The sequence below is a fragment of the Pseudarthrobacter sp. J1763 genome (genome assembly GCF_050490295.1).
Lineage (GTDB): Bacteria > Actinomycetota > Actinomycetes > Actinomycetales > Micrococcaceae > JBNPEO01.
In genome coordinates, this window is the sequence record NZ_JBNPEN010000002.1 from 115,344 (window position 1) to 346,029 (window position 230,686).

Annotated in this window: 195 protein-coding genes, 2 tRNA genes and 1 riboswitch (1 of these 198 running past the window's edge); of the genes, 107 read left to right on the forward strand and 90 right to left on the reverse strand. The window is 58.1% G+C overall.

The genetic code is table 11. The annotated features are described in order from the left end of the window. Positions 1 to 33: 33 nt before the first annotated feature. A complete protein-coding gene (locus ACQQCD_RS02545; protein ID WP_430266829.1) occupies positions 34 to 234 on the reverse strand; it encodes a hypothetical protein in 201 nt (66 codons plus the stop codon). Positions 235 to 845: 611 nt separating this feature from the next. Here ACQQCD_RS02545 and ACQQCD_RS02550 point away from each other — a divergent pair. Then, positions 846 to 1,736 (forward strand): DUF3883 domain-containing protein, encoded by an 891-nt coding sequence (locus ACQQCD_RS02550; protein WP_430266830.1) that lies wholly within the window; start codon positions 846 to 848, stop codon positions 1,734 to 1,736. 154 nt (positions 1,737 to 1,890) lie between these two features. Further along, positions 1,891 to 2,898: a DNA cytosine methyltransferase gene (locus ACQQCD_RS02555; RefSeq protein WP_430266831.1), complete on the forward strand. Its 1,008-nt coding sequence runs from the start codon at positions 1,891 to 1,893 to the stop codon at positions 2,896 to 2,898. Positions 2,899 to 2,980: 82 nt separating this feature from the next. On the opposite strand, the gene ACQQCD_RS02560 is transcribed toward ACQQCD_RS02555, so the two are convergent. Further along, positions 2,981 to 3,916: a NaeI family type II restriction endonuclease gene (locus tag ACQQCD_RS02560; protein WP_430266832.1), complete on the reverse strand. Its 936-nt coding sequence runs from the start codon at positions 3,914 to 3,916 to the stop codon at positions 2,981 to 2,983. Between the two features lie 932 nt (positions 3,917 to 4,848). On the opposite strand from ACQQCD_RS02560, the gene ACQQCD_RS02565 reads away from it, so the two are divergent. Then, a complete protein-coding gene (locus tag ACQQCD_RS02565; RefSeq protein ID WP_430266833.1) occupies positions 4,849 to 5,766 on the forward strand; it encodes an Ltp family lipoprotein in 918 nt (305 codons plus the stop codon). 45 nt (positions 5,767 to 5,811) lie between these two features. Here the strand turns inward: ACQQCD_RS02565 and ACQQCD_RS02570 are convergent, their stop codons facing one another. From ACQQCD_RS02570 to ACQQCD_RS02585, 4 genes are all read right to left on the reverse strand, one after another. After that, positions 5,812 to 6,993 (reverse strand): Fic family protein, encoded by a 1,182-nt coding sequence (locus ACQQCD_RS02570; protein WP_430266834.1) that lies wholly within the window; start codon positions 6,991 to 6,993, stop codon positions 5,812 to 5,814. Between the two features lie 83 nt (positions 6,994 to 7,076). Then, entirely contained in the window at positions 7,077 to 7,346 is a 270-nt protein-coding gene (locus tag ACQQCD_RS02575) for a hypothetical protein (protein ID WP_430266835.1), read from the reverse strand. An 8-nt stretch (positions 7,347 to 7,354) separates the two neighbouring features. Beyond that, complete coding sequence (locus tag ACQQCD_RS02580; protein WP_430266836.1) at positions 7,355 to 8,443, reverse strand: C2 family cysteine protease; 1,089 nt, start codon at positions 8,441 to 8,443, stop codon at positions 7,355 to 7,357. Positions 8,444 to 8,524: 81 nt separating this feature from the next. Beyond that, positions 8,525 to 9,058: a hypothetical protein gene (locus ACQQCD_RS02585; RefSeq protein ID WP_430266837.1), complete on the reverse strand. Its 534-nt coding sequence runs from the start codon at positions 9,056 to 9,058 to the stop codon at positions 8,525 to 8,527. 236 nt (positions 9,059 to 9,294) lie between these two features. Between ACQQCD_RS02585 and ACQQCD_RS02590 the strand changes: the two genes are divergently transcribed. Continuing rightward, on the forward strand, positions 9,295 to 10,107 hold the full coding sequence (locus ACQQCD_RS02590; RefSeq protein WP_430266838.1) for a TM2 domain-containing protein: 813 nt from the start codon (positions 9,295 to 9,297) through the stop codon (positions 10,105 to 10,107). Positions 10,108 to 10,221: 114 nt separating this feature from the next. Further along, a complete protein-coding gene (locus tag ACQQCD_RS02595; protein WP_430266839.1) occupies positions 10,222 to 10,668 on the forward strand; it encodes a hypothetical protein in 447 nt (148 codons plus the stop codon). Here the strand turns inward: ACQQCD_RS02595 and ACQQCD_RS02600 are convergent. Beyond that, positions 10,665 to 11,414, reverse strand: a complete 750-nt coding sequence (locus tag ACQQCD_RS02600; RefSeq protein WP_430266840.1) for a TetR/AcrR family transcriptional regulator — start codon at positions 11,412 to 11,414, stop codon at positions 10,665 to 10,667. The genes ACQQCD_RS02595 and ACQQCD_RS02600 overlap by 4 nt on opposite strands. Before the next feature lie 125 nt (positions 11,415 to 11,539). Between ACQQCD_RS02600 and ACQQCD_RS02605 the strand changes: the two genes are divergently transcribed. Further along, on the forward strand, positions 11,540 to 12,301 hold the full coding sequence (locus tag ACQQCD_RS02605) for an SDR family NAD(P)-dependent oxidoreductase (protein WP_430266841.1): 762 nt from the start codon (positions 11,540 to 11,542) through the stop codon (positions 12,299 to 12,301). Positions 12,302 to 12,413: 112 nt separating this feature from the next. Here the strand turns inward: ACQQCD_RS02605 and ACQQCD_RS02610 are convergent, their stop codons facing one another. Together ACQQCD_RS02610 and ACQQCD_RS02615 are read right to left on the reverse strand one after the other, a co-directional pair. Beyond that, complete coding sequence (locus ACQQCD_RS02610; protein WP_430266842.1) at positions 12,414 to 13,343, reverse strand: MSMEG_6728 family protein; 930 nt, start codon at positions 13,341 to 13,343, stop codon at positions 12,414 to 12,416. A 134-nt stretch (positions 13,344 to 13,477) separates the two neighbouring features. Next, positions 13,478 to 15,073 carry an alkaline phosphatase D family protein gene (locus ACQQCD_RS02615; RefSeq protein ID WP_430266843.1) on the reverse strand — a complete coding sequence of 532 codons (1,596 nt, stop codon included), beginning with the start codon at positions 15,071 to 15,073 and terminating at the stop codon, positions 13,478 to 13,480. Between the two features lie 306 nt (positions 15,074 to 15,379). Between ACQQCD_RS02615 and ACQQCD_RS02620 the strand changes: the two genes are divergently transcribed. The 4 genes from ACQQCD_RS02620 to ACQQCD_RS02635 all read left to right on the forward strand — a co-directional run bounded on the left by ACQQCD_RS02620 (position 15,380) and on the right by ACQQCD_RS02635 (position 18,069). Further along, on the forward strand, positions 15,380 to 16,057 hold the full coding sequence (locus ACQQCD_RS02620) for a DUF6318 family protein (protein ID WP_430266844.1): 678 nt from the start codon (positions 15,380 to 15,382) through the stop codon (positions 16,055 to 16,057). Continuing rightward, complete coding sequence (locus tag ACQQCD_RS02625; RefSeq protein WP_430266845.1) at positions 16,058 to 16,981, forward strand: PKD domain-containing protein; 924 nt, start codon at positions 16,058 to 16,060, stop codon at positions 16,979 to 16,981. It abuts the gene before it with no gap. Between the two features lie 377 nt (positions 16,982 to 17,358). After that, positions 17,359 to 17,562, forward strand: a complete 204-nt coding sequence (gene cspE / locus ACQQCD_RS02630; RefSeq protein ID WP_430266846.1) for a transcription antiterminator/RNA stability regulator CspE — start codon at positions 17,359 to 17,361, stop codon at positions 17,560 to 17,562. 78 nt (positions 17,563 to 17,640) lie between these two features. Further along, on the forward strand, positions 17,641 to 18,069 hold the full coding sequence (locus ACQQCD_RS02635) for a YkvA family protein (protein ID WP_430266847.1): 429 nt from the start codon (positions 17,641 to 17,643) through the stop codon (positions 18,067 to 18,069). Positions 18,070 to 18,136: 67 nt separating this feature from the next. Here the strand turns inward: ACQQCD_RS02635 and ACQQCD_RS02640 are convergent, their stop codons facing one another. Both ACQQCD_RS02640 and ACQQCD_RS02645 read right to left on the reverse strand, forming a co-directional pair. Beyond that, the gene (locus ACQQCD_RS02640) at positions 18,137 to 19,534 is read right to left on the reverse strand and encodes a UDP-glucose dehydrogenase family protein (RefSeq protein WP_430266848.1); all 1,398 of its coding nucleotides are present in this window, start codon (positions 19,532 to 19,534) and stop codon (positions 18,137 to 18,139) included. Further along, entirely contained in the window at positions 19,531 to 20,709 is a 1,179-nt protein-coding gene (locus ACQQCD_RS02645) for a glycosyltransferase family 4 protein (RefSeq protein WP_430266849.1), read from the reverse strand. The genes ACQQCD_RS02640 and ACQQCD_RS02645 overlap by 4 nt, the downstream gene beginning before the upstream one ends. 147 nt (positions 20,710 to 20,856) lie before the next feature. On the opposite strand from ACQQCD_RS02645, the gene ACQQCD_RS02650 reads away from it, so the two are divergent. After that, positions 20,857 to 21,573, forward strand: coding sequence for a hypothetical protein (locus tag ACQQCD_RS02650; protein WP_430266850.1), 717 nt, complete (start codon positions 20,857 to 20,859; stop codon positions 21,571 to 21,573). A gap of 58 nt (positions 21,574 to 21,631) precedes the next feature. Next, positions 21,632 to 22,951: a cell division protein PerM gene (locus ACQQCD_RS02655; RefSeq protein ID WP_430266851.1), complete on the forward strand. Its 1,320-nt coding sequence runs from the start codon at positions 21,632 to 21,634 to the stop codon at positions 22,949 to 22,951. On the opposite strand, the gene ACQQCD_RS02660 is transcribed toward ACQQCD_RS02655, so the two are convergent. Next, on the reverse strand, positions 22,932 to 23,333 hold the full coding sequence (locus ACQQCD_RS02660; protein ID WP_430266852.1) for a hypothetical protein: 402 nt from the start codon (positions 23,331 to 23,333) through the stop codon (positions 22,932 to 22,934). The two genes, ACQQCD_RS02655 and ACQQCD_RS02660, sit on opposite strands and share 20 nt — an antisense overlap. 38 nt (positions 23,334 to 23,371) lie before the next feature. Here ACQQCD_RS02660 and purN point away from each other — a divergent pair, with 38 nt between their 5' ends. From purN to ACQQCD_RS02675, 3 genes are all read left to right on the forward strand, one after another. After that, positions 23,372 to 23,947, forward strand: coding sequence for a phosphoribosylglycinamide formyltransferase (purN, locus tag ACQQCD_RS02665; protein ID WP_430266853.1), 576 nt, complete (start codon positions 23,372 to 23,374; stop codon positions 23,945 to 23,947). Positions 23,948 to 24,123: 176 nt separating this feature from the next. Beyond that, a complete protein-coding gene (locus tag ACQQCD_RS02670) occupies positions 24,124 to 25,428 on the forward strand; it encodes an alpha/beta hydrolase (RefSeq protein ID WP_430266854.1) in 1,305 nt (434 codons plus the stop codon). Beyond that, complete coding sequence (locus ACQQCD_RS02675) at positions 25,425 to 27,968, forward strand: bifunctional lysylphosphatidylglycerol flippase/synthetase MprF (protein WP_430266855.1); 2,544 nt, start codon at positions 25,425 to 25,427, stop codon at positions 27,966 to 27,968. Before ACQQCD_RS02670 ends, ACQQCD_RS02675 begins: the two co-directional genes overlap by 4 nt. A 57-nt stretch (positions 27,969 to 28,025) precedes the next feature. Here ACQQCD_RS02675 and ACQQCD_RS02680 read toward each other — a convergent pair whose 3' ends face one another. The 3 genes from ACQQCD_RS02680 to ACQQCD_RS02690 are packed head-to-tail and all read right to left on the reverse strand — an operon-like array spanning position 28,026 to position 31,389. Continuing rightward, entirely contained in the window at positions 28,026 to 29,378 is a 1,353-nt protein-coding gene (locus ACQQCD_RS02680) for an MFS transporter (RefSeq protein WP_430266856.1), read from the reverse strand. 60 nt (positions 29,379 to 29,438) lie between these two features. Next, positions 29,439 to 30,392 carry an N-acetylmuramic acid 6-phosphate etherase gene (gene murQ, locus ACQQCD_RS02685; RefSeq protein WP_430266857.1) on the reverse strand — a complete coding sequence of 318 codons (954 nt, stop codon included), beginning with the start codon at positions 30,390 to 30,392 and terminating at the stop codon, positions 29,439 to 29,441. Then, the gene (locus ACQQCD_RS02690; protein WP_430266858.1) at positions 30,376 to 31,389 is read right to left on the reverse strand and encodes an N-acetylglucosamine kinase; all 1,014 of its coding nucleotides are present in this window, start codon (positions 31,387 to 31,389) and stop codon (positions 30,376 to 30,378) included. The genes murQ and ACQQCD_RS02690 overlap by 17 nt, the downstream gene beginning before the upstream one ends. 180 nt (positions 31,390 to 31,569) lie before the next feature. Between ACQQCD_RS02690 and purH the strand changes: the two genes are divergently transcribed. Beyond that, positions 31,570 to 33,240 carry a bifunctional phosphoribosylaminoimidazolecarboxamide formyltransferase/IMP cyclohydrolase gene (gene purH, locus ACQQCD_RS02695; protein WP_430266859.1) on the forward strand — a complete coding sequence of 557 codons (1,671 nt, stop codon included), beginning with the start codon at positions 31,570 to 31,572 and terminating at the stop codon, positions 33,238 to 33,240. 122 nt (positions 33,241 to 33,362) lie between these two features. Continuing rightward, on the forward strand, positions 33,363 to 34,595 hold the full coding sequence (locus tag ACQQCD_RS02700) for an enolase C-terminal domain-like protein (protein ID WP_430266860.1): 1,233 nt from the start codon (positions 33,363 to 33,365) through the stop codon (positions 34,593 to 34,595). Between the two features lie 26 nt (positions 34,596 to 34,621). Here ACQQCD_RS02700 and ACQQCD_RS02705 read toward each other — a convergent pair whose 3' ends face one another. Genes ACQQCD_RS02705 through ACQQCD_RS02735 form a run of 7 tightly spaced genes read right to left on the reverse strand, consistent with a single transcriptional unit; the run spans position 34,622 to position 43,054 of the window. Next, on the reverse strand, positions 34,622 to 35,437 hold the full coding sequence (locus tag ACQQCD_RS02705) for a serine hydrolase (RefSeq protein ID WP_430266861.1): 816 nt from the start codon (positions 35,435 to 35,437) through the stop codon (positions 34,622 to 34,624). An 8-nt stretch (positions 35,438 to 35,445) separates the two neighbouring features. Next, on the reverse strand, positions 35,446 to 36,561 hold the full coding sequence (locus tag ACQQCD_RS02710) for a serine hydrolase domain-containing protein (RefSeq protein ID WP_430266862.1): 1,116 nt from the start codon (positions 36,559 to 36,561) through the stop codon (positions 35,446 to 35,448). Beyond that, positions 36,561 to 37,496, reverse strand: a complete 936-nt coding sequence (locus ACQQCD_RS02715) for a S66 peptidase family protein (protein WP_430266863.1) — start codon at positions 37,494 to 37,496, stop codon at positions 36,561 to 36,563. The genes ACQQCD_RS02710 and ACQQCD_RS02715 overlap by 1 nt, the downstream gene beginning before the upstream one ends. Continuing rightward, positions 37,493 to 39,196 carry a dipeptide ABC transporter ATP-binding protein gene (locus tag ACQQCD_RS02720; RefSeq protein WP_430266864.1) on the reverse strand — a complete coding sequence of 568 codons (1,704 nt, stop codon included), beginning with the start codon at positions 39,194 to 39,196 and terminating at the stop codon, positions 37,493 to 37,495. The genes ACQQCD_RS02715 and ACQQCD_RS02720 overlap by 4 nt, the downstream gene beginning before the upstream one ends. After that, positions 39,196 to 40,098: an ABC transporter permease gene (locus ACQQCD_RS02725; RefSeq protein ID WP_430266865.1), complete on the reverse strand. Its 903-nt coding sequence runs from the start codon at positions 40,096 to 40,098 to the stop codon at positions 39,196 to 39,198. The genes ACQQCD_RS02720 and ACQQCD_RS02725 overlap by 1 nt, the downstream gene beginning before the upstream one ends. Then, positions 40,095 to 41,171, reverse strand: a complete 1,077-nt coding sequence (locus ACQQCD_RS02730; RefSeq protein ID WP_430266866.1) for an ABC transporter permease — start codon at positions 41,169 to 41,171, stop codon at positions 40,095 to 40,097. The genes ACQQCD_RS02725 and ACQQCD_RS02730 overlap by 4 nt, the downstream gene beginning before the upstream one ends. Before the next feature lie 2 nt (positions 41,172 to 41,173). Beyond that, positions 41,174 to 43,054 (reverse strand): ABC transporter substrate-binding protein, encoded by a 1,881-nt coding sequence (locus tag ACQQCD_RS02735; RefSeq protein ID WP_430266867.1) that lies wholly within the window; start codon positions 43,052 to 43,054, stop codon positions 41,174 to 41,176. Positions 43,055 to 43,269: 215 nt separating this feature from the next. Here ACQQCD_RS02735 and ACQQCD_RS02740 point away from each other — a divergent pair, with 215 nt between their 5' ends. The 3 genes from ACQQCD_RS02740 (at position 43,270) to ACQQCD_RS02750 (ending at position 47,049) form a co-directional block, all read left to right on the forward strand. Beyond that, positions 43,270 to 44,640: a M20/M25/M40 family metallo-hydrolase gene (locus ACQQCD_RS02740; RefSeq protein WP_430266868.1), complete on the forward strand. Its 1,371-nt coding sequence runs from the start codon at positions 43,270 to 43,272 to the stop codon at positions 44,638 to 44,640. 8 nt (positions 44,641 to 44,648) lie between these two features. Beyond that, a complete protein-coding gene (locus ACQQCD_RS02745) occupies positions 44,649 to 46,115 on the forward strand; it encodes a serine hydrolase domain-containing protein (RefSeq protein ID WP_430266869.1) in 1,467 nt (488 codons plus the stop codon). A 67-nt stretch (positions 46,116 to 46,182) separates the two neighbouring features. Further along, a complete protein-coding gene (locus tag ACQQCD_RS02750) occupies positions 46,183 to 47,049 on the forward strand; it encodes a MurR/RpiR family transcriptional regulator (protein WP_430266870.1) in 867 nt (288 codons plus the stop codon). Positions 47,050 to 47,183: 134 nt separating this feature from the next. Here the strand turns inward: ACQQCD_RS02750 and ACQQCD_RS02755 are convergent, their stop codons facing one another. Next, a complete protein-coding gene (locus ACQQCD_RS02755; protein WP_430266871.1) occupies positions 47,184 to 48,221 on the reverse strand; it encodes a trypsin-like serine peptidase in 1,038 nt (345 codons plus the stop codon). 340 nt (positions 48,222 to 48,561) lie between these two features. Between ACQQCD_RS02755 and ACQQCD_RS02760 the strand changes: the two genes are divergently transcribed. Continuing rightward, complete coding sequence (locus ACQQCD_RS02760; protein WP_430267025.1) at positions 48,562 to 50,781, forward strand: NADP-dependent isocitrate dehydrogenase; 2,220 nt, start codon at positions 48,562 to 48,564, stop codon at positions 50,779 to 50,781. A gap of 181 nt (positions 50,782 to 50,962) precedes the next feature. On the opposite strand, the gene ACQQCD_RS02765 is transcribed toward ACQQCD_RS02760, so the two are convergent. From ACQQCD_RS02765 to purU, 9 genes are all read right to left on the reverse strand, one after another. Beyond that, positions 50,963 to 52,033: a Gfo/Idh/MocA family protein gene (locus tag ACQQCD_RS02765; protein WP_430267026.1), complete on the reverse strand. Its 1,071-nt coding sequence runs from the start codon at positions 52,031 to 52,033 to the stop codon at positions 50,963 to 50,965. Between the two features lie 284 nt (positions 52,034 to 52,317). Then, entirely contained in the window at positions 52,318 to 53,025 is a 708-nt protein-coding gene (locus tag ACQQCD_RS02770) for an ABC transporter ATP-binding protein (protein ID WP_430266872.1), read from the reverse strand. Between the two features lie 2 nt (positions 53,026 to 53,027). Then, positions 53,028 to 54,449, reverse strand: a complete 1,422-nt coding sequence (locus ACQQCD_RS02775) for an ABC transporter permease (RefSeq protein WP_430266873.1) — start codon at positions 54,447 to 54,449, stop codon at positions 53,028 to 53,030. A gap of 201 nt (positions 54,450 to 54,650) precedes the next feature. Further along, positions 54,651 to 55,751: a substrate-binding domain-containing protein gene (locus tag ACQQCD_RS02780; RefSeq protein ID WP_430266874.1), complete on the reverse strand. Its 1,101-nt coding sequence runs from the start codon at positions 55,749 to 55,751 to the stop codon at positions 54,651 to 54,653. 51 nt (positions 55,752 to 55,802) lie between these two features. Next, the gene (gene mmsB / locus ACQQCD_RS02785) at positions 55,803 to 57,086 is read right to left on the reverse strand and encodes a multiple monosaccharide ABC transporter permease (protein ID WP_430266875.1); all 1,284 of its coding nucleotides are present in this window, start codon (positions 57,084 to 57,086) and stop codon (positions 55,803 to 55,805) included. Positions 57,087 to 57,130: 44 nt separating this feature from the next. After that, positions 57,131 to 58,684 (reverse strand): multiple monosaccharide ABC transporter ATP-binding protein, encoded by a 1,554-nt coding sequence (gene mmsA, locus ACQQCD_RS02790; protein WP_430266876.1) that lies wholly within the window; start codon positions 58,682 to 58,684, stop codon positions 57,131 to 57,133. Between the two features lie 227 nt (positions 58,685 to 58,911). After that, positions 58,912 to 60,102, reverse strand: coding sequence for an ROK family transcriptional regulator (locus tag ACQQCD_RS02795; RefSeq protein WP_430266877.1), 1,191 nt, complete (start codon positions 60,100 to 60,102; stop codon positions 58,912 to 58,914). A gap of 57 nt (positions 60,103 to 60,159) precedes the next feature. Continuing rightward, entirely contained in the window at positions 60,160 to 60,678 is a 519-nt protein-coding gene (locus ACQQCD_RS02800) for a gamma carbonic anhydrase family protein (RefSeq protein ID WP_430266878.1), read from the reverse strand. 224 nt (positions 60,679 to 60,902) lie between these two features. Continuing rightward, complete coding sequence (gene purU, locus ACQQCD_RS02805; protein ID WP_430266879.1) at positions 60,903 to 61,781, reverse strand: formyltetrahydrofolate deformylase; 879 nt, start codon at positions 61,779 to 61,781, stop codon at positions 60,903 to 60,905. Between the two features lie 28 nt (positions 61,782 to 61,809). Continuing rightward, positions 61,810 to 61,895: riboswitch (ZMP/ZTP riboswitch) on the forward strand. A 116-nt stretch (positions 61,896 to 62,011) separates the two neighbouring features. Between purU and glyA the strand changes: the two genes are divergently transcribed. The 10 genes from glyA (at position 62,012) to ACQQCD_RS02855 (ending at position 71,615) form a co-directional block, all read left to right on the forward strand. After that, a complete protein-coding gene (gene glyA, locus ACQQCD_RS02810) occupies positions 62,012 to 63,319 on the forward strand; it encodes a serine hydroxymethyltransferase (protein WP_430266880.1) in 1,308 nt (435 codons plus the stop codon). 67 nt (positions 63,320 to 63,386) lie between these two features. Then, on the forward strand, positions 63,387 to 64,280 hold the full coding sequence (locus tag ACQQCD_RS02815; RefSeq protein WP_430266881.1) for a bifunctional methylenetetrahydrofolate dehydrogenase/methenyltetrahydrofolate cyclohydrolase: 894 nt from the start codon (positions 63,387 to 63,389) through the stop codon (positions 64,278 to 64,280). A gap of 237 nt (positions 64,281 to 64,517) precedes the next feature. Then, on the forward strand, positions 64,518 to 65,459 hold the full coding sequence (locus ACQQCD_RS02820) for an ABC transporter ATP-binding protein (RefSeq protein WP_430267027.1): 942 nt from the start codon (positions 64,518 to 64,520) through the stop codon (positions 65,457 to 65,459). Continuing rightward, positions 65,452 to 66,291: an ABC transporter permease gene (locus tag ACQQCD_RS02825; protein WP_430266882.1), complete on the forward strand. Its 840-nt coding sequence runs from the start codon at positions 65,452 to 65,454 to the stop codon at positions 66,289 to 66,291. Before ACQQCD_RS02820 ends, ACQQCD_RS02825 begins: the two co-directional genes overlap by 8 nt. Beyond that, positions 66,288 to 67,145, forward strand: a complete 858-nt coding sequence (locus tag ACQQCD_RS02830) for an ABC transporter permease (RefSeq protein ID WP_430266883.1) — start codon at positions 66,288 to 66,290, stop codon at positions 67,143 to 67,145. The genes ACQQCD_RS02825 and ACQQCD_RS02830 overlap by 4 nt, the downstream gene beginning before the upstream one ends. Positions 67,146 to 67,206: 61 nt before the next feature. After that, positions 67,207 to 67,767 (forward strand): hypothetical protein, encoded by a 561-nt coding sequence (locus ACQQCD_RS02835; RefSeq protein WP_430266884.1) that lies wholly within the window; start codon positions 67,207 to 67,209, stop codon positions 67,765 to 67,767. A 10-nt stretch (positions 67,768 to 67,777) separates the two neighbouring features. After that, positions 67,778 to 68,599: an exodeoxyribonuclease III gene (locus tag ACQQCD_RS02840; protein ID WP_430266885.1), complete on the forward strand. Its 822-nt coding sequence runs from the start codon at positions 67,778 to 67,780 to the stop codon at positions 68,597 to 68,599. A gap of 21 nt (positions 68,600 to 68,620) precedes the next feature. After that, entirely contained in the window at positions 68,621 to 69,688 is a 1,068-nt protein-coding gene (gene trpS, locus ACQQCD_RS02845; RefSeq protein ID WP_430266886.1) for a tryptophan--tRNA ligase, read from the forward strand. A gap of 3 nt (positions 69,689 to 69,691) precedes the next feature. After that, positions 69,692 to 70,369: a 2'-5' RNA ligase family protein gene (locus tag ACQQCD_RS02850; protein ID WP_430266887.1), complete on the forward strand. Its 678-nt coding sequence runs from the start codon at positions 69,692 to 69,694 to the stop codon at positions 70,367 to 70,369. Continuing rightward, entirely contained in the window at positions 70,332 to 71,615 is a 1,284-nt protein-coding gene (locus ACQQCD_RS02855; protein WP_430266888.1) for a YihY/virulence factor BrkB family protein, read from the forward strand. Before ACQQCD_RS02850 ends, ACQQCD_RS02855 begins: the two co-directional genes overlap by 38 nt. Before the next feature lie 96 nt (positions 71,616 to 71,711). Here ACQQCD_RS02855 and ACQQCD_RS02860 read toward each other — a convergent pair whose 3' ends face one another. The 5 genes from ACQQCD_RS02860 to sdhC form a co-directional block, all read right to left on the reverse strand. Then, positions 71,712 to 72,488 (reverse strand): alpha/beta hydrolase family protein, encoded by a 777-nt coding sequence (locus ACQQCD_RS02860; protein ID WP_430266889.1) that lies wholly within the window; start codon positions 72,486 to 72,488, stop codon positions 71,712 to 71,714. Positions 72,489 to 72,618: 130 nt separating this feature from the next. Beyond that, positions 72,619 to 73,401 (reverse strand): succinate dehydrogenase iron-sulfur subunit, encoded by a 783-nt coding sequence (locus tag ACQQCD_RS02865; protein ID WP_430266890.1) that lies wholly within the window; start codon positions 73,399 to 73,401, stop codon positions 72,619 to 72,621. Continuing rightward, positions 73,401 to 75,200, reverse strand: a complete 1,800-nt coding sequence (gene sdhA, locus ACQQCD_RS02870; RefSeq protein WP_430266891.1) for a succinate dehydrogenase flavoprotein subunit — start codon at positions 75,198 to 75,200, stop codon at positions 73,401 to 73,403. Before sdhA ends, ACQQCD_RS02865 begins: the two co-directional genes overlap by 1 nt. A gap of 57 nt (positions 75,201 to 75,257) precedes the next feature. Continuing rightward, positions 75,258 to 75,746 (reverse strand): succinate dehydrogenase hydrophobic membrane anchor subunit, encoded by a 489-nt coding sequence (locus ACQQCD_RS02875; RefSeq protein ID WP_430266892.1) that lies wholly within the window; start codon positions 75,744 to 75,746, stop codon positions 75,258 to 75,260. A gap of 3 nt (positions 75,747 to 75,749) precedes the next feature. Continuing rightward, the gene (gene sdhC, locus ACQQCD_RS02880; protein WP_430266893.1) at positions 75,750 to 76,130 is read right to left on the reverse strand and encodes a succinate dehydrogenase, cytochrome b556 subunit; all 381 of its coding nucleotides are present in this window, start codon (positions 76,128 to 76,130) and stop codon (positions 75,750 to 75,752) included. 278 nt (positions 76,131 to 76,408) lie between these two features. On the opposite strand from sdhC, the gene ACQQCD_RS02885 reads away from it, so the two are divergent. The 15 genes from ACQQCD_RS02885 (at position 76,409) to ACQQCD_RS02955 (ending at position 92,070) form a co-directional block, all read left to right on the forward strand. Further along, complete coding sequence (locus ACQQCD_RS02885; RefSeq protein WP_430266894.1) at positions 76,409 to 77,542, forward strand: mannose-1-phosphate guanylyltransferase; 1,134 nt, start codon at positions 76,409 to 76,411, stop codon at positions 77,540 to 77,542. A 77-nt stretch (positions 77,543 to 77,619) separates the two neighbouring features. Further along, positions 77,620 to 78,819, forward strand: a complete 1,200-nt coding sequence (locus ACQQCD_RS02890) for an amidohydrolase (RefSeq protein WP_430266895.1) — start codon at positions 77,620 to 77,622, stop codon at positions 78,817 to 78,819. Positions 78,820 to 78,939: 120 nt separating this feature from the next. Continuing rightward, positions 78,940 to 79,479: a MarR family winged helix-turn-helix transcriptional regulator gene (locus ACQQCD_RS02895; RefSeq protein ID WP_430266896.1), complete on the forward strand. Its 540-nt coding sequence runs from the start codon at positions 78,940 to 78,942 to the stop codon at positions 79,477 to 79,479. Positions 79,480 to 79,549: 70 nt separating this feature from the next. Next, the gene (locus tag ACQQCD_RS02900) at positions 79,550 to 79,981 is read left to right on the forward strand and encodes an organic hydroperoxide resistance protein (RefSeq protein WP_430266897.1); all 432 of its coding nucleotides are present in this window, start codon (positions 79,550 to 79,552) and stop codon (positions 79,979 to 79,981) included. Next, the gene (locus ACQQCD_RS02905) at positions 79,978 to 81,009 is read left to right on the forward strand and encodes an NADP-dependent oxidoreductase (RefSeq protein ID WP_430266898.1); all 1,032 of its coding nucleotides are present in this window, start codon (positions 79,978 to 79,980) and stop codon (positions 81,007 to 81,009) included. The genes ACQQCD_RS02900 and ACQQCD_RS02905 overlap by 4 nt, the downstream gene beginning before the upstream one ends. Positions 81,010 to 81,280: 271 nt before the next feature. Then, positions 81,281 to 82,390 carry a BMP family lipoprotein gene (locus ACQQCD_RS02910; protein ID WP_430266899.1) on the forward strand — a complete coding sequence of 370 codons (1,110 nt, stop codon included), beginning with the start codon at positions 81,281 to 81,283 and terminating at the stop codon, positions 82,388 to 82,390. A 194-nt stretch (positions 82,391 to 82,584) separates the two neighbouring features. After that, positions 82,585 to 84,132: an ABC transporter ATP-binding protein gene (locus ACQQCD_RS02915; protein ID WP_430266900.1), complete on the forward strand. Its 1,548-nt coding sequence runs from the start codon at positions 82,585 to 82,587 to the stop codon at positions 84,130 to 84,132. Then, positions 84,125 to 85,534: an ABC transporter permease gene (locus ACQQCD_RS02920; protein ID WP_430266901.1), complete on the forward strand. Its 1,410-nt coding sequence runs from the start codon at positions 84,125 to 84,127 to the stop codon at positions 85,532 to 85,534. Before ACQQCD_RS02915 ends, ACQQCD_RS02920 begins: the two co-directional genes overlap by 8 nt. After that, positions 85,531 to 86,835, forward strand: a complete 1,305-nt coding sequence (locus ACQQCD_RS02925; RefSeq protein WP_430266902.1) for an ABC transporter permease — start codon at positions 85,531 to 85,533, stop codon at positions 86,833 to 86,835. Before ACQQCD_RS02920 ends, ACQQCD_RS02925 begins: the two co-directional genes overlap by 4 nt. Before the next feature lie 71 nt (positions 86,836 to 86,906). After that, on the forward strand, positions 86,907 to 87,305 hold the full coding sequence (locus ACQQCD_RS02930) for a cytidine deaminase (protein ID WP_430267028.1): 399 nt from the start codon (positions 86,907 to 86,909) through the stop codon (positions 87,303 to 87,305). A gap of 19 nt (positions 87,306 to 87,324) precedes the next feature. Further along, a complete protein-coding gene (locus tag ACQQCD_RS02935) occupies positions 87,325 to 88,629 on the forward strand; it encodes a thymidine phosphorylase (RefSeq protein WP_430266903.1) in 1,305 nt (434 codons plus the stop codon). Between the two features lie 6 nt (positions 88,630 to 88,635). Next, entirely contained in the window at positions 88,636 to 89,241 is a 606-nt protein-coding gene (locus ACQQCD_RS02940; protein ID WP_430266904.1) for a DedA family protein, read from the forward strand. Positions 89,242 to 89,421: 180 nt separating this feature from the next. After that, positions 89,422 to 90,135, forward strand: a complete 714-nt coding sequence (locus ACQQCD_RS02945; RefSeq protein WP_430266905.1) for a DedA family protein — start codon at positions 89,422 to 89,424, stop codon at positions 90,133 to 90,135. A gap of 33 nt (positions 90,136 to 90,168) precedes the next feature. Then, positions 90,169 to 91,365, forward strand: a complete 1,197-nt coding sequence (locus ACQQCD_RS02950; RefSeq protein ID WP_430266906.1) for an adenosine deaminase — start codon at positions 90,169 to 90,171, stop codon at positions 91,363 to 91,365. Positions 91,366 to 91,371: 6 nt separating this feature from the next. Continuing rightward, entirely contained in the window at positions 91,372 to 92,070 is a 699-nt protein-coding gene (locus tag ACQQCD_RS02955) for a MazG nucleotide pyrophosphohydrolase domain-containing protein (protein WP_430266907.1), read from the forward strand. Positions 92,071 to 92,078: 8 nt separating this feature from the next. Here the strand turns inward: ACQQCD_RS02955 and ACQQCD_RS02960 are convergent, their stop codons facing one another. Further along, a complete protein-coding gene (locus ACQQCD_RS02960; RefSeq protein WP_430266908.1) occupies positions 92,079 to 92,789 on the reverse strand; it encodes a PadR family transcriptional regulator in 711 nt (236 codons plus the stop codon). A 224-nt stretch (positions 92,790 to 93,013) separates the two neighbouring features. Between ACQQCD_RS02960 and eno the strand changes: the two genes are divergently transcribed. The 7 genes from eno to ACQQCD_RS02995 all read left to right on the forward strand — a co-directional run bounded on the left by eno (position 93,014) and on the right by ACQQCD_RS02995 (position 101,614). Further along, entirely contained in the window at positions 93,014 to 94,294 is a 1,281-nt protein-coding gene (gene eno / locus ACQQCD_RS02965; RefSeq protein ID WP_430266909.1) for a phosphopyruvate hydratase, read from the forward strand. Between the two features lie 116 nt (positions 94,295 to 94,410). Continuing rightward, on the forward strand, positions 94,411 to 95,223 hold the full coding sequence (locus tag ACQQCD_RS02970; RefSeq protein ID WP_430266910.1) for an FtsB family cell division protein: 813 nt from the start codon (positions 94,411 to 94,413) through the stop codon (positions 95,221 to 95,223). A 70-nt stretch (positions 95,224 to 95,293) separates the two neighbouring features. After that, entirely contained in the window at positions 95,294 to 96,892 is a 1,599-nt protein-coding gene (locus tag ACQQCD_RS02975) for a DUF501 domain-containing protein (protein ID WP_430267029.1), read from the forward strand. Between the two features lie 56 nt (positions 96,893 to 96,948). Next, positions 96,949 to 98,316, forward strand: coding sequence for a S8 family serine peptidase (locus ACQQCD_RS02980; protein WP_430266911.1), 1,368 nt, complete (start codon positions 96,949 to 96,951; stop codon positions 98,314 to 98,316). Between the two features lie 34 nt (positions 98,317 to 98,350). Continuing rightward, a complete protein-coding gene (locus ACQQCD_RS02985; RefSeq protein ID WP_430266912.1) occupies positions 98,351 to 99,820 on the forward strand; it encodes an NAD(P)/FAD-dependent oxidoreductase in 1,470 nt (489 codons plus the stop codon). Positions 99,821 to 99,965: 145 nt separating this feature from the next. Further along, positions 99,966 to 100,039 (forward strand) — tRNA-Leu (locus tag ACQQCD_RS02990). A 219-nt stretch (positions 100,040 to 100,258) separates the two neighbouring features. Further along, positions 100,259 to 101,614 (forward strand): ABC transporter substrate-binding protein, encoded by a 1,356-nt coding sequence (locus ACQQCD_RS02995; protein WP_430266913.1) that lies wholly within the window; start codon positions 100,259 to 100,261, stop codon positions 101,612 to 101,614. A gap of 553 nt (positions 101,615 to 102,167) precedes the next feature. On the opposite strand, the gene ACQQCD_RS03000 is transcribed toward ACQQCD_RS02995, so the two are convergent. The 4 genes from ACQQCD_RS03000 to ACQQCD_RS03015 are packed head-to-tail and all read right to left on the reverse strand — an operon-like array spanning position 102,168 to position 106,185. Then, positions 102,168 to 102,941 (reverse strand): ABC transporter ATP-binding protein, encoded by a 774-nt coding sequence (locus ACQQCD_RS03000; RefSeq protein WP_430266914.1) that lies wholly within the window; start codon positions 102,939 to 102,941, stop codon positions 102,168 to 102,170. Further along, positions 102,938 to 103,945 carry an ABC transporter ATP-binding protein gene (locus ACQQCD_RS03005; protein WP_430266915.1) on the reverse strand — a complete coding sequence of 336 codons (1,008 nt, stop codon included), beginning with the start codon at positions 103,943 to 103,945 and terminating at the stop codon, positions 102,938 to 102,940. The genes ACQQCD_RS03000 and ACQQCD_RS03005 overlap by 4 nt, the downstream gene beginning before the upstream one ends. Continuing rightward, positions 103,942 to 104,910: a branched-chain amino acid ABC transporter permease gene (locus tag ACQQCD_RS03010; RefSeq protein ID WP_430266916.1), complete on the reverse strand. Its 969-nt coding sequence runs from the start codon at positions 104,908 to 104,910 to the stop codon at positions 103,942 to 103,944. Before ACQQCD_RS03010 ends, ACQQCD_RS03005 begins: the two co-directional genes overlap by 4 nt. 9 nt (positions 104,911 to 104,919) lie before the next feature. Next, positions 104,920 to 106,185, reverse strand: coding sequence for a branched-chain amino acid ABC transporter permease (locus ACQQCD_RS03015; protein WP_430267030.1), 1,266 nt, complete (start codon positions 106,183 to 106,185; stop codon positions 104,920 to 104,922). 376 nt (positions 106,186 to 106,561) lie between these two features. Here ACQQCD_RS03015 and ACQQCD_RS03020 point away from each other — a divergent pair, with 376 nt between their 5' ends. Further along, entirely contained in the window at positions 106,562 to 107,428 is an 867-nt protein-coding gene (locus ACQQCD_RS03020) for a Bax inhibitor-1/YccA family protein (RefSeq protein WP_430266917.1), read from the forward strand. Positions 107,429 to 107,510: 82 nt separating this feature from the next. Here ACQQCD_RS03020 and galK read toward each other — a convergent pair whose 3' ends face one another. Both galK and galT read right to left on the reverse strand, forming a co-directional pair. Next, positions 107,511 to 108,671: a galactokinase gene (galK, locus tag ACQQCD_RS03025; RefSeq protein ID WP_430266918.1), complete on the reverse strand. Its 1,161-nt coding sequence runs from the start codon at positions 108,669 to 108,671 to the stop codon at positions 107,511 to 107,513. Positions 108,672 to 108,673: 2 nt separating this feature from the next. Beyond that, complete coding sequence (galT, locus tag ACQQCD_RS03030) at positions 108,674 to 109,792, reverse strand: galactose-1-phosphate uridylyltransferase (RefSeq protein WP_430266919.1); 1,119 nt, start codon at positions 109,790 to 109,792, stop codon at positions 108,674 to 108,676. Positions 109,793 to 109,939: 147 nt separating this feature from the next. Here galT and ACQQCD_RS03035 point away from each other — a divergent pair, with 147 nt between their 5' ends. From ACQQCD_RS03035 to ilvA, 3 genes are all read left to right on the forward strand, one after another. Next, complete coding sequence (locus tag ACQQCD_RS03035; protein WP_430266920.1) at positions 109,940 to 110,932, forward strand: aldose 1-epimerase family protein; 993 nt, start codon at positions 109,940 to 109,942, stop codon at positions 110,930 to 110,932. A 75-nt stretch (positions 110,933 to 111,007) separates the two neighbouring features. Next, a complete protein-coding gene (locus ACQQCD_RS03040) occupies positions 111,008 to 112,216 on the forward strand; it encodes an AI-2E family transporter (RefSeq protein WP_430266921.1) in 1,209 nt (402 codons plus the stop codon). Next, on the forward strand, positions 112,213 to 113,454 hold the full coding sequence (ilvA, locus tag ACQQCD_RS03045) for a threonine ammonia-lyase (protein ID WP_430266922.1): 1,242 nt from the start codon (positions 112,213 to 112,215) through the stop codon (positions 113,452 to 113,454). The genes ACQQCD_RS03040 and ilvA overlap by 4 nt, the downstream gene beginning before the upstream one ends. Positions 113,455 to 113,552: 98 nt before the next feature. On the opposite strand, the gene greA is transcribed toward ilvA, so the two are convergent. Then, a complete protein-coding gene (gene greA / locus ACQQCD_RS03050; protein ID WP_430266923.1) occupies positions 113,553 to 114,047 on the reverse strand; it encodes a transcription elongation factor GreA in 495 nt (164 codons plus the stop codon). Positions 114,048 to 114,246: 199 nt separating this feature from the next. Further along, positions 114,247 to 114,711, reverse strand: a complete 465-nt coding sequence (locus ACQQCD_RS03055) for a DUF4307 domain-containing protein (RefSeq protein ID WP_430266924.1) — start codon at positions 114,709 to 114,711, stop codon at positions 114,247 to 114,249. Between the two features lie 84 nt (positions 114,712 to 114,795). Between ACQQCD_RS03055 and mca the strand changes: the two genes are divergently transcribed. Both mca and ACQQCD_RS03065 read left to right on the forward strand, forming a co-directional pair. Next, positions 114,796 to 115,725: a mycothiol conjugate amidase Mca gene (mca, locus tag ACQQCD_RS03060; RefSeq protein ID WP_430266925.1), complete on the forward strand. Its 930-nt coding sequence runs from the start codon at positions 114,796 to 114,798 to the stop codon at positions 115,723 to 115,725. 62 nt (positions 115,726 to 115,787) lie between these two features. Then, complete coding sequence (locus ACQQCD_RS03065) at positions 115,788 to 116,084, forward strand: hypothetical protein (protein WP_430266926.1); 297 nt, start codon at positions 115,788 to 115,790, stop codon at positions 116,082 to 116,084. A gap of 28 nt (positions 116,085 to 116,112) precedes the next feature. Here the strand turns inward: ACQQCD_RS03065 and trhA are convergent, their stop codons facing one another. Next, positions 116,113 to 116,739 (reverse strand): PAQR family membrane homeostasis protein TrhA, encoded by a 627-nt coding sequence (gene trhA / locus ACQQCD_RS03070; protein WP_430267031.1) that lies wholly within the window; start codon positions 116,737 to 116,739, stop codon positions 116,113 to 116,115. A 258-nt stretch (positions 116,740 to 116,997) separates the two neighbouring features. Between trhA and ACQQCD_RS03075 the strand changes: the two genes are divergently transcribed. From ACQQCD_RS03075 to ACQQCD_RS03085, 3 genes are all read left to right on the forward strand, one after another. Further along, positions 116,998 to 117,759 (forward strand): isoprenyl transferase, encoded by a 762-nt coding sequence (locus ACQQCD_RS03075; RefSeq protein WP_430266927.1) that lies wholly within the window; start codon positions 116,998 to 117,000, stop codon positions 117,757 to 117,759. A 3-nt stretch (positions 117,760 to 117,762) separates the two neighbouring features. Continuing rightward, positions 117,763 to 118,440: a YoaK family protein gene (locus ACQQCD_RS03080; protein ID WP_430266928.1), complete on the forward strand. Its 678-nt coding sequence runs from the start codon at positions 117,763 to 117,765 to the stop codon at positions 118,438 to 118,440. A gap of 327 nt (positions 118,441 to 118,767) precedes the next feature. Then, positions 118,768 to 120,102, forward strand: coding sequence for a PhoH family protein (locus ACQQCD_RS03085; RefSeq protein ID WP_430267032.1), 1,335 nt, complete (start codon positions 118,768 to 118,770; stop codon positions 120,100 to 120,102). On the opposite strand, the gene ACQQCD_RS03090 is transcribed toward ACQQCD_RS03085, so the two are convergent. Beyond that, positions 120,099 to 120,758 (reverse strand): GNAT family N-acetyltransferase, encoded by a 660-nt coding sequence (locus ACQQCD_RS03090; protein ID WP_430266929.1) that lies wholly within the window; start codon positions 120,756 to 120,758, stop codon positions 120,099 to 120,101. The genes ACQQCD_RS03085 and ACQQCD_RS03090 overlap by 4 nt on opposite strands. A gap of 110 nt (positions 120,759 to 120,868) precedes the next feature. Between ACQQCD_RS03090 and ACQQCD_RS03095 the strand changes: the two genes are divergently transcribed. Both ACQQCD_RS03095 and ACQQCD_RS03100 read left to right on the forward strand, forming a co-directional pair. Then, the gene (locus tag ACQQCD_RS03095; protein ID WP_430266930.1) at positions 120,869 to 121,393 is read left to right on the forward strand and encodes a prepilin peptidase; all 525 of its coding nucleotides are present in this window, start codon (positions 120,869 to 120,871) and stop codon (positions 121,391 to 121,393) included. An 82-nt stretch (positions 121,394 to 121,475) separates the two neighbouring features. Beyond that, positions 121,476 to 121,946 (forward strand): NUDIX hydrolase, encoded by a 471-nt coding sequence (locus ACQQCD_RS03100; protein ID WP_430266931.1) that lies wholly within the window; start codon positions 121,476 to 121,478, stop codon positions 121,944 to 121,946. Between the two features lie 158 nt (positions 121,947 to 122,104). On the opposite strand, the gene ACQQCD_RS03105 is transcribed toward ACQQCD_RS03100, so the two are convergent. The 5 genes from ACQQCD_RS03105 to ACQQCD_RS03125 all read right to left on the reverse strand — a co-directional run bounded on the left by ACQQCD_RS03105 (position 122,105) and on the right by ACQQCD_RS03125 (position 127,402). After that, a complete protein-coding gene (locus ACQQCD_RS03105; protein WP_430266932.1) occupies positions 122,105 to 123,802 on the reverse strand; it encodes an MDR family MFS transporter in 1,698 nt (565 codons plus the stop codon). Further along, positions 123,799 to 124,470, reverse strand: coding sequence for a TetR family transcriptional regulator (locus tag ACQQCD_RS03110; RefSeq protein WP_430266933.1), 672 nt, complete (start codon positions 124,468 to 124,470; stop codon positions 123,799 to 123,801). Before ACQQCD_RS03110 ends, ACQQCD_RS03105 begins: the two co-directional genes overlap by 4 nt. A 158-nt stretch (positions 124,471 to 124,628) precedes the next feature. After that, a complete protein-coding gene (locus tag ACQQCD_RS03115) occupies positions 124,629 to 126,071 on the reverse strand; it encodes a class II fumarate hydratase (RefSeq protein ID WP_430266934.1) in 1,443 nt (480 codons plus the stop codon). A gap of 71 nt (positions 126,072 to 126,142) precedes the next feature. Then, the gene (locus ACQQCD_RS03120) at positions 126,143 to 126,757 is read right to left on the reverse strand and encodes a carbonic anhydrase (protein ID WP_430266935.1); all 615 of its coding nucleotides are present in this window, start codon (positions 126,755 to 126,757) and stop codon (positions 126,143 to 126,145) included. Between the two features lie 9 nt (positions 126,758 to 126,766). After that, a complete protein-coding gene (locus ACQQCD_RS03125; protein WP_430266936.1) occupies positions 126,767 to 127,402 on the reverse strand; it encodes a DUF4245 domain-containing protein in 636 nt (211 codons plus the stop codon). Positions 127,403 to 127,646: 244 nt separating this feature from the next. Between ACQQCD_RS03125 and glpX the strand changes: the two genes are divergently transcribed. Beyond that, positions 127,647 to 128,684 carry a class II fructose-bisphosphatase gene (gene glpX / locus ACQQCD_RS03130; RefSeq protein ID WP_430266937.1) on the forward strand — a complete coding sequence of 346 codons (1,038 nt, stop codon included), beginning with the start codon at positions 127,647 to 127,649 and terminating at the stop codon, positions 128,682 to 128,684. Between the two features lie 13 nt (positions 128,685 to 128,697). On the opposite strand, the gene ACQQCD_RS03135 is transcribed toward glpX, so the two are convergent. The 5 genes from ACQQCD_RS03135 to ACQQCD_RS03155 are packed head-to-tail and all read right to left on the reverse strand — an operon-like array spanning position 128,698 to position 134,518. After that, positions 128,698 to 129,690, reverse strand: coding sequence for a lipid II:glycine glycyltransferase FemX (locus tag ACQQCD_RS03135; RefSeq protein WP_430266938.1), 993 nt, complete (start codon positions 129,688 to 129,690; stop codon positions 128,698 to 128,700). 2 nt (positions 129,691 to 129,692) lie between these two features. Beyond that, complete coding sequence (manA, locus tag ACQQCD_RS03140; RefSeq protein WP_430266939.1) at positions 129,693 to 130,943, reverse strand: mannose-6-phosphate isomerase, class I; 1,251 nt, start codon at positions 130,941 to 130,943, stop codon at positions 129,693 to 129,695. A gap of 27 nt (positions 130,944 to 130,970) precedes the next feature. After that, positions 130,971 to 132,707, reverse strand: a complete 1,737-nt coding sequence (locus ACQQCD_RS03145; protein ID WP_430266940.1) for an LCP family protein — start codon at positions 132,705 to 132,707, stop codon at positions 130,971 to 130,973. A gap of 6 nt (positions 132,708 to 132,713) precedes the next feature. After that, entirely contained in the window at positions 132,714 to 133,328 is a 615-nt protein-coding gene (gene purE / locus ACQQCD_RS03150; protein WP_430266941.1) for a 5-(carboxyamino)imidazole ribonucleotide mutase, read from the reverse strand. After that, the gene (locus ACQQCD_RS03155; RefSeq protein ID WP_430267033.1) at positions 133,325 to 134,518 is read right to left on the reverse strand and encodes a 5-(carboxyamino)imidazole ribonucleotide synthase; all 1,194 of its coding nucleotides are present in this window, start codon (positions 134,516 to 134,518) and stop codon (positions 133,325 to 133,327) included. Before ACQQCD_RS03155 ends, purE begins: the two co-directional genes overlap by 4 nt. 198 nt (positions 134,519 to 134,716) lie before the next feature. Between ACQQCD_RS03155 and ACQQCD_RS03160 the strand changes: the two genes are divergently transcribed. Beyond that, a complete protein-coding gene (locus ACQQCD_RS03160) occupies positions 134,717 to 135,232 on the forward strand; it encodes a GtrA family protein (RefSeq protein ID WP_430266942.1) in 516 nt (171 codons plus the stop codon). Here the strand turns inward: ACQQCD_RS03160 and ACQQCD_RS03165 are convergent. Further along, entirely contained in the window at positions 135,207 to 135,941 is a 735-nt protein-coding gene (locus ACQQCD_RS03165) for a TIGR03089 family protein (protein ID WP_430266943.1), read from the reverse strand. The genes ACQQCD_RS03160 and ACQQCD_RS03165 overlap by 26 nt on opposite strands. A 403-nt stretch (positions 135,942 to 136,344) precedes the next feature. On the opposite strand from ACQQCD_RS03165, the gene ACQQCD_RS03170 reads away from it, so the two are divergent. The 3 genes from ACQQCD_RS03170 to ACQQCD_RS03180 are packed head-to-tail and all read left to right on the forward strand — an operon-like array spanning position 136,345 to position 141,843. Then, the gene (locus ACQQCD_RS03170) at positions 136,345 to 136,905 is read left to right on the forward strand and encodes a WhiB family transcriptional regulator (RefSeq protein WP_430266944.1); all 561 of its coding nucleotides are present in this window, start codon (positions 136,345 to 136,347) and stop codon (positions 136,903 to 136,905) included. 29 nt (positions 136,906 to 136,934) lie between these two features. Then, a complete protein-coding gene (locus ACQQCD_RS03175; RefSeq protein WP_430266945.1) occupies positions 136,935 to 140,249 on the forward strand; it encodes a glycosyltransferase family 2 protein in 3,315 nt (1,104 codons plus the stop codon). Continuing rightward, positions 140,242 to 141,843: a DUF5719 family protein gene (locus ACQQCD_RS03180; RefSeq protein WP_430266946.1), complete on the forward strand. Its 1,602-nt coding sequence runs from the start codon at positions 140,242 to 140,244 to the stop codon at positions 141,841 to 141,843. The genes ACQQCD_RS03175 and ACQQCD_RS03180 overlap by 8 nt, the downstream gene beginning before the upstream one ends. 153 nt (positions 141,844 to 141,996) lie before the next feature. Here the strand turns inward: ACQQCD_RS03180 and ACQQCD_RS03185 are convergent, their stop codons facing one another. Continuing rightward, on the reverse strand, positions 141,997 to 142,503 hold the full coding sequence (locus ACQQCD_RS03185; protein ID WP_430266947.1) for a metallopeptidase family protein: 507 nt from the start codon (positions 142,501 to 142,503) through the stop codon (positions 141,997 to 141,999). A 111-nt stretch (positions 142,504 to 142,614) separates the two neighbouring features. Here ACQQCD_RS03185 and ACQQCD_RS03190 point away from each other — a divergent pair, with 111 nt between their 5' ends. From ACQQCD_RS03190 to ACQQCD_RS03210, 5 genes are all read left to right on the forward strand, one after another. After that, the gene (locus ACQQCD_RS03190; protein ID WP_430267034.1) at positions 142,615 to 143,004 is read left to right on the forward strand and encodes a DUF3499 domain-containing protein; all 390 of its coding nucleotides are present in this window, start codon (positions 142,615 to 142,617) and stop codon (positions 143,002 to 143,004) included. Positions 143,005 to 143,074: 70 nt separating this feature from the next. Beyond that, positions 143,075 to 143,308, forward strand: a complete 234-nt coding sequence (locus tag ACQQCD_RS03195; protein ID WP_430266948.1) for a hypothetical protein — start codon at positions 143,075 to 143,077, stop codon at positions 143,306 to 143,308. Between the two features lie 88 nt (positions 143,309 to 143,396). After that, positions 143,397 to 144,875, forward strand: coding sequence for an adenosylhomocysteinase (ahcY, locus tag ACQQCD_RS03200; RefSeq protein ID WP_430266949.1), 1,479 nt, complete (start codon positions 143,397 to 143,399; stop codon positions 144,873 to 144,875). An 85-nt stretch (positions 144,876 to 144,960) separates the two neighbouring features. Next, positions 144,961 to 146,202, forward strand: coding sequence for an Ig-like domain-containing protein (locus ACQQCD_RS03205; RefSeq protein ID WP_430266950.1), 1,242 nt, complete (start codon positions 144,961 to 144,963; stop codon positions 146,200 to 146,202). 59 nt (positions 146,203 to 146,261) lie between these two features. Continuing rightward, complete coding sequence (locus ACQQCD_RS03210; RefSeq protein ID WP_430266951.1) at positions 146,262 to 147,572, forward strand: Ig-like domain-containing protein; 1,311 nt, start codon at positions 146,262 to 146,264, stop codon at positions 147,570 to 147,572. Here ACQQCD_RS03210 and ACQQCD_RS03215 read toward each other — a convergent pair. Next, positions 147,569 to 148,369 (reverse strand): RDD family protein, encoded by an 801-nt coding sequence (locus ACQQCD_RS03215; protein ID WP_430266952.1) that lies wholly within the window; start codon positions 148,367 to 148,369, stop codon positions 147,569 to 147,571. The two genes, ACQQCD_RS03210 and ACQQCD_RS03215, sit on opposite strands and share 4 nt — an antisense overlap. A 126-nt stretch (positions 148,370 to 148,495) precedes the next feature. On the opposite strand from ACQQCD_RS03215, the gene ACQQCD_RS03220 reads away from it, so the two are divergent. Next, positions 148,496 to 149,488 (forward strand): stage II sporulation protein M, encoded by a 993-nt coding sequence (locus ACQQCD_RS03220; RefSeq protein WP_430266953.1) that lies wholly within the window; start codon positions 148,496 to 148,498, stop codon positions 149,486 to 149,488. Between the two features lie 113 nt (positions 149,489 to 149,601). Further along, entirely contained in the window at positions 149,602 to 150,789 is a 1,188-nt protein-coding gene (locus ACQQCD_RS03225; protein ID WP_430266954.1) for a TIGR01906 family membrane protein, read from the forward strand. Positions 150,790 to 150,801: 12 nt separating this feature from the next. On the opposite strand, the gene ACQQCD_RS03230 is transcribed toward ACQQCD_RS03225, so the two are convergent. Both ACQQCD_RS03230 and ACQQCD_RS03235 read right to left on the reverse strand, forming a co-directional pair. Next, positions 150,802 to 152,631, reverse strand: a complete 1,830-nt coding sequence (locus ACQQCD_RS03230; RefSeq protein ID WP_430267035.1) for an AMP-dependent synthetase/ligase — start codon at positions 152,629 to 152,631, stop codon at positions 150,802 to 150,804. A gap of 76 nt (positions 152,632 to 152,707) precedes the next feature. Further along, positions 152,708 to 154,402, reverse strand: coding sequence for a dolichyl-phosphate-mannose--protein mannosyltransferase (locus tag ACQQCD_RS03235; protein WP_430266955.1), 1,695 nt, complete (start codon positions 154,400 to 154,402; stop codon positions 152,708 to 152,710). 213 nt (positions 154,403 to 154,615) lie between these two features. On the opposite strand from ACQQCD_RS03235, the gene rsmI reads away from it, so the two are divergent. Both rsmI and ACQQCD_RS03245 read left to right on the forward strand, forming a co-directional pair. Continuing rightward, entirely contained in the window at positions 154,616 to 155,488 is an 873-nt protein-coding gene (gene rsmI / locus ACQQCD_RS03240) for a 16S rRNA (cytidine(1402)-2'-O)-methyltransferase (protein WP_430267036.1), read from the forward strand. A 188-nt stretch (positions 155,489 to 155,676) separates the two neighbouring features. Further along, positions 155,677 to 157,164 (forward strand): NAD-dependent succinate-semialdehyde dehydrogenase, encoded by a 1,488-nt coding sequence (locus ACQQCD_RS03245; RefSeq protein ID WP_430266956.1) that lies wholly within the window; start codon positions 155,677 to 155,679, stop codon positions 157,162 to 157,164. Positions 157,165 to 157,232: 68 nt separating this feature from the next. Here ACQQCD_RS03245 and ACQQCD_RS03250 read toward each other — a convergent pair whose 3' ends face one another. From ACQQCD_RS03250 to ACQQCD_RS03260, 3 genes are read right to left on the reverse strand one after another with little or no spacing between them, the layout of a single operon-like run. Further along, a complete protein-coding gene (locus ACQQCD_RS03250; protein ID WP_430266957.1) occupies positions 157,233 to 159,608 on the reverse strand; it encodes a transglutaminase TgpA family protein in 2,376 nt (791 codons plus the stop codon). Next, positions 159,605 to 160,963, reverse strand: a complete 1,359-nt coding sequence (locus ACQQCD_RS03255) for a DUF58 domain-containing protein (RefSeq protein WP_430266958.1) — start codon at positions 160,961 to 160,963, stop codon at positions 159,605 to 159,607. Before ACQQCD_RS03255 ends, ACQQCD_RS03250 begins: the two co-directional genes overlap by 4 nt. Positions 160,964 to 160,977: 14 nt before the next feature. Beyond that, a complete protein-coding gene (locus ACQQCD_RS03260; RefSeq protein WP_430266959.1) occupies positions 160,978 to 162,030 on the reverse strand; it encodes an AAA family ATPase in 1,053 nt (350 codons plus the stop codon). A 102-nt stretch (positions 162,031 to 162,132) separates the two neighbouring features. On the opposite strand from ACQQCD_RS03260, the gene ACQQCD_RS03265 reads away from it, so the two are divergent. The 5 genes from ACQQCD_RS03265 to ACQQCD_RS03285 all read left to right on the forward strand — a co-directional run bounded on the left by ACQQCD_RS03265 (position 162,133) and on the right by ACQQCD_RS03285 (position 168,546). Continuing rightward, positions 162,133 to 163,092: a TatD family hydrolase gene (locus ACQQCD_RS03265; protein ID WP_430266960.1), complete on the forward strand. Its 960-nt coding sequence runs from the start codon at positions 162,133 to 162,135 to the stop codon at positions 163,090 to 163,092. A 363-nt stretch (positions 163,093 to 163,455) separates the two neighbouring features. Next, positions 163,456 to 164,625: a transglycosylase family protein gene (locus ACQQCD_RS03270; protein ID WP_430266961.1), complete on the forward strand. Its 1,170-nt coding sequence runs from the start codon at positions 163,456 to 163,458 to the stop codon at positions 164,623 to 164,625. A 146-nt stretch (positions 164,626 to 164,771) separates the two neighbouring features. Then, positions 164,772 to 165,665: a 16S rRNA (adenine(1518)-N(6)/adenine(1519)-N(6))-dimethyltransferase RsmA gene (gene rsmA, locus ACQQCD_RS03275; RefSeq protein WP_430267037.1), complete on the forward strand. Its 894-nt coding sequence runs from the start codon at positions 164,772 to 164,774 to the stop codon at positions 165,663 to 165,665. A 9-nt stretch (positions 165,666 to 165,674) separates the two neighbouring features. Next, a complete protein-coding gene (locus ACQQCD_RS03280) occupies positions 165,675 to 166,637 on the forward strand; it encodes a 4-(cytidine 5'-diphospho)-2-C-methyl-D-erythritol kinase (RefSeq protein ID WP_430266962.1) in 963 nt (320 codons plus the stop codon). A gap of 73 nt (positions 166,638 to 166,710) precedes the next feature. Continuing rightward, entirely contained in the window at positions 166,711 to 168,546 is a 1,836-nt protein-coding gene (locus ACQQCD_RS03285; protein WP_430266963.1) for an ABC-F family ATP-binding cassette domain-containing protein, read from the forward strand. 131 nt (positions 168,547 to 168,677) lie between these two features. Here the strand turns inward: ACQQCD_RS03285 and ACQQCD_RS03290 are convergent, their stop codons facing one another. Then, positions 168,678 to 169,277 carry a TetR/AcrR family transcriptional regulator gene (locus ACQQCD_RS03290; protein ID WP_430267038.1) on the reverse strand — a complete coding sequence of 200 codons (600 nt, stop codon included), beginning with the start codon at positions 169,275 to 169,277 and terminating at the stop codon, positions 168,678 to 168,680. 170 nt (positions 169,278 to 169,447) lie between these two features. Here ACQQCD_RS03290 and ACQQCD_RS03295 point away from each other — a divergent pair. From ACQQCD_RS03295 to sufU, 12 genes are all read left to right on the forward strand, one after another. Continuing rightward, positions 169,448 to 169,519: transfer RNA gene (locus ACQQCD_RS03295), tRNA-Gln, on the forward strand. A 138-nt stretch (positions 169,520 to 169,657) separates the two neighbouring features. Further along, positions 169,658 to 171,130, forward strand: coding sequence for a bifunctional UDP-N-acetylglucosamine diphosphorylase/glucosamine-1-phosphate N-acetyltransferase GlmU (gene glmU / locus ACQQCD_RS03300; RefSeq protein WP_430266964.1), 1,473 nt, complete (start codon positions 169,658 to 169,660; stop codon positions 171,128 to 171,130). Between the two features lie 2 nt (positions 171,131 to 171,132). Then, entirely contained in the window at positions 171,133 to 172,113 is a 981-nt protein-coding gene (locus ACQQCD_RS03305; RefSeq protein WP_430266965.1) for a ribose-phosphate diphosphokinase, read from the forward strand. Between the two features lie 306 nt (positions 172,114 to 172,419). Continuing rightward, entirely contained in the window at positions 172,420 to 173,034 is a 615-nt protein-coding gene (locus ACQQCD_RS03310; RefSeq protein ID WP_430266966.1) for a 50S ribosomal protein L25/general stress protein Ctc, read from the forward strand. Positions 173,035 to 173,161: 127 nt separating this feature from the next. After that, the gene (gene pth, locus ACQQCD_RS03315) at positions 173,162 to 173,743 is read left to right on the forward strand and encodes an aminoacyl-tRNA hydrolase (protein ID WP_430266967.1); all 582 of its coding nucleotides are present in this window, start codon (positions 173,162 to 173,164) and stop codon (positions 173,741 to 173,743) included. A gap of 151 nt (positions 173,744 to 173,894) precedes the next feature. Further along, positions 173,895 to 176,630 carry a LuxR C-terminal-related transcriptional regulator gene (locus tag ACQQCD_RS03320; RefSeq protein ID WP_430266968.1) on the forward strand — a complete coding sequence of 912 codons (2,736 nt, stop codon included), beginning with the start codon at positions 173,895 to 173,897 and terminating at the stop codon, positions 176,628 to 176,630. Beyond that, positions 176,614 to 179,385 (forward strand): LuxR C-terminal-related transcriptional regulator, encoded by a 2,772-nt coding sequence (locus ACQQCD_RS03325; RefSeq protein ID WP_430266969.1) that lies wholly within the window; start codon positions 176,614 to 176,616, stop codon positions 179,383 to 179,385. The genes ACQQCD_RS03320 and ACQQCD_RS03325 overlap by 17 nt, the downstream gene beginning before the upstream one ends. Before the next feature lie 173 nt (positions 179,386 to 179,558). Next, the gene (locus ACQQCD_RS03330) at positions 179,559 to 182,288 is read left to right on the forward strand and encodes a LuxR C-terminal-related transcriptional regulator (protein ID WP_430266970.1); all 2,730 of its coding nucleotides are present in this window, start codon (positions 179,559 to 179,561) and stop codon (positions 182,286 to 182,288) included. A gap of 2 nt (positions 182,289 to 182,290) precedes the next feature. After that, positions 182,291 to 184,960 carry a LuxR C-terminal-related transcriptional regulator gene (locus ACQQCD_RS03335; RefSeq protein WP_430266971.1) on the forward strand — a complete coding sequence of 890 codons (2,670 nt, stop codon included), beginning with the start codon at positions 182,291 to 182,293 and terminating at the stop codon, positions 184,958 to 184,960. 421 nt (positions 184,961 to 185,381) lie between these two features. Then, positions 185,382 to 185,795: a helix-turn-helix transcriptional regulator gene (locus ACQQCD_RS03340; protein ID WP_430266972.1), complete on the forward strand. Its 414-nt coding sequence runs from the start codon at positions 185,382 to 185,384 to the stop codon at positions 185,793 to 185,795. An 85-nt stretch (positions 185,796 to 185,880) separates the two neighbouring features. Continuing rightward, positions 185,881 to 187,212: a cysteine desulfurase gene (locus tag ACQQCD_RS03345; protein ID WP_430266973.1), complete on the forward strand. Its 1,332-nt coding sequence runs from the start codon at positions 185,881 to 185,883 to the stop codon at positions 187,210 to 187,212. 5 nt (positions 187,213 to 187,217) lie between these two features. Further along, entirely contained in the window at positions 187,218 to 187,691 is a 474-nt protein-coding gene (gene sufU, locus ACQQCD_RS03350) for a Fe-S cluster assembly sulfur transfer protein SufU (protein ID WP_430266974.1), read from the forward strand. Between the two features lie 34 nt (positions 187,692 to 187,725). On the opposite strand, the gene ACQQCD_RS03355 is transcribed toward sufU, so the two are convergent. The 4 genes from ACQQCD_RS03355 to ACQQCD_RS03370 form a co-directional block, all read right to left on the reverse strand. Further along, positions 187,726 to 189,351 (reverse strand): sensor histidine kinase, encoded by a 1,626-nt coding sequence (locus ACQQCD_RS03355; RefSeq protein WP_430266975.1) that lies wholly within the window; start codon positions 189,349 to 189,351, stop codon positions 187,726 to 187,728. Positions 189,352 to 189,424: 73 nt separating this feature from the next. After that, the gene (locus ACQQCD_RS03360) at positions 189,425 to 191,164 is read right to left on the reverse strand and encodes a sensor histidine kinase (RefSeq protein ID WP_430266976.1); all 1,740 of its coding nucleotides are present in this window, start codon (positions 191,162 to 191,164) and stop codon (positions 189,425 to 189,427) included. Between the two features lie 115 nt (positions 191,165 to 191,279). Next, positions 191,280 to 192,593, reverse strand: coding sequence for a Na+/H+ antiporter NhaA (gene nhaA, locus ACQQCD_RS03365; protein ID WP_430266977.1), 1,314 nt, complete (start codon positions 192,591 to 192,593; stop codon positions 191,280 to 191,282). Positions 192,594 to 192,677: 84 nt separating this feature from the next. After that, a complete protein-coding gene (locus ACQQCD_RS03370) occupies positions 192,678 to 193,175 on the reverse strand; it encodes a DUF2505 domain-containing protein (RefSeq protein WP_430266978.1) in 498 nt (165 codons plus the stop codon). Between the two features lie 178 nt (positions 193,176 to 193,353). Between ACQQCD_RS03370 and mfd the strand changes: the two genes are divergently transcribed. Next, positions 193,354 to 196,995, forward strand: a complete 3,642-nt coding sequence (gene mfd / locus ACQQCD_RS03375; RefSeq protein ID WP_430266979.1) for a transcription-repair coupling factor — start codon at positions 193,354 to 193,356, stop codon at positions 196,993 to 196,995. An 84-nt stretch (positions 196,996 to 197,079) separates the two neighbouring features. Here mfd and ACQQCD_RS03380 read toward each other — a convergent pair whose 3' ends face one another. The 6 genes from ACQQCD_RS03380 to nirB form a co-directional block, all read right to left on the reverse strand. After that, complete coding sequence (locus tag ACQQCD_RS03380) at positions 197,080 to 197,301, reverse strand: hypothetical protein (RefSeq protein WP_430266980.1); 222 nt, start codon at positions 197,299 to 197,301, stop codon at positions 197,080 to 197,082. Positions 197,302 to 197,390: 89 nt separating this feature from the next. Next, positions 197,391 to 198,092: a deoxyribose-phosphate aldolase gene (gene deoC, locus ACQQCD_RS03385; RefSeq protein ID WP_430266981.1), complete on the reverse strand. Its 702-nt coding sequence runs from the start codon at positions 198,090 to 198,092 to the stop codon at positions 197,391 to 197,393. A gap of 238 nt (positions 198,093 to 198,330) precedes the next feature. After that, the gene (locus ACQQCD_RS03390; protein WP_430266982.1) at positions 198,331 to 199,263 is read right to left on the reverse strand and encodes an FAD-dependent oxidoreductase; all 933 of its coding nucleotides are present in this window, start codon (positions 199,261 to 199,263) and stop codon (positions 198,331 to 198,333) included. A gap of 65 nt (positions 199,264 to 199,328) precedes the next feature. After that, positions 199,329 to 200,498: a uroporphyrinogen-III synthase gene (locus tag ACQQCD_RS03395; protein WP_430266983.1), complete on the reverse strand. Its 1,170-nt coding sequence runs from the start codon at positions 200,496 to 200,498 to the stop codon at positions 199,329 to 199,331. Between the two features lie 27 nt (positions 200,499 to 200,525). Beyond that, on the reverse strand, positions 200,526 to 201,575 hold the full coding sequence (gene cobA / locus ACQQCD_RS03400; RefSeq protein ID WP_430266984.1) for a uroporphyrinogen-III C-methyltransferase: 1,050 nt from the start codon (positions 201,573 to 201,575) through the stop codon (positions 200,526 to 200,528). Between the two features lie 2 nt (positions 201,576 to 201,577). Then, a complete protein-coding gene (nirB, locus tag ACQQCD_RS03405) occupies positions 201,578 to 204,334 on the reverse strand; it encodes a nitrite reductase large subunit NirB (RefSeq protein ID WP_430266985.1) in 2,757 nt (918 codons plus the stop codon). A 242-nt stretch (positions 204,335 to 204,576) separates the two neighbouring features. On the opposite strand from nirB, the gene nirD reads away from it, so the two are divergent. Then, positions 204,577 to 204,978, forward strand: coding sequence for a nitrite reductase small subunit NirD (gene nirD / locus ACQQCD_RS03410; protein ID WP_430266986.1), 402 nt, complete (start codon positions 204,577 to 204,579; stop codon positions 204,976 to 204,978). 216 nt (positions 204,979 to 205,194) lie between these two features. Here the strand turns inward: nirD and ACQQCD_RS03415 are convergent, their stop codons facing one another. After that, a complete protein-coding gene (locus ACQQCD_RS03415; protein ID WP_430266987.1) occupies positions 205,195 to 207,024 on the reverse strand; it encodes a phospho-sugar mutase in 1,830 nt (609 codons plus the stop codon). Between the two features lie 48 nt (positions 207,025 to 207,072). Continuing rightward, positions 207,073 to 207,963 carry a purine-nucleoside phosphorylase gene (locus ACQQCD_RS03420; RefSeq protein WP_430266988.1) on the reverse strand — a complete coding sequence of 297 codons (891 nt, stop codon included), beginning with the start codon at positions 207,961 to 207,963 and terminating at the stop codon, positions 207,073 to 207,075. 47 nt (positions 207,964 to 208,010) lie between these two features. On the opposite strand from ACQQCD_RS03420, the gene ACQQCD_RS03425 reads away from it, so the two are divergent. Continuing rightward, complete coding sequence (locus tag ACQQCD_RS03425; protein WP_430266989.1) at positions 208,011 to 209,435, forward strand: NAD(P)H-quinone dehydrogenase; 1,425 nt, start codon at positions 208,011 to 208,013, stop codon at positions 209,433 to 209,435. 68 nt (positions 209,436 to 209,503) lie between these two features. On the opposite strand, the gene ACQQCD_RS03430 is transcribed toward ACQQCD_RS03425, so the two are convergent. Genes ACQQCD_RS03430 through ACQQCD_RS03440 form a run of 3 tightly spaced genes read right to left on the reverse strand, consistent with a single transcriptional unit; the run spans position 209,504 to position 214,745 of the window. Further along, positions 209,504 to 211,165: an FAD-dependent oxidoreductase gene (locus ACQQCD_RS03430; protein WP_430266990.1), complete on the reverse strand. Its 1,662-nt coding sequence runs from the start codon at positions 211,163 to 211,165 to the stop codon at positions 209,504 to 209,506. Continuing rightward, positions 211,165 to 213,402, reverse strand: coding sequence for a molybdopterin oxidoreductase family protein (locus tag ACQQCD_RS03435; protein WP_430266991.1), 2,238 nt, complete (start codon positions 213,400 to 213,402; stop codon positions 211,165 to 211,167). Before ACQQCD_RS03435 ends, ACQQCD_RS03430 begins: the two co-directional genes overlap by 1 nt. Further along, positions 213,402 to 214,745, reverse strand: coding sequence for an MFS transporter (locus ACQQCD_RS03440; RefSeq protein WP_430267039.1), 1,344 nt, complete (start codon positions 214,743 to 214,745; stop codon positions 213,402 to 213,404). Before ACQQCD_RS03440 ends, ACQQCD_RS03435 begins: the two co-directional genes overlap by 1 nt. A gap of 374 nt (positions 214,746 to 215,119) precedes the next feature. Between ACQQCD_RS03440 and ACQQCD_RS03445 the strand changes: the two genes are divergently transcribed. After that, positions 215,120 to 216,520, forward strand: coding sequence for an MFS transporter (locus tag ACQQCD_RS03445; protein WP_430267040.1), 1,401 nt, complete (start codon positions 215,120 to 215,122; stop codon positions 216,518 to 216,520). An 81-nt stretch (positions 216,521 to 216,601) separates the two neighbouring features. Next, a complete protein-coding gene (locus tag ACQQCD_RS03450) occupies positions 216,602 to 216,748 on the forward strand; it encodes a hypothetical protein (protein ID WP_430266992.1) in 147 nt (48 codons plus the stop codon). 42 nt (positions 216,749 to 216,790) lie between these two features. Here the strand turns inward: ACQQCD_RS03450 and ACQQCD_RS03455 are convergent, their stop codons facing one another. The 4 genes from ACQQCD_RS03455 to ACQQCD_RS03470 all read right to left on the reverse strand — a co-directional run bounded on the left by ACQQCD_RS03455 (position 216,791) and on the right by ACQQCD_RS03470 (position 221,576). Beyond that, a complete protein-coding gene (locus tag ACQQCD_RS03455; RefSeq protein ID WP_430266993.1) occupies positions 216,791 to 218,563 on the reverse strand; it encodes an acetyl/propionyl/methylcrotonyl-CoA carboxylase subunit alpha in 1,773 nt (590 codons plus the stop codon). 118 nt (positions 218,564 to 218,681) lie between these two features. After that, the gene (locus tag ACQQCD_RS03460; protein ID WP_430266994.1) at positions 218,682 to 219,401 is read right to left on the reverse strand and encodes a Maf family protein; all 720 of its coding nucleotides are present in this window, start codon (positions 219,399 to 219,401) and stop codon (positions 218,682 to 218,684) included. Then, positions 219,401 to 219,874: a YbjQ family protein gene (locus ACQQCD_RS03465; protein ID WP_430266995.1), complete on the reverse strand. Its 474-nt coding sequence runs from the start codon at positions 219,872 to 219,874 to the stop codon at positions 219,401 to 219,403. The genes ACQQCD_RS03460 and ACQQCD_RS03465 overlap by 1 nt, the downstream gene beginning before the upstream one ends. A gap of 10 nt (positions 219,875 to 219,884) precedes the next feature. Continuing rightward, positions 219,885 to 221,576 carry a DUF885 domain-containing protein gene (locus ACQQCD_RS03470; RefSeq protein ID WP_430266996.1) on the reverse strand — a complete coding sequence of 564 codons (1,692 nt, stop codon included), beginning with the start codon at positions 221,574 to 221,576 and terminating at the stop codon, positions 219,885 to 219,887. A gap of 130 nt (positions 221,577 to 221,706) precedes the next feature. On the opposite strand from ACQQCD_RS03470, the gene ACQQCD_RS03475 reads away from it, so the two are divergent. The 4 genes from ACQQCD_RS03475 to ACQQCD_RS03490 all read left to right on the forward strand — a co-directional run bounded on the left by ACQQCD_RS03475 (position 221,707) and on the right by ACQQCD_RS03490 (position 225,059). Next, positions 221,707 to 222,183 carry a TOBE domain-containing protein gene (locus tag ACQQCD_RS03475; protein WP_430266997.1) on the forward strand — a complete coding sequence of 159 codons (477 nt, stop codon included), beginning with the start codon at positions 221,707 to 221,709 and terminating at the stop codon, positions 222,181 to 222,183. 64 nt (positions 222,184 to 222,247) lie between these two features. Further along, the gene (modA, locus tag ACQQCD_RS03480) at positions 222,248 to 223,006 is read left to right on the forward strand and encodes a molybdate ABC transporter substrate-binding protein (RefSeq protein WP_430266998.1); all 759 of its coding nucleotides are present in this window, start codon (positions 222,248 to 222,250) and stop codon (positions 223,004 to 223,006) included. Continuing rightward, positions 223,003 to 223,983: an ABC transporter permease gene (locus tag ACQQCD_RS03485; RefSeq protein ID WP_430266999.1), complete on the forward strand. Its 981-nt coding sequence runs from the start codon at positions 223,003 to 223,005 to the stop codon at positions 223,981 to 223,983. The genes modA and ACQQCD_RS03485 overlap by 4 nt, the downstream gene beginning before the upstream one ends. Then, a complete protein-coding gene (locus tag ACQQCD_RS03490; protein ID WP_430267000.1) occupies positions 223,980 to 225,059 on the forward strand; it encodes a sulfate/molybdate ABC transporter ATP-binding protein in 1,080 nt (359 codons plus the stop codon). Before ACQQCD_RS03485 ends, ACQQCD_RS03490 begins: the two co-directional genes overlap by 4 nt. Before the next feature lie 28 nt (positions 225,060 to 225,087). Here the strand turns inward: ACQQCD_RS03490 and ACQQCD_RS03495 are convergent, their stop codons facing one another. Genes ACQQCD_RS03495 through ACQQCD_RS03505 form a run of 3 tightly spaced genes read right to left on the reverse strand, consistent with a single transcriptional unit; the run spans position 225,088 to position 227,680 of the window. After that, entirely contained in the window at positions 225,088 to 225,813 is a 726-nt protein-coding gene (locus tag ACQQCD_RS03495; RefSeq protein WP_430267001.1) for a TOPRIM nucleotidyl transferase/hydrolase domain-containing protein, read from the reverse strand. A 29-nt stretch (positions 225,814 to 225,842) separates the two neighbouring features. Beyond that, positions 225,843 to 226,100 carry an acyl-CoA carboxylase subunit epsilon gene (locus tag ACQQCD_RS03500; protein ID WP_430267002.1) on the reverse strand — a complete coding sequence of 86 codons (258 nt, stop codon included), beginning with the start codon at positions 226,098 to 226,100 and terminating at the stop codon, positions 225,843 to 225,845. Further along, on the reverse strand, positions 226,097 to 227,680 hold the full coding sequence (locus tag ACQQCD_RS03505) for an acyl-CoA carboxylase subunit beta (RefSeq protein WP_430267003.1): 1,584 nt from the start codon (positions 227,678 to 227,680) through the stop codon (positions 226,097 to 226,099). Before ACQQCD_RS03505 ends, ACQQCD_RS03500 begins: the two co-directional genes overlap by 4 nt. 178 nt (positions 227,681 to 227,858) lie before the next feature. On the opposite strand from ACQQCD_RS03505, the gene ACQQCD_RS03510 reads away from it, so the two are divergent. Genes ACQQCD_RS03510 through ACQQCD_RS03520 form a run of 3 tightly spaced genes read left to right on the forward strand, consistent with a single transcriptional unit; the run spans position 227,859 to position 230,497 of the window. Beyond that, positions 227,859 to 228,749 carry a biotin--[acetyl-CoA-carboxylase] ligase gene (locus ACQQCD_RS03510; protein WP_430267004.1) on the forward strand — a complete coding sequence of 297 codons (891 nt, stop codon included), beginning with the start codon at positions 227,859 to 227,861 and terminating at the stop codon, positions 228,747 to 228,749. Next, a complete protein-coding gene (locus ACQQCD_RS03515; RefSeq protein ID WP_430267005.1) occupies positions 228,742 to 229,356 on the forward strand; it encodes a PH domain-containing protein in 615 nt (204 codons plus the stop codon). Before ACQQCD_RS03510 ends, ACQQCD_RS03515 begins: the two co-directional genes overlap by 8 nt. Next, on the forward strand, positions 229,346 to 230,497 hold the full coding sequence (locus tag ACQQCD_RS03520; RefSeq protein ID WP_430267006.1) for an adenylate/guanylate cyclase domain-containing protein: 1,152 nt from the start codon (positions 229,346 to 229,348) through the stop codon (positions 230,495 to 230,497). Before ACQQCD_RS03515 ends, ACQQCD_RS03520 begins: the two co-directional genes overlap by 11 nt. Positions 230,498 to 230,657: 160 nt before the next feature. Here ACQQCD_RS03520 and ACQQCD_RS03525 read toward each other — a convergent pair whose 3' ends face one another. After that, a protein-coding gene (locus ACQQCD_RS03525; RefSeq protein WP_430267007.1) for a hypothetical protein crosses the window boundary here: on the reverse strand, positions 230,658 to 230,686 show its 3' end. It continues 148 nt past the right edge of the window; only the last 29 of its 177 coding nucleotides appear in the window; the start codon falls outside the window, past its right edge; it ends in the stop codon at positions 230,658 to 230,660.

A 230,686-nucleotide genomic window follows, 5' to 3' on the forward strand; every position in this document is an offset into this window, starting at 1 on the left:
ACCGTCATTTCGAATTCGAACGATCTGGACCTTTTACTTCACCGCGTATGCATATTCCCAGCCGGATGCGCCGCCAGCGAACCCCGCTATGGAATATGCGATGCTGCCGCTGGGGCTAGTTACGTCCAAGATGACATCGCCGACGACCTTCTCCGCCTTACCAATTGAGTTGGGTAGGTACCTAGATTGGTCTGCGTAGCAGTTAATGGTGGCCGAACTTGAAAGTGTATTCATACGGGTACCGTTCGCGGCATATCCACGCCAATAGAACGCGTCGAATGAAGCCTCGGGTACACCACCTTCTTCCTAGGCCCCCACGAAATCAGTGGTAGTGACCACCTGAAGGGAAACGGCCAAGAGTTGCCCCGTGGCCTCGGGCAGGTAGCCGTTGTCGCACACCGCCGGCTTGATCGAGGTGACCTTGAAGCTGAACGGCGATGGCTTCCCGTCCTTGCCGCTGAGGTATGCGCTCTCGCCGATTTTTTTGACGATGTTCCCGCGGTCATTCGTCGGTGCTTTTGTCGGTGTAGGCGACGGCGTTGGCGTTTCAGTTGCTGCTGCCGGTGCAACGCTGACGTCCGGCGCTGTGACTGGAGCTGAGCATCCGGCGACGACAAGTGTCAGGCAACATGCTCCGATAAATTTAGTTTTTAACTATGCCCCCGGGGCTATGAGCGGGAACGCATATACGCGGTCCGGCGAGTGATGGAGACATCAGTATATGGACCCGGACAGACAAAAATGGCCGACCAAGCGTGACGATGTGGTGAGAACACGGTGGATCCGGTTTTTCGCGGTGAGGCAGTCGGGGTAAACACAATGCCTGGGTGCTATATCCTGGCCAAATGGCTATGGGGGAATCCGGGAAACCTTGGGTGGACGAAGAGGTCGAGGCGTGCGTCGCGACCTACTTTGACATGCTCGAAATGGATGTGCAGGGCATCGCATTCGTCAAGGCGGCAGTCTACCGTGACTTATCGTCAAGATTTCCCGCAAGAAGCGACAAGTCCTTTGGGCGGAAGATGAGCAATATCAGCGCCATCTTAGTGGGCTTGGGTTACCCGCACCTCAGGGGACTTGCGCCTCAGGCTAATTACCAGAGTGGACTAGTTGAGGCCGTTCTTGGTGAGCTCACGAGGCGGACGTCACTGGATGTAGTCCTCGAAAACTCGGTAGCGAAAACCGATGCTCTCGGCCCTGTGGACATAATCCGAGAGACCACGGCCCCAGCTCAAGTCATCACTGACATCCTCCATGGGCAAGGAATTGCGCGTCCGTTTCGACGAGACTTCCTTGCCCTCGAAGCCGCGAACCAGGCTCTAGGTTTGGCCGGCGAGCTTGCGGTAGTTCGGAGGGAGCAAGAGAAACTTCGTCGCTCAGGGCAGTCGAAATTGGCTGATCGAGTTGAACATGTATCGCAGACTTTGGGTGACGGACTCGGTTATGACGTGCTGTCGTTTGACCCGACTGGTCGCGAGAAATTGATAGAGGTAAAAACGACCAAGTACTCCATTGACGTCCCATTTTTCGTAAGTAGGGGGGAAGTGAGGGCATCACGTCGCACTCCAGAGCTGTATCACTTGTACCGACTCTTCGGCTTTGGTGGTTCAAGTGGAACGGGTCTGTATCAGCTACAAGGAGATCTCGGGGTGACCTGCAATCTGGATGCGTTGATTTACGCCGCGGCGCCAAGGGCAGCCGGTTCGAGTACAGTCAGCGAACCTGAGACCGTCTGAGATGCTGTTGACGCCGACCGCCGTAGCAAGTTGGGTCAGTCGTAAATTTAGGGTTCAGGCCAGCGTTTGTAAATAAATGTCAGTGGGCCATGGCACTGTCGAACCTGCGCCGATGAGGCAAGGAATTGGACCGCAAAGTGAGAGGATAGTGAATATGAATACCACCGGCACTCTGACTGCTCTTGAGATCTGTGCTGGCGCTGGCGGCCAGTCTGTTGGCCTTGAGAAAGCGGGCTTCGGGCACTCTCTTGCTGTCGAAATCGACCGTGATGCGGCAGCAACGTTGAAGTTGAACCGACCGTCGTGGAACGTAAGGCATGGCGATGTGCGAGAAGTGAACGGTCGCGACTATAAAGGCATCGATCTGCTGGCTGGTGGCGTTCCATGCCCTCCATTCAGCGTTGCTGGCAAACAGCTTGGGGCTGATGACGAGCGCGATTTGTTCCCGGAGGCTCTTCGGCTTGTCCGGGAAGCCAATCCCAAAGCGGTCATGTTGGAAAATGTGAAGGGGCTGGCGTCGTCGCGATTTGCTGGCTATCGCGAGAAAATCATGCGCGAACTCGGCGAAATGGGCTACTTACCTGGATGGCAGCTCTTCTACTCGAGTGAGTTTGGTGTGCCACAGCTGCGGCCGCGCTTTATTCTGGTCGCCGTCAAAGAAAAGTACGGTAAGAGGTTCGCTTGGCCATCGGCTCAGGGAACCCCGCCCACAGTCGGAGAAGCCCTACTCCCAATCATGGCGAGTCGGGGATGGGGTGGCGCAGAGGCATGGGCGGCAAAAGCGAACAGTATTGCGCCCACCATCGTTGGCGGTTCAAAGAAGCATGGAGGCGCCGATCTGGGGCCGACTCGCGCCAAAGCCGGGTGGCTGCAGCTTGGCGTAGACGGTAAAGGAATCGCAAACGAGGTTCCCGGTCCGGAAACACCCTTTGATCACATCCCGCGTTTGACAAACCACATGGTCGCTCGAATCCAGGGGTTCCCCGAAGACTGGGAGTTCTCGGGGCTGAAGACGTCTGTCTATCGACAAATCGGAAATGCTTTCCCACCTCCCGTAGCAGCTGCCATTGGCACGTCCATTGCGACAGCTTTGGGAATGAAGGCTTCTAATCGTGTCGCCGACTCCCTCGATTCTCGGAACCGTTTGAGAGTTGCAAGCTAGGCAAGCTTGTATAGCGCAAATTCCGTTAGTCAAGGGCAGCCGTTCATAAGGCCTCGGGCGTCTTCTGCCACGCGAAGGTGCGTTATTGTCCAGGGACGAGTGGCGCTGGAATCTCGGAGGCCTCATCGGGACCCACACGGTGCCACGTAATTCCGTCGAGTTCAACCGAATTCTCGATTTTATGATCGATGGGTCCAACGCGGACACTAACCACCTCACCTGCCTCGGGGACCGCCGTACCTAGTGCCTTCGCGACGGCCTTTTGCCCTGCATAGTCGCCGCCTAAGATGAGATAACCTTCCGGGCGGAGAATAGTTCGCGCGCCGCCGCTAGCACGCACTCGCTTCATGAAGTCGCTTTGCTGCGCTACTGTGGCCACGATGTTTCTTGAGATGCGCATATCCGTAGCCAACCTAAAAAGTTCATTAACTCGCCCTTGACCACTATTGGGTGAGAAAATTTGAGTGACATGGTGCACGGGCAGCTGCAAGAGAATGTTCGGTTGCATTGGTGCGTCTTTGAACAGCCATCGGATGCGGCTCTTGCCGACAGCGCTTAGGCTTCCCTTGTGATCCCGGTTCTGTCCAGCGTTGCGATTTTCCGGAGTTGCTCGGACAATACCGATGCTCCAACTTGACAGTTGGTCATTCGCAACCGATGCCAAAATTAGATGATCTAGGCTTTCTGGAGGCAACATCCATTGACCAGAAGCCGAGTATTTGCAGTCTATTTCATGACCCGCAATCTTATAGTCCATGACGTCGCCGTCTTCAAACTTGAACTCGCGCTGAAGGTTAATTTCGATCAGAGTGCCGTAATGGGTTTTCTCAGTCTTGAATAGTTGATCCCAGCGATACCGTCCAGTTCGTTGCCCGTCATATAACTGGTCGAATGTCTGCCTGAACACCCGGGCGAATCGTGAGCCATCAGGATCTGCTTCCCTGAACCATTGGAATACGGCTTCGAGTGCGGAGTCTGAGTTGGAGACATCAGCTGAAGTAGAAAAACGTGGCGACATGGAGGAGCTCTGTTCTGCAGTTAGGTTCTGCGAATCTATCGAAGTTGTTCTTAGACCGACATTACTGCGGCAGCAAATTTCTCATTGTTCCCATGTCGTGAGTTAACCATCGTCAGTCGTGCGAGTCGACTGAGTAGTTCCGAACCCACCAGCTGATAGTACGGCGGTTCTGGATGAAAGGTGCGAATTGAATGAAGCTAATTATCCGAATTCTAGGGCAGCCGACTGTGCTGCCCGAATCGAAAATTCTCTCCAGAATTTGAATCATAGTCGACACCGACGATATTTGGTTCGGTCTCGAGGAACGCATCGGACGGCTGCCGATCGGCGGGCCCTAGTCTGGCTAACGAGCATGCCTTAGAAACGGTCCGAGGGTGCCCGGCGCCTCCGACTTGGCGAGCACTGCGACGGGGTCAAATCGGCGCGACTAGCCGAGTCATGCAAAACGACACATTCAGCACAGATCGGCCTGCTCACACCAGTTGTGGTTTCTTGAATTGGAGGAACATATTGACGATATTCAGGTACCAAAAAGTCTTCCGCTCCGAGAATGACCTGTGACTTTTCCATCTTTATTCTCTCTGAACACAAGTTTGATGCGTCCTATGGGCCGTGATGACAGTCCATCTTTAAACGGCTCTCGTCCACTAAATGGCGTTAGGCAGACAGCCTACTTTCGTGCATTCGCGCTGGTGAACCAACTTCATACGCAACCTTTCGTTGTCAGACCCTCCCCGTAGCATCCGATGCACGGTCTCAATAGATCGTGACGCTACGCGGAAATCACGGGGCGGCTGGTGGGGAAGGCGACTGTCGTCGTCGTTCATTCTGGACAAGACCAGCTGCAAGATCTTCGCGAAAGCGCCCATCTTCGCACCAGACCTGCGTGCCTCTCATCGCACGTGGGTCAGCTGTCCTAAGAAAGGACTCTCATGAGTCAGCCCCCAACCTTCAACCCGTACCCGGCCGCGCCGGGTTACGCACCCATCCAGCAGAGCCAAAAGTCGTTTTTGGTGACCTGGCTGCTCGCGCTTCTGCTCGGACTGCTCGGCGTGGATCGTTTCTACTTGGGCAAAATTGGAACCGGTATTCTCAAGCTCGTCACCTTTGGCGGCCTTGGCGTTTGGGTCTTGATCGACGTCATCCTAGTTCTGGCCAACCAGACTCGTGACAAGCAGGGCCTTCCGCTGGAGGGCTACAACCAACACAAGAAGGTGGCCTTGATTGTCACAGGGGCGCTGGTGGTTTTGAGCGTCATTTTCAACGCTGCACGTGGGGGAGTCACCGCCGCGTCCAGCGAACCTGTTTCCTTCGCCAAGGACGTGCCCTCCGTCTCCGCGCCGGCAATTCCCGCTGAGACCGCAACGGTGGACCCGGCCGTAGCCAAGCCTGAAGCCGACGCCGCAGCAAAGGCCCAAGCAGATGCAGATGCCAAAGCGAAGAAGGACGCCGATGCTGCAGCCAAAGCGCAGGCGGATGCCGATGGAAAGGCCAAAGCCGACGCTGCTGCGAAAGCCAAAGCTGATGCAGCCGCTGAAGCAAAAGCCATTGCTGACGCGGGAACACTGAGCCAGCAAAACGCCATGCGAAAGGCCGAAAGTTACCTTGATTTTTCGGCGTTCTCACGCACAGGCCTCATTGGTCAGCTTGAGTTCGAAAAATTCGCGACGTCGGACGCCACCTGGGCTGTTGATCACGTGACGGTCAACTGGAATGAACAGGCTGCCAAGAAAGCCAAGAGCTACCTCGAGTTCACCTCGTTCTCCCGCGCTGGCCTCGTTGAACAGCTCCTCTTCGAGGGCTTCACGCCGGCGCAAGCCGAATACGGAGTCAGCAAGACCGGACTCTAATTCGTGAAGGGAGCGCCCCGGGCATGAGGGTTCGGGGCGCACTCCCTACGGGTTCTTCAGCCTAGAATTGAGCCTGTCGACCTCGTCTAGCACCTCAGTAGCAGCCCAGGCTCGATTGCGTTTGCTGGTGGTGATCGGAGTAATAACGCCAGCGTCAGTGAGCCTGTCCAAGGCCCCATATACCGAACTTTCCGCCACCCCTGCCACAATCGCGGCGCTGTGAGCTTCGAAAACCGGCCGCTCTAGTAACCAAGGAATGATCGCTGCATCGGCCGAACCTTTCCTCGGCTTGGCTGCTTCTGTCCAGATTGCAGGTAAGGAGTCCAATGCTTTGACGGAATCAGCGGCGGCTTGGCAGGCGCGTACCGCGGACTTGGACAGATACAGCACGAACGGGTCCACATCCCCGGTGCGGTAATTGTTCACCAAGGAAAAGTACAGGTCCACATCGGCCACCATGGCCGAAGCGATGGGGGTAATCGTTTGCCTGCTGAGGCCCCGTCTGCAGAGAACGGCCCCGATCAGTGCACGTCCAATCCGGCCGTTTCCATCAGTGAACGGGTGTATTGATTCGAACTGAGCGTGGGCAATGGCAGCCTGGGCTACGGCGGGGAGGTCCTTACGGTTACTGAAGTTGATGAGGTCATCCAATAGCTCGGGCACCAGATCCGCAGGGGGCGGCACGTGAACGGCACCCCTAGGCGAATAATCGCTTCCGCCAATCCAGTTTTGGACATCGCGGAATTTTCCGGCGTACATGGAATCGACGGGGTCGTCCTTCATAAGAATTCCGTGCGCAGCCAACAGAGCGGCCAGCCTGATCGAACTGGAGTGGCCAGCGTCATCGATCACCTTTTGAATGGCGTCGGCGGCCGCGACCATTGACCGCGCATCGGCACTGGCGTTTAACCCGATCATCGCCCGGGCGTAGTCGTCTCGTTTGGCCTCGACCTGCTCGATCTTGGAGGACGAAACTGACTCGCTGCGAAGTAAGAACCCGCTGATGGCGATCATTCTGGAGCCCGCACCCGCGTCTAGCGAGGCCACAGCGGCTGCCGCTTGTTCCATCGCGACTAGCGACTCGCGGCTCGGCTGGTACCAGAGTTCGGCAATCATCGGGGGTATTGAGACGGCGACTTCGGTGAACTCACGGTCCTCGCGCGGGCCCCGTCCTGAACCTTTCCACGGCATGACCTCACTGCCGTGTGCAGGCCACGCGTCAGTCATCAGGCTCCCAACTAAGTCTAAATAAGCGAATCGTTATTTAGATTTTAGCTATGAAATCTAAATAGCGCCACCACTATTTAGACTTACGCCGGGGCGTCCCCGCTCACAAAAACCAGATCCACTTCTCCGCTTCCCTCACCCGCTGGCCGGATCGCAGCAATCGTCAACATTCCGCCGTTCGGCAGCACCGTGGACCCGCCTTCGCGGAACGCCTGCTTGGTGCGCTTGCCCTCGGCAGCGATCCACATCTGAACGGCCGGGGTACCTTCGGGCGTCCCCACACGCACAATCCCCACCCGGACGCCGTCGAATTCTGGCTGTGTTCCTTGTTTTACGGTGACGCGCTTGTCCATGGTGGTCCTCACTTCGTATCTACCGAATACACGGAATCAAAGTTGTCCTTGTATTCCTTCTCCGTCAGCTCCAGATGCCCGGCCTTGTGGTCCGGATCGTCCGCCAGACTACCGCCGTCAGGGCCCCAAGGGTTCGCTAAGACCACAACCTTCTCCCCGTCGTCGTTGGTTTTCACATCGACCACAACATAGGCGTGGTCCGGAACAATATCTTTGGCGTTGACCTCATCCTTTTCCCAGAACCAGTCAAAGTCCTCATCCCTGGTGGTCTCAGTTCCCACGGAAACTGCCTGGCCGTTCTCTAGTTTGTCCTCGATGGAATCCAAATCCAGCTGGCCGTCCTTGTCCGCAGACTTACCAGTCATCAGCTCCATGGCCTCGCTGCTGAAACCGCCGTCGATATCGTCATAAGACCCGCCGCGATGTTCGGCGGCAGCGCGCTCGTAAATAGACATCCAGTTCGGTTGGCCATCGGCGCCGCGAACACCACCGTCAGTGGACTTCGCCTCCACGGTCACCTCAACGGGCTTGCCATCCTCATACAAGGTCACGGTCCAATGCGTGGGCGGGTCGCCAACGGGCTTCAAGTGCTCGGCTAAGAACTCGTCCAGCTTGCCCTGGGCCTTCAAGGTTTGAGCCACGGAACCCAGTCCGGCGAGCAACCAGCAATCGCCGATCGCACCCTGGCGAATGTCCTCAGGGTCACCGGCATCGGGGTCATCTCGAACGTCGCCTGGGACCGGAACATCCGGCATATCCGGGTTGATGGGACCGGGGTCGCCCGGGGGATTTGAATCGCCAGCGTCCGACGACGACGGCGAACCAGACGAGCGCGAACTCGCCTTTTCCTGCTCCTCGGCGTTCTTGGCCAAATCTTTGGCTTGACGCTGCAAGTTAGCGGCGATACTCCTCAGGAGAGGCCGGTGATCAGAGTTCCATGCTGCCCGGAAACTTGATGCGTCACGGCCCTCCCACTTGGCGCTAGCCAGGAGCTGCGTCAGCTCCGAGGACATCGAATTGATCTTGGTCGAGTGAGCCGACATGGTCTTGGCGAGCACCCGCAGCTGACCGATGTCCGCACCGTAGAATCCTGGCATTAGTTCGTCCCCCAAAAGTTCGGATGAATCACAACGACTCTATGTGTGGCGCGTGCTCCGGGGAATGGGCAGAAGTCCCCGCTAGCTCTTGGGGATTTCCGAAGGATCGCACTTGGCGGACTTCACCGGGACGCTGATCGTCAACGTTGCCGGGAACTTAGACTCGATGCTCACCGTTGCACCGGCGGCATCCTGGCTGCGGGTCACGATCCAACCGCCCGGCACGTCATCAAGCCCGCCGAAAGCAGGGAAGCCGTGCTCTGCCAGGATCGGATCGCCCACAGCAAAGACGTCCTCGAACCTATGGGACGGTTCCACGATGTCGGCGCTGCTTTTCATGACGGCAGGCTGGAGGATGCAACGCCCATCGTCGACCTTGGCCAAACTGGCCGCGCTGAACACGGACCAGGTAATGCCCGGCATCTCCTTCTCGAGGGCGGCCACCAGTTCCGTACGCAAAGCGTCGTACTTAGGAAACGCCTCGGCCACAGAGGCCGACGGCGGCACAGCCGTGCCGCTCGAGGTGCTGGCCCCGCTCGAGGTGCCTGCCGGCGTCGGACTTTCTGCTGGTGAGCAAGCAGTCAAAGCAAACGAAACGACCGCCAAAACGGCCATGGACGCTCCCAAGGTTGGTGAATTCTTCGCGGAGAAAAACATGTGCCCCCAATATTGTCCGGCCGGGCGCAAAGATGACCACCCACCGGGAATGCTTTCACATCAACAGGCCTGTTGGCTATGGGAACAACGCCCCATCAGCCGGGCCCGGCTGTCAGTTATCCACAGGCAATCTTCGGTTGACACGACGGCTGGACGGTTCCCGGGTAGCTTGGGCGTTGATCGAAAGGACGCCCATGAGCGACGACAAAAGCATCCAGGTTTTGCAGGCTCCGTTCCGCACCGGGGACATTGGGCACTACGTTGCTACTCAGGGCTCACTTGTTCGGCGCACAAATCATAGTGACAAGCATTTCAAGACGGCTTGGGTGCTCTCCCTCACCGTGGGCTTCCTAGGCTTCGACCGCTTTTATTTGGAAAAGTACGGGACCGGCTGGCTCAAGCTGCTGACCCTGGGCGGCTTAGGGATTTGGGTTTGGATAGACCTGCTCTTTCTCCTTGCAAATGTCACTACGGACAAGGATGGCCGCGAACTGTCCGGATACGAAGACCACATTGTTGGGGCGAGGGTGACCACCCTCGGAATTCTGCTGGTCTGCGTGTTGACCATGCCTGTCCGTGAACTTTCAGGCCTGTTCGAGAGTGCATCGGAACCTGCGGCCAGCAGCGGTTACACAATGCCCGATTACCCCTCGATGCAATCACCGAGCCGTATTAGCCCTGAAGCGCTAACCGACGCCGAAGATGCAGCGCAGAACTCGGGTCAACTGATGGCGGTTTTAGAAGCCGAATCCACCTTGCGTCTGCATCCTCACTCCCGCGCAGCATTAATCAAAGCAGTACGGGAAGATGGGTTTTCGGAGGTAGACGCCACCTGGGCTGTGGACCGTTTGAAGATCAGCTGGAATGAAGAAGCGTTGTTGGAGTGCCGGGACTTCGCTAGTCAATCGTGGTCCTCAGAAACTGAGATAAAAAACCATCTAAAAACCAAGGGATTTTCGGAGAAGCAATCGTCATATGCCATCAAAGCGTGGGTGTCCTCCACGTAGCCCTCCGTGGATTCGGTGCTTCCTTTCAATGTCAGACCCTCCCAGTAGCATCCTGTGTACGGACCTAGAAGTTCGTGACGCAAGCCGGGAAGTTGACTTTAGAAAGGTGCCTTGATGAGCCAGCCCACGGACGATTCCGAAAAAATGCCGGACCCGCAGACCCTACGGAGCCTCCGCGAGCACGGCTGGCGGCTGCACGATATCGCACAAGAATACGGTGTGACCGAGTCCGCTGTGTGGCGGGCACTTGAGGAAGCGGCTAAGGACAATCCGATCGAAACTAAAGTGCACAAATTGCCTTGGGTAGTAGCTGAGCAGCACCAAAAGTCGGCCATGGCGGGCCTGATCAACTGCTTCTTTCGAATCTTGAGCGGGCAAGAGGAAGACCCTCAGAACAAGGTGGACGTTCAGGAATGGCTAAAGCACCTCAGGGAAAACGACCTTGTGGTCAACTATCACCCAGAAGCTCCAGCCAACCCTGCCTCCACACTCGGCGGTTTTTACTACACACCACGCCTCCCGCAAGACGTCTGGATCTTCAGGGAAGTCCCACGCGACTAGGAAGCCGCAATCTTCCGCAGGAGCTCATCCAATAGAAGCGCTTCGCCGGGGGAGAGGCTGTCCGCTGCGTCCCCGAGGCTGGCCCGCAGTGCGATGGCATGCTTTGCAGCATGGTTGCTTGCGGCACGGTTGTTTGGCGCATGGGTCCCGGAACCGCTTGTGCCACGCGCGCCCTTACTTTCAGCATCGGTGGTGATCGCAGCGATCACCGCCTCCCGTACCGAATCGGCGAGCCCTTCAACCGCGAAACACTGTTGCGCCACAAGGGTCAGGACCACGCCCACGCCGGCAGAGTGGATCATCGCTGCAGCTGTTTCCACGTCAACCCGGAGCCGCCCAGCCCGAGCCACCGCTTCCACTAGCTCACGCAAAATGTCAGCAGCTTGCCCGGCAGAAGTCAGCGGGCGGCTGGCGTCCGGCTCCCCATACATCAACACGTAGAGCGCGGGATTCTCGCAGCCGAAGGCAATGTGCAAGTCCCAGCCGGAACGCAGGTCCTCCACCGGATCGTCCGAACGTGGCCGGGCTGTTTTAGACGCGATGTACTCGCGGAATCCTTCTGCCACCACGGCATCAAGCAATCCGGCTTTGTCTCCGTACTGGCGGTAAATGGTTTGCGGCTGAACGCCCGCTGCCGCACTCACTGACCTAGTGGAGACTGCATCCCGCCCGCTTTCGCGCAGGAGCGAGGTGGCCGCCTCCAGGATGCGGTTACGGGGTGATTGGTCATTCTCTAGCTCCGGCATGTATCAATGGTAACGCAATTGTGTTACCACTGTTGCGTTATCGATGGATTCATGGTTTTGTTAACACTGTTCCGCCGGGCTGACTGAGCGAAACAACCGCAGACCAAGAAAGAGACATCAACGCCATGAACACACAAGCCATCGCCCTGATCACCGGCGGAAACCGCGGCCTGGGCCGTGCCGCTGCCTTGGCGCTTGCCGCAGCCGGGACCGACGTCGTTATCACCTACCGCAACAACGAAACCGAAGCTGCCGCCGTCGTCGCCGAGGTTACAGCCGCCGGACGCAAAGCCGTGGCCCTTCAGCTGGACACCACCGACTTTGCCGCGTTCCCAACTTTTGCCACCACGCTGAGCGATGCCTTGCAGGAAACCTGGGGCCGGGACACCTTCGACTTTCTGGTCAACAACGCCGGCAGCGGTGCCCACACCACAGTGGGCAACACCACCGCAAAGGACTTCGACGCCATGGTCAACGTCCACTTCAAGGGCCCGGTGTTCCTCACCCAAGAACTCCTTCCCCTAATGTCCGACGGCGGCCGGATCCTTAACGTCTCCACCGGACTGAACCGCTTTGTGGGAGTGGGCTTCAGCATCTACTCCTCCGTGAAGGCAGCAGTGGACAACTACACCCGCTACCTGGCCAAAGAACTCGGCCCGCGTGGGATCACCGTCAACTCGATTGCGCCAGGGCCCATCGCCACCGACTTCGGTGGCGGGCGAGTCCGCGACGACGAAGGAACCAACGCCTTCTTCGCCTCCCAAACAGCACTGGGCCGCGTGGGCTTGCCCGAAGACATTGGCGGGGCCATCGCCACCCTGCTGGCGCCGGGCGCAGGCTGGATCACCGGCCAGCGCATCGAAGCCTCCGGCGGAACACTGCTCTAAGCTCGCAGATTCACCGGCCCACCCAACAAAAGGCCACCCAGCAAAAAGGCCACCCAACAAAAGGCCACCCCAGCATTCAATGCTGGGGTGGCCTGTTGTTTGGTCTAAGCGACTAGCCAAGCTCCGGCGCGGGAACCTTAAAGAACACGCGCGGGTCCTGAAGAAGTGCAGGCTGGTCAAACGCCGAGCGCTCAAACACTTTCTCTACAGTGAAATCCCGGCCAAAGCGGCCGTCTTCCAAAGTGATGGGGCGGCCGTGGACGAATCCCAGCGCAAACTTGGCGCCGTCGTCGAACGGGACAGCCAAAGTGGTTTTGCCCGGAAGCGTAGCGAACTGCTCGTTCTGGATCTGGCGCTTGCGCGTTGGCTTCTTTTCCTTCGGCTTGGGTCCACGACGAACCTTTGGCAAAGGGCGGCGGGAAATTTCCAGCGCCTGAAGTTTCGCATCACGCTGAGCCTCGGTGATCTCAGCAACAGCCTGTGCACGCAGGGCGCTGCGAGCCGCCGGAAGCGCCACGGTGGTCAGTGTTTCCGGGGTGACCTCAGGGTGCGGGTTGCGCAGAATCCACAAAAAGTCCTCCTCCGGTTCCTCTGGAATGATCTCCATCCGAGGATCCGGCCACACATACTCCAAATCCGGCTGCACATCGGTGAAAGCTTCGCCGTAGAACGTGGCGTCCTTGCGCAACAAGTTGGAACGGTGGCCGCGGTGGAAGTTTTTATCCCCCAGCCAGTACGGCATAGGAATCTTGTCCACATAGGCCGGGTGAGCTGCCTGTGGGGCGAACTCGGTGATGTTTTCCCGAGTGTTATCCGGGTGACCGCGCTTAGTCCACTCGTCCACCATCGCCAAGCCGTACATGGTCAGGGCGGGAACGTGCCCCATCCACATCCGGACCGCCGGGTGAGATGCCCAACCGTACTCGGGGATGGTCAGCGCGCGGAGAATCTGCAACGCCTCAACACGCTGCTTTCCAAGCCGGGCGGTGTCCAGAGCGGCAGCGCTCTGACGGAAATCGGGGTACGGCAGGAAAGTTTGCATCTACCTAGTTTGACGGCATAACCGCGATGTTCCAATAAACGTGAGTTACCCAACCACGACGGCCGGCGGCCAGCGTGCGCTAGCCGCCCGCCGTCGTCGTGTATTCAGCCTGCGAAAGGCAGGCGCGGCTGGGCTTAAGCGGTTAGCCCGGGCACACCGTCCTGGATCACGAAGGAGGCTTTGGTGCTGACCGGGGCGCCCGGCGTCCTGACGTAGTCCAAGGTGCGGAAGTCTGCGGTCATCGCGTCCTTAGTGATCTTGGTGTTTACGTAGCCGCGATTGTCGTTGTAGAACTTCAGGTGCGGGTTCCACGCCATCACCGGATCAGTGGTTGCACCGTTTCCATCACCGGTAGAGGAGATGGCCGTGCATACCAGTTCGGAGCCGACCACAGGGGCGGACGGGTCCTTGTAATCCACCTTGACGTCGTTAGCCCAGTTGCGGTGAACATCACCGGTGAGGACGACGGCGTTGCGAACGTTCGCGTCCACCCAGCCTTGGGTGATGCGACGGCGGGAGGCTGCGTAACCGTCCCAGCCGTCCATTGAGACGTCGTCCACGGTGAGGGACTGTGCACGGTCTCGCTCGGCGAAGTACACCTGCTGGCCCAAAATGTCCCACCGTTGGGTGGAGTTTTTGAAGCCGTCCAGCAGCCACTTTTCCTGTTGGCCGCCGGTAATGGTGCGGTTCTCGGCGAACCGCTCGGTGACGTTTTTTTGCCAGCCGTCCCCGGCGAGCTGATCGTCGCGGTACTGCCGGGTGTCCATCATGTGGAAGTTAGCCAGCTGACCCCACTGGATGGTGCGGTAGATCTGCATGTCCACGCCGGACGGAACTGAGGAGGCGCGCAAGGGCATGTTCTCGTAGTACGCACGGAAGGCTGCAGTTCGTCGTTGACGGAAGTGAGCGGTGGTGTCATTCAACTGGCTAGGGTCCGCATTTTCCGGGATCTCGTCGGCCCAGTTGTTGTCCACCTCGTGGTCATCCCAAACCACCAACCATGGTGCAATCGAGTGGGCCTCTTGCAGATCGGCGTCGGCCTTGTATTGGGCGTGCCGCTGACGGTAACTGGCCAGGTCGGTGGTCTCCGGGCCTGCGTGATCGCGAGGATTGCCGCCGGGGATCACGTAGCTGTCCTTTTTGTACTCGTATAGATAGTCGCCAAGGTGCAGGACAAGATCGGGATGATCTTGGGCCAGCCGCGAGTAGGCAGTGAAATAGCCGTGCTCGTACTGTGCGCAGCTGGCGAAAGCCATGGCCAACGCTGCGGGGGTTTCGTGTGGGGCAGGGCTGGTGAGGGTGCGGCCCACTGCGCTGATGTGCCGGCCGGTGCGGAAACGGTAGAAGTACTCGCGCCCCGGCTTTAGACCGCGCAAAACCACGTGCACCGAGTGAGCGTTTTCAATCCGGGCTAACTCCACACCGCGGGCAACAACCCTGCGCATGGACGAATCCTCGGCAACTTCCCAGGCGACGGCGACGTTGCGCGAGGGCATTCCGCCTAGTCCATCCTCGGCTAGTGGGTCCAGGGCAAGGCGTGTCCAGATCACAAAACCGTCCGGCCAAGGCTCACCGGAGGCGATGCCCAAAAGGAACGGATCGGCGCGAAGACCGGCGTCGTCCGCGATTGAGGTGGCAGCTGAATTGGCGACTGCTGCGCCGGGAAGGGCGGCCACGAGTCCGGCACCGAGGCCGACGGTCAGGAGGGATCTGCGAGAAATGTTATCCATGCTTCTCGACGCTAGTGAGGCCGGTTGGACTGCTTGTGAGGCGCGCATGAATGGGTGGTGAACTGCGCGGGAAGACAACCCCTTGGTTCTATGGCTTCATTTTTGATCTGGCTTTGGTGGACGCGAAATGGAAAATGATGGACCTCGCCATAGATGAGTGAGGGGCATTTGGAGGCCATGTGACTTTCGCCCCAAGCGAGGGCGTGCTACAACCGAAGAAGCCTGTGGATAACTTCTACATCGATTTTCCAAATTGATTAGGCTGAGTGAAGCTAGGCCAGAGCCGACGACCGGGGGACTCCTCTTATGACCACATTCGCACCGTTCACCAAGGGATTGACCAGTAAGCGCACGGCGCTCGGGGCCGCTGCTGTTGTACTGATGATGGGCCTGGCTGGTTGCAATAGCCCGGCACCGTCGCCGTCTGGTTCGGGCTCCTCGGCTTCTTCGTCTTCCTCATCGTCGGCTACTACTGCCAGTACGACGCCGACCGCGGCACCTACCGCTACTGCCGTGTATAAGCCGGCCACCGCGAAGGGCAAAGCGCAGAACGTGCCGTTGCCCGTTCTGCCAGCCGTGGGAAAGACGAACACCAAAGAAGGTGCCGAGGCGTTCGTGAAGTACTGGTTCGCGCTGCTCAGCTACGCATACGAGACGGGTGATACGAAGCCAGTTGCGGCCGTATCTGGACCTAACTGTGCAGTTTGCTCCCGCCAAATTGAGGTAGTCGGCGAGATGTGGCAAGACGGGCAATGGGTTCAAGGAGCCTTATTCGAGCCAGTCACGCCCCAAAAACATTCAGTGACGGACGCCGGGGCACACCAAATGGCTGTCCAGGTTCTCCAGAAGGAGATCACCGTGCGCAATTCGGACGGCAGTCAACATCACGCACCGTTTCCGGTGTCGAACACCGCGAATGTCGCCAGCGTCGAATTTACCCAAAATGGGTGGACTATGACCGATATTGGGAAACTGGTGGGATAGGTGAAGCGCCGGTCGATTAGTCTTGTGCTGGTACTCCTACTGGTATGGCCGACCCTTGGTGTCGTACTTGCAGATGTTGCGAATGCCACAGACAGCTACACGGGCGGATTCGGTGACGGAACGACTCAGGCCACCGCTTCAAGATTGATCTATGACGAAAAAGCAGGCAAATTCTCTTGGGCGCCTGCTGGTGTGACTGACGACGATCCAAATCAGTACACCTACCTCATTCAGTGCCAGGACGAACGAGACGCTGACGGAGTTGGCTGTGTTCCTATGCAATGTCCTAAACGACCTGGCGACAAGGAACCCGGGGTGCCAGTCAATTGGAAATACGCTCCCAAGGCGATTCCGAATCCGACCTGGACGGACTGGAAACCGGTGGGCGACCGCGCCGTTTGTCTCTATGACCCTCGCCCGGAGGACATCCTCCCGTTGATTGCTAAGCGCATCTTAAAGGAATTCCAAGCGCTGCCAATCAAGGCTGGAACGGCCACCGTTCAACCCGCACCACACACCCTCAAGGGCGCCGAAACCAACATCTATGCCGAAGCAAGTAAACAAGACTTCAACATCACTTTGCTTGGCCAGTCCGTGCACCTAACAGCTACACCCGTTGAGTACACCTACAACTACGGCGATGGCTCCACGCTTGGACCCACGCCAGTCTCCGGCGGACCGTTGCCGGAAGACGAGTGGGGAACCAAAACCCGGACCAGCCACGTCTATACGGCAACGGGCAATTATCCCGTCAGCGTCACTACCTCCTTTACCGGTACGTACTCGGTGAACGGTGGCCCACCTCTGCCTATCGATGTGCGTGCCAGCGTAGGAAGTGCACCTCAAACCATCCAGGTCTGGCGTTCCATCACCAAGAACTATGCGGATAACTGCATCCAGAATCCCCACGGAGAGGGTTGCTAGCACCAGTGGCGTTAGGTCCTGTTGCCGTCGTCGGACTAGTGGTTGGATGCGTTTACCACGGGCATTTCCGGAAAATTATCAACGTATTACTCTGGACTAATGCCAATTTCGCCCTACTGCCAGCTGGCCAAATGCGCTGCCAAAAAACTAAACCTCAGGTGAACGGAACCTTAAAGAAAGAAACTTCTCAAAAGGGGTTGGCTTTCTCGGCAAACCCCTTGTAGACTGAAGACTGTTGTTGTGTTGCGCATTTGGTAATTCAGTATGACCCGCGGTTGCAAGACCGTGTCTTTCTGAAGTAGCGGTTGAGAACACCCCACACCGGAGGCCCGAAAGTCGGGATCACCTCCACCCCCTTCAGTAAGGACAGAAATATCATGGCTACAGGTACCGTAAAATGGTTCAACGCAGAAAAAGGCTTCGGCTTCATCGCTCCTGAGGACGGCTCACAGGACGTTTTCGCACACTACTCCGCGATCGCATCCTCCGGCTACCGCTCCTTGGAAGAAAACCAGAAGGTTTCCTTCGAGGTAGAGCAGGGCCCGAAGGGTCCTCAGGCTGTAAACATCCAGGGTCTCTAAGCCTCACCGCTTAGTTTCACTAAATTAGCAGGACCGGTCATTGACCGGTCCTGCTTTTTGTTGTCCCCATAGACCATCATGGAAACCATGGATTGGTGGGAAATTGCCCTAGGCATCATTGCGGGGCTCGTGGTCATCTATGCAGTGCTACTGCTAGCTCTCTGGATGTACGCGCGGCGCCACCCCGAGACTGTGAGCATGCGAGACGCACTGCGGCTGCTGCCCGACGTGCTCAGAGTCCTCCGCCGCCTCGTGGCAGACCAAACAGTCTCCCGTGGCGTCCGCATCAAACTCGTCCTACTACTGGGGTACCTACTCTTCCCCATAGACCTGGTGCCAGACTTCCTACCCGTAATCGGCTACGCGGACGACGTCATCATCCTGGCCTTGGTGCTCCGCTCCGTCATCCGCTCAGCCGGCCCGGACGCGCTACGCCGCCACTGGCCAGGTACACCAGCAGGACTCGCCGTCGTCGAAAAGCTCGCAGGACTTCCGAGGGGCACCTAAATCCACTTCGGAGCGACCTTCCAGCCCAGTTGCTGGCACTCCAGCCCACTGAGCAGGGCGAAAACCCCTAGTTTCCGGGGAGCCCCACCGAAGAATCCGAGAGCAACTGGGCGGGAAGGCTCAAATCGGAAGAAACACCCGGCTCAGCAGGAACAGTAGCCCCAATTCCCAGGCCGCGAACTGTCCAACCGGCACTCCGCCAAGCATCGGCGTCGAGCGCGTTACGGGTGTCCAACAAAAGCTGCCTGGACACTAGCGAAGCCGCAACCAGCGGGGACAGCTCCCGGTACTGCGCCCACTCGGTGGCCAACACCACCAACTCGGCACCTTCCAACGCTGCTTCAACCGAGTTCTCAAACTGCAACTGTGGGTATCTCATCCAGGCGTTGTTGATCGCCTTGGGATCCGTCACCGTCACCTGAGCGCCAGACTCGGCGAGCTGTAATGCCAAATCCAAGGCCGGCGAATCACGAATGTCATCAGTATCGGGCTTGAACGCAGCGCCCAGAACCGTCACCCGGCGCCCTGCTAACACCCCACCCACCAGCGACTGTGCCAACAGCACCGACCGGGACCGCTGATCCTTATTGATCCCGTCCACCAACGCCATCCACTCATCCACACTGGGCACCGAAAGCGCCCGGGCCTGAGACTGAAAGCTGCGGATGTCCTTGGGCAAACACCCGCCACCAAAGCCCAGTCCGGCCTGCAAATACCGTGAACCAATGCGCGGATCCAACCCCATAGCGGCGCTCATTTGAGTGACGTCAGCACCGGAAGCATCACACAACTGCGCCATCGCGTTGATAAAAGAAACCTTGGTGGCCAAAAACGCGTTAGCAGCGGACTTGATCAACTCAGCCGTAGCAAAGTTGCACACAATCCGTGGCACACCCGCTGCCAACAAGGGGCTATATACGGCGTCCAAAACCTCAGTCACTCGGGCGGCTGAATCTCCTTCAGCCCCGTAAACCAACCTGTCCGGCACCAACGAATCCTTCACCGCAGTACCCTGCCGCAAAAACTCCGGGTTCCAACCCACCGAAACATCGGCCCGTCCATTCAGCAGCGCGGCGATCATATTCACAGTCCCCACCGGCACCGTGGACTTACCAATAACAACAGCCCCAGGCCCCAGATTCGGCAACAGTGCCTCGGTGGCTGAGACCAGATAGCTCAGGTCGGCAGTATCTGAAGTCTTTGATTGCGGGGTCCCCACACACAAAAAGTGGACTTGGCACTGAGCAGCAGCCGCCATGTCAGTGGAAAACGTCAGCGCTCCAGCCTGGCGGCCATCCTTGAGTAGCTCTTCAAGACCCGGCTCGTAGAACGGTGCAAAACCACGCGACAAGTGATCCACCTTGGCAGCATCCGTATCAATACCAACCACGGTGTGACCCATCGAAGCTAATGTTGCGGCGTGAACAGCGCCCAAATAGCCGCAGCCAATAACGGAAATCTTCATGCTGACTCCTTATAAGTTTGTGTTGATCGCTGCGCGGACGGAGAGGCGGTCCGGGCGTTAAGATGTTCGGCAATCACCTCGTGGTAATGCCGCACGAGTTCGGCTGAAAGCGCTGCCCACGTCCGTCCCTGAACCGATGCGTGAGCCGCCGATGCGAACGCACGGCGCTTGGCGTCGTCGCCCGTTAGATCCGCAACCCGGGCACGCAATTGCGCCAAATCGCCGGGCTGATACAACCAGCCGGTCCGGGAGTTTTCCACCAAATCCAGCGGCCCGCCGCGCCCAGTGGCCACCACAGGAACACCCGAGGCCATAGCCTCCTGGATGGTTTGGCAGAAAGTCTCCAGCTCACCTGGGTGAACAAAAAGGTCAAAGGAAGCCACAGTCCGGGCCAGATCCTCGCCGCCCTGGAAACCCATAAACACGGCATTCGGCAACGCTTGTTCAAGGGCTGCGCGTTGGGGGCCGTCACCCACAATCACCAAACGAGTGCCCGGCACATCAGCCAAAACACTCAAATCCTGGACCTGCTTTTCCACCGCGAGCCGGCCAACATAGCCGATGATCCGCTCACCGTTCGGCGCTACCGAAGCCCGCCACGCCTCGCAGCGCTTTTGCGGGTTAAAACGGACAGTGTCCACCCCGCGGCGCCACATCTCCACCCGCAAAATCCCGCGGCCCCGTAACTGATTCGCAGCAAACGTGGACGGTGCCAACGTTCGAGTGGCGCTCAAATGGATGTTCTCCACGCGCTGCCACGCCCAATTTTCTAAAAACGGGAAACCATACCGGGCCGCGTAACTGGGCACCTCGGTCTGGTAAATCGCCACCGTGGGGATTCCCAACTGTTGCGCTGCCTGCGCCGCCCGCCAACCCAACACAAACGGTGAAGCGAGGTGAACAACGTCGGGGGAGTAGTCGGCAAGGATTCGCTTGACCCGAGCTACACCGCCCATCGCAACCCGCACATTTGTGTACCCGGCTAGCGGCACTGCAGGGAGCCGATGCACAAACGCACCCTCCACCACATCAGGCGCATCAGCCTCGGTGGACGAGGGCGCAATCACCAGCACCTCGTCCCCCCGCTCCCGCAGATGCTCCAACACCCGCAGGATCGAATGGGTCACACCATTCATCAACGGCAAAAAAGATTCGGCAACAATTGCGATCCTCACCATTCCAAGGTGCGGGCCGCGTCTGACCCCCCGGCAGAAAGGGCGTGACAGCCAAGGAAAGCTTTGGTTAACAGCAGACGGGGAGCGCCATCCGCGCCGATGGGGAGTTCTGCCCAACGACAACTCGCACATTTACTGGTGGACTTTATGCCTATGAGCCCCCGCAAACCCTCACACCGAATACATGCAGTGGCAGGAATATTCACTGCCTGCGTGCTGACAGTGCTGGGGGCTAGCGGTTGCAGCGTCACACTCCGGGCGGACGCCGCGGCGGCGCCAACTTCGCAGGCTGGGATTTCTTCAGAAGCCAGTACGACGCCGACTCCCACAGTAAGTGCCACGGCCACGGCCCCGGCACCGGCGGCAGCTCAACAAAGTCCTAGTACCACCGCTACCAACAACGCTGCCCGCGTGTCGTCCCTAAACCGAGCCGAAGCGATGCTGATGGACCTGAATACTCGGCCCGTGATGAACGGGATGCCGGTGGTATTCCGCTCAGCCAGCAATGATATGCAGTGCTCCGTGGATGTTGACGCAGCGGCTTGTTATTTCCTGAACAATGTCCCGCCAGCACCTCAAGACATCAAAGGGCAGTGCACGGGAAGCACACAATACTTTGGCGGGTACGCGGTAGTCAGCGCCACGTCCGGAGCACAATATGGTTTGTGTGGATACGGTCTTTCGCCCATGGAAATCGATGCGGCACAGGGCAACCCGGCCTTTAACGGAAGGACCCTGAATCCCGGGCAAGTGGGAAGGTTTGGGGACATTGTGTGTGAGCGGCAGACCAAGCAGGTGACGTGCGCACATTTGCGAACCGGCCACGGATTTGTCCTAGGTGGCGCAAATTACCAGCTCTTCTAGACGCTTCCGGCTAGGTTTAGCCGGGATCTGAGGCTGGCTCGTGGCAACATGGAACACGATGAAACTCAAAGCCGACCAAACCGGAAACCGTGGACTACCCATGCCGTTATGGCTTCAGGGCGCGCTCGAATCGGGGCAAGCCGCGGTCATCTCAGCAGCATTGGTCCTAGTGCCGCTGTTGGCCGTTTGGTTCTCCGGTGGTTTTAGTGGTTCCGGTGTGGACGTTTTGGCCCGTCTTGGCGGCCAAGCCTGGCTCATCATTCATGGTGTTCCCTTAAGCCTGCGGGTTTTCCTCTCAGAAGCCAGCTCACAAAACGTTGGTTCCACACTCTCCTTGGTTCCCCTTGGCCTGACGCTCATCCCCTTCTTTTTGTCATGGCGCGCTGGCCGCAGACTAGCCAGAGCCTCCTACACCGATCAGCTCTGGCAAGCACTCCTCGGCGCAGGGGGCATCTATGCTGCGTTTGGTCTGGCCACAGCTTTTGTCTGCCAAACCGGGGACGTAAGGGTCAATTTGCTCTACGCCACGCTGATTCCACTCATACCTGTGGGCCTGGGCTTGGCGATTGGCGCACGGCTTGAATCTGGCTCGTGGAGCCGGCTGATCGGCGTGGAAGCTGTTGACTGGATTTCCCGTACCAGCCAACACTCACGCTGGGCCGGATCCTACTTGTGGTCAGTGGTTCGCGCCGGGTTTGTGGCGATCCTGACCGCTTTTGCGCTCGCCGCGGTACTCCTCAGCGTGGACCTGCTGATTCACTGGGCGGACGTTGTTACGGTATTCGAAGCCCTCAAAGTGGACCCCTGGGGAGCGGCAGTACTAACCCTCGCCCAGATGGGCTACTTGCCCAACATGGCAGTCTTCTCACTCGCGTGGCTTTCCGGCGCCGGATTTAGCATTGGTGTTGGCTCAACAGCCAGCGCCCTTGGAACCGCCATGGGCCCAGTCCCCGCGATCCCAGTTCTGGCAGCCATTCCATCCGGCAACCTCGCCTTTGGAGCGGTGGCACTGGTGGTACCCGTCTTGGCTGGGGCTTTGGCCGGTTGGTGGTTTTTGCGCGACGGAGAGAACCACTTTGACGAATGGCTCTCCATCAAAATCAAAACGCGCTGGTTGACAGCCGCCGCCTCCACCTTGGTTCTAGGCCTGGCAATCGGTGCCGTGGCAGGAATTTTGGGTCTTGTGATGGCTTGGATGGCCGGCGGTTCAGCAGGTCTTGGGCGCCTTACTGAGATTGGCCCTGACCCGGTTCAGCTGGCTATCTACCTAGCAATTGAAGTTGGCATCGGTGTGGTTATTGGTTACGCGGCCGGCCCCTGGCTAGAACGCGGGCAACTACGCAGCTTCAAAGAAACGTTTAGCGCTTCACACCAATAATGCTGGTTTCAAAGTCCGTGGTGCACTGCTGCGCTGCGTGCAAAGTCAGGGCGGACTTAGAGCACTCTTGAAGTGTTTTGACCTGATCAAAGGCGAAGACACAAAACAGGGCAAGCAGCAGAGAAATGCCGCACACCACAATGCCTGAAACTGCACCAAAGATCAGAAACTTAGACTGCTTTGCCCGCACGGTACGGACAATCACCACAACTCCCAGGACAACGCCGATCAGTGCCAACAGAGCAGACAGTGCCACATAGTCAACGCTGAGCTGGAACACAAAAAACGTGCCGAGCACACAAATCAAGAAGAAGCGGAAATACTGCTGAGTGCGTCCCAACTGCACATCCTTGGCAGTGGGGGACACGGGGCGGGGATTCATAATTTCAAGCCTACGGTAGCTGTGCATAAGGTAGGTGCATGCGCATTGTGGTCCTTGTCTCCGGAACCGGCTCCAACCTTCAGTCCGTCATCGATGCTGTGGCAAGCGGTGAGCTGGACGTTGAGATTGCCGCAGTGGGTGCCGACCGCCCTGGAACCTTGGGCATCCAGCGCTCAGCCGCAGCCGGAATCCCTACTTTTGTGGTGGACTTCAAGTCCTTCCCGGACCGGGCAAGCTGGGACGCCGCACTCACCGAAGCCGTGTCCGCTTACAACCCGGATGTGGTTGTCTCTTCCGGGTTTATGCGCATTGTCTCGGCGGACTTCATCAACGCCTTTGACGGGAAATACCTCAATACTCACCCCGCACTTTTGCCCGCCTTCCCAGGTGCGCACGGAGTACGGGACGCCCTTGCTTACGGCGTAAAAGTCACCGGCTGCACCGTTCACTGGGCGGATGCTGGGGTGGACACCGGGCCCATCATCGCCCAGGAAGCCCTGGCTATTTCTGAGGGTGAGAGCGAAGAAGAGCTCCACGAACGGATCAAACTTGTTGAGCGCCGGCTACTAGTCCGCACCCTTGGCGAGCTGGCCCGCGGAGCCCATCAAAACTAACCGTCCTGATGATGCGGATCCGCCAACTTCCCAGCTGCTGACTGTCAGTCTCTTCCCGGCTTACTCCCAGACTCCTTGGCTATAAAGAACTGCACGCCACTTTGATACAACTTTTGCTATCCCGGCCTGCTTGAGAACGCAGCGCTACTTGCGGTGCAGCACGTAGAGGAATGGGCATGGGTTTTTGGCAACAAGTTTTGAACATGGCAGTCACAGGTCCCCGTTTCCTTCTTGCCTGGACCCTATTGAGCTCACTTCTTCTGGTCTACTTACTGCTTAAACGACGCCGGGCGCGCTGGTTTGTTCTGGCAGCCGCTAGTTTGGCAGTGGGCACCGCAATTGGTTTGGCAGTGCTGTGGTACTGCGTTTTTGTGGATAACACCTTTGGCGGTCCGCTCATTTTTGAGGTCTGGTTCTGGGCTACTGCAGCTTTCGCCGGTATTGGCCTAGCTATGGTGAACCTGCGTGGCGGCCGTTGGTGGCGGAGCATCGTTGCCGGGTTCTCCGTGCTGATCTTTCTGACCACCGCCGTTTTTCAAGTCAACGCAGCCTACGGGCTGAACCCCACCCTCGGCTCGCTACTGAACATCAACACAGCCGGAATAGTCAAGATTCCGCTGCGGTCTCGTTGGCAAAAAGGCAATAACGAGACCCTATACAAAGAGTGGAAGGCCCCGGCTGACATGCCGAAAGTGGGCTTGAGAGGCAAAACTCCTCTGCCTATCCCAGCAACGCATTCAAAGTTCAAAGCCCGCTGGACAGGTCTTTACCTTCCGCCAGCAGCATTGGTGAAGCACCCGCCCTTGCTGCCATTTATGATCATGATGATGGGCCAGCCTGGTGGTCCCAGCCCGGACCCTGTTGCTCGAGTGGCGGACGCCATGGCAGCAAAAAATCATGGGTTAGCGCCAGTCATTTTGGTAGTAGATCAGATCGGTGACCCCTACACCGACACCCTCTGCATCAATTCTGCCCGGGGCAACGTAGAAACGTATGTGATTGATGACGTGCTCCCGTGGGCGCGGGCCAACCTGCCCATCCTTAAGGACCGAAAAGACTGGACAGTTGCCGGCTTTTCAAACGGCGGGGTGTGTGCCAGTTACTACGCTGCCAAGTACCCGCAAGACTTTGGAAATTACATCTCCATCTCCGGAGAAGAGTTCCCGGGCTCAGAAAAGCCAGCAGACAACCTGGCCGCTCTTTTTGGCGGCAATCAAAAAGCGTATGATGCAGTGAAGCCAAAAAACATTATGCTGGCCCACGGAACCTACAAAGATCTGTCAGGTGTTTACACGGCCGGCAGCAACGATCCGGCCTACGTGGCTGCAGCAAAACATCTGTTGGCCACGGCCCTGCACGTGGGCATCAAAGCTGCCTTCTTTCCCCTTGCTGGAGTGGGCCACGTCAAGGGAGCCGTAGCCGGTGGAATGCCAGACGCCTTTAAGACTTTGTACCCACGCTGGGGGTTAGCGGCCCCATGAGTGGGCAGGTTCGCACTAGCCAAGACCGGATCAGAAGCTTCCTCCAACGCATCCCCTTCTCCTTCGCCCTAGCCGCAATTCTCCTCGCAGCTGCAGCGTTTAGCGGCACACTCTTTGGCTCAGCTAATCCCGCTCAGCTATGGGGCCAAGGCGTTGACAACACCTTCCTCGCAGGACGTTGGTGGACCCCCTTTACGGCTCTACTCATCCCACAAGACGCCACCGCAACACTCGTCTCAGCGGGTGGAGCGGTCCTCCTGCTCGGCGTGGCGGAACGCGTGTTGGGCACCAAAAAAGCCACCATCGCGTTCTTGGCCACAGGTTTAGCTGGCGGTGTTCTGGGTGTGCTGATGCAGTGGGTTGGCACCCTCACCTGGGAATGGTGGTCCACTTCTGCCTCGGGGAACGTCACACTGGACCCCGTGACCGGGATCTTCGGCGCCCTTGCCACAGCGTCAGGGAGCATGGGCCTGTTGTGGCGCCGGCGAACCAGAGTAGTTCTGGTGTCCTTTGTGCTGATTTTTGTCCTTTACTCGGGAGACCCGGAGGACTTTTACCGGCTCCTAGCTGTACTAGTAGGTATTGGCCTCGGAATCATTTGGCACCGGCGCAACGGCGCCAGCAAACACGCCAAGTACGCGCTGACGTTCGCTTCGAGTTCCCACCGCGAGACGCGAACTCTGGTAGCCGCCGTCGTATTGGTCACCGCAATTGGACCCTTGGTTGCTTTCCTTGGCAGCACTGACCTGACGCCCTTCGCCTTCGGCTCCTACCTGGTGATGAACGACGCCGGAACCTCCACCTCTGTTGCAGCAGCGTGCCACGGTGCCAGCCCCATAAGCCGTGCCTGCATCCACCAATTGGCTCGCTTGGGCTCCCACGGTCCCGGAATGATGGCACTGGCCTTTGTCCCAGTAGTCCTGCTAGCGCTCGCCGCGTGGGGGCTGTACCGCGGCAGGCGATTCGGCTGGTGGCTGGCTGTCTGCGCTAACGCCGCAATCCTCTTTGCATGGCCAGGTTCCTTCGGCGTCACCCGGCTGATGACTCAATCCGGCACGGGCATTCACCGCCCGTTCAACGGCCAAGAACTGAACATCTGGATCATCAGCGCCGCCCTAGTGCCGGTGGGATCGTTGGTGATGCTGTGGATCAAGCGCAAAGACTTTGGCATCCGGGCCCCGCGTCAAGCACTCCAACACTTCTGGGTGATTATTGGCGGAGCGTTTTTGACGCTTTCCATCGCGTACACACTCAGTGCTTTGCTGGTACTTAAATCCTTGGCACCCCACGTTACTGCCGCAAGGGTTCTCCTAGACGTCCCGCACCGTTTTATCCCACCGCACTTCCTCAGCGGTTTGGTCCCCCTCGTCCTGCCACGGCACAGCCCGGTCAGTTGGGCCTACCAGTGGGCCGGGCCAGTCTTTTGGACGATTTTTGTGGTGGCGAGCTTGTGGTTGCTTTCGCGATCGTCGCGCACCGTTTCTACGCACGACGGCGCCCGGTTCCGTGAGCTCTTACGCCGCCATGGCGGTGGCTCGCTAGGACATATGGCCACGTGGGAGGGAAACACCCCGTGGTTCACTCACGACGGCGAGGGAGCGCTCGCGTACCGGGTGGTTAATGGGCATGCCCTGGTCCTAGGGGAACCGGTTTGTTCCCCGGTCCGCGTGGAATCAACAGTGCAGGAATTTTTGCTGTATTGCGACGCTCAAAATTTCTCACCCGTGTTTTATTCGTTCCACAATTCCTTACTGCCAGTCTTTGGCAAGCTCGGTTGGCGGCACTTGCCCGTTGGTGAAGAATCCATCATCAAACTGACCGGTTTCTCCCTCAAAGGCAAAGCATGGCAAAGCGTCCGGACCTCCTTGAACAAAGCCATCAGAGACGGCAGGACTACTGTTTGGACGTCTTGGCACGAGCTACCTCTTGCTGCCACCTCTGAAATCGAAGCCATCTCAGAAGCTTGGCTTGCTGAAAACAAACTCCCCGAAATGGGTTTCACGCTGGGCGGGATTGAGGAGCTTAATGATCCTGAGGTTCGTTTGATGCTCGCTGTGGCTGAGGATGGCCACATTGAGGCTGTTACTTCGTGGATGCCTGTTTATGAACACGGCCAAGCAGTGGGTTGGACTCTTGACTTTATGCGCCGTGCCCCCGAATCGGAGAACGGTGTGATGGAATTCCTGATCGCCTCCGCGGCCTTGCAATTCCAACGCGACGGAGTCCGGTTCTTGAGTCTGTCCGGGGCGCCGCTTGCCACCAAACCGGCAGACGTTGCACCCGAAGCAGACCAGGCACCCAGCACCGACATTGCTGCCTTCCAAGCCTGGCTCTCACGCACCCTAGAACCTGCATACGGCTTCGGTTCCTTGTTCCGCTTCAAGGCAAAATTCCACCCCGAATACTCCACGCTCTACATGGCGTTCCCGGACCTTGCAGCACTCCCAACCATCGGTATGGCGCTTGCCCGCGCGTACTTGCCGGACGTCTCCACCCGTGAAGGCGTTGTCCTGGCCCGTACCTTAGGCCGCAAAGACTAACTCCGGCGAGTTTCGGCGTCGTACAGCCCTTGCTTGTATTGAGGTTGTTTTGTGACGTTACCGAAGGTGCTGCTGTTTTGTCTCGGGGGCGAAGAATGCCATCCACACCACGGCAATAACCACTAGGGCGCCGGCTAGGGCGAAGCTGGTTGCCAGGCCAAAAGTGGGCCAGAAGTACGCACCAAAAATCAGTGGCCCAAACCCGGCGCCAATGCGTGAAAACGTTGAAGCCCAGCCAAAGCCGGAGCCGCGCAACTCCGTGGGGTAAAGCTCAGAAACGTAGGCGTACAACACCGGGATAGCCACCTGAACCACAAAACCGTAGGCGAGCAGCCAGCCCACAGCGGCAGCCGGAATATCCACCACAAAGGCCACCACCACAAGGGTTGCGGCTGCGAGCGGACCAGTGATCGCCAGGATCCATTTGCGGCCCACACGCTCCACCAGCAGGGCTGCAACCACCACACCCAAAAGGCCCACGCCGGCCATACCAGCAGTTGTCACAAAGGCTTTGTACTCGGCAAAACCCGCGCCAATGAGGATCTTCGGCATCCACGTCAGGGACAAGTAGTAGACCAACAGGATGCTAAAAAACAGTAGCCAGGAAGTGGCCGTGATTTTCCAGTTGAACGCCCAAATTCCGCGCAACTGCGCCAAAACACTACCGGCCGAAAGCTTGGGGGCCTCATGTGGTTTAGGCAAGCTGTACGCCACAGCGGTGCCGCCAGTGTCCTTGACCAACTGGTCAATCACGGCTGCAGCTTCCTCACGCCGGCCCTTGCTAATGAGGAACAACGGGGACTCGGGAACACCGCGCCGAATCCAGAACACCAAAAGGGCCGGGATTACCATCACCAGCATGATCACTCGCCAGTCGCCATAAGCGGCCACCAAGGCTGCGGAAACCACACCGCACAAGGCAGCGCCCACCGGCCACCAACCGTCCATTGCCGTCAGCACCCGGCCGCGTTGTTTGCGGGGCGTAAATTCACCCACCAGCGCGTAATCCACCGGGATGCAACCGCCCAGACCAAAACCGGCGATAAAACGGAAGATGCAAAACCACACAAAGTCGGGAGCAAAAGCACCAAACACCGTAAAAATGGAGAAGATCAGCAAAGTGGCGGTAAACGCTTTTTTACGCCCAATGCTGTCAGCGATGGTGCCCCACACAAACGCGCCAAGTGCCATTCCGATCAGATTTGCTGTACCCACCCACGCCACATCCGAGGCTGCAAGCGCCCAGTGTTTGGACAACAAAGGGATCAGAACGCCGTTGAGGGTGACATCCCATGCGTCGAACATAAAACCAAGGCCACCGATGATAAAGATGCGGCCTTGCACTTTCCACCGCCACGGCAAATCCTGAACGATTTGTTCGCCGCTAGGAACCGTTGTGTACGTGTTCATAACATCTCCCGATCTACTCTGGGAAAACTCTAGTACGCGGCCCGGTTCTTGCGGGGGTGCTCAGCGGGTTTTTGTGATGGCCTCACGCAGAAAACCATTGGCTTGCCCCAAAGCTGCACGTCCGGCGTCGGGTGTGACACCGGTAAGCAACAACAATATGGCGAGCTTGACCGAACCGTCCGCCGCCTCCAAAGCGTTTGCTGCCTGATCTGCGTCCACACCTGTTGCCTGTTGGACGGTGCGCTGGGAACGGGCACGCAACTTGGCATTAGTGGCTTGCAAATCCACCATCAAATTCCCGTAGGTTTTGCCCAGCTTGACCATACTCAGAGTGCTGATCATGTTGACCACCAGCTTTTGGGCAGTACCGGACTTCAAACGCGTAGAACCCGTCACAAACTCCGGTCCCACTTCAACTTCAATGGCAACGTCCGCGGCCTGGCCAATTGCCGAACCGGTGTTGCACGCAATCGCTGCCGAAAACGCACCAACCTCCCGGGCCGCAGCCAAGGCACCCAAAACATAGGGGGTTCGACCGGATGCCGAAATGCCGATCACGGCGTCGTTTTTATTCAGTTTCAACGCATGCAAATCGGCTGCGCCAGCTTCAACGTTGTCCTCGGCGTTCTCCACAGCATGCTGCACGGCACGGCTACCGCCCGCGATCACACCAACCACCATTTCCGCAGGAGTGCCAAAGGTTGGTGGGCATTCGGACGCATCAAGCACACCAATCCGGCCGGCCGTCCCAGCACCGGTGTAAATCAACCTGCCGCCAGCCGCTAGCTTTTGGGTGACTGCGTCAACAGCCTGCGCGATCTGCCCGAGGGATTTGCTCACTGCCGCGGCAACCAGCGCATCCTGACCATTCATCGCCGCCACCAACTCGGAAGTACTCATGGTGTCTAGGAGCTGAAAATCCGGGTTGCTGCGCTCGGTGGCGAGGCTGGCTAGCTCGGCGCGGAGCGGGCCTAGATCCTCAGAGTAGGCAGCGGATTCAGCGGGCTGATTCACGGTAAAGGTGCCTTTCCTGCAAAAGCGGACCAGGGCCGGCGGCCAGTGCTGCGCCGTCCAGCCCGGTGCCAACAGGTTCGACGACGGCGAAGCCGTTTTGGGTTAATGCTGCGGCCAAGGTGCGGGCAAAGTACGGCGAGCTGGCAAGGCCGCCCAAAACCGAAACCGTTGCTGTTCCACTGCTTGCATCCGAGCTGCTAGTTGTCCTTGAATCGCTAATCGTGCCTGAGACGCTAGATGTGCCCGAGGCGCCAGCCCGCCGGACTGACTCGGCCAAGTACTTGCAGGCCTGATCAATGATTTTGGCGGCCACAACGTCCTTGTTCTCAGCGGCGGCCACAACAGCCGGAGCGAAGCTAGCTAACGGCCGCGAAGGGTTCTCGAAGCTGCCCAACCAGCTAGGAAGTAGCTCGGGGGACCGGACCATAGCGGTACTGGCGGCCGTGAGAGTAGTGGCCGGGCCGGCGTCGTACGCTTCCAAGACGGCGCTCAGGCCCGCCTGACCAATCCACCGGCCGCTGCCTCGATCACCCAAAAACGGCCCCCAACCGTCAGCCCGGTGCAGCTCACCGGCGCCATCAAAGCGGAACGCAACGGCGCCCGTGCCAACAATCAACACAGTGCCGGGATTGGAACCAAAAGCGCCGAGCTGGGCGGCGGTGGCATCCGAAAGGACAGTGACATCCCCGCGGAAGTGAGCGGCAAGTTCGGTGGCCAAACGCTGACCGCCAGCGGTGTCTGCGGCTACGCCGGCGACTGCTGCACCAACGCTGACCGCTCCGTGGACGGGGAGGTGAGTGGCGGCGTCGGCGATTAATTCGAACGCCTTCCGTGAGCCACCCTCAGTGGCTAGGCCGGCGAAACCAGGGGCTTCGGCGGTGCCCAAAACTTTTGCACCAACCACGTGATTTTCGCGCAATTCGAGGCGGCACTTGCTCTTGCCAATGTCCGCCGCAAGAACCATCCGCGCGGGGCCCTTGGGCGCAAAGTGATCCATGTCTCAACTCTATCCCGGCGCCTCGCGTGTCCGGTCACGCTAAGGTACGAGTCACGCCAAGGTACGAGTCATACAAAGGCGCAGAGTCATACAAAGGCGCAGAGGGGAGGCCGGCGCGTGGACGCGATAAACTGGCCGGGCACCCAGCCCTCCCACTAGCGATTCCCACCGGAGACTTTTGTGACCTTGACGCAATTTGACCGTGTTCCCATCCGTCGCGCATTGATTTCTGTGTACGACAAGACCGGATTGGAGGAGCTGGCACGGGGCCTTCACGCCGCTGGCGTCAAGATTGTTTCCACCGGTTCCACAGCCAAGAAAATTGCCGCCGCCGGAATCCCGGTTCAGGAAGTGGAAGAAGTCACCGGTTCCCCGGAAATGCTTGATGGCCGGGTAAAGACCCTGCACCCGCGCGTTCACGGTGGCATCTTGGCCGACCGCCGTCTGCAGTCCCACGTGGATACCCTCGCCGAGATGGACATTGAAGCCTTTGACCTAGTGGTGGTCAACCTCTACCCCTTCGTTGAAACCGTCAAGTCCGGCGCCGCCCAAGATGATGTGGTGGAGCAAATCGACATCGGAGGCCCCGCCATGGTGCGCTCCGCCGCCAAGAACCACGCATCGGTTGCCATCGTCACCGACCCGGCCATCTACGATTCCGTCGTTGAGGCCGCTGCCGCTGGCGGTTTTGATCTGAAAACCCGACGCCGTCTCGCGGCACGTGCTTTCGCCCACACCGCAAGCTACGACACCGCCGTCGCAACGTGGACCGCTTCCCAGTTCCTGGACGAAGACGGCGACGGGCAGATCGACTGGCCCGCCTACGCCGGCCTCGCCCTGGAGCGATCCGAGGTTTTGCGCTACGGCGAAAACCCGCACCAGCAGGCTGCCCTGTATGTGGACAAGGCGGCTCCGGCCGGTATTGCTCAGGCTGATCAGCTGCACGGCAAGGCCATGAGCTACAACAACTTTGTTGACGCCGACGCCGCCCTGCGCGCAGCCTTCGATTTCTCCGAGCCCGCAGTGGCTGTGGTGAAGCATGCCAACCCTTGTGGTGTTGCGGTTGCTTCCCCTGACTCCGAGGACCCGATTGCTGATGCCCACGCCAAGGCGCACGCCTGCGATCCCGTCTCCGCCTTTGGTGGTGTCATTGCCGCGAACCGCACTGTGACCGCCGGAATGGCCCGCACCGTTGCCGGCATTTTCACCGAAGTGGTGATTGCCCCGGACTTTGAGCCGGAAGCCGTGGAAATTCTTTCCGCTAAGAAGAACATCCGCCTCCTGGCCTTGCCTGAGGGTTACGGACGTTACCCCACTGAATTCCGTCAGGTCTCCGGCGGAATGCTGGTTCAGGCGAGCGACAAGGTAGACGCCGACGGCGACAACCCCGCCAACTGGACCCTTGCCGCAGGTGAAGCCGCCGACGACGCAACCCTCGCCGATCTCGCCTTCGCGTGGACCGCATGCCGCGCAGCGAAGTCCAACGCCATCCTCCTCGCCAACAACGGTGCGGCAGTGGGTATTGGAATGGGCCAAGTGAACCGACTGGATTCCTGCCGCTTGGCCGTGGAACGGGCCAACACGCTTGGTGTTGCTGTTGAGTCTGACGTTGACGGTGCCGGTGGAGCGTCCAACGCGAGCGGTGCGGGTGCTCCCGAGCGTGCTCGTGGTGCTGTTGCTGCGTCCGACGCGTTCTTCCCGTTCGCCGACGGTCTGCAAATCCTGATCGACGCCGGTGTCCGCGCGGTTGTTCAGCCTGGCGGTTCCGTGCGGGACGAGGAAGTGGTGACAGCGGCCAAGGAAGCCGGCATCACCATGTACTTCACCGGTTCGCGTCACTTCTTCCACTAATAACCCCCGACTCGCCCTCAACCACCGCCGAATGGGTAGATAACGTCGCTTTGAAGTGATTCATAACGACGTTATCTACCCACTCGGCGGAAGGGGAGCAGGGGAGAGCAAAAAGGAGCCACATGGCTAGGCTGCGTGAAGTGCGGGTTCACCGCGTTCGTGTGCCGCTAGTGGGACACTTCACCACCGCGGTTCGCAGCGCCACTGAGCTCGAGACAGTGCTAGTCGAAGCCATCGATTCGGATGGGTTCAGCGGCTGGGGTGAGGCGCCGATCAGTAAAGTCACACGCCTCTCCACTGAGCAAGCAGTCGCCAGCATTGAAGGCCCGCTGGCCGCCCTAGTTCTTCATCAAGATGGCGGATTGCACGGCACAAATGCCCACTCTGGTACGGGGTTGGGGGGTGCGCTGCCCGGGGAACTCAGCGAATCCCTGGCACGGTTGGAACAAAGCACGGAACCACCGGCTGCCCGTATGGCTATGGACTGTGCCCTCCACGACCTAGCAGCCCAGCAGCACGGTGTGGATCTGGCAACTTATCTAGCCAGCATTATCGCTAGCGGCGAAGCTCAGTCTGGATTCGGTATCAAGGCCTTAGCCAAAGTACCCCAAGTGAAGATCGAGACTGACATAACGCTTTCCGTCGCACCGCCAGCGGAGCTCGCCACTAAAGCAGCTGCACATGTGGCGGCCGGGTTCCGTTGCCTGAAGGTAAAGCTCGACGCGCGGATGGACGTCCTTGCCTCGATGCAAGCCGTGCGTGCGGCCGCCGGGGACCAGACCGTGTTGCGCATCGATGCAAACCAAGCATTTAACGCCTCGGAGGCCATCCGGGTGATCCGGGCATTGGAAGACGCAGGCTTGAACATAGAGCTTGCAGAACAACCAGTACCGGCAGGGGACTGGGCAGGCCTCGCGCAGGTGAGTGCCGCCGTCGAGACCCCGGTTTTGGCGGACGAAAGTCTCTGGAACCTCCAAGACCTAGAGCAATTACTGCGCTACCAGGCCGCACCCATGGTGAACATCAAGTTGGCTAAAACGGGTGGGCTCCGGCACGGATTGAGACTTCTGGAACGGGCCACTGCCGAAGGCATAGATGTAGTTATTGGGTGCATGCTGGAGAGCCATGTGGGCATTGGTGCAGCGGTAGCACTCGCCGCTCAGTTGCCTGCAAGTGACGGCCGCTCTGTAGCTGACGGCCGTTCTGGAAGTGACGGCCGTTCTGCCGCGCAGGACCTCGACGGCGGGCTGTGGCTCACCGCCTCTCCTGTGCGCGGAGGGATCGAATATCAGGGTATGAACATTCAGCGTTCCACAGCCCCCGGCCTGGGAATTAGCGGGCTGGCTCTCGGCTAAGAATCCCTCGCCTAGGATTTAGGCAGCTACTGTGTTGCCCTATGCAGTTCCCAAGCCATCCGTGAAAGCGCTTGGATGGCGGGCAAGGCGTCCTTTTCCTCGTAGGCCCGGGTACACACTGCCAAAACGTAGCCGTCGCTGAGGAAGCCGTTTTGTGGGGCAACAAAAGCAACATCGTGTTGAATGCCGGTGACCCAGCCGGACTTGCTACCCCAACGCACCTCGGCGCCTGCGGAATCCAGCTCCGCGCCAAGATCTCCGAACTCTTGAGCCATCAGCCACTGAGTCATCAATTCCGTCAGCTCTGGACCAGCCACGGCACCTGTCACAATGGCGCGCATCACGGCTGTCAGATCACGTGCAGTCACTTGGTGGCTCAACCCAGCCCGCAGTGCCGGGATGTCGCCGATCATCCGCTCCATACGCGAAGAGGCTGCCCCGCAGGCAGACAAAGCGTCGTTGACCGCGGGCAGCCCAACCAGCTGCACCACCAGATTGGTAGCCTCATTTGAGGAGACAGTGATCATGCGCCGAAGTACCTCAGAGAGCGGCATCAGCGTTCCGGGCGAAGGCATCCCCATGTCCCGTTCTTCGGGTTCAAAGGTGAAGTCTTCGGTGCCGGTGGCCGAGGGAAAAGTGTGTGCCGCCGCAATTTCTTGGTTCAAGTCCAGCTCGCCACGTTCCACAGCCCTGATTGCTGCCACCATCACGCCGAGCTTGATAGTGCTTGCCGAGTAGAACGGAAGGTCAGCTTCCCGTTGGGATAAAACAGCACCATCCATTGTTGTGAGGCAATACGCGATGGTGGGCACGCCGTCGCTATAGTCAGACTGAACGGGCATGGTGGCTCCTAGCTGAGATGAGAGTAGACCGTGTCCGAGACGGCCAAACGAACGGGTTGGAAGTCGGAAATCTCGCGCCGAGGATGCACCCGATTGCTCAGCAAAACAACACTCATTCGAGCATCGCGGTCTACCAACAATGAGGTACCGGTGAAGCCGTTGTGGCCGCGCGCATGTGGGGATCCCATCCACGCGGCTTGGCCAATTCTTAGCCCCAGACCGTGGCCGAATTCGGCTCCAGAGGTGGGCAGAAACTTACCAAGTACGTCCCGGAGCTGATCCGTCCACATGGCAGTTGCCAGTGTGGGGGACAAGATGCCAGGCAAGCCTGCGCGCAAGAATTCGGCGAAGCCCAAGAGCGCACCAGCGGTGCCGAACAGGCCAGCGTTTCCGCACGCACCGCCCAAAGACCAGGCAGCTTCATCGTGGACAACACCACGAATCATGCCCCGGCCGAGTTCCGGCTGGTACTCAGTCGCGGCGCTACACAGCGGATCTGGTGTGAAACTCAGCCCACCATTGGCATCCACTTTGGAGAGCACCTTCTCGTTGACGAGCTGAAGCCAAGGTTTTCCCGTGATCTGCTCGGCCGCAGCCATGATGGTGTTGAATCCCGCGCACGAGTATTCAAAGTGGGTGCCAGGCTGGTGAAGCGGTTCAAGAGCCAGCAGATCGGCCAGCAGCGCTTCACGGTCAAAGACTGCTCCGGTAGCCAGCGGCCCGCGCCAGCCGTCCCACGTCCCAGGCAACCCCGAGGTGTGGGTCAGAAGCTGACGCAATGTCACACCAAATTTGCCCAGCGGCACTGGAACCGTCTGATCAAGGTCCCACACGCCGTCGTCCACTAGTGCCAGCGCCGTGACAGCGGTGAAAACCTTCGTCACAGACGCCAAATCGTAGAGCGTTTCGGCGCTCGCCGGGATCCGCTCTTGCTCCGGAAGTTCAGTACCGTCGCTACCAAAACGCACAGCGTCGCCCACGGTGATCACCGGCAGCCGTTCACCGTCCACAGCAACTGCGCAAACGGCCGACGGCGTGACACCGGTTTGGACAGCAGCGCTTAGCAGACGCTTCAGCTCGGTATGCAATGACTCGTGCCCCGGGCTGAGGCCAGTGGCTCTCACTAGTCCAACACCAAACGTGGCTGGCTTCCGTCCGGCGCGTGCAAGGTGGCTGGAACGCCCAGAGGAATACTGTGTGCCGCAGGTCCGTGGCCAAAGCCCAGTTCCCACACCAAGGGAACGCCTAGCGGACCGAGTAGTTCAACACAGAGCTTCTTGATTTCCTCAAGGTCACCGCAATCTTGCCATGAGCCCAAAACGATGCCACTCAATCCTTCGAACCAGCCGGCCCGGAGTAGTGAGGTCAGCATCCCATCAATCTTGTAGGTGGGTTCGGTGACATCCTCGAGTAAGGCGATTCGGCCGGTATTGTTCGGCAGCACCCGCCCACGGCCCCCCAAGGTCATCACCAGAAGGCTCAGATTTCCGCCGGTAAGGATTCCGTGGGCAGTGCCGCTGACGAGAGTTTGGGCGGTTGCCGCTGTGTAACTCCGGCCAGGGAAGGGAGCAAATACGGCCGCTTTGAGCCTTGTAGTTGCTACAGCATCATCGAGCAAGGCAGCAGTGGCCAGCATGGGGGTAAACCACGAGGGCAAACCCAACTTTTCACCCCAAAATTCGTGAATCCCTGTGATATCAGAGGAGCCAAAGAGCGGCTTCGGCTCGGCGGCACGGAGCTGATCGACGTCGAGCAAGTCCAAAAGCCGCACTGACCCGTAGCCGCCTCGGATCACAAAAACTGCGGCGAGGCTTGGATCGCACCACGCGTTCTGCAGGTCAGCGGCCCGCTGCTCGTCGGTTCCGGCAAGATACAACGCGCGGGGATGTGCAGCCCGAAGGTGATCGCCAAGTACTGGAACTAGCCCCCACGATTCCAAAAGTGCCACCGAGCGTTCAATCATCGCCGGTACTGGCGGCCCCGAAGTTGCCACCAGCCCCACCCGGTCACCTAGCTGCAGCGGAGCCAAGATGTCAGTTGTTTTCGGATGCTCCATCATGCGTCCGAACCGATGGCCACGCTGGAGTCATCGGCCAGCACATTGTTGGTTGGCACCACGCTGAGCAATTTGCGGGTGTATTCGTGTTGAGGGTTCAGCAAAACGTCTTCCACCTTGCCTTCTTCAACAATCTGACCTTCAAACATCACCACCACTCGATCAGCGATGTTCCACGCCAAGCCGAGGTCATGAGTTATGACCAGGGCACCCAAGCCGAGTTCACAGCGCAAACGCAAGAGCAGGGCAAGAATTTCGGCACGTACGGAGGCATCCAGGCTAGCCACCGGCTCATCGGCAACCAGGAATTCCGGTTCCAAGGCAAGAGCGCCAGCAATCACCACTCGCTGCCGCTGCCCTCCTGAAAGTTCTTGAGGAATGGCCGTTAGGTAACGTTCAGGCGGGTTCAACTCGGCTTTTTGCAGTGCCGCTGTAACGATTTCCCGTTCGTTCCCTGGCAACTTGTGCAGTCGAGGCCCTTCGGCCACGGCTTCGTAGACAGAGTGCTTAGGGTTCAGTGCCGCCGACGGATCTTGCAGCACAAACTGGACGCTCCGCCGGTAATCCTTGAGCGCTTTGCGATGGTGAGAAAGCGGTTTGCCTTCGAACAACACGTCCCCGGAGGTGGGACGTTGCAAGGCAAGCATGGTACGAGCCAGTGTGGTTTTACCGGACCCGGATTGACCCACAAGCGCAACAATTTCACCCCGGCCGCAGCTCAGATTCACGGAGTCCACAGCCTTGACCGTGCCGCCGCGTCCGGCGAACGTCACGGACAAGTTTCGCGCCTCCAACACAACATCTTCCGGGTCGGGGGCAGTAAAGGCGCCGGCCTTTTCCCCTGCGTTTGCTGAGGGTGCGTCAGGCGCAGTGTAGCCGGGCAAACGGAGTCGAGAGGCAGGATCCCCGATCAATGGAAACGCCGCGGCGAGGGCCTGGGTGTGTGGGTGTTGCGGGTTACGCATAACGTCAGCAGAAGGACCATCCTCCACAATTTTTCCTTGCTGCATCACCACAATCCGCTCACAAGTGGCAGCAAGAACCGAGAGGTCGTGGCTGATCAAAATGAGCGAGAGCCCGCGTGAGGCCACCAGTGCAGTCAGCACGTTCAGCACTTGTGCCTGAACAATCACGTCCAATGCAGTGGTTGGTTCATCAGCGATGATGAGCTCAGGATCGCAAGCCAAAGCCATCGCGATCATCACGCGCTGCTTCTGCCCGCCGGAGAGTTCATGAGGGTAGGAAGCGCCCTTGGCCGGGGAGAGGTCCACCAGCTCCAAGAGTTCGGCAACACGTGCATTTCGTGCAGCATCGTCCTTGTACGGAAGCACTTTTGCGTGGACACGCAGTGCCTCGGCGATTTGGTCACGGACCTTGCGAACCGGGTTGAGTGAGTGCATGGCACCCTGGAAAACGATTGCTGCTTCAGTCCAACGCACGGCGCGCAGACGGCCCCAACTGAGGTCAGGCACGTTGTCTTCACCCAGCAAGATGCTGCCTTCCACCTTGGCATTAGCAGGCAGCAAACGGAGCACTGACATGGCCAGTGTGGACTTTCCGCAGCCAGACTCGCCAGCCAGACCCAACGTTGAGCCGGGTTCGACGACGAGGCTGACGCCGTCGACCGCTGTCAGCGAGCGGCGGCCTTCTTCTCCTTGAGTGGAGTAGGTGACCCGGAGGTCCTTGAATTCAAGACGCGGCATTAGCGGCCTCTCAGGGTCGGGTTAATAACTGACTCGAAGGCGCGCCCCACCAAAGTGAAGCACAGCACCACAACAACGATTGCAATACCGGGGGTAAGGACAAACCACCAATAGCCTCCGGTTGCCGCGCCGGTATCCAACGCGGATTTGAGCATGGACCCCCAAGAGATCTGTCCGGGGTCGCCCATGCCAAGGAAGGACAGGGTGGATTCGGCGATGATGGCCGAACCTACTGTCAGGGTGGTGTTGGCGAGGACAAGTGGCATCACGGCCGGGAGGACGTGCTTGCCAATGATGTGGGCGTCCGAAGCTCCCAAGGCCCAGCTGCGTTCAATGTAGGCGCGGGATTCCACGCTGAGCGTTTGGGAACGTACCAGGCGGGCTGTTCCGGCCCACGAGGTGATCCCGATGGCAATCACAATGGTGGCAACGCCGGGGCCAATCACTGAGGAGAGCACAATCGCCAAGACCAGGCTTGGCACAACCAAGAAGAAGTCGATGATTCGCATCAACACCCCTTGGGTGACTCCGGTGAAGTGGCCTGCAGCCATACCCACCACTGTGCCAATCAACATGGACACACCAGTGGCAGCAAAACCAACCAAGAGAGAGATCCGGGCGCCCCAAACCAGCATCGCCAAAATAGACCGGCCCGAGGGGTCCGTGCCCAAAGGGTTCGCCCATGTTGGTGGTTCATTTTGAGCTGCGGTGATGCGTGTGACATCGAGGGTCTCTTCGGGTGCTAGCACGGGGGCTAGTAGCGCTAGAAGAATAACGAGGCCCAATAAGATCAGTCCGATGAGCCCGGCTCGGTTTGAGGCAAACTCCGCCCAGACCTCACGAAGCCGTTGAATCCGCCGGGCGTTGGCCACGTTGCGTTGGCCAGTGGTCAGTGTGCTCATGATGCACGCAGCCGCGGGTCAAGGAGTCGGTAGACGATGTCGGCGAAGAAATTCATAAAGATCACAATCGAAGAGAAGACAACAAAGGTTCCCTGAAGAAGCGGGAAGTCAGGGGCAGATAGCGCCTGGAAAGTGAGGTAACCCAGGCCCGGCCAGGAGAAGACGGTCTCCACCGTCACAGCCCCGCCTACCAAACCGCCCAGGGTCAGAAAGATGAGTGTCACGGTGGGCAAAAGCGCATTGGGCACAGCGTGCTTAATGCGTACGTCGTCCTCTCGCAGGCCTTTGGCTCGCGCCGTGACCAAATAGTCTGAGGTCATTTCTTCAAGGAGGGATGCCCGCATGACCATCAAGTACTGGGCGTAGACGACGGCGACCATGGTCAACACCGGTAGCACCATGTGGCGTGCCACATCCCAGAGGTAGTTGAAGCCTGTGGCTTGAACGCCAGCGGTCACCATTCCACCGGTGGGGAACCAGCGCAAACCTCCAGCAAAGACCAAAAGCATCAATAGGCCCAACCAAAAGGTGGGGACAGACCAAAAGATCAGCGCCAAACCGGTATGAGTTTTGTCGAAGTTGCTACCGCGCCGCCACGCGGCCCGTTGTCCGAGCCAGAGGCCCAGAACAACGGACAGCGCGGCAGCGGTGCCGGTGAGTAGCAAGGTAGGGCCGATCCGATCCAGGATAAGTTCCATGACCGGCCGGTTGTAGGTGTAGGAATCGCCCAGTTTGCCCTGAAAGAGGTCCGTCAAATACCGCCAAAACTGGGCCGGGAGAGGCTGGTCTAGGCCGTATTGCCGCCGCAAGATGTCCATCTGTTCCGGTGTCACCTGCCGCCCGTCCGCCAATGAGCGCACAGGATCACCGGGCAGGATACGGAAGGCGAAGAAGCCAAGGACAACCACCATCACCAAGGAAACGGCGGCGCCGCCGGCTTTTGCGCCGATATAACGCGGCCAGCTGCCCCCGCGCCGAGGTTCGTCGATGTCCTTGATTGGCCCGCCTTCTGCGGCAGAATTTGGTGCAGATGTGGTCCCTGCGAGGACGGGTTCACTGAGCGTAGGTTCCATTGTTATTCGCGGTCTCCTGCCGTTGCGTTACGGCGGCGGTAGAGAACAAATCCGCCAGCAGCCAACACCACCACAATGACAGCGGGCACAATGACAGCGGCTGGGTTGAAGCCACCATCAGACTGCTCGGTGCCGGACTTGCTGCTCACTGGTGTGGCACTGTAGTAGCCCCACGGGCCGTTCTGGCCGGTGATAACGCCACCTTCTTCAGGCTGCGTGACGAACGGTTCAAACTTGTCAGATCGGTACGCTTCGAGCGTGTTGGCGTAGTACATCACGTTATTAACCGCTGCGTTGTAGATCAGTTCCTGAGCTTTCTTGACCAAGGCGCTGCGTTTGGCCTGATCGAGTTCCTCGTGCTGTTGCTTGAAGATCGCATCGAATTCTGGCGAGCAGTAGTTGTTTTCCGAGGTTGCGCCTGTGCCATCGGCATTAGGACGTGAAGCACAAGTGTTGATGGACAGCTGGAAGTCCGGGTCCGGGCCCATTCCCCAACCGGTGAAGTAGAGGTCAAAGTTACCAACAACTGAGTCATCGTTCAGCTGGGCTGAAGACTTCATTACTGTGGTGACGTCGATGCCGATTTCCTTCAACCACGGCTTGACGTAATCAGCCATCTGCTGGTGTGTTGGTTCGCTGTTGCGGCCGGCAAGGCGGAGCTTGAGTGGCTTTCCGGTCTTGTCCAAGCGGATCCCGTCGGCACCCTTGGTGTAACCCGCCTTGTCCAGCAGCTCGTTGGCCGCCTTCGGGTTGTACTTCAACGGCAGGTCCTTGGTATCCCAGTTGTACTGCGGGTATGCGAGAGGAACCTCACCAGTGGCTTCTTGTCCTAGACCCTGAAGAACCTTCTCAAGAAGCGTCTTGTTATCAATCGCCATAACAATTGCCCGGCGTAGTTGAACGTCCTGCAAGGCCGGGTTGCCGTCCCCGATCAGCTTGTTTTCAGGCGTTGTGGTTCCAGGGTTGATGCCAATTGCTTGGTAGCGGCGGCCAGTGCCGGCGTTGGTGGTGATCCCCGGCTGATTCTGGAGGGCCTTGTACTGGGCGGGAGTGAGGCCGCTGATTAGATCAACTTCACCGGTCTTGAGTGCCTGCACTGCAGCGTCAGTGTTTTTGTACGGGGCGTAAGTGATGCCGTCAATCTTGGCCGTGCCCTGCCAGTAGTGCGGGTTGGATTTCAGGCTGACACCAGCCGTCTTGTCATAACTGGTGACAATAAAGGGCCCGGATCCAACCGTGTCCTTGTCATTGGTGTATTTGGCGGGATCCCCAACCTTGGACCAAACGTGTTCTGGCATGATCGGAAGCTGCGTTCCGGGGTTCGGCGCTTGCGGGGCATTGAGCGTGATAACTAAGGTCTCGTCGTCTTTGGCTTCTACACTCTGTACCGATGACAGAAGCGAGCCGTTGGCCTGCTTGAGCTCGTCATTTGTCTGGATGGCTTTGAATGTCCATGCGCCGTCTTTGGCCGTAATCGGCTCACCATCGGACCACTTGCGGTCCTTGGGCAGGTGGAATGTCCACACCTTACCGTCCGGGGAGGTCTCCCACTTGTCAGCCATGCTGGGAATGTCCTCGTTGTTCTTTGGCCCGTAGGCCACCAAGGACTGGTACTGCAAGGCAAGGATGTTGGTGCTGCTAGCCAAGATGGCTTTGAAGGGGTTGAGCGAGTCGATGTCGCCGGTGAGGGCGAGTTTGAGTGTGGTTCCGCTGGCTTCGGAACTTGCGGCAGTTGCCGCAGGGAGGGTACCCGCTGCGGGAGCCAGTGCGATGACGGCTGCTGCTAGAACGGCCGGGATACTTCGCCGAAGTCTGGATGTGCCGGGTGTTTTTGCGCTGTGCGGTGCTTGGTCTGGTGCAGCCGCGGTTCGTATGGGTGTCATCGCGTTCCCCTCATTGTGTGGTGATCGGTGTAGTGCCACGTCCCCCGAAGTGCCGATTCCCGCTGAATGTGGGGGACGGGTTCAAAGTATCCAAGAGATGTGTCGTGGATGTGACGGGCATGTAAATGAATTACGGGTTTGGAAAACGTGATGCAATTCACTTACGCTCACCCTATAACCGAGGTGTTCAGAAAACCATGCAAGGAGACCCAACCGTGACAAATAATCTGCCAACACCTCCGGTGGACTCCCACTCAATGGCTAGCCCCGAGTCCGCTTTTGACCCGGCCGACTTATGTTCGCAACTCATCCGCTTCGACACCACAAACCATGGCGAAGGCAAAAGTGCAGGGGAGAAGGAATGCGCCGAATACATTGCTTCCTTGCTGCAAAGTGCAGGCTACGCGCCGCTACTACTAGGCCCCTCGCCTGAGCGCACTTCAGTGGTGCTCCGCGTCGAAGGTAGAGACCGTACTTTGCCGGGCTTACTAGTGCACGCTCATCTAGACGTGGTGCCAGCCGAGCCGGAGCAATGGAGCAGTGATCCCTTCTCAGGCGAGATTGCTGACGGCTATGTGTACGGACGTGGAGCCTCGGATATGAAGGACATGGTGGCGATGACCCTTGCCACCTTGCTTGAGTGGGCGCAGCAGGGAATCCGCCCACAACGCGACATTGTGGTGGCATTTGTTGCTGATGAAGAGGACAAGGGTGACTACGGTGCTCTCTGGCTTGCAGCGGAACACCCTGAGCTATTTACCGGCGTCGAAGCAGCTATTGGGGAGTCTGGCGGACATGCAACGCTGCTGACCGCCGTCGACGGTTCTCCCGTCCGGCTCTATCCGGTGGCTGTAGCAGAACGCGGAACATTGCACATCAGGGTCCGTGCACAGGGCACCTCGGGCCATGGCTCCCGCCCCGTGCCCGTGAATGCAGTAAAAATTCTTATCTCGGCCCTCGAGCGTGTGGGCCAACACCAATGGCCACTAACCCTCACACCCGCCGTTAAGTCCTACATCGAGCAGACCACTGCAGCGCTGGGCCACCGCGCAGATCTAGAAACCGAAGAAGGCGTCCAACTGGCCATCGAAACCATGGGGGCCGCCGGAACAGTGGCGGCAGTGACTATTCGCTGCTCATCTACGCCCACGGTGCTGCGTGCCGGATACAAAGTGAATGTCATCCCGGGCACCGCTGAGGCGGACATCGACATTCGTTGCCTACCGGGGACCGAAGAGTCCACCATGGCGGTCATCGACTCACTTCTTGGGCCAGGAATTACGCGAGAGTTTCTCTCGCACCAGCCGCCTACCCAATCCGACGCAGGCTCCCACTGGTTCGATTCGATGAGCACGGCACTCACTCGGCACGACCCGGACGCCGTCGTAGTTCCCTACTGCATGGGAGGCGGCACGGACGCCAAGGCGTTTGCCCCGTTGGGAATTTCTTGCTTCGGCTTCGCGCCCTTGGGCGCCGATCCGGAGGGCCGCACCGTGGACGGCGTGCACGGCATTGACGAACGAGTGCCAGTAGCCAGTCTCCGCAGTGGCCAGCGCATTTTGCGAGACTTCCTGGAAAACGTATGAGGCGCCGAATGGCACCGGCGCTCGCCGTCGGTGTTTTCAACGGGAACCGGCTCCAGCGAACCGTTTTAGAAGGAAAAATCGACGACGCCGGAACCCCACCGCAGGCAGACACAGCGTTCCGTATCGCCTCGTGCACCAAGTCGTTCACGGCCGCCGCTATTTTGATCCTCCGTGATCGTGGGCTCTTAGAGCTCGACGACGAAGTGGTCACCTACCTGCCACATTTACGTTTGCTGGCTCCCTCAGCTGACATCCCCTACGGGCCGCTCACGCTGCGGATGCTTCTGAGTATGTCCGGTGGTATGCCCACTGACGATCCGTGGGCGGACCGGCAAGAAGCCATGCCGGACGCTGCTTTTGAGGAATTGCTTGCTGCGGGGATTCGCCTCGTTCGAAAACCTGGGACGGGGTACGAATACTCAAATCTGGGCTACGCCATGCTCGGTGCTGTCATTGCAAAAGTCACCGGAACGGCGTACATCGAGGTGGTGCGCAAGGAGCTCCTCGAACCGTTGGGGCTCCTGAGTACCGGGTTCGATTCACGCGTTCCAGCGAACGGTGGGGTCGCTAAGGGCTACTCGCGGCGCGGCGATTCTTGGGAGCTGCAGCCCTTTACGGGACCTGGAGCGTTCTCTGCAATCGGTGGTTTGTTTAGTACCGTCAACGATCTTGGGCGTTGGGCAACGTGGTTTGCTGACGCGTTTAACGATGGCCCTGAAGAGCCGGCGTCCCCGCTGAGTAGGGCCAGCCGCCGCGAAATGCAGCGTCTTCACGTTCTGGTTGATCCTGAAAGCCCAGCTACGGCGATGGCTGGCAGCAGTGCCGGCGGATATGGTCTTGGGCTGCGGATCTTGAATGATCCTGAGCGGGGATTAATCGTTGGACATTCAGGTGGGTATCCAGGTTTTAGCTCGCATATGACGTGGCATCCGGCTAGCGGATACGCCGTTGTGGGCTTTGAAAATGCCACCTACGCCAACGTGGGTGTACTGGTGCGTGAAGTGCTCGGCGCGGAACTCGACGGGCAGAGCGATAACTCTGCCAGCGCGGCGGCCATGGCTTCTTCTCGCGAAATTGCCGCGTTTCCCAGCGCCGTGCAGCCTGCACTGCCAAGCAGCGGTCCGTGGCCGGAAACACTGGCGGCGCGCGCCGTCGTCGAACGTCTTATTCGCGAGTGGGACGATCCGCTGGCCCGCTCAATCTTCGCTGCAAATGTGGAACTTGATGAGGCAATAGTCAGCCGGCGGGACCAACTTCAGTCTGCGCTGGCCATGGTGGGAACGCTCGATTGGGGAGCTGTAGATCGCGGGCGAAGCGTGACAGCCGCCAGGCATGAGTGGCTACTCACGGGTTCTGCGGGGACACTTCGCTGTGAACTCCTACTGACGCCGGAGGCCGCGCCAAAGGTTCAGACGCTAAAATTCACAGCCAATATCTTCGCTGCGCGTGATGCAGCGGAACCTGTAAGGCCATAGAATCCGTGAACCCTAGACTTTCGGAGCTCGTGAGCAAGGGCCTACCCTTCATCAAGCGGAGTCGTGTGTGAGTATCCAGTCCACTATTCATTCTCTTTTGCCCACGCTGGCACCTGCAGCCAAGCGCGTTGCCGAGGCGATCATTGCCGATCCGGACCACGTTGTTGGGCTGACCATTTCCGAACTGGCTACCCTGTGCAACACTTCTGAACCGTCAGTGGTCAGATTTTGCCGTGCTATTGGATTCAGCGGATACGTCCAGCTGCGGCTTGCCCTAGCTACCGAAATTGGCCGTGAGTACACCACAGAGCCGGTTGGAAAGAAGTTTGGTGAAGACATCCGGCCAGAGGATTCTCTTGCCGATGTGGTGGCCAAGGTTCGCTATACGGAAACGATGGGCATTCAGGAGACCTTGAACGGTCTTGACCTTGCGGTGTTGGGTGCCGTGGCGGAGAAAATCCATACCGCGCAACACATCCTGATCTACGGGGTGGGTGCGGGGGCGATCGTCGCGGACGATCTGCGATACAAACTTTTCCGGATCCGCCGCCAAGCTACCTCGTTCCGCGACCTGCATGATGCCCTGATGGGAGCGTCCCTGATGGGGGAAGGGGATGTGGCGATTGCTTTTTCGCATAGTGGGCGGACCCGGGAGACGCTGGAATTTATTCGGCGCGCAAAGGCGGCAGGGGCCGTAACCGTTGCTGTGAGTAATGTGCCGTCATCGCCAATCGTTCAAGCAGCTGAGCTCAGCATGTTCACGATTGTCCGGGAGACCTCCTTCAGAGCCGGTGCCATGGTTTCTCGCATCGCCCAACTATCAGTGGTGGACTGCCTTTTTGTCAGTGTGGCTAGGCTGAGCTATCCGTCAACGCTTGAAGCTCTGGAAACCACTCGGGAAGCTGTGCTCAACCGGAGCGTCCGCACCACTTAACGCCGAATGGGTAGATAACGTCCCTTTGAACCAACTCAAAGCGACGTTATCTACCCACTCGACGTGTACCCCGTCAACGCGAGAGCTGCGGTTGAGGGGACTGCAGCGAAGGTGGCTGCAGTAAAACTCAGTGCTTAGGCAGCTGCCGAGGCGCTTGAGTAGGTGGACTGAATGACAGATCCCCAGTACGGGCCAAACATCTTGGTCGAGTTAGTGCCATAGCCGTAGCTGTTGATTGAGTTCTGGTACCCGGTTGAGCTAGTTCCAATGAACCACGGTCCGCCTGAGGACCCGCCGGTCATGTTGCACGGGATTCCCTGAGAGTTGAACTGTGGGTTGATGGTGTCGTTAGTGGCCGTTCCGGTACAGGATTTGAGAGTTTCGCCGTTGAACGGGGACGCGGCAGGGTAGCCAAAGGACTTGTAGGTCAAACCGCGAGCCTGGTTGAACTGGATCCCTGAAGAGCCAACAACGTCAGCCAATTTTTTGCCGTTAAGGGTGTTCATTACGGCAAATCCGGTGTCGTACTGCATGTTGCCAGAGCCGCTCCACTGGCTAGGTGTGTAGAGCGCTTTTGCCGTCCACTTGCCGTACGGGGCGGATCCGTTGTTATAGGCCGGAACAAAAACCCAGTTGGTAGCAAAGGCGCCGGGGCCTTCATTCACGCAGTGACCTGCTGTAGAAACAACGCTACGGTTCGACGACGACACGGAGTTTCCGGAGCAAACATAGTTAGAGCCCGCGAGAGTGAAAAATACCTTCCCAATAGTTTTGACTGGGGTTTCACTGGCGGCTTGCAGAACGGGCTTTTTGGCAGTGGCTGAAGCTGTTGTGTCCGCAGATTTGTCCAGAAGGGTACCTGGGATCGCGCCAGGAACAACGGTGCCCGGTACCGACGTGGGGGCTCCCTTGACCACGTCCTCGGCTGCACTACGATTGCCGCGTTGAAGAGCCTTTGCTGCGATGACGTCGCCGGAGATAGCTGACTTCATGCGATCCCCGGTCCAATAGGCAGCGGCATCGGTGGCACCAGTCTGGTGACTGGATACCTGGCTGGCTCCGTTGTTAGGTGTTGTGGGTGATGCTGTGGCTGCTCCGGCTGAGGTAACAGCAAACAGGGCGGCCGCGGAAAGTCCTAGAAGGCTGATGGCTAGGGGTTTGCTTCGATTCATCGTTTGTCTACCTTTTCTGGGTGGGCGGCCGCGCTGGGCTGGTTCGGCCGCAAGCGATAACTGAAAATTACCGTGCTTTGACAAGCTTGTAAATAGAGTTGTCAAAATTTGCAACGCCGACGGCGAAACTCACTCCACAGCCCGGCTCGCCGCACCCCTGCCACTGCTCCCACGTACGCTTCACTGCCGAATGGGTAGATAACGTCGTTTTGAGGTGATTAATAACGACGTTATCTACCCATTCGGCGGAGGGGAGCGCGGCGGGATGAGCAATTACGGCACCTACTCGGGTAAGTTAGACATGTTGAAATCTGCAGACTTTCAGGGAGATGCCCAGCCAATGGCAAAGATTATCTATACCCACACTGACGAAGCGCCGATGGTGGCGACATACTCGTTCCTGCCGATTGTGGAAGCGTTCGCTTCAACTGCGGGCGTTGAAGTGGAAACCCGCGACATTTCGCTGGCTGGCCGCATCATCGCCGTATTTGGCGACTACCTGACGGAAGAACAGCGCACCGGTGACGCACTGGCCGAACTCGGCCACTTGGCGAAGAACCCAGAAGCTAACATCATCAAGCTCCCCAACATTAGCGCCTCCGTTCCGCAGCTGAAGGCGGCCATCGCCGAACTCCAGAGCCAGGGCTACGCATTGCCGGACTACCCGGACAACCCCTCCTCTGATGAAGAGACTGACATCCGCTCGCGCTACGACAAGATCAAAGGCTCGGCCGTCAACCCGGTCCTGCGTGAAGGTAACTCGGACCGACGGGCACCGCTGTCCGTTAAGAACTACGCCCGCAAGAACCCGCACACGATGGGTTCTTGGAGCGCAGATTCCAAGACTAACGTCGCCACCATGGACGGCAATGACTTCCGCTCCAATGAGAAGTCAGTTGTTATCCCGGCCGATGACACACTCAAAATCCAGATTGTCCGCGAAGACGGCACCACCAAGGTTCTCAAGCCCTCATTCCCGGTACTGGCTGGCGAAGTCGTTGACGGAACTGTCCTGCGCGCCGCTGCTCTGGACGAATTCCTAGCTGCCCAGGTAGCCCGTGCCAAGGAAGAAGGTGTGCTGTTCTCCGCTCACCTCAAGGCAACCATGATGAAGGTCTCCGACCCCATCATCTTCGGCCACGTTGTTAAGGCTTACTTCTCTGAGCTCTTTGAGACCTACGGCAAACAAATCGCAGCTGCAGGCCTCAGTGCCAACAACGGACTCGCCTCCATCTTCAACGGACTGGACGAGCTGCCGGTCGAGGTTCGCGAAGGCATCAAGGCTGCTATCACGAAGGGCCTCGAAGAAGGCCCCGCTTTGGCCATGGTTGATTCGGACAAGGGCATCACCAACCTCCACGTCCCCAGTGACGTGATCGTTGACGCCTCTATGCCCGCCATGATCCGAACCTCCGGCCACATGTGGGGCCCGGACGGCAAGGAACACGACACTCTGGCAGTGATCCCGGACAGCAGCTACGCCGGTGTCTACCAGGTTGTTATCGACGACTGCCGTGCCAATGGTGCCTTCGACCCCACCACTATGGGCACGGTTCCCAACGTCGGCCTTATGGCCCAGGCTGCCGAAGAATACGGTAGCCATGACAAGACCTTCGAAGTTGAAGAAGCTGGCACCATGCAGGTCGTCGACTCCTCCGGCACGGTCCTGATCGAACACGAAGTTGCCCCCGGTGACATTTGGCGTGCTTGCCAGGCCAAAGACGTGCCGATCCGCGACTGGGTCAAGCTCGCCGTCACCCGCGCCCGTGCATCGCAGACCCCGGCCGTGTTCTGGCTGGACGAGACTCGTGCGCACGACTCGCAGCTGATCAAGAAGGTCAAGGACTACCTGAAGGACTTCGACACCGAAGGCCTGCAGATCGAGATCATGTCCCCTGAGGACGCCACCGCATTTACGCTCAAGCGCATCCGTAACGGTGAAGACACCATCTCCGTGACCGGTAACGTGCTCCGCGATTACCTCACGGACCTGTTCCCCATCATGGAATTGGGTACCAGCGCCAAGATGCTCTCCATAGTTCCGCTAATCGCCGGCGGTGGCTTGTTTGAGACGGGTGCCGGTGGTTCCGCTCCCAAGCACATCCAGCAGCTCATCAAGGAAAACCACCTTCGCTGGGACAGCCTGGGTGAGTTCTTGGCCCTTGCAGTCAGCTTCGAACACCTCGCCACCAGCACAGGCAACGCACGTGCGCAGATCTTGGCAGACACCTTGGATCGTGCCACGGGTACGTTCCTGATGGAGAACAAGTCCCCGCGCCGCAGCGTTGGTGAAATCGACAACCGTGGCAGCCACTTCTACTTGGCCATGTACTGGGCCCAAGAACTGGCCAAGCAGACCGAGGACGCCGAACTTGCCGCAGCCTTCGCAGCCGTGGCCGAGTCTCTGACCTCCAAGGAGGAGGCAATCGTTTCCGAGCTGCTGGCAGTTCAGGGTTCCCCAGTCGATTTGGGCGGCTACTACCGTCCGGACGACGCTAAGACTGAAGCTGTAATGCGTCCTTCAGCGACGTTCAACGAGGTCATCGCCACGCTGAAGTAAGCAATAAATCCGGTAAGGCAACCGGACAAAAACAGCCCGTCTGCGGCACTCTTCTCAGGGTGCTGCAGACGGGCTGTTTTTAGTTGAGTCATTCTTTGCGCATTTGCACGGCCATCGCCGGCATTAAAGAGTGGATTGCGTGAAAATTCGGCGCCCCGCCCCTAGAAAAGAGACTCGGCCGCTAGTGAGTGTCGTTGGGGTAGGTGATGCCGAGTTGGGCTCTGGCGCCGTCGAACAAGCGCATCACGTTGAGGGAATCTTCCAGTGGCATCACGGGGGACTCGGTGAGCCCTTGTTGGATGCATCGAGTGACTTCGCGAAGTTCGTAGCTGTAGCCGATGCCTACGGGGGAGAATTTCTCAACCCGAGTGCCGTCGCGTCCAATGGTCACGGTCAGCTCGTGAGGGTTGTTCACCGAACCGTGTGTTTGCATCGAACCCAGTGAGCCGGCAACAGTTGCTGAGCGCGGGCCATAAGCCAACAAGCTCGAGGTCAGTTGGGCCATGGCGCCGGAGGAGTACTCAAGAGTCAACGCATTCTGAGCATCCACGCCCTGATCAGTGAGGGTTCCAACGGCGCTGACAGCTTGCGGAAATCCCAGAATTCCCAGCGGCCACAAGAGTGGGTAGACGCTGACATCCAAAAGTGCGCCTCCGCCGTCGCGCCTTGCCCACAAGCGAGCCTCGGGATCATACGGGGCCGGGAATCCCAAGTCCGCCGAGATCCATTTGATCTCGCCGAGTTCCCCGGATTGGACAATCTCGAATGCGCGTTGGATGGACGGCAAAAACCGGCTCCACATTGCTTCCATCAGGAACACCTTGTGCTCTTGAGCTAGCGTGATGAGCTCTTGGGCCTCGTGTGCGTTGATGGTGATGGCTTTTTCCACCAACACGTGTTTGCCAGCTTTGATGGCCGCTTGGGCAATCCGGAAGTGCTGGGCATGCGGAGTGGCGATGTACACCACGTCCACGTCAGGGTCCGCAAACATTTGTTCAAAACCGGTGCTCTCCGCGTTGCCCCCGTAAGCACGCTGGAAACCGAGCTCTGTGGCAAAAGCATCTGCGCTGGCTTGGCTGCGCGAGCTCACCGCGTACAAGACAGCATCGGCTAAGAGAGCAAGATCGCTGGTGACGGAGTGCGCGATGCCGCCGGTGGCAACAACACCCCACTTCAGGGGCCGCCCCGTGGCGGTACGTGGGTCCTGATCGTGTTCGGAGGAGAGCCATGGCTTTTGAATGTAGGCGGTCATAAAGAACATCTTCGCATTAGGCGAGCCGGTGCCAAAGATGTGTCCCATCACGTCAGATCAACTGCATACCGAAGATTTTGATACTAGGTACATGCTGACTTCAACGTCCTGCACGGAGCGTGTTTGTGGGGAGAAAACGGATGGAGTTGGGAAGAGATGTCAACGGCGAGTAGTTTTTCCGGTGGCCACAATGGTGGGCGTGATGCTCGCTGCAGCAGTGCTGGTTGGCGCCATTGCTGGCGCCATCCCAGCACTGGTAGCAGCCCGAGTTACACTTATTGACGCTATTCGGTTCTGACGCCAGCCAAAGTTTTAGCGCCGGCTTCCTCGGTCAAACGGCCCTGGTGCAAACGGAAACGGCGTTCCGTTTTCGCAGCCAAGGCACGGTCGTGAGTGACCACCAAGATGGTGGTGTTGTTCTCCCGGCACAACTGCTGGAGCAACTCAATGATGTGCTCACCGGTCTGCTCATCCAAGTTTCCGGTGGGCTCATCGGCCAAGATGAGCTTCGGTTCGTTGGCCAGCGCCCGGGCAATTGCCACACGCTGCTGCTCGCCACCAGAAAGCCGGTTCGCTTTACGGACGTGCTTTTCAGGATCCAACTGGACCCGTTCCAACAGCTCGGCAGCGCGGGCACGGCGGGTAGCTTTAGGGACACCGGCGAACTCCATCGGCAGCATCACGTTGTCCAGGGCGCTGAGGTTCGGTACCAAGTTGAACTGTTGGAACACAAAGCCAATGTCCCGGCGTCGGTATTGCGTGAGTTTGGAATCTGGCATGTTCGCGAGCGAAACCGAGTCCACCACTACGTCACCTGAGGTGGGCTTATCCAGCGCACCGAGGAGGGACAATAGGGTTGACTTGCCGCTACCGCTTTTGCCCACAATTGAGGCAAGCTGGCCGCGTTCAAGGCTGAAACTTACGCCGTTGACAGGCTTGATGGTGTGGTCCCCGGATTTGAAGGAACGGACCAGGTCTTTGACTTCAATCATGATTATTCTCCTCGCAGAACTTCAATGGGGCGCACACGTGCGGTGAGCAGAGCAGGGACAAGGGCACCGATCACTGCCACAGCGAACACAGCCAAAATGCCGGCGGCAATGACGCCGGGGGAAGCGCTCGCAGTTACCGAGGTCAACAACTGGTTGGCGCCACCGAAGGGGCCGCCCGCGCCACCACCGAACCCGCCACGGCCGCCGGGACCAGTCTGGGTTGAAGTGGCAGTGTTGGAGCTAATCAACGCCGAAGCAATCGGCCCACTAGCCAAGGCCGCAATCACCGCGCCCAGCACTGATCCCATAGCCACCAGGACCAAGGATTCGAGCACAAACTGAATGCCGATGGTGCGGTTCGGTGCACCAATGGCCTTGAGCACACCAATCTCCTTGCGGCGTTCGCGCACCAGCATCACCATAATCAGCAGAACAATCAGGCCGGCCGTGGCCAAGGACGCAATAAACGCAATCAGCGAGATATTTTTGACCGAATCAAGGGAAGAAACGGCTGTTTCCAAGTTCCGTTGCCCCTGGGTTACATCGGCCTTATCGGTACCCAATGCCGACTGAAGGGCAGTCTTGGCTGAGTCAACGTTTGCCATGCTGTTGACCGTAACGATCATCGATGACAGTTCGCCGGTAGCGCTGTTAAGCGTTTGGGCTTCTGGAAGGGTGAGGTACAGGGCGTTGTTACCAAAGGTGGTTCCGGCGTCGAACAATCCAGCGACCGTGTACTTTTTGGTGCCAATGGTAAAGGTGGAGCCAACCTTCAGGTTGTTCTTCTCAGCCAGAGTGGTACCCAGAATTGCTTTGGTAGATGCCACTGAGTAGTCGCCTAGACCGGTGCCCGAGGTGATGTTTAGGGCCTTGCCAGTGCTATCAACTTCGGCGCCCACACCCGTTGCGGTGATGGGAAGGCTAAACGTCCGGGCCGGAGTGCTGCTGGAGGAATTCGTAGACGAATTCCCGGAAGAGCTGTTGTTGCGGTTGCCTAAGGTGCCAGCATCAACGGCAGCCGTCAGTGACGTGGTCAATTGGGTGCTGGTGTCCCCACCCGGGCCAGCCGGGCCGCCCTGGTTGGTTCCCTGAGCTGAAGTCTGTGCAGCTGCCTCTGTAGCGTTTCGCAAACGCAGGGACTGGGTTCCGACGACGGAGGTTACGTTCTCAACCGACGCTGCGGTTTTCAGCTGAGCGGCTGTCAGCGGCTCGCCACCGCCTTCAAATCCTTGCCCACCGGCGGGATTAACTGTTAGGACTGTGCCAACTGAGGCGTTGAGGTCAGCCACCTTGCTGCCCACCGCCTGGTTGGCTACCAGCATGGACAAAGCCAAACCAATCGCTACGGCTAAAACGGCGACGACGGCCGCCGTCCGGATCTTATTTCGGAAGGCATTGCCTACACTTCGGGCAAGGACGCTCACAGTTCTCCTCAGATCATGGCCGGGCTTTGGAGCCGGCCGCTAACTTAGGTTCGTCCTCGGTGCTGTGGGGTAGGCCGGGAGAAGCTATGAGAGAGCTGTGAAAGAGCGGAGACAAATGCGGCGGGCCAAGAAAAAACAGCACCCCGGTTCCGAAGAACCGGGGTGCTGCTACTGCTAGTTATTGCTTGTGAAACGTCTTACTTACTTGGTGATCGGGCCAAGAACCGGATCGTTGGTGTAAGCAGTCTTGACGTTTTCCTTGGTCACGATGACCGGCTCCAAGAGGAATGCCGGAACGGTCTTGACCTTGTTGTTGTAGGACTTGTCGTCGTTGATCTCAGGGGTCTTGCCAGCCTGCAAGTCCTTCACCATGGTGATGGCGTGCTCAACGAGCTTGTTGGTGTCCTTGTTGATGGTGGAGTACTGCTCGCCAGCCATGATGGACTTGACGGACTCAACCTCGGAGTCCTGACCGGTGACAACCGGCAAGGGCTTGCCGGCAGCCTTGACAGAGGTCAAGACAGCGCGTGCCAAGGTGTCGTTCGGGGACAGTACGCCGTCCAAGGAAGCGGAACCGTAGGTGCCGGAAATCAAGGTGTCCATACGCTTCTGAGCGTTCTCTGCCTTCCAGCCCTGGGTTACAGCCTGCTCGAAGGTCTTCTGGCCTGAAGCCACCTTCAAAGTGCCGTCGTCGATCTTCGGCTGGAGAACCTTCATGGCGCCGTCAAAGAAGACCTTGGCGTTAGCGTCATCGGGAGAGCCAGCGAAGAGCTCAACGTTGTACGGGCCGGATGCCTTCTTAGCCTTGAGCCCGTCCAAAAGCGCCTGGCCCTGGAGTTCACCAACCTTGAAGTTGTCGTATGCCACGTAGTAATCAACGTCAGCGGTGTTCAAGAGCAAACGGTCGTAAGCAATGATGGTTGCTCCGGCGTCCTTAGCCTGCTTGAGCTGGGTGCCCAGCTGAGCGCCGTCAATAGCACCAACAATGATGACCTTGGCGCCCTTGGTGATCATGGCGCTGATCTGGTTCTGCTGCTCAGACACGCCACCGTTGGCGAACTGAACATCAGCTTTGAAGCCAGCGCTGGTCAGACCATCGTTGAACAGCTTCTCGGCCAGAACCCAGTTTTCACTGGTCTTCTGGGGAAGCGCGACGCCGATCGAGGCGTTTTTGTCGAAGCCAGCAGCAGCGCTGCTGGAACCGTTGGTGGTGCCGGTTTCGGCGCGACCGCAGGCCGTCAGCGCCAGTGCTGCAATAGCGGCGATTGCCGCTGCCTTTCCTGCTTTTCCAATCATTCGCATGGTGGATCACTTTCTTGTTGGGTGGGAGCGAGTCCCGGGGTTGAGTAGCTCTTAGGCTTCTTTGGAGATGGTCTCTTTGGTACTGCTGGCCTCGGCCGCGGGGACCGTAGGCTCAGTTGAAGGATTTGAACGGTTGAAAGCGTTCATCATCATGCCGATCAGGGACTTTTTGCCCTGCATCTTGTTGTAGACGTCGAAGGCAACGGCTGCGAGGAGCACCAGACCCTTGATGATTTGGGTCATGTCAGCACCAACACCCATGAGCTGGAGGCCGTTGTTGAGGACTGCCATGACCAAACCACCGATGATCGAGCCGATAACAGTTCCAACACCGCCGGTCACTGCTGCGCCACCAATAAACACGGCTGCGATGGCGTCCAATTCCCAGCCCACGCCGTCGAACGGGCCCGAAGCGGTGGAACGTGCCACGAAGATCATGCCGGCCAGGCCAGCCAAGATGGACATGTTCATCATGACCAAGAAGTTGACCTTCTTGGACTGAACACCGGAAAGCTCGGCTGCATGGCGGTTACCACCCACGGCGTAGATGTGACGGCCCACAACGGTTTTGGAGGAGATAAAGCCGTAGATGACCACCAGGATTGCCAAGATCAAGCCAGGGATCGGGAAGGAGGTGCCGGGGCGGCCGGTAGCGAACAAGTAGGTGGCGTAGAGGACCGCGGCGGAGATGAGCACCAGTTTGGTGACCATTACCCACGTCTCCGGGACCTCAGCGCCCAGTGCCAATGCCGTGCGACGACGGCGCAATTCGCTGACAATGACAAAGGCAACGCCGGCCAAACCGATGAGCAGGGTCAAGTTGTTGTACCCGGTGTCCGGGCCGATTTCAGGCAAGTAGCCTGAGCCAATGTACTGGAAGTTTTGGTCCACAGGGATGGTGTTGGACTTACCCACGAATTGGTTGAAACCGCGGAAAAGCAACATACCGGCTAGCGTGACAATAAACGCAGGGATGCCCACGTAGGCGGTCCAGAACCCTTGCCATGCACCGATCAAGGCGCCTAGCAAAAGACCGAAAATGATGCCGGCCCAGGCGGGTAGTCCCCAGTCACGCATGGCGAGTGCCACAGCCACACCAACAAAGGCGGCTACTGAACCCACGGAGAGGTCAATGTGCCCGGCAATAATAACCAGCACCATTCCAATGGCCAGGATCAGCACGTAGGAGTTGCCGTTTAAGAGGTTGATGACGTTGCCCGAGGTCAGCGTGCGCTGGTCGGTGAAGATCTGGAAGAAAACGATCAAAGCCACGAGGGCGAAGATCATGCCGAATTGGCGGGTATTACCACCAAAGAGCTTCTTGAGGGCGTTCATTTTTTGTCCTTGATTCTGGAAGGTTCTGGAGTGTTCCAGAGGAATTAGGCGGCTTTTCGGGTTGCGGAGGTCATAAGTTTCATGAGCGATTCTTGGCTTGCTTCGTCTTTGTTCAGCACACCGGTAATGGCACCTTCAAAGATCGTGTAAATCCGGTCTGAGAGGCCCAGTAGTTCAGGCAGTTCCGAGGAAATGACAATCACGCCTTTGCCTTGGTCTGCGAGGGCCTGGATGATGCCGTAGATCTCATACTTGGCGCCAACATCAATACCGCGGGTGGGCTCGTCCAGGATCAGCAGTTCAGGATCCGTGAACATCCACTTGGCCAAAACCACTTTTTGCTGGTTGCCACCGGAGAGTTTGGCAACGCCTTCTTCAACGGAAGGAGTTTTGGTGCGCAATGACTTGCGGTAGTCCTCGGCAACGGTGAACTCTTCATCAGTGTTCACCACAACGCCGTGGGTGATCTTCTTCAGATTCGCTGACACAGTGGTGGTTTTGATGTCATCGAGAAGGTTCAACCCTAGGGTTTTGCGGTCTTCGGTGACATAACCCAAACCGGCATTGATGGCCTGGCGAACGTTTTTGAGCGTCAGTTCTTTGCCGTTTTTGTAAATCTGTCCAGAGACGAAGTGACCGTATGAGCGGCCAAATACCGAACGTGCAAGTTCGGTTCGTCCTGCGCCCATCAGCCCGGCGAAACCAACAATCTCTCCCCGGCGGACAAAGAAGCTTTCATCTTTGCAGACCATCCGGTCCGCGATTTGAGGGTGGCGGACGTTCCAGTTCTTCACTTCAAAGAACACCTCACCAATTTTGGGAGTGTGGTCTGGGAAGCGAGACTCGAGCGTGCGGCCCACCATGCCCTTGATGATGCGGTCCTCGTCAACGCCGTCTGCCTTCACATCGAGCGTCTCGATGGACTTCCCGTCACGAATGATGGTGATGGAATCGGCGATCTGCTCAATTTCGTTGAGCTTGTGGGAAATGATGATTGAGGTGATGCCGCGACCCTTCAAACCCAAGATCAGGTCAAGCAGGTGCTGCGAGTCAGATTCGTTCAGTGCAGCCGTGGGTTCGTCAAGAATTAGCAACTTAACTGACTTGTTCAGGGCCTTGGCAATCTCAACCAATTGCTGCTTGCCCACGCCAATTTCCTTGATGGGGGTGTCAGGATCATCGCGCAAACCAACACGTGCCAAAAGGTCCAAAGAGCGGCGCCGGGCCTCGACCCAGTCGATGATGCCGAACTTGGTGGGTTCGTTGCCGAGGAAGATGTTCTCCATGATGGAGAGTTCCGGGATCAGGGCGAGTTCTTGGTGGATGATCACAATGCCGGCGTGTTCGCTGGCCCGAATGTCGCGGAACTGCTGAACTTCGCTCTGGAAGACGATGTCGCCGTCGTAGGAACCGTAGGGGTATACGCCGGAGAGGACTTTCATCAGGGTTGATTTGCCGGCGCCGTTTTCGCCACAGATTGCGTGAATCTCGCCTGCGCGTACGGTCAGTGAAACATCGGCAAGAGCCTTTACCCCCGGGAACTCCTTGGTGATGGAGCGCATCTGAAGGATGACTGGTTCGTGCTCGCGTGGACTCATAGGTGTCTTCGCCTCCGGGGTGACTTCGTTGTCGCCCTGGCTACTGCCGATTTATCGTCAGTGAAACACAAGGCTGTCTGCTCAAAAAGTAAACTAGCTCACATGCCTTGCCGTCAAGTCTTTAACGCAAGACGAACGTAACGGTATGGACACGGAATGTTTTGTGGCGCCGTCGTACGGGGATTTTTCGTGTCAAAAGTGTGACCGAAAGCTTGCCCAGAACGCTGTTACGGCCGCGCGATTTCTGCGGTTTGAAACACCAAAGCGGCAGCACCCAAAGCCTCAGCCCGCTCACCGAGCGAGGACATGGTGACCCGGGTCGAATCACCCACTACCGGGACTGCGTGCCTGATCAAACCGCGGCGAATTGGTTCAAGAAGCAGGTCGCCTAGGCCTGCCAAGGGACCGCCCACCACAATCACTTCTGGGTTGATCAGGTTGGCTACATTGCCCAGAGCTCGCCCCACGGCAAGGCCAGCATCATCGATCACCCGCAATGTTGCGGAGTCGCGTTCTAGAGCCTTTGTCACAATGTCCTCAGGGCTAATTTGGCCATGGTGCCCGCGTCCCAAGAGCTCAATCATGATGGTGGTGGAGGCAATGGTTTCAAGGCAACCGCGATTGCCGCAGCGGCAAATAATTCCGTGCTCATTGATGGTGGCATGGCCAATTTCGCCAGTGATTCCTACGTTGCCGTAGTAAGGGAATCCGTTCAAAATCAGCCCGGCACCAATACCGGAACCGATCTTGATAAACATCAGGTTTTCTACCCCGGTGTGGGGGCCCCATGTGACCTCGGAGAGTGCACCCAGGTTCGCGTCATTATCAACAATGACGGGGAATTTGAGGGTCTCTTCAAGGTGCTGAAGGATGTTGATCCCTACCCATTCGGGCAAGATGGCGCCTTGGGCAACGGTCCCGGTGCGCCGATCAATCGGACCTGGAATGCCAACACCTACTCCAACCACGTTTTCGCGCTGGGTGCCGGTTTTCTCAAGAAGCTTGTCCAGCAGTTTCACTGCTGCTTCGATGCCTAAGTCGGCACTGTGTCCTAGGGGGAGTGCCACTGCTTCTTCAGCCACAACGTGATATCCCAAGGATGCCAGTACTACGCGAATGTGCCGGCGGCCAAAATCGATCCCCATGGCTACGGCACCGTTGGAATTCAAGCGCACGTTCAGGGCCCGGCGGCCGGATGAAGTGACTGGCTCGGTGGCAACGAGGCCACCGGCCTGCATCACCTTCACAATGTTGGAAACAGTCGCCGTGGAGAGTCCGGTTTGGCGGGCCAGCTCAGCTTGGGTTGCGGGCCCGGAAGTGAGCGTTTGGATGATGCGCTGTTGGTTCTGTTTGCGAAGCGCCGACTGCGAGCCGGGGTTCTTGGTTCTGCTCGTCGTTGAGCGCGGAGTGGCTGGCATGCAATGAAGCTTGCCTCAATTGTCAATTGCAGTCAAGAAGTTAACGCAACGCGACGACTAGCCGTGAACTAGTTTGTGACCTGCGGCAAGCTCCAGATAGTGTGCCGCATTCTGTTGTACGCCGTCGAACTCTTCATCACTGAGTTGGCGGCGAACCTTTGCCGGGACGCCGGCCACCAGGGATCGTGGCGGAACAATTGTTCCCTCCAGAACCACGGCCCCCGCAGCGATCAGCGAGCCGGCGCCGATGACTGCGCCGTTCATAATCGTGGCGCTCATTCCAATCAGGCAATCGTCCTCAACCGTGCAGCCATGAACTACCGCGCTGTGGCCTACGGATACCCGGTTACCCACAGTGCAGGGGTATCCGGGGTCCGCGTGGAGCACTACGTTGTCTTGAAGATTGGTGCCCTCGCCTACGGAAATGGGGGCGGTATCGGCCCGGACTGACACGCCATAAAAGGCGCTCGCGTTTTCCGCGAGGCGCGCCTGACCAATGATCGAGGCGGTGGGTGCAACAAAAGCGGAAGCGTGAACTTCGGGGGATTGCCCGGCAAAATCGTAGATCGGAGACATGCCTTCACCCTACCCAAGTAGCTGGCCGTTGTGACTGAACGTGCGCAGCATCCTTCCAGCCCAGTTGCTCGCCGTCCTGCCCACCGAGATTCGCCAAACCCCCTAGAACACGCGGAACTTTGGCCCCACGTTTCAGAAATTCTCCGAGCAACTGGGCTGGAAGGCTTCACACGGACGCAGGAGCTCGCTTGAGCAATAGAAAAAGAACGTACGACGCCGAGACTTTAGTTAAAGACCACGGTTCGGTTGCCGTCGAGCAACACACGGTGTTCGGCATGCCACTGCACGGCAGTCGCCAAGGTGCGGCCTTCAACGTCACGGCCCAGCTGAACAAACTGCTCGGCGGTGCGGGAGTGATCCACACGGATCACTTCTTGCTCGATGATGGGACCCTCATCCAGATTCGCCGTGACGTAGTGTGCTGTTGCCCCAATGAGCTTCACGCCCCGAGCATGCGCCTGGTGGTACGGCTTGGCGCCCTTAAACGAGGGCAAGAATGAGTGGTGAATGTTGATGGCCCGGCCCTCAAGGTCCCGGCACAAACTGTCCGAAAGTACCTGCATGTAGCGGGCCAATACAGTGAGCTCCGCGCCGGTCTGGGCGATGATCTCGCGCAAACGGTCTTCGGCGGCAGGCTTAGTCTCAGCGGTCACCGGAACATGGTGGAAAGGGATCCCGTAGAAGTCGGCCAAGGGTGCCAAATCCTGGTGGTTGGAAACAATGGCCACCACGTCGATGGGCAAAGTTCCAGAGCGGTGCAAAAAGAGCAGATCGTTGAGGCAGTGTGCTGCTTTAGACGCCAAGATCACTGTTGGCACCTTCGCCCCGGCAACGTACAAGCCCCAGTGCATCTGGAAAGACTCAGCCACGGGCGTTAGTTCAGCGCGCAACGCCGCTTCACCAGCCGCCGTCGTTACCTCCACACGCATAAAAAAGGTTCCAGTGGTGGGGCTACCGTATTGCTGAGAGTCCGTAATATTGCAGCCGGCTTGGAGCAGTGCTCCAGAGACAGCATGGACAATGCCGGGCTGATCCGGGCAGGACAAGCTCAGGGTAAAGGACTCGGAGGCCGTATTCGGCGAAAGGGTTGTCTGCAAACTCACTGCCCCAGAATACCGCCGTACAGTAGACTTGCTTTGTCGCGACTGGCGTTGGGTGGGTCACCACCAGGGAGCGGCAACGTTGAAGACCACGGATCGTCCGCCTGGGCCGAGGGTCATGTATTCCGTTGCATTTGCTTCGCGTAACTATGCCGACTTGGCGTGGTTAACGCTGGTGAACAGCCGGTAGCCTGACCTATAGCAGTACCTTTTCGCCTAGCCAGGAGTTCTTTGTGACTACAAATTCCGCCAGTGCCCCCACGTCCGCTTTTGTGAGCAACCAGCCGCTCGCTGAACTGGATCCCGAGATCGCCGCAGTCCTCCAACAAGAACTTGGTCGCCAGCGTGGCACCTTGGAAATGATCGCCTCGGAGAACTTTGCACCGCGCGCCGTGATGGAAGCTCAGGGCTCGGTCCTGACCAACAAGTACGCTGAGGGCTACCCGGGCAAGCGCTACTACGGTGGCTGCGAGTACGTTGACGTTGCAGAGCAGCTCGCGATCGACCGCGTAAAGTCCCTTTTTGGAGCCGAGTACGCCAACGTTCAGCCGCACTCCGGTGCCCAGGCCAACGCTGCAGCGCTCTCCGCCATGATCAACCCGGGCGACAAGCTCTTGGGCCTGTCCTTGGCTCACGGTGGTCACTTGACCCACGGCATGAAGCTGAACTTCTCCGGGAAGCTGTACCAGGTTGCCGCGTACCAGGTGGAAGAAGATTCCTTCCGCGTGGACATGGACAAACTCCGCGAGCAGGCCATTGCTGAGAAGCCGCAGGTCATCATAGCCGGTTGGTCCGCTTACCCCCGTCACTTGGACTTTGAGGCATTCCGGTCCATCGCCGATGAAGTTGGCGCACTGCTCTGGACGGACATGGCGCACTTCGCTGGTCTGGTTGCTGCAGGTCTGCACCCGAGCCCCGTCCCGCACTCTGACATTGTGACCTCCACCGTTCACAAGACGCTTTCTGGTCCTCGTTCGGGTGTGATTCTGGCCAAGGAGCAGTTCGGCAAGAAGATCAACTCCAACGTTTTCCCCGGTCAGCAGGGTGGCCCGCTCATGCACGTGATCGCGGCCAAGGCTGTTGCGTTCAAGATTGCAGCCGGCGAAGAATTCAAGGAGCGTCAGGAGCGTGTCCTCGAAGGCGCCAAGATCATTGCAGACCGCCTGAACCAGTCCGATCTTGCCGATGCTGGCGTTTCGGTTCTGACCGGCGGCACTGACGTTCACTTGGTTCTGGTTGACCTGCGTAACTCGCAGCTTGATGGCCAGCAAGCTGAGGACCTCCTGCACTCTGTGGGCATCACCGTGAACCGCAACGCTGTTCCCTTTGATCCTCGCCCGCCGATGGTCACCTCGGGTCTGCGTATTGGTACGCCGGCTCTGGCTACTCGCGGTTTCGGTGCCAAGGAATTCACTGAGGTTGCCGAGATTATTGCTGCGGCTCTCAAGGCAGGCAAGGGTGCCGATGTCCAGGCGCTTCAGGCTCGCGTAGACAAGCTCGCTGCTGACTTCCCGCTGTACCCGCAGCACGAGCAGTGGTAACCGTTCAGCTCCGCTAGCCAGAGTGAACCAGCAAGAGTGAATTAGCCACATTGAAGGAGTCACTACAGTGACAACAAATACCGCACGCGTCCTTGATGGCCGGGCCACCGCCGCGGCCATCAAGGCGGAACTGACAGAACGTGTCAGCGCGCTCAAAGCCCAGGGCATCACGCCGGGCATCGCCACTGTGCTGGTTGGCGCCGATCCGGCGTCCCAGTTGTACGTGGGGATGAAGCACAAGCAGTCCGAGGCGATTGGGATGAACTCGATTCAACGCGAACTGCCCGCCGATGCCACCCAGGCTGAGGTTGAAGCCTTGCTGGACGAGCTTAACGCGGATCCCACGTGCCACGGCTACATTGTCCAGTTGCCGCTTCCAAAGCACTTGAACACTGACGCCATTCTGGAACGTATTGATCCGGCCAAGGATGCTGATGGGTTGCACCCCACCAACCTTGGACGCTTGGTGCTGAACATCAACGGTCCCATCGATACGCCGCTTCCGTGCACACCCCGCGGCGTCATTGAGCTGCTCTTGCGCAACGACTATGACCTCAAAGGCAAGCACGTTGTGGTGGTGGGTCGCGGTGTGACCATTGGACGTTCCATCCCGTTGTTGCTGACCCGCCGTGAAATCAACGCCACGGTGACGCTGACCCACACTGGGACTGAGGACCTGGGGCAGTTCTTGCGCCAAGCGGACGTGATTGTTGCAGCCGCCGGCGTAAAGCACATTGTCAAAGCCGAGGACGTTAAGCCCGGAGCTGCTGTGCTCGATGTTGGTGTCACTCGCGAGGACGATCCGGAAACGGGCAAGTCCAAGGTCTACGGCGACGTGCACCCGGACGTGGCAAACGTTGCAGGTTTCCTCTCACCGAACCCCGGTGGTGTGGGACCCATGACGGTTGCTCTGCTGATGATGAACGTAGTTGAGGCGGCCGAACGAAGCGTGCGAGCTTAGAGCCCGTACTGACCAAGACGGTTTGCCATCTCACAAGGGGCGCGGAAGATCCACAGGAGCTTCCGCGCCCCTTGTGTCTCCGGCGAAAGTGTTTTGGGGGGAACTTGTATGAAACCAACCCAAATCCCACTCTGCGTTGTGCAATACCTCTTTCACGTATCCCATCACTGAACTAGTCTGCTAAGGGTGCAAAACAAAACCACTCGCCCCACCCCTGAATCAGAGCGTGAAGCAAAACTGTGTGAGCCGTCGCACCACAAGGTTGTGATCTCCGCCCACAACCTTGTGAAAAAGTACGGCGACTTCGCGGCCGTGGATGGCATCTCTTTTGACGTCCCGGCGGGGGAGTCTTTTGGCCTCTTGGGCCCCAATGGTGCCGGAAAATCCACCACCATGCGGATGATCGGTGGGGTTTCGCAGCGCACCTCCGGAACGCTGACTATCATGGGCCTGGACCCGGAACAGCACGGCCCGCAGGTCAGGGCGCACCTCGGTGTAGTCCCGCAGCAGGACAACCTGGACGAGGAGCTCAAAGTCCGGGACAACTTGATCGTTTATGGCCGCTATTTTGGTTTGCCCATGAGCTATCTACGCCCCAAAGCGGACGAGCTTCTCGAGTTTGCCCAGCTAACGGACAAAGCCAATGCTCGCGTGGATGACCTTTCGGGCGGGATGAAGCGCCGCCTGACTATTGCGCGCTCGCTGGTCAACAACCCCCGGATTCTCCTGTTGGATGAGCCCACCACCGGCTTGGATCCGCAGGCCCGCCACATTCTCTGGGACCGACTTTTCCGGCTCAAGGAAGCTGGCACCACGCTCATTTTGACCACGCATTACATGGACGAGGCCGAGCAGCTTTGCGACCGGCTCATTGTGGTGGACAAGGGCCAGATTATGGCCGAGGGTTCGCCCGCTCAGCTCATCAAGGACTACTCCACTCGCGAGGTCCTCGAGCTGCGCTTCGGTTCCGATCGCAATGCCACGGTGGCCACGGAGCTGGCTGGCATTGGCGAGCGTACGGAAACGCTACCGGACCGGGTTTTGATTTACGCGAACGACGGCGAGACCGCACTTGAGCAGGTCACAGCTCGCGGATTGCGCCCCGTCACCTCGCTCATCCGCCGTTCGAGCCTTGAGGACGTTTTCCTCCGGCTCACCGGAAGGAGCCTCGTTGACTAACAACACCTCCCTCCCGGTCCCGCTGACCCCGGCGGAATCAGCGGAGAAGGCCATCAAGTTTGGCTCATGGTTTTACGCCGAACACGCGTTAAAGGTGATGGGCCGGTACTTCTGGTCCATCCTCGCCTACAGTGTGGGCTCCCCGTTGGCTTACCTCTTTGCCATGGGCGTTGGTATGGCCTCTCTGATCAATTCCAACGGCCGCGGCGACTTCGGCGGGGTGGATTACCTGACGTTCCTAGCGCCGGCATTGGTGGCCTCAACGGCGCTGATGTCCGCCACGGGGGAGTACATGTTCCCTGTGATGGGCGGCTTCAAATGGCGTAGGTATTTCTACGGACCGCACGCCTCGCCGCTGACTCCGGAGCAGATCGCACAAGGGCACATCATCGCTGTCACGCTGCGCATTTTGGGCCCCACAGCAATCTACTTTTTGATTGTGGTGCTCTTTGGCGCCGCTCCGGGGCCGTGGGGCTGGGTCAGTATTTTCACCGCCACCTTGTGTTCGCTCTCCTTTGGCCTGCCCCTGATGGCCTACGTGAGCACCCTCGAACAGGACAAGGGCCAGTTCGCCATTGTCCAGCGCTTTATTGTCACGCCTTTGTTTTTGTTCTCGGGCACCTTCTTCCCACTAACCACCTTGCCGTGGTTTTTGCAGTGGATCGGTTGGATCTCACCGTTGTGGCACGCCACAGAACTGGGGCGGGTCCTGAGCTACGGCTATAACGAACCGGGCTGGTTGAGCGTAATCCACGTGGTCTACATGTTCGCCACCGCCGCCCTCGGCTGGTTCCTCACACGCCGCTTCTTCAACCGCAGGATGGGCAAATGAGCACCTCATTCGGCACTGGACCGGCCAGCGAAACCCTGCCTGACGCCGTCGCACTTGTCCCTGGCAACCGGCCGTTCGCGGCTCTCTATTCGGGTAAAGCCCACACCGTTATTGCGCGCGGGCTCCTCGCCACCAAAAGCACCAACTGGATGGTGATGCTGAGCGGGTTTTTTGAACCGGTCCTGTACTTGCTTTCGATGGGTGTGGGCCTGGGCGCGCTGGTTGGTACGGTAACCGGTCCGGACGGGCAACCGATGAGCTACGCGGCGTTTATTGCCCCGGCACTGCTGGCGACCTCGGCCATGAATGGTGCGGTGTACGACTCCACATGGAACGTCTTTTTCAAGATGAACTTCGCCAAGCTCTACCAAGGCATGCTCTACACCTCGCTAGGCCCGCTGGATGTGGCACTCGGCGAGATTTTCCTGGCCTTGCTGCGCGGATTTATGTACGCCACCGGGTTCACCGCAGTAATGGGTGCCATGGGCCTGATCACTTCGTGGTGGGGGCTGCTGATGGTCCCGGCGTCGGTGCTGATTGCCTTCGGGTTCGCAAGTTTCGGCATGGGCATCACCTCCTTTATGAAGACCTTTCAGCAAATGGACTGGATCAACTTTGTGATGATGCCGATGTTCCTTTTCTCCGCCACGTTCTACCCCCTCAGCGTGTACCCGCCCGCCATCCAGTGGCTCATCCAAGCCATGCCGCTCTGGCACGGCGTTGAACTGTTGCGCGAGCTAAGCGTGGGCATGTTCACACCGGGGACTTGGCTGCACATTTTCTACTACGTGGCCATGATTGTGCTCGGCCTAGTCCTGACCACTGGCCGCCTGCGAAAATTATTCTTGAGCTAGCTGAGTTTCGCCCCCGGTGAAGAGTGCCCATACGCCCATTGCCATAAGGGACAATGGATATATGCAATCTCTAGGCAACGATTCTTCAGCTTCAAGTACCGGCCGTTTTGGTGCCGCGCGCGCCGCCTCGTTCCGCATTGGCGGGCTAGGTATGAGCGTTGTGGTCTTGGCCTTCTTAGTGGCCGTGATCTTCGCAGCCAACCAGAACGACGTCGTCGGTTGGGTTGTTGCTGTGATCGCTTTTGGCTGGTTGGCGCTCGCCGCTTTTGTGGTCTGGAGTATCCGTAAGGCAACGCAGCGAGCTTCGGCCAAGATCGGCGAAGCCAGGAATGCCTTTAACTCGGCCACCGGCCGCGCCCCAGCGAACGACGGCGGCACTCGCCTAGTTGCTGAGCGCTCCGCGGGCGACGAAGTGCGGGACCTTAAACTTGACCACTCCTTCAAGATTGTTCAGGTTCAGTTGCGAGTGGTCCAAGGGGAAATGGCCAAGGGTGCCGCGGCTAACCAAGACACTGTTCGCCGGGCCTTGGAAACTATTGAAATCACCTCGAGCAACGCCCGGGACATGATCAAAGAATCAGGCGCAGGTCAGGAGCCGGTGACCGGGGAAGTGATCGACTAAAGTGGAAAGCGTGGACTTGGCTCAGCAAAAGGACTTCCTACGGATCGCAACCGTAAACGTCAACGGCATTCGCGCCGCCTACCGCAAAGGTATGGCCGAATGGTTGGCGGGCCGTGACGTAGACATTCTGACCCTTCAAGAAGTGCGGGCACCTGACGCCATTGTTCACGAGCTGATCGGCGAAGGCTGGCACATTCTCCATGCTGAGGCCGCTGCAAAGGGCCGTGCCGGTGTTGCTATCGCCTCCCGGATGAAGCCCACAGACACTCGTATTGGTATTGGCGAAGACTACTTTGCCACGTCCGGCCGTTGGGTGGAAGCTGACTTTCAGCTCCCCAATGGCAAGTCACTCACGGTGGTGAGCGCCTACGTGCACTCCGGTGAAGTGGGTACACCCAAACAAGATGACAAGTTCCGTTTTATGGATGTGATGACTACTCGTCTGCCGCAACTTGCCGCCCAGTCTGACCATGCCGTGGTTACTGGAGACCTCAACGTTGGTCACACCGAACTTGATATCAAGAACTGGAAGGGCAACGTAAAACGTGCCGGTTTCTTGCCGGAAGAGCGGGCGTATTTTGACCGCTTTTTTGGTGAGGAAATTGGTTGGAAGGATGTTCACAGGGGCCTGGCGGGCAATGTCCCCGGCCCCTACACTTGGTGGTCTCAGCGCGGTCAAGCCTTCGACAATGACGCAGGCTGGCGCATCGACTACCACATGGCCACTCCTGAGTTCGCGGCTGCTGCCATCACCGCGGTTGTGGACCGGGCGCCGTCGTGGGACACCCGTTTTTCTGACCACGCACCGCTGGTAGTGGACTACCAGCTCTAGCCCCAAAGGTTTTTTCTTCTGATGAGTACTATTTCTACGCCCGAAGCAAACGGAACTCGCAAGCGCATCCTCTCCGGTGCAAAGCCCACGGCTGACTCACTTCACCTAGGCAACTACTTGGGCGCGGTGAAGAACTGGGTAGATATGCAGGCCGATTACGAGGCGGTCATTTTTATCCCGGATCTTCACGCGGTCACCGTTGATTTTGATCCGGCTGAGCTGGCCAAGCGAACCCGCACCGTGGCAGCGCAGTACATTGCGGCTGGTATTGACCCGGAACAGAGTATGTTTTTTGTTCAGTCTCATGTGCCAGAGCATGCAGAACTGGCATGGGCGCTGAACTGCATCACCGGGTTTGGCGAAGCTTCACGGATGACCCAGTTCAAGGACAAGAGCGCCAAGCAAGGCGCTGACGCCGCTACTCTGGGGTTGTTTGCCTACCCCACGTTGATGGCAGCTGACATTTTGTTGTATCAGGCGGACTTGGTTCCCGTCGGTGAGGATCAGCGTCAACACTTGGAGCTCACTCGCACCTTGGCTCAGCGTTTCAACACCCGCTTTGGAGAGACATTTACGGTCCCAGAGGCCGCCATTTTGAAAGCTTCCGCCAAGGTTTACGATCTTCAAAATCCCAGCGCCAAGATGTCTAAGACCGGTGAATCGCCCAACGGAGTAATTCAACTGCTTGACGATCCCAAAATTACCGCCAAGCGCATCAAGTCGGCGGTAACGGATGCTGGAACAGAGATTCGTTTTGACCAGGAAAACAAGCCTGGCGTCTCCAACTTGCTCACCATCTATTCGGCCATTTCGGGCAAAACCATCAGCGAGCTGGAAGCCGAATACGCTGACAAAATGTACGGCCACCTCAAGGTGGACTTGGCCGAGCAGCTGGTTGAATTCATCACTCCACTACGTAATCGCACAGCTGAGTTAATGGCCGATCCTGCCGAGCTGGATCGTTTGCTGGCCCAGGGGGCTTACAAAGCCCGTGAGGTTGCATCTGCCACGCTGGACCGCGTTTATGACCGGATGGGATTCCTCAAGCCGGCACGTATTAACCTGCCTGTGCAGTTGGGTAACGCTTAGGCCATGAGCAACATCATCAAGCGGAAGGAGGCCGACGCCGGGACGCACAGTTCCGGGGTTAGCCTCCCGCTTGGTGCCCAGAGCGGGGGAGAAGAAACACCTCCTGGTGACCTCTCACCGCAAGCGGCGGCCGAGATTGTCCCCGACGGCATTTGTGTGGGAATCATTCTGGGATTTCCGGAACGTATTGCCCGTGAGCTGCAACTGTGGCGTGCTTCCTTTGGGGACCCCATGGCTTCGATTGTTCCAGCACACATCACCTTGGTGACCACCACCCCAGCGCGGGATTGGGAAACGACTCTCAGCCACGCGCGCAAAGTGGCAAAGACTACTCAGCCTTTCCGGCTGAGTATTCACGGAACAGGCTCTTTCCGTCCGCTCTCTCCGGTGGTTTACATCAGGGTGGTAGACGGGTTTGAGGAATGCGTTCAATTGCACTCGAAGCTGCAAAGCGGGCCTCTTGCCCGTGACCTCGTTTTTCCCTATCACCCCCATGTGACTGTGGCGCATGACGTTGCAGAAGCTAGTCTCGATGATGCAGAGAATGCCTTAGAGAATTACCATGCAGAGTTCCCAGTGACTAGCATGGGCGTCTACGAGCATGACAGCAATGGAATCTGGCAGCTACGGGAAGAAATGAACTTTGGCACCGACAACGAGACCAGCACCGAGGATAGCTAGCGAAGCAGCAGTTCGACGTCAGGCACGACGCCGGGCTGAAATGGGTCAGGACCCGCCACTACCTACCGAGCGCTCTGAGCTCAAACTTCTTGTCAGCCGCAAGCGCGTTGTGTGGGGAGAGACCCGCCGCAACGGTGGTGGGCTGATTCAGCGAGTTCTGGCCTTTGTCCAATGGCTGATGGCCAAGCTCAACGCCTTTCGGCCTATGCGCGTATGGCAGCACTACAACCTTCAGCACGGGCCGCTGTTGTCAGCCGGTATTGGCTACAACATGTTCTTTTCCATCACCGGCTTGTTGACCACAGGGTTCTCCATTGCGGGACTGGTGTTGGCCCAGCAGCCGGAACTGCTGAACTCTGTGGTCAAGTCAGTGGCCTCTAGCGCCCCAGGTTTGCTCAAGGTGGATGGTTCGGATGGCTTGGTGAATCCCCAAGACTTGATGAACCCCTCTGGGCTGGGATGGACAGCTGTGATTGCCGCAGTCATCACACTCTTTACGTCTCTGGGCTGGATCGCCAGTTTGCGTGACGGGCTGCGCGGCGTGAATATGCTCCGGCCCCTCCAACTCAATCCCGTGGTGATGAAACTCAAGGACGCCGGAACACTCGTGCTCTTGGGTGTGGTTTTGGTGTTGAGTGCAGGTGTCTCACTGGTCTTTGGGACCGCCGCCGGTTGGGTAATGGGTTTCCTACACTTGGATCCAGCCATCGCTCAACCCATCACATGGCTAGTGCGCATTGCCGTGCCTCTTTTGCTGGCATGGGCGACGGCGGCAATTATGTTCCGTCTGGCAGGCTCACTACCGCTGGACCGCCGTGCGTTCCTAGAAGGAACAGCTATTGCAGCGGTAGGGACTACCATCCTGCAAATTTTCAGCACTCAATTGTTGGCCCAAGCAGGCAAAAACCCGCTTCTTGCCTCGTTTGCGATTGTTATTGGGTTGATGATCTGGTTCAATCTGGTCTCCCAGGTGTACTTGCTGTCTGCCTCGTGGGCGGCTATCCGCAACAATGACGCCCAAGCGCAACGAGAATTGAGCGAGAAAAACTCGGCAGTAGCCGGCTCGCGGCCCGTTCAGGCGTTGCGGCTCAACCATCACTTGGAGCATCAAAAGGCTCTCAGTGGCGCTCCTGCGGCCCGGGAGTCCCGTATTACGCAACGCCCAGCGGCTCTGCCACAGCCGGAGCATCGCGACCGGTGGACGTGGACTGAGTTTTTCGGCACGCTAGGGAAGCGCAAGAAGTAGCACCTAGCGAAGTAGCACCTACCGAAGTAGCACTCAGCGTCGATGGTAGGGCCACAAAGAAGTTCGGCCTATGGAGAAACTAGGCCTTTGGAGAAGCTAGGGCTGCGGAGCAGCATCCAAGTACTGTTCGGCCCAAGCGGAGATAATCCGCGCGGCCCGCGCTGCTTGTCCCTTACCGGTGAGCAAGTGATCGCTGCCTTCGAGGGAAATGAAGTTCCGCGGGTGGCGTGCCGTCCTGAAAATGGTGCTCGCGTTCTCAATGCCCACGGTGTTGTCAGTGGGGGAGTGCATCACCAATAGTGGTTTGTGCAAGCTGCGGATGCAGTCAGTGAGGTCCGCGTTGGCGAGGTCTTCAACGAAATGCCTGCGGATTTCAACCCGCTTCCCGCCCAGATCAACCTCGGCGCTACCATCGCGCAGGATGGCGTCTAAAGCCGAGTCAAAAACGTGCTCCACATGTTTGGGTGAGAACGGGGCACCAACTGTTGCTACGGCGTCGAGCCCTGGTATTTGCCGCGCGGCGGCAAGGACTGCAGCGCCACCAAAGGAGTGGCCCACCAGCAAGGACACCGCCTTGCCGAGGCTAGCCATGTACTCTGCGGCTTTTACGGTGTCAGCGACTTTGTGGGTAAAGGATCCTTCAGACCAGTCCCCGGAAGAGCCTCCCAAACCAATGTTGTCGAAGCGGAGCATTCCCACACCTTGCGCCGCGAGTTCCTTGCAGATGCGGGCGGCTGCGGGGCTGTCCTTGCCTAGCGTAAAGCCGTGGGAGAAAACGCCCCAACCGCGTACATGTCCCTCCGGCGCATCAATAATTCCGGCGAGCTGCTGGCCCGAGGAACCTTCGAAGGTGACCTTTTGGGACTTAATCATGGGGATTTTCCTCGTGGGGTATGTGAACTCTGCAAAAAGAATTGAAGCGGACAAGCAGATGGGTAGCGGATCGGCTGAAGATTTATCAGCACGCTCCGCTACCCATCGGATAAGGCGTTAGAACAAAAACCTAGATCTTGCGGCTCAGAATTGCCTGCTTGACCTCAGATATTGCCTGGGTGATCTGGATGCCGCGAGGGCACGCCTCTGAACAGTTGAAGGTGGTGCGGCAACGCCACACACCTTCTTTGTCATTGAGGATTTCCAAACGCATGTCGCCTGCGTCATCACGGGAATCGAAGATGAAGCGGTGGGCGTTCACAATCGCTGCCGGGCCAAAGTACTGTCCGTCGGTCCAGAAGACCGGGCAAGATGACGTGCACGCAGCGCAAAGAATGCACTTGGTGGTGTCATCAAAGCGCTCACGGTCTTCAGCAGACTGAAGACGTTCCTTGGTTGGCTCGTGACCCTTGTTGATCAAGAACGGCATCACTTCGCGGAAGGACTGGAAGAACGGTTCCATGTCCACAATCAAGTCCTTCTCCACCGGCAGGCCTTTGATGGGCTCAACGGTGATGGGCTTGGAGGTATCCAAGTCTTTCAGAAGGGTTTTGCACGCAAGGCGGTTCCGGCCATTGATGCGCATGGCGTCAGAACCACACACACCGTGGGCGCACGAGCGGCGGAAGGAAACAGAACCATCAATTTCCCACTTGACCTTGTGCAAGGCATCCAGCACACGGTCGGTGCCGTACATGGTCAGCTCATAGTCATCCCAATGCGACTCTTCCGAGACCTCAGGGTTGTAGCGGCGAACACGCAAGGTGATGTTGAAGGTGGGGATTTCTCCGCCGCCCCCAACACCAGCCGGCAGCTCAATTTTGGAAGCTGGCTCTGCAAGTTCAGTAGTCATTAGTACTTACGCTCCATCGGCTCGTAACGGGTAAAGATAACCGGCTTGGTGTCCAAACGGATACCAGCAACGGACTCGGCGGAGGATTCGGTGGTGACTGCCGAGTCTTTGTAAGCCATGGAGTGCTTCATGAACTTTTCGTCGTTGCGCTCCGGGAAGTCTTCGCGGAAGTGGCCACCACGGGACTCTTCGCGGTGAAGCGCGGCAACTGTCATCACTTTGGCCAGTTCAAGCAAGAAGCCCAGCTCTACGGCTTCCAGCAGGTCCAAGTTAAAGCGCTTGCCCTTGTCTTGGACCGAAATGCGCTGGTAGCGCTCTTCGAAGGATTCGATGTCCTTGAGGACCTGGTTCAAAGTGTCTGCCGTGCGGAACACCTGCATGTTGGCATCCATGGTCTCCTGCAAATCCTTACGGATTGCAGCAACCCGCTCGCCTCCATCTGAGGTGCGAACGTGATCCAACAAGTCAATCGTGTACTTCTCAGGGTCCTCCGGCAACTCAACGTACTCAGCGGTCTTTGCGTATTCGGCGGCGGCAATACCGGCGCGCTTACCAAAAACGTTGATGTCCAGCAGAGAGTTGGTGCCCAAACGGTTGGAACCGTGAACGGAAACGCAGGCCACTTCACCGGCTGCGTAAAGGCCCGGGATAACAGTGTTGTTGTCCTGAAGAACCTCGGCAGAAATGTTAGTGGGGATACCACCCATGGCGTAGTGAGCCGTCGGGAATACCGGAACCGGCTCCGTGTACGGCTCTACACCCAGGTAGGTGCGCGCAAACTCGGTGATGTCCGGGAGCTTGGCATCGATGTGAGCCGGCTCCAAGTGGGTGAGGTCCAAGAGGACGTAATCCTTGTTAGGACCACAGCCGCGGCCTTCACGAACTTCGTTAGCCATCGACCGGGCCACGATGTCACGTGGCGCCAAGTCCTTGATAGTGGGGGCGTAACGCTCCATAAAGCGCTCACCTTCGGAGTTACGCAAAATTGCGCCCTCGCCACGTGCGGCCTCAGAAAGCAAAATACCCAAACCTGCAAGACCTGTCGGGTGGAACTGGAAGAACTCCATATCCTCCAGCGGAATACCTCGACGGAATGCGATACCCATACCGTCACCGGTGAGAGTGTGTGCGTTGGAGGTGGTCTTAAAGACCTTGCCAGCGCCACCGGAAGCGAACACTACCGACTTGGCCTGGAACACGTGCAGTTCACCGGACGCGAGATCATAAGAGACCACACCGGCAACGCGCTTCTGCTTGTACGGCGTTCCGTCCTCGCGAACAGCATCCTCGTCAACGGTGAGCAGGTCCAGAACGTAGTACTCGTTGTAGAACTCAACGTTGTGCTTAACGCAGTTTTGGTACAAGGTCTGCAAAATCATGTGGCCCGTACGGTCCGCTGCGTAGCATGCGCGGCGAACTGGCGCCTTACCGTGGTCACGAGTGTGACCGCCGAAGCGGCGCTGGTCAATACGGCCTTCGGGCGTGCGGTTGAACGGCAAACCCATTTTTTCCAGGTCCAGCACGGCGTCGATGGCTTCTTTAGCCATGACTTCGGCTGCGTCCTGATCTACCAGGTAGTCGCCACCTTTGACGGTGTCAAAGGTGTGCCATTCCCAGTTGTCTTCTTCGACGTTGGCCAATGCTGCACACATACCACCCTGAGCTGCACCAGTGTGCGAGCGGGTGGGGTAGAGCTTGGTCAGTACCGCTGTGCGCGCGCGCTGGCCGGATTCGATCGCGGCGCGCATTCCAGCGCCACCGGCGCCGACGATGACGACGTCGTACTTATGGACCTGCATACCAGATGCTCTTTCTCTCAACTTTCACAAAAAATCATGGTTGGCTTGCTGCCGTTGCTACGGGGCTGGGCAGAAGTCCGGTGCGCCTTGCATCAACTGACCATTGAGTACGGGGCAGGGATCAAAGGTGAAGATCACCAGCGTGCCCAGAATGATGATGATTGCTGCTGCAGCAAACACGATGGTCTTGAGCCAGATGCGTGTTGCATCCTTCTCGGCGTAGTCATTGATGATGGTGCGCACACCGTTAGTGCCGTGAAGCATGGCGAGCCAGAGCATGGCCAAGTCCCAGAACTGCCAGAACGGGTCAGCCCACTTGCCGGCCACAAAACCGAAGTTGATGGCGTGAATGCCTTCGCCCACCATTAGGTTGACAAAGAGGTGGCCAAAAATGAGAACCACTAGGAGTACGCCGGAGAGCCGCATAAACAGCCATGCGAACATCTCGAAGTTTCCCTTGGAACCTACACCTCGGCGGTACTGGGGTGCGATGCGTCCACCAGCGGTGCTGGCAGAGCGTGGTGCCTGAATGTTTGTGGTGCTCATGGCTTAGTGTCCTCCGAACGCGATGGAGAGGTGGCGGATAGCAAAGGCCGCAAGGACTACTACCCACAGGATGAGAACAGCCCACAGCATTTGACGCTGGTACTTGGGGCCCTTCTTCCAGAAGTCAACGGCGATGATGCGCAAACCGTTGAAGGCGTGGAAAACGATTGCTGCCACTAGACCGGTTTCACCGATGGCCATCAAGGGGTTCTGGTACGTACCAATAACGGCGGTGTACGTCTCTGGTGACACCCGAACAAGTGAGGTGTCCAACACGTGAACCAACAAAAAGAAAAAGATCACTACACCGGTAATACGGTGTCCTACCCAAGACCACATGCCCTCACGGCCGCGGTACAAGGTGCCAGCTGGTTTCGTCGGCACTGAATAAACCTCCCTGCGACACAGCGGCGCTGGCATGGGATCCACGCGGGGGAACGCCTGCTGCGAGAGCACTCGTAGCTCAACCTAAATCTAGGCTTCGCTCACAGCTTATTCAATTTAAGCGGTCCTTGGTGACCATGAGTGAGACGAAGAGCACAAGAAGTTTGAGTGTTACCCATCACTAGGCGCGGCCTCTGGCGGAACGGACGTGAACTTGTGACCATATTTAGCCTCATTTTGACAGCGATTTGGCTAATAGGTCAGTTACAGTAATGCCGATGAGTACAGACCAGTCTTCCCCTATGCCTTCGGCCCTAGACCGCTTTTTTGCGGTAATCCCAGCCGGCGGTGTTGGCACGCGCTTGTGGCCGCTATCACGTGCAGCCGCACCGAAGTTTTTGCATGACCTGACTGGATCAGGCAGCACTCTCATCCGCGCCACTTACGATCGCCTTGAACCACTCGCTGGCAAAAAAGTGTTGGTAGTGACCGGAGAGGCGCACCGCAAGGCTGTTTGTGCGCAGTTGCCGGAGCTCCAGGACTCCAACTTGGTTCTAGAGAGTGAACCCAAAGATTCAGCCGCAGCCATTGGCTTGGCAGCAGCGATCCTGCACCGCCGCGATCCCGAAACCATCATGGGATCTTTTGCAGCCGATCAAGTCATTAGCCCGGTGGCGACTTTTCAAGCTGCGGTTCGTGAGGCTATCTTCACTGCAGCTGCTGGCAAGATCGTAACCATCGGGATTAAACCCACTCACCCTTCCACCGGCTTTGGTTACATTCGCGCCGGTGAATCGCTCGACGTCGAAGGCGCGCCAAGCGCTCAAGCGGTAGTTGAGTTTGTGGAAAAGCCGAGCGAAGACGTTGCCCGTCAGTACCTCAAGCAGGGCGACTACGTGTGGAACGCGGGAATGTTTGTTGCCCCTGTTGCCCTGATGCTCAAACACCTAGAAGCTAACCAGCCAGAGCTCTATGCAGGGCTGCAGGAAATTGCCGCGGCCTGGGACACCCCGGAGCGCGACGCCGTCAAAAAGCGTGTCTGGCCCACACTGCCCAAAATTGCGATCGACTATGCGGTTGCCGAACCGGCAGCTGCCGCGGGCGACGTTGCAGTTGTACCCGGAACCTTTGGTTGGGATGATGTTGGAGACTTCGCCGCCATTGGTCGTCTCAACAGCGCGCGCGAAGTGGACGACGTAACTGTTCTGGGCGAAGGCGCTCGTGTGTTCACCGAAGATGCCAGCGGTGTGGTGGTCTCTGACACCAAGCGTGTGATTGCACTGATTGGCATCAAGGACGTGGTTATTGTTGACACCCCGGACGCGCTACTGGTGACTACCAAAGAGCACGCCCAGCAAGTCAAGAGTGCTGTTGATTCGCTCAAGGCCAGCGGCGACACGGACGTTTTGTAAGCGCGTTATTCGGACGACTTTCCGTCATCCAACGTCAGCTATAACGAATATTCCTCCGTCATGGCTAGAGTAATCAGGTGCTCAATTACTCTGCTGTACACGACTCCACCCCTTTGACTGGGCCATGGCTTGAGCCGCTCTTGCCTGAACTTATTGAGTTCCGGCGAGACCTGCACGCCAACCCCGAGCTCTCCTTCAAGGAGTACCGCACCACCGACAAATTGGTGGAGCGTCTTGAGGCTGCCGGGTTGAAGCCGAAGCGCCTGGAAGGTACAGGTGTTGTAGTCGATGTGGGTGCTGGGCCCATTGCCACCGGCTTGCGCGGGGATATTGATGCCTTGCCGATTATCGAAGAGACTGGCTTGGAGTTTGCCTCCAAAAATCATGGGGTAACGCACGCCTGTGGTCACGACGTTCACACCACCACCATGTTGGGGGTGGCTCTGGTTCTGAACGCGATGCACCAGAACGAACCCTTGGGCGCCACCGTGCGGATTATTTTCCAGCCCGCTGAGGAAACCATGCCGGGCGGTGCGCTGAGCTGCATTGAACAGGGCGTTCTTGACGGCGTTCCGCGCATTATGGCGCTGCACTGTGATCCGCGGATTAACGTGGGCCAAATTGGAACCCGCATTGGCTCAATCACCTCAGCCTCGGACACCATCAAAATTTCCCTGACCGGCCGCGGTGGCCACACGTCCCGCCCGCACTTGACCGAAGATTTGGTCTTCGCCTTGGCGGAGATCGCCGTGAACGTTCCGGCTGTACTTTCACGCCGGGTGGACGTCCGCAGCGGCGTCTCAGTGGTGTGGGGTCAGATTTCAGCGGGTTCAGCACCCAATGCCATCCCCGGAACTGGCTACATGGCTGGCACCATGCGCTGCCTAGACCGCGACGCATGGCATGATGCCGGCGAGTTGCTGGATGAGGTTGTCCAGCAGGTGGCCGCCCCGTACGGTGTGGACGTTCATTTGGAGCACACCCGCGGGGTACCTCCGGTGGTCAACTCTGAACATGAAACTGCGTTGATAGAAGCTGCGGCCCGTGCAGAGCTAGGCGATAACGCAGTTGTATTGACCCCCCAGTCCATGGGCGGGGAGGACTTCGCATGGTTCTTGGCCGAACTGCCAGGATCCATGATGCGTCTGGGCACCAGGACACCGGACGGTGAAGAATACGATCTTCACCGTGGTGACTACATTGTGGATGAGCGAGCATTGGCTTGTGGCATCAAGGTCCTCGCTGCCGCCGCGTTGCGCTCCGCCCGCGAAAACTAGCCGAAACTAGCCGAAAACTAGAGCGAATCTAGGGCTAGGCCTTCCTTGACGGCATCAGCTTCGGGGAGGACTTTGCACTCATTGGTTGTGCACAATTCAATTGTGCACTATGTTTATTTCATGTCCTCAACGAACTCACCAAGCAATGGTGAATCAAGCGCCACGGTGGATCCTGCAATTGAAAACGCGGCAACAAACTCTGCCGCGCCTACAGTTGCCGCACCGCGATTGCGCTCGCAATTGTGCTTTGAGCTCTACTCGGCCTCCAAAGCATCTACTGCTGTTTACCGCCCAATGTTGGAAAAACTTGATCTGAGTTACCCGCAGTACTTGGTGATGATGGTGCTCTGGGAAAAGTCCCCGTTGACAGTCCGAGAAATTGGCGACGAGTTGGGACTAGATTCCGGAACACTTTCACCGCTGCTCAAGCGTCTCGAAGCTGCCGGACGCGTGGAGAGAATCCGTGACGCTGAGGACGAGCGCCGCGTTCAGATCCACTTGACTGACGCTGGCCGTGCGCTGAGCACTCAAGCCTGCTCAGTGCCCGCGAGCCTTTTTGCCGCTGCCGGGCTCAGTGAAGCCGAAGTGCAGCAATTGCACTCCACCCTCGTCAAACTCAATACCTCGCTACAAGCCTCGCTCTCGGCTACTGCGTCCTAACAATGCTTGGCACTAGCCAATAGCGCCCCCAAACCTGAATCCGCAATCTCTAAGGAACAAAGGAATCATTATGAAAACTCTCTATACCGCGCAAGCACTCGCTTCAGGCGACGGCCGCAACGGCACGTCCCGCACCTCTGACGGCAAACTTGAGGTGACACTTGCAACCCCCGTGGAACTCGGTGGCAATGGTGCTGGCACCAACCCTGAGCAGCTTTTCGCTGCAGGCTACGCAGCCTGCTTCCACTCGGCATTGCGTTTGGTCGGCCGCAAAATGCGCCTGGACGTCAGCGGTTCCCAGATCAACGCGAAGGTGCACCTCGGCACTTTGGAAGACCGCGAAGGCTACGGCCTGGCTGTTGACATGCAGGTTTCCCTGCCGGCGCTAGAGGACGAGGTAGCCCGCGATCTGGTAGAGCGCGCGCACCAGATCTGCCCGTACTCCAACGCCACCCGTGGCAATATCACTGTCAATCTTGAACTCATGGAGGCGGTAGCTTGAGCACCACCACCCAAGAACTTCCCACCACAGGTCGCGAAATCCAGCTGGCCTCACGCCCGCACGGCGAGCCCGTCCCCGAGAACTTCCGCCTTGCAGAGGCTGCCCTCCCGGCCCTCGAAGACGGCCAGATCTTGGTCCGTAACCAGTTCATCTCCGTTGACCCCTACATGCGCGGCCGGATGAATGACGTCAAGTCCTACTCTGCACCTTTCGAGCTGGACAAAGCGCTCGACGGCGGTGCAACAGGTGAGGTTATTGCCTCCCGTAGCGCTGAACGCAAGGTGGGCGACGTCGTCGTACATTCGCAGGGCTGGCGTGAATACGGTGTGGTTAGCGCAGCGGAAACCACTCTGGCGCGCACTGACTTGGCACCCGCCTCGGCGTTCCTTGGCGCACTGGGTATGACCGGTCTGACCGCTTACTCAGGACTTCTTAAGGTGGCTGGCTTCAAAAAGGGCGACGCCGTATTCGTCTCCGGCGCCGCCGGTGCAGTGGGTTCCATGGTTGGCCAGATTGCCAAAGCCATGGGTGCTTCACGCGTTATTGGTAGCGCTGGCTCGGCTGAAAAGGTAGCCAAGCTGCTGGAACTCGGCTTCGACGCTGCGTTCAACTACCACGACGGACCGGTAGCGGAACTCTTGCAAGAAGCTGCCGGCGACGGCGGTGTTGATGTTTACTTCGACAACGTTGGTGGCTCTCACCTCGAAGCAGCCATCTCCGTGATGAACCTGCGCGGACGCGTCGCTATGTGCGGTGCTATTGAGCAGTACAACTCCACCGAACCGCCCAAGGCCCCGCGGAACTTGGCACTCGCCATCGGCAAGCGCCTACGCCTCGAAGGCTTCTTGGTGGGGGACCAGCGCGAGCACGCCGCCGAATTCGCGGGCCGCATGGGGCCCTGGCTGGCTGACGGCACCATCCACTATGACGAGACAATCGTGGACGGACTAGAGAATGCACCCCAGGCCTTTATGGATCTGCTCAACGGTGCCAACACCGGCAAGATGCTTGTCAAGATCAGCGACTAGCTCAGCAGTTCTCCCACGCGAAAGCGTAGTGATGGCCCCGGCATCTGCTGGGGCCATCACGGTTTAAGTAACAACTTCTCAACGATCTTCAGAATTCACTCGCGAGGTGTTATCAGAACGTGTTCCATGCCACTAAAGTTGCCTTACATCATGCGCGTTGTGGCGCGCGGTTGCGATTTGTTCAGTGATAACAGAGTTTCAATGCAGGGCATCGGAAACGGACACTCATTGGCTCCCTAAGTCGTAGCTATCCCTTTTTCCTGGAGGAACATTGAAGAACTCTTTGCGCTCGACGCTTATGCGCCGTTCCCTGGCCTCGGTAGCCACCGTTGGTGCTGCCGCCCTGATGCTCAGCGGCTGTGGCGCTGCCCCGGAAGCTGGCAGCAGCAGCTCCGCTGGTGCAAGCAACTTCACGGGTTGCATCGTCTCTGACTCCGGTGGATTTGACGACCAGTCATTCAACCAGTCTTCCTACGAGGGCTTGAAGAAGGCTGAGAAGGATCTGGGAATTAAGGTCAACCAAGTTGAGTCCAAGTCCAACAACGACTACGAGCCCAACCTGCGCGCCATGGTTTCCGCCGGCTGCAACTTGACGGTCACTGTTGGCTTCCTTCTTGGTGACGCCACCAAGGCTCAGGCAACTGCCAACCCGGACAAGCACTTCGCGATCATCGACTTCACTTACGACAAGCCGATCGCTAACGTAAAGCCGATCATTTACGACACAGCACAGGCAGCATTCTTGGCTGGTTACAGCGCAGCTGCAGCTACCAAGACCGGTGTTGTTGGGACCTTCGGTGGAATGAAGATCCCCACTGTCACCATCTTTATGGATGGCTTCGCTGACGGCGTGAAGTACTACAACGAGAAGAAGAGCAAGGACGTCAAGGTTGTTGGCTGGGACAAGGCCAAGCAGGACGGTTCCTTCACCGGTGACTTCGAAAAGCAGGACAAGGGTAAGCAGATCACCCAGACCCTCCTTGATCAGAAGGCCGACATCATCATGCCTGTGGCTGGCCCGGTTGGTAAGGGTGCAGGCGCTGCGTTGAAGGAAGCCAAGGCTGCTGGCAAGGACGTCAAGCTCGTATGGGTTGACTCTGACGGCTACTTGACTGCTCCTGACTACAAGGACCTGATGCTCACCTCCGTGATGAAGCAGATGGGCCAGGCTGTTGAAACAGTGGTTAAGGACGACAAGGACGGTAAGTTCACCGCTGACCCGTACGTTGGCACCCTGGCTAACGATGGCGTCCAGTTGGCTCCGTTCCACGACTTCGAGTCCTCTGTTCCGGCAGACCTCAAGTCTGAGCTGGACCAGATCAAGAAGGACATTGTTGACGGCACGCTGAAGGTTGAGTCTGCAGCAAGCCCCAAGCAGTAAAGTTAGTTCGCAGAAACGCCGCCGCCCGGCCGGTCTTCACTGGCCGGGCGGCGGCGCTTTTGTTGTTTGAGACGGTCAGAGGCGAGAATCCAGCGGCATACGTGCCACGGTGAAGATCTTGACACTAGGCTGGTGCAGGAACCGAACATCTCGGCCCGGGAGAATCCTCGGGCGCAAGCAGATTGGTCAGAGTTTTGAAACTTGAGCTCAAAGGCATTACCAAGCGATTTGGCTCCTTGGTGGCCAACGATCACATTGACGTGGTGGTTGAGTCCGGACAAATTCATTGCCTCCTTGGCGAAAATGGTGCCGGTAAATCCACCCTTATGAATGTCCTTTACGGACTGTATGAGCCCAGCGAGGGACAAATCCTTGTTGACGACGAACCGGTGACCTTCCGCGGCCCCGGCGACGCCATGGCCGCAGGAATTGGTATGGTCCACCAGCACTTTATGTTGGTGCCCGTATTCACCGTGGCAGAGAACGTTGCACTCGGTGCCGAAGCGACGCGCGCGGGTGGATTCCTCAACCTAGATGCCACCCGGAAAAAGATCACTGAGATCTCAGACCGCTACGGCTTCGACGTGGACCCCGATGCCTTGGTTGAAGACCTCCCCGTGGGTGTACAGCAGCGCGTAGAAATCATCAAGGCACTAGTCCGCAACGCCAAGGTCCTGATCTTGGATGAGCCCACCGCAGTGCTCACCCCTCAAGAAACCGATGAGCTTCTGGACATCATGCGCCAGCTGAAGGCAAACGGCACCTCGATCGTCTTTATCTCCCACAAGCTGCGCGAGGTCAAAGCCGTCTCAGACGTTATAACAGTGATCCGCCGCGGCAAGGTGGTTGGCACGGCGGACCCTTCAGCCTCCACCACTGAACTCGCTTCGCTGATGGTGGGCCGTGCCGTGAACCTGACCTTAGACAAGGCGCCTGCTCAGCCTAAAGAAACCACGTTTAAGGTCAAGGACCTAGTGGTCGTTGCACCTAACGGGCAGCGCGTTGTTGACGGGGTGAGCTTTGATATTGCCCAAGGCGAGATTCTCGCCGTCGCGGGTGTTCAAGGTAACGGTCAGACTGAACTGACCGAAGCGGTCTTGGGAATTCAAGAGCGCGCCACCGGCTCCGTCACCTTAGACGGTAAAGAACTGTTGGGCCGTCCGGTCAAAGAAGTATTGCGCGCAGGTGTGGGCTTTGTCCCGGAAGACCGCAAAGTGGATGGGCTAGTGGGTCCGTTCTCGGTGGCCGAAAACCTGGTTCTGGACCTCTATGACCGTGAACCTTTCGCTAAAGGTATTGGTATGAGCCCGGCAAAGGTGTTGGAAAACGCCAAGGCTAAGATCGATGAATTTGATATTCGCACCCCCTCAGCTGGTGCTGCAGCCGGAACGCTTTCCGGTGGAAACCAGCAAAAAGTAGTGATGGCGCGTGAGCTTTCCCGCCCGCTGCGATTGTTCATTGCCTCACAACCCACACGCGGTGTGGACGTAGGGTCGATCGAATTTTTGCACCGTCGTATTGTGGCTGAACGCGACGTAGGAACTCCGGTCATGATCGTCTCCACCGAGCTTGATGAAGTAGTTGAGCTGGCAGACCGGATTGCAGTTTTGTACAAGGGCAAGCTAGTAGGCATTGTTCCCGCTGGCACCGGCCGCGACGTGCTGGGCCTGATGATGGCTGGTCTTACGGCCGAGGAAGCGGAAAAGTCCGCCACAGATGTTGAAGGAGGCGCACATGTCTAAGGATTCGCAGCCACAAGCCGCGCAACCGCATGAGCCCCAAGCTGCAGTAACTGACAGTGCAGTAACTGACAGTGCAGTAACTGACACTGCAGCTAGCGAGACAGCGGCCGCAGCCTCTCTGGACACCGCTGGCGGCAAAATGGAGCCCTCGATTATTCCGGTAAGCGCCCAATCCGGTGATCTTCCTGGTGGTCCCGACTCGGTGCTGAGAAAAATCTTCACCGGCGGAGGAATGGTTTCCGTCCTCGCTGTTTTCTTGGCACTGGTCCTCGGTGGTCTGTTGATCGCGAGCACGGACAAAACCGTGACACAGACAGCAACGTACCTCTTCGCCCGCCCAGGAGACTTCCTCTCCGCTGTGTGGAAAGCCGCAACGCAGTCCTATGTTGCGCTGTTCCAGGGCTCTGTCTTTAACCCCCGTGGTGCAGGCTTCGCAGGCCAATTTGGCCCGCTGATGGAAACCCTCACCATCGCCACTCCGCTGATCACCGCTGGTTTGGGTGTGGCCTTGGCGTTCCGTGCCGGCCTGTTCAACATTGGTGGCCAAGGACAGATCATTATGTCCGGCATAGTTGCCGCTTGGGTTGGCTTCGCTCTTCACTTGCCCGTGGGATTGCACTTGCTCTTGGTTCTTGTAGCCGGTGTCATCGCCGGTGCCCTGTGGGGCGGACTGGTCGGTTTCCTCAAGGCCCGCACTGGTGCCCACGAAGTGATCCTGACGATTATGTTCAACTACGTGGCGCTGTTCTTCTTGCGCTGGCTGCTAACCACCCCGGCGTTCCAACGTCCGGGGGAGACCAACCCGATTTCTCCGATCCTGGATTCTTCTGCCCTGTACCCGCAGATCTTGGGCAGCCAATTCCGGTTGCACTTGGGATTTGTGCTGGCTGTGGCCGCTACCGTTTTTGTGTGGTGGCTGCTGAACCGCTCCACCATTGGCTTTGAGTTCCGGGCCATTGGGGCAAACCCCAAAGCGGCCCAAACTGCAGGTATCAAGGTCCCCGGCGCCACGGTGCTGGTGATGGCCATTGCCGGTGCGCTCTCCGGTATGGCCGGTGTGGCTCAGGTTGCTGGTACTGAGAAAGTGCTCACGGACGGTGTTGCAGCTAGCTACGGTTTTGATGCCATCACCGTTGCTTTGCTGGGCCGCTCTACCCCGTGGGGAACGTTCTTCGCCGGTCTCCTATTTGGTGCCTTCCGTGCCGGAGCTGTTCAAATGCAGATCCAAACGGGAACGCCTATTGACATTGTTTTGGTGGTCCAGTCACTCATTGTGCTGTTCATCGCCGCCCCGCCGCTGGTCCGCGCCGTATTTGGCCTGAACCCACGCAAACCCAAAGCCCCTAAAAAGGCCAAAAAGTCCGCAACTACCGCAACCGCCAGCACCGGAGGTGCAGCATGAGCGCCACAACCGTAGCGCCCACCCAGAAGCCCGAGCACGGTAAGCGCGCGGCTGTGAACCTCAAACCCGTGGCCTGGAAAACACCGGTGATCCTCAGCGCCCTTGCACTGATTGCTCTGGTTTTCTTTGGCATCTTTGGCCCCAGTGAGTCAGCGGTTTTTGGCATCGCTGCCGATTCTGACTTTATTCAGTTGGCTCCACTGAGTGTTCCCGGCAAACCTGGCCTCCTGACTATGGCCCTTTTGATGGTGGTGTTGGCCGTATGGTCGGTACTACTGAAGCGTCAACACCGCGAGACACCCTTCTGGGCCATTGCAGTATTCAGTGTCCTCTTTGTGTTTTCCGCGTTGGTGGCAATGGTTGCCGGTGCCGAGCAGCACCAAATTTCCTTGGCGGGCCTGCTGGCCGGTTCGGTGACCTTGGCCGTGCCGCTGGTTTTCGGCTCCCTTTCGGGTGTGCTGTGTGAACGTGTTGGTGTAGTCAACATTGCCATCGAAGGTCAGCTTCTGGGTGGTGCCTTCACCGCAGCAATTGTTGGTTCGGTGACCAAAAACCCTTTTATGGGTTTGATTGCAGCTGCCGCAGCCGGCGCCCTTGTATCCATGGTTTTGGCACTATTCAGCATCAAATATGTGGTCAACCAGATCATTGTTGGTGTGGTTCTGAACGTGCTGGTCTCCGGCATCACCGGCTTCCTGTTCTCCACTGTGATGCAGGCCAACCCAGACCTTTTCAACCACCCCGGTCGCTTGCCCATCATTGACATTCCCGTCTTGTCCAGCATCCCGTTGATCGGTCCTATCCTGTTCAAACAGTCGGTGATCGGTTACTTGATGTACATCGCCGTGATTGCAGTGTGGATCGGCCTGTTCAAAACCAAGTGGGGATTGCGCGTGCGTGCCGTGGGTGAGCACCCGCAAGCAGCCGACACCATGGGTATCAAGGTCAACGTCACCCGTTTCTGGAACGTCACCCTCGGCGGTGCGATCGCCGGTATTGGTGGCGCCTACTTCACACTCGTTTCGATTGACTCCTTCACCAAGGAGATCTCTGGTGGCCGTGGCTTTATTGCCTTGGCAGCACTGATCTTTGGCCGTTGGAACCCGATCGGTGCGTTCTTCGCGGCGTTGCTCTTCGGCTTCGCTGACAACCTACAGTCCATCGTGACCATCATCGGTACCCCGGTGCCCAGCCAATTTATGGCCATGCTGCCCTACCTAGTCACGGTCCTTGCGGTTGCTGGACTGGTGGGCCGTTCGCGGCCACCGGCCGCTAGCGGCATACCGTACGTCAAAGGTTGAGTAGCGTGAGCCAGCACGACGGCGGCACTCAACTTCCGGCGTCGGACGCCTTGAGTGCCAACCACGTAATTGTGGCTAGCAGTGACCCGGTGGACTGGGACGCGCTGAAAAGCGCTGCCCAGGCTGCAATGGAACATGCCTATGCGCCCTATTCGAAGTTCAAAGTGGGTGCCGCTGCGTTAACCGATGATGGCCGAATCATCACCGGGTGCAATGTGGAAAATGCCAGCTATGGCCTCACTCTGTGTGCCGAATGTGCGCTTGTTGGCCAATTGCATTTGGGCGGCGGAGGACTGATCTCCGCGTTCTATTGTGTGGACGCAGCCGGCAATGTGCTGATGCCGTGCGGTCGCTGCCGTCAATTGCTCTACGAATTCCGTGCACCCGGAATGCATTTGATGACCACGCAAGGAATTAAAACCATGGACCAAGTGCTGCCAGACGCCTTTGGCCCAGAAAATCTTGTCTAACACCATTTCAGGAGTAGCAATGAGCGAGCAGTTCGACGCAGTGGACATCATCCGGATCAAACGCGATCGCGGAACCCTGAGCCCCGAACAAATCGACTGGACCATCGACGCGTACACGCGTGGAGTGATCGCTGACGAACAAATGTCCGCGTTGAACATGGCTATTTTGCTCAACGGAATGGACCGTGCTGAGATTTCCCGTTGGACTGCAGCGATGATCGCTTCGGGGGAGCGGATGGACTTCTCGAGCCTGCGCCGCCCCGACGGTGGGGTCAAAGCCACTTCGGACAAGCACTCCACCGGTGGTGTTGGTGACAAGATCACTCTGCCGCTAGCTCCCTTGGTGGCCGTTTTTGGTGTGGCAGTCCCCCAGCTCTCCGGTCGCGGCCTAGGGCACACTGGCGGAACCTTGGACAAGCTCGAATCCATCCCGGGGTGGCGCGCTGCACTGAGCAATGAAGAGATGCTCGCTCAGCTGCAAGACGTTGGAGCAGTCATTTGTGCAGCTGGCGCCGGGCTGGCTCCAGCGGACAAGAAACTTTACGCCCTGCGTGACGTCACCGGAACCGTGGAAGCCATCCCGCTGATCGCCTCCTCGATTATGAGCAAAAAGATCGCCGAAGGCACCGGTTCGCTGGTGTTGGACGTCAAGGTTGGTAGCGGCGCCTTTATGAAGGATGAAGCCCGTGCCCGCGAACTCGCCGAAACCATGGTGGCGCTGGGTAAGGACGCCGGTGTAAATACCGTTGCCCTGTTGACCAACATGAACACTCCCTTGGGCTTGACTGCAGGCAACGCCATTGAAGTGGAAGAGTCAGTAGAAGTCTTGGCCGGTGGCGGTCCGGAAGACGTAGTAGAACTAACGGTTCGCCTCGCCGAGGAGATGCTCCAGGCGGCTGGGGTCCACAACGCTGACCCGGGCGCGGCACTCAAGGATGGACGCGCCATGGACGTGTGGAACAGGATGATCGAAGCCCAAGGCGGGGATCCTCGTGCCAAGCTGCCGGTGGCGAAAGAGTCTGAAGTTGTTTACGCTCCAGCGGACGGTGTGCTGGTGGAACTTGATGCAATGGCAGTTGGCGTTGCTGCTTGGCGCTTGGGTGCAGGAAGGGCCCGCAAGGAAGACATTGTTCAGGCCGGTGCCGGTGTCCGAATGCACGCCAAGCCAGGTGCAACAGTGCGTGCTGGCGAGCCGCTGATGACGTTGCTGACGGATACACCGGAAAAGTTTGCGCGGGCCAAAGAGGCCCTGGCTGATGCCGTTGTTATTGCGGCTGACGGTGCGCGTCCAGCCCAGCAACTGATTATCGACCGCATCGCCTAAAACTCCATGCAAGCCATCAATGACTTCATCCTGGCTGCCGCAGGGCAGCCATGGGTGTTGTGGCTGGTTTTATTGTGCTGCCTGATCGACGGGTTTTTCCCCCCGGTCCCTAGCGAATCCGTTGTGGTTGGGCTGGCATCGGTGGCTGCCTCCGCCGGGTACCCGTCACCGTGGTTGTTGATGGTGGTGGCGGGCATCGGTGCCTTTGCCGGTGACAATATTGCGTACCAACTGGGCCAAAGCATTGGCACCACTCGGTGGCGGTGGATGCGCACTCAGCGGCTTCAAAACGGTTTTCATTGGGCCCAACGGGAGCTCAACAGGCGTCCCGCTTCCTTGATTCTGGTGGCGCGCTTTATCCCGATCGGCAGAGTGGCTGTGAACTTGGTGGCGGGTGCTACCGGGTTCAAGCGCCAGCGCTTTGTCCTACTGACCGTGATTTCGGCGGTGGTTTGGTCCAGCTATTCGGTGGCTCTGGGAATGTTTTTTGGCCAGTGGTTTGCCAGCAATCACCTGCTTGGTGTGGTGGTGGCGATCATCGGAGCGGTGGTCCTGGGGCTTGTTATTGACCGTGTGATCGGCAAGATCCGTGGACCGCTCAAAGAGGGCTAGTGTCAGCCCCTGGTATGAGTATCAAACAGGCCCAAGATAGCTCTGTGGGTTGATGCGAATCCTCAGGCCAAGTCACTAGTGTTTGAAGTGTGCTCCCACTGGCAGAAAGCGTAGCGAACGACGCTCAAGCCGTGGGACACTAAAGCCGTTAACTTAAACACATTTCAGGAGCATCCCGGCGTGGAAATATTCAATGAGGCAATCCTCCACGCTGCCGGGCAGTGGTGGATTTATCCGGTCCTGATGTTGTTCTGTTTTATTGACGGATTCCTCCCCATTCTCCCGAGCGAAACCCTCATCGTTGCACTCGGTGCCCTTTCAGTGGGCAGTGGCGAACCAAACATGTTTTTAGTGATGCTGGCTGGCGCCCTGGGAGCCATTGCCGGTGACAACATGGCCTACTTGCTGGGCCGCAAAGTTGGTGTCGAACGTTTTGCCTGGATGCGCCGTCCACGCATTCAAAAGGCCCTCGGCTGGGCCCGCTATGAGCTAGACAAGCGCGGGGCCATGCTTATTTTCACCGCCCGTTACATTCCAGTGGGACGCGTGGCAGTCAACTGGATAGCTGGCACCACAGCCTACCCGCGCCGTCGTTTTGTGATTTTGGATATTTTGGCTTCGGTGACATGGGTGGCGTACTCAGCTGGAATCGGAATGTTGGCTGGGCGCTGGGTCCACAACCATCCGCTCTTGGGAGTGGCCATAGCGATCGTCTTCGCGATCATTTTGGGTTTTGTAGTGGACCACGCCATAACGTTGCTCCACCGCTGGCGGGATAAAAAAGACGCTGAGCGTGCTGCACGGACAGCTGGTACCCCCGGATCCCACACACATGAAACGGTGGTAGACGCTACAACGGAGCCAGCCGCCGAAAAGCTGCAGCACGGAAAGTAGCGTTGTTCTCGCCGCGACTCTAGAGTGGGATGCGTGACTGAGCCTATTGTTGACGCCGCCCCTGCCCTTGACTTCGATCTGAAGTCCCTTCCCAAAGTTTCCCTCCACGACCACTTGGATGGCGGCCTGAGGCCTGCCACCATCATCGAGCTGGCCGCTGAAGTGGGACACACCCTGCCTTCCACCGATCCGGTGGCTTTGGGCGAGTGGTTCCGTGAGGCAGCAGACTCCGGTTCCTTGGTGCGCTATCTGGAAACTTTTGACCACACCATTGCCGTGATGCAGACCCGTGAGGGCTTGGCTCGCGTCGCTCGCGAATTCGTTGAAGATTTAGCGGGCGACGGCGTGGTGTACGGCGAAGTGCGTTGGGCGCCTGAGCAGCACCTCACCAAGGGCCTTACCTTGGACGAAGTTGTTGAGGCAGTCCAGGAAGGGCTCGAAGCCGGAATGGAAGCCGTTGAGGCTACTGGCCGCGACATCCAAGTTGGCCAGCTGATCACAGCAATGCGCCATGCAGACCGCGGCCAGGAGATCGCCGAGTTGGCTGTTCGCCACCGCGACCATGGCGCTGTTGGTTTTGACATTGCTGGTGCCGAAGACGGCTTTTTGCCGTCTCGCTTTAAGGAAGCCTTCACCTACTTGGCGGAAAACAACTTCCCTGCCACGGTGCATGCCGGCGAGGCAGCTGGGCTGGAAAGTATCCAGTCCGCGCTGGTAGACGGACGCGCGCTGCGATTGGGACACGGCGTGCGTATCGCTGAGGACATTACAGTGGAGTTCGACGACGAGGTAGTCGTCGAGGCTGAGGTAGAAGAAGACGTTGTAGAAGACGCAGCCGACGTCACTGACTTTGACGAGGATGCAACTGTTGGAATGGTGACGCTTGGTCGTCTTGCGAGCTGGGTCCGCGACCGCGGCATCGCGCTGGAGATCTGCCCGTCATCAAACCTTCAGACCGGAGCTGTTGCTCAGTTCGGCGGGGACATTGCCAGCCACCCCATCGACATGCTGTACCAAACGGGCTTCAACGTCACCATCAACGCTGACAACCGTTTGATGTCCGGTGTAACACTTACGGACGAGTTTGAGCTGTTGGTGGAAACCTTCGACTACGATCTTGACGATCTGCTGGAGCTCACGCTCAACGCAGCCGAGGCAGCTTTCTTGCCCCTCGAAGAAAAGGAAGCACTCGTGGAATACATCAACGAGGCCTACAACAACCTGGCGTAATAGCTGATGCGTGAGGACGTTCCCGCTATTGAGCGGCTCATCAACACCATTGCAGCCCTCCGCGAGCATTGCCCGTGGATGCGAGGGCAGAGCCACGAGTCTCTTGTGGAGTATCTGCTCGAGGAAGCCTACGAAGTGGTGGAAACTATTGAAGCCGGGCCCGGTGGGATGGTGGATGATGAGTTGCGCGGTGAACTCGGGGACGTCCTCCTCCAAGTTGTACTTCACGCACGGTTAGCCCAAGAGCGTGGAAGCTTTGACTTCTCGGATGTGGCCGAGGTGATCAACCAGAAAATGGTTCGACGCAATCCACACGTATTCCGGGCCGATGGAACGCTGCAGGGCACGTTCCCCACGAGTCTTGATCAAGTGGTGAAAAGCTACGACGGCGTGAAAAACGCCGAGACGCCAGAGCGCCGGGATCCCTTTGCAGGAATCCCGGCGCAATTGCCGGCTCTGGCACTGGCAGCCAAAATACTTGACCGCGCCCAGCGGAACGATATTGAGTTCGACACCGTCGAGTTAAGCACCGTTCCATTAGCCGCTCCAGCCGCTCCTCAGTTTAAAAGCGAAGCTGAGCTAGGGGAGTACCTTTTTGCTCTTGTGGCTCAAGCAAGCTCTACTGGCTTTGACGCAGAACGTGCCCTCCGGACTTCAGCTCGGAGCAAGCTGGGTGCTCTTCAAAAACCCGTTACCGATTCTTAGTTTGCTCCTTAGTCAGCGAGCAACTTGTAGATAGTTCGGCGAGCCTCGTCGAGTGCCTCGATGGTCGCTTGGAGTTTCTCCTCGGTGCCATCGATGCCGATTTGGTGCACTGCGCCCATCAATTTTCCGATGCTCAGTTTGAGGTCTTGGCCCACGCCGGCCTCTTGGTTAACTTCTTCCCAAACGGCTGCAAGCTCTGAAGCGTGTTCAACGGTGTGAGCTTTGCCGTCCTCGGTGAGCGCAAATTCCGTGCGACGTCCTTCACCAACTGACTCGATGAGTCCATCGGCCTGAAGCGCTGACAATGCCGGGTATACGGATCCTGGGCTGGGCCGCCACGCGCCGTCCGTGTGGGCGGCGATGGATTTGATGAGCCCGTAGCCGTTCTCGGGGGACTGGCTCAAGAGGGACAAAATGGCGTTGCGGACGTTTCCCTTGCGGACTCGTCCGCCGGGGCCGAAGGGGGAGCGGCCGCCGAAGGGGCCGGGACCTCCAAAACCAGGTCCGGCAAAACCTTGTCCGCCGAAGGGTCCTGGACCGCCAAAACCTTTGCCGCCGAAGCCGGGCCCGCCAAAGCGCCCGCCGCGGCCGTGATTGGGGCGTTCTTCGCTTTCCGGGAAGCCAGCTTCGTCGCGATGGCCGTGTTCGCCGTCGTGGTGGTGCATGGCGTGTGCCATTTCGTGAAACTCGTGATGTTTTTTGTGGTGATGCTTACGCATGGTGTGCTCGATTCTTAGTAGTTGACCCGGCTTTCTGTTGTCGCGTCGATATAGCAACGATATATCGCTATGTTCTAGTGCGTCAACACTTGCTGCTTTAGAGCCGTCCACAAATAGATACATCTGGACATACACTCACGCATCGTCGGTCTAAGCGCTAGGCTGGTGGATGGACAATGCCGTCGCACAATTTCCGTCAGTACGCTCAGAACAGGAGCACCTTCATGGCGCTTATCGATGCCATTCACGCCCGCGAGATCCTTGATTCCCGCGGCAACCCCACCGTAGAAGTTGAGGTCCTGCTTTCGGACGGCTCAATGGGCCGCGCAGCAGTACCCTCCGGTGCATCCACCGGCGAGCACGAAGCCGTGGAGCTCCGCGACGAAGACAAGGGCCGTTACCTGGGCAAGGGAGTCCAGAAAGCAGTAGAAGCCGTTCTCGAGAAGATCGGCCCGGCGCTCGAAGGTTTCGACGCTACCGACCAGCGCAGCATCGATCAGGCCATGATCGACCTCGATGGCACCCCGAACAAGGGTAAGCTCGGCGCAAACGCCATCTTGGGCGTCTCACTCGCCGTTGCTAACGCTGCAGCAGCTTCCGCTGACCTGCCGTTGTACAAGTACCTCGGTGGCCCGAACGCACACGTTTTGCCGGTTCCGCTGATGAATATCCTCAATGGTGGTTCACACGCTGATTCTGACGTAGACATCCAGGAATTTATGGTTGTTCCCCTGGGCGCAGAGACCTTCTCCGAAGGCTTGCGCTGGGGCGTTGAGGTTTACCACTCCTTGAAGTCGGTGCTCAAGGAAAAGGGCTTGGCTACCGGTCTTGGCGACGAGGGTGGTTTCGCACCGAACCTGCCGTCCAACCGTGCAGCCCTTGACCTCATCCAGGAAGCCATCACCCGCGCGGGCTACACCCCGGGCAAGGACATCGGTTTAGCTCTGGACGTTGCTTCCTCTGAGTTCTTCAAGGACGGTGCCTACCAGTTCGAAGGCAAGGCTTTGACGGCTGCAGACATGAGCGCTTACTACGCTGAGCTCGTTGCTGACTACCCCTTGGTGTCCATCGAAGACCCGTTGGACGAGAACGACTGGGACGGCTGGAAGACACTCACCGATGCTATTGGTGACAAAGTCCAGCTGGTTGGCGATGATCTCTTTGTTACCAACCCGGAGCGTCTGCAGCAGGGCGTGGATTCCAAGACCGCTAACTCCCTCTTGGTTAAGGTCAATCAGATCGGTTCTTTGACCGAGACTTTGGATGCTGTATCCCTCGCTCAGCGCGCGGGCTACACCACCATCACCTCCCACCGCTCCGGCGAGACCGAGGACACCACCATCGCTGACATTGCGGTGGCCACCAACGCAGGCCAGATCAAGACCGGCGCTCCGGCCCGCTCCGAACGCGTTGCCAAGTACAACCAGCTCCTGCGCATCGAAGAAGAGCTCGACGACGCCGCACGCTACGCCGGTCGCAGCGCCTTCCCGCGTTTCAAGGGCTAGTAGCAAGAGTTTTTCTCCAGCGGTGGCTATGGTGGAACAGACCATGGCCGCCGCTGGCTTTTAACCGCTGCAGCAGACTGGCGCTCAGATTCACTGCTTGACCTAAGGAGAACGCATTGGCAACCCGCCGTCCTAAGGTTCCACGCGCCTCGGTGCTTGGTACCGGCCCGGCAAGCCATTCGGCCGGGCGTAAGCCAACATCTTCCGGAACTTCTGGTCATTCGACAAAAGCCGATTTGGATACCTCCAAGCGCGAAACCGAAGCTCAGATCATTCAGGGTAACTTCGGTGATCGCCCGTCCTCTTCACCTGTAGGGGCAACAAAAAGCACACGAATCGCTGGGGTGAGTGCCACCAAACACTCCGGCCATTCAGAGGGCAGCAGTCATTCTGACAGCGCCGGAAATTTCACCGGCACGAGCAAGCCCATTGGTACCAACAAGGCTGGTGCTCCCAAGGCTGGCGCTGACAAGACCAGCGGCAGCAAGTCAGGTACCAGCAGTTCCAAGGGTGGCAACAAGTCCACCGAGGCGGCTACGCCGGTTCCAGCACGCGCGTTCTCTGGACGGCTCCTTGCCTTGGCTGTGGTGATGATTGCAATCACCGTGCTGTTGGCACCCACGGTCAAAATCTGGTGGGAACAACGCAGCCAGATTTCGGCGCTCGAAGCGGACATTGCAGCTAAAAAAGCGCAACAGAACGATCTCAATTCTCAAGTTTCCCGGTGGGAGGACCCTGCTTTCGTTCGGCAGCAGGCCCGTGACCGGATTAACATGGTGATGCCGGGTGAGACCAGTTACTGGGTGTTTGGAGCCGATCCCGGTTCCACCGAGACAACACCCACAACAACCTCCACTACGCCTACACCCACGGACCTGCCCTGGACCGAGCAGTTATGGCAGTCCATTAAGCGTTCGGCAACAGACTAGACGCGGTTCCCGCCGCTGTGACCTCCCTTCCGGAGGTAAATGGGAAGGAAGAGAAGTCGTGAGCGATTCAATGGGCGCTGAACAAGTGCAAGAGCGTACACCTACACCCCGCGATCTTGACGTTTTGAGCCGTCAATTGGGCCGGCCCGTACGTGACGTTGTTGAGATTCCTGCGCGCTGTGTGTGTGGCAATCCCTTGGTTGCGGCCACGGCTCCGCGCTTGGGTAACGGAACTCCTTTCCCCACAACTTTTTACCTCACCCACCCGGTAATCACCTCGGCTGTCTCTCGTCTTGAGGCCAACGGCATGATGAATGAGCTCAACGCTGAGCTGCTTGGCGATCCCGAGCTTGCAGCCGCTCATCGCTCGGCCCATAACGCATACTTATCTGCACGCGAGCTCATCGGTGAGCGTAGTGGGATTGGCGCTGTACCGGAGATCGATGGGATTTCCGCAGGCGGTATGCCTGAACGGGTCAAGTGCTTGCACGTTCTGGTTGGCCATTCCTTGGCTGCTGGTCCTGGTGTGAACGTTTTAGGTGACCGTGCGCTCGCTGCGATCGAGCCGTGGTGGACGCGTGATCGTTGTTATTGCGAGGGGGCTTGGGACACTGAGGGGCAAGCACCTTCAAAGGACTTGAGCCGTCACGGTCCTCAAGGCCGTCCGGATTTGGTGGGCCGTGAAGCGCCTGTGCGTTCCAGCGCAGCGAAGGCAAATGAGCGTGTGGCTGCGATTGACTGCGGCACCAACTCCATCCGCTTGCTGATTGCGGACCGAAGCGATGCCGGTGCGCTCAGCGATGTGGTGCGTGAAATGAAAGTGGTGCGTCTAGGCCAAGGCGTGGATGCCACGGGAGAGCTTGCGCCTGAAGCTCTGGAGCGTACCTTTGCTGCAGCGAAGGACTATGCAGACCTGATCCGCGAGCATAGTGCTGTGGGAACACGTTTTGTGGCAACGTCTGCCAGCCGAGACGCTCGGAACCGCAAAGTTTTTGTGGATGGAATTAAGGATCTGCTGGGAGTTGAACCCGAGGTCATTTCCGGGGATGAAGAGGCAGCACTGTCCTTCGCTGGAGCGGCAAGTGTGCTGCCAGCCCTGGGCGCCAAGCCAGTGCTGGTAGTGGATTTGGGCGGTGGCAGCACCGAGTTTGTTGTAGGAAATTCCGACGGCGTGATCGCCGCACGCTCGGTAGACATCGGTTGCGTGCGCATCACCGAACGGCACCTCAAGAGTGACCCGCCCACCGAGGCTGAGATTATGGCCGCTCAGCATGACATCAATGCGGCCATCGACCTGGCTGCCTCCGTAGTCCCCTTGCAATCGGCTGCCGCGGTGGTGGGTGTAGCCGGTTCGATCACCACCATTACAGCTCACGTTCTGGGATTGAAGTCCTATGATTCGGTCGCCATTCATGGCCAAGACGTGAGCTTCGATGACGCCATTGCCGCCTGCACCGAGCTGCTGGGAATGACTCGTGATGCTCGTGCCCAGCTTGGCTACATGCACCCGGGCCGTATTGATGTGATTGGTGCTGGAGCACTCGTTTGGCGGACCATTCTTGAGCGCTTGCGTGAGGTCAGTAATGGCACCCTGAGTAGCGCTGTTACCAGTGAGCACGACATATTGGATGGCATTGCTTTGAGTGTTGCAGCTGGAGCGCGTCCGTGATTTCCGCCGTCAGGTCCGCTGCGGTTGAGTCACCAAAAGCTTGTAAGTCTTTGGCGATGAGCTCGGCGATAGCAGTCTTGACTCTGGTGGGGGCCATGATCTCTGCTGGTCCCGCTGCTGCGGACAGCATCCGGGACAAAGAGTATTGGCTCGGAGAATACGGCATTACCAAGGCGTGGGATGCTTCCAAGGGCGCTGGCGTTAAAGTTGCGGTGATTGACAGCGGTATAGACGGTAAACACCCGGATTTGAAGGGTGCTGTTGTGGGCGGGACTGATGTCTCGGGCGCTGGCGACTCCAAGGGGGAGAAGCCCATTGGCGCCAAACCCGAGCACGGAACACTTGTGACCACCATGCTTGCAGGGCGAGGGCATTCAACGCCAACCCCCAGCGCAAGTGCCAGTGCGTCGCCGTCGGCCACCCCTAGCAAACCCGCAGTAGGCAACGGCCTTGACGGCATTATTGGTGTAGCTCCAGAGGCTGAAATACTCTCGGTGTCTACCTGGCTGGGGTCACCGAATCCCGGTGGGCCTACCGATCAGGAGCAGATTCCAGCCGCAGTGCGTTGGGCAGTGGACCATGGCGCTAAGGTCATCAATATCTCGCTCGGTTCCACCTCGCCTGAATGGCCGCAGAGCTGGGATGCTGCCTTCCTTTATGCAGAGCAAAAGGATGTTGTGGTGGTTGCCGCAGCCGGCAACCGGCAAGGTGGCAACGTTCAGGTAGGCGCTCCTGCAACAATTCCCGGCGTCCTAACCGTTGCGGGCTTGGACCGGAAGCGAATTGCGAGCATTGACTCTTCGTCTCAGGGCATCAGCATTGGTGTTGCGGCCCCAGCCGAAGACCTTGCCGGCGGTATGCCAGGTGGGCAGTACGCTCAATGGGCCGGGACCTCAGGGGCTGCCCCGATTGTTTCTGGTGTGGCTGCTTTAATCCGCTCGAAGTACCCGGACATGAGTGCTAAACAAGTCATCAACCGGATCATCTCTACGGCCAAAGATGCAGGAACCCCAGGCAAGGACCCTATTTATGGCTACGGGATCCTGGATGCTGAGGCAGCGGTTAAAGCCACCGTTCCAGAGGTCAAGACCAATCGCTTGGGCTCGATCGCCGAATGGATTCGGGTTCACCGCAGGGGAGTGCTGGACACACCAAGTGCTCAACCAAGTTCGGTTCAAGCCGCGCCTACACCCACGCTCAAGGACCCCAAAGCACCTGTTGCTGCAGCGCCCTCTGAGATAGATGCAACTCTTCCGGCTGCTGTGGTGATTGGCTTCGCTGCGCTGATCTTGGCGATCCTGATCGGTGCCGGCGTGCACTTGTGGAGGGCAGCCCGTAGGCCCATTCAAGGCGGTGCTAATCCGGGGGATGGGACTGACACTTCCTCGATTGACGTAGTAAAAGATTCACCCAAAGATAGTTAGTGAAGATTTTCGCAAACTAGGCTATCCTTAAGTTATGGCAACCACTATGCAGATCTCTGCCCCTCAACTCCAGGACCGTCCCCGCGTGCTCGTGGTAGGCGGTGGCTACGTCGGTCTGTACGTAGCCCTCAAGCTCCAGAAGAAGATTGCAAACGCTGGCGGAATCGTCACTCTCGTTGACCCGCTGCCCTACATGACCTACCAGCCGTTCCTCCCCGAGGTGGCCGGTGGAAACATCGAGGCCCGTCACGCCGTTGTATCCCACCGTCAGCACCTCAAGCAGACGGAACTGATCCAAGGCCGTGTGACCTCCATTGATCACGCCAACCGCAAGGCGGTTGTAGCACCTGCAGATGGCGGCGCACCGTTTGAAGTTCCGTACTTTGACGTTGTACTGGCAGCTGGCGCCATCACGCGTACCTTCCCGATCCCGGGCCTTGCGGACAAGGGCATCGGCCTCAAGACCATCGAAGAAGCCGTCGCTCTGCGCAACAAGGTCCTCAACAAGATCGAGCTTGCTTCCACCATGACCAACCCGGAAGAGCGCAAGGCCGCTCTGACGTTTGTGGTTGTAGGTGGCGGGTTCGCTGGTATTGAAGCCATCACCGAACTTGAAGACATGGCTCGCCAGGCCGTTGGTGAGAACTCCCGCGTTGATCAGAGTGAGATCCGCTTTGTTCTGGTTGAGGCCATGGGCCGCATTATGCCTGAGGTTACCGCCGAGCAGGCTGAATGGGTTGTTGAGCACTTGCGCAGCCGCGGCATCGAGGTTCTCCTGAACACCTCCCTTGCTGACGCTTCTGACAAGCTCAAGCTCATCAACATGGCAGACAAGTCTGACGCTGGCGAGTTCGCTGCTGACACCCTCATCTGGGCCGCCGGTGTGCAGGCTAACCCGATGGTTCGCTCCACCGACTTCCCGCTGGAACCGCGTGGCCGTGTCAAGGTCCTTGCTGACCTGCGCATCGGTGGCGACGAAGGCATTGTGGAGAACGCTTGGGCCGCTGGTGACGTTGCGGCAGTGCCGGACCTCACGGGTAAGGGTCTGCCGGACAATACTTGTGTTCCGAACGCTCAGCACGCTCTGCGCCAAGCCAAGCTCCTGGCCAAGAATCTCTGGGCTTCTCGCTGGGACAAGGAACTGAAGGACTACAAGCACAAGAACCTTGGTGCTGTGGCCGGGTTCGGTTCTTGGAAGGGCGTAGCGAACATCAACCTCTTGGGCCGCATTGGTCTCAAGGGCCCCCTCGCATGGATCGCACACCGCGGCTACCACGGTATGGCCATGCCTACGTTCGAGCGTAAGTTCCGCGTTGTTGGCGGCTGGTTCCTGAGTCTGTTCTCAGGCCGCGACACCACCCAGCTGTTGGACCTGGACAACCCGCGTGGCGCCTTTGTGGCTGCAGCTACTCCGGCCCCTAAGCCTGCTGCTGCTCCGGCCGCTGCTGAGCCGAAGGCTGATGCTGCAAAGGCTGAGCCGGTTAAGGCTGAGGCAGCTAAGTAGCATTCCGCAAAACTAAAAGCACAACGTTCGACGGCGTTCGCCCCCTCTGGTGGGGCGGGCGCCGTCGTTCTTTTAAAGAATCTCCTGGCCGCCCGTAGGTGGGGTGGCCGCAGCGCAAGAGAATTTCGGCTAACATATTTCAGGCGCCCCTGTATCCCAATTGGCAGAGGAATTCGACTTAAAATCGAAGTGTTGTGGGTTCAAGTCCCACCAGGGGCACAACTGAATATGCGCTACAAAAATGGACATTCGCACCCGGGATTCTGGATGCGAATGTCCATTTTTGTAGCGAAAAGTGTGCAAACGAACGAGAGTTACAAGGATGTGACCTGAATCACTTATATCCTTGCCGGATATCGACTACTTTGTTGCTTACTCAGGAACACCTGAGCATTCGTATCAAAGGACGTTCGCACCTTTCGATCGAGGAGATCCTTAATGATTGCAACTCCCAAGGCTGCCTCTCGCACGGCGCGTCTTGCCGTTCTAGGTGTAGGCGTGGCCATGCTGGCCAGCGCTTGCGGCGGTTCCTCAACCCCCGCAGCTAGTGAATCGTCCTCGGCTCCGGCCGCAACGGGCATCTCTTGCCCGGCACCCTCTAGCGCAGCAGCTGCAAGTTCGGCTGCCGCCGCCAACACCGGTGCCGTTCCGGCATCCACTACTACTAGCCCCACCCCGTTGAAGATCGGCTCATTGTTGCCGACTACCGGTTCGCTCGCATTCCTCGGCCCACCAGAAATTGCTGGTGTGAACCTTGGTATCAAGGAAGTTAACGCAGCTGGTGGTGTTCTGGGCCACCCGGTTCAGGCCATTCACCGGGATTCTGGTGACACCAAGACTGACATTGCAACGCAGTCCACCACTGCCCTCTTGGGTTCAGGTGTGAGCGCAATTATTGGTGCAGCATCTTCTGGCGTCTCCAAGACCGTGATCAACCAGATCACTGGTGCAGGCGTGATCCAGTTCTCCCCGGCCAACACTTCCCCTGACTTCACCACTTGGGATGACAAAGGACTGTACTGGCGTACTGCACCCTCGGATGTACTCCAGGGCAAGGTCCTCGGAAACTACATGGCCTCTTGTGGCGCCCAGACCATCGGCATGATCGTTCTTAACGATGCCTACGGAACTGGTTTGCAGAAGAACGTCAAGGAAGCATTCGAGGCTGCTGGTGGCAAGGTTGTGGCTGAGGAACTCTTCAACGAAGGTGACTCTCAGTTCAGCTCGCAGGTAGACAAGGTGATGGCTGCCAAGCCGGATGCCATCGCACTGATTACCTTCGACCAAGCAAAGTCGATTGTTCCGTTGCTGACGGGTAAGGGAATCAAGCCCACCCAGCTGTTTATGGTGGACGGTAATACCTCTGACTACAGCAAGGACTTCAAGGCAGGCACTCTTGAAGGTGCTCAGGGAACTATCCCCGGCACCTTTGCTAAGGATGACTTCAAGAAGTCGCTCTTGGCCATTGATCCCTCACTCAAGGATTACAGCTACGCGGGCGAATCCTACGACGCTGTGAACCTCATTTCTTTGGCTTCTGAGGCTGCAAAGTCCACCAAGGGTACGGATATCGCCAAGCAGCTCAAAGCGGTTTCTGAAGGCGGCGAGAAGTGCTACGACTTCGCTTCCTGTGTCACCCTGCTCCGCAATGGTAAGGATATTGACTACGACGGCAAGTCCGGTCCGGTGACCTTCTCCGACGCTGGTGATCCTACCGAGGCTTACATCGGTATCTACCAGTACCAGAATGACAACAGCTACAAGCCGGTCAAGGAAGAGTTCGGCAAGCTCTAAGAGCCCCGCTTCCTCAAACCATTGAAGGCCCCTCTCCCGCAACGCGCGGGGGAGGGGCCTTCTGCTGTTTACGGATGAGTGGCAGCTAGGAATACAAGGGCCGGCAGTAGGCTACGAGCGAACCACACAGAAACCATCACCGGCGACATGTCTCCGAGGGGTCTGGGCATCGGCGTCATCATGGCCGCCGGCGCCGCACCACCGTTCAGGGACCAGATACGTGTGCACACTGCGAGTAACGCAGACGCTTACGACGACGGGCCACACCCCGGGCGTCAAGCCCCCTGCCAGGCTGGCCGCCAGCACTCCGCCGATCACGCTGCTTCGCCTCGTCGCGTTCCAAAGCACCTATGGTGATGGAGCCTCATGAGCGTTACGTGATGCAGTGCAGATCATTGCGCCAAAGGCCGCCCCTATAGCTGCGTCCCGGTCCGAAGCTGCATGCCCGAGAGTCTAGAGTGTGGAATGCGGCAAACCAAGTTATGGGTGTCAGCTTAAACGCACACGTGCCGCCACCCTAAGGGGTAGCGGCACGTGCTGGAGTCAGCAGGTTTTAGACCTCGTCAGCCAATGTTCCTAAGTACAACTGGATGACCTTCGGGTCCTTCATCAGTTCCCGGCCGGTCCCTGTGTACGCGTCCTTGCCCTGGTCCAGAACATACCCGCGGTCACAGATCTGCAGGCAGCGGCGAGCGTTTTGTTCCACCATAATTACTGATACACCTGCACGGTTGATCTCGTGAACCCGCAAGAACGTCTCATCCTGTTTGACGGGGGAGAGGCCGGCAGAGGGCTCGTCGAGCAACAGCACAGCGGGGTCCATCATCAAAGCACGGCCCATCGCCACCATCTGCCGTTCACCACCGGACAAGGAACCAGCACGCTGGGCCCGGCGCTTGGCGAGTTCAGGGAACAAACCTGCCACAAAGTCGAAGCGTTCCTTAAAGTCCTTGGGGCGCTGGAACATACCCATCTGCAGGTTCTCTTCAATGGTCAGAGCAGCAAAAACATTGTTGGTCTGCGGCACAAAGCCAACGCCCTGGGAAACCAGCTTGTTCGCTTTGAGCCCGGTGAGGTCCTTACCGCGGACCACCACTGACCCGGAGTGGACCTTGACCAGACCAAACATGGCCTTCAATAGCGTGGACTTACCGGCACCATTGGGGCCGATGATTCCGATCAGTTCACCCTTGCGGGCCTCGATGCTGCAACCGTTGAGGATGTTAACTCCCGGTAAGTAGCCAGCCACCAAGTCGGTGACTTTAACTACTGAATCGGTGTCATTGTTCTGGGGTGCCGCTGCCGCGGCAGTGCTTGTGGCGCTCATTTCTCGTCCTTCTCAGTGAGTCCACCCTTGACTGCCTCTGGTGCAATCAAACCAGCGGCATCGGTACCAACGATTGATTCGTCGTCGGCCTCAAGAACGTTCTCAAGTTCCTTGATACCTTCGGCGTCACCCAAGTCCACGTCGTGGTGAGCACCGAGGTAAGCATCAATAACCGCCTGGTTTTTCATGACCTCGTTGGGTGGGCCTTCAGCAACAACTTTGCCTTCAGCCATCACCACAACCCAGTCGGCAATGTGGCGGACCATGTGCATGTCATGCTCAACAAAGAGCACTGTCATACCTTCGGCCTTGAGGTTCTTGATGTGATCCAAAAGAGACTGGGTCAAGGCGGGGTTCACACCAGCCATGGGCTCATCCAACATCACGAGCTTGGGCTCTGTCATCAAGGAACGGGCCATTTCAAGAAGCTTGCGCTGACCGCCGGAAAGCGAAGCAGCGTAGTCATCTTTTTTGGCGTCCAGTTTGAACTTCTCCAGCAACACCTGAGCCTGAGCGGTGATTTCCTTCTCGCGGCCGCCCCACAAGTTCCTAAAGAGCGCGTGCGTGAGGCGCTCGCCGGACTGGCGCGCACCGCCCAGACGCATGTTCTCCATAACTGTCAGCTTGCCCATAACTTTGGTGAGCTGGAAGGTCCGGACCATGCCCATCCGGGCCACCTTGTAGGAGGAAACCCCTGCGAGGTCCTGTCCCTCAAACTGCCACTTGCCGGTGTTAGGGATGTCGAAACCCGTGAGCAAGTTAAAGAGGGTGGTTTTACCGGCGCCGTTGGGACCAATCAACGCAGTAATCTTGTGGCGTGGAATCTCCAAGTACTCCACATCAACGGCATTAATGCCGCCAAAGCTGCGTGAGACGTTCTCTGCCACCACAATTGGATCCCGTTTTTTGCAGCCGGGCGCAACTTCGCCTACTGCGATGGGCCGGTCATCGGTCATGTAGTCGATGTCAGTATCTCCGGCGTTCTGTGCCGCTTGAGTACTCATGCGAACGCGAGCTCCTTCTTATTGCCGAACACGCCTTGAGGCCTAAAGATCATCAGAAGCATCAGGGCAACACCCACCATGATGTAGCGCAGCTGACCTGCTTGAGTAGTGGAGAGCCAAGTAACAGCACCTGACTCAACCAGCCCGGAGAGAATGCCTTGGGTGAGTGAGAGCACCACCCAGAAGATCATGGCACCAATCACCGGGCCCAGAACCGTGGCCATACCACCCAGCAGCAAACAGGTCCACAGGAAGAACGTGAGATCGGTGGCGTAGTTGGCCGGCTGAACTGCGCCGCGGGGCAGCGTAAAGATCATGCCCGCGAGTGCGCCAAGCACACCACCAATCACCAAGGCCTGCATTTTGTACGCGTAGACGTTTTTACCGAGCGAACGCACAGCGTTCTCATCCTCACGGATGCCCTTCAGTACACGGCCCCAGGGGCTGCGCATCAGGAGCCAAACCAGCACACAAGCCAGGATCACTACAATCCAGGCCACAACACGGATAAAGAAGTCGCGGTTGTTCATCCCGAAGTACTCACCTTCAGGGAAGGGGTTCATGGCGTAGAACCCGCCTTCAAAGGCCGCCAGACCGTTGGCCGAACCGGTGACGGCGGTCAACTGATTGGTGGTGACGATGTAGCGAACAATTTCAGCCGCGGCAATTGTCACAATGGCCAGATAGTCTGCACGAAGCCGAAGCGTCGGGATACCTAGAAGTAGGGCGAACAACGCCGAGCAGGCTACTGCGATCAGCAGGCCCACAAAGAAATTCACGTGGAAGCTCAAAGTGGAGATAGCGAAGCCATAAGCACCCACGGCCATAAAACCGGCTTGGCCGAAGTTCAATAGTCCTGAGTAGCCAAAGTGTACGGCGAGACCCAAAGCGGCAAGCGCGTAAGCGGCCGTTGTGGGGCTGAATATTTCACCCGCGGCGCTGGAAAAAATAAATCCGAAGTCCATTTGTTTCTCCTAACCCACACGCTCGCGCCGGCCCAAGATGCCTTGGGGACGGAACAAAAGAACAACGATCATGATGAATAGGGCACCCACGTATTTCAGGTCAGCTGCCAGTCCGAAGACTGTGGTGAGCTCAACGAAGATACCCACTACTACCGAACCTATGAGTGCACCAAAGACGGTACCCAGGCCACCGAGTGTTACACCGGCGAAGATGAGTAGCAGGATTTGCTGGCCCATGTCGAACGTGACTCCCGGGCGGTAATAAGCCCACAGGATGCCGCCGAGTGAAGCAAGGATGCCGCCGGTGACCCAGACAATGCGGATCACCCCGTCTACGTCAATTCCCGAGGCTGCTGCGAGTGCCGGGTTGTCAGCCACTGCGCGAGTTGCTTTACCGAGTCGCGTTTTGAGCAGGACAATTCCGACGATGGCAATGACAACGGCGCTGATCAGCAAGGACCAGAGGTTGTTGGGGGAGATGGAGATCGGGCCCAGCTGAATGTCAGCGCTCTGCGCGAATGGGAGTTGCTGGGTTGCGCCACCAAAGAAGAACAAGATGGTGTAGCGCACGGCCAGTGCTAGGCCGATGCTAACGATCATCATGGGCACCAAACCAGTGCCCCGTCGTCGTAGTGGTTTCCACAATGCTGCATCTTGCACGTAGCCGAAGAGGCCGCCACCCACGATTGCCAGAAGAATCGCGAGCCAGAACGGCATCCCGATGGCGTTGAAGGCAAAGACCAGCACAGCACCCATGGTGACCATTTCACTGTGCGCAAAGTTGGTCAGGCCAGTGGTGCCGAAAATGAGCGAAAGTCCAACTGCGGCCAAAGCGAGCAGCAAGCCAAAACTCAGGCCCGCCACCAAGCGGTTGAGCAGATTCTGGCCGAAGTCCTGTTGTTGAACCACAATTCCTTTACCAAAAGCAAAGATGGTTCCTTGGTTTGAGGTCTCGGTGAACGTGATGGTCCGAGGGTTTTGCTGACCGTCTGCCAGTTTGATGCTCTCGGGCAATGAGGCCTCATCAAGAGTTACTTCGTAGCTACCCTTGCTTGGCACTCCAATTTCCCAGGCGCCGTTCGCAGCAGAGGTGGCTGAACCTTCAAAGCCTTGCCCCTTGGCGGTGATCTTGACTCCTTCAAGGGGTTTGCCCTCGTTGCGAAGGAATCCACTAATGCTGTTCACGAAGTTTTCTGGGCTGGGTGATGGCGAGGGTGTGGCGGCAGTAGCTGCTGGCGCGAATGCGATCATCAGGGCAATAACGGCTGTGATCATCGATCCGACGGCGGATAGCCGTGCGCCGAGCCGTCGACGTGACGGGTTACTCGGTGTAGGTCTCAAGTCCAAACCTCCGCATGGGGGTCCTGGCCGCCAAAGATTGGCGGCGAAATGGAAGAAAGTGCATCTGCGCGGCCGCTTTCGGGGAGTTGCCGTTGTGATGTGGATCACCAGTTGTGTGCCCATGTTACAGCGCGTATGTTCCAAAAAGATGCTGGTATTGGCCTCCGTTGATTGCGAGGCGGTAACAACATGTCCGGATTCGGGGAGATTCGGTCGGCGAAGCATCACACTGGGAACTAATCGCACGTGTTGATCGTGAGAGTTGATAGCGTGAACTAACACTCGCCCCCTTAGTAGGAGGACAATTTTTATGGCCGCCGGTGGTAACCCGATCTTCAACGGCAAGCAGTTTAATGGCGCACTTAAGACGCCGCCCGCAGTACCCAATGGCTACAACCAGCCGTATAACCCTGGGATGCAGCAGGGGCAGTTGAGTCAAGAGCAACTCCAAGACATGTATAACCGTCCCGCCGCTGGTCCTGCGCAGACCGGCCGGATGAGCTACGACGACGTCATCATGAAGACGCTCGCGTGCTTGGGATTCGTTCTTGTTGGCGCAGCCATTACGTTGGTCTTGGCGCCGCAATCCTTGCAGATGCCGCTGATGGTGCTTGGCGCCATTGGTGGATTTGTGTTGGCGATGGTCAACACCTTTAAGAAGCAGCCGTCACCGGCCCTGATCCTCGCCTATGCATTCCTAGAGGGTTTGTTCCTGGGCGGTATCACCAAGGTTCTGGACCTTGCTTACCCGGGTGTTGGCCTGCAGGCAGTTATTGGAACGCTTGCAGTCTTTGGCGTTACCCTTTTGCTTTTCAAAAATGGCAAGGTACGTGCCACCCCCAAGGCTATGCGCTTCTTTATGATCGCCATGGCTGGCTATGCACTCTTTAGCTTGGTGAACCTAGGCCTGATGCTCTTTGGGGTAGTCAATGACCCGTGGGGCCTGCGCACGAGCGTGGAAATCTTTGGTATCCCGCTCGGAGTTTTGGTGGGTCTGCTGGCAGTTGGCTTGGCTGCGTTCTCGCTCATTATGGATTTCACCAACATTGAAGCTGGCGTCCGCAACGGTGCCCCGGCTCGCTTTGCTTGGACTGCGGCATTCGGCCTGACTGTCACCCTCGTGTGGCTTTACGTCGAGATCCTGCGGATCCTCTCGATCTTGCGCGGCAACGACTAATCCAGGGCCGCCGCAAAGTACAAAAGGGAAGGGCACCAACCGTTTGGTTGGTGCCCTTCCCTTTTGTTGGGTGGACGCGCGCTTAGCGGTTGCGCTGTGCGCCAGCCGCCGGAGTCACAGTGAAGATGTCCGGTAGCGTAAATCCCGCTTCGGCAAAGGCCTGTACGACGGCGGTACGTACCTTTTCTTCTTCACCCGCCGGGGTGAGGGCAATCGCTGCCCCGCCAAAACCGCCGCCAGTCATCCGTGAACCAATAGCGCCGTTGGAACGCGCCGTGTCCACAGCAAGATCTAGTTCGGGGCAGGAAATTTCGAAGTCGTCCCGCATGGAAACGTGACTGGCATCCAGTAGGGCGCCGATCGCCGTCGGGCCTTCTGCCCTCAGTTTTTCAACGGTGCGCAGTACACGATCGTTTTCGGTGACCACGTGGCGCACCCGCCGGAAGGTCACGTCATCGAGCTTGGACTGTGCCTCATCCAGAGCCGAGACGTCCAGATCGCGAAGCGCTGGGACGCCCATCACTCGGGCGCCTTCCTCGCATGCGGCGCGGCGGGAGGCGTAACCACCGTCGGCATGTGAGTGGGCAACTTTGGTGTCGATGACAAGCATCACCAGGCCTGCCGGTGAAGCTTCAAAGGGGACTAGCTCAACGTGCTGATCGCGGCAGTCCAAAAACACCGCATGGCCTTCTGCTCCGCGCAGAGATGCTGACTGGTCCATAATTCCTGTGGGAGCGCCCACAAAGTCATTTTCGGCACGTTGAGTGGTTAGCACCATTTCCTCTGCGGTCAGGCCTGCACCCGTGAGGTCATTGAGAGCCGTGATGGTGGCGCATTCAATCGCGTGGGAAGAGGACAGCCCGGCACCCAGCGGAACTGTGGAGTCCAAGAGCAGATCAAAGCCCGGAACATTGATGCCACGCTGTTGCAAAGCCCACACAACACCGAGCGGGTATTTGGTCCAACCGTGAGCTTCGCCCGGCTCCAAACCATCCAGCGGAGCTTGGGTGACCCCCTGATCGCCGTAGGTGGACAGTAAGCGAATGACGTTGTCGTCACGGCGCCGAACTGCAACACGGGCCACCTTGTCGATAGCGAACGGCAGCACAAATCCCTCGTTGTAATCGGTGTGCTCGCCAATCAGGTTGACTCGGCCTGGTGCTTGCCATAGACCATCCGGTGCAGTACCGAAGACGGCCTCGAATTCGCGCACAAGGCTCTCATCATTGAAGTTCTCTACCAAAACTAGGCACCCTTCTGTGCTGCTGTGCGGGGCTCGGTGGGTGCGTTGCGCAAGGCCTCTGCAACGCTTTCCGGGGTTGTGTCGTTGATAAACGCGCCCATGGCGGCCTCGGAGCCGGCCAGGAACTTCAGTTTGTCTGCAGCGCGGCGCGGGGAGGTTAATTGCAAGTGGAAGTAGCTCGCAGGGCGGAAGTGATTGTCTACTGGAGCTTGATGCCAAGCAGCAATGTACGGTGTGGGGGTGGGGTAGAGGTTGTCTACCTTGCCCAGAAGCTGCAGGTACAAGGAAGTGAGCTCGTCCTTTTCTTCACCGTTTAGACCAGCGAAGTCTGCGACTTGCCGGTGTGGTGCCAAATGGACCTCCAGGGGCCAACGGGCGGCGAAGGGAACGTAGGCGCTGAAGTGTTCGCCTTCGAGGATGATCCGGGAACCGTCGTTACGTTCTTGGCGCAAAATGGAACCGGTGAGCGTCTCCCGCCCATCGGAGTCGTCATAAAATTTCCGCGCCGCTTTGGCGAGTACTTCTCCGCGCGGGGTGATGTACGGGTAGGCGTAAATCTGACCGTGCGGGTGGTGGAGTGTGACGCCGATGTCGGCGCCACGATTTTCAAAGGGGAACACCTGCTTGATGCCGGGCAGTGCTGACAGGGCAGCTGTCCGCTGTGACCAAGCTTCCACCACGGTTCGAGCACGCTCGTGACTCAGCCCGCCGAAGGAACCAGTGTGTTCTGGGGTGAAAGTGACAACCTCACAGCGACCAAAAGCGGTTCCACGGGTGCCCCATGCAGGCGCCTGTGGGATCTCGCCTTGATCTGGGCCCAGGGAAGGGAAGCGGTTCTCAAAGACGACAACCTCGTAGTCCGGAGCCGGAATTTCGGTTGCATTGTTGGGGGTGGTGGGGCAGATGGGGCACTGATCTGCTGGTGGCAAGTGTGTGCGGCTCTGCCGGTGTGCGGCGACGGCAACCCACTCGCCGCTCAGGGCGTCAAAACGAACCTCACCCGGCTTACTCCGGGCGCCGAGGTCCCGAAGGTCTGGGTAATTTCGATCGGCACCGGGCGCAGCGTCAAAGTAAATCAGCTCCCGGCCATCGGCCATACGAGTGCTGGTAATCGAAGTCATAAGCGGCCTTAGCGAGACGGCGGAACCATGTGGAGCTCCCAACAACGCGAGTGCATCACAGAACCGCAATGAGCAGAAACGAATAATTTCTAACAAAATATAACATTTTGTTTCCTTTGTAACCACGTATTTCTCGAAGGAGAGCCCATGGGCTTCGGGCTAACACGGTACGGTATAGCCATGCATGAGGGTAACGATCCAACCGAATCCAGCACCAGCAGCGAGGCTGCTCACGTGCGCCGTTTTGCCACTGGCCGCCAGTTTGAGCTGCGCCGCGGCGAAGAGCTCGCGGTTATTGCCGAGCTCGGCGCGAGCCTGCGGCTCTATAGCAAAAACGGTGTACAGCTCACTGAGACTTACGCCGACGACGAGATCCCGCCTGGTGCCAGCGGTGTGACGTTAGCACCTTGGGCCAATCGGGTAGATGGCGGCGTCTGGTTGCTCAACGGCAAAAAGCAGCAGCTGGATATCACCGAAGTTTCTCGCAACAATGCGAGCCATGGCCTCTTGCGCAATGCCGGATATTCGCTCGTTGAGGAAAGCGAGCACTCTGTCACTCTCGAAGCAACGGTGTTCCCTCAACATGGTTACCCTTTTTTGGTTCGCCACCGCGTGCAGTACGCATTGGCAGCCGAGGGTGGGCTGGAAGTTCAGCAAACACTGATCAACGACACCCCTGACCCTGCTCCAGTGGTCTTGGGTTCTCACCCCTATTTGCGCCTAGGAGATGTGGATCCGTCAACCGTGACCTTGACCGTCCCCGGCGCAACCCGCTTGGTGGCTGACGAGCGATTGATTCCCCGCAGCTCCGAATCCGTTTCAGGTGACTTTGATCTTCGCGCAGGAAAGGTCGTCGGGGAGCTGGATATTGATGTGGCCATCACCGACCTGGAGTTCACAAATGGGCGCGCAGTGTCCACGCTGGCTGATCCCGCTGGACGCACCGTCTCGCTCTGGCAAGACGAAACATGCCAGTACGTGCATATATATGTCACCAACGGATTCCCCGGACGGACTTTCGCTGTTGCCGTTGAACCCATGACAGGTCCTGCAAATGCTTTCAATTCAGGCGAAGGGCTCAACTGGGTTGCCGCTGGCGCACAGTTCTCCATGACGTGGGGAATTCAGGCTCAGCTGTAGTGTCGGCGATCAAAAACCGCTAGTACAGAATGGACGTCATTTCGCGTTGAGCGCTCGCTGGTGAACTATTAACGTATGACGCAGTTGGAATCTTTACCGCCAAACAGTAACGGCCTGTCCACAGGCCCACTAAAGCACACGGCTCAGGATGTCCCGAACGCGGTTCGTATCGCGGCCTCTTGGGCATGGCGTATCGGCCTGATCATTATTGTGAGTGGGGGATTGATTTGGCTCTTAAGTCAGATCTCACTCCTCGTTATTCCCGTCATGGTTGCTGCGCTGCTCTCTGCGCTGTTGAGCCCTGTCACCAACTGGCTCACCACTAAGGTCAAACGGCGGGGCATCGCCACTGCTCTGACGATAGTGGGATTTGTAGTGCTGATCGTCGGAGCCTTGGCTTTAGTGGGACGCCAACTCACCGTCGGTTTCCACGACTTGTGGGCTGAGGCCCTTCATGGAGTGCAGCAAATCCAAACGTGGCTCCAAGATGGCCCCTTGCACCTGACAGCGGATCAGATCGATAAGTACATTCAGGATGCAAGCAACGCACTCCAAAACAACAGCAACTCGATTGTCAGCGGCGCACTCACCTTTGGTAGCAGTGCCGGTCACTTTGCTGCAGGCTTATTGATTGCCCTCTTTGTCCTGATCTTTTTCTTGCTAGAAGGCTCCAAAATTTGGGCTTTTTTGGTGGGCCTGATGCCGCGCCAAGCACGTGCCGCCACTGATGGTGCAGGACATAAGGGCTGGGTTTCACTCGGTAGCTATGTTCGCATCCAGATGTTTGTTGCTGCAGTGGACGCCCTAGGTATTGGGGTAGGTGCTGCCATTATCCAAGTGCCCCTTGCGCTGCCACTGGCCGTCCTGGTTTTCCTTGGCTCCTTTATCCCCGTGGTGGGCGCCTTGGTCACCGGTGCCGTCGCCGTGTTGTTGGCACTCGTTGCCAACGGACCGGTAAATGCGCTGATTATGTTGATCATTGTGCTGGCCGTGCAGCAACTCGAAAGCCACATCCTCCAACCACTCGTGATGGGCAAAGCTGTTTCCCTGCACCCGGTAGGCGTCATCCTGGCAGTAGCCGCCGGTTCCTACTTGGCCGGGATCCCCGGTGCGCTGTTCTCGGTGCCGCTGCTCGCCGTCGTAAATTCAGCTGTGCGTTACATCGCCGCACGGCAGTGGGAGAAAGACGCCGTTGCTGCCAGTGAAGCAAAACAGCCGAGTGCCCTAAAAATTGGAGACGATTCGATTACCAGCGAGACCGCAGCTTCAGGGAGCCCCGAATGACTTTAGATCTTTCATCGTTGCAAGTGACCTTGGCGGATGTGCTCAAGGCTCAAGAACTCCTGGACGGCATTGTCACCCGTACGCCAGTTGAATCCTCCCGCGCCCTAGGCCGCATTACCGGGGGCGAGGTCTATTTCAAGTGTGAGAACCTTCAGCGTGCTGGTTCCTTCAAAGTCCGTGGCGCCTACGTTCGGATGGCCAGGCTCTCCGAAGATGAAAAAAAGCGCGGAGTGGTGGCAGCCTCAGCCGGTAACCACGCTCAAGGTGTGGCAGTCGCGGCCAAGTCATTGGGCATCAAGGCCCGTATCTACATGCCGATGGGTGTTGCCCTGCCCAAGCTGGCGGCAACTCGCAGCCACGGTGCTGAAGTAGTCCTCCACGGGCACAACGTGGATGAGGCGCTCGCCGAGGCACAACGCTTCGCAGACCAGAGCGGCGCAGTGTTTGTTCATCCCTTCGACAACGTGGACGTTGTTGCAGGCCAAGGAACCGTGGGCTTGGAAGTTCTAGACCAAGTACCCAACGTGGACACAGTTCTTATGGGTGTTGGTGGCGGTGGTCTGCTGGCCGGTGTGGCGGTGGCCATCAAGAGCCGTGCCCGCGAATTGGGCCGCGAAATCCGAATTATCGGTGTCCAGGCAGAGAACGCCGCAGCCTACCCGCCATCCTTGGCTGCCGACGCCTTGGTGCCGCTCAAAAAGGTTTCCACCATGGCTGACGGTATTGCAGTAGGCCGCCCCGGACAGCTGCCGTTCAGCATCATCCGGGAGCTGGTTGATGACGTGGTCACGGTGAGCGAAGACTCACTGGCTAGGGCGCTGATCTTTTTGCTTGAACGGGCCAAAATGGTTGTTGAACCCGCCGGTGCCGTGGGTGTGGCAGCGTTGATGGACGGCAAGATTGAGAACCCTGGAACTACTGCAGTGATCCTCTCAGGCGGCAACATTGACCCGATGTTGATGCTCAAAGTGATCCAGCGTGGTCTCTCAGCAGCCGGCCGGTTTATGACCATTCGGATGATGCTCGATGACAGGCCCGGATCCTTGGCAACCATTGCACGCATCATCGCCGAGAACGACGCCAACGTCACAGGACTGGACCACACACGCGTGGGTGGCTCGATTTCCATGGGCGACGTCTCCATCACGGTGAACCTCGAAACCAAGGGGCATGAACACTCCGAGGTAGTTCTGAACGCCCTGCGAGCAGAAGGGTTCCAACCGATCGTGGTGGGCTAGCACCAAAACACGCTTAAAGCACGACGCCGGGCCCCAACAATCGGGGCCCGGCGTCTTGCGTTTGGACTACTAAATTTGTTTAGCCCACAAACGGCTGTTTAGCCGACAAACGGCTTGGCAGAAACAATCTCTACAGTGATTTCCTTGCCGTTAGGGGCGACGTAGGAAAGGGTGTCACCCTGCTTGTGGCCAATGATGGCTGCACCCAGCGGGGACTTTTCCGAGAACACATCGAGGTCAGAGTCGCCAGCAATTTCACGCGAACCCAAAAGGAAGGTCTCTTCGTCGCCAGCAATCTTGGCAACAACAATCATGCCTTGCTCCACGATTCCGTCATCGGCCGGGGTATCGCCAACCTGAGCATCACGCAACAGTGCGGTGAGCTGACGGATCCGGGCCTCGATCTTGCCTTGCTCTTCTTTGGCGGCGTGGTAGCCACCGTTTTCTTTCAGGTCACCCTCTTGGCGCGCAGCTTCGATCTTCTGAACAATCTCAGCACGGCCGGCGCCGGAAAGGTGCTCCAGCTCAGCCGTGAGGCGATCGAACGCTTCCTGGGTAAGCCAAGCCGCTTGGGCGTTGTTGGTCGTTGACACGGAGAACTCCTCTTAGGGACTAACAAGCAAAGACCCCGCCGTGGTTGGCCATTCAAAATTCGCTGAGAAACAATCTCAAGCGGTTTCGGTAGCCAGCCCAGCGGGGCAAAGGTATCCCTACAGTGTAGGCAATCGCTTGGATAAACCCAAGCTAGATGCAATCTTTGTCACTTTCGCAGCAAGCCAGCCGGGCGGGAATTTAGCCTTTGTTACTAATCCAGCACTGATCAACCACACCGGAAACGGCGGGTGACTCGGTGCGGACACCCACGCGTGTAATGGTGGTCCGGCCGCCGTCAGACCCCACATCGGTGCCATTGGGTCCCAGCTCAACAACCTTCCAGCCCACTACAGCAAAGCTCGAGTCGAGAGCCTTGATGGCGCACTGGGCTGTGGCTTGAGGGTCTTTGGTGACTTGGAATTCCACCTCGGTCTGGGTGGGGTCATTTGCCGTGTAACTGATATCTTTGCTTGAAACTGGGGCCACAGCTGAACTTGTAGCAACCCAGGCCATAAACAACACACCCAAGATCACTGCGATCATGATGATGAATTTGCGGGACTTTGCAGTTAACCCGGCTAGCCCGCGCTTGGGGGAGCCGTAGCGATTGGCTAGGCTGGTAGCTGCTGGGTTGGTCAAAACCGGGTCTTCTTGCGTCGTCACCACACCAGCTTAGTTTGCCTTCCACAAAGCTAAGACCGCCGATGCCACACGGCCCGGCGCCTGTACCCCGAGGAGTCGTCTGTTATGACGCCGTCCAGCAGCGCTAAAATCATCGGACCCAAGAGTGGGTTCCGGCTTCTGGCTGTCCACGCCCACCCGGACGATGAGTCAAGCAAGGGTGCAGCGATGATGGCCATGTACGCTGCCGCAGGGGCCGAAGTTCTTGTTGCCACATGCACCGATGGTTCGCGCGGAGACATTCAGAACCCGGCCATGGAATCAGACCCACACCCCAAACGGGACATGGCTGGTGCGCGCCGGACCGAAATGGCCAATGCTGCTGCAGCACTAGGAATTTCACAGCGCTGGCTGGGATTTGTGGACTCCGGCCTGCCCGAAGGGGATCCCCTGCCTCCGCTGCCCGTGGGAAGTTTTGCCGTTCAACCACTCGAACGCGCGGCCGCACCTTTGGTGCAATTGGTGCGCTCTTTCAAACCGCACGTGATCATCTCTTACGACGAGAACGGCGGCTATCCTCACCCTGACCACATCATGGCGCACAAGGTGGCGGTGGAGGCCTATCATGCAGCCGGTGACGCGCAGAAGTACCCGGGCTTGGGGGAACCATGGGCGCCGTTCAAGTTGTACTACGACCGCGCTTTTAGCCCCGAACGATTCCGTGCCCTGCACTTCGCCTTGGAGGATGCAGGATTGCAGTCGCCCTACGCGGAACGGTTAGCAGCGTGGCTCGAGACGGATTCCGACGGCCACATGCCTCCGGCCCCGTCTCACCCCACGACTACTCAAATCGACTGCGGCGACTTCTTTGAACAGCGCGACAGCGCGCTCCGGGCTCACCGCACGCAGATTGACCCAGAGGGTTTCTTCTTTGCTGTTTCCCCAGAAATGCAGCGCCGCGCATGGCCGTGGGAAGACTACTCTTTGATCCACGCGCGTGTGGATACCCAAGTACCCGAAACTGACTTCTTCGCTGGTATTACCCCGCAGGCCTGAGAACTTTCTATCCCGCGTAGAATAGTCTCCAGCGGACCCGCTGCCTACAGAAGGTTTTTTTAGTGCATAACTTGCTTGTGTTTTTGGCTACGAACACTCCGACGCCTAGCCCCTCCGGCACTCTGCGACCGGGGCTCTCGGAAGACCAAGTGACACCTGGTCTGCTCGGGTTTTTGCTGACAGCCTTTATTGTGATCCTCACAACGTTCCTGATCGTAGACATGGTGAAGCGCATTCGTAGAGTGCGGTACCGCGGTGAAGTGCAAGAGGCACGCGAAGCAGAGTTGCGTGGTGAACAAGACGCTGCTGCCAGCGAATTGGGTGAATCGCCGTCGTCCCTTAAGGATCCTCAGGCGTAAGTCGCAGGGCCGTCCAGCTCAAGAGCGCTTAGCTGAGCACTGCGAGCATAATTGCCACGCAGTGGGCTGCGAAGCCTAGGACCGTCAGCGCGTGAAAGAGCTCGTGGAAGCCAAAGTGGTGGAAGCTGATGTTGGGTTTTTTCATGGCATAGAACACCGCCCCGAGAATGTAGAACGCACCGCCAACGCAGATCAAAATGGCGCTGGCCGGTTTCACGGCAAAAAAGTCTGGGATGTAGAAGAGTGCGCCGCAGCCTAGAGCAATGTAGATGGGGACGTAGAGCCAACGCGGTGCTCCCAGCCATAGGAGCCGGAACAAAACGCCCAGGATGGCACCGCCCCAGATGAGCCACAGCAACAACACTGCCTTGGGCCGTTCCAGCAGCGCCCAAGCCAGCGGGGTGTAGCTCCCGGCGATGACTAGCATGATGTTGGTGTGATCGATCCGTTTGAGAATCTTTTTCACCGGTGGGGTCCAATTTCCGCGGTGGTACACGGCGCTCACACCAAAGAGCAGCACACCGGTGACGGCATAGACGGCGGAGGCAACCTTGAGATCCGTCCTCGGTGCCAGAACCACCAGCACTATTCCGGCGATCAACGCTAAAGGTGCCGCCACGGTATGGATCCAGCCGCGCCACTTGGGTTTGATCATCAGCAGTTCAGCCAAAGTGAGGGCCGTGGCATCGAGAGGCTTATTGGCGTCCGTTACTGGAACTGATTCGGCAGGTAAGTTTTGGCTGTTTTTTTCTGCGCTACTCACTCTCTTAGAATAACCTACGTTTGGGTAAGTTACCGATGAGTAGTCGAGCGGTGGCCGCTCCTGCGGGTAGCCTATATTCAGGATCAGCCCCAAGAATTTTCTGAGGGGCAGCAGCTCAGCCAAAAATCCAGAAAGTCAGGTGCGCGCCGGATGGAACTGCCCGGATTTCTCTATAGCTTTTACGAGCGCAGACTCCTCCGGTCTCTCCCCGCGGACAGAATTCCGAACCACATTGGTGTGATGGTGGACGGTAATCGACGCTGGGCGCGTCAGTTCAATGCGCCCACCAGCCAAGGTCATCAGGCCGGTGCGGACAAAATCCACGAATTCCTCGGCTGGTGCGAAGAGCTCGGCGTCAAAGTAGTCACGCTCTACATGCTCTCTACGGACAACATGAGCCGCTCCTCTGAGGAACTCGATGAGCTGATGGGCATCATCGCCACCACCTTGGACCGCCTGGACCAAGACGCGAACATTTCTGTCCACGCCATGGGTGCCCCGGAACTTTTGCCGGACTACCTTGCCGAAAGACTCAACCGCTTGACGGCTCGAACACCAGCCCGGGAAGCCCTCCACGTCAATGTTGCAGTCGGCTACGGTGGCCGGCGAGAGATTGTGGACGCTGTTAAAGAACTTCTCCACGATGCTGTAGAGCGCAAAATCGATATCCTCGAGCTGGCTGATTCCCTGAGTGTTGATGACATTTCAAAGTTCTTATATACCCGCGGTCAGCCGGACCCGGACTTAGTGATCAGAACCTCGGGCGAACAAAGGCTCTCCGGGTTTTTGATGTGGCAAAGCGCGTATAGCGAGTTCTACTTTTGTGAGGCGTTGTGGCCAGCCTTCCGCAAAGTTGATTTTCTACGTGCTCTGCGTGACTATGCGGGCCGCCAACGACGATTTGGCTCCTAAACATTGGAACAGCATCACCGAACAGAGATCGTTTTAGCAGCAGTGCTGGCCTGTTTGGCTGGCTATGTTGATGCCTTGGGCTTTATACACATGGGCGGGTACTTCGTCTCATTTATGAGCGGAAACTCCACTCGCGCCGGTGCCATGTTGGCTGGGGGTTCATGGCTTGGTTTCGGCTTGGCGATTGGCCTGGTAGCAGCATTTTTGACTGGCGTTGTGGGCGGCTCACTAGTGCGCCGAGCCGTGCCCCGCCGCAAACGTATGGTGATCCTTTTGTGTATTGCGGCGATTTTGGCACTGGCCGCAGCCTTCCACACTTTTGACGCGCCGCCGCTTCTGATAGCGCTGATCCCACCGATGATGGCCCTAGCGATGGGCACCGAGAATGTGGTTTTTGAGCGCGACGGCGAAGTCAGCATTGGTCTGACCTACATGACCGGGACACTCGTGAAAATGGGGCAGAGAATTGCGGCCAGGCTCAGTGGAGAAAAAGGCCGAGGCTGGGTCCGCTACCTCTATTTGTGGCTGGCTCTGACGGCTGGTTCCATTCTGGGCGGCCTTGCCTATGGAGCGGCGGGGCTGAATTCCCTGTGGTTCGCGGTTCTGGCCATGCTGATCGCGGCCTGGGGAGAGAAATTCATTCGCGTCCGTTCACCACAAATTCACACGAGCGAAACGTAACTCACTGAGTACGAATACCGCGATTTTTTCTTTCGAGCCATACCTTAGGAATATCGGCAGACACCAACGTCAGCTGATCGGGGAGGCCAACGATGGAGCGAATGATCGCACCAAAGATTGTTGAGGCCGCGTCCGGCCTCATGGCCGAGCCGCCTCACCAATAACAAATCCGGGTGTGAGCCCGGGGCTGGAGTCGATGTGGCTATTTCTGAAGTGCAGCCTGAAGCAGGACTAGAACAGGGCAAGAAAGCTACCTCTCGCGCCAAGCGAGGCACCACCAAGCGTCAGAACGGAACCGGTACGGCCAACGAGGCTGTGACCGGTTCTTTGTTTTCTCAAAAGCAATCCTCAGCGGGGGCACAAGCCGCCGTGGCTGCTCGTAGCTACGTTATAGACACATCGGTGTTGCTCTCGGATCCGAGAGCGCTGCTGAGGTTCGCCGAGCATGAAGTGATTGTGCCGATTGTTGTTATCACTGAACTGGAATCCAAACGCCATGATCCGGAGCTGGGCTACTTTGCTCGCAAAGCGCTCCGGCTCCTAGATGATCTTCGGGTGGAACACGGCGGACTCAATAAGGCGATCCCTCTCGGGGAAGAGGGCGGATCGCTGCGCGTTGAGTTGAACCACATTTCGGCTGAGGTGTTGCCAGCTGGTTTCCGGGGCGGTGACAATGACAGCCGCATTTTGGCGGTTGCCAAGAACCTAGCCAACGAGGGCCGGAACGTCACTGTAGTGTCCAAGGACCTTCCTATGCGCGTCAAAGCCTCGGCTATGGGACTGCTCGCCGAGGAATACCGCAATGAGCTCGTGAAGGACTCTGGCTGGACCGGCATGGCAGAAATTGATGCCAACGAGGATGAAATCGCCACCTTGTACGGCCACGAACCGGCGTTTATTCCAGCTGCGGCAGAGATGCCAGTGAACACCGGACTGGTTTTGCTTTCCAACCGCGGCTCGGCCCTTGGCCGGGTGGGTGCTGACAAGCAGGTACGGCTGGTCAAGGGGGACAGAGACGTGTTCGGTCTGCACGGCCGCTCTGCTGAACAGCGTCTGGCGATCGACATGCTGATGGACCCAGAAGTGGGCATTGTTTCTATTGGTGGCCGTGCGGGTACAGGTAAGTCGGCATTGGCCCTGTGTGCTGGCCTCGAAGCGGTCCTGGAACGCCGAGAGCACCGCAAAGTTGTGGTGTTCCGTCCGCTCTACGCAGTAGGCGGCCAAGAGCTGGGTTACTTGCCCGGCTCTGAGTCCGAGAAGATGAACCCCTGGGCTCAAGCCGTGTTCGACACCTTGGGTGCGCTTGTATCCCAGGAAGTGGTGGAAGAAGTGATGGACCGCGGAATGCTTGAAGTCCTTCCCCTAACGCACATCCGCGGCCGCTCGCTTCATGATTCGTTTGTGATCGTTGACGAGGCTCAGTCACTGGAGAAGAACGTCCTTTTGACGGTGATGAGCCGGATTGGGCAAAACTCCAAGATTGTCCTTACCCACGATGTCGCCCAGCGCGACAACCTCCGCGTGGGCCGGCATGACGGTGTTGCAGCAGTGGTGGAGACACTCAAGGGGCACCCGCTCTTTGGGCACATCACCCTGACCCGCTCCGAGCGCTCGCCGATTGCAGCTCTGGTCACGGAGCTTCTTGAAGGCGCTGAGATTTAGCGAGTTTCTGCAGGGTTGATGAATGTTGCGAATGCCTTATGCCCTTGAACTTTGAGCGTCCAGTCCGGGCGAACAAAGTTCTTGGGTGTAAGGATGACGCGCTGGACTTGGCTGAACTTGCCCTTTTCCCAGCTGTCACGAAAAGTTCCATTGAGCCCGTAGCCCAGCGCTTTGGAGACCCCGAGCGAGGAAGCGTTCCACGCTGCAGCCTCGGATTCGGCCGCCTCTGCTTTGAGGTAATCAAAGGCATAACTAACGACGGCGGCACGCATCTCTTTGCCAAGCCCTTGGCCTTGTGCGGATTGGCTGAGCCACGATCCTGTGCTGACAGTGCGCAGTGTGTCAAAGTCTTTGGCGCCGATGTCCTGGCAACCAATAAGTCTTCCTTCGAACCAGATGCCCAACAAGAGGGTCCACGATTCCGGACGCATTCCTGCGCGGCACTGCCAATGCCATTTGGCCATGTTGGGGCCGAGTTCTTCCGGTGGCACTTGGGTCCACGGGCTACTAAAGGGCATAGCATCCGGTGCGTGAATTCCACTCAGCGCCGCATCAAACGCAGCGGGCAAGTCCTCATCGCGAATCACACGCAGAGTGAGGCGAGGCGTTTCGAGTTGTAATTGGTAAGGTGGCCAAAGCTCGGTCAGGGAAGTCATTGAAGGATCCTACCGGGCGTCCGTCTCGGTGTTGAGTCAAAGCGCTTGTCTTATCCACATACGGCCGTGCGAGGCTGCACAGGACCGTATGGTGCCATAGCATCAGCAGGGTGATCCGAAGACTCGTAGAACTCTCCAGCGTGGCTCCTGCAGCAGTGTGGCTGCTTGCGGCCGCACTTGTTTATTTTGTGTGGGCAGCTGTGCGTTTAAGTGTGATCGATATTCGCGAGCATCTGTTGCCGAACCGGATCATTTTTCCTTGGTACGGGGTTGCTGCGCTCCTACTGGCTGGCGCCGTGTTGACTGGTCATCCTGAGAACGGGAGTGTTTGGTCTCATCTTGGCCAGACGGCGCTGGGTGGCGCGGTGCTGTGGCTGGCGTACTTTGTGTTGCGTGTGATTTACCCGCCCGGCATGGGATTTGGGGATGTTAAATTGGCCGGCATTCTGGGCCTCTACCTAGGGTATCTGGGCTGGACCCACGTGCTGGCCGGAACTTTCTTAGCGTTTTTCTTCGGCGGCTTATGGAGCATTGGCTTGATTTTCCTGCGCCGGGGTGGCCTCAAATCCGCCATTCCGTTTGGGCCGTTTATGCTTTTGGGTGCCGCGGTGGCCATGGCCCTGCTGCCCGCTTGAGCTATGGGTTGTTTCCTGATCTCAGCGGAGCTGTCCTGGCCCCTTAAACGGTTTGCGAACCAAGTCTGGCTAGGCTGGGGCTATGCCGATACCGAACTTCATCCTTGAACTGCGAGAAAAAATTGGCCACGCGCCATTGTGGCTGCCTGGCGTGACTGGAGTGGTTGTTGATGACCGCGGCTACGTCTTGTTGGTGCGCCGCGCTGATAACGGTGCATGGACAACTGTGACTGGGATCCTGGACCCTGGGGAGGAGCCCGCGGTCGGAACAGTGCGTGAAATTGAGGAAGAGACCGGTGTGATTGCCGAAGCGGAGCGAATCTTGGCCGTCCAGGTGCACGGCCCTATTACCTTCCCTAACGGGGACGTCTCATCTTTCCAGTCCACTGTGTTCTTGTGCCGTTACGTCTCCGGCGAGGCCCGTGTGAACGACGACGAATCTTCGGATGTGCGGTGGTTTAGCCCTGATGAGTTACCGGAGATGTCTGACCGGCACCTGGATTTAATCTCCATGGCGCTGGCCCCCGAACAGCGAACACTCTTTGCGCGGTAGCCCAACAAGCTCCACTAAGCCCGGACCGTTTCACAGCTTCCAGTTGAACGCACCATTCGTTGCTTAACGCAATGACTGGCACTTGTGATTCTTCTCAGGGCCGAGAATAGTCACAAATGCCAGTCAGGCGGTTTGGGTTTGCTGGGGAAGGCGGCTACCTACATTGCGGAGTTCGCTCCGGAGTTGCTGTCTACCAGATTCTTGTTCTCGAGCTCTTCAGCGCCCTCTGCATTGCCAGTGGAAAGAGCGGCTTTGCGTTCGGCTTCAAGACGCTCGGCTTCTTCGCCACCCACGGCTTCTCCACGTGCCACCATTCCGGCCGTGTCAGAGAGTGGGATCTGTTTGAGGACCAGAGCCAGAATCAAGGCAACCACCAAGAACGGGAGCAAGTACCAGAACACTGGGGCCAAAGAATCAGCGTATGCGTTCACAATGGCGTCCTTGACGGCCGGTGCCAGCTTGTTAAGGGTTTGCGGATCCAGGGTGGATGTCGCCTGGGATGCTGCATCGCTTGAGGCACCAGCGCTGGTGAACACCTTGGTCAGGGACTCGGCGAGTCGGTTGGTGAAGATAGAACCAAACACTGCAACACCCAACGACGCTCCAACTTCGCGGAAGTAGTTGTTGGTTGAGGTTGCGGTTCCAATGTCGGTGGCCGGGACGGAGTTCTGAACCACCAAAACGATGACCTGCATGATCAGGCCAAGGCCAGCACCGAACACAAAGAGTTGAACACAAATCACCCAAATAGGCGTGCTGGCTGTCAAAGTGGTGAACCACAGCATGGCAGCCACTGACAAGACGGCACCCAAGATTGGGAACATCTTGTACTTACCGGTCTTGGAAATTCGAATACCGGAGTAGATGGAAGTTCCCATCAAACCCACCATCATGGGCAGCATCAGCAAACCGGACGTGGCAGCAGAGGTGCCCGAGGACATTTGCAAGAAGGTTGGGATAAAAGCCAAGGCCGCGAACATACCCAGGCCCAGGGTGAAACCGATCGCAGTGGCGTTGATAAAGATAGGGTTCTTGAACAAGCTCATCGGGATGATCGGGTCTTCAGCCTTGCGTTCCACCAGGACAAAAAGCGTGGCTGCTACCAAGAGCCCGGCGCCAAAGGCCCAGGTCAGTGGTGAATCCCAGCCTTCAGATTTTTTGCCACCGAAATCGGTGAAGAAGATCAAGCAGGTGGTAGCGATCGAAAGGAGCAGAACTCCCAAAATGTCGACGCGCTTTTCGGGACGTTTGTTCGGCAATGTCAGTGTGAACCATGCGATAACGAACGCTGCTACACCAATCGGGATGTTGATGTAGAAAGCCCATTCCCAGGTCAGGTGGTCTACAAAGAAGCCGCCCAAAAGCGGTCCGGCCACGGCGCTCAGGCCAAAGATGCCGCCCAAGGGTCCCATGTATTTTCCGCGGTCCTTGGCAGGGACGATGTCTGCAATGATCGCCTGCGAGAGGATCATCAAGCCACCACCACCCAAGCCTTGAATGGCGCGGAAGACAACAAAGGACCAAAAGTCGGTAGCGAACGCAGCGGCAGCAGAGGCCACGGTGAACAGGCCAATGGCAATCAGGAAGAGATTGCGCCGGCCCAATACGTCACCAAACTTGCCATAAATGGGCATCACAATGGTGGTGGCCAACAGGTATGCGGTAGTGATCCACGCTTGATGCTCCACACCGCCGAGCTTGCCAACGATGGTGGGCATTGCGGTGGACACAATAGTTTGGTCCAGGCTGGAGAGCAGCATTCCGGCGATGAGCGCGGAGAAAATAACCCAGATTCGTTTTTGGGTCAGCAGCAGCGGCTCATTGGCTTTCGCCGGGGAACCAACAGTGGTGGTCATGATTCGTCCTTGGATGATGGCGTATAGCCAGTGGTCAGAGGTTGTGAGAAAAGAAATTTGAGGGCTTCGGCAGATTCGATGACCAGCTCGCGAAAGGAACGGGTGTTGCCTGGGGCAAAATATTCCTCGTGGGCTCGGTGGGCCATAATGCTGAAAACGGCGACGGCCATTGCTATCACCGGGTGCGTGGGCGGCACGCCTTCGCGCTGGGCAATAACTTCGGCGAAGGCTGACTGACGCTCTTTGCCGACCCCAATGAGTTTGGCCATAAACTGTGGTTCTTTTTTGATAACCGCCATCAATTGCCGAAACTCTTCCGTGGATTCGGCGTTGACCTTGGTGGCCCAAATGTCCAAGCTCAGCTGGAGCAAGTCATCTAGCAAGGTAGGGGAGATGGCGCCGGGCGCGCCGCCGCCTTGTAAAAATCCCGCGACGAGCTCGTCGGGGTGTTCATCGTCATGATGACCCAAAATGGCATCTTCTTTTGACGGGAAGTAATTGAAAAACGTGCGGCGGGAGATGCCCACTTGTTCGCAGACTTCTTCAATAGTGAAGCCGTTGAGTCCGCGGGTAGCAGTGAGGGATCGCGCAGCAGCTGTTACTGCCTTGCGTGTCTTCAGACGCTTGCGGTCCCGCAGGCCACCACAACTATTTGCACTATTTTCCACAAAGTAAAGTTTTGCACCATAAGAAAATGAGTGCAACTTTTTTGTTCGTGATAGTCGTCACATAGGGGACCGCAACAAACACTTACGACGACGGCGGGCACCTTCTGTTCAGAAGGTGCCCGCCGTCGTCGTACTAAAAAGCTGACTAACGCTGGAAGTTATGCTTTGTGCGCTGGGCGGGTCATGGTGGTGACGTCCAGGGCCTTGTCCAGGTCTGCTTCGGAGACTTGGCCTTCGCCGTCGCCAACAAAGCCGAGCTGAACAACCGCTTCGCGAACCGTAAGACCCTCCGCCACTGCCTTCTTAGCGATCTTGGCTGCGTTCTCGTAACCAATGTATTTGTTCAGTGGGGTCACAATCGACGGGGAAGCCTCAGCCAAGAACCGTGCGCGCTCCACGTTGGCGGTGATGCCATCAATCATTTTGTCTGCCATCACGCGAGTGGTGTTGGAGAGCAAGCGAATGGACTCGAGGAGGTTGGCGGCCATGACGGGGATACCAACGTTGAGTTCAAAAGCGCCGTTAGTGCCAGACCACGCGATGGTGGTGTCGTTGCCGATGACCTGTGCGCAGACCATAATCGCGGCTTCGCAAATAACCGGGTTCACCTTGCCAGGCATAATCGAGGAGCCGGGCTGGAGGTCAGGGATGGCAATTTCGCCAAGACCCGTGTTGGGGCCAGAGCCCATCCAGCGCAAGTCGTTGTTGATCTTCATCAAGGAGATGGCAATGTTGCGCAGCTGGGAGGAACCTTCAATGAGGCCATCACGGTTCGCCTGAGCTTCAAAGTGGTCGCGCGCTTCGGTCAATGGCAAACCAGTGTCAGCCGCGAGGAGCTCAATCACACGCTCAGGGAATCCTGCCGGAGTGTTGATGCCGGTGCCTACCGCGGTTCCGCCAAGGGGCACCTCGGCAACCCGGGGGAGAGCTGCGTTGATGCGCTCGATGCCAAAACGGACCTGAGCTGCGTAGCCGCCGAACTCTTGGCCCAAGGTCACCGGGGTTGCATCCATCAAGTGGGTGCGGCCGGACTTTACTACATCCTTGAACTCCACTGACTTACGCTCAAGGGAAGCGGCCAAGTACTCCAGCGACGGGATCAGGTCATTGATGAGAGCCGAGGTAGCGGCAACATGCACTGAGGTGGGGAAAACGTCGTTCGAGGACTGCGATGCGTTCACGTGGTCATTCGGGTGAACGATCTTCTCGCTACCGGCAGCCTTGAGCGCGCGGGTGGCGAGCTCGGCTATGACCTCGTTGGTGTTCATATTCGAGGAGGTTCCGGAGCCGGTCTGGAACACGTCAATCGGGAAATCGGAATCGTACTTGCCACTCGCTACCAAGTCGGCTGCGTTGGCGATGGCGTCGGCAAGCTCGCCATCGAGCACACCCAACTCCTGGTTTGCCTGAGCAGCGGCCTTCTTCACCCGAGCGAGCGCTTCGATGTGAGCGCGCTCGAGTGTTTTGCCAGAGATCGGAAAGTTCTCCACGGCGCGCTGGGTCTGAGCGCGGTAGAGGGCGTTTACCGGAACACGAACTTCACCCATGGTGTCGTGTTCAATACGGAATTCTTCAGTGGTCAACTCTTCTGCGGAAGTCATGTGGCTAGCTTATTGCGCCGTGACCCTCGGAGAAAAACCGCGATGAGAGCTCGTCGCGGAAATATTCGAGCCTAGACCTCGCCAATTTCTGCTACTACATCCGCGCGGCCGTGTTCCAGGCGGTACGCCAGTCCAATGACGGCAGCGTGGCCAGAAGATACAGCCTCGGAAATCACCCGTGAACTGTCCACTAATCGCTGCGAAGTTTGCCGAACGTTTTCAACCACCATGTCATTGATTTCAGGTTCGTTGTTACGCAAGGAGGTTAATACTGAAGGGGTAATCCGTTCCACAAGGCTGCGCATAAAACCTACTGGCATCTCGCCAGTTTCTACAGCTGTTTTGGTGGCTGTGACAGCTCCGCAGCTGTCATGTCCTAGAACCACAATGAGCGGCACACCCAATACGCTCACGCTGTATTCAAGCGATCCCAGTACAGCGTCATCGATCACTTGACCCGCAGTTCGAACCACAAAAGCATCACCCAAACCCAGATCGAAAATGATCTCTGCGGCGAGCCGAGAATCCGAGCACCCAAAAATTACGGCAAATGGATGTTGATCATTCACCAAGGAGGAGCGCCGGCTCGCGTCCTGATTGGGGTGGGAGGATTCACCAGCCACAAATCGTTGGTTTCCCTCACGGAGTTTTCTCCACGCGAGGGCGGGGGTCAGGTAACTGGTCACTCTCTAACTTTAGGGGACGACGCTCGGCGACGGTGAACCCGTGACTGCCGGTGACTCGTCCAGAGCACGAACGACGGCGGCAGCAACGACGTCGTATTCCTCTAATTTGGCGCGGCCGGAGAGGATGACAGTGGTGCCGCGGTAGTTGAGCACCATGTGAGGGGTGCCCTTGCCGTTATCGCGGAGCTCCCAGTCCTTGCCTCCAACTGTTCTGGTTCCGGTGACTGGGGCGGTGTCAGTTTTTTGAAGAAGCCAGGTGGGGTTGGCTTGGCGAGTCTGGGAAATGCCCACAAACCCCTCTTTGGGGCTGAGGAAACCGGTCTCCCAAGTAGCTACACCGGAAGAGCCCGCAGACACCCAGCGAGCGTAGTTAGGGCTCCAACCTTGAGGTAATGAAGGTGCAACAGGTGTGAATCCCGCCACATCTGCGGCGTCGGAGGCAATCGCCGTAACATTCACCGTTGGGCGGTACCCCTGGCTTTTGGGCGAAGCGTTGAGCAAGAGGATCGGTACAAAAACGGCGATGGTCACCACTAGTGCAATGATCATTCCGATCACGGACGCATTAGCGCGTTTTGCCGCGCCAGGAGCCAAAACTGGCTTGAATCCGGGGTCTGTAGGGAGAAGCTGCTCGTTATTTGGCACGCTTGTGCTATTTTCTGAGCCGGGTGTCGCTTGCGTTTCGTTCACCCCTCTATAGTCGCCCATGGTGGGCCTAGCGAGCGAAACGGCTCCCGCGCTGATGGAATCTCGGCAGGGTTTTTCACTATCTGCCGGTGCTTCATATCCCATCTCCTACCTTTGCTGCCGCGACTATGATCGGGAGGGAGAAAGCAAGCGCGTGCACCGCGGCGCGCTGAATCGGTCAACGCTCAAAGAAGAGGTCCCCGTGTCGGCAGCAAATAACCACGCACAATATTCCACTATTTCCCCCTCACTCGCTGTGGGCGAAGATGAGCCAGACCGTAACCTAGCCCTGGAGCTGGTCCGTGTTACGGAAGCAGCCGCCATCGCCGGTGGTCACTGGGTTGGTTTCGGAGACAAAAACACCGCAGACGGTGCAGCAGTAGATGCCATGCGTTCTTTCCTGCACTCCGTCCACTTCAATGGCGTGGTAGTTATTGGTGAAGGCGAAAAAGACGAAGCCCCCATGCTGTTCAATGGCGAACAAGTTGGCGATGGCACCGGTCCGGAATGCGACGTTGCAGTAGACCCCATAGATGGAACCCGACTCACCGCCTTGGGAATTAACAATGCCCTCGCCGTTTTGGCTGTAGCCGAACGTGGATCCATGTTTGACCCTTCCGCCGTGTTCTACATGGAAAAGCTAGTCACCGGTCCTGAAGCAGCTGACATGGTTGATCTCCGCTTGCCGGTCAAGCAAAACCTTCACCTCATTGCTAAGGCCAAGGGTGTAAAGGTCAACCAGCTTAACGTGATGATCCTTGACCGTGACCGGCACCGTCCGTTGGTAGAAGAGATCCGCCAAGCCGGTGCCCGGACCAAATTTATTATGGACGGCGACGTTGCAGGCGCCATTGCAGCTGCACGCAGCGGAACCGGGGTCGATGCACTGATGGGCATCGGTGGCACCCCTGAAGGAATCGTGGCCGCCTGCGCCATTAAATCCTTGGGCGGCGTTATTCAGGGCCGTTTGTGGCCCACCAGTGATGATGAGAAGCAGAAGGCTATCGACGCCGGTCACGACCTTGACCGTGTGCTCTCCACCAATGACCTGGTGACCAGTGACAACTGCTACTTCGCAGCTACTGGTATCACCGATGGTGACCTGCTCAAGGGCGTTCGCTACTCCAAGGACAAGGTGCTCACCCAGTCGATCGTGATGCGTTCGAAGTCCGGAACCATCCGCTTTGTGGACGCCGAGCACAACTCAGCTAAGTGGGAAAGCTACGCACGCCGCGCATAGGGTTTAGCGATTTTTAGCTAAACCTCTTGCGGAGATTCTTAGTCAGGCTCCGCACGCGGCCAAGGCCCGTGCGGAGCACTGTGCGTGCGCCTCGGGCAGCGTGATACAGGCGGTACCGGATCTTATTTACGGGCAAATCCCATGTTCCCAGGTAGGCCACTTGATGCCCGCCAAAGGATTTTTTGAACGCCGTAAAACCGGCCCACTTATGATTCGGTTGATCCGCTGGGGCAACACCCCAAAGGTCAACAAAACTCAGCCCCTTGGCTTTGGCATCCAGAATCAACCCCACCAGCAACGGCACACCCGCGCTGAGCTTGCGGTGCTCCGGATCGACAGCTGCGTGCGCGTATACCCGGGTGTCAGCTGAATCGTACGCTAAGGCGGCACCGATGGGCAGGCCCTCCAGCTCAGCGATAAAAAGTGTGGCGGCGCCCGCCGGCATCAAAGACTTCGCAACAGCCGTGAGGTATTCATCGCTTTGAGGCTTAAAACCATTCCGGGTAGCCGTCTGATGCAAAAATTCCAAGAGGATGCTGATCTCTGCCGGATCGGTGCTCTGGCGGAACGACACACCCTTTTTGTGGATGTTCCGGTAAAGGTTCCGGTTGGCGGACTTCATATCCGCCAGGATTTCCTTGTCCGTCTGGTCAAGATCGATGACCCAGCTCAGTTCAGGCTGCTGATTAGCAGGTGCCGGCTCTAGTCCACGAGCCCGCATGGCTGAAAGACCCGCGGCATCAGATCCAAGACCGGCATCAACAGGTTCCAAACGAACAAACACGGCGCCGCACTCTTGGGCAAGTTTCACCAGTTCCGCAAGCGCTGCATCAAAAGCGTCCACGTTGTCAGCGAGCGGGCCATAGGGGGTGTAAAGGACTTTGCCCGCTGGGTTCGCTTCCTCAATGGCCAGGAAACTCCAGCCAGAACCTTGACGGCGATGAACTGTACGGCCCAAGGAACGCTGAAAGCTCTCCCATTCGGGGCTCTGCAAAAAGTACTTCACGGCTAGTTACCCAATCCAGTGGTGACGGCAAATGCAACAGTAGTGCCGCCGTCGGGAGCGACTGAGTGAATATTAACCGGTGCGTCGGAATTCGGAACAAAGGCGCTCTCACCGCGTTCAAGACGCAAACTTCCCTTGGGTGAATCGAGAATCAGAGCACCTGAGGCCACTAAAATTACTGCGGCACCAGCCTGTTCCAGCGCAAGCGTGGAATCCGCTGCGGGAAGTTCCAGAAGCTGCAAAGCGAACTCTTCAAAGGGCGGACGGTACAGCTCGGCTGCGAGGAAAGACTCCTCTGCAGCAAGCATTGGCACACCCACAGCTTCAAACTTCACGGTCCGTAAAAGCTCCGGGACGTCCACGAATTTTGGCGTCAACCCGCCGCGCAGCACGTTATCCGAAGCCGCCATCACTTCAATGCCCAAACCGTGCAGGTACGCGTGAACGTTCCCGGCGGGTAAATACACGGACTCGCCCGGACGCAAGGACACGCGGTTGAGCAACAAAGAAATGAGAACCCCAGGATCACCCGGGTAGTGGCTGTCCAGCATCTTTGCGGTGTCCAGTTCGCGGCCAAACTGTCCGCGGGGAAGGTCGGCTGTCAAGGCTGCGACGACGGTACCCACCAAAGCTGCCGAGCGGTCACCGCCAGTGATTAAACGGGTAAAAGCTGAGCGCAACGCGACCGCCTCGTCAGCTCCGGCCAAATCACCTATGACCTCGTCCAAGAGCCCGGGCACTTTGGCGCCCATGGCCGCAAGCTCAGTACGCACATGGCTAAAAATCGCCGCGGATGCTGCGGGGGAGCGGAAACCACACAGCGCCTCAAAATCAGTGAGCGCAAAGATCATTTCTGGCTTGTGGTTATTGTCCTTGTAGTTCCGCTCTGGAGCGCCTCGGTCCACGCCGGTTGCCTCTTCGCGGGCAAAACCTTCACGGGCCTGTTCCAAGCTCGGATGAACCTGCAAGGACAAGGGCGTCTCAGCGGCTAGAACCTTCATCAAGAACGGCAAGCGGTCACCGAAGGCGGCAATGCTGGCCTCACCTAAATGGTGTGTGGGATCCTCGGCGAGGAGCGCATCCAAACCCTGCGAACCGCCGTCGGGCAGTACAACTGTCGAGGGGGAATCCGGGTGAGCACCAATCCACATTTCAGCCTCCGGGCCCCCTGATGCTGGGGTGCCCAAAAGTTGAGAAATGGCCGTAGCGGAACCCCACGCGTAAGCGCGCACGGTGTTCTTAATGCGGTACATGGAGCTCCTCAAGTTTTCAGCGAACGCTTAGAGCGCCGCGCAATTTCCATTGTCTGCCAGCAGGGTGTCCAACATTGCGTAATCCTGTGCGTCGTAGAGGGAATTTAGATAATCCTTGGTGATCGTTTGACCATCTGGAGTGGTGGTGCTCAGGGGGAAGTCGGACGGCAAATTATCAACCGTGGGAACGGTCATTGGCGCCGCAAGGCCTACACCATCGGCCTGCGGTCCAGCCGCTGGTGCCACGCTCTGGCTCTTGCCCGTCTCGTCCACTATGGCTGGACCCATCCCGGATGAGGAAGGACTCGGTGAACCGGTGGCCTTGGCAATAGCCTGTTCCACCTTGGTGTGAATGAGGTTGAAATCTGGATCTGCCAAACCAAAGGTGTTTGGGAAATCTGGTGGGCCAATGGTGAGCCGTTGGACAGGCTGGTTCTTGGCCTTCGCGGCTAGATCGATAAAGCTACCCAACTGTCCCTGCGGGAGGTCGGTGTCAATCACTTCCGTGCCAGCCTTGGCGATCGCTTCAAACTTGGTCAAGACCGTTGCCGGATCAAGTTGTTTGATCATGGCTTCTTGAACGCATTGTTGGCGCCGAACGCGGGCAAAGTCATCAACGTTTTCCCTCGAGCGGGCAAACCACTGGGCTTGAAAGCCATTGAGCGTCTGATTGCCCGGGGCAATCCAGCCATCCGGCTTAACGTGACGGGTGTCGCTACCCGGTAGCATTCCAGCGCTGATGGGAACCCACGCGCCAACGCGCATTTTGATTCCACCCATGGCATCGATCAGCTTGGCGAAACCGTTCATGTCAATCAGCACATAAGCCTGGATCTTAATGCCAAGGGTCCCTGCGATGGCGTCTTTGGTGGCCTCTGCGCCGGGGTTCGAAGCGCCCGGGTAGGCGTCCTTGTGGTTATTGGTGGCGTCCGTGTACACAGCGTTGAGCAGGCAATTCAAGGGGTCCGGCTCGCAATTGTTAAAACCGTCCGGGTAGATCTTGTGCATCGGCGAATCTGCCGGAAACTTTGCGTACTGGAGAGAACGCGGGACGGAGATGATCGCCGTCGCGCCGGTATTGGCGTCGATGCTCAGCACCGACATACTGTCCGGGCGGAGACCTTCGCGGCCCTCGCCGGCGTCCCCACCCAACAAGGCTATGTTGTAGCGACCGTCAGCTGGTTCCATTGCGGGACCGCTGCCGAAGATGTCACTCAAAGCATTGCGTCCGGCGTTGATCAGGCTCGCCGCGTACAGCAGCGATCCGCTGCTGAGCACCAAAGCGATCACCAAGGTGATGATCACTGCCGGGCGGAAATCCTGCGGCAAAAGCCCGGGGCGGATGATGCGCAGGGTGTTGAGGAAGAGGAACGCCCAAGCGATAGCCAGAGCTACCAGCAGCACCATCAGCAGGAGCGAGACGATTGGATGGGTTAGTAGATTTACCGCGCTGGCTCGGCTTACCAGAGCCAGCGCAATAAGGGCGACGACGAGTCCCCAAGCTACCAGCGTGGTGCGCAACCCCGCGCGCCCCAGACGGCGGTTTCCGGCCACTAGTTGCGCTGTCCCGGGGACAAATAATGTCATTAAGATCAGCGCAAAGGCACGCTTTTTACGGCTTGAAACGCTGGCAAGTTGCGGATTGCGCAGTGGGTCCATGAGCCCCGTGCCACTAGCCCTTGGTGCTGCGTCAACGCTCTTGCTGGCGCTGAGAACGTCACCTGCCCGGGGGCGGGGAAGGGGGGTTTTGGAACGGTGATTCATAAAGTCCTAGCGCGTGGTCGCTGCAGATTCCGAGGTATGCGTGGAAAGCGCGGACTGCGGTGTGCCTGTGTCCGTCCGTGATGGGAAAACCTCGCCGACTTTACGGCGAAGATTTGCGCCCTTGGCCGTTGCTGTTTGGTTTAGTTCATCGGCGAAGTTGATGAGTTCCGTCTGGAGGCGCTGGGCGAGGGGATCAGTTCCTGCCGCCAAGATACGTGCAGCCAGCAGACCAGCATTGCGGGCGCCGCCGATGGACACTGTGGCCACTGGCACGCCAGCAGGCATCTGAACAATGGACAAGAGTGAATCCATACCGTCAAGGGTCTTTAGCGGCACCGGCACGCCAATGACGGGCAGAGGAGTAACAGCTGCCAACATGCCAGGCAAATGCGCAGCGCCACCAGCCCCGGCAATAATCACCCGTAGGCCACGCTGATGGGCTTCTTGGCCGTAGCGAATCATTTCAAGCGGCATCCGGTGCGCGGAGACCACATCGGCTTCAAATTCGATGCCGAATTCGCAAAGCGCCTCGGCGGCTGCTTCCATAACGGGCCAGTCGGAGTCCGAACCCATCACCAAACCCACCAAAGGGCGGCCGTTAGAGGATTTGGTGGTGCTCATGCTTGCTCCTTGAAGTCCGCTGTTGGGTTGGGTGTCTCTGCGCTGGCCGCAGTGGCTGTGACGGAGTTCTGGCTGAAACCAGGGTGGACGCCGTCGCGAATAATGCTGGCCACCACGTTTGCACGTTCGCGCAAACTGGCTACGTCATCCGTAGCCGTAGCCACCACATTAACGTGACCGATTTTGCGCCCCGGACGCACTGACTTGCCGTAGCCGTGGACTTTAACTCCCGGATCAGTAGCCATGGCTAGGGGGTAGGCGGCAAAGAGGTCCTGATTTGCGCCGCCCAAGTAGTTTTTCATCACCGTCAGTGGGCCAAGAACATCGGTTGAACCTAGGGGGAGGTTCAACACTGCACGCAGATGCTGTTCAAATTGGCTGGTGACTGATCCGTCTTGAGTCCAGTGACCAGTGTTGTGCGGGCGCATTGCCAGCTCATTGATCACAAACCCAGCACCACGGCCGGGCGTTTCAAAAAGTTCGGCGGCCATCACACCAGTGACACCCAGTTCGGCGGCAATTCGTAGCGCAGCGTCTTCGGCTGCGGCAGCAATCTCCAAGGGCAAATCTTGAGCTGGTGCAATGACTTCATCGCAGACACCGTCCACCTGGATAGTGTGAACCACGGGCCACGCGCGTGCTTCCCCGTCCGGCGTGCGGGCCACCAGAGCCGAGAGCTCGCGGGAGAACGCGACTTTTTCTTCGGCCAAAAGTGGTGACATCAACTCGAACCATTCGGCTGCCTCTTGGGCTGCAGCGGCGTCCACAACGATCTTGACGCCTTTACCGTCGTAGCCGCCACGGGGCATTTTGAGGACAACCGGCCATTCGCCGTTGTTCCCAAACTCCACTAGCTCCTGGACTGAGTGCACAGCAGCCCAACGAGGGTTCGGCAATTCCAAACGGTCAACTGCAGCACGCATCACTAGCTTGTCCTGTGCATTGACCAGTGCTTCGGGGCGCGGCTGGACATTTACACCGGAGGCAATGAGCTGGTGCAAGTGCTCATTGGGGACGTGTTCGTGGTCAAAAGTTAGAACGTCAACGCCCTGGGCAAACGCTAAGAGAGTGTCGAAGTCTTTGTAGTCGCCCACAGGTGCTTGGGGTACCGCGGAGACTGCTGACACGTTAGATGCTTCGGCAAGGACACGGAGTTCAAAACCTAAAGCGATTGCTGCGGGGGCCATCATTCGGGCTAGCTGGCCGCCGCCAACAACTCCGATTACTGGAAAAGTCACAAGGGTCAGCCTACCGAAGAACCGCCGAATTCCGCGGAACTCCACTCCACTGCTGTATTTGTGATGCCCTCAACTATGGAATCCAGCTCCGGGCGGTAAAATGGTTCGCTGGTCCTCAGCGACTATTCAAATCAGCGGCCGTGGAGGGTCATGTTCAATAAATTGACAGAGCGAATCCGCGGACTCGCGTCCTTATTCTGGCGTGAAGTCGCCAAGTTTGGCGCCGTGGGTGGCATTGCTTTTGTAATCGACAACGGCCTGACCTATTGGTTGATGCACGGAATGATGTCCGACAGCGAAGCTAAGGCACGTTTTGTGGGCGCCTCTATCGCCACGATCTTCTCGTGGATAGCAAACCGTTTCTGGACCTTCCGCCACCGTCGCCAGAGCAATGTGCTTCGCGAGTTCTTGATGTTTATCCTGATCAACGGCATAGGCATTGGTATCTCCACCGGTTTCACCGCCGCGGCCAAATACTGGCTGCTGATCCAAGACAAGAACTTGCTTTTTGCTGCTGGTGTAGTGGGCATTCTGGTAGCCACGGTGGTTCGATTCTTCGCCTACCGTTTCCTCGTTTTCAACGCGGAACTGGATGAGGAACCTGGCTACGATCATGACCATGAACTGATTGATCAGAAAGTTAGCCCGGAAGCTGAGTCCAAGTAATACGTTCACTGCTGCGGAGTCTGTCCGTGGCAGCTTCGTCATTGTGAACAACAACGATCGATCCGCCGGCTAGCCATGCGCCGAGGCAACTTGCCAGCAAATCTTCCAAGCCTGCACTGGCACTGACCAGCACACGGGCACCCTGCGGTGTTTCTTGTGCGAAGTCCTTGACTGATTCTTGAGCGCTGTAGCTTTGCTTTGCTGTGTTTAAGCGAGCTTGGTGAGTGCTTTCTGGTGAATCGTTATAGGGCATAAATACGTCAGCGTGTGAGCGAACTTCGGCGTTGTAGTCCACAGCGCCCGGAGGCAGGTCACCATCGAAGCGCATGGCTAATGCACCCAGCGCCACACCAACCATCACCGGAGAGCTAGCATCAGCACCAGAAAGTTGCTGGATGGTGTTGCCAAACACTACTTCTGAATCCAGCGCCGAGTCGTTAGGGCCAAGGTATAGCTCGGCGTCGCAGGCCAAAGCAGCAAAAGCCACAACTATCGACTTCCAATGAGCTGGCATGTTAACCAGCACCTTGGTTCCTGGTTCAACGTCAACTTCGTCTTGTAGGAAATTGGCTGTTTTCGCTACCCAGTTGTCCAGCACTCGGCCTGAAAGTTCAACACGTTCAAAGTCTGGCCCATACCAAGTCAGGCGAGGCGAAGTGGCGTCAACAGAACGCAGAGCAGTCAGAAGGTCTCGGTACGGATGTCCCATGGGTTCATCTTGCCACGACCACGGCCGGGCGCTCGCAGAGTCAAGAACGCAAGCGTTTACTAAGGCTCCGACTTGAAAAGCATGTGATCTTAGTCATCTTTGAGCTACAAAAAACCGTGACGTTATGTCTCCGTAACCAAAAATTTCGCGCAAATTCAATGAATCTTTTTTCCAGTCGCTGGAAGAGCGAGTTCTAGGCAATCTTCTGGTGGGCGTGTCGGTTTTTTCCGGGCGTGGCGCGCAACCTTTGAGGGGCTGGGAGTGACTATTATCCCCACCGCAGCTTGACGTCGTACTAGTTACACGCGTGTAATTAGTATGCAAAGGCCGCCGAACAAGCATTGCGCACATCACCGAGTGCCCTGCGAATCAGAACAGCGGCTGAAACATTCAGGAGGGACGCATGGGGCAAGCAGAGCGTATCCAAGAAGAATCGATTCTCGCAGGACGAGCGTCGGCGAAGTACCGGTCTAGGGGCGTCCCGAGTGACTGGTTCGTAGATCCTGCTGATCCAGAGGCAGCCGATCGTTTTACGGCCTTCAGTGCCGCCTCGCTTGAGGATCAAGCAACAGCTTTTCTCGCGACCCACATTGGTCTCGACGATGAAAACCACAACCTCTCTGCGGGCCGCGAAGTAGCGGACCCGCCTTTAGAACTACTCGTCAAGCCCAGTGAGCGGGCTCCGTCCCTTTTGTGGGCCGGGCAGCCGTTTCCCGGGATCGGCGCTGGATTTGACGATGAAGGAGAGCTCGGATGGCAAGCCGATGCCCTCTGCGCCCAGACGGATCCGGAAGCTTTTTTCCCAGAAAAAGGCGGATCCACACGCGACGCTAAAAAGGTCTGCGGGGCATGCAATGTACGACAGCAGTGCCTAGAGTACGCCTTGGCTAACGACGAACGCTTTGGAATTTGGGGCGGAATGTCCGAGCGCGAGCGCCGTAAATTGAGGAAGCGAGCAGTCTAATTCTCAAGGAAGTTCAGGTCACCGCCGTTGTGGTTGCCCACAATGGCGCGGACTATCTCTCCGAAACATTAACGGCGCTCGCGGACCAGAAAAGGTCCGTGGACGCCGTTATTGGCGTTGACACAGGATCAGAGGACGGTTCTCTAGAGGTCTTGGAGAAGGCTCTTGGCGCCAACCGTGTTATCGACGTCGGATCTTCTTACCGTGGTGGGTTTGGCCAAGCCGTGGCAGCGGGTCTTGCGGCGCTGTCTCCGGTAGCCGCGAGCGCTGGTGATACCTCGCAGTGGATCTGGCTCCTGCATGATGATGCAGCTCCTGCCCCTGGCGCCTTGGAGGAATTGCTCCAGGCGGTAGAGCGGGCACCTTCTGTTACTGTCGCCGGTTGTAAACAACTTGACTGGCACTCCCGGCGCAAGCTGATGGACGTTGGTCTCTCCACTAGCCGCTGGGCCGAACGTTTAACCCTGATCGAAGCCGATGAACTAGATCAAGGCCAGTATGACGGCCGCAGCGACACCTTCGCAGTGAATTCCGCGGGGATGCTGATTCGCCGTGACGTGTGGGATTCCCTCAAGGGTTTTGACCCGGCACTTTCCGGCACTGGCGACGACGTGGACTTCTGTTGGCGCAACCGGCTGGCAGGCAATCGTGTTGTGGTTGTCCCCGCTGCCATAATGTTTCACGTCAGGCACCGCCCTGACGGCCTAGGCAATGCCGCTGCAGCGCGCCGGGCTCAAGTTCTCTTGCGGCTCAAGCATTCGCCGTGGTGGGCTGTTCCGCTGCACGCAATCGGTGCTTTTCTGGGCAGTGTTTTGCGCCTGATATTCAGCATTGTGGTCAAAGACCCTGGCCACGGAATTCATCAACTGGGTGCCACTTTGGTGGCCCTTGGCTCCCCGCTCGCGGTGCTGAAAGGTAGGCGCCAAGCAGCTAAAACACGCAAAGTGCGGCGCTCGGTCATCCGAGGATTGCAGACCCCGCGTCGGGAAGTCTGGTCTCACCGCCGTTCGTTGATGGAGGCTCTGGGGGCCGACGATGTTGTGGGCGACGGCGTGGGCACCGACGGGCTCTCGCTGGAACCCAGCGGTGATTCTGACGATGACTTCACTGCGTTAGCCACTTCAGAGCGGGGTTGGGCTGGGACAGGTCTCTTTGCCGCCATCCTGATCAGCCTCGGCGTAGCTATTGCTGGGCTTTTTGGTGTTGCGGGATCTCCGGTTGTTGAAGGCGGGGGTCTCTTGCGCGTCTCCGAGACACTGGGGCAGGTGTGGGGCAACGCCGCAAGCTGGTGGATTGGTCTTGGCGCCGGTATGCCCGGTCACGGTGACCCTTTTGACTACGTTCTCTGGTTTATTGGTGTCCTGGGCTTTGGCAATACGAATGGGGCTCTTTCGTGGCTCCTTGTTTTGGCCATGCCACTTTCCGCCGCTGGCGCGTGGTCTCTGGCAGCGGCACTGTCCTTCCACCGCAGTCCGCGGTTCGTCGCCGCACTGATCTGGGCAGCAGCCCCCGTCCTTCACATAGCGCTCAACCAGGGACGAATTGGGTCTCTGGTAGCCCATGTGATGTTGCCTTGGCTACTTTTGGGGCTGGTTCGCGCAGTAGGCGCTGCTCACGACAGGCGATTGGCGGCAAATCCGAACGCTATCCTTCCGGCTGGTGTCCCAGCGAGGGCTGGTTCCGGTGGTGTTCCGTCATGGACGGCTGCCGCGGCTGCCGGGCTTGCACTGGCGATTGTCTCAGCAGCAGTGCCCTCGCTTTTGGTGCCAGCCATTGTGGTGATTGCCATCTGCGCCTTGGTGCTAGGCCGGCGCGGACGCACCTTGTGGTGGTCTATAGGCCCCAGCATTGCCCTGTTTTTGCCGCTGGCCATCAGCTCTGTGAATACGCCACGCGCTTTGTTGGCGGACCCGGGGATTGCTTTGCCTTCGGATCCCGCTCCGCTGTGGCAACAACTACTGGGCCAGCCGGTCTCCGTTGATCCTGCAGCTTCCGTGAATGCCTTTGGCACACACCTTGGTGGGCCTTGGGCGCTTGTGGCGATGCTGATCATTGGTGTGCCAGTTGTGGCGCTAGGTGCTATTGCCCTGTTCTTACCGGGGAAGCGGATGCGTTTTGTTCGCATCTTGTGGCTGGCCGCCGTGGTCATTTTGTCGGCTGCATGGCTCGGCGGCCATGTGTTGACTGGTGGAACCGATCAATTCTTGGTGAGCCCCTACTCCGGAGGTGCAGTCTCCGCTGCCGGTATCTTGTTGCTGGCCGCAGCAGTGGTAGGTGCCGAACGTTTGATGGGCCGCCGCCGTCGTCGTACTGAATCCTCCGAGCCCAAGAAGTCAAAACTTATTGGGCTCCGCGTTGTGGCCGTAGCAGCCGTATTATTACTGCTGGCTGGCCCTGTGCTGAGTTGGGCATTGTGGATTTCCGCCGCCAGATCGAACGGCGCTGATGCAAGGGCTGCAGGCACTGCGCCGCTTGTGCCACAACGACTTATTGCACCTGCCACGAATGAGACTTTGCCGGCTACTGCCACAGACCGCGGCAATGGGCCCGAACAGACTCGTACGCTTGTGATCACTGACAACGGTGATGGAAGCTTCGGTTCCGCTCTGATGCGCGGTTCAGGAACCACCTTGGACTCACTGTCCACCATTGCCTCGGCCCGGAAAATTTTGCCTGATGATCAGGCGACAAAAACTGCGGACGACGACGCGGCTGACGCGGCTTTGCGCTCATCGGTGGCCACCATTATGGCCGGCGACAGGGTGGACCCTCGGGCCCAACTGGAACCGCTGGCGGTGGGCTTTGTGGTGTTGAAAACTGACGATGCCACTGGGCAGCTGACAGCAAGTCGCATCGACTCGGTCCCAGGTCTTGTGGCTGTGGGGCAGACCAAAGCTGGCTGGCTGTGGCGAGTTAGCCCATCAGCTCAACCACCCTTGACGGATTCAGATACCTCAAACCGTTTGCGCCTGGTGGGCAAAAATGGTGCCACTACAGCTGTCCTGGGATCAGCCAAAACCGGAGCTGAAACAATTCTTCCGGATGGCCAAGAAGGCCGGCTCCTAGTGTTGTCAGAGCGGGCTGATCCAGGCTGGTCTGCGTGGGTTGATGGCCGCAAGCTGACCTCTACCACCTCGGATTGGGCGCAAGCATTTACTGTCCCGGCGAAGGGCGGAAAGTTGGAAGTGAAGTATTCCAACCCGTTCTCCCCGTGGGTTGAAATATTGCAAGTGCTGGTCCTTGGCGCCACCCTTTTGCTTGCCATTCCGTTGCCAGCGCGGCGCAGTAATGCGAAATTCTCCCGCGATGAAGGTTCTCTCAGGAAGGCTGGCACCAATGAGTGACGTAATGCAGCCGGTGACTCGGAATCGCCGGGGGGTCGCTACCGCGCTTGTGGCCGGTACCAGCACCGCGGCGATTGTTGCTGCAGTGATTGTGGCAGGAAGTTTGCTGCCACACCCGGATGGCACAAAAACTTTAGACACCCGGGTGGCTTCAGTGCCGGCCGGTGAAACCACGGCTGTGTGTCCGTCCCCAGTGAAGTTACTTCAGGGAAGTTCTGTGGGAACGGACGCGCAGTTCAGCCCTGATTCAAGCACTGCAAAAAACACGGTTTCTGCTCTGGTTCCTAGCGACACCTCTGGTGCCATTCCGGCAAGCAATTTGGCGACGATTAACGGCACAACGCTCGCCGAGATCGCCAAGGCTCCCGCGTCAGGTGCTGGAAGTAACACACCGGCGCTCAAGGCTGCAGTGGTTTCATCTAAAACTGTTGATGCCGCAGCCGTGCTCAGTGCTGACCCACTCAAGGGCAACTCCTCCTTGGCCTCGGCAGTGTTTACCTACACGGCTAGCGATGGCGATCTCAAAGGTATTGCTTCAGCCCCCTGCGTCTCACCGTCCAACGACCAATGGGTGATGGGTGCCAGCACCACCGTGGGCAGAACCTCGGTCCTGACTTTGAGTAACCCTTCCAAAACTCCGGCAACGGTGAATCTGGAAATGTTCGGCGCCAAGGGTGCCATTCAGGCCGCCGGAAGCCGTGGGCTGCTGGTTTCTCCGGGGAAATCCCGCAGTATTGTTCTAGCCGGTTTGGTACCTGAGCAAGCAGCATTGGCCGTGCACGTCCGGAGCATGGGTGGGGCCGTTGCAGCAAGCATTCAGCAAAGCACTTTGCGCGGGTTAACTGCCGGGGGAGTTGAAGTCCTCAGCGCCACTGCGGCACCAGGGACCTCCGCAGTTCTCACCTCAGTGGTGATCCAAGATCCAACAGCCACCGCAACGGTCCGCCGAGCAAACGGGTTTGGCGACGCTGGCCCCGTACTTCAGTTATTAGTCCCGGGCGCAGCCGATGCCGTGGCACAGGTTAAGCTGTTCGGTGCCAACGGCCAGCAGGCCCTCGACGGCGGCGGCGTTATCACCGCCAAAGCAGGGCAAGTTACCGAGGTGCCACTGGATGGTGTGCCGGCGGGGATTTATACGGTATCGGTCACTTCAGATGTTTCTCTTGCAGCCGCCGCTCGTATTACCCGCGGCTCAAAGCCCACCGATGCGCTGGACTTTGCGTTCTCCGGTGCCTCAACGCAGCTCTCTGACCAGCAACTTGTCACGGTTCCGCGCAGCAGCTCAACGGGCAATAGCAAACTGAACTTTGGTGTTCCTCAGGGCAGGGCGCAAATTAGTTACACGGCAATTACCGCCGACGGTGCCTTACACAAAGCGCAGAGCATCAGTGTGGCCGGTGGCACCTCGGCCACTGTCGACATCCCCGCCCAACTCTCCGGCACGGCAGTGGTGGGATACATACTTTCAGCCTCGGGAGACCAGGCGTACGGCTCGCTGTTGCAAAGTGATTCGGCGTCCAACGGGCTGTCCGTAGTGCCAATCTTGCCCGGCGTAAAGGGGCAACAATCCTTGCCCGTGACGCTCAATTACTGAGCATGATTGGCGGCTGAACAGGCCTAATTATCGGCATCTCGCCACCACTGTGTGCGGGGACGATTTACCGCGGGACTTTAGTGCCGCCGTCGTGCGTGTTGAGAGCCGGTGTCCAGAGAGCCGGTGTTAAGACCTTGTGCCTAGACTCTGTGCTTAGACCCGGCGCCGGTAGTACGGGTCCAGGCTCTCTGGCGCAATGCCCAACATGTCAGCGGTCCGTTCCACCACCACATCGTGCACTAGGTCTTGGAGTTCTTCCCGGCTGGTGCACGCGTGTTCCACAACTCTGCGGTACACGGTGATGGTGGCTGGCTCATCATCACTGGCGGGCCGGTAGGAGCCCATAGGTGCTGGCCGTCGGAGAGCCACCAATTCTTCGAGACCCGGGGGAATTTCATCAACGGCAAACAACACGCCGTTGAGCGCAGGGCCGCGTAGTTCGTGAAGCCGCTGGGCCGAATCCATCACGTATTCATCAAAGCGTTCAGAACGGCTGCGATAACCCGGCAAGGTGGGCAAAAGAAGTTCCCCACGCAGGCCACGCCCATGCCTGTTCCTGCGGCGCTGACGGAATCCACGGCCGCGGGCAGACAGAGTTTGCCCTTCGGAGTCTTCGTTGAGCCGAATACTGATTCCCGGCCCACTGAACGGCGATTGCATACATCGACTGTAGTCCGCTCGTGTGCCTCGCGCGAGCCACCACCAGCAGATCAGAAGGCACGCAGCCAAGCTACCGCGTTTGAGGCATTCGGGGGAGTAGTCTGGTTCGTCGTGGGTGCTATTCGTCAATGTTCCAGATCAGGCTGCCGTCAGAGTGCGGTTGCTACCTTGACGTTCGTCTATGCAGACTCCACGGCCGTTCTTGGCCCGCTGGCTACGTACGCCGAGCCGCACTGCTACGACCTCTGCGCTCAACATGCCGCTAGGCTCACTGTTCCTCGCGGGTGGGAAGTACTTCGCCTAGCCATGCCTGAGGTACCGGCCGGGCCTGGTCCTGACGATCTCTCCGCTTTGGCCGATGCTGTTCGCGAGGCTGCAACGGTGCGCGAACCAGCACCAAGCGAGCCTACTCAAAGAGGTCCACGAACCGTTTTGGAACCGCCAGCTGGAACCGATGGTGCCCGCCGAGGTCATTTGCGTGCCCTCCGTGAGCCGTTTTAAGTCTCTCGCTGTAGGCTGAATCCTGAACAATCAGCAGCCGCGCCGCGAGGCCACATCCAGGAGCGAGCACTTGCCCAAGATTAGCCCTGAACTTTTGTCCATTTTGCGTTGCCCGGTGACCGGCTCCGCCCTCACGCAGGTCGGCGCCGAGCTGGTCTCGGTGCAGCCGGGTCCCGCCGGAGAGCCCTTGCGCTACCGCGTTGAAGACGGCATTCCGCTGCTACTAGAGGACTCATTGTTGGCCGCCGCCAGCGGCGCGCCAAGCGACCAGCATGACGCTGCCTCCCCGTCCGCAGCGAACTAACGTCCCGCCAACTTCCCGCGTTACCGGCCCGAGGCGCACGTCCGCTTTGCTGCCACGTACTTGATCACGACTGAGGAAACAGACTTTTATGAGCTTCGATTACAAAATTGCAGACATTAACCTTGCCGAGGCTGGCCGTCACCAGATTCGTTTGGCCGAGCACGAAATGCCAGGTCTGATGTCCCTCCGTGAAGAGTTCGCGGACAGCCAGCCGCTGGCCGGTGCACGCATTGCAGGTTCCTTGCACATGACCGTGCAGACGGCCGTGCTGATTGAAACGCTGACCGCCCTTGGTGCAGAAGTGCGGTGGGCTTCCTGCAACATTTTCTCCACTCAAGATGAAGCTGCAGCAGCGATTGTTGTTGGTAAGGGAACCCCGGAAGACCCGCAGGGCGTCCCGGTCTTCGCTTGGAAAGGCGAAAGCCTCGAAGAGTACTGGTGGACAGCAGAGCAGATTATGTCCTGGCCCGGTGCTGACACGAACCCCGAGCTCGGCCCCAACATGATCCTCGACGACGGCGGAGACGCCACCCTCCTGGTTCACAAGGGTGTTGAGTTCGAAGCAGCCGGGGCTGTGCCATCTGCCACTGAGGAAGATCCAGAGGAATACCGCATCATCTTAGACGTGCTGCGCGCCTCCCTGGCTAAGGACCCGCAGAAATTCACCCGCCTGGCCGCGGGCATCAAGGGTGTCACTGAGGAAACCACCACTGGTGTGCACCGCCTCTACCAGCTGGCCGAGCAGGGCAAGCTTTTGTTCCCGGCTATCAATGTCAACGACTCCGTTACTAAGAGCAAGTTCGACAACAAATACGGCATCCGCCACTCCCTCCCCGACGGAATCAACCGCGCTACTGACGTGCTGATGGGTGGCAAGGTCGCCGTCGTTTGCGGTTACGGTGACGTTGGCAAGGGTGCTGCGGAAGCGCTCCGCGGCCAAGGCTCGCGCGTTATTGTCACTGAGATTGACCCTATCTGCGCACTCCAGGCAGCCATGGACGGTTACCAAGTTTCCAAGCTTGAATCTGTACTCAGCGAGGGCCACATCTTTATCACCACCACCGGCAACAAGGACGTTATCCTCGCCGAACACATGGCCGGGATGCAGAACAAAGCGATCGTGGGAAACATTGGTCACTTCGACAACGAGATCGACATTGCTGGCCTTGCCAAGATCCCGGGTGTCAAAAAAGTGGAGATCAAGCCGCAGGTTCACGAGTGGGTATTCAACGAGGGCACCGATGAGGAAAAGTCCATCATCGTTCTCTCTGAGGGCCGCCTGCTCAACCTTGGAAACGCCACCGGTCACCCCTCCTTTGTGATGAGTAACTCCTTCGCCAACCAGACCATTGCCCAGATTGAACTCTGGACCAAAAAGGATCAGTCGGCTGAAGAGCGTGAATACAACAACCAGGTTTACGTTCTGCCCAAGATCTTGGACGAGAAGGTGGCACGCTTGCACCTAGATGCTTTGGGAGTGGAGCTGACCGAACTGTCCAAGGGCCAAGCAGAATACCTGGACGTTGACGTCGCTGGTCCTTACAAGGCAGAGCACTACCGCTACTAAGAGGTCACCAAAAGGTGAGAACATTGTGATGGAAACGTAGCCGTGTTGTCACGCTCCATCCATGTTCTCGTTTTAAGGTGGCCCTATGGACTCTGCTGACTCAACCCCTCGCCGCCGTTCCGGCAAAACCATCGCGCTGTTAGCTGCGGTGTGTGTACTGGCCGCTGGAGGGGGTACTTTCGCTGCCGTTTCGGCGGGATCAGCGCATGCCAACGTGCCTAGCGAGTCAGCAGCTCCACAACGTACGACGCCGGGACTTGCCGTTCCTGTAGTGGCACCTTTGCAGTTACTTACCACGCCCACAGACGGCGCAAGTCAGGTAAACCCGGCCGCGCCAGTGATTCTGAAAGCTACCAACGGCAAGATTTTGCGTGCTTCGCTGACCAGCTCTGACGGTAAATCCGTTGAGGGCGCAGTGAACGCAGCGGGCGACACTTGGACGTCAAGCGGTGCATTGAGCTTCAACACTGCCTACTCGGCCAACTATGTGGCAAAAGACGGGGCGGGGCGTGAAAGCACCATTACGCGCAGCTTCAGCACGGTGTCAACGGCTAATGAGGCGGATGCAGCAATGTATCCGCTGGACACCATGACAGTTGGTGTTGCCCAGCCCATCCAGTTGACCTTCAGTGAGCCGGTCACTAACAAGGCTGCTGTTGAGAAAGCCATCAAGATCACTTCCACCTCCGGCCAGGTTGGCAAGTTCCGCTGGTACTCGGACACCATGGTCCGCTACCGTCCGGAAACTTTCTGGACCGCCAAATCCACCATAACGGTTGACATCAAACTCTTTGGTGTTTCCTTTGGCAACGGTCAGGTGGGCAACTTCAACAAAACCAACACCATCCACATTGGTGAGAAAAAAGTAGCGGTGGCTGACGCCGTCGCTAAGACCTTTACTGCCTCGATCAATGACAAGCAGGTGGGAAAGTGGAGCGTCACCATGGGGGATGAACGGTTTCCCTCTGCACGCGGATACTTGGTGTTGATGGACAAACAGCGCAAGGCACACTTTGTTGCCTCGAGTATCGGTCTTAAGCCTGGGGACCCGGCATACTACGGCGAACTGGATGTCCAGTACGCTACCCGTTTGACCCCGAGCGGCGAGTTCATTCACCAAGCAACAGACTCCGCCCTGCCCTACATTGGTGTCACCAACCTGTCCCATGGATGTATTGGTATGGGCCCCAGCGGGGCCGCATGGGTCTTTAACAACATGGGTGTGGGGGACGTGGTGAAGGTAGTGAATACCAAGGGAGACTTCGCCAACTACGACGACGGTTATGGAGATTGGAACATCGCGTGGGCTAGCTACGCCAAGCGTTAGGCTAGTTGTTTAGCTGCAACAGATTGTTCTGGGCGCACTTTGTGACCTAGGTGGGGGATATGGCATCAAACTCGAAGACATCAACAGCTGCACGCGGCTGGAAAATCGCAGGCGGGATTCTCGCCTGTGCACTAGTCGCTGGTGGCGTGGGCCTGGTGACAACTGGCTACTGGCCATCCGGCGGTCAAACACCGGTCGCGGGGAGTTCGCAGTCAACAGCCGGACTTCAAGCACCTAGCGGCGCTGGAAATGGCAGCGCCGGTGCTCAGAGCTCTGGCCCCAGCAACTCCCACTCACCAAGTCCAGCACCAGTGGTCAAGCCGCTTGAACTGGGAGTCACTCCCAATGATGGTGCTCAGGAAGTTAATCCGGCCATTGCGCCAGCCATTAAAGTGATCAATGGCACCATCAAGAGTGTGAGCCTGAAGGATTCAAAGGGCTCCGTTATTGTTGGCAAGCTCAGCGCCGACGCAGCAAGCTGGAGCGCTAACGATCCCCTCGAATTCAACGAACGGTACACCTACGAGTTTGTGGTTGCTGACTCTGCTGGCAATGAAACCACCAAACGCCACAGCTTTGCCACCGTGCAAACGGCGAACGAAGCTGATGCAGCCGTTTTTCCTTCGAACGGCTCCGTGATGGGTAGCGGTCAGCCCGTTCAAATCACCTTCAGCGAACCGGTGATCAACAAAGCTGCCGTGGAGAAAGCCGTCAAGATCAGCTCCACCTCGGGTCAGCCGGTCGCTTGGCGTTGGTACAGCGACAAGATGGCCCGCATTCGGCCGCAAACTTTTTGGGCTGCTGGAAGCAAAGTCACCATCGACATGCAGCTTTTCGGGGTGGACTTTGGTCAGGGCATGATCGGCAACTTCAACTCCACGGTGGGTTTTAGTGTGGGGCAGCAAAAAGTTGCTGTGGTGGATGACATCACTAAAACCATGAAGGTGTATTTCAACTCCGCATTGGTCAAAACATTCCCGGTGACACTGGGGGACCCGGAGTGGTTATCGCCCACCGGCTATGCCGTGATTATGGAGCAAGAGCGTTACTCGAAGTTCAATGCGGGGAGCATCGGACTCAAAAAGGGGGACAAGGGGTATTACCCGCCACTGACTGTTGAGCACGCTAACCGCTTGACGTCCTCTGGTGTATACGTGCACCAAGCACTGCCATCTGCATACGCTTACGTGGGCAACACCAACGTCTCGCATGGCTGTGTGGGTCTATTGCCAGCTGACGCAGCATGGTTCTTCAACAACATGACTTCAGGAGACGTGGTGCAGACACTGAATACTGGTGCGCCAGCCGTGGAACCGCTTGAGGGCTGGGGCGACTGGAACATCCCTTGGGCCCAGTACGCTTCGCGCTAATCGGCGTAAGGTAACCGTTCAATCCGTTGCGCCAGCTTGGCACTCCGCGCAGCAGATTTTGTGAGTCGGGCTAGGTCTCTGCTTCGGCGCTCAGCCATAACAGCGGATAAAAACTCGTCTGGACCAGTGCCTTGTGGCGCCGAGGGAGCAACGTAGCGGCTCACTTCTGCAACAAGTTCCGTGCTGACCCGCCAACGCGCCTCAGGAGTCATACGGGCTGCCTGCTGCATATACGCTAACGTTCGGCGCGACACAGCATCCGGAAGCCGGCCAATGTCTGCCATGGTGGCCCAGCCACGCAACCGCGGTGGCACCTCCGGAACTACTTTGACCTCTTCCGTGACGCGATCCTTGAGCGCGTGCGTGCCGGCCATCAAATCACCTAGTCGCTTGGCGCGTTCGTTGAACATTCCTGCGAGTAGCGCCACCGAACCGAGCGTCATGTAGATCTCCAGAAACCCAGCCAGGCCCCTAATCACTGCATGCCGGAAGCGAATGGCGCCCCCGTCGTCGCGCACTACACGGATACCCACAATCATTTTGCCCAGGGAACGGCCGCGCGTCAGAGTTTCAACCGTGACGGGAACGATCACCGTGAAAAAGATCAGTAATACCAATGACATCATCACGCCGGTGGAAAGATCGGTGGATTCCGCGGCGGAGCCAACTACCGTCAGAGCCACAAAGTACAGAACAAGCGTGAGCACAACGTCGATGATCAAGCCCACAGCACGGAGTAGAAAAGAAGCTGGGCGTAGCTCTAGTACTACTGCCTCACCGGTAATGATGGCTGTCATGGCCCCCCATCCGTGGACCCCACAAGTGCCAGAAGTCCTTTGGCACCGCAGGGGCGGCAATTCCTTCGCTTCGAATCAGTGTATCCAGTCTCCCCGCACATCCTTCTGGACGGTTAGTCTGGAGCCGTGGACATGGACGCCTTCACAGCAGTCAACGCATCGACCTGGAAACGCCTCGATGATCTTTCGCGTACCCGCCGATTGGACGGCGCCGCCGCCGATGAGCTGTTAAGCCTGTACCGGAAGGCCTCGGGGCACTTGTCCCTGATCCGTTCGCTCGAGCCGGAAAGCGCCCTTTCAGCATCGTTATCCGCAACGCTCGCTCGTGCCCGCTCCCGCTTCACCGGGGCGCGGTCCAATTTTATGGAGGACCTCGCAGGATTTTTTGTGATTTCTTTGCCAGCAGCGTTCTACCGGATCCGGTGGTTGACCTTGGCCTGCGGGGCGGCGTTTATTTTGATCGCAGCTATTTACGCGTTGTGGATTGCAAACAGCCCTGAGGTCTTGCGCAGTTTGGGTTCGGATGCCCAGATTCAGAAGTACGTCAATGACGATTTCATCAATTACTACTCAGAGAACCCGGCGGCGTCATTCGCTGGCGCGGTGTGGACTAACAATGCCTGGATCAGCGCACAGGCCGTTATCTTTGGTGTCACTGGGATCTGGGTTCCTTACATACTGGTTGGCAATGCCACAGGTGTGGGGCAAGCCGCTGGCATATTTATGGCTGTGGGTAAATCCGACGTCTTTTTCAGCTATATCCTGCCGCACGCTTTGATGGAACTCACGGCGGTGTTTGTGGCTTGTGCGGCAGGTCTGAGGATTTTCTGGGCGTGGGTATCCCCGGGCCCCATGCGCCGTTCGGTGGCACTGGCCAAGGAAGGGCGCTCCTTAGTCACCGTGGCATTAGGGCTGGTCTTGGTGCTCTTTGTCTCCGGTCTTGTAGAAGGGTTTGTGACCCCGTCTACCTTGCCCGTAGGGGTGAAAATAACCATCGGTGCCGCGGTTCTGGCAAGCTACTGGGTTTACACGCTGGTCCTGGGCTCACGGGCAGTTCGCTCAGGAGAAGACGGTGACCTCGAAGCAAAAGACGCTGGATACACCGAAATCGCCGCCTGACCGGGGTGGCCTCATCAGCTCTCTGAGCGCCTACCGGTAGGCTCGTTGCTTAGAAAGTAAGGCTGCAGAGTGATCATACGCTCGTGGCAAGCGTCTGATGGAAGTGAAACAACGTGAGCGAGAACAAGCCTAAACAGGAGCCAATCCACTTGGATTCCTCCCAAGACACGGACGAGCCAGCCTTTGATTGGCTCAAGACCCCGGCCCGCAAGGAGCCCAGCACTGAAGCTGAACCAGCAACGCAAAAGCTGGACGCAGATTCCGTAGATTCTGCAGAGCCGGATAACGCACGGCCGGATAACGTAGGGCCGGATAAAAGTGGCGCGGGGCATCGTGCCACTTCGGCCAGCGAATCAAAAGCAGATGCCATTGCTGCAGCCGATTCTGAAACCGCCGCATCTGCCAGCTCAGGGGCTAAGTTTGAGGACACTGAATTTAGCCGAGCTGACGCTGCAGCCATCAACGCTACTCGTTCCACCAGCGCCGGGGAGACCGAACCGACGGGAACCACTCCTTTATTTGAACCGCATCCCACGTCTGCGCTGCAGGTTCGCCCGCCAGAGGACGAGATCCAACGCCGTAAATCTCGTCGGGATCAGGTAGCAAATTCTCGTCCCGTGGCCCCGCGCATTATTCAGGTCCTTTTGGCCGTATTTTTCCCGGTGATCGTATTAGCGGCAGCTGTTCGCGCCGTCGCATCTCCCTTGTTTTTATGGGTTGAATATCACCGTCCTGGGTTCCCCGGAGACGGCTATGGCTTCAGCACTGATGACCGCCTCAGCTACGGTTCCTACGCGATGGACTACTTATCCAATTTCGCTGCCCCGCGGTACCTCGGCGACTTGGTGAACGCCAGTGGCGAAAAGCTGTTTAAGAGCGGTGAAGTTTCCCACATGGCTGACGTTAAAAACGTTATGCTCTCCACCTGGGCTGGTGGCACGCTGCTGGTCATCTTGGCCATCATCGCCATCATTTACTTGCGCAAGCGCAGCACCGGCGGCGTCCGGCGGGCTCTTTTTGCTGGATCCATCGTGACACTGGTAATCATCATCACCCTCGGTGTCTTGGGCGTTTTGGGGTGGGAACGGTTCTTCACCGATTTCCACCACATTTTCTTTGCCAACGGCACCTGGACCTTCAGCCTCGACGACACGTTGATCCGTTTATTCCCGGCGCAATTCTGGATGGATGCAGGCATCGCTATTGCTGGGTTGGTACTGCTCGTATCGATCGTTACGCTCATCCTGACCTGGCCCACACGCAAACGCCGTGGCCTGAGCAAAAGCCGGGCAAAGGCCTAGCGCTAAGCCTGCCTATTTGGCGTAAAGGGCCTCGACCTCGTTGGCAAAGTCCGCAACGACCGAGGTCCTTTTCAATTTAAGGCTCGGCGTCAGGTGACCTGACTCCACGCTCAGCTCAGAGCCCAGGACCCGGAACTTGCGAATGCTTTCGGCTCTAGAGACCAGCTTGTTGGCGGAGTCGATAGCCTCTTGCAGTGCTTCGAGTACACGAGGATCGGTGGCAGCCTCGGCCGTGCTGAGCGGCTCGATGTTTTGTTCTTTGCACCAGGTGGCCAGTCCTTCAGGATCTAAGGCCAAAAGGGCAGAAACGAAGGGGCGCCCTTCACCAACCACGATGGCGTGTTCCACTAGCGGGCTGTGCCGGATCTCTTCCTCGAGCGGACCGGGGGCAACATTTTTGCCAGCCGCGGTGACCAGAATGTCCTTTTTACGACCGGTGATGGTCAAGAAACCGTCATGGTCCAAAGAGCCAAGATCGCCAGTGCGGAAGAATCCATCAACAAAAGCATCCTGGTTGGCGCCTTCATTATTGTGGTAACCCTTGAACACCCCAATGCCTTTGATCAGGACTTCGCCGTCATCAGCAATTCGGATGGTGGTGCCAGGGATAGGGATACCCACACTGCCAATGCGGGTGTGCTGTGGGGTGTTCACCGCTGCGGGAGCAGTGGTTTCAGTGAGGCCGTACCCTTCCAACACGGGGATACCTGCACCATGGAAAAAGTGCGCTTCCCTTGGGTTTAGTGGGCTAGCGCCGGAGACCGTGTGGCTGACCTCGGAGCCGAAGACTGCGCGAATTCGCGGGAATAAGATGCGGTCAAAAACTTTTTGTGTGATGCGAAGAGCCACGCCTGGGCCCGCGTTGCCTTGCCGCGCTGCTTCAAGCGCCGTGGAGTACTTCACAGCTGTGGACGCCGCCCTGGCAAAGAGCTTGCCCTTTCCAGCTGCTGAAGCCTTGGATTCCGCGCCAGCGTAGACCTTCTCAAAAATGCGGGGCACAGCCAGCAAGAACGTTGGCTTAAAAGTCACTAAGTCGTCCATTAACTCGGCGGCGCTTCCGCTGTGACCAAGCTTTATCCCGGAGGTCATACAAACAACCTGGACTGCCCGGGCCAAAACGTGGGCGAGCGGCAAAAACATCAGGGTGCGGCCCTCGGGGTTCTCGAGGAACTCGCTGAGGAACGGAATAACATTCACGGCCACTACAGCAAAGTTGCCGTGAGTGATCTCGCAACCCTTTGGTTTGCCGGTGGTGCCCGAGGTGTAGACCATGGAGGCTACGTCTTCTAAACCGGCGGCACTGCGCTGACGTTCAAGCTCAGAGTCGCTGACCCCCACACCGGCGGCGGCGAGGCTAGTGAGGTTGGGTGCTTGGCCGTCCTCGCTCATCCGTGTCACGGCGATGGGGGAGTCGCCTAAGAGAGCTGAGGTAGCGGCAAGATTTTGAACCAGGTTCGCCTTGGCCTGGTTTTCAACAAAGATCCGTCGGGCTCCGGAGTCGGCCAAGATCCATTCGATCTGGCTAGGGGAGGAGGTCTCGTAGATGGGCACCACCACACCGCCAGCGTGCCAGATGGCAAAGTCCACCAACGTCCAGGCGTAGCTGCTGCGGCTCATCACTGCCACTGGATCGCCCACCGAGAGACCGCCTGCGATGAGGCCCTTTGCGATCGTTTCCACTTGCTGCAGAAAATCTTGGGCCGTGAGATCGGTCCAACCGGCAGCGGTTTTACGTGCGTACAAAGCGCGTGTAGGCGTAGCGGCTGCGCGTTTGAGGAGTAGATCCGTAATGTTGCTGGCCGGATCCAACTCCACTAGCAACTCAGTGGTGGCTTCTCGCATGTCCGTTCCTACCTTCTTGTCCATCGACGTTCAACTGTTCCTACTTGGAGAGCTGTCTTGATTGCGTTGGTTGCCCCTAAATCCACGAGGGCATCCACATCCTCAAGTGCCAATCGTTGTAGCTTATGGTTTCACCGGTCCAGATGGGGTAAAAATATGCCGACAGCAGTAGTGCTGCAGCCACCAAAATGCCCACCACCAAAACGCCAGAACGACGCCGCCACACAGGATCAGTGCGTTTGCCCAGCAAGAGTCCCAAAACAAAGCACACGGCCAGAACCAAAAACGGTTCAAAGGCGATCGCGTAAAAAAAGAATGTGGTGCGTTCAGGGTACATAAACCACGGCAAATAGCCTGCGCCAACCCCGGCCATGATGGCACCGGCCCGCCAATCGCGGCGGCCTATCCACCAAAAAAGCAGTACCACCAAGGCAATGATGGCACCCCACCAGATCAGCGGGTTTCCCACCGGAAGGATGGCCTCTGAACAGCTTTGAACTTCACAACCGGATTGCCCCAGTTTGGGCGATTGGTAGTAGAAACTTGTGGGCCGGCCCATGACCAGCCACGTCCACGCACTAGCTTTGTAGGGGTGATCGGCGCTGAGTCCCTGATGGAAGTTGTAGGCCTCAATATGGTAGTGAGCCAGGGACCTGAGGGAGTTAGGAATCCAACCCCATTGCTCGCTCGGATTACTGAGAGCCCATTGCCGAAAATAGGCGTCCTTGGACAAAAACCAGCCCGTCCATGTGGCAAGGTAAACCCCACCAGCCACCGGGACGTACTGCAGAAAGGCAGGGATTCCGTCCTTGATGACGCCGGCACTCAACCAACCACGGATCCCCGTCGAACGCCGAGCACCCATGTCCCACAAAACCATCAAAATTCCGAAGGCCGCCATAAAAAACAGTGCTGACCATTTGGTGCCCACAGCCAAGCCCATACACACGGCCGCTACTAGCCGCCACGGACGAATCCCCAGCCAAGGGCCAGAAAACAGTACTGATTCCAGTGGCCTGCCGCCGAACGCACCGTTGTTTGCGTTGCCGTGCCGGGCAGTGGCGCGCTGACCCAGCCGGGCCGCGAGTCGGCGTCGTCCATCATCACGGTCCAGTAGCAACGCGCCAAACGAGGCCAAAATCCAAAACATCAAAAAGATATCTAGAAGCGAAGTCCGGGACAACACTAAGTGAGTGCCGTCTATAGCGGTGAGCAGGCCCGCTGTGGTGCCCAGTGCGAGGGACTTAAAGAGCTTTTGGGCGATCAATGCGACCAAGAGGATTGAAACGGTACCAGTGAGCGCAGCGCTAAAACGCCAGCCGAAGCTGCTCTCGGGACCAAAAAGATTCATTCCCCACGCGATCATCCACTTGCCTACTGGAGGGTGAACCACATATTCGGGGGTGCCGAGGATCACCGTTGGGTTGCCAGCATTAAAGGCGTCGTTCGCCTTCTCCGGCCAGTTACGTTCGTAACCACTCTGCAAGTACGAATAGGCGTCCTTGACGTAGTACGTTTCGTCAAAAACCAGGCTATGAGGGTGTTCAAGACGCCAAAACCTCAGCACGCCACCGATGGCAGTTGTGATAACTGGGAGCAGCCAAAACCACAATCGCAGGCTGGGTGCATAATCACGCCAAGAGCTCAAGGACCCCAGCAATCTGCTGCGAAGTTGTTCAGCCGAAAAGGCGGTGGCAGGATCCGCGATCCACGAACCGCCACGGCCAGCCGTTACGGCGTGGTGGGAGCGCAATTCCTCGGTCCGGGTCACATGGTTATGTTACCGGGAGTAGAACAGAATCGACGTCTGGAACCTCACCCGCGCCGTAAGTGCACCCGATATAGTCCCCGGGACGCACGGCGGTAGGCTGGGTGGGTGGATACGGACAGCGCGCAGCGCCCAGAGAACGTCAGCGAAGAAGCCAATGAAGAGGCTAACAATGTGAGCGAAGAACACGCCGACGCTGAACTCTCGAACACGCTCTTGCCCGAACTGACCGGTGCGCTCGCAGGACGCGGGAGAATCGTTTTGGCGGCAACACCAATCGGCAACGTGGGAGATGCCTCCCCGCGCTTGCGCGAGTTGCTTGGCAGCGCAGATATCATCGCCGCGGAAGACACGCGCCGCCTGCAGCGCTTGGTCAGAGCCACTGAAGTTACGGTCACGGGGCGGATCGTCAGCTACCACGAACATAACGAAGCGGCGAAAACACCTGAACTCCTCGCCCAGGTGCGTGAGGGAAAAACCCTCCTGATGGTGACGGACGCCGGTATGCCCGCCGTCTCGGACCCCGGCTTTCGTCTAGTCGAGGCAGCCGTAGCAGCAGGTGAAACTGTCACCGCAGTTCCCGGTCCCTCGGCTGTCCTCACTGCTCTGGCGCTTTCCGGCCTGCCGACCGACCGTTTTTGTTTTGAAGGTTTCTTGCCGCGCAAGAGCGGAGAACGTTCCGGCCGGCTCAAAGAATTGGTCACTGAGCGGCGCACCATGGTGTTTTTCGAAGCGCCTCATCGCCTTGAAGTGATGCTGCGGGCAGTGGATGCGGCCTTTGGGCCAGAGCGCCGAATTGCAGTGTGCCGGGAACTGACAAAAACTTATGAAGAGGTTCTGCGCGGGACGGTGCGTGAACTGCTCGAATGGGCTGAATCCAATCAAGTCCGGGGCGAGATTGCTGTCGTAGTTGCAGGCGCCCCGGAGCAAGCACCGTCCGCTCCAGAGGACCACGTTGCTGCAGTGAACCAACTCGTCGCCGGTGGTGTGCGGCTCAAGGATGCCGTGGCCGCGGTGGCCGAGGAAGCCCGCCTGAGCAAGCGTGAGTTGTACAGTGCCGTCCTCGACTCCCGCCAGAGTCAGAAGTAGATATACCTCCTCTGGCTCCACGCAAAGGAGCTGAATGTGCAATTGCACAAGTGTGGCGGGCGTTACTAGTGCGCCATTGCGTAGACACGTCAGAAGCACGGGCAGTAGCTTGGCAATAGATCGCGGGCCACTACTCGTACCAGCAAATACCGGTGACTTTTTAGGCCGGGCCGACGAAGGAGTCTTTTATGACTGAAGCAATTACCGCCGAGCGCGAAAAGGCACTCTTGGCTACCGTTCCCACGGGTCTGCTGATCGGTGGGGAATGGCGCCCGGCCGCGTCGGGCAAAACTTTTGAGGTAGAGGACCCCGCTACCGGCAAGGTTTTGTTGAGCATCGCCGATGCTGGTCCAGAAGACGGCATGGCGGCCTTGGATGCTGCAGCTGCCGCGCAAGAAGAGTGGGCGAAGGTTCCTCCGCGCGAACGTGGCGAAATTCTGCGACGCGCCTTCGAAATGGTGACCGAGCGCGCTGATGACTTCGCGTTGCTGATGACCATGGAAATGGGTAAGCCTCTGGCTGAAGCCCGCGGTGAAGTTACCTATGGTGCCGAGTTCTTGCGTTGGTTCTCCGAAGAAGCAGTCCGCGCTTTTGGCCGCTACTCGGTGTCTCCGGACGGCAAGTCCCGCTTACTGGTGACCAAAAAGCCGGTTGGCCCTTGCCTTCTTATTACCCCGTGGAACTTTCCGCTAGCCATGGCCACCCGCAAGATTGCGCCGGCCGTTGCTGCAGGCTGCACCATGGTCCTTAAGTCAGCCAACCTGACACCGCTGACTTCTCAGCTATTTGCTCAGATTATGTTGGATGCCGGATTGCCCGCGGGTGTTTTGAACGTTATCCCAACCTCCACGGCAGGGGAGACCACTGGCCCATTGATCCAGGACCCGCGTCTACGCAAGCTTTCCTTTACCGGTTCCACACCGGTGGGCCGTTCTTTGCTGGCCGATGCTGCCAAGACTGTATTGCGGACCTCGATGGAATTGGGCGGCAACGCTCCGTTTATTGTGTTTGAAGACGCCGATGTGGACGCTGCTGTTGCAGGCGCCATGGTGGCCAAGCTCCGCAACATGGGCGAGGCCTGCACGGCTGCCAACCGTTTTATTGTTCACGAGTCGGTGGCCGAAGAGTTTGGTGCAAAGTTCGCTGAGAAGGTGGGCCAGGCGGTCACCGCTCGAGGCACTGAGGCGACGTCAACCATCGGCCCGCTGATCGATGCCAAGAGCCGTAATAAGGTTCACGAGCTGGTTACGGATGCTGTTTCCGCCGGTGCCAAGGTTCTTGTTGGTGGTGAGCCCGCCGAGGGTGAGGGCTACTTCTATAAGCCGACTGTTTTGAGTGAGGTCCCTGCTGAATCCCGGATTTTGAGCGAAGAGATCTTCGGCCCGGTGGCGCCCATTGTGACGTTCGGGACCGAAGCAGAGGCGGTTCGCCTTGCCAACAGCACTGAATACGGTCTGGTGGCGTATGTCTTCACTAAGGATCTGAACCGTGGTCTGCGGATGGGCGAACAACTAGAGACCGGCATGCTGGGCCTAAATGCCGGGGTGGTCTCCAACGCTGCGGCTCCCTTTGGTGGTGTCAAGCAGTCCGGATTGGGCCGCGAGGGTGGCCTCGAAGGCATCGAAGAGTACCTCTACACGCAGTACATCGGCATCGCTGATCCTTACGCGAGCTAAGGCAGTCGCTGCCCCATCCAGGACAGTGACACCAACCCAGTGACACCAACCCAGTGGTACTAGCCCTGTCAACGCCGCCAGTAACTTCTGGCGGCGTTGACAGGGTGTCTCAGCACCGCTGCCCAGTGAGCAAAGGTCGACGGCGGTAGCCACTGAGCGCGCCACCTCACTCCCAGAGGTACATGAGTGAGCAGAGTCTCGCGAACAGTCTGCGCCCGGTTCGCTTCGGTGTTGCTAAGCCCGTCAAGGGTGCTCACGCGGCCGTAAGTGGCGCGTTCAAAGTCTTGGTTGATGGCTTGGACAGCCCGGTGAGCGGGGGCATCAATGTTGGAGCCGTCCCCCAATAGTCCCGAGCCGCGCAAGCGCCCAGAATAAACTCGTGGCGTCTCATGAGCAGCACGCGGAATACCAAAATCGTGACCCAAATCTTCAAGCTCATGCCAAGCACTAATAGCCAACGCCGCACTCAAAGCAGAGGCGTCGGCCAGTTCGTCGGCAGGCCCCCGGAGGCGACGCGAACGCCGTCGTTCTCTCACCAGGCGCGGTGTAAGGGCTAGCAAAACGGCCGCCAAAAACACCCCAATAGCGATCAACCACGTGCTTGGATCGGTTTTTTGGCTAGGGGCTCCTGCCGCCACGGTGGGTGTGGTGCTTGGAACCGGAGTTGCAGCGCTCGCAGTGGTTGTTGGCCGTGGATCATTAATCAAGCCGTCATTGTTTTCGTCTTGGTTGGTGGAAGCACTAGCTGACGCCCCAACGGTGTAGTCCGGAACCACCCCGCGCGAAGGGGTCGGCTCAAAGGGAACCCAACCAACACCCTCAAAGTACAATTCTGGCCAAGCGTGAGCATCACGGGCATCTACGGCATATTCGGCAAAGGGATCTTGGCCAGAGAGCGTCACCTTGTTTCCGGTGAGCCGCCCCGGTGCATAGCCCACTGCAATCCGGCTGGGGATGCCAAGCAGCCTAGCCATCACGGCCATCGCTGAGGAAAAGTGGACACAGTATCCACTTTTTTTGGTCAAGAACTCACCCAGAACATCCAAGCCCGTGCCGTCATAGCCCCCTTGCACCGGTGCATCGAGGGAGTAACTGAACTCTGGCCCCCGCAAAAAGTTTTGAATGGCAAGGGCTTTCGCGAAGGGTGTGCTGGCCGATCTCCCTAGCGTTTCAGCCGTCCTGGATACAACCGCCGGAATTCCCGAGGGTAGTTGGGTGAATATCGCTGGAAGATCGCGGTTTTCAGTGGAAGCGGTGTTCAAATGGGCAGCCGTGATTTTTGGCGCTGTGCTTTCCACGAGGTATCGCTGATTCTCGGTGTTGGTTCCTTGGCCCTTGGCCGTAAGTGTCTCCGGATCCCACGTCCAATCGCCCCGCAGGCCACTGACTTTTGAGGGTGGGTAGGGTGCGGGCAGGTATGGGCTGACAAAATTGCCGGTGTTGATGCTTGTGAGAGATTGGGAAATTTCCAGGCCTGCCTGGTAGACGGGTGGGTCGATCGATTCGAGGCTGGTACGTCGGCTTGAGTTCCGATCATCCGGTCCCCATGTGTCACCGCTAAAGGAATCAATGGTGGTGGAACGCAAATAGAGCGGCGAGGCCGAATCAGTGGCGTAAGTAATTTGCCCGCCGCCGCTGGGGGATCGCAGCGATGAACCTAAAGAGATCATCGGGTTCAGTCCATTGGGTTTGCCCCACTGTGCCAGGCGCGAACCTTGAGGAAAGGCGCCCTCGGTGAAGCCCGGGATTGCTAAAGGGACGGCAAGAGTCAGGACCAAGGCTGCGGCTGCGGCAGCGCTTGCTCGGCCAAAGTGCCCCGAGGCGCGGGGGCTTTCCGCCTCCATCGCTGCCTTCGGTGCGAACCACTGGCCAACCGCAAGAATCAAAAGGTAACCGCAGCTCCCTGCGATAAATCCCAACCAGCCCACACCGAGGGGTTTGAGCATGGCCGGCACCACCAAAATTGCTATCAAAGCTAAGCCGCTGGTGGCCGGCATGGCCAGAGGGACGGCCAGAGCGTCCACCAAGATGACCATCAGGCCCAAGACCGTACACGTCACAAGAACTATGCCAGCGTTGGGTACAACCGGTGCATTCTCGTTGACAACCGTGGACCCGGCCCTGCTGAGTAGCCTGCCAACTTCGGTGAAAGTTTCGGCGGTGGGAATCAGCCCCAGAATGCTGTGCTGGCGGAAGAATATGCTTGTTAGCGTCAAAGCGAGCGCCACAAAAGCGCTCAGGCTCGTGAGCAGCGGCGAAAAGCGCAGGGTTCGGGTGAGAGCTAGCACGCAGCTGAGAATCATTACCACTGTTGCTACGGGCATAAACCATGTCCACCCCCGCATGACTCCATTGAGGGAGAGCGAGCAGCCCAAAATAGCCAAAGCTATAGCACCCGCCATGGCCCATGGGTAGACGCCGGGTTTGGTGCGGGTCTGGTTCATGCCTGGCCACCGGAGGCAGTGGGGAGCGCGGTTTGCCACTGGTCCACTTCGCTCCATACCGCGGGCAACAAAGATGCGGGGCTGGCCAAGGCAACACGCCAACCGGCTAGGCGGAGAACCGTCGCCGCCTCGCCGAACTCTTCTGGACGTTCGGCCACAATAATGGCCGCGGTCAAGGTACTCACACCCGCAAGTTCTGCTAGACGATGGGCTTCCTCCACACTGAGGCGGCCCAACACGGCAACGAGGGGTCCGCGCATCCGGTGGGCAGCCACCCGATTGTAGAGGCCCTCGCCAAAATCCGGGCTGGTAGTTTGCTGGACTCCGCTGCCATAACCCGCCGGGCCGGATCCCGTTGTGCTGCTCACGGTGATTGCAGCTAATGACTCGGCAATCGTGGCTAATCCTGCGGCCCCGCTGAATTCTTCAGCGAGCGGATCTGGAGCCGAGGTGGAGGTTTTGAACCCGGCGGCGCCGTTAGGGGTGAGAACACGAAGAGCGTATTGGCGGGCTATCAGGTGAGCACTTAGTGACATCATCGCCACAACCGCCCATTCAAAGGTTTCGAGTCGCGCCAAGGTGGCGTCGTCGTTCTTGCTGGTGGCAAAGGCACTGTGGCGCTGGTCAAAAATCAGTGTGGCTTCAGCGGCCGTCACCGATTCCTCTTGCCGGACCATCAACTTACCGTGGCGGGCGGTGGCGGCCCAGTGGACGCGTCGCATCGGGTCCCCGTGCCGGTATTCGCGCGTCATTACGTCGTCGTCGCTGGGATTCGCACGGGCCTGAGTTGGTGCGAGCCCTTCGTTGCCACGTGCGCCGTTAAGGTTCAGGGATGGAAGTTCGACGGCGGCCGGGGTCACAGTGAGCAACTCACCGGCGTCCAAGTCGAGTCGATGCATGGACAAACCAAAGGGGTCCGCGAATTCAGCGCTCACTGGGCCAATCAAGAACTGTCCCCGCTGTGCGGAACGCAGCCGGTATTCGTAGCCGCTGGTGCGCGCTCCACGAGCCGAACGAGAAGGGTAAGAAAAGCTCGGCGACTGACCAAAATTTCTTGGCAGCTGCTCTTTCATCACCACCCGTGCACCGCCCGGAACCAACCGGGATACAGACAAGGTGATGGTGGCGGTGGTGTTGGTGTCTGCCATGCCGGGGCGGAAGTCGCGCTGGATGGCGAAATTGGGTTTCGCCCAACGCACACTAGCCAAGGAGATTAACGGCATTACCAGCAAAAGCACCGCCACATAAAGCAGGTCACGGCGGCCCATCACCCCGGCGGCAAGCAACGCTACACCGCCAGCGGCGAGTAGCCCCCAGCCCCTTGACGTGAACAGTTCTCTGATTGGCCTAGCCATGTGGAGTGCCGGGATCACTTACTTCGATCATGATCTACCTCGATCACAGGCAAGTGGTTCAGGATGGATCGAAGAACCGTGACAGCGCTCTCGCCAGCACTGGTAGCCTTCCGTTCTAGGATCAAACGGTGCGCTAATACGGATTCGGCGACTTTGACGACGTCGTCCGGAAGCACAAAGTCCCGCCCTTCAAGGGCAGCAGTTGCCTTGGCAGAGCGCAGAACATGCAGCATGGCGCGTGGGCTTGCACCCAAGCGCAGCTGCGGACTCTCACGTGTGGCACGGGCCAACTCCACGATGTAATCCTTGACGGTGGCCGAAGCATAAACATTTTTTACGGTGGCGATCATGCGGGCGATATCGCCGCTATGGACCACCGGGGAGATGCGCTCCAGAGGTGAGGACGACTGGTGGGTTTCCAACATCTGCAACTCCGCGGCCTTGTCTGGATAGCCCATGGAGATACGTGCCATAAACCGATCCCGTTGTGCCTCTGGAAGGGGATAGGTTCCTTCCATTTCGATGGGGTTCTGCGTAGCCACCACCATAAAAGGCTCACCCAGGGTGTAGGAATGTCCGTCAACGGTGACTTGATGTTCCTCCATGCACTCCAGAAGTGCGGATTGGGTTTTCGCTGATGCGCGATTGATCTCGTCCCCAATCACGATGTTGGCAAAAACGGCGCCTGGCCGGAACTCGAATTCATTCGAAGCCTGGTTATAGATCGAGACTCCGGTGACGTCAGAAGGGAGTAAGTCTGGGGTGAACTGGATGCGGTTGACCGAGCAATCGATGCTGCGAGCTAGAGATTTAGCGAGCATTGTTTTGCCCACACCAGGGACGTCTTCCAAGAGGAGATGCCCCTGCCCCAAAAGAACGGTGAGGGCCAGCCTTGCGGCTTCGGGCTTGCCGTCAATCACCGAGTTGATGGCAGCCAAGATCCGTGAAGCGGAGTCGTGAAAGTGGTTCCCAGCGGCTTCGGTAGCTTCGCTGATGTCTGGGCGGTCCACATTTGCCTCGTGTGCAGGCAAAGGGGATGGGGCCATGGCACGCGAGGGGGTTTCCATCGGTGTCCTTTCGAGTGATGTAACTCACGGGTTAGACATTTCCCTTCAGACTACTGACTTAGTGGCTGTGGCCATAGTCATTCGTGGCCCTAGGGTTAAGGCATGTGCAATTCTTCAACGCCGAGCCCGTACCAATTGCCTGCTGACGCGCAGAGTGCCCCCGTTGGTGATCAGGACCCCGACGTTTCCGGTGTGCGCCCCAAGCAAAGTTCCTCTGGCTCAAAACGCAAGCTTGAATATCCGCCGGCGCCGGCGCCTTTGCCGGTTGCCGTCATTGACAACCACACCCACTTCAACTTCCGTGATGGCTTGGTTGAGGTCAGCGCACCCGAGGCGATGGACGTTGCCGAATCCGTGGGCGTTAAAGCTGTGGTTCAGGTGGGTTGTGACCTTGAATCGTCCCGGTTCACGGTAGAAGCGGTAAACGCCGACGCGCGGCTTCTGGGCGCCGTGGCGATTCACCCTAACGATGCGCCACGGTATGCGGCACGCGGCGAACTGGAAAGTGCGCTCGCCGAGATTGAAGAAATGGCCCAACACCCCAGGATTAGGGCCATAGGAGAAACCGGGCTGGACTTTTTCCGTACCGATGGAGACGAGGACTTGGCTCAGCAGAGGTACTCATTCCGGCGGCACATTGACATTGCAAAGCGTCTTGGCTTGGCACTCCAAATCCATGATCGCGATGCCCACAGTGAAGTAGTCAAAGTTCTCAAAGAAGAAGGGGCGCCGGAGAGGGTCATTTTCCACTGCTTCTCCGCCGACGCTGAGCTGGCCAAGATTTGTAATGAGAACGGCTGGTTTATGTCCTTCGCCGGCACTGTGACCTTCAAAAACGCCGCTGGTATTCGCGAAGGATTGGCGGTGGCTGAGCGCGAATTGATTATGGTGGAAACCGACTCGCCATTTTTGACGCCGCACCCGTACCGGGGTCAGCCCAACGCGAGCTACATGATTCCCTACACGGTTCGCGGCATGGCGGAATTGACAGGAATTGAGCTTTCCGAGCTGGGGCAGTTGCTCTGTGATAACACCGAAAAAGCTTACGGAAGCTGGGAGTAACGCCATCTGAAGAAGTCTTGGAGAGGGGACACGATCCTCCACCAATGCATACTTAGTATGGTGTTTTCTTGGCCGCTTTATAACGCTTCGGTTACAGTGGATAACAAATAGCCGGGGTCGGGGAAGGCCTTCGGATTATTTACTCCTGCTTGAACTGCCCCGCGCGCCCGCCAGATGCTGACTAGATTCATCTAGAAATTCGTCCAAAAGTGCCTGCCACGGGTGGGGCCAAGTTGTGGAGTAAGGCAGCACATCTTTCGAGACGGCGCACCAGGAAAGCCCTTGCGGTAGATCCTGAACGTGCCGCAGCGATACCACTGTGCTTATCCCCGTGCCCGGACGCTTTCAGAGTTATGGGCAATCATGGTTAAGTTCTTTGCAACGAACGGAAAATTCAGTTTCCTCAAGGTAGGAACCCAAGTAGTAGTGCTTTGCGCACTCGTTTTGGGCATCGTGGCGTTTGTTGGTAACAACAAAACCGTCACCATCAGCGTTGATGGAAAAGTCAGTTCTGTTCAAACGTTCGGCGGCACCGTTGAACAAGTTGTAAAGAACGCAAAAGTTGAGCTGAAAGCCGCCGACCGCGTGAGCCCTGCATTGGACTCCACCGTCAGTAACGGCACAGTCATCAACGTGAACCTCGCCAAACAGGTCAAAGTCAGCTTGGATGGTACGTCCCGGAACGTGCAGACCACTTCACGCAATGTTGAAGGTCTAGTGACCGAGCTCGGTGTATCAACTGCCTCGGCCATCTCGGTTCCCAAGGACATGGAGCTCGCCGTTAGCGGCACCGTAGTCACCATTTCGACGCCGAAGAACGTCGCCATTGTGGCGGATGGCAAAACCACCAAGCGCGTCACCACCGCCACGCTAGTTAGCAAAGTTCTCTCAGACGCCGGAGTAAAACTCGACTCCGATGACACCAGCTCCCAACCGATGCGTGCCGCAGTGGTGAACAATATGGTGATCAAGGTTGCCCGTGTTGACACCACCAAGCGTGCCAACGTGGATGAGGCTGTGGACTTCCAGACTGTCAAGAGCTACAGCAGTGAGTTGTACAAGGGCGAGGAAGAAGTCACCGTTGAAGGTGTCCCCGGAAAACTCACCAAGGTCTACAAGCTTGTTCTGGTTGATGGTAAAGAAGTCAGCCGCACACTCTTGACGCAGAAAATGATCACCAAGCCGGTTGCCGAGCAGGTCACCGTTGGCACCAAGTCCAAGCCCAAGCCTCAGGTTGCGGCAGCAGTTGCAGCCAGCAGCAACAGTGGTGCTGCTGCTCCGGCCATGATGAATGAGGCCATGTGGGACCGGATTGCGCAGTGTGAATCCACTGGCAACTGGTCCATCAACACCGGCAACGGCTACTACGGTGGTCTGCAGTTCGACATCGGTACGTGGCTTGGTGCCGGTGGCGGCGCCTACGCCCCAAACGCAGCTATGGCCACCAAGGCGCAGCAGATCGACATTGCTAACCGCGTTTACGCTCAGCGTGGTCTGTCCCCGTGGGGCTGTGGTTGGGCTGCTGGAGCCTAAATAGCTCCTCATAGTTCGGTGCAAACCGAACATTGAATAGCGATGAGAGCAGTGGGCCGGGCCGGTTGGTCCGGCCCACTTCTGTTTAGTCACCGCTGACGGCCCATTTTGTGGGGAGACGATACGATACCTAGGTGACTGAAGCCATCCCGGATCCCGCTACGAACTCCGTCCCGAAGACTGTTGCGCCGGCTCCGCTGTTCGGAGCTGCGGATATTCGTCGTCTTGCCGAAGAGCTAGGTGTCCGGCCCACAAAGACATTGGGTCAAAACTTTGTGATTGATGGGAACACCATTCGTCGAATTGTGGCTGCCGCCAAGATAGATCCAGCGGAGACGGTCCTTGAAGTTGGTCCGGGCTTGGGCTCACTCACCCTGGGCTTGTTGGACGCAGCCGCAGCGGTGGTAGCCGTTGAGATTGACCCAGTTCTGGCCAATAAACTCCCCGAGACGGTAGCTAAGTGGCGTCCCGAAGCAGCCAAGAATTTTGAACTTATTCTCTCCGACGCTATGAAGGTCACAGAGCTTCCGGGGCCACCAACAGCAGTAGTCGCGAACCTCCCTTACAACGTTGCGGTGCCAGTGGTGCTCCACTTGCTGGAGCACTTCCCTTCCATTCAGCATGGCTTGGTGATGGTCCAGGACGAGGTAGCAGACAGGCTTGCCGCCGGCCCGGGCTCAAAGATTTACGGAGTCCCTTCGGTCAAAGCTGCGTGGTACGGGAACATGCGTAAAGCCGGAGTGATTGGGATGAACGTTTTCTGGCCAGCCCCCAAAATCCACTCTGGCCTGGTTGAATTCGTTCGCGGAACTCCACCCGAGACCCGTGCAACCCGCAAGGAAGTTTTTGCCGTGATTGATGCGGCCTTTGCCCAGCGCCGCAAAACCTTACGCGCTGCGCTCTCCGGTTGGGCCGGCGGCGGAGCAGAAGCCGAACGGTATTTAGTAGCTGCCGGGGTAGATCCGAGTGCTCGTGGCGAAGTCATTGACATCAACGCTTTTGCCCGGATCGCTGAAGCCAAATTGCCGCTTGAAGCATAACCTCAAAGAATGAATAAAAACCTGAGCGTCGTGGGACGAAGCGTTAGCGTGCGAGCGCCTGGGAAAGTAAACGTCTCGCTCAAAGTTGGTCCGCTTCGTGACGATGGCTACCACTCGGTGGCAAGCGTTTACTTGGCTGTTTCCCTGTATGAGGAAGTGACAGCGACTGCTACGGCCTCGGATCAGATTACGGTCTCGATCAATCCGGCTAGCACCCTGGACTTGGATGGTGTGGACATTCCACTCGACGAGCGGAACCTTGCCTACCGTGCTGCCGTACTGATGGCGGAGGTATCAACGGAATCCACTGGGGTGCACCTGGATATCCTCAAACGCGTCCCGGTTGCAGGAGGTATGGGTGGCGGCTCAGCGGATGCGGCAGCTGCGCTCTTGGCGTGCAACACACTATGGAATGTGGGTCTCTCACGGGAAGAACTCGCTGAGCTGGCTGCGGAACTGGGCGCAGATGTTCCCTTTGCGCTTTTGGGTGGGGCTGCAGTTGGGCTGGGCGTCGGCGATAAACTCACGCCCGCTCTAGCTAAGGAACCGCTGGAATGGGTGCTGGTGGGTGCAGGTTTTGGTTTGTCCACTCCCGCTGTGTTTGCCGAGCTGGACAGGCTGCGGGCGAGCGAAGGACGGGACGTAGAACCGCCACATGAAGTTGATGCGGCAATAGTCCAAGCCGTGCGGGCCGCCGATCCTCAAGCGCTGAGTCAAGTGTTAGTAAATGACATGCAACGGGCAGCGATTTCTTTGGCCCCGCAGCTCAAAGAGACCATCGGTTTGGGGGAGTCATGGGGCGCATTGGCTGGGATTGTCTCAGGTTCTGGCCCCACTGTTGCACTCTTGATGCCGGGCCGCGGGGATGCTTTGGAAATGGCAGAACGCTTGCGTCATGCCGGCATGGACGCCCAAGCCGTACACGGTCCAGTTCATGGCGCGCGAATTCTCAGCGACACCCAGCGCGGCTGAGGCGATTGCTCCGGTACCGTAGAGGGGGCCCGGAATCTGATCCGTCGCCCAGCGATTGTGGAAAGTGGTAGTTGTGGCACACCTGCTCGGCGGCGAAAACCTCGCCGTATCCTTTGCAACCCGAACCATCTTGGACGGGGTCACTCTGGGCCTTGAAGAGGGCGACCGGATTGGCATGGTGGGGCGTAACGGCGATGGTAAATCAACGCTGATGCGCCTGCTTGCTCAACGCAGCACCCCCGATTCTGGCCGTGTAACCAAGCGTAGAGACGTCAACGTTGGTTACCTGGACCAGAGTGACGTCCTAGACGGCGAATTGACAGTGGGCGCCGCCATCGTGGGGGATCAAGCGGATCACGAATGGGCTTCCAACCCGCGCATTCGCGAAATTATGGGTGGCCTGGTTGAGGACGTGGATTGGCACGCGAACGTCCACACACTCTCCGGTGGCCAAAAGCGTCGTGTTGCTCTGGCCAAGTTGCTCATTGAAGATCACGACGTGATTATGCTTGATGAGCCAACTAACCACCTCGACGTTGAGGGTGTTGCTTGGCTGGCTCGTCACCTCAAGACACGTTGGCGTGCTGACCAAGGCGCGTTCTTGGTGGTTACTCACGACCGGTGGTTCCTCGATGAAGTGTGTAACTTCACGTGGGAAGTTCACGACGGCATTGTTGACCCGTTCGACGGCGGATACGCCGCCTATGTTTTGGCGCGCGTCGAGCGTGACCGGATGGCCGCCGTCGTCGAAAATAAACGCCAGCAGCTGGTGAAAAAGGAACTTGCGTGGTTGCGCCGCGGTGCGCCGGCACGTACTGCGAAACCTAAATTTCGGATCGAAGCGGCGAACGAACTGATCGCGGACGTTCCCGAGCCCCGTGATTCCCTGGCGCTGAACAAAATGGCCACTGCGCGCCTCGGAAAAGACGTTCTGGACCTCGAAAACGTTTCGCTTACCCGTCTAGCGGCGCCCGGTTCTAACGACGCCGGAAAACCGCTTTTTGAGAACATCACCCTTCGTTTGGCGCCGGGTGAGCGCTTAGGCATTGTCGGGGTTAATGGCGCCGGTAAAACGACGCTGCTCAAGATGCTCAACGGCGAGGTAGCACCAACGTCCGGTCGCCTCAAAAAGGGCAAAACCGTTGTCACAGCTGTTCTGACTCAGGAGGTCAAAGAGCTCGATGAGCTTGCTGACTTGCGTGTGGTTGAGGTGATTGAACGTGAGAAACGGACATTCAGCGTTGGTGGCAAGGACCTCAGTGCCGGTCAACTCGTGGAGCAATTGGGCTTCAGCAAGGAAAAGCAGTGGATCCCGGTCCGGGACCTCTCCGGTGGTGAGCGTCGTCGTTTGCAATTGCTGAGACTCTTGGTGGGTGAGCCCAACGTTTTGATGCTCGATGAGCCCACTAACGACCTCGACACTGACACCCTTGCCGCCGTGGAAGATGTTCTGGATGGTTGGCCCGGGACGCTGGTAGTGGTCAGCCACGATCGGTACCTTTTGGAACGAGTGACCGATCACCAGTTGGCGCTGCTCGGCGATGGACAACTGCGCGGTCTTCCCGGCGGTGTTGACCAGTACTTGGAACTGCGTGAAGCAGCGCTGAGTTCTGCCACGGGAACCAACGGAGCTTCTGCGTCCAAAAATGCGAACGCCAAGGATTCCGCTCCCGCGGGCCCCTCAGAGTCGCAGAAACGCGACGCCCGCAAGGCGTTGAACCGGCTTGAGCGCCAGTTGGGCAAACTCGCCCAGCAGGAAGAAAAGTTCCATGCCCAACTGGCCAGTGCATCAGAGTCCGGCAACGCAAAAGCCCTGTCAGAGGCCAACGCCAAGCTTCAGGAGCTGCAGCGAGACAAAGAAGGCTTCGAACTCGAGTGGATGGAAGCCGCCGAAATCCTCGGCGAGTAAGAACGCGGGCCGCAACAAGGCGGTAGCCGGTGTCCTCCGGAAGTGTGCGTCTAAGCGAGGAACGAGCGAGCACACGGAGGAGTGGCACCAGCTACCGCCGGTCCTAACCACCCGCCGTCGAACGCCAAGCCCTAGTCCTCGAGGTGCAACTGCGGATCCTTCTGCAGCCCGGTGAGACCGTTCCAGGCCAGGTTCACTAGGTGCGCGGCAACTTCGCGTTTGTCTGGGCGCCGTGAGTCCAGCCACCATTGGCCAGTCATCGCCACCATGCCCACGAGCATTTGGGCGTACATGGCGCCGTCGTCTGAGCTGAAGCCGCGTCGGGCGAATTCGTCCGAAAGGATGTATTCCACGCGCGCCGTAATCACGGACAGCAGGGTGGAGAACGCACCTTCAGGTTGCGACGGGGGAGCGTCCCGCATCAGGATCCGGAAACCGTCGGTTCGTTCTTCGATGTAGCTCAGCAGTGCAAGCGCCGCGCGTTCCAAGAGAGCCCGCGGTTTGTCTTCGGCCGAGAGAGAATCGGTGATGCTGCTGAGCAGGATGCGGAACTCGTGTTCCACCACTTGGGTGTAGAGGCCTTCTTTGGATCCGAAGTGTTCGTAGATGACAGGTTTGGACACCCCGGCTGTAGCCGCAATCTCTTCAATGGTGGTGCCATCGAGGCCCCGAGCGGCAAAAAGTCCTCGCCCAATTTCAATTAATTGCGAGCGTCTTTGGCTTGCCGTCATACGAACACGGCGGGCCTGAACACCGGCCGTGGAAGGTGCTGGGGGCCGTGGATTGTTGGTGCTCACCCTTCAATCATGCCCCATTCAAAGAGGGCGAGTCGCAATCAGTGCCTCCGGCATGGCAAACTATATTCCTGTGTGCGGAGGCCAAGCGCTTTCACTGCACACATTCCGCTCTGGTGTAATGGCAGCACCCCGGCCTTTGGAGCCGTGGAGTATAGGTTCGAATCCTATGGGCGGAACGAACATGCTATGCCGGATGTGGCCGGGATTAGTCCGGGTTCGGTGCGGGATAAGATGGTCGTGTTGCTTGATTTCGGTAGTGGTGAAGCTACGCCGGAAAGCTAAACGAACCTCTTGAGCTAGGAGCTTTATCCGTGATGACCACCGAATCCGGTGCTGCCGCTGTTATTGTCCTCGCCGCCGGCGCCGGTACGCGGATGAAATCGCGAACCCCCAAGATCCTGCATGAAATCGGTGGCCTGTCTATGGTGGGCCACGCTATCAACGCAGCACGGGGAATCAATCCTGAAGCATTGGCTGTGGTGGTTCGCCATGAACGCGACCGCGTTGCTGAACACTTAAGTAAAATTTCCCCTGATGCCTTGATCGTTGATCAGGATGACATTCCCGGCACTGGCCGTGCCGTTGAAGTTGCGCTTGACGCGCTTGACGCCAACGCTCCCCTTGAAGGCACAGTGGTGGTTACCTATGGCGACGTTCCGCTCCTGACGAGTGAGCTTTTGCAAGAATTGGTTGCTACTCACAACACTGACGGTAACGCCGTTACGGTGTTGTCGGCGGTTCTTGAGGACGCTACTGGGTACGGACGAATTCTCCGGGCCGAAGATGATTCTGTTGTGGGTATTCGGGAGCACAAAGATGCTTCGGAAGCTGAGCGAGCCATCACGGAGGTCAACTCCGGAATTTACGCTTTTGATGCGGCAATTTTGCGTGAGGCGCTCAAAAAGATCACCACGGAAAACGTTCAGGGCGAGAAGTACTTGACTGATGTTCTTGGCTTGGCCCGTGAGGCTGATGGGCGTGTGGCCGCTGTTGTCACCACGGATCGCTGGCAGGTTGAAGGCGCCAATGACCGTGTCCAGCTCTCTGCCTTGGGTGCCGAATTGAATCGCCGTACTGTTGAAGCTTGGATGCGTCAGGGCGTTACGGTTGTTGACCCCAACACCACATGGATTGATTCAACAGTTCGTCTTGAAGAGGACGTTCGAATCTTGCCCAACACGCAACTTCACGGCACCACCACGGTGTCCCGGGACGCCGTCGTTGGCCCCGATTCCACGCTGACCGACGTTCAGATCGGTCAGGGTGCAAAGGTGACACGCACTCACGGAAGTGGCTCGCAGATTGGCGCAGGCGCTTCAGTGGGGCCCTTCACGTACCTTCGGCCTGGCACCGTGTTGGGTGAGGTTGGCAAAATCGGCGCCTTCTACGAAACAAAGAACGTCACTATTGGCCGAGGGTCCAAACTTTCGCATTTGGGCTACGCCGGAGACGCTGAAATTGGCGAAAACACCAATATTGGCTGCGGAAACATCACAGCTAATTACGACGGCGAGAAAAAGCATCGCACTGTCATCGGCTCGGGCGTGCGGACAGGTTCTAATACCGTCTTTGTGGCACCGGTAACTGTTGGAGACGGCGCTTACAGTGGTGCCGGAACAGTTATTCGCAAGGACGTTGCGGCCGGTGCGCTGAGTGTGAATGTGGCGCCGCAGCGTAATTTCGAGGGCTGGGTGATTGCCAACCGACCGGAATCGGAATCGGCACAATTGGCCAGTAGTGCACAAGAAACATCTATGCAGGGCGATTCAACGGAAGAGGGCAACTAAAGATGTCTGAAATTACCGCTACTGGCGAGAAGACGATGGTTCTGGCAAGCGGCCGGGCCCATCCCGAACTCGCTCGCGAGATCGCTCAAGAACTGGGCACCGAGTTGCTTCCCATCGATGCCTACGACTTCGCTAATGGTGAGATCTACGTACGCGCAGGCGAGAGCGTGCGCGGAACCGACGTGTTTGTGATTCAGGCCCACCCGGCACCGATGAACAACTGGCTGATGGAGCAGTTGATTATGATTGACTCCCTCAAACGTGCCTCTGCCAAGCGCATCACTGTTGTTTCACCGTTCTACCCTTACGCTCGTCAGGACAAAAAGGGCCGGGGTCGCGAGCCTATTTCTGCCCGCTTGGTTGCAGACCTGTACAAGACCGCTGGTGCTGATCGCATTATGAGTGTTGACCTGCATACCTCACAGATCCAGGGCTTTTTTGACGGCCCCGTTGATCACCTTATGGCTATCCCGCTCTTGGCTGACTACATCCGTACCAAGGTGGGCGCTGACAACGTCACGGTGGTTTCCCCTGACACTGGACGTGTCCGTGTTGCGGAGCAATGGGCCGAGCGTTTGGGTGGCGCTCCGCTGGCGTTTGTGCACAAGAGTCGCGACCTTACCGTCCCTAACCAGGCCGTTTCCAAGACCGTTGTTGGTCAGATCGAAGGCCGTACCTGTGTGCTGATTGATGACATGATCGACACCGGTGGAACCATCTCCGGCGCTGTAAAGGTACTCAAGGATGCCGGAGCCAAAGACGTTATTATCGCTTGCACGCACGCTGTGTTCTCGGATCCTGCAGCTAAACGTCTCGCGGAGTCCGGCGCCCGTGAAGTAGTGGTCACCAATACCTTGCCCATTGACGCTGATAAGCGTTTCCCGCAGCTGACAGTGCTTTCTATTGCACCGTTGATCGCCCGCGCGATTCGCGAAGTGTTCGACGACGGTTCGGTGACGAGCCTGTTCGACGGCGCCGCCTAAACAATTGTTGTTCCGGCAGGGTCTCAGCGTAAATGCTGGGGCCCTGCCTCGTTTTTGGGGGATGCGGTAGAGCTGGTAGGATTTACTCGATACCTTGGCGAGGGAGAAGTTCGGAGCAATCCGGTACTAGTCTCCGTGATCGACTGGGTCTGAAACTCCTTCAAGCAGCCACAATCTGGCCGGCGTAGAAGGTCGCATACAGACCTCCGCCCTTGCTGAACAACCAACGTCGCACCACAAGAGCTGCTTCGAAATAACCTTTTGAAGATTTCTGCTCGCGCGGCCCAGTAACTCAAGGAGAGCCACATGGCTGACATCAAGCTTGAAGCACAGCTTCGCACCGAATTTGGTAAGGGCTACGCACGTCGTGCACGTACCGCCGGCCTCATCCCGGCCGTTATCTACGGTCACGGTGCTGAGCCGTTGCACGTAAACCTGCCCGGCCGCGCAACCACCTTGGCCGTGCGCGCAGCTAACGCCCTGCTTCATTTGGACATCAACGGTGAAAAGCACCTCGCCTTGGTTAAGGATGTTCAGCGCGACCCGATCAAGCAGATCATCGAGCACATCGACCTCTTGACCGTTAAGCTCGGCGAGAAGGTTACCGTTGACGTTCCTGTACACGTTACCGGTGAAGTTGCTCCGGGTGCTGTAGCTAACCAGGAAGCAATGACCATTTCCCTCGAAGCTGAGGCAACCCACTTGCCGACCGCCATTGAGGTAGACATCGAAGGCCGTAAGGCTGGAGAGCACGTTTACGCTTCGGACTTGGTTCTGCCGAAGGGGTCAGAACTTTTGGCTGACGCTGAGACCCTGATTGTCAATGTCTCTGAAGAGGTTGACAACGAGGCCGAAGCAGATGAGGCAGCTGAAGAAGTTGCAGCACCTGTTGAGGCTACTGAAGAGGCTGCAGCAGGGTAATTCTGCCCAACGCACACTGATTCACCACCTCCGGCCGGGACTGACACAGTCCCGGCCGGAGGTTTTTGTACGGCAGGGCTGCCCGTGAGGCAAGGACTGCCGTGAGCACACACCTAGGATGGAACGTATGACTGACAAGTGGCTTGTTGTGGGCCTTGGAAATCCTGGGCCCGAGTATGCAGGCAATCGCCACAATGTGGGTCAAATGGTATTGGACGAGCTAGCCGGGCGAATCGGCGGCTCCTTTAAAATACACAAGGCCCGGGCTCAAGTAGTTGAGGGCAGGCTAGGTATTGGCGGCCCACGAGTGGTTCTAGCCAAGCCGATGAGCTACATGAACCTCTCTGGTGGCGCTACCTCGGCACTGGCGCGCTTTTACGACGTGGCCCCTGAGAACGTGGTGGCGGTTCACGACGAGATCGACATCCCCTTCGCTAGCCTCAAGCTCAAACTCGGTGGGGGAGAGGGAGGTCATAACGGTCTGCGAGACATCTCGAAAGCATTGGCAACAAAGGAATATTTGCGTGTGCGCGTTGGAGTGGGCCGCCCGCCAGGCCGTATGGACACCGCCGACTACGTCCTCAAAGACTTCTCCTCAACGGAGCGCAAAGAGCTGCCTTTCCTGATCGACACTGCGGCAGACGCCGTGGACCTTCTAGTCCGTGAGGGTCTACTCGCCGCACAGCAAAAATTTCACGGAAGCGTTTGAGACAAACATCCATTGTTTGGTTCAGCGGCCTGTGGTAGTTTAAGCTTCAAGCGCCACCTGACCGGGCATGATTAGTGTCCGGCTGCCGAGAACACGGACCCTGGCCGTGGAGGGCGCCCCACTTGGGGGGGTGGGCTCAGAAGGCGGCGTGATGGATTTGCGGCACGTGCAGGGCACCATCCCCATAGGGATGATTCCGACGTCCTTGCCCACATTAGGCATGGCTGATCGTCGGCAATGGACTTCCCTTGCCCGAAAAGCTGCGCTGGAACAGACAATCCAAACCCTGAGCATCAGTGATGAGCACTTTGGCGTTGTGATTCGTGGCGGACCCGGGATGGGGAAATCGGTTTTCGCGAGGACCCTAGCGACTGAACTCTCCGGGACCACCCACGTTGTGCACCTTTCGGGCGCGGACTCCCGATGGCTGCCGCATTTTTCACAAGTTTCGCACCTTTTAGCTAGGCTTCCAGACGCCTCGGACTCGCACCGGGATGTGGTTGCAGCACTAGCCCACATGATCCTCAGTGACGCGGCCGGCAGCCCTGTGTTGTTGATTGTGGAGGACGTCCAAGACATGGATGACCTAAGCACGGCAGTGGTGATGCGCTTGCTACTGGGCGGTTCGGCAAAGCTAGTGGCCTGCGTTCAAGAGCTTGCCCACTTACCACTGGATCTGGTGGATCTTTACAAGGATGGGCTCCTACAGGAGCTCAAGTTCGCACCTTTGGAATCTGACGAAATTTCAGCGTTGCTCTCAGCCGTGTTGGGAGCCCCCGTTTCTCGCACAGCAATCACAATATTTTCTCACGCCAGCGGTGGAAGCCCTTTGGCGCTGCAAGCGATGGTCGTGGAGCAACTGAACTGTAACAACTTGTATTTGGCCGGTGCTGTGTGGGTCTTGCGCGCTCCCGTCATCGCGCATCCTGATGGACCGCTGGATGAACTGGTTCGAAGCCGGCTTGCCGAGGAACCGGAGGATGTGCGTGAGGCCCTCGAATGGTTGTCCTTACGCCGGCGGGCGCCGGTTTCCGACTTGCTCAAACTTGTGGGTCCAGCAACGGTTTCAGTGATGGAACGCTCCGGTTTGCTGAGCATTGTGGACGACGGACGGGCGTGGGTAACACTTTACGAACCGTATATAGGCGTGGCAATCCGCGGATGGATGGACTCATGGCAGCGTAGATCCTTGTACAGCAAGGTCTCCAACGTACTTGCTGGCATCAGTGAATCAGCAACGCCGGCGGAGCTGATGAGCTTCGCGGAATGGACTTTGGAATGCGGCGAGTCGCTATCATCACGTTTTGCGCTCAAGGCAGCCCAAGCTGCTAATTCCCTGTTCCATCCAACATTGGCGATTGCGTGTACTGAGCAGATCACCCAAAAAAATCCGGAATGGCTCGGTGCGGCGCTAGAGCGCGCTCGAGCTTACGGAACGCTTGGGGACTACCGAGGTGCCGTCATTGCCCTGGATGAGGTTTCTCGCGAACGACTAGATTCCGCGCCACCGCTGGCCTACGGCAGACATGTCTTGGATCTGTGCAGCGCACTGTTAGAAATTGACGGCGGCTACGCTCGAGTAGACAGTGCGCTGATGGCCGCTGAAACGCGGCTAGGGGATCCGGCCGATCCACGAAATGGCGGCGATTCGCGCGCACGTGATCAAGCATTATTGATGATCCGGCTCGCTAAGTTGCAATATCTCGTCCACCGCGGTGGCCTTGCCCAGGCAGTGCCACTGCTCGAAGAAGGCTTCCAGAAGCACGGCACGAGCGACTTTGGCCTTGGATGCGCAAGTTTATTGGCGTATTGCTGGACTATTGTGGGCCGCGAAATTGACGGCGTAGCCCTAGCCAATGACATCAAAGCAAGAGTCAATGCTTCTGATCTACCGCCCTACGTTCGCCGATGGCGTGAGAACGCCGTGTACACCGGCCTGCTGTGGTCCGGAGAGTGGACGGAATGTCTTGACGGGCTGAAGACGTTTATGGACAGCCAATCAACGCTCACCTTCGAGCGCGGCGGTGAGACCGAGCTGGCCCTGGGGTTGGTGTACACCTACGCAGGCCGGATTGATCGAGCGATCGATGTACTGCGTGCTGCAAATGCCTTGTTAGCAGAAGGAGTTCGCGGATCCTCCTACGGTCTCTCGCTATCGGCACTAGCCTTCGCCTATGCCCAAGCTGGTGATGTCCGCGAGGCCCGCTCGTTCCTTGAACAGGCTTCCTTACAAACAGAACCAAAGGGCTGGCTTGCCCAATGGACGGCCGGGTTCTGCGTCCAGATGGCGCGCCGATGGTTGCGAGACCCGGGTGCCAAACAATTGCTTATAGACTCCGCGAACGAGGACATAACGGCGGGCCGGATGGTCACGGCATCCATGTCCCTATTTGGAGCCACCGTTCAGGGAAGCGACGCCGAGCTAGCACTTCTCCAAAGTGTTTCAACTCAGCGTCAGGGCCGGATGGCCCGCGTGAATGCATTGGTGGCAGAAGGTAGCCGCCATAAGGACGCCGGAGCGCTGATGAGAGCTGCTGGAATCGCTGCCGAGCTGAGGCTCGACGTGGTGGAATCCCGTTGCGTGGTGCTGGCACTGGACGTAGCCTTGGCCTCCGGAGACACCACCACGGCCAAACAAGCACAGCGTCGGCTAGATGCTCTTACACCGCGGCTGCCCGGACTTCCCTTGTCCCCCCATAGCCAGGGACCAGAGCTTACTGAACGCGAACGGCAAGTGGCTCGCTTGGCTGCCCAAGGGATGAGCAACAAAGAGGTTGCCACCCACCTTGAAGTTTCGATTCGCACCGTTGAAGGACACCTGTATCAAGTGTTCACTAAGCTAGGCATCACCTCACGAAGTGGACTTGGTGATGCTGGAAACTGGTGACTTAGCCGTGGCACAGATGCCGAGCGAACAATGGCACGATTACAGCGGTGTCCTAGCAGGGGTAACAGCAGCGATCAGCTCACCGCACTGCTGGGCTGTTTTCCTTGTGGGATCTCCGGGGTTAGGCGCCACAAGCCTGCTAAATCAACTCAACCGCAAGCCAAGCGTCGGCAGACATATCGTGGACGTTCGAGCCACTACAAGCCTGTCCACTGTGGAGTACGGCGCGCTGGCACCATTCCTGCTTGGCCTGACACCAGAGGATCTGGAGCTGCCGCAGTCGGTGTTACGCGCACTGCGCGAACAGCTAGGACTGGGGGACCCGAACGTGGAGCCAGCGTTGATCCTGGTAGACGACGCCCACACCTTGGACCCCTCGAGCGCTGAAATTTTGGCTCATATAGTCCGGGCAGGTTGGGCAAAATTGGTTGCCAGCGCTTCGCCATATCCCGGCATTCCTGGCCCGCTACTGCGTTTTTGGATCGACGGTGCCGCTGAACGTTTTGACCTGCACCCCTTGAGCAAAAAGGACGCACAGGAATTCTGTCAAACCCTCCTGGGTGGTCCGGTTTTGCGAAGCACAGCGCAACAAATGTACGCCGAAAGCAACGGAAATCCTCTGTTTCTCAAAGCCCTCGTGGAGGAGGCTCAAGCGTCCGGGGAACTCGAAAAACGTCGCGGCATATGGCTCAATCAGGGCATTACGGGGATCCGTCCACCCAAACTGGCTACCGTCGTCGAACGTTACCTTCGTGACCTCACACCTTCCGAGCGCGAGTGTCTTGAACTTGTTGCCCTCGCCGAACCTGTGGAACGGCACCTGATTGAGGCGCTTACGGGCGAACGCGAGACGCGCAGACTCGCGGAAATCGGTTTCATTTCCACAACAGCGGAATCCGTGTACGTCGGACAAGGAAAACCTGCGCCGCTAATAAAGCTCACCATTCCAGTGATCGGCGAGCTCCTGCGTAGGACAACTTCACGTGCGCGAAGTCTGAACTGGCATCGTCGCTTCCGCTTACATGCCGGTTACGACGGTGGCGGGGAAATGGGCTTAGTGCGTCGCGTTACCTGGGCTCTGGACAGTGGTTCGGAAGTTCCTGACGAGCTGATATTGCGAGCAGCGGTTATTGCTTGCAATCTCTTCGAGTCTGAACAAGCCGTCCGTCTGGCCCCAGCAGTCCGGAACCACGAACTTTCCTCAGAAACTAGTGCAGTGCTAGCTCGTGCGTATTTCAACCTTGGCAGTTTTGGTGAAGCGTGGGCATTTTTGGGTTACGGGGGGCCCAGAATGTCAGTGGCAAATAATCCACAACATCGGCCAACAATGTTTAATAGTTTGCTGCGGGCCGGGATTCGTATGGCCCTAGGTCAAGCCCCAGCGCAGTTAGCGGCGGATGCGGCAGCATTGCGTGAATCGGGGAGTAACAGCGGGGCGGATGGTGTCTCGGATCTAGTGATTGAAGGCCGAGCCAGCGTAATAGAAATGATGGGGCAGTCCTTATCTGGCGACTATGCCGGAATGTCTAGAATCCTGGGCGGATCAGGAGCGGAGTTGGGAACGGATAATGACTCGCCCGATGACATCCTCAATCAGGCTTTGCTGTGTGCCCTTGATGCGGAACGGCTATGCGCGCAGGGCGCCCCAGTCAAAGGACAGGCAGCGGCTGCCGAAGCAATCGCGCTTTTGGAGAATTATCACCACGAAGCATTCGTATTGCACGAATGGATTGCCCTAAGGAGCATTATTTGTGCGCTTTTTGCTGGCCACTGGGATGCTGCCACAGCGCAAGTAGAGGGCTACTTCGCGTCTACAGCTGGCGTGTCAGCAGCGCTTAGCGGAGGGGACTACACGATCAGAGGGTTTATTGCAGTCCGCCGCGGTAGCTTCCCAGAGGCCTTGGAAATCTTAGAAACCGGGATGGAAGCGCTCCGGGTTTTGGATCCGCGGCAAATTTTTGGTGTGTGTGCTGGGCTGGCAGCCTATTGTGCAGCCCGTGATGGTCAACTGCAACGTGCAAGCAACTTGCTCGCCGAACACCAGCGAGATAGTAGCAAAGGAGTTTATCTACTGCGATTCATGGCTAATGCCTTTGCGGCGGCCGCACGCGAGTACATCGTATCGGCGCAGAACAAGGATTCGCTGGCTAGCGATATTTTGGGAAACGATCCATCAAATTACGGCACAAACGGGGACGGACTGTCATTGCTACTCGGCCTGGCTGCGGAAGCGAGGAGCAAAGGTGCAGGGATGCTGGAAATGATGGCACTAGACCTTGTCATGGACTTGGGCGATCGGAGCGAAACGCAGCGTTTTGTGGCCCTAACTGCCGAGGTCGAAGGCCCTTGGGCGCAGGCTCTGCACGGCTACAGTGCAGCGCTGGCCACAGGCAATACTGACGGACTGTTAACGGCAGCCGCGAGCCTCCAGCGAGCCGGACTCGACGGGCTGGCCGCCGGTGCATATGCCGAAGTCCTCAACGAGCTAGGGACCGGCTCCAACCGAGAAGCACGTCAGTGGGCACGTTCTGGCCTTGCTGCCATCCGGCCGGAGGCCAGCGCACCTACAGCCTTAACAAAGCGCGAGAAGTTGGTAATTTCCCTAGCCCGTCAAGGTCTCAGCGACAGGGACATTGCCCAGGAGCTCCAACTGTCTGTCCGAACCGTTGAGGGGCACCTGTACCGCTCCTACATCAAACTCGATATACCCGGGCGGGAGTACTTGGCCCATCTGGAAGAGCACCAAATTCACTGACGAATGAGGAGCCATTACCTTGCTGCCTTAGCGTCCCACCCGTCCTGCGCGTAGTGGTTCTCAGCAAATGCGAGTACTGACTACTGGTGCGCAAGCCCGCACCTCCCTGCTTAGCTACTTATGGGGCAAGCGACTTCTAAGGAAGTCGGTGAAGGCTATGCTTGGGGGCAAAAATGCTGTTGAACACGGATTCTGGGGCTAGTCATGTGAATGCGGCTCCCCTGTGGCCTGTGGTGGGTCGCAAAGAAGCCATAGAAATGATCGCCGAAGGCCTGAGCGAAAATCGCTCTGGTGCGCTCATCACTGGTGAAGCCGGATCGGGCAAAACGTTCCTCGCCCAAGAGGCACTCAAGGACGTTCGTGAGCATGGCTACGTGGTCTCGTTGCGGGGCAGCCACACGCTCGCTAACACACCCTATGGGGCCCTCAACGTATTACTGCGAGACGTTGACTCAAGCTACCTGAACCATCCAGTTCTGGTGTTGTCTGGCTTGACGCGCTTGCTGGCAGAACACTCCGACGGCCAGCAGGCAGTCATCTTTGTGGACAACGCGGTTGATATTGACCAGCTTAGTGCCGTGGCCTTGGCACAACTTGCACGCAACGGTGCTATCCAGCTGATACTTACAGCCACCGAACCTGCGAGCCTGCCGCACGCTTTCCTAAGTCTGCGCGATGAAGGGCTTGTTACAAATGTTGAGCTGCGGCCGCTGACCTTAACTCAGACCCGTGAATGGCTGGCAGAAGCATTGCAGGCGCCATGTTCCCAAGCGGCCGTGCGTGCTCTGTGGAAGAACAGTGGAGGTAACGTCCACCACCTCAAGTTGTTGAGTCAAGAACTTCTCGAATCGGGGGCGCTCTCGAAGGCTCAAGGCAACTGGATTCTCAGTGGGGAAGTATCAGTTCATTCGCGGGCAGTAACAGAGCTGATAGTGGCCAAGATAGGCCGGTTAGACGAGGGCGAGCACCGGATCCTCGACATCGTGGCGCTCGCCGAAAGTGTCCCGCTGGAAGTATTGCTGCGGCTCGGAGCGGCTCACGAGATTGACTCATTGGAGGAGAAAGGACTTCTCGAACTAGATCATAGGGCGCCCCGACATGCTCGAATCCACAGCCCCCTACTGGCCGGCGTCGTCCGCAGCGCGGTACCTCAGGGCCGCAGTAACCACCTCCGAGCGCTCGTGATAGAAGCCTTCCAGGGGGACACCCTTCAACCAGACATCAAGCTCGCCTTAGCGGTATGGGGTCTGGACTGCGGGGCAGCCCTCACAACAGCGGAAACCGTTGAGAGTGCGGGACTTGCCAATGACGCGTCCAAGCCGAATTTGGCTCTGCGCTTGATCCGTTCCCTCCTGGACGATGCCCAAACCGGTAGTTCTGCCGCCGAAGAAATACGTTCACTCTTACTTTTGGGCAAGATAGGTCAGGCAAGACTGGTCCTTGGCCGATTCCGCAAGGTGCCAAGGCCCTTACTGAACGTAGCTCAGCGGGTGCGGCTTTTACTGGCGGGGAGTTCGGTACTTCTGGCCACCCAAGGGGGAGGCCCAGGGGCGGCGCAGCAACTTGACCGTGCACGGAAAGAATTCGAAATGGCCGCCAAGGACCCGGCGTTGGCGCGCGAGGATGAGGCGATCTTCGAGCAACTTCTTTTGAGCGAAGCCGGGGCCCGCTCCTATTCGGGTGATTACCCAACGCAAGTGAAAGTGCTAACAGACCTTTTCAGTCAGCCTGTTCCACGTAGCTCGGTATTCAGGCTCTTAGGAGGCAGCATGCTTTGTGAGGCGCTGGCCGTCACCGGGCAGATGGAGCAGGCGCGCTGCCTCGCCGAGGAACTTTTGGCTGAATGCCACAGGCCAGAGAGCGTTGCAGTTGCGGTCCAACTGGCAATTCCGAGGATTCGGTACGCGCTGCTTTTGGGGGGACACCTTGAAACAGCAGCCAGCACTATCAGTCTTGGTGAACAAAGCGCTGCCCGGACCCATTACCAAATGTTTAATGCCACGGAGCTACCCGCGGCCATTGTGGCCGCGGCGCAAGGTAAAGCTGGCGTTGCTCTTGGGCTCTTGAACCCCGCAATCGGACAACTGCGGGTTGGCGACGCTGAAGGTGTGCTTGCGCTTGCTTGCTCGGCTGCTGCCTATGCACATGCCCTGAACGGAAATAAAAGTGAGTCCCAGAAACCTCTAGCTGAAGCAGCTGCTCAAGATCGGCGGGCCACCTATCTGGTGGAACGCACAGCACAGTATTTTGCTGCTCTCGCTCGGATGATCAACTCGGCTGGATTGGACACTGCACCGGGGAGTTCTATGCTCGCCACTGAGTTGCTGTCCATGGCAGGAGAAGAACAACAGCGGGGAGCCACTACGCTCGAGTTGTACTGCCTCAGCGCTACACTACGGTGCGCGGAACTTAGCGGTAACCTCGCTGTGGCGCGGCGTTTGAGTGAAGCATCCGTGTTGGCGGACGGACCATTCGCGCAATTATGCGGAAAATTTGCTCGCGCCGTTCTCGCTCAAGATCCATCGATGTTGGTGGCTGTCGCCTTGGAAGCGGCTGAGCAACAGAATCATCGCTTTGCGCTCGACGTCGCTCGCTTGGCGGAGTTGAGATCGGTGGCCTTGCAGGACCGCAACGCACAATATCTGGCCAAACGCTTAGCCGATCAGTACAGGCACGTTCTAGGGGTTCGGTCAGTGGGCAGCGAGGACATGCAACCGCTGACTGCTCGGGAACTTGAAATAGCTAGGATTGCGGCTCACCAGGCTAGTAATCGTGAGATCGCCAGCCAGCTGCACGTTTCCGTCCGAACCGTTGAAGGACATTTGTACCGAATCTTCCGGAAATTGAAGATCTCCGAACGGTCAGAACTGCTTTATTCTTTCCTAGAGCCTGAGACGGTCTAGCCGTGACAGACGAACTGATTGTTGAACGGCTCATTGGGCGCTTTGCCTTGGTGCAAGGTGTGGTGGATTGTCTGCTGGATCCCTCAGGACCCGGTGTCCTGCTGTTGGGTGACGCCGGGATGGGCAAGACGGCTCTGATGCACCAAGTATTAGAGGAGCTGGGCGGGCGGGTGCGGCCCTATCAAATCAACGCTGGACCTTCGCTGGCGCGGGTTCCGTATGCTGCTCTGGCCCCATTGCTGATGGAGCTCACGCCGGAACAAATTGACCAGCCAATCGCCGTCTTTGATGCACTCTCAGTTCAATTTAGCCCCGATCGCCGGACCGGCGCTGTTCCGGCCCTTCTTGTGGTTGAGGATGGACAGTATCTGGATGAAAACAGCGTGGCTTTGGTGACGCAATTGATGGTGGCCGAGGTGGTTCGTGTTGTTTTCCTATGCCGTACCTTTCCCGCGCCACCAGCTGAACTATTGACTATGTGGTCTGAGGGTCTTCTGGAGCGTTTTGAGGTCTTGCCTTTGGAACCTGATGAGGCTGTAGAAATGTGCCAGGAAGTTCTCGGTGCACCGGTTGTTTCATCCACAGTCGCAGTTCTGCTCCGTCAATCCAGTGGAAACCCAATGCTTCTGCGGGAACTACTGCTGCAGGGGCGTCAGAGCGGCCAGCTTGTCCAAGGCAACAACTCGTGGATCCTTAATGCCCCAGTCCAGGCCGCGGGTTCAGGACTCATGGACATTGTGCGGCAGCAAGTGCTGGGCCTTGACGAAAGCGATCGGCAGACCCTAGAGACCGTGGCTTTGGCTGAAAGTTTGCCGCTGGACACTCTGGTGACGCTCTGTGACAACAACTCCATTGATCATCTTCAGGAGCTCGGTTTTATCCACGTCGCGGAGGATCACAAACGGCACGTTCGTTTGGTCAAACCCCTAGTTGCCGAAATTCTGCGTCAACTGGTGCCAAAAGCCCGAGGCATGGCCATCCGGCATCGGATTCTTGCAGCTTTGGACGGAAACCCCGAAACCATGGACGGGCTCCTGAGATTTGTGCTGTGGTCCCTAGAAACGGGCGCACCTGTTGACGAGGAGACCATTCTTCATGCTGCACGTTTAGCGAACCGTCTCTACCTGCCGGGCCAAGTGGAGCAGCTGGCATTGGCCATCCACTCGGCGAAATATCGCTGTGAAGCCGCGGTAGAGCTGGCACGGGCCAGGTATTACAGCGGGGACTATCGTGCGGCCAACAGCGCCCTGAACTACGTAATAGATGAGGCGCAGGATCCGCTGACCCTGCGGCAAGCATCCCTTCTGGCCGCGCAGTTGGCAGCCAGCCGTGGCGCGGGTTCTGCCGGTGTAACTCTTGTAGCTCGTGCCTGGAATGTTGCCTTGCAACGCCTAGCTGCCGTTGGGACGCTCTCGGCCCAAAAAGTTGCAGTCGAGCAAGATGCAGCCCGGCTTCTTTGGCTCTCGGCGAGTCATGCCGATGGCCGCTACGGTGACGTCCAGTCTGAGCTCGCCGCACTATGGGAGCATTCGGAATTGCTGGAAAATCGTATCCAGGCCGGGCTCTTGCTCAGTGAATCCTTAGCGCTGACTGGTCAAGCATCAACAGCCTTAGGAATTCTTGACTCGGTGGCCACGTTGCTCAGTACTGACGTTGCCGAACACCACTACTACCGGCCGGAACTGATACGTATCCAGCTCGTGGCGTTACACCAAGCGGGCGAGTATCAGGTTCTAGAGGGCTATGTTGGCCATCGCATCGTAGAAGCCGAAAATTCGCTCTTGTATATGGGCAGTCTCTTGCAATTTGCGGTGGGAGCGGCCGAATTGAACCGCGGAGCCCTCATCCAAGCACTTCCGCACTTGATCCAGAGCGTTGAAATGCTGCGCTTAAGAGACGTTCGTGGACTGCTGCCAGAAGCGTTGGCTACGGTGGCCTATGCCGCTCACTTGGTCGGCAGAAATGACCTGGCAGTCAGTTATCTAGCTCAGGCCGACGCTCAGCCTTTGGTGGGCAGGGAACTCTCTCTAGTGGCCCGCGCCAGACTGATTAGCTTACAGAATGAGATGAGTAATGCTCGCCTTCCACTGTCCCAGCTAGTGTTGTTGGCCGACGAAGCCGCAGCGGCCGGCGCCAGAAGTGCCGAGCTGGAGGTGCTTTATTCGGCCGTCCGGCACGGCGAAGCGTCCCTCGTGTTACGTCTGGCATCCGTAGCCGAAAAATGTGAAGGCCGTCGTGCGGCTTTTGTTCTCGAATTCTGCCGAGCAATTGTGGTCAAAGACGCAGTCAAGCTCACCGATCTGAGCGAATTGGCCGCCCGCGAAGGCCAGTACCTGGCTGCGGCTGACTGTGCAGCTCAAGCGGTAAAGATCTTGGATTCTCGTGGCGATCAAGCACGTAGATTCGGGGCCCAGCGACTTTACAAGCGACGCATTGCTGCCCTGACTACCGGCGGTGTATTAAGGGAGCCCAATAGCCCCGACCTTGGCAAACTGACTCGACGAGAGCAGGAGATTGCCACGCTGGTTCAGTCCGGCTGCAGCAATCGAGAAATTGCCCTGCAGCTTTCTGTATCGCTGAGGACCATTGAGGGGCATCTGTACCGGATTTTTGCGAAGCTGGGAATTAGCCGCCGCGACGATCTTGCTGGGCGGATCAGCGTCTATCTCTAAACACGTTGTCCTGAGACAGTACCAGTGACGCTGGTGGGTGCCACAGGTACCCAAGGTGGAAGGTGATCCTAAGTACTCGTCAGTGACGTGCGGGCTCTGGAGCGCAAAAACGGGTAGGGCATACTCGTGTTTTGGATGAGGCGTCCCTCTAGCTTTGAGGTATCGGATAGGGAACGCCGTGCCGAGGATGGGGTACCCATCCGAACTGGCTGCCGTTGATTGGCGGACTCCCGGTTGCGACCGGGAGGAACAAGGACGGGGTCGGTGGTGAATAAGCCTTTGAGACCGAGGCTTCCCCCAGTCACCACCGGCCCCCCAGTTTTCTCGGTTTTTGTTCGTTGCTCTCATCAAGGCGGAGGGAAGGAAACCTTCTTATCGCGGCCTTATGTGTCAGCTGAATCCGAGGAAGGGATCCGTAGGGGTGGATAAGGCAACCAAGGATACGCTTTCTCTGTTGCTCGCCGACCGCCAGATTTGGCTGCTGGCGGCGCCTCGTACAGACCACCCGATCTCGCCAGAGCTGATGGAATTAATTGTCGCCGGCGAACTGACCGTGGTGAATTTTGACGATCTCAACCCGCAGGGCAGCAGTGACTCGCACAATGTTTCGGAAGGTGACGTTACTAGGCTCTCGCATCGCGAACGCGAAGTGGCCACCTTGGTGGTGCAAGGTCTCAGCAGTGCAGAAGTGGCACTGGCACTGGATATTGCTGTGAACACGGTGAACGCCCATCTGCAACGAGCCTATAGAAAATTAGGAGTCTGTTGCCGGCAGGAGCTGGCTCTTTTGTGGGCAAGTGCTCCGCAGACGTCAATCCGCGAAGCTCAACGGTGAGTGAGGCAACCAACCGAGGACAAGTGGGACAATAGGAAGGCATACCGGCGGCTGACCGGATGCCGTCCACAAGGAGCAGGTTTTTTTGAGCACCGTTACACCACCGCTGTCTGTCCGAACCGCCACAGGTGAGCTAGATGATGCCGAGGCGTTGAGAATCCGCAACGACTTCCCCATTCTGGATCAGGAAGTTAACGGATTCCCTCTGGTCTATCTGGACTCCGGGGCAACCTCGCAGAACCCCCTGAGTGTGCTCGAAGCCGAGCAGGAGTTCTACGAACAGCGCAATGCGGCAGTCCACCGTGGTGCACACGAACTTGCTGTTCACGCCACTGACGCTTTTGAGTCTGCCCGCGCCACGGTTGCCGCTTTTGTGGGTGCCCGTGAAGAAGAGATCGTGTGGACAGCCAATGCCACAGCCGGCCTGAACCTCTTGGCCTACTCATTCTCCAACGCCTCCACCGGTCTTGTTTCTGCCGAGTCCCAACAATTCGCTGTGGGACCGGGGGACGAAATTCTCACCACCGAGATGGAACACCACGCCAACCTGGTGCCGTGGCAAGAACTGTGCCGCCGCACCGGCGCCACCTTGCGCTACATTCCAGTGGACGACGACGGCGCCTTGCGTATGGATGAAGCTCACCGATTGATTGGGCCACGGACCCGGGTGCTTGCCTTTACGCACACCTCTAACGTTCTGGGCAACATCAACCCGGTGACGGAATTGGTTTCCTTGGCCCGGGCAGTAGGAGCTTTTGTGGTGCTGGATGCCTGCCAGTCTGTGCCGCACCTGTCCGTGAACTTCGCCAGCCTGGACGTGGACTTTGCAGTGTTTTCTGGGCACAAGATGCTCGGCCCCACGGGCATTGGCGCACTGTATGGGAAGCAGCACCTGCTGGATGCGCTGCCGCCATTTCTCACGGGCGGCTCCATGATCACCAAAGTGACCATGGAGTCTTCCCTCTACATGCCCGCTCCGCAGCGCTTTGAGGCTGGCACGCAGGCCGTCTCCCAAGCAGTAGCTTTGGCAGCAGCGGTGAACTACTTGAGTGAAACCGGTATGGACCGGATCGCCGCCCGTGAAGCACAACTGGGCCAGCGTCTTGCACAAGGAATCGACGCCATTGACGGTGTTCGCCTGTTGGGCCCCGCGGCCGGAAGTGAGCGTACTGGCCTTGCCGCATTCGACGTCGAAGGCGTCCACGCTCACGACGTTGGTCAGTACCTCGACAGCAAGGGAATCGCCGTCAGAGTTGGCCATCACTGTGCCCAACCGCTCCACCGGCGCTTGGGGCTGACAGCGTCAACTCGTGCCAGCTCGTACCTGTACAACACCACCGCGGAGATTGACAGTTTCCTCGAAGCGCTGGCCCAAGTTCGCCCATACTTTGGCTTGACCGCCGTGGAAGGTAAGTAACCAAGATGAGTTCGCTCGATTCGCTGTACCAGCAGATCATCCTGGAACACTCCAAAACCCGTAGTGGCGGTGACCTTCCGGAATCCGAGACTGCAGCGGCACCCGGGACACCCGGCGTTGGGCAATGCCACCAACTCAACCCTGTCTGTGGTGACGAAATCACTCTGCGGCTGGAGCTCTCCGCGGACCGTTCAACGGTGGCAGGGATTCACTGGAACGGTGACGGTTGCGCGATTTCTATGGCGTCGGCGTCGATCCTTAGCGAAGAAGCCGCAGGAGCTGACCCAAGGCACCTAAAGGAACTGATTGACACCTTCCGCGACTTGATGCGCTCGCGTGGCAGTATCGAAGCCGATGAGGAAGTGCTTGGTGACGCAGCCGCATTGGCTGGTGTGTCCAAGTACCCTGCGCGGGTTAAGTGCGCCATGCTCGCCTGGGTTGCTGCTGAAGACGCCTTGCGTCAGGCCTTGGCCGAGTAACCCAATGACGACGTAACCTAAAGACGAGAAAGCCCTAGGGCTCCGCTGGGAGGGATGTGCCGGCGTCGGGATCGACCGGAAGACGGACGGTAAACACCGAGCCTTGCCCTGGCGAGCTCTGGACCTCGATGGTGCCACCATGGCTGTCTACGAAGCCTTTACTGATCCGTAAACCAAGGCCTACCCCCGGGATGGCACGATCTGTGGCAGATTTGGCGCGGAAGAACTTGGTGAATAACCGTTCGACGTCGGCAGCTTCCATTCCGAGGCCCGTGTCGGCAACGCGGCAACCCACTTCCGAGTCAGTGCTGAAGGTGGTTACAGTAACCACACCGCCGTCGGGAGAATACTTGATGGCGTTGGACACTAGGTTGTCCACCACTTGACCAATCCGGCCTACGTCGAAGACAGCCATCGCCGGCGTGGTGCTCTGATTTAACAGCACCACGTTGTTGGCTGTGGCGCGAGGCGAGGCGGAATCGACGCTCAACTCTACGAGCTCTGAGAGGTCCGCTAATTGCCGGTGTAGCCCCACCGCAGGTGTGGCAGTGGCTAGCAGATCGGAGACGAGGTTGAGTAGCCGTTCACCATTTCGTTCTGCCACCTGTAGGTACGCGGCCAGATGCTTGGGCAGCTGCGTAGATTCTTCCATAGCCAAGCTCAAATAACCCAGGATCGATGTCAGGGGAGTGCGCAATTCGTGGGAGACGTTGGAGACAAAGTCGTCTTTGGCCTGCAGCGCGAGCATTACTTCGGTGACGTCGTAGAAGGCCACCACTGATCCGGTGACGGTACCGTCAGTGTCTTTAATGGCGCGGGAGGTACTGGAAACTGCCCTTCGGTTACTGCCGTTGCCCAGCCACATCAGGGTCTCTGAAACGTAGTCACCGTTGATGGCACGCCGTACCGGGCGTTCCGCAGGGGGAATGGGCGTGGTTTGGTCACTTTCAAAAACTAACAACTGTTCTTCTGCGGCGTCTCGGGCGTCAGGCGGTAGCGCTAGACGGTGGAAGTCCCGTTGTTTGCGGTTCATCAGGATGTCATTACCGTCTGCATCCACTGCCACCAGACCAACATTGACAGTGTTCATAATGGCGTTGAGCAGTTGTTCGCGCTTCTGGCTCAGTCCAAGGGTTTCAACGAGCTGACGGTCCTTCTCCTTCAGAGCCATCTGCTGCTTTTCCATGCTGGCCACTAGGGTACTGGCGGCCACGCCCAGGCCAAGAAAAATCACTGGCAAAAGAAGCGGGCGGAGTAACTGCGCAGTAGTCAAAGTGTTGCCATCGAACACCAATGGAGACCACACCACCATCAGTGAACCCAGCACGATAGCGGGCAGTGCTATGCGGCGGGAAAGTCCTGACGCCGCCAACCAAAAGACCGGAAAAAGGGTTAGAGCGGCAACACCGTTGAGGGTGTCACTGCCGGAGAGACGAATTACGGCAAGGGAAAGAAAATCAAAAACCGGAATTATCAGAAATAAACCGAAGGTCAGCCGGTGCCAAGGAACGGCAAGGGTTGCCGCTAGAAGCAGGATCTGCGTCAGAATACCGGTCATCACAAAGGGATCGCCTAACGCCTTCGGGTTAGCAGCAGCGGCGATCAGGATGGCACAAGCGATTCCAATACTGAGCGGTAATTGGCTCAGAAACACTCGCATTCGAAGCCCGTGCTGATGGAAGTAGCGCGGGAAAAGACTTGGGCCGGTGGTTCGGACGCCGGGCTGGTGAGAATCAGGAATTGTCACTGGGTTCCGACCCTGCCATTGGAAGCCTAAGCGTAATTGTGGTTCCAACTCCTAATTCGCTGTCTAACTCGAGGGTTCCGCCGTGACGTTCGGTCAGTGACTTGGCAATGTTCAAGCCCAGACCGAAACCGGACACTTGGGACTCGCGGGCCGAATTTGACCGGAAAAATCGTGAGAAAACTTTCTGCTGGTCCTCTGCGGAAATTCCCACACCGTGGTCGATAACTTTGACCACTGCCTGATGAGCTGATGCATCGCGCCCCAAGACCACTGTCACAGTGGTGCTGGGGCTGTATTTAACCGCATTGGAAATGATGTTTTCTAGGATTTGACCCACGCGCTGCGGATCAGCGAGCGCAACTACACACTCTGGGGCCTCTGTTCGGAGAGCAGCCCGGTGAATGGTAGCCAGAGGTTCAATGGCGGAGATCGCGGCGTCGATGCAGGAGCGAAGATCCGTAGGAACTGGCACAATGCTGAGCGTTGACTCGGCCGACGAAACTAGATCCGAGACGCGGTCCCGCAGTTTGGTGGCGTTACGCTCAATGACCTTTAAGGAAGGCACGTCGGTCATACCTGCATCGGTGAGTTCATCACGAAGCATTTCCGTATAACCAAGGATTGACGTCAAAGGTGTTCGGAGTTCGTGCGAGATTGTTGCCACAAACTCTTGTTGTGCGTTCGCTGAGTCAAGCAGCTGGGTGACATTCGCAAAGGCCACAACGTGCCCAGCTGCGGCTGAAGCGGCCGGGATTGCGTCCGGCGTGGTCGTTGCCATGCGGATGGGTCTGGCAGTGGCGCTGTAAGCGGTCACCCGCCCTTCGCGCCGTTCCCAAAAAAGCATGTTGCTGTACTCTTCACCGCGGATAGCCCGTGCCAAGGGCCTGCGCTCGGCCGGAATGGGGGTGACTTTGTCGGGCTCAAAAAGCTCCTTACTTCCTTCCCCCATGGCAAACCACTTTTCACGTGCGGCTCCGGCCTCGCGTAACTCGGCGGAGATTGCCATGTCTTCACGGAACCCACGTTTGTTCACCACCGAAGGGACACCGCTGGCATCCATTGCTACTACGCCAACATCGATAGCGGAGAGAACTGAGCGCAACAGCTCTTCTCTTTCTTGGCTTTGAGCGAGTGCTGAGGCAAGTTGTTGTGAGGTTCGTAGGAGCGTCTGCGATTGGCCCTCCAAGCGGCTGGTAATAAATGCCACGGCAAGGCCCACAAAGAAAATCACCAAGGGAAGGGCGGCCAAACGCGCCACAACCTGGGATGACAGGGGAGTCAGACCCAATAGCAGCGGGGCGATCATCATCAAGATGGTGGCACCCATTCCAATGGCAACACCGCGGTACTTGATGCTTACCGCTAAACGCGTCATGGGGAATACGGCAAGGAGACCCATAACATCGAGCACCGTCAGAGAGCCGATACGGGCCAGAATAATGGCCACGAAACCGAGGAGCGCCAGTACCACAGACGGGTTGGCTCGAAAGCGGTCCCAAGGAAAAACGGCGGCAAAAATAAGGCTCAGCAGAAGGACAGCGTAACCAGCCACAAAGGCCCCATGACTGAGCAATTCTGGGTACATCACGGTGAACAGCACGCCCAGCAGGAGCATCGGGATGGCGAGCAGCAGATGGCGTTCGAGCGAGGATTCCTTTCCCTCTGTGCCCAGCAAAATCCGGGTCAGGGGGACGCTCTCAGAGTCCGACGATGCGAAGAGGGGCATGGGTCCACCTTGAGTGATGTACTCAGGCCCCCGGAGTGGAGCCTAGGCATGATTTTGCCATGCATTGGGCGTCAGCGTGATTTTGTCCCGGCTACTGGCGACCAGGGAGCAGTTTTTAGTGGCGTTGGAAGGCATCAGGGATTCCGTCGCCGTCGGCGTCGAGGGATTCGATCTCCTCAACCTTGCGGTAATGACGGTTCCGGATTCGCAGCACAACGGCGGCGAGCAGGGCAGCAATCAAGGAGCCAGCGAGGATCGCCACCTTGGCGTGGTCATTGTGTGGCGAGCCTTGGCCAAAGGCGAGTTCTGAAATGAGCAAGGACACGGTGAACCCAACCCCGGCCAAAAGCGCTAGACCCGCTACATCCACCCATGCCAGTCCGTCGTCCAAACTGGCCTTGCTGGTTCGGGTCACGAGCCATGTTGCAGCGAACACTCCGATGGCTTTGCCGGCAACCAGTGCCAGGGTCACGCCTTGGGCCACTGGATCGGCAAGGGCCTCGGCTATTCCCTGCCCACCACCTAGAGCCACACCTGCGGAGAAGAAAGCGAAGACGGGTACAGCGATCCCGGCACTGAGTGGGCGAAGGGAATGCTCAAAGCGTTCGGCTAAGCCGGCGTCGGGCTCGGTACCGGAGAATTTTTTCTGTTGTGAATTCAGCACCGGCACGGCAAAGCCCAAAAGCACTCCTGCAACGGTTGCGTGAATTCCTGAGGCATGGATGAGAGCCCAGGTGGCCAATGCCGGAGGTAGCAACCAGTACCACTGATGAACTCGCTTTTGCACCAAAAACGTAAAGATTGCCAAGGGGATCACTGCTGCTGCGAGCAACCAGGGCTGCAGATCTGTTGCGTAGAAAATCGCAATGATGGCGATGGCAATCAGGTCATCAACCACGGCCAGAGTCAGCAAAAACGTACGCAGAGCGGCCGGCAAGTGAGTGCTGATGACAGCCAAGACGGCAAGAGCGAATGCGATGTCCGTTGCCGTGGGAATAGCCCAGCCACGCAGCGCCGTAGCGTCATTGAGATTCACCACGGCGAAAATAATTGCCGGCACCGCAACACCGCCTACTGCGGCAGCGACCGGGACAATCGCCTTGGCCGGATTCCGGAGGTCACCTGCCACAAATTCGCGTTTGAGTTCAAGTCCTGCGATAAAGAAAAACAGGGCCAGGAGACCATCGGCGGCCCAAAGGCCCATACTGAGTTCCAGATGCCACGGTTCGTAGCCGAAAGTGAAGTCCCTTAGAGCAAAGTAGCTTGACGCCGCGGGAGAGTTAGCCCATATAAGAGCTATAACCGTAGCGATCATCAAGAGCGCCCCGCCAACTGTCTCTTTGCGCAAGATAGCGCTGACACGCTGGTACTCGGGGTAACTGCTGCGGGAAAGGATACGGCGAAGTGCCGATGCTGGTGGCCGGGTCATAAAGCTCCCTGAAGGGTTTTGGGGTCAACGGAAAATCGCCGACCAGACTTCCCGGCACACCAGCATCTAGTCTACGCGAAGTGCTCAGTGGCTTTCGAGCCAGGCCTGAGCTTGTGAGGCTTGAAGCTTCAGCCCCTTGGCCACCATGGGCTCGGCAGCGCTGGCAGTCTTCGAACCCAAAAACGGGATTGAAGAACTTACCTTGCCATCAAGGTCAATGCGGGTCCCAGTGCCCTCAGCAACGAGCTTTTGCACGGCCGAAACGTCCACGGGCGCGCCAGCTACCTTCAGAGATATATTCGCCTGACGTGACCCGTCGGCAGCGGGTGCTGACCAGCTCTCCGTCTGAGTGACAGTCAAGGATTCGCCAACGAACTTCTTGGCGATCTCCGGGAGCCGAGTGGTGGGCAGGGTGCGCACCACTGTGATAACAAACTCGCCGTTCAACTCGCCCTGGCGGGTAACGGACGTGAGTGTTCCACCAACCAGCTCACTCGTGTGCCGCAAAAAGTCTTCATTCACAAAGGTCTCGGTCACACGATCTACGCCAAAGGGCAAAGTGGTGGATGCAGTCAGAGCCATGGGTCCTCCAAAGGTTGGGTCGAACAAAAGTAAGTTCGTATCTGGGCTGACAATCATCCTACGGCTACACCCACCTCAGCCGGGCTCGGGTAGGCTAAGAACACCCGGGATTCAGATGAATTTCGGGCTTTTGTGTTGCCGCATTTCCCGCACCAACCGCCATCTCCAGGAGTCTGCGATGAGCACCGTCCAAGCCCCCACAACACCTGCCCCGGCCCTGAGCGGTCTCCGGGCAGCCCTCGACGCGGACCCTTCCTTTGCCCGAGTCCGCTCAGAAGCCGCACGCGGCACAGCCCGCAGCGAGGACTACCGCATCGCCGCACCAGCGGGCCTACGCGCGGCATTGCTTGCTGAAATGGCTGACGGACTGGACGCGCTCGACGGCGGTGCGGCAGGCGCCGTCGTACTGGCGGTTACTGCAACCGGACGCGAGAGCGAAGATCTTGCTGCAGCGCTGAGCGCCTACTTGCCAACCGGGGCTGTGGCTCAATTCCCGAGTTGGGAAACCCTCCCGCATGAGCGATTGTCACCGCGTTCGGACACTGTGGGGCGGCGCTTGTCCGTTCTCCGCCGTTTAGCTCACCGTGAGGCTGGAGACCCTCTGCGTGTGGTTGTTACTCCGGTGCGTGCGGTGCTGCAGCCAATTGTGCAAGGGTTGGGCGACTTGGAACCTGTGCACTTGGCAGTGGGACAGGAAATCGAGTTCTCTTACTTGGTCCGCAAGCTCGCCGATGCAGCCTACGCCCGTGTGGATATGGTGACGCACCGCGGCGAATTCGCTGTTCGCGGCGGAATCCTAGACGTGTTTCCACCCACTGAAGACCATCCGATTCGCGTGGAATTCTTTGGCGACGAAGTTGAGCAAATGCGATGGTTTGCTGTGGCGGACCAGCGTTCCTTGTCAGCCCCCGGCATCATCCACCCCACCGAACTTCACGCACCGCCATGCCGCGAGCTGCTCATCACACCCTCTGTGATGTCCCGTGCCGCTACCCTCAAAGCGAAAATGCCTGCCGCCGCAGACATGCTGGAGAAAATCGCGGGCGGTATTGCGGTTGAAGGTATGGAATCGCTGGCACCGGTGCTTGTGGATGCCATGGTGCCGTTTCTGGGACAGCTAGCGCCCGGTTCCATCACAGTGGTGGTTGAACCAGAAAAAGTCCGCACCCGCGCCCATGACCTGGCCACCACCAATGAAGAGTTTTTGCAGGCAGCATGGGCTACAGCGTCCGACGGCGGGGCCGCACCTTTGGACCTCGGCGCCCAAGAGAGCGCTGACCTACAGTCAGCCAGCTTCCGCACACTCACTGAGACTCGCTCCACTGCGCTCGCCGAAGAGATCTCATGGTGGTCCATTTCCTCCCTCGCCACCGACGAGGACTTGGTCTTAGACATCGATGTGTTGAACATCAACGCTCGTGAACCACGGGGGTATCAAGGCGACGTTGCCGAGATGCTCGAGTTCATTGGCTCACGGGTTCATGACCAGTGGCGGATTGTTGTGGCCACCGACGGCCCCGGCCCTGCACAGCGCCTTGCCGAGCTCTTTCATGACGCAAACATCCCCTGCTCCCGGGTGGAGGCCCTGACGGAGCTACCGCAGCCGGGCATTATTGAAGTCACCACGGCGCCGGCGGGTAAAGGCTTTGTCCTCGACGGGCTCAAACTCGGGCTCTTGACGGAGGCTGACCTGCTGGGCCGTACCTCTGCTGGCGGCACCAAAGACATGCGCAAGATGCCCTCCAAACGGAGGAACGCAGTTGACCCTTTGCAATTGCACGCGGGCGACTATGTGGTGCACGAACAGCACGGGATTGGGCGCTTTGTTGAGCTGATCCAGCGTAAAGTTGCCGGATCCAGCCCGGCCGATGCAGGCCTGCGTGAATACTTGGTCCTTGAATATGCCTCTTCCAAACGTGGAGCACCGGGGGACAGGCTCTTTGTCCCTACCGACCAGCTAGACCAGGTGAGTCGTTATGTGGGCGGCGACGCTCCGGCCCTGAGCAAAATGGGTGGCGCGGACTGGGCCAGCACCAAGTCCAAAGCACGCAAGGCAGTTAAAGAGATTGCCGGGGAACTTATTCGCTTGTACTCGGCCCGGATGGCGTCCCGCGGCCACGCCTTTGCTCCAGACACGCCCTGGCAGCGTGAACTTGAAGAGGCATTCCCGTATGTGGAGACCCCGGACCAGTTGACCACCATTAACGAGGTCAAAGCGGATATGGAACGCGAAATTCCGATGGACCGCTTGGTCTCAGGTGACGTGGGATATGGCAAAACCGAGATTGCAGTGCGTGCAGCGTTCAAAGCCGTTCAGGACGGTAAACAAGTTGCCGTATTGGTCCCTACTACGCTCTTGGCGCAGCAACATTACGAGACGTTCACCGAGCGATTCTCCGGGTTCCCGGTACGAGTCAAAGCACTCTCGCGGTTCCAAACCGGCAAGGAGGCCAAAGAAACCGTAGAAGGGGTCAAAACCGGTTCCGTCGACGTAGTGATCGGTACACACCGGCTTCTCTCCAAGGAGATGCAGTTCAAGGATTTAGGACTCGTCATTGTGGACGAGGAACAGCGCTTTGGTGTGGAGCACAAGGAGGCGCTCAAGAAGATGCGCACCAACGTCGACGTTCTTGCCATGAGTGCCACGCCGATTCCACGAACTTTGGAAATGTCCCTGACGGGTATTCGCGAGACCTCAACTTTGGCTACTCCGCCGGAGGAACGGCACCCTGTGCTGACCTATGTTGGCCCGTATACCGACAAGCAAACTTCGGCTGCTATTCGTCGTGAACTCATGCGTGAAGGCCAAGTGTTTTTTGTTCACAACCGGGTTTCTTCCATTGACCGAATGGCTGCACAAATCCGTGAGCTGGTTCCTGAAGCCCGGGTAGAAGTTGCGCACGGTCAGATGTCAGAGAGCCGTTTGGAACAAATCATCGTGGATTTCTGGGAGAAGCGATTCGATGTCCTGGTGTGCACCACCATCATCGAAACAGGCTTGGATATCTCTAACGCCAACACGCTGATTGTGGACCGCGCTGACAACTACGGACTGTCCCAATTGCACCAATTGCGTGGCCGAGTGGGTCGCGGCCGTGAACGTGCATACGCCTACTTCCTATACCCCGCCGAGAAGCCCTTGGGCGAGGTAGCCCTTGAACGTCTCAAAGCCGTGGCATCCCACAATGAGCTGGGGGCGGGTATGCAGTTGGCCATGAAGGACCTTGAGATTCGTGGTGCAGGAAACCTTCTGGGTGGCGAGCAGTCCGGACACATCCAGGGTGTTGGATTTGATCTCTACATCCGCCTAGTGGGAGAGGCTGTTGCTGACTTCCGTGGTGAAAAAGAAGAGAAGACTGCCGAAATGAAGATCGAGCTGCCGGTGAACGCCCACTTGCCGCACGAATATGTTCCCGGCGAGCGTTTGCGCCTAGAGGCGTACCGGAAGCTCGCTGCAGCCGCCAGCGTTGAGGCCATCGAAGAGGTAAAGGCCGAACTGGTGGACCGTTATGGTGAGCCTCCCTTGCCGGTTCAAAACCTACTGGCCGTGGCTCGGTTCCGTGTTGATGCACGCGCAGCTGGCCTCAGTGATGTTGCTTTGCAGGGCAACTTCATCAAGTTCGCGCCAGCACACCTTCCTGAGTCCAAAGCGATGCGTCTGGCACGTATGTTCCCCGGATCCCAGGTCAAATCGGCACTCGACGCCGTACTCATCCCCAAACCGAAGACAGCACGCATTGGTGGCCGGGACTTACAAGACGCCGAAATTCTGCAATGGGCAGATGGCGTGATCAAAAATATCTTCACCGACGGCGCCTAGGCGAATATCTAGGGCAGCTCAGCAAAAAGGTGTGGCTTTATTTCTGAACAATCAGAACTAAAGCCACACCTTTTTTAGCTAGGTTTATTCTTCGCCCGCGGAGTCAGAACGGCCCAGAATGTGCTGGGGGATGATGAATGCCAAGGCAAAGAGAACCAGCGCCACAGCCATGGGCCATGCGTTGTCCAAGGTGAGGAAGTTTAGGGAGTACACCGCGCCAGCAAATAGTGCGAAGCAGATGACAAAAAGCACGATGGACTGTGCGAGATTGTTTTCGTTCTCGATCGGACGGCTCTTGGCATTCATAAACTACTTCTCCTCCTGCGCCCGCTTGGGCCGCTAACAACAAAATATTACGCCGCATCCCGCTAACGCTTAGACGTTAGCGAGTGGTTCTAGTAGGCGGATGTGCCTTGTTCACCGTTAACAATTGCGATACCAGAGCTGGCTCCGATGCGGCTTGCACCTGCAGCAATCATAGCCCGGGCATCCTCCAGTGAGCGCACTCCGCCGGAGGCTTTGACACCAATGCCTGGCCCAACCGTGGCGCGCATCAGGGCTACGTCTGCAACTGTTGCACCGCCTCCGTTGAAACCCGTTGAGGTTTTGACGAAGTCAGCGCCGGAAGCAGCAGCGGCTTCGCAAGCGAGGACCTTCTGCTCATCAGTGAGCAAAGCCGTTTCAATGATGACCTTCAGAATTGCGCCCTCGTTGTGAACGGCTGTGGCCACCGCCGTGATGTCCTGGATCAGCGCATCTTTGTCATTCGCACGGGCTGCGGCGATGTTGATGACCATGTCGATCTCATCGGCCCCGTCCAGGGCGGCTCCACGTGCTTCAAAAACTTTGACCTCAGTAGGCGTGGCCCCGAGCGGGAAACCAATCACCGAGCAGGTCAGTACGCCACTACCGCGCAAAGCGTTGGTGACGGTTTTGACCCAGATTGGGTTTACGCAAACGGATTTGAAGTGATACTCGGCTGCTTCGGCACAGACCTTCAACACATCAGCTTTGCCAGCTTCCGGCTTCAGCAAGGTGTGATCGATCATTGCGGCAATGCCACCGGGAGTTTCAGTGGTGCTGATTTCAGCGCTCATGGCGGTCCTTCCAGGAGAGCGGCTTTGTGGGCCGGCGGGGCCGCCCGGGCGGCAGCGTCTCAAATGACTATCTTGCCATAAGGGGACGCGCCGAGACCCGGGTCAGCAATGCCCAAGGCTTCGACACCGACTTCAATTTCACCACTGACATAGATTTAGGCACCATAAAACCATACCGTCGACTCGCGAGTCGCTCGCGAGCCTTGGACTAGGCGGCGAGGGGTCAGGCGGCGGGGAGTCAGGCGGCGAGGCCCAGCAGAGCGCCGGTGCAGGCGCTCGCAGACACGCTGGCCGAAACCATCAAGCCCAAGCGCACACCGTCTACGGCTGCGGCATCGCCGATCGCCCAGATGCCGGGGACAGAAGTGCTTCCATCCGCTCCGACGACGATGCCACCAGAAGGTGCAGTGGCTACGCCGGCGGTGGCAGCCAATTCGTCCTGCGGCAAACGGTCCTCAGCAATGACCACCAGATCGGCGTGCATGCTGCTGCCGTCCTCGAACTGCACGCCTGTGACGGGCAAGGGGCTCCCCGCCAACGAGCTGAGAATCTGTGCGGGCAATGCAGTAGTTCGGATAGGGCGGACTCCGCGTGAGCGCAGGACTGCTTCGGCTTGACCGGCTGCAGCACCGGAACCGAGCAGAATTCCCAAGGGGCGTCGGCCCAAGACGCGGCTGGCTTCGAGCAGCTCTTCACTCAACCGTGCAGCGTCGTCGATCGTTCCATAGTGCAGGCACTTGCTCTCGCCAACCACAGGGAGACGTACCGGGCGGGAGCCAGTGGCGATCACTAGATGGTCATAGCCGATTTCCGCGCCAGCTCTGGTGACCACCGTTCGTTCCGCGGCGTTGATGCTGGTGACGTCTTGACCGATGCGCACCGAAACATTGGGCAGAGCAGCAAGGTCCAGCACTTCTGGCGGGCAGCTATCCGATGCCTCGAGGATGGTGATACTGCCGAGGAATCCTCCGCGAGAGAGTTGGCTGACCAGCTGTTGGGCTGCCGTACCAGCTCCGGCAACAACCACACGTGTATTACGGGAGGGCTGCTCGTTGATTTGTGAAGAGATTTCCAGAGAGTAATCGGCGGTCATGGTGCCGGTCCTTTCAGCTGCGAGTGTTCGGTAGAACCAGCCTAGGGACTTCACTTTTCCGTCTTGTTTCAGCTCCATTGCCAGCTTTGCGGCAATCGTTTTGCAGTTTTTACCGGGCCGAAACAATGCGGCCTAAACACCCCCTAGACGCGTAGGCGGTAGCCGCGCTTAACCACTGTTTCGATCATTCGAGGATCCGGGAGGGCGCGGCGCAGCCGGCTGACCGTCATATCCAAGGCGTGTACGGAATCTTCTTGGCTCAGTAATTGACCTAAAGCATCTCGGCTCAAGACCTTGCCGCCAGCATTGAGCAGCGCGCGTAGGAGCAAGAGGGGAGCGGGGGCTAAGTCAATTGGTGTTCCGTTGACCCGCAACGACTTTCCGCGCAGCTCTACCGAGCCCGCCGCTGTTGTGAGTAGCTTTACGTGGTTCTGACTCAAATGTTCGCTGACCAAACGGATCAACGCACCCATCCTGAACCGTTCCGGCACAATCGGTTCCACACCGACGTCGAGCAGTGGAACTGCTGTTACGGGCCCCACAGCCGCTGCCACTACGTTCGTTTTGAGCGCATGAACTAGCTGGTTGTAGAGGCCCAGTTCGTGAGCGGTGCTCCACATCGCATCAATAGCTGGCGCGCTAGTGAACGTGATCAGGTCAAGGTTCCCTGCCACCGCGGCCTCAATCAGGCGAGGCAATTGGTCTTCACCTTCGGGCTTAGCCCAGCGGTACGGCGTTACCGTAAGCACTGTTGCACCGGCCATACGAAGCCGCTGAAGCTGACGTGCATCCGTGTAGCCGTGCAATTGCATGGCGATGCACTTCCCCCGGACACCTTCACGAAGCAGCATGTCAACAAGTGTTGAAGTAGTTTCGTCGCTGCTAATTCCGACGTCGGCAAGACCTGCAGCGCGGACGGCGCCCCGGGCTTTGGGGCCGCGAACAAACATCCTCGATGCACCGAGAACTTCAAGGAGCCGTTCCCCGTCCCCTGCAGCGTCGGCGGCTTCGCACCAGCGGCGCATTCCGTAGGCAGTGGTGGCAATACAAATGTCCGGTGCTGCCGCGATGATGGCGCGGGTATCAGCAATGAGTTCCGTGTCCTGGTTTACCGGCTCAATTTTCAAGGCCGGAGCATGCATCACTTCAGCGCCGCGCCGTTCGAGTGCTTCGATCAAATCCGTGGCCCGGCGGTGGGAGGTGACACCAATCCGGAAGCCCTCCAAGGGATTCGAGACCTCTGGTCCAAGCTCATCTTTAGCACTGGCAGGTGTGTTTGGTGCTGCATGGCTTGGGTGGGAATTCAAAGGCATACGTTCCACTGTAGATGTGCTCATGAGTTAGGCCCCCAAAAGTGACGCGGCAAGTTCTTGCAATGTTTCGGCGTCGCCCGTGGCGGCGCCAAGGGTCCGGCCACGATTTTGTTCGGCAACCCGGACTACTTCACCAATCACCAATACTGCAGGGTTACTGCACTTTGATGAGGCATCCACCAGAGTTCCCAAGTTTGCAGTTGTGGTTCTTTGACCCGGGCCGAAACCACGCTCAATGACTGCTGCTGGAGTGGTTTCCGAAAGCCCTGCGCGGCGCAAACCTGCCACCAGAGAAGGGAGCGTCCCAATGCCCATCAAAACCACAATGGTGCCACCCAAACCGGCCAGGTGCTGGTGCTCTTCTTCGTTCAGTGGGGCATGCCCAGACACCACTGTAAACAGGTGACTGACGCCCCGGTGGGTCACAGGAATTCCTGCCGCAGCCGGAACAGCAATGGCACTGGTGACTCCGGAAATGACGTGTACAGGCACACCGGCAGCAACACACGCCGCAACTTCTTCACCGCCGCGACCAAACACAAAAGGGTCACCGCCTTTGAGCCGTAGAACGTTGGCCCCAGAAAGCGCTGCGGACACCATTTGCTCTTCAATACCGGCCTGACTGACCTTGTGATGCCCAGGAGTTTTGCCCACGTCGATCAGCTCCGCCGTGCTCAGCTCGGCCAGCAAGTGGTGAGGGGCCAAACGGTCGTAGAACACCACGTCGGCATCCCGCAGAGCGTTCAGCGCACCGAGGGTGAGAAGGTCCTCAGTTCCCGGCCCGCCGCCCACTAGGGTGACGTGACCTGCGGGCCCAGCAGGCGGCTCGATCGCCACCGGGATACCGGCTGCGCGGCACCGGTTGAGCAATGGTTCCCAACCCGGCTGACCGTCGTCGACTGCTGCCACAAGGAAAGGATGTTCGGGCAACGGGCCGTCAGTGCTCTCACCCTGTGGGGTGCTGAGTCGAAATACGACCGCGCCGGCTGCCTGGTAGCGACGCATGGCTTGACGGGCTACTTGCTCGGCTCCGATGAGGAGCACTTCGCGGCCCGTGAGATCGATTGAAAGCTCCATGATTACACCTCAGTCTCTTGCGTGTGGCGTGAACGAACCCGGCTGGTTGCTCCTAGTTCGGATGATCCTGCCGGTTCTAGTACTCGTGCTGGTGCCAGTAATCCTGCTGGTTCGGCGGAACCTGGCCGTAAGGGGATGGATGCTCCGATGAGGACAGGCTCTTTGGCTGCGGCGGCTTTTTCTTCTGCAGTGGCTGGCCGCATCTGTCCCCGCTCATCCGGGACAAAAGTAATCGAGTCATCCTTTTCGTGTGGGGCATTCACAAAGGAACGGAAACGGCGCAAGCGCTCGGGATCCTTGAGAGTCTCAGCCCATTCGTCCACGTAGCTTTCAACGTGCTGGGACATAGCGGCTTCTAGATCCGCCACAATACCAAGGGAGTCGTTGACCACCACGTCTTGAACGTGTTGGATGCCGCCCTCGAGTTCCTCTTGCCAGCGGGCTGTGCGCTGGAGGCGGTCTGCCGTGCGGATGTAGTACATAAAGTACCGGTCAATGTACTTGATAAGTGTTTCGTCATCGAGATCCTTGGCCAGGAGCTGAGCGTGCGCCGGAGTGGCTCCGCCATTGCCACCCACGTACAGGTTCCAGCCGTCAGCCGTAGCAATCACACCAACGTCCTTGCCACGTGCTTCAGCGCATTCACGGGCACAACCGGAGACACCCATCTTGAGCTTGTGAGGGCTGCGCAATCCGCGGTAGCGCAGCTCCAGCTGAACTGCCATGGCCACCGAGTCTTGAACACCGTAGCGGCACCAGGTGGAGCCCACGCAGGACTTCACAGTGCGCAGAGATTTGCCATACGCCTGCCCGGATTCGAAGCCAGCATCAACCAGTTCTTTCCAGATTTCCGGTAGTTGCTCGAGCCGGGCGCCAAACATATCGATGCGCTGCCCACCAGTGATCTTGGTGTACAGCTGGTATTTTTCTGCCACGGCGGCGATCACACCGAGCTTCTGCGGGGTGATCTCTCCGCCGGCGATGCGGGGGACTACCGAATAGGTGCCGTCCTTTTGCATATTCGCCAAAGCGCGATCGTTAGTGTCCTGAAGGGTTCCGCGACCGGCATCGAGCACGTAGGCGTTGTTCTGGCTGGCCAGAATGTTGGCGATGGTCGGCTTGCAAATATCGCAACCGGCACCGGTGCCGTACTTGTTCATAATCTCTTCGAAGGAGCTCAGGCCGAGCACGCGCACCGACTCAAAGAGTTCTTGACGAGACAAGCTGATGTGCTCGCACAGGGCCTTGGAAACTTCCACACCGTTTTTGCGTAGCTCTGTTTCCAAAAGCTTTTTGATCAGTGGGACACACGAGCCACACTGGGTTCCGGCCCGGGTGCAGGCCTTCAGGCCAGTCACATCGGAGACGGGATCTGATCCTTCGCACGTTCCACAGCCGCCAATGGCGTCCCGAATAGCCCCGGCGGTGACGTTTTTGCACGAACACAAAGTGGCGTCGTCTGGCAGTTCCGTCTCTGGAGCGCTTCCACCGGCGGCGCTCAAATAGGCGCCCGGCTCGGCTGGAAGCTCGCGGCCCAAGAGCGGACGCAACGATGTGTAGGCCGTGGCGTCGCCAACAAAAATGCCACCCAAAAGGGTTTTGGCATCGTCAGTGGTCACAATTTTTTGATAAATCCCACGCGCCGGGTCAGCGTAGACGATCTCCAAACTGTGTTCAGCCGTGGCAAAGGCGTCACCAAAGCTGGCCACGTCTACGCCCGAGAGCTTGAGCTTGGTGGCGGTGTCAAAACCGGGGAAAGTCGCCTCGCCGTTGTGCAAACGGTCCGCAACGATTTCGGCCATAGTGTTGGCCGGCGCCACCAGACCAAGGCACATACCTTCAAAGTTGGCCACCTCCCCGATAGCCCAAATGCCAGGTACGTCTGTGGCGCAAGCTTCGTTAATGACCACGCCGCCGCGAGGACCCAAGGAGAATTGCTGCCCTGTGCCGTTTTCTGCCTGGCTGTTTTCTGCGCGGAACAGATCATCACGAGGTTTCACACCAACGGCAGCGATCACCAAGTCCGCCGGAATGACACGGTCATCGGCCATAAGAACGCCAGTGACATTGCCCTCGTCATCACTGTTAATGGCCGCCGGGTAAACGCCGTTGTGAACGGTGAGTCCTTTCGCGGCCACCAGACGACCGAGTGCTTGGCCAGCGCCCTCGTCCAGCTGGGCGTTCATCAACCACTTTCCGCCGCCGATCACCGCTGGAACCGCGCCAAGCTGGGCTGAGCCCGCAGCCGCTTCAAGGCCCAACAGACCACCGCCAATGGTCACTGCATTGACTGGCCGGCCGAGCTTAATCTCGAGCTCCTTGATGGACTTGTTAATGGCCCACACGTCGTCCAAGGTGCGGTAGACATGGGTCAATTCGGAGCCCGGGATGGATAAGCGGGCAGCGTCCGAACCCGTAGCAACGACAAGGTCGTTATAAGGGTACGTGTGGCCGGCAGCTGTGTGGACAGTTTTGTTGTTGGTATCAATTCTCACCACACGCTCGTCGGTTTTCAGCTCAATCGCTGCGTGTTCCCACAAGCTGGTCTCACCTAGAGAGAGATCAACGTCCGGTTCGGTGAGGGCTTTGCTGAGGGCTACCCGGTCGTACGGGAGGTGAGCTTCTTCGCTGAGCACCGTGATGTGCCAGCCGTCGAGCCCGCGGGCCTGCATTGCCTCGGTGAAGCGGTGCGCGGCGGGGCCACCGCCGGCTACCACAACGTGGCGGATGTTCTGCGGGTGCAACTGCTTTTCGGTCACGGGGATGGCCTTTCACTTCAGCCACAGCTCGTTCACCGCGGCTCGTGCTTCGAGCCTAGGCAACTGCCATTGCCCAGCAGTTTCTCTTGTGTAACAGCGCATTAACTTTCTTGTCACGCTGAGGTTTCGGGCTCGGTGAGGTGGCTTTTACGTAAAAGACACATTGAACGCATCGCCGTGAAACACCGCTTGCCTAGCCTGAAAACACAGCCTTAGCAGGCCCACCCGGAAGGACATTCATCATGAGCAGCACCGCAGTACTCGAATACAACGTCACTGACATTCAGGCGCCGTCCGTTGCTGGGCCCGAAGCGGCTAGCTCGTGGTTGAGGGTTTGTGCCACCGAGGATCTTGAACCGGGCTGGGGCGAGGCAGCGTTGATTCAGGGCCAGCAGGTTGCGCTGTTCCGTATGGCCGATGGTTCGGTTTTTGCTGTTTCCCACACAGACCCCGCCACTGGTGCACAAGTGATGGCTCGCGGAATCGTTGGGTCCAGGGGTGAGCGCTTGACGATCGCCTCGCCACTTCACAAAGACGTTTACGATCTCCAGAGCGGTGAGTGCTTGTCCAATCCCGCCCTGCGGCTGACCGCATACCCCACACGCCTCACTGAGGGCTCAATCGAAATTCAGCTAGCCGCCTAGGGCGTTTTACTCTGGGCGCTGTCTGGGGATTTTGGAACACTTTTTGCCGAGTGCCTGGTTTTGGCTGGTGCTGGCGCTATTGCTTGTCCTGTGGCTGTCCACCCGGTGACCTAGTCCCGGCACGCTTCAGGGCCAACGTAAAAGCCTGGCGAGAACGCACCAGATCCCTTGCTCGCGAACAACAGTCGTTGAGCCAGCCACCAGCTAGCGAAGTACCTACAAACCGAGAGCTTCGCGCACGTCCTCAAGTACGGCGTCGAGCGCTTCCCGGGCGTCTTGACGTACGGCAGGTAACTCTGCTGAGGAGCCCACCGGGCGGATGACCTCTAGGTAGCACTTGAGCTTCGGTTCGGTGCCGCTGGGACGAATGATGACCCGTGTATTGTCGCGGGTTATAAACAATAGCCCGTCAGTGGGGGGTAGCTCCTCGGTACCTTCGGCAAGGTCAGTAAACACATCAACTGTAGAGCCAGCGAACGACTGTGGCGGTGCCACGCGCAGACGGTTCATCATGGCATCCAAAAGCCCTAAATCTGCCACTCGAACACTGAGCTGGTCGCTCGCGTGCAGGCCATGGAACAAGTAGAGCTCATCCAGGGTGTCAAAAATCGTTTTTCCAGCAGCCTTTGCTTCGGCTGCAAGCTCGGCAATCAACACTGCAGCGGAAATACCGTCTTTGTCGCGAACTAGATCGGGCGCCACGCAGTAGCCCAGAGCTTCCTCGTAGCCGTAAACGAGCCCGGGCACACGGGAAATCCACTTGAACCCAGTGAGAGTCTCGCAATGTGAATAGCCGCCAGCGGTCGCAATGCGCGCCAGTAGACGCGAAGAAACGATCGAATTGGCAAAAACGCCGTTCGAGGCGGTTTCGGCGTCGCCACTGAGTTCCGGAACCTGGCCAGAGGATGCACCAGTGGAAATGCCGGCACCATCGATAGCAGCTTCGTTTGAAGTACCGTTAGCCAGCCGGGCCACCACGTGAGCACCCAACAAAGAGCCCACTTCATCGCCGCGGAGCATTCGCCATTCGCCCGTGGCAGGGTCCTTCGCCGCCACAGCTGCGCGGTCAGCATCAGGGTCATTGGCCAGAACGATATCCGCGTCCAACTCAGCGGCCGCTGCGAGTGCCAAATCCAGCGCGCCAGGTTCCTCCGGGTTAGGGAATGCCACGGTGGGGAAGTCAGGATCCGGTTCGGCCTGTTCAGCAACCAAGCTAACGGCGGTAAATCCGGCAGCCGCCAAAACGTTGATCGCGGTTTGACCGCCCACCCCGTGCATTGGCGTCAAAACGATCTTCAAATCCCGCGACGGGAAGCGCTCGGCTTCAGCCAAGCCAGCCACCGCGGCCTGGTATTCAGAGGCAATGGATTCGGGCAGAACCGTCCACCCTTCCTCCGCGAGCTGGATGCTGTCCAAGGAACCAACCGCTTCAATGCGGGCTGCAATTTCAGCGTCGTACGGTGCCACAATTTGTGAACCACGGCCGCTCTCTTCCACAGCGCGGCCGCCCAGATACACCTTGTAGCCGTTGTCCTGGGGTGGGTTGTGACTTGCTGTCACCATGACGCCACCGTCGCAGTCCAAGGATCGCACCGCGTAGGCCAGCAACGGTGTGGGCAGCGCGGACGGCATCAGAAACGTTTGGATCCCGGCCGCGGTAAAAATTGCGGCCGTTTCTTCAGCGAAAATGTCTGAGTTATATCTAGCGTCAAAACCGACGACGGCGCGTGGCGCCGTACGTGCATCGGAGGTTTCGGCGTCGTTCACTTTTTCGGTGAGAAACTTTGCCAACCCCGCTGCGGCGCGACGCACCACCACACGGTTCATACGCATTGGACCAGGGCCCAGTGCTGCCCGAAGACCAGCTGTTCCGAACTGCAAGGTACCTGAGAAACTGTCCTGAAGCTCCTGGAGCGCGGCCGGATCTTCCGCCGACCTGGCAACAAGGGCCTTGAGCTCAGCGGCGGTGGCCGGATCCGGGTCCTGGGAAGCCCACTCGAGGGCGTCGTTACACAGTTGCAGTACGTCGGCGTCTGGAAGCGTCATAGCTCTAAAACTATCCTCAAATCGGGTGGGAGTCGCTGTGCAAGTGAACTAGAGCTTGGCGATGATGTCTGCGAGCAAACGGGAGATCCGTGGTCCTGCAGCCTCGCCAGCTTCGAGAACTTCGGCGTGGCTCAGCGGTACGGGGCTGATTCCGGCGGCCAGGTTGGTCACCAAGGAGATGCCGAACACCTCCATTCCGGCGTGACGGCCGGCAATCGCTTCCAAAGCGGTGGACATGCCCACGAGGTCTGCGCCGATGCGCTTGGCGTACTGAACTTCAGCCGGGGTTTCGTAGTGCGGACCTGTGAACTGTGCGTAAACGCCCTCGTCCAAAGTAGGGTCAACCGACTTGGCCAGATCGCGTAGGCGTGAGGAGTACAGGTCAGTCAGATCAACAAACGTGGCACCTTCGAGCGGGGAAGTGGCCGTGAGATTGATGTGGTCGCTGATCAGGACGGGTGTTCCCGGCGCCCAGTTTTCATTCAGGCCACCGCAACCGTTGGTCAGGACAAGTGTTTTACAACCGGCGGCTGCAGCGGTACGGACTCCGTGAACCACAGCGCGCACGCCTTTGCCTTCGTAGTAGTGCGTACGAGCGCCGAGAACCAGAGCGCGCTTACCTTCTTTGGTGAGAACAGAGCGAATGGTGCCGGTGTGACCCACTACTGCTGGAGCCGAAAACCCGGGCACGTCTGCCGCATTTAGTGTTGCAGTGGTCCCGCCAATCAGCTCTGCGGATTCACCCCAACCTGACCCCAAAACCAGGGCTACGTCGTGCTGCGCTACGCCAGTTTGGGCGGCGATGTAGTCTGCGGCGGCTTGGGCGGCGTCAAAAGGCTCAGAAATAGTCACCGGATCAAGGTACCCGTGTTTACGCCGAATGCACAGTAACTCTGCCCGGGTAACTCCGATTTGTGCGTCAATTGCTGGGATTTTCATCACCCGGAACCCGCCTGAAGTGGAAGTGCACCTGCACATAGGCGAGAATGGATCGTGTGACGAGCCAACTTGATTTCACTGTCCCCCGTATTGCAATCCTCGGTGGAGGGCCTGGTGGTTATGAAGCGGCAATTGTTGCAGCATCCCTCGGCGCCAAAGTCACCATTATCGAACGCGCCGGACTCGGCGGTTCCGCAGTTCTGACGGACGTTGTTCCCTCAAAAACTCTGATCGCTACGGCTGATCTGATGACCCGTGTAGGTGAGGCGGGTGCGCTGGGCGTGAAGTTTGACGTCGACGGCGGTGACTGCGTCCCGACCATGCGCGCTGACCTGAAGCAAGTGAATGACCGGCTTTTGGGCCTAGCTCGCGAACAGTCCCGGGACATTCAGTCCGGTCTGGAGCACCAAGGGGTGCGAGTACTGATCGGCTCCGGGAAACTTCTGGACAACAAAACCATTGAAGTTCTCACCGCTGAAGGCACGGAGACCATCGAAGCGGACGCGATCCTGCTGGCTGTTGGTGCCCACCCGCGCGAACTGCCCACAGCACGTCCAGACGGGGAACGAATCCTCAACTGGGCGCAGATTTACAACCTCGAAGAACTTCCCGAAGAGCTGATCGTTGTAGGTTCGGGCGTTACCGGTGCGGAGTTCGCCTCGGCCTACAACGGTTTGGGTTCCAAAGTCACATTGATTTCCAGCCGTGACCGTGTGCTTCCGGGCGAAGACTCAGACGCTGCTGAGGTTCTTGAAGAAGTGTTTGAACGCCGCGGTGTGCGGGTTTTGGGCCGTTCGCGCGCAGAAACGGTTGAACGCACCGAGGACGGCGTTGTGGTGACCCTAGGTGATGGCTCCACCGTGACCGGCAGCCACTGCCTCGTCTGCGTTGGTTCCATTCCGAACACCGCCGGTATTGGTCTTGAAGAGGCCGGTGTGGCACTCACCGAGAGTGGCCATGTAAAGGTCGACGGCGTCTCCCGCACCACCGCGCCCGGCATTTACGCTGCGGGTGACTGCACCGGTGTTTTTGCTTTGGCATCAGTTGCTGCCATGCAGGGCCGCATAGCGATTGCCCACTTGATGGGTGACGGTGTGAAGCCGCTGCGTATCAAGCAGGTTGCTGCCAACATCTTCACCTCGCCGGAAATCGCGTCTGTGGGTGTTTCCGAGGCTGATCTGGCCGCTGGTAAGTATCAGGGTGATGTGGTGAAGCTGTCACTGCAGTCCAATGCCCGCGCCAAGATGCGCAATCACAAAGACGGCTTTGTGAAGATTATCGCTCGTAAGGGTTCAGGCACCGTGATCGGTGGTGTGGTAGTTGGCCCGAACGCGTCTGAGTTGATCTTCCCGATCGCTGTTGCTGTGGCGCAAAAGCTTCACGTAGACGACGTCGCCAGCACCTTCACCGTGTACCCCTCGCTGAGCGGTTCAATTTCTGAGGCTGCCCGGCGCTTGCACGTGCACATGTAGCCTGCACGTTCACATGTAGAGTGCCGTGGCGTGTCGCTGTTCAATGGCCAACAGAGGCCAAGCTGTGCCTAAGCAGCGGTGGGTTGAAAGTGCTGTTCGATGATGGTTTTGATGTCCGAGTGACATCCTCCGCACCCGGTTCCGGCGCGGGTAGCTCGAGAAATTTCAGCCACTGAGGAACAGCCCTGAGCGGCGGCTTCGCCAATTTTTTGGACGCTCACCCCGGCGCACCGGCAAACTGTCGCAGCCGGATCATTCAGCGTAGCTGAGCCACCGCCGGGTGTTGGAATGCTTGCTGCTGCGCCATCGAGGCGCAAGAGTAGCGAACGGTCAGCGGGGAGCTCTGCGCCGCGTTCAAAGAGCATCACCAGCTCCGAGGCCGTGCGGGGCATACCCACGCAGACCATGCCTTCGAGGACGCCGGCACGGGTGGTCATTTTGACGTAGCGCCCGTGCTCCGGATCTGCCCATTGTGAAACGCTCAGTGGCGGCTGTCCGGGCGCTGTTCCTGCACTGAGTGCTTCGGCGTCCCAAGGGTCAATCATGTTTTGACCGGCCAAGGCCAAGTTCACACCGCGGGCTTTGAGCAGGATCAGCGCGGGGCGCTCGGGGGCAATGTTTTCTTGTGGTTCCCCAGGCACGTCCAGGATGCCAGCGCAAGCACTCAGGAGTTCTTGGGCGAGCCACTCGGCTTGCCGCCAGGCGGGGCCGATGAGTCCAGTGGGCCCGGGGGAGTGCAAACATTCGGCACACTTAGCCTCAGGGCAGCGAACCTCGGCGCAGTCACCGATGGCATAAATTGACGGTTCATGGTGAGCTCTCAGCCGGTGGTCCACCAGGATTCCGCGAGCGGTGGGCAGCCCTGCGCCTTCGGCGAGCTCAATGTTGGGCCGGACGCCGCAGGAGAGCAAGAGCAGGTCTCCCTCGATCGACTCGGCTTTTCCTTCTTGAGCTTCCAGGATCAAGGCTTTAAAGGCGCCCGTTTGAGGGTCGCATTCAACGCCCGTGGAGCGGGCGTTTGCGGAGAGGGCAACGCCTGAATTTCTGAGGGCATCGCCTAATACGCTTCCGCCACCGCGGTCAATGTTGCGCCCCAAGGCGTGGGGACCGTTGAAAACCAGAGTTGCAGCTGCCCCTTCTTCGGCCACTGCGATGGCAGCTTCGAGGCCCAATATTCCGCCACCTAAAACAATGACCCTCCGGCCCGCTGATACGGCGCTGCGTAGAACCTCAGCGTCCGCCAAAGTTCGCAAGGTGGTCACACCTTGTGGCAGGCCCGGGTTGCGCGGGTCCGGGTTTAGCCCGGTGAGGTTCGGAATGACGGCTTTGGAACCGGTAGCCAGCACCAGCCGGTCAAAGTTCAACGTTGTCCCATTGGCCAAGAGGACCCGACGGCGGGCGCGGTCCACCCGGGTGACCCGCTGATTGCGGATGAGGTTCACACCGGAGGTGAGCAGTTCTTTGGGGTCCGTGAGCTGTAGAGCCTCTGCCGTAGTGCGGCCAACGCCAAGATCGGCTACCAGAACCCGGTTGTAGGCGGCTTCTTCCTCTTCACCGATGACCGTCAGGTGAATTGAACCGGTGGACACCGCTGGGAGTAGTTCATCAACCAAACGGGCGGCCACCGGCCCAAAACCCACCACCACAATCCGCAGTGCGGCACGCGCCCTCGGGCCCGTGCTGGATGGTTCCGGCCCCGGCTGGCCCCACGGAGTTGAATCAGCGGTCATCAGAAAACACCTACACTTTCGGCAGACGGCGGACTTGTTGTGGCACGGTTGGAGTCCTGTAGGGCCTCAACGGTTACCACCGAGGTTTTAAATTCGGGCATCCCGGAGATCGGGTCTGTAGCGGAACTGGTGAGACGGTTAGCGCTACCCAAAGCGGGGAAGTGGAACGGTAAAAAGACTGTGTCAGGACGAACGTCGGCACTTAGTTGCGCACGGCACTGAACTTCGCCGCGACCGTTGGAGACACTGACCCAAGTGCCGTCGGCAATGGACCGGGCGGCAGCCGTTTCGGGGTGAATCTGCAATATAGTCTCCGGCTTGGTGGCCAGTAATTCACTCACTCTGCGGGTTTGCGCCCCGGACTGATAGTGCTCCAAGAGCCTGCCGGTAGCAAGGAATAGTTCACTTTCACTCGCCGCGGTGCCCTGGCGCCGCGGGGCAAGCCGCCGTTCACGCGGGGCGTTGTTGCCGGTCCGCCGAGGCTTGACCGGCACCAAAACCGCGTGCCCGTCACTGTGAGCAAAATTGTTTAGGAACAGCCGTGGTGTCCCGCCGCTGCTCTCAGTTCCGGCCTCGCCGTAGGGCCAGTAGGCAGCCTCGCCAGCGTCCAGGGCCTCGTAGGTGATGCCAGAGTAGTCAGCGATGCCGCCAGCTGATGCCGCCCGAAGTTCTTCAAAGACGACGCGCGGTTCCTCACTAAATGTTGAGGGGGCGCCGAGCATATCGGCCAGTTGAGCGAAGATCCACAGCTCGCTGCGGGCACCTTCCGGAGCGGTAATTGCCCGACGACGGCGCAGGACGCGGCCCTCAAGGTTAGTGATGGTGCCTTCTTCTTCAGCCCATTGAAGTACTGGCAAAACAAGGTCCGCTTCGGCAGCCGTCTCGGACATAAAAAAGTCACAGACAGCTAGGAAGTCCAAGCTGCGGAGCCCCTCCAGCACCGCTAGATTGTTCGGCGCTGAGACCACCACGTTCGCTGCGTGGACCAAAAACGTCCGGACGCCATCAGTTTTTCCCAAAGACTCGAGAAGAGCGACGGCGGGAAGCCCTGGGCCGGGGATTGAAGCTTCGTTGATACCCCACACACTGGCCATGTGGGCGCGCGCCGCGGGATCGGTGATCTTCCGGTAGCCGGGTAACTGGTCTGACTTTTGACCGTGTTCGCGTCCACCTTGGCCGTTTCCTTGACCGGTGAGAGTGCCGTAGCCACTGGTGGCAGTGCCGGGCAGTCCCAATAGCAGGGCCAAATTGATGGCAGCTGTGGCGGTGTCCGTTCCGTCAGTATGCTGTTCAACGCCCCGGCCGCTGAGGATGTAGCAGCCACGGCCCCGTGCTGCCGTTGCAAGGAGTCGAGCTGTTTCGCGCAACTGGGTGGCAGGGACGCCAGTGATTGAGGCAACGCGTTCGGGCCAAAACTCGGAAACGCTGGCCTGAACTTGTTCAAAACCGTGGGTGCGGTTGTGAAGATAGTCCAGGTCCGCCAACCCCTCGTGAATTGCTACGTGAGCTAGCCCCAAGAGCAGCACTAAGTCCGTGCCGGGAAGCGGTTGGAGGTGAATCCCTGCACCGTCGTGGGTGAACTTAGCCGTAGCGGAAGTTCGCGGATCCACCACCACTAGCCCTCCGGCGTCGCGCGCCGACTGTAAGTGGCGCATAAAGGGTGGCATGGTTTCGGCAACGTTTGAACCGAGCAGCAGAATTGCCTGGGCTCGGCCCAAATCCGCTACCGGGAAAGGTAGCCCACGGTCCATACCGAAGGCGCGGTTACTTGCGGCAGCAGCAGAGGACATACAAAACCGGCCGTTGTAGTCGATCCGTGAGGTCCCCAAAGCTACCCGGGCGAACTTTCCTAACATGTAGGCCTTTTCATTGGTCAGACCGCCACCACCAAAAACCCCCACCGAATCTGCACCGTGCATCTCCTTGCTGCGCTTGAGCTGGGAGGCTAGCAGTTCAAGTGCCACGTCCCAGCTGATGGGCCGGTGGACGCCGTCGGGCCCTTTCTGCAGGGGAGTGGTCAGCCGGTCCGGGTGCTGCAACAGCTGGCTGGAGGTCCACCCCTTACGGCACAGGCCGCCGCCATTGGTGGGGAACTCACGCCCGGATACTTCCAGCACTGAGCCAGTGCCAGCAGTGCTCTTTGCCGAAGTGCCGGTGGGATCTACAGCGGTGGCTGTTAGTGTCATTGCGCATTGCAGGGCACAGTATGGGCAATGGGTGTTGGTAGCAGCTGGCATTAGACGTGACCCATGTGAACGCGCCGGGCGGGATTCAAGTAGCAAACCCAGCAAACGATCAACATGACCACGTAGGCGCCGACAAAACCGTAAAAAGCCGGAGTGTAGGAGCCGCTCACGGTGTTTGAAGCGTTGAGCACCTGGGGAATCACAAAGCCTCCGTAGGCACCGATGGCGGAGATGAGCCCCAGAGATGAGGAAGCAAGACGGGCGGTCTGTTCTGGTGCGGCACCACGGCGGGCCGCCTTGCTGCTCGTCGCGAAGATGACTGGGATCATGCGGTACGTGGCGCCGTTTCCGAAGCCACTGGCCGTGAACAACATTAAGAACAGCACAAGGAATAGGGAGAAGTTCTTCAAAGGCAGAGTCCACACCATGGCCAGGGTGATCGCTGCCATGGCCGCGAGGGCCGTCACTGTCATCCGTGCGCCGCCACGGCGGTCTGCCATACGGCCGCCGTAGGGACGAGCGAGTGAGCCAACCAGTGGGCCAAGGAACGCCAAGGACAAGCCGACTGCGCCAACATGGATGGAGGAAAATTCGGGGAAGTAGTCCTTGATGAGCTTGGGGAACACGCCTGAAAAACCAATAAACGAGCCGAAAGTTCCGATGTAGAGGAAAGACATGACCCACAGGTGCGGTTCACGGAGGGCCGCGAGCGTGCCGGCTACATCACCTTTGGCACTGGTCAGGTTATTCATGCACTTGTAGGCACCGAAGGCGGCCACCAGAATCAGCGGAACCCAGATGAGTCCAGCCATCGGCAGGTTCACAGTGCCAGCGGCGAGGACGGTGATGGCTACCGGAACAATCAACTGCGCGACGGCGGCACCGAGGTTTCCGCCTGCGGCATTCAGTCCGAGCGCCCAACCTTTTTCCCGAGCCGGGAAAAAGAAGGTGATGTTAGCCATGGAGCTGGCAAAGTTGCCGCCACCAAAACCAGCCAACGCGGCTACCAATACCAAAACGCCAAAGGGTGTTTGTGGGTTGGAAACGCATAATGCCAGCCCGATCGAGGGGATCAAAAGCAAAAGGGCTGAGACAACTGTCCAGTTGCGGCCACCAAATTTGGGGACCATAAAGGTGTAGGGGATGCGCAATGTGGCGCCCACGAGGCTTGGGGTGGAGATGAGCCAGAACATTTGGTTGGAATCCAGCTTGAAGCCGGCGGCCGGCAGCTGAACCACCACAATGGACCACAATTGCCACACCACAAAGCCCAAGAACTCGGCAAAGATGGACCAGTTGAGGTTGCGCCTCGCTACGGCGCGGCCTTCGGTTTCCCACTGTGTGGTGTTCTCAGCGTCCCAGTTGGTGATCCACCGGCCTGGCCGGTTTTGCAGTGTGGTGGTGAGATCGGCATGGGCCGTTGTGTGCTGTTGTTGGGCTTGATCGCCTTGTTGTACCGTCACGGGTCCTCCTTGCTGGGTGTACTCCAACGCTAGGAAGTCCGCGTTTCCGGGGATGCCGCCGCGTGTAAACGGCGTGTGACTTTTCCCTATCCCGGGTAATTTAGTGCTGTTAGAGCTTTGAAACCTGTTCGGCCACTAACGCACTTCTGGGCGGGGTGTGAAAAGACAGAGACAAAAAACAAACAAGTGTCCAGATAATGGACAGATTGTCCACTTGGTGGACGGTGGGAACTAAAGTTGAACCATCAATTCAACGCCCCGGCAGCCTCATCGTTGAAGCTGGCGGGCTGGAACGAAAGCCCATCATGACTCCCACGCCATCACCGACGCCGGTAGCGAAAGCACCTAAAGCGAATACCAAGGGTCGCGTAATTTTCGCCAGCTTGATCGGCACCACCATTGAGTTTTACGACTTCTATGCCTACGCCACGGCGTCGGTACTCGTATTTCCCACCCTGTTTTTCCCCAACGCCACAAACATCAACGCAATCCTGAGCTCCTTCGCGATCTTTGGTGTGGCTTTCTTTGCACGCCCTCTCGGCTCCATTTTGTTTGGCCATTTCGGCGACAAGTTCGGCCGCAAGGGTACTTTGGTTGCCTCGCTGCTAACCATGGGTATTGCTACCTTCCTCATCGGATTCCTCCCGGCAGCTACCGGCGGATTTGTGGTCCTGGCTCCGCTGATGCTCGTGATCTTGCGCTTCTGTCAGGGCTTGGCCCTCGGCGGTGAGTGGTCCGGTGCTGCATTGTTGGCCACTGAGAACGCTCCGGAAGGAAAGCGTGCCATTTGGGGCACCTTCCCGCAGCTGGGCGCACCGATCGGCTTTATTATTTCCAACCTGATCTTTGTGGGTCTGCAGTTGGGCCTGACCCCAGAGCAGTTCCAAGCCTGGGGCTGGCGTGTGCCGTTTATCATCTCGGCCGTGCTGGTGGCCGTGGGTCTCTACATCCGTCTGAAGCTTGTAGAGTCCATCTCCTTCCAGAACGTGGTTAAAGAAGAGAAGGTCGCCAAGCTGCCTTTGGCTGTGACTTTCAAGTACCACTGGCGTCCTGTTCTGGCCGGAACCTTCATCATGCTGGCCACCTACGTGCTCTTCTACCTCATGACGTCGTTTACGCTGACCTACGGCACCGCACCTGCTACCGCTGAGGCTGCAGCCGCGGCGGCTGCTAAGGCGCACAAGGCCTTTGACGCTGCGTCGTTTGTTCCTGGTCTGGGCATCGCCCGTACTCAGTTCCAGTGGATGTTGATTCTGGGCGTTGTCTTCTTTGGCATCTTCACCGTGGTCTCCGGACCGCTGGCTGAGAAGTTCGGCCGCCGCAAGTTCTTGCTTTGGGTTTCCGGCGGAATCCTAGTCTTCGGTCTGGCCTGGACCCTGATGTTCGGTCCGGGCGCGGGTGCTGCCATGGTCGGTTTGATCGTTGGATTCACCCTCATGGGCCTGACCTTCGGTCCGATGGCGGCGATCCTGCCCGAGCTGTTCCCAGCCAACGTGCGGTACACGGGCTCGGCCATCGCGTACAACTTGTCGAGTGTTATCGGTGCAGCCCCGGCTTCGTTTGTGGCCATCGCCCTGTGGCAGGTTGGCGGCGGCAGCACCATGTGGGTTGGTATCTACTTGGCGATCGCTGCAGTATTGACGATTGTGGCACTCTTGCTCACTCGTGAGACGAGCAACGTCGACTTCGAGAACAACGTGGCCTAAAGCTGCAAAAAGCAGTCGGTTAATAGTCAGTCAAAAGCCCGGCACACCCAAGCGGTGGGCCGGGCTTTTGACTATTGAACCGTGATGCGATCGGTGCCGGACCTTCCGCTCATCATATTGATGATGATCCGCGTCCAGCGCTCCGATCGTGCCGACGCTCGACGTATGGATGAGCTCTCTGATGAGGAACTCGCCGAGTTAAACCGCCAGCACCTGCAACGGGGCTGAGCCGCAACTTCAGAGGTTTTGTGTTTGCCGTCTTTAGAACGGTTAGTCAGTGATGCTTGCTAGGACGGCGCCAGCGGTCACTGTTTCGCCTGGCTTGGCACTCAAGCCACTAATGGTTCCGGCCTTATGAGCAGTGAGCGGTTGTTCCATTTTCATTGCTTCAAGTACAACCACGAGATCGCCTTCAGCAACCACGTCACCATCTGCCACGGCCACCTTAACGATGGTGCCCTGCATGGGGGAGGTCAGCGCGTCGCCACTCGTGGCCGCCGAAGCACCACCGGAACGGCTGCTGCGCTTTTTGGCCTTCGCCGATTTGGCTGGCGCCTTGGAAATCGAACCAAGGCTCGCTGGCAGGCTCACTTCTAGTCGCTTGCCGCCAACTTCAACAACCACCGTCTGGCGTTCGGTGCCTTCGGAATCGGTGGTGCCGGTTCCGCTAGGTGTCCAAGCCGGAATGGTGTTGTTGAAGCCTGTTTCTATCCAGCGAGTGTGCACGGTAAACGGGCCCTCGCTGGGGGCGAACGCGGGATCTTCAACCACTGCCGCGTGGAACGGGACCACGGTAGGCATACCGGTGATTTTAAGTTCGGCCAAGGCGCGGCGCGAGCGTTCAAGGGCTTGCTGGCGGGTGGATCCTGAAACGATCAGCTTTGCGAGCATTGAGTCGAAGTTCCCACTGATCACTTCGCCAGCTTCAACACCGGAGTCCACACGGATGCCCGGGCCAGTAGGGAAAGTGATGGTTTCCACGGTGCCAGGGGCTGGCATAAAGTTCCGGCCCGGGTCTTCACCGTTGATGCGGAATTCGAAGGAGTGGCCACGAACCTCGGGGTCTCCGTAGCCCAATTCCTCGCCACGAGCCAAGCGGAATTGTTCGCGGACTAGGTCTAGACCGGTCACTTCTTCGGAGACGCAGTGCTCGACTTGCAGACGAGTGTTGACCTCGAGGAAGGAGATGGTTCCGTCTTGGCCAACGAGGAATTCGCAGGTTCCGGCGCCCAAGTATTTGGCCTCTTTGAGGATTGCCTTGGATGATTCGTACAAGCGGCGCTCTTGGTCTTCGCTCAAGTACGGAGCGGGTGCTTCTTCAACCAGTTTTTGGTTGCGGCGCTGGAGCGAGCAGTCACGAGTAGAGACCACTACAACGTTGCCGTGCGCGTCTGCAAGGCATTGCGTTTCTACGTGGCGCGGAGCGTCGAGGAAACGCTCAATAAAGCATTCGCCGCGACCGAATGCGGCAGTGGCTTCACGGACTGCGGATTCGTAGAGCTCAGGAATTTCTTCGAGGTTGCGTGCCACCTTAATACCGCGGCCACCACCACCAAAGGCTGCCTTGATAGCTACCGGGAGACCGAACTCCTTGGCGAAAGCAACCACTTCATCTGCGCTCTCCACCGGGTCTGACGTGCCAGGCACCAAGGGTGCGCCAACCTTCTCCGCAATGTGGCGGGCCTGAACTTTGTCGCCAAGGGCCGAGATCGCTTCGGGGGAGGGACCAATCCAGGTCAGTCCAGCGGCGATGACCTTGGCCGCGAATTCGGCGTTTTCAGCCAAAAAACCGTAGCCCGGGTGGACAGCGTCTGCTCCCGATTGGCGGGCCACGTCGAGTAGCTTGTCCATCATTAAATAGGACTCTGCGGCGGTGTTGCCACCGAGGGCGTATGCCTCGTCAGCAAGGCGGACGTGCAGGGCGTCACGGTCCGGATCTGCGTACACAGCGACGGAGGCAAGGCCTTCGTCCCGGGCGGCGCGAATCACGCGGACTGCGATTTCGCCACGGTTGGCGATCAGCACCTTGCTCAGCTGGCTCATGGGCGGGCTCTCCTTATATTTCAATACTGCAAGGAGCCTATTACGGCTTTGGTGGTTACGCCCATATTGTGAGCGACTTCCGCGTGCACATAACCAATTCTTTGTAGGGAAGCTACAACTAGGCCGTGTACCGCCACAATTCCGGGAGGGAAACGCCAGTAGTTGTGAGGAGCTCACGCAGCGTTGAAACGGATAAACCTACGACGGCGTGAGGATCACCTTCTACTCCAGCGATAAAAGCTCCACCCAGGCCGTCGATAGTAAACGACCCTGCGCAATGCAAAGGTTCTCCGGTGGCTACATACGCTTGGATCTCCGAATCGAGCATGGTGACAAAATTCACCGTGGCAGAACTGAGCGCGCCGGCCCCGGCAGGGACTGTATCCTCCAGTACTGATTTGCCCTGGGCTATAGTGCTCTGCACTGTTTTTCCCTGTGCAGGCTCTTGCACTGAATCGCGGCAGTCCACTAACCAATGGCCTGTGTGCAAAACACCGCTTTTCCCACTCATCCGGGAGATTCGTTCGATGGCCACTTCGGCAGTGTACGGCTTGCCGTGGGCTTCGCCTTCAAATTCAAAGACGGAGTCGCAGCCCAGCACTAGGGCGCCTTGAGCCTCGGGCCGTGCTGCCACGGCAAGTGCTTTCACTCGCGCTAGCAACAGGGCGGTCTGCGCCGAATCAGCCGGTCCGTGCGCGGCAACTGCCGCGTCCTCATCCACCTCGGAGACCAAAATCTCGTGGTAGATCCCGGCTTCGGTCAAAAGCTTCGCGCGGGCCGGAGACTTTGAAGCGAGAATCAGGCGTACCGGAGTGGCGGGCGAGGTGCCTGCTGCCACTAGAGCTGACCTGGCTGTTGCTGGTGAAGCTGCTGCTGTTCTCCGGTATGTTGAGGCGCCTGGGACTGCTGGACCGAGCTCGACTGCCCAGATTGCTGGGCACCTTGGCTACTCAAGTAGGCCGACTGGCCGGTGGCTCCGGGCTCGCCCTCGCGCAACGGAATGGCAAAAACTGCGGTGCCGTAAGCGCACACTTCAGTCCAGTTAGTACCCATTTCAGAGGTATCAAAACGCATTGCCACAATGGCGTTGGCGCCGCGCTGTTGTGCCTCGGCAACCATTCTGGCCATCACTTCTTGGCGGCTCTCGTAGAGCGCGCGAGTCATTTCAGGAAGTTCACCGCCACCCAAGGAACGGAAGCCGGCGAGCATTTGGGAACCGATGTCGCGGGAACGCACGGTCAGTCCCATAACTTCGCCAAAGACTGCATCAATACGGTGTCCGGGGATTTCGTTTGACGTAACTATCAACATATTTCAGAGCCTATCCGAGGAGAGCTGTCTTGAGTACGTCCAGCCCTAGCGAGCCGAGGCCAAGTGCGCGTGAGTGAAAGGACTTCAGATCAAAGTCTGCCCCTTCACGTTCGGCAAGTTCTGCACGAATTTCTTCCCACAACCGTTGGCCCACCTTGTAGGACGGGGCCTGGCCGGGCCAGCCGAGGTAGCGGGTGAACTCAAAGTTCAATTGACCAGGGCTGATATCTAGGTTGCTGCGCAAGAACTCCAAGCCTTTGTCTGCTGTCCAGGTTCCTTCGCCCCACTCGCTGGGAACTTCTAGTTCCAAGTGCACACCAATATCGAAAACCACACGGGCCGCCCGCATACGCTGAGCATCGAGCATTCCCATCCGATCGCCAGGATCGGACAAATAACCCAGCTCATCCATGAGCTTTTCGGCATAGAGTGCCCAACCTTCACCGTGACCGGAGACCCAGCAAATGTTTCTGCGCCATGCATTTAGGCTGCTGCGAAGGAAAGTTGCAGTGGCAACCTGCAGGTGGTGGCCGGGGACACCCTCGTGGAAAACGGTGGTGGTTTCTGACCACGTGGTGAATTGGTCCTCGCCTGGCGGGACTGACCACCACATCCGGCCCGGACGTTCAAAATCGTCGGAGGGGCCGGTGTAGTAAATTCCGCCGTCTTGAGTCGGTGCAATCCGGCATTCAAGCCGCTTCATGGGCTCCGGGATGTCAAAGTGGACGTCTACCAACTCCGAAACGGCTTTGTCGGAGAGTTTCTGCATCCACTCTTGCAGTGCTTCTGTGCCGTGGAGCTGACGTTGCGGATCGTTGTTCAGGATCTCCTTGGCCTCTGCGATGCTGGCGCCGGGCTTGATGGTGTTTGCCACTTCTTCTTGGGCAGCAATAATCCGAGCAAGCTCGTGAACACCCCACGCATAGGTCTCGTCCAAGTCCACCTCCGCGCCAAGGAAGGTGCGGGAGCCCAGGGAGTAGCGTTCGCGCCCTACAGGATCCTTTTCGGGTGCGTGCGGGAGGAGTTCGGCTTCCAGGAACCGGGCTAAGTCTTGGTATGCAGCGCGGGCGGCGGTAGCACCGGCGTCGAGCTTTGCCTGCAGGGTCTGCTCAAGTTCGTCACCATTCGCACGGGCGCCGCTGGCCAAGGTGGCAAAAAATCCCTCGTTGCCAGCGTATGCAGTGGACTGTTCGACGACGGTACGCACCTGACGTGCGGCGGCTACTTGGCCGCGCTCGCGGGCCGCGAGCAGTGACTCTTTGTAGCCGGCCAGGGCGGCTGGGATGTTTGCCAGTCGTCCGGCAATGTGACCAAAGTCTGTAGCCGAATTTTGTGGCATCAAGTCGATGATGGCACGGATGTCTTGGGCAGGGCTCGCAATATTGTTCAGGTTGGCATCAGCCCAGCCAGACCGGTGGAGGTCTACCTCCAAGCCCATGCGCTCCCGCATTGCCGCGACCGTAACGTGGTCTACATCGTCAACGGGGGTGAGGGTATCCAGCGTGGCCAGGGTGTCCTGAGCCAGTTGTGCCAGTTGTTCGCCACCTGCCGGTGAGTAATCCGGGTATTCCTGCTCGTGACCGGGTAGGCCAAGCATGGTGGCGAGAGTGGGGGTGAGCTCGATCAGCTGGGCGGTGTACGCCTCGGCTGCGTCGTCGATGGCTGTTGCTGGGCGAGTGTGCGAGGCGGAATCTGTAGTCACTCGCAAGAGCCTAGCCGGAGCGCTGTCTCACCGAAAGGACTTTCAGTTCGACCCGTGTTTGCGGGTTCTTTTTAGATATATATCCGCAGATGCGTTCCAAGGGCGGTGCGCTGGCGGTAGTCTGAACGCTATGGCCGGAATCAAAATCAAGGACGCAGCGGTGTTCCTTGGAGTCAGTGACGACACTATTCGCCGTTGGGTGGAGAACGGGTCGCTTAGATCCCATGTTCCAGACAAGTCCCGTGATGCAGCCGAGCCCGGAGATCCAGGCAAACCTGGCAGTGCCGGGAACGAAGCTCATCGCGGGCCAGCTGAGGTTGACGCTGTGTCGCTGGCTGAACTGGCGAAGGCCAATGCGGTCTTGCCAGATGACCCCTCGGCGATGAGCCAATCGGCACGGAACAGGTTTGTGGGACTTGTGACAGAAGTGATCTCGGACAAGGTGATGTCTCAAGTGCAAATTCAGTGCGGACCGCACCAAGTCGTTTCGCTGATCAGCACCGAGGCAGTGCGCGAGTTGGGCCTCAAGCCAGGATCGGTCGCTGTGGCTGTGATCAAAGCAACCAACGTCATTCTGGAAGCTCCCCGTGCGCAACAAGGGCGCTAAATTAAGGGCTTTTGACTCAAGCGCGATTCAATCGAACTCCGCTGGGTCCAAGACGCACACGCGAGTGGGTTCAGCTGCCGTACTTACAGCGTCCATCGTTTCGGTAGCGATCCTGTCCTCGTGCGGCGAACCGGCTACCCAAAGCGCTACTTCTGGTGAGTTGAAGGTTTTTGCTGCGGCGTCTCTGAAAGAGTCTTTTACGCAGATTGCTGCCGCGTTTGAACAAGCCCACCCAGGGGTCCACGTCTCCCTAAACTTTGCCGGTTCGTCGAGTCTTGTGACCCAAATTGCTCAGGGCGCGCCGGCGGATGTTTTTGCCTCGGCAGACCAAACAAATATGACCAAACTCGCTGATCAGTCATTGGTATCTTCGGCCGTTCCTTTCGCCACCAACAAGCTGCAGATAGTGGTTCCGCTGGACAATCCTGCACACGTCGATTCACTCGCGGACTTGGCAAAACCTGGAACTCAGGTGGTTCTCTGCGCTCCGCAAGTTCCATGTGGTTCCGCGGCCAAACGTGTGGAAAAGGCCGCTGCTGTAAAGATCAAGCCGGTCAGCGAAGAATCTAATGTCAGCGATGTGTTGGGCAAGGTCCTAGCGGGCGACGCCGATGCTGGGTTGGTGTACGTCACTGACGCTTTGGCAGCTCGCGGGAAAGTAACGGCCATCGACTTCAGCGAGGCTGGGCAAGCAATCAACACCTATCCAATAGCGGCTGTTCAGGGCGGTAAAAATCCTGAAGCAAGCCAGGAATTTATTAACTACGTCAGCGGTGCGTCAGGTCAGCGAATCCTCAAGACTTCAGGTTTCGGTGCACCATGAGGACACCACCAAAAAGTGTCGAGGCAAGCGGCAACAACCGGGGGAGCAGAATCTCTCAGGCCGGGCGGGATGATGTGCACGGCAAACGGCAAGGTAGCCAGCTAAGCAATCGGCGTAGTTCTGAGAACAGCCGCGACCCAGGCAGCAAACTGAGCGGCCAGCGCGGCACTCAACAGTGGTTGGCTGAACCGCCGCTCTGGGTATTTCTGCTGGGCGGCCTAGCAGTGGTTCTGTTGATCTTGCCGCCAGCGGCAATGGCAGCTCGTGTGGACTGGGGAAACTTCGTTTCCTTGGTGTCATCGCCCAGCTCCGTCACCGCACTGTGGTTGAGTATCCGGACGGCTTTGGCCAGTACATTGTTATGCCTGGTGCTAGGTGTCCCACTGGCAGCGTTGCTCGCGCGCACCAATTTTCGTGGCAAATCTGTGTTGCGGGCGCTTGTTCTTTTGCCGCTCGTTTTGCCGCCGGTGGTTGGTGGATTGGCCCTTTTGTACACCTTTGGGCGGCGAGGTCTTTTAGGACATAGTCTCGAGGTGTTGGGCGTTCAAATTGCCTTTTCCACCACAGCGGTGGTGATTGCCCAGACCTTTGTTGCACTGCCCTACCTGGTGCTAAGCGTTGAAGGAGCCCTCACAACTGCCGGGAGCGGCTTTGAAGCCACAGCTGCCACTTTGGGAGCTAGCCCGCGCAGCGTTTTTTGGCGCATCACGTTGCCCTTGGTGTTTCCGGGATTGCTCGCTGGAGCCGTGCTCTCGTTCGCAAGGAGCCTGGGGGAGTTTGGTGCCACACTCACGTTCGCGGGAAGTCTCGAAGGCACTACCCGCACACTGCCCTTGGAGATCTACCTTCAACGTGAGACTGATCCCGACGCTGCAGTGGCACTGTCGGTCTTGCTAGTGGTCATCGCCGTCATAGTGGTGGCGCTGGTGCACCGGGTGCCACGGAAATCAGCGTTTGCGAACGTTGGTGCACGTTGATTTCCCAAGCTGCTCAAGCTCCCCGGACCGGGGAGGGCTTGGAATTTGATGCAGCGCTTGATGAACGAGGGTTCGAAGTAGCACTGCGAGTTAAACCGGGTCAAACGGTGGCTGTGCTTGGGGCAAACGGCTCCGGCAAATCGACCCTCTTGGCGCTTATCGCCGGTCTCCTACGGCCAAGCCGCGGCCAGGCGAGCCTTAACGGAACTCCCCTCGTTGGCGTTGGAACAGCGGTGCCGGTGCATCGGCGTCGCACTGCTCTTCTGACCCAGGATGTTCGGCTCTTTCCGCACCTCAGTGTGCTGGACAACGTGGCATTCGCGCCCCGAAGCAGCGGGGTGCGGCGTGAGCAAGCGCGGAAGCAAGCTGGGCAATGGCTCACCGCAGCCGGGGTGGAAGCGTTGGCGGCCCGGCGGCCTCACGAGTTGTCCGGCGGTCAGGCCCAACGGGTAGCCATTGCGCGGGCCCTGGCAGCCGAACCTGAACTGATGCTGCTCGATGAACCCATGGCAGCACTGGATGTTGCAGCCACACCCCAGATTCGCCGATTATTGCGATCCGTGCTGGCAGCCAAAACCGCCATTGTGGTCACCCACGAGGTGCTCGATGCACTGATGCTCGCTGATTACACAGTGATCCTGAGGGCGGGTCACATTGTTGAACAAGGACTAACCCAACGACTTTTTGAGACTCCCGCTGACCCCTTTACAGCGCGATTGGCCGGGCTAAACTTCATCAGATCTGAACTCGATGGAGCAGCTTGGGCTACGGTTTTTCCGGCATCCTCAGTGGCCGTGTATCCGCAAGCTAGCGGTGCCGAAAAAAACAGCACCAGCAACCATGCGGCAGGGTACTCGGTGCTGATAGAAGACCTCGAACCCCAGGGCTCGCTGATTGCCGTTAGTGGCGTTGAAGTCACCAGCGGAGCTCGGCTCACCGCAGAGGTGCCAGCAGCCTATCTTGCAGCGCACTCAAGCGAACGTACGCACTCCATTGAACGCACGCACTCCATTGAACCCGGTGCAAGATGTCTATTCGTCCCCGAAGCTTCCGGAACCAGGACCTATCGGCTCTAAGTGAGCGCTCAGTCTCATTCCCTGAGCATCAGTAAGTCTCCCGGGCTATTGCGGCCGAGGTAGGGGAGCTAAGAAATTCAAGAAGCCCTTTGAGTGGAGCCGGATAGTTATGGGGTTCAAGTGCTTGGGCTAGGTGGGCGCCGTAGTCAATCTTGCGTCCGCTGGTGGTACCCATAAAGCGGCGCAATTGCGCGGTGGCGGGCCGTCCGCGCTGTGCTGGTTGAGCTTGAAACATTCGGAAACGTTCAAGGTCCTGATACTGGGCCAACACATTTTCTACCGCGTTGACACCAAGGGACCGGATCAGTTCATCTTCAAGATCCGCGTCACACACAAAAAAGCCAAGCCGCGAGAGCTCCTTGATGGTGTGGCCAGCACCGAGTTCCTCGCGTTCCAAAGCGCGAGCAAAAAAACCGTATTCGCCGTGGTCCACCAAACCTGCCAACCGGAGGTTCAACGCATCCGGGGCAAAGTAAGGCATAAACGCCCCAATGTTTGTGGCACCACCAATGTCCAAAAAACAAACACCCGCGTGGTCTACGTCCAATCCAGAACCAGCCGCCATTACTTCAACGGCAGCAAGATCACTCAAACCCTCTAGAAACACCACGGTGCGGACCAGTTGAGCAGCAACGGCTAGGTGAACGCGTTCCCCGGCAGCATCATCGTCCTGATTGATCCACGCGAGGACGTCAGCACGGAACTTAGCCATCGGCTGGGACAAATCCGCGGGCCGTGATGCGAGGGCGCCCACGGAAGTTTCACCTCCGAAGCGCGGGGAATTTAGCCCCGGCTGCGCCGCCAAGAACCTGGTCCTGGTCGGGGATCCAAACGTAGCGCCGCCCGTCGAATCCAGCTCCTCGAACGGGCCTGGCCCTGGCTGCTGCCAGCGTCGCCGTTAGTTTCATCGGCACCAATGGCCAGAACGACGGCGGTAAGAGCCGCCAGCTCTTCAGCGTTCGGTTCGCCCTTGGTGACCTGCAAAAGGGGAGCTGGGGTCCCGCCGTCGGGCCCGTCTTTAGCTTCCTTGTTCCTACTCACAGCGGCATGTTTCCGTGCTTTTTGGCCGGCAAGCTGGCGCGCTTGTCGCGAAGTGCCCGCAGTCCACGAATGATCTGCGCACGCGTCTGCGAGGGGGCAATCACCGCGTCAACATAGCCCAATTCCGCAGCCTGGTAGGGGTTCAGCAGTTCTTCTTCGTATTGCCGGATCACTTCAGCGCGGCGTTCTTCAACGTCGCCACCAGCCTCGGCCACTGCGGCAAGGTCGCGCCGGTACAAGATGTTGACGGCGCCCTGTGCGCCCATCACACCAATCTGGGCTGTGGGCCAAGCCAAGTTTAAGTCTGCACCGAGCTTCTTGGAACCCATCACGATGTAAGCTCCGCCGTAAGCTTTGCGGGTAATAACGGTGAGCTTGGGGACAGTGGCTTCAGCGTAGGCGTACAGGAGTTTGGCGCCGCGGCGGATGATGCCTTGGAACTCTTGGTCCTTACCAGGCAAGAAGCCAGGCACATCCACGAGCGTCACGATCGGTACGTTGAAGGCATCGCAGTGGCGCACAAAACGGGCTGCTTTTTCCGACGCGGCAATGTCAAGTGTCCCGGCGAACTGGATGGGCTGATTGGCTACGATGCCTACCGTGTGGCCTTCAATTCGGCCATAACCGATGAGGACGTTGGGCGCATAGAGGGACTGCATCTCCAAAAAGTGTGCGTCATCGACGAGCTGTTCGATGACCTTGCGCATGTCATAGGGCTGGTTAGCCGAGTCCGGGATCAATTCATCCAGAGCCAAGTCAGCGTCGTTGAGCTCCAGCTCCTGATCGTGTTCCAGGACGGGGGCCTCGGCCAAGTTGTTGGACGGCAAGAAGTCCAGCAGCTCTCGAACAAAGTCGATGGCGTCTGACTCATCTGAGGCGAGGTAGGTAGAAGTACCAGTGGTGGCGTTGTGCTGACGTGCACCACCGAGAGTTTCCATATCGACGTCTTCGCCGGTCACAGTCTTGATCACGTCAGGGCCGGTGATGAACATATGGGAGGTCTTGTCCACCATCACCACGTAGTCGGTCAGAGCAGGGGAGTAGGCCGCGCCACCAGCGGACGGGCCCATAATGATCGAGATCTGCGGCACCACACCGGAGGCGTGCACGTTGTTGCGGAAGATATCCGCAAACATCGCCAAGGAAGCAACACCCTCTTGAATGCGGGCGCCGCCACCGTCAAGAATGCCTACTACTGGGCAGCCGTTGCGCAGCGCAAACTCTTGAACCTTAACGATCTTCTCGCCGTTTACTTGGCTCAAGGAACCGCCGTAGACGCTGAAGTCCTGGCTGTAAATAGCTACCGGCCGGCCATCAACAGTGCCGTAACCGGAGACCAGTCCGTCACCGAGCGGTTTCTTTTTCTCCATACCAAAGGCAGTGGAGCGGTGCACGGCCAGTGCATCAAACTCCACAAAGGAGCCTTCGTCGAGCAACATGTCGATGCGTTCACGAGCTGTGTTTTTACCGCGTGCGTGCTGCTTTTCGATCGCTTCCGGACCGGAGGGTTGCTCCGCCCGTGCCTGACGTTCGCGGAAGTCGGCAATCTTTCCCGCAGTTGTGCTCAGGTCGTGGCTCATGAATCTTCTCCGGCTCCGGCATAGTTGCCTCTTGACTTCAGTAGCTTCCGTACAAAAACAGCAGCTTCAGGGCTAGTCTAATAAGGCTCGGCGCCCTTTCCGCTGTAGAAACCCTACAATTTCGCCCGCAGTATTTCGCCCGCCCAGGGCCCCGCGGGGGAGTAGATAGGATGGCTTTATGGAACCTGTTACGCGCTTTGGGGGTAAAGCACCGCTTGACCCGAGCGTTTTTGGTGAGGAATTCCTTCGAGCCCACTCCATCGCGAAGCTGAGGATTGTGGAGGAAACGGGTTCAACCAACACGGACCTTGTAGCGGCTGTTTCAGCGGATCCGGACAGCTATCCGGACTTTTCTGTTTTGACGGCGGAGCACCAATCGGCAGCCCGAGGGAGGCTGGACAGGGCCTGGGAGTCTCCACGTTTGTCCTCCGTTTCGGTCTCAGTGGTGTTGCGCCCGCAAAACGCCAGCGGGCGGCCCTTGCCAACCCAAAGTTACTCGTGGTTCTCGCTACTGGCCGCTTTGGCACTTAGTCATACCATCACCCAAACGGCGGGGCTCGCCGCAGGCATTAAATGGCCCAACGACGTACTGATCAACGGGAAAAAAGTTTCCGGCATTTTGGCGCAATTGGTGCCGCTCACCGATGGCGCGCCGCCCGCGGTGGTGCTAGGCACCGGGATCAACGTGAGTATGACGGTTGATGAGATGCCAGTACCCACAGCAACATCTTTGGCTGCTGAGGGTGCAAGCACTGCTGACCGCACCGCCGTTCTGGCCTCCTATTTGACCCATTTCTCTGCGCTTTACCGCAGTTTTTGCGCGGTCGACGGCGACCCGAACGCCGCGCTTCAAGGTGGCCGCTCGCTGCGCGAACTCTTGGTGGACGCCATGCTGACCTTGGGACAACGAGTGCGTGCCCAGCTACCTGGAGACAAAGTGATCACCGGCCTAGCGCAGGGCTTGGATGAGTACGGTGCGCTGGTAGTTATGGATACCGCGCGGCAAGAGCACTTAATTACCGCAGGGGACGTTATCCACTTGCGCCCTGCCGACGGCGGCTATGCGTAAAGAGCTATTACCGAACGAGCAAGTTATTGTCTCCACCAGAGCTCAACCAAGGGCACTGTTTTGGCCAGTCCTGGTGTTTGTGGTGGTGCCCGCAACTGCAGCGTTTGCTAGTGCTTGGTTAAGCCGTGGCCGCCTGCATCAAGCATTTGCGTGGGCTGATCCTCTCTGGGACCCATGGTTGATGCTGGCGTGCGGTGCAGCGGCAGTATGGGTGATCTTGTTCTACTCGCTCCCACGAGTGTTGCGGTGGAATTCCACTCGCTACATCCTGACGAGTCTGCGCATGGTGGAAAAGCGCTCCATGCTGGGGCGCAAAGATCGGCAGTATTCGTTGAGCACCGTACGTGATATTTCGGTGCAACAGACGCTGCTGCAACGGATATTGCATTCGGGGAATATAACCTTGGATTCCGGGCACTTTGGCTCTTCTGCCTTCGTTGACGTACCGGAAGTAATAAAGTTTAGAAATCTTCTGCTCGAGGCCATGAGGGAACTTCCAAAAACGGAGTTGTACCGTGGAAATCCTGGCCAAGACGATGAACTAAGAGATTTTAGTGACCCTAGTTTGCCTTGGGAACTGAGAGAAGGTGAGAGTGATGGACGTTGAAGAGGTGCTGGCTAAGATGCCGGAGCCCCGGGACGCACCCGAATTCGCCCTCACCGGAAACCAAGATGAAGTCGCAGCTGAGCGCAAACCTGAATTGAGCGAAGAGCGCCGCGCGGCCAAAGCTTTAGAAGCACGGCTCCTAGGTGGAGACCGTGTGCTTAAGCGACGCGACGTAGCCTCCGGCGCCGGAGTCTCGCTGATGTCCGCACGGAAATTGTGGCGAGCCATGGGCTTTCCCAACCTCGGGGACGAGGATGTAGCTTTCACCGTTAACGACCAAGAGGCTCTCACTCGCGTTGTCGCAATGGTCCGTGACGGTCTGATGGAAGAGGAAGCCGCCATTTCGGTGACTCGTGCCATTGGCCAAATGACGGACCGAATGGTGGTGTGGCAAATAGAGGCCCTGGTTGAAGACATGGTGGTCAATCAAGGAATTAGCGACGCCGCAGCCCGAAAGCGTTTGGTCGCTGAGCTCCCCGCCATGATCGATCCGCTGGAAGAAATGCTTGTCTACTCATGGCGGCGCCAGCTCAACGCTGCGGTGCAACGCTTGGCGGTTCGTGCGCAGTCCGGTTTGGAGTCGAGTGAGGAGGGCCGGGACGGAGACGAAGACGACGCACCGTTGCCTCTTGCCCGAGCCGTAGGTTTCGCCGACCTTGTTTCGTACACCAGTCTCTCTCGGCGGATGAATGAACGAACTCTCGCGCAATTGGTGCAACGGTTCGAAAACAAGTGCGCAGAGATCATCTCCATTGGCGGCGGACGCTTGGTCAAAACCATTGGTGATGAAGTCCTGTACATCGCCGAGACACCATCGGCAGGAGCGGAAATTTCTTTAGCGCTCGCAGAAGCTTTCAGTGCCGACGAAATCCTGCCACAGGCTCGTGTTTCCCTAGTATGGGGGCGGATTTTGTCTAGGCTCGGTGACGTTTACGGGCCTACGGTCAACCTCGCTGCGCGTCTGACGGCGCTCGCAGAACCCGGCGGCACCGTGCTGGTGGACAGTATGACGGCAGCCTCGCTGAGCCAAGATGACCGATTTGTGCTGGATCCTCAAGAACCACAGAACGTTCGTGGCTTCGGTGAAATCCAACCCGTGGTGCTCTCGCGCGGCACCGGGCACGGGCTGGTGCTGGATTAGTCCCTTTGCTTGAATTTATGACGTTTGAGCTTTATTGCACGCCCCCCTACTCGCGACATAGTTCTAAGGTAGCGACGGCCAAGTATGGCGTTGTGGGCTGAGTGGTGTCGGGTGGAATCTGGTTCAACGCGGAATGAGGGACGGTACGTTCCTCATAACTTCACAAACCTCGGGGCCCTTTACAGCCAT

What these genes read in the sequence shown, in the direction of transcription:
- ACQQCD_RS02545 (WP_430266829.1), bottom strand. Translation starts at nt 234, where the DNA reads ATGAATACACTTTCAAGTTCGGCCACCATTAACTGCTACGCAGACCAA.
- ACQQCD_RS02550 (WP_430266830.1), top strand. Translation starts at nt 846, where the DNA reads ATGGCTATGGGGGAATCCGGGAAACCTTGGGTGGACGAAGAGGTCGAG.
- ACQQCD_RS02555 (WP_430266831.1), top strand. Translation starts at nt 1,891, where the DNA reads ATGAATACCACCGGCACTCTGACTGCTCTTGAGATCTGTGCTGGCGCT.
- ACQQCD_RS02560 (WP_430266832.1), bottom strand. Translation starts at nt 3,916, where the DNA reads ATGTCGCCACGTTTTTCTACTTCAGCTGATGTCTCCAACTCAGACTCC.
- ACQQCD_RS02565 (WP_430266833.1), top strand. Translation starts at nt 4,849, where the DNA reads ATGAGTCAGCCCCCAACCTTCAACCCGTACCCGGCCGCGCCGGGTTAC.
- ACQQCD_RS02570 (WP_430266834.1), bottom strand. Translation starts at nt 6,993, where the DNA reads ATGACTGACGCGTGGCCTGCACACGGCAGTGAGGTCATGCCGTGGAAA.
- ACQQCD_RS02575 (WP_430266835.1), bottom strand. Translation starts at nt 7,346, where the DNA reads ATGGACAAGCGCGTCACCGTAAAACAAGGAACACAGCCAGAATTCGAC.
- ACQQCD_RS02580 (WP_430266836.1), bottom strand. Translation starts at nt 8,443, where the DNA reads ATGCCAGGATTCTACGGTGCGGACATCGGTCAGCTGCGGGTGCTCGCC.
- ACQQCD_RS02585 (WP_430266837.1), bottom strand. Translation starts at nt 9,058, where the DNA reads ATGGCCGTTTTGGCGGTCGTTTCGTTTGCTTTGACTGCTTGCTCACCA.
- ACQQCD_RS02590 (WP_430266838.1), top strand. Translation starts at nt 9,295, where the DNA reads ATGAGCGACGACAAAAGCATCCAGGTTTTGCAGGCTCCGTTCCGCACC.
- ACQQCD_RS02595 (WP_430266839.1), top strand. Translation starts at nt 10,222, where the DNA reads ATGAGCCAGCCCACGGACGATTCCGAAAAAATGCCGGACCCGCAGACC.
- ACQQCD_RS02600 (WP_430266840.1), bottom strand. Translation starts at nt 11,414, where the DNA reads ATGCCGGAGCTAGAGAATGACCAATCACCCCGTAACCGCATCCTGGAG.
- ACQQCD_RS02605 (WP_430266841.1), top strand. Translation starts at nt 11,540, where the DNA reads ATGAACACACAAGCCATCGCCCTGATCACCGGCGGAAACCGCGGCCTG.
- ACQQCD_RS02610 (WP_430266842.1), bottom strand. Translation starts at nt 13,343, where the DNA reads ATGCAAACTTTCCTGCCGTACCCCGATTTCCGTCAGAGCGCTGCCGCT.
- ACQQCD_RS02615 (WP_430266843.1), bottom strand. Translation starts at nt 15,073, where the DNA reads ATGGATAACATTTCTCGCAGATCCCTCCTGACCGTCGGCCTCGGTGCC.
- ACQQCD_RS02620 (WP_430266844.1), top strand. Translation starts at nt 15,380, where the DNA reads ATGACCACATTCGCACCGTTCACCAAGGGATTGACCAGTAAGCGCACG.
- cspE (WP_430266846.1), top strand. Translation starts at nt 17,359, where the DNA reads ATGGCTACAGGTACCGTAAAATGGTTCAACGCAGAAAAAGGCTTCGGC.
- ACQQCD_RS02635 (WP_430266847.1), top strand. Translation starts at nt 17,641, where the DNA reads ATGGAAACCATGGATTGGTGGGAAATTGCCCTAGGCATCATTGCGGGG.
- ACQQCD_RS02640 (WP_430266848.1), bottom strand. Translation starts at nt 19,534, where the DNA reads ATGAAGATTTCCGTTATTGGCTGCGGCTATTTGGGCGCTGTTCACGCC.
- ACQQCD_RS02650 (WP_430266850.1), top strand. Translation starts at nt 20,857, where the DNA reads ATGCCTATGAGCCCCCGCAAACCCTCACACCGAATACATGCAGTGGCA.
- ACQQCD_RS02655 (WP_430266851.1), top strand. Translation starts at nt 21,632, where the DNA reads ATGAAACTCAAAGCCGACCAAACCGGAAACCGTGGACTACCCATGCCG.
- ACQQCD_RS02660 (WP_430266852.1), bottom strand. Translation starts at nt 23,333, where the DNA reads ATGAATCCCCGCCCCGTGTCCCCCACTGCCAAGGATGTGCAGTTGGGA.
- purN (WP_430266853.1), top strand. Translation starts at nt 23,372, where the DNA reads ATGCGCATTGTGGTCCTTGTCTCCGGAACCGGCTCCAACCTTCAGTCC.
- ACQQCD_RS02670 (WP_430266854.1), top strand. Translation starts at nt 24,124, where the DNA reads ATGGGTTTTTGGCAACAAGTTTTGAACATGGCAGTCACAGGTCCCCGT.
- ACQQCD_RS02675 (WP_430266855.1), top strand. Translation starts at nt 25,425, where the DNA reads ATGAGTGGGCAGGTTCGCACTAGCCAAGACCGGATCAGAAGCTTCCTC.
- ACQQCD_RS02680 (WP_430266856.1), bottom strand. Translation starts at nt 29,378, where the DNA reads ATGAACACGTACACAACGGTTCCTAGCGGCGAACAAATCGTTCAGGAT.
- ACQQCD_RS02690 (WP_430266858.1), bottom strand. Translation starts at nt 31,389, where the DNA reads ATGGATCACTTTGCGCCCAAGGGCCCCGCGCGGATGGTTCTTGCGGCG.
- ACQQCD_RS02700 (WP_430266860.1), top strand. Translation starts at nt 33,363, where the DNA reads ATGGCTAGGCTGCGTGAAGTGCGGGTTCACCGCGTTCGTGTGCCGCTA.
- ACQQCD_RS02705 (WP_430266861.1), bottom strand. Translation starts at nt 35,437, where the DNA reads ATGCCCGTTCAGTCTGACTATAGCGACGGCGTGCCCACCATCGCGTAT.
- ACQQCD_RS02715 (WP_430266863.1), bottom strand. Translation starts at nt 37,496, where the DNA reads ATGATGGAGCATCCGAAAACAACTGACATCTTGGCTCCGCTGCAGCTA.
- ACQQCD_RS02720 (WP_430266864.1), bottom strand. Translation starts at nt 39,196, where the DNA reads ATGCCGCGTCTTGAATTCAAGGACCTCCGGGTCACCTACTCCACTCAA.
- ACQQCD_RS02725 (WP_430266865.1), bottom strand. Translation starts at nt 40,098, where the DNA reads ATGAGCACACTGACCACTGGCCAACGCAACGTGGCCAACGCCCGGCGG.
- ACQQCD_RS02730 (WP_430266866.1), bottom strand. Translation starts at nt 41,171, where the DNA reads ATGGAACCTACGCTCAGTGAACCCGTCCTCGCAGGGACCACATCTGCA.
- ACQQCD_RS02735 (WP_430266867.1), bottom strand. Translation starts at nt 43,054, where the DNA reads ATGACACCCATACGAACCGCGGCTGCACCAGACCAAGCACCGCACAGC.
- ACQQCD_RS02745 (WP_430266869.1), top strand. Translation starts at nt 44,649, where the DNA reads ATGGCACCGGCGCTCGCCGTCGGTGTTTTCAACGGGAACCGGCTCCAG.
- ACQQCD_RS02755 (WP_430266871.1), bottom strand. Translation starts at nt 48,221, where the DNA reads ATGAATCGAAGCAAACCCCTAGCCATCAGCCTTCTAGGACTTTCCGCG.
- ACQQCD_RS02760 (WP_430267025.1), top strand. Translation starts at nt 48,562, where the DNA reads ATGGCAAAGATTATCTATACCCACACTGACGAAGCGCCGATGGTGGCG.
- ACQQCD_RS02765 (WP_430267026.1), bottom strand. Translation starts at nt 52,033, where the DNA reads ATGACCGCCTACATTCAAAAGCCATGGCTCTCCTCCGAACACGATCAG.
- ACQQCD_RS02770 (WP_430266872.1), bottom strand. Translation starts at nt 53,025, where the DNA reads ATGATTGAAGTCAAAGACCTGGTCCGTTCCTTCAAATCCGGGGACCAC.
- ACQQCD_RS02780 (WP_430266874.1), bottom strand. Translation starts at nt 55,751, where the DNA reads ATGCGAATGATTGGAAAAGCAGGAAAGGCAGCGGCAATCGCCGCTATT.
- mmsB (WP_430266875.1), bottom strand. Translation starts at nt 57,086, where the DNA reads ATGAACGCCCTCAAGAAGCTCTTTGGTGGTAATACCCGCCAATTCGGC.
- mmsA (WP_430266876.1), bottom strand. Translation starts at nt 58,684, where the DNA reads ATGAGTCCACGCGAGCACGAACCAGTCATCCTTCAGATGCGCTCCATC.
- ACQQCD_RS02795 (WP_430266877.1), bottom strand. Translation starts at nt 60,102, where the DNA reads ATGCCAGCCACTCCGCGCTCAACGACGAGCAGAACCAAGAACCCCGGC.
- ACQQCD_RS02800 (WP_430266878.1), bottom strand. Translation starts at nt 60,678, where the DNA reads ATGTCTCCGATCTACGATTTTGCCGGGCAATCCCCCGAAGTTCACGCT.
- ACQQCD_RS02830 (WP_430266883.1), top strand. Translation starts at nt 66,288, where the DNA reads ATGAGCACCTCATTCGGCACTGGACCGGCCAGCGAAACCCTGCCTGAC.
- ACQQCD_RS02835 (WP_430266884.1), top strand. Translation starts at nt 67,207, where the DNA reads ATGCAATCTCTAGGCAACGATTCTTCAGCTTCAAGTACCGGCCGTTTT.
- trpS (WP_430266886.1), top strand. Translation starts at nt 68,621, where the DNA reads ATGAGTACTATTTCTACGCCCGAAGCAAACGGAACTCGCAAGCGCATC.
- ACQQCD_RS02850 (WP_430266887.1), top strand. Translation starts at nt 69,692, where the DNA reads ATGAGCAACATCATCAAGCGGAAGGAGGCCGACGCCGGGACGCACAGT.
- ACQQCD_RS02860 (WP_430266889.1), bottom strand. Translation starts at nt 72,488, where the DNA reads ATGATTAAGTCCCAAAAGGTCACCTTCGAAGGTTCCTCGGGCCAGCAG.
- ACQQCD_RS02865 (WP_430266890.1), bottom strand. Translation starts at nt 73,401, where the DNA reads ATGACTACTGAACTTGCAGAGCCAGCTTCCAAAATTGAGCTGCCGGCT.
- sdhA (WP_430266891.1), bottom strand. Translation starts at nt 75,200, where the DNA reads ATGCAGGTCCATAAGTACGACGTCGTCATCGTCGGCGCCGGTGGCGCT.
- ACQQCD_RS02875 (WP_430266892.1), bottom strand. Translation starts at nt 75,746, where the DNA reads ATGAGCACCACAAACATTCAGGCACCACGCTCTGCCAGCACCGCTGGT.
- ACQQCD_RS02885 (WP_430266894.1), top strand. Translation starts at nt 76,409, where the DNA reads ATGAGTACAGACCAGTCTTCCCCTATGCCTTCGGCCCTAGACCGCTTT.
- ACQQCD_RS02895 (WP_430266896.1), top strand. Translation starts at nt 78,940, where the DNA reads ATGTCCTCAACGAACTCACCAAGCAATGGTGAATCAAGCGCCACGGTG.
- ACQQCD_RS02900 (WP_430266897.1), top strand. Translation starts at nt 79,550, where the DNA reads ATGAAAACTCTCTATACCGCGCAAGCACTCGCTTCAGGCGACGGCCGC.
- ACQQCD_RS02920 (WP_430266901.1), top strand. Translation starts at nt 84,125, where the DNA reads ATGTCTAAGGATTCGCAGCCACAAGCCGCGCAACCGCATGAGCCCCAA.
- ACQQCD_RS02925 (WP_430266902.1), top strand. Translation starts at nt 85,531, where the DNA reads ATGAGCGCCACAACCGTAGCGCCCACCCAGAAGCCCGAGCACGGTAAG.
- ACQQCD_RS02935 (WP_430266903.1), top strand. Translation starts at nt 87,325, where the DNA reads ATGAGCGAGCAGTTCGACGCAGTGGACATCATCCGGATCAAACGCGAT.
- ACQQCD_RS02940 (WP_430266904.1), top strand. Translation starts at nt 88,636, where the DNA reads ATGCAAGCCATCAATGACTTCATCCTGGCTGCCGCAGGGCAGCCATGG.
- ACQQCD_RS02955 (WP_430266907.1), top strand. Translation starts at nt 91,372, where the DNA reads ATGCGTGAGGACGTTCCCGCTATTGAGCGGCTCATCAACACCATTGCA.
- ACQQCD_RS02960 (WP_430266908.1), bottom strand. Translation starts at nt 92,789, where the DNA reads ATGCGTAAGCATCACCACAAAAAACATCACGAGTTTCACGAAATGGCA.
- eno (WP_430266909.1), top strand. Translation starts at nt 93,014, where the DNA reads ATGGCGCTTATCGATGCCATTCACGCCCGCGAGATCCTTGATTCCCGC.
- ACQQCD_RS02975 (WP_430267029.1), top strand. Translation starts at nt 95,294, where the DNA reads ATGGGCGCTGAACAAGTGCAAGAGCGTACACCTACACCCCGCGATCTT.
- ACQQCD_RS02980 (WP_430266911.1), top strand. Translation starts at nt 96,949, where the DNA reads ATGAGCTCGGCGATAGCAGTCTTGACTCTGGTGGGGGCCATGATCTCT.
- ACQQCD_RS02985 (WP_430266912.1), top strand. Translation starts at nt 98,351, where the DNA reads ATGGCAACCACTATGCAGATCTCTGCCCCTCAACTCCAGGACCGTCCC.
- ACQQCD_RS02995 (WP_430266913.1), top strand. Translation starts at nt 100,259, where the DNA reads ATGATTGCAACTCCCAAGGCTGCCTCTCGCACGGCGCGTCTTGCCGTT.
- ACQQCD_RS03000 (WP_430266914.1), bottom strand. Translation starts at nt 102,941, where the DNA reads ATGAGCGCCACAAGCACTGCCGCGGCAGCGGCACCCCAGAACAATGAC.
- ACQQCD_RS03005 (WP_430266915.1), bottom strand. Translation starts at nt 103,945, where the DNA reads ATGAGTACTCAAGCGGCACAGAACGCCGGAGATACTGACATCGACTAC.
- ACQQCD_RS03010 (WP_430266916.1), bottom strand. Translation starts at nt 104,910, where the DNA reads ATGGACTTCGGATTTATTTTTTCCAGCGCCGCGGGTGAAATATTCAGC.
- ACQQCD_RS03015 (WP_430267030.1), bottom strand. Translation starts at nt 106,185, where the DNA reads ATGATCACAGCCGTTATTGCCCTGATGATCGCATTCGCGCCAGCAGCT.
- ACQQCD_RS03020 (WP_430266917.1), top strand. Translation starts at nt 106,562, where the DNA reads ATGGCCGCCGGTGGTAACCCGATCTTCAACGGCAAGCAGTTTAATGGC.
- galT (WP_430266919.1), bottom strand. Translation starts at nt 109,792, where the DNA reads ATGACTTCGATTACCAGCACTCGTATGGCCGATGGCCGGGAGCTGATT.
- ACQQCD_RS03035 (WP_430266920.1), top strand. Translation starts at nt 109,940, where the DNA reads ATGGGCTTCGGGCTAACACGGTACGGTATAGCCATGCATGAGGGTAAC.
- ACQQCD_RS03040 (WP_430266921.1), top strand. Translation starts at nt 111,008, where the DNA reads ATGACGCAGTTGGAATCTTTACCGCCAAACAGTAACGGCCTGTCCACA.
- ilvA (WP_430266922.1), top strand. Translation starts at nt 112,213, where the DNA reads ATGACTTTAGATCTTTCATCGTTGCAAGTGACCTTGGCGGATGTGCTC.
- mca (WP_430266925.1), top strand. Translation starts at nt 114,796, where the DNA reads ATGACGCCGTCCAGCAGCGCTAAAATCATCGGACCCAAGAGTGGGTTC.
- trhA (WP_430267031.1), bottom strand. Translation starts at nt 116,739, where the DNA reads ATGATCAAACCCAAGTGGCGCGGCTGGATCCATACCGTGGCGGCACCT.
- ACQQCD_RS03075 (WP_430266927.1), top strand. Translation starts at nt 116,998, where the DNA reads ATGGAACTGCCCGGATTTCTCTATAGCTTTTACGAGCGCAGACTCCTC.
- ACQQCD_RS03090 (WP_430266929.1), bottom strand. Translation starts at nt 120,758, where the DNA reads ATGACTTCCCTGACCGAGCTTTGGCCACCTTACCAATTACAACTCGAA.
- ACQQCD_RS03100 (WP_430266931.1), top strand. Translation starts at nt 121,476, where the DNA reads ATGCCGATACCGAACTTCATCCTTGAACTGCGAGAAAAAATTGGCCAC.
- ACQQCD_RS03105 (WP_430266932.1), bottom strand. Translation starts at nt 123,802, where the DNA reads ATGACCACCACTGTTGGTTCCCCGGCGAAAGCCAATGAGCCGCTGCTG.
- ACQQCD_RS03115 (WP_430266934.1), bottom strand. Translation starts at nt 126,071, where the DNA reads ATGACTTCCGCAGAAGAGTTGACCACTGAAGAATTCCGTATTGAACAC.
- manA (WP_430266939.1), bottom strand. Translation starts at nt 130,943, where the DNA reads ATGTACCGCATTAAGAACACCGTGCGCGCTTACGCGTGGGGTTCCGCT.
- ACQQCD_RS03145 (WP_430266940.1), bottom strand. Translation starts at nt 132,707, where the DNA reads ATGAATCACCGTTCCAAAACCCCCCTTCCCCGCCCCCGGGCAGGTGAC.
- purE (WP_430266941.1), bottom strand. Translation starts at nt 133,328, where the DNA reads ATGAGCACCACCAAATCCTCTAACGGCCGCCCTTTGGTGGGTTTGGTG.
- ACQQCD_RS03155 (WP_430267033.1), bottom strand. Translation starts at nt 134,518, where the DNA reads ATGATGGCCCCCGCAGCAATCGCTTTAGGTTTTGAACTCCGTGTCCTT.
- ACQQCD_RS03160 (WP_430266942.1), top strand. Translation starts at nt 134,717, where the DNA reads ATGTTCAATAAATTGACAGAGCGAATCCGCGGACTCGCGTCCTTATTC.
- ACQQCD_RS03165 (WP_430266943.1), bottom strand. Translation starts at nt 135,941, where the DNA reads ATGGGACATCCGTACCGAGACCTTCTGACTGCTCTGCGTTCTGTTGAC.
- ACQQCD_RS03170 (WP_430266944.1), top strand. Translation starts at nt 136,345, where the DNA reads ATGGGGCAAGCAGAGCGTATCCAAGAAGAATCGATTCTCGCAGGACGA.
- ACQQCD_RS03180 (WP_430266946.1), top strand. Translation starts at nt 140,242, where the DNA reads ATGAGTGACGTAATGCAGCCGGTGACTCGGAATCGCCGGGGGGTCGCT.
- ACQQCD_RS03185 (WP_430266947.1), bottom strand. Translation starts at nt 142,503, where the DNA reads ATGCAATCGCCGTTCAGTGGGCCGGGAATCAGTATTCGGCTCAACGAA.
- ahcY (WP_430266949.1), top strand. Translation starts at nt 143,397, where the DNA reads ATGAGCTTCGATTACAAAATTGCAGACATTAACCTTGCCGAGGCTGGC.
- ACQQCD_RS03205 (WP_430266950.1), top strand. Translation starts at nt 144,961, where the DNA reads ATGGACTCTGCTGACTCAACCCCTCGCCGCCGTTCCGGCAAAACCATC.
- ACQQCD_RS03210 (WP_430266951.1), top strand. Translation starts at nt 146,262, where the DNA reads ATGGCATCAAACTCGAAGACATCAACAGCTGCACGCGGCTGGAAAATC.
- ACQQCD_RS03215 (WP_430266952.1), bottom strand. Translation starts at nt 148,369, where the DNA reads ATGACAGCCATCATTACCGGTGAGGCAGTAGTACTAGAGCTACGCCCA.
- ACQQCD_RS03230 (WP_430267035.1), bottom strand. Translation starts at nt 152,631, where the DNA reads ATGCGAGAAGCCACCACTGAGTTGCTAGTGGAGTTGGATCCGGCCAGC.
- ACQQCD_RS03245 (WP_430266956.1), top strand. Translation starts at nt 155,677, where the DNA reads ATGACTGAAGCAATTACCGCCGAGCGCGAAAAGGCACTCTTGGCTACC.
- ACQQCD_RS03250 (WP_430266957.1), bottom strand. Translation starts at nt 159,608, where the DNA reads ATGAACCAGACCCGCACCAAACCCGGCGTCTACCCATGGGCCATGGCG.
- ACQQCD_RS03255 (WP_430266958.1), bottom strand. Translation starts at nt 160,963, where the DNA reads ATGGCTAGGCCAATCAGAGAACTGTTCACGTCAAGGGGCTGGGGGCTA.
- ACQQCD_RS03260 (WP_430266959.1), bottom strand. Translation starts at nt 162,030, where the DNA reads ATGGAAACCCCCTCGCGTGCCATGGCCCCATCCCCTTTGCCTGCACAC.
- ACQQCD_RS03265 (WP_430266960.1), top strand. Translation starts at nt 162,133, where the DNA reads ATGTGCAATTCTTCAACGCCGAGCCCGTACCAATTGCCTGCTGACGCG.
- ACQQCD_RS03270 (WP_430266961.1), top strand. Translation starts at nt 163,456, where the DNA reads ATGGTTAAGTTCTTTGCAACGAACGGAAAATTCAGTTTCCTCAAGGTA.
- ACQQCD_RS03280 (WP_430266962.1), top strand. Translation starts at nt 165,675, where the DNA reads ATGAATAAAAACCTGAGCGTCGTGGGACGAAGCGTTAGCGTGCGAGCG.
- ACQQCD_RS03290 (WP_430267038.1), bottom strand. Translation starts at nt 169,277, where the DNA reads ATGACGGCAAGCCAAAGACGCTCGCAATTAATTGAAATTGGGCGAGGA.
- glmU (WP_430266964.1), top strand. Translation starts at nt 169,658, where the DNA reads ATGACCACCGAATCCGGTGCTGCCGCTGTTATTGTCCTCGCCGCCGGC.
- ACQQCD_RS03305 (WP_430266965.1), top strand. Translation starts at nt 171,133, where the DNA reads ATGTCTGAAATTACCGCTACTGGCGAGAAGACGATGGTTCTGGCAAGC.
- ACQQCD_RS03310 (WP_430266966.1), top strand. Translation starts at nt 172,420, where the DNA reads ATGGCTGACATCAAGCTTGAAGCACAGCTTCGCACCGAATTTGGTAAG.
- pth (WP_430266967.1), top strand. Translation starts at nt 173,162, where the DNA reads ATGACTGACAAGTGGCTTGTTGTGGGCCTTGGAAATCCTGGGCCCGAG.
- ACQQCD_RS03320 (WP_430266968.1), top strand. Translation starts at nt 173,895, where the DNA reads ATGGATTTGCGGCACGTGCAGGGCACCATCCCCATAGGGATGATTCCG.
- ACQQCD_RS03325 (WP_430266969.1), top strand. Translation starts at nt 176,614, where the DNA reads ATGCTGGAAACTGGTGACTTAGCCGTGGCACAGATGCCGAGCGAACAA.
- ACQQCD_RS03330 (WP_430266970.1), top strand. Translation starts at nt 179,559, where the DNA reads ATGCTGTTGAACACGGATTCTGGGGCTAGTCATGTGAATGCGGCTCCC.
- sufU (WP_430266974.1), top strand. Translation starts at nt 187,218, where the DNA reads ATGAGTTCGCTCGATTCGCTGTACCAGCAGATCATCCTGGAACACTCC.
- ACQQCD_RS03355 (WP_430266975.1), bottom strand. Translation starts at nt 189,351, where the DNA reads ATGCGAGTGTTTCTGAGCCAATTACCGCTCAGTATTGGAATCGCTTGT.
- ACQQCD_RS03360 (WP_430266976.1), bottom strand. Translation starts at nt 191,164, where the DNA reads ATGCCCCTCTTCGCATCGTCGGACTCTGAGAGCGTCCCCCTGACCCGG.
- nhaA (WP_430266977.1), bottom strand. Translation starts at nt 192,593, where the DNA reads ATGACCCGGCCACCAGCATCGGCACTTCGCCGTATCCTTTCCCGCAGC.
- ACQQCD_RS03370 (WP_430266978.1), bottom strand. Translation starts at nt 193,175, where the DNA reads ATGGCTCTGACTGCATCCACCACTTTGCCCTTTGGCGTAGATCGTGTG.
- mfd (WP_430266979.1), top strand. Translation starts at nt 193,354, where the DNA reads ATGAGCACCGTCCAAGCCCCCACAACACCTGCCCCGGCCCTGAGCGGT.
- ACQQCD_RS03380 (WP_430266980.1), bottom strand. Translation starts at nt 197,301, where the DNA reads ATGAATGCCAAGAGCCGTCCGATCGAGAACGAAAACAATCTCGCACAG.
- deoC (WP_430266981.1), bottom strand. Translation starts at nt 198,092, where the DNA reads ATGAGCGCTGAAATCAGCACCACTGAAACTCCCGGTGGCATTGCCGCA.
- ACQQCD_RS03390 (WP_430266982.1), bottom strand. Translation starts at nt 199,263, where the DNA reads ATGGAGCTGAAACAAGACGGAAAAGTGAAGTCCCTAGGCTGGTTCTAC.
- ACQQCD_RS03395 (WP_430266983.1), bottom strand. Translation starts at nt 200,498, where the DNA reads ATGCCTTTGAATTCCCACCCAAGCCATGCAGCACCAAACACACCTGCC.
- cobA (WP_430266984.1), bottom strand. Translation starts at nt 201,575, where the DNA reads ATGGAGCTTTCAATCGATCTCACGGGCCGCGAAGTGCTCCTCATCGGA.
- nirD (WP_430266986.1), top strand. Translation starts at nt 204,577, where the DNA reads ATGAGCAGCACCGCAGTACTCGAATACAACGTCACTGACATTCAGGCG.
- ACQQCD_RS03415 (WP_430266987.1), bottom strand. Translation starts at nt 207,024, where the DNA reads ATGACGCTTCCAGACGCCGACGTACTGCAACTGTGTAACGACGCCCTC.
- ACQQCD_RS03420 (WP_430266988.1), bottom strand. Translation starts at nt 207,963, where the DNA reads ATGAAAATCCCAGCAATTGACGCACAAATCGGAGTTACCCGGGCAGAG.
- ACQQCD_RS03425 (WP_430266989.1), top strand. Translation starts at nt 208,011, where the DNA reads ATGGATCGTGTGACGAGCCAACTTGATTTCACTGTCCCCCGTATTGCA.
- ACQQCD_RS03430 (WP_430266990.1), bottom strand. Translation starts at nt 211,165, where the DNA reads ATGACCGCTGATTCAACTCCGTGGGGCCAGCCGGGGCCGGAACCATCC.
- ACQQCD_RS03435 (WP_430266991.1), bottom strand. Translation starts at nt 213,402, where the DNA reads ATGCCAGCTGCTACCAACACCCATTGCCCATACTGTGCCCTGCAATGC.
- ACQQCD_RS03445 (WP_430267040.1), top strand. Translation starts at nt 215,120, where the DNA reads ATGACTCCCACGCCATCACCGACGCCGGTAGCGAAAGCACCTAAAGCG.
- ACQQCD_RS03455 (WP_430266993.1), bottom strand. Translation starts at nt 218,563, where the DNA reads ATGAGCCAGCTGAGCAAGGTGCTGATCGCCAACCGTGGCGAAATCGCA.
- ACQQCD_RS03465 (WP_430266995.1), bottom strand. Translation starts at nt 219,874, where the DNA reads ATGTTGATAGTTACGTCAAACGAAATCCCCGGACACCGTATTGATGCA.
- ACQQCD_RS03475 (WP_430266997.1), top strand. Translation starts at nt 221,707, where the DNA reads ATGGCCGGAATCAAAATCAAGGACGCAGCGGTGTTCCTTGGAGTCAGT.
- ACQQCD_RS03485 (WP_430266999.1), top strand. Translation starts at nt 223,003, where the DNA reads ATGAGGACACCACCAAAAAGTGTCGAGGCAAGCGGCAACAACCGGGGG.
- ACQQCD_RS03505 (WP_430267003.1), bottom strand. Translation starts at nt 227,680, where the DNA reads ATGAGCCACGACCTGAGCACAACTGCGGGAAAGATTGCCGACTTCCGC.
- ACQQCD_RS03510 (WP_430267004.1), top strand. Translation starts at nt 227,859, where the DNA reads ATGGAACCTGTTACGCGCTTTGGGGGTAAAGCACCGCTTGACCCGAGC.
- ACQQCD_RS03515 (WP_430267005.1), top strand. Translation starts at nt 228,742, where the DNA reads ATGCGTAAAGAGCTATTACCGAACGAGCAAGTTATTGTCTCCACCAGA.
- ACQQCD_RS03520 (WP_430267006.1), top strand. Translation starts at nt 229,346, where the DNA reads ATGGACGTTGAAGAGGTGCTGGCTAAGATGCCGGAGCCCCGGGACGCA.